This is a genomic window from Postechiella marina, from assembly GCF_039538365.1.
Classification (GTDB): domain Bacteria; phylum Bacteroidota; class Bacteroidia; order Flavobacteriales; family Flavobacteriaceae; genus Postechiella; species Postechiella marina.
Genome location: NZ_BAABCA010000002.1, coordinates 1 through 230,686, shown reverse-complemented (window position 1 = coordinate 230,686; position 230,686 = coordinate 1). Strand labels below are relative to the sequence as shown.

At 31.9% G+C, this 230,686-nt stretch carries 204 protein-coding genes and 4 tRNA genes (1 of these 208 cut by a window edge); 120 read left to right on the top strand and 88 right to left on the bottom strand.

The genetic code is table 11. The features are described 5' to 3' along the window. The 11 genes from ABD715_RS04835 to ABD715_RS04785 form a co-directional block, all read left to right on the top strand. Nucleotides 1–4,207, top strand: partial view of a chemotaxis protein CheB gene (locus ABD715_RS04835; RefSeq protein WP_344786973.1) — the 3' portion only. 230 nt of this gene lie to the left of the window's left edge; the window shows 4,207 of its 4,437 coding nt (coding positions 231–4,437); its start codon lies off the left edge, out of view; its stop codon occupies nt 4,205–4,207. 161 nt (nt 4,208–4,368) lie between these two features. Next, a complete protein-coding gene (locus tag ABD715_RS04830; protein ID WP_344786971.1) occupies nt 4,369–5,235 on the top strand; it encodes a helix-turn-helix domain-containing protein in 867 nt (288 codons plus the stop codon). 495 nt (nt 5,236–5,730) lie between these two features. Then, nucleotides 5,731–6,363, top strand: a complete 633-nt coding sequence (locus ABD715_RS04825) for an O-methyltransferase (RefSeq protein WP_344786970.1) — start codon at nt 5,731–5,733, stop codon at nt 6,361–6,363. A 4-nt stretch (nt 6,364–6,367) separates the two neighbouring features. Further along, nucleotides 6,368–6,562, top strand: coding sequence for a hypothetical protein (locus ABD715_RS04820; protein WP_344786968.1), 195 nt, complete (start codon nt 6,368–6,370; stop codon nt 6,560–6,562). Between the two features lie 3 nt (nt 6,563–6,565). Beyond that, on the top strand, nt 6,566–6,943 hold the full coding sequence (locus ABD715_RS04815) for a nuclear transport factor 2 family protein (protein WP_344786967.1): 378 nt from the start codon (nt 6,566–6,568) through the stop codon (nt 6,941–6,943). A gap of 7 nt (nt 6,944–6,950) precedes the next feature. Next, the gene (locus tag ABD715_RS04810) at nt 6,951–7,580 is read left to right on the top strand and encodes a ferric reductase (RefSeq protein ID WP_344786966.1); all 630 of its coding nucleotides are present in this window, start codon (nt 6,951–6,953) and stop codon (nt 7,578–7,580) included. Between the two features lie 5 nt (nt 7,581–7,585). Beyond that, complete coding sequence (locus tag ABD715_RS04805) at nt 7,586–8,314, top strand: SIP domain-containing protein (protein ID WP_344786965.1); 729 nt, start codon at nt 7,586–7,588, stop codon at nt 8,312–8,314. A 65-nt stretch (nt 8,315–8,379) separates the two neighbouring features. Then, the gene (egtB, locus tag ABD715_RS04800; protein WP_344786964.1) at nt 8,380–9,528 is read left to right on the top strand and encodes an ergothioneine biosynthesis protein EgtB; all 1,149 of its coding nucleotides are present in this window, start codon (nt 8,380–8,382) and stop codon (nt 9,526–9,528) included. After that, complete coding sequence (locus ABD715_RS04795; RefSeq protein WP_344786963.1) at nt 9,529–10,530, top strand: L-histidine N(alpha)-methyltransferase; 1,002 nt, start codon at nt 9,529–9,531, stop codon at nt 10,528–10,530. Nucleotides 10,531–10,532: 2 nt separating this feature from the next. Then, complete coding sequence (locus ABD715_RS04790; protein WP_344786962.1) at nt 10,533–11,213, top strand: aspartate/glutamate racemase family protein; 681 nt, start codon at nt 10,533–10,535, stop codon at nt 11,211–11,213. A 162-nt stretch (nt 11,214–11,375) separates the two neighbouring features. After that, complete coding sequence (locus ABD715_RS04785; RefSeq protein ID WP_344786961.1) at nt 11,376–12,221, top strand: SDR family oxidoreductase; 846 nt, start codon at nt 11,376–11,378, stop codon at nt 12,219–12,221. Nucleotides 12,222–12,287: 66 nt separating this feature from the next. Here ABD715_RS04785 and lysM read toward each other — a convergent pair whose 3' ends face one another. Then, nucleotides 12,288–12,773 (bottom strand): peptidoglycan-binding protein LysM, encoded by a 486-nt coding sequence (lysM, locus tag ABD715_RS04780; RefSeq protein ID WP_344786960.1) that lies wholly within the window; start codon nt 12,771–12,773, stop codon nt 12,288–12,290. Between the two features lie 167 nt (nt 12,774–12,940). Further along, a complete protein-coding gene (locus tag ABD715_RS04775; protein ID WP_344786959.1) occupies nt 12,941–13,885 on the bottom strand; it encodes a nicotinic acid mononucleotide adenyltransferase in 945 nt (314 codons plus the stop codon). Nucleotides 13,886–14,017: 132 nt separating this feature from the next. Between ABD715_RS04775 and ABD715_RS04770 the strand changes: the two genes are divergently transcribed. After that, nucleotides 14,018–15,019, top strand: coding sequence for an NAD(P)H-dependent glycerol-3-phosphate dehydrogenase (locus ABD715_RS04770; protein ID WP_344786958.1), 1,002 nt, complete (start codon nt 14,018–14,020; stop codon nt 15,017–15,019). Between the two features lie 357 nt (nt 15,020–15,376). Next, on the top strand, nt 15,377–15,571 hold the full coding sequence (gene rpsU, locus ABD715_RS04765) for a 30S ribosomal protein S21 (protein ID WP_344786957.1): 195 nt from the start codon (nt 15,377–15,379) through the stop codon (nt 15,569–15,571). Nucleotides 15,572–15,908: 337 nt separating this feature from the next. Here rpsU and ABD715_RS04760 read toward each other — a convergent pair whose 3' ends face one another. After that, nucleotides 15,909–16,703 (bottom strand): DUF2797 domain-containing protein, encoded by a 795-nt coding sequence (locus ABD715_RS04760; protein ID WP_344786955.1) that lies wholly within the window; start codon nt 16,701–16,703, stop codon nt 15,909–15,911. Nucleotides 16,704–16,745: 42 nt separating this feature from the next. Between ABD715_RS04760 and ABD715_RS04755 the strand changes: the two genes are divergently transcribed. Beyond that, nucleotides 16,746–18,260 (top strand): GH3 auxin-responsive promoter family protein, encoded by a 1,515-nt coding sequence (locus ABD715_RS04755; protein ID WP_344786954.1) that lies wholly within the window; start codon nt 16,746–16,748, stop codon nt 18,258–18,260. A gap of 295 nt (nt 18,261–18,555) precedes the next feature. Here the strand turns inward: ABD715_RS04755 and clpX are convergent, their stop codons facing one another. The 6 genes from clpX to ABD715_RS04725 all read right to left on the bottom strand — a co-directional run bounded on the left by clpX (nt 18,556) and on the right by ABD715_RS04725 (nt 24,163). Further along, a complete protein-coding gene (gene clpX, locus ABD715_RS04750) occupies nt 18,556–19,788 on the bottom strand; it encodes an ATP-dependent Clp protease ATP-binding subunit ClpX (RefSeq protein WP_344786953.1) in 1,233 nt (410 codons plus the stop codon). Between the two features lie 73 nt (nt 19,789–19,861). Further along, a complete protein-coding gene (gene clpP, locus ABD715_RS04745; RefSeq protein ID WP_344786952.1) occupies nt 19,862–20,536 on the bottom strand; it encodes an ATP-dependent Clp endopeptidase proteolytic subunit ClpP in 675 nt (224 codons plus the stop codon). 153 nt (nt 20,537–20,689) lie between these two features. Continuing rightward, nucleotides 20,690–22,018, bottom strand: a complete 1,329-nt coding sequence (tig, locus tag ABD715_RS04740) for a trigger factor (protein WP_344786951.1) — start codon at nt 22,016–22,018, stop codon at nt 20,690–20,692. 287 nt (nt 22,019–22,305) lie between these two features. Further along, nucleotides 22,306–22,653 carry a phage holin family protein gene (locus ABD715_RS04735; protein WP_344786950.1) on the bottom strand — a complete coding sequence of 116 codons (348 nt, stop codon included), beginning with the start codon at nt 22,651–22,653 and terminating at the stop codon, nt 22,306–22,308. A 32-nt stretch (nt 22,654–22,685) separates the two neighbouring features. Next, the gene (locus ABD715_RS04730) at nt 22,686–23,450 is read right to left on the bottom strand and encodes an alpha/beta fold hydrolase (RefSeq protein ID WP_344786949.1); all 765 of its coding nucleotides are present in this window, start codon (nt 23,448–23,450) and stop codon (nt 22,686–22,688) included. Further along, nucleotides 23,450–24,163, bottom strand: a complete 714-nt coding sequence (locus ABD715_RS04725; RefSeq protein ID WP_344786948.1) for a pyridoxine 5'-phosphate synthase — start codon at nt 24,161–24,163, stop codon at nt 23,450–23,452. Before ABD715_RS04725 ends, ABD715_RS04730 begins: the two co-directional genes overlap by 1 nt. 92 nt (nt 24,164–24,255) lie before the next feature. On the opposite strand from ABD715_RS04725, the gene ABD715_RS04720 reads away from it, so the two are divergent. The 8 genes from ABD715_RS04720 to murI all read left to right on the top strand — a co-directional run bounded on the left by ABD715_RS04720 (nt 24,256) and on the right by murI (nt 32,565). Beyond that, the gene (locus ABD715_RS04720) at nt 24,256–24,915 is read left to right on the top strand and encodes a CBS domain-containing protein (protein ID WP_344786947.1); all 660 of its coding nucleotides are present in this window, start codon (nt 24,256–24,258) and stop codon (nt 24,913–24,915) included. A gap of 4 nt (nt 24,916–24,919) precedes the next feature. Further along, complete coding sequence (locus ABD715_RS04715; protein ID WP_344786946.1) at nt 24,920–25,804, top strand: NAD kinase; 885 nt, start codon at nt 24,920–24,922, stop codon at nt 25,802–25,804. Between the two features lie 99 nt (nt 25,805–25,903). Further along, nucleotides 25,904–26,590, top strand: coding sequence for a type IX secretion system protein PorG (gene porG / locus ABD715_RS04710; protein ID WP_344786945.1), 687 nt, complete (start codon nt 25,904–25,906; stop codon nt 26,588–26,590). A 1-nt stretch (nt 26,591) separates the two neighbouring features. After that, entirely contained in the window at nt 26,592–27,329 is a 738-nt protein-coding gene (uppS, locus tag ABD715_RS04705; protein WP_344786943.1) for an undecaprenyl pyrophosphate synthase, read from the top strand. Further along, nucleotides 27,265–29,916 (top strand): BamA/OMP85 family outer membrane protein, encoded by a 2,652-nt coding sequence (locus ABD715_RS04700; RefSeq protein ID WP_344786942.1) that lies wholly within the window; start codon nt 27,265–27,267, stop codon nt 29,914–29,916. Before uppS ends, ABD715_RS04700 begins: the two co-directional genes overlap by 65 nt. Nucleotides 29,917–30,183: 267 nt before the next feature. Beyond that, nucleotides 30,184–31,179, top strand: coding sequence for an OmpH/Skp family outer membrane protein (locus ABD715_RS04695; protein WP_344786941.1), 996 nt, complete (start codon nt 30,184–30,186; stop codon nt 31,177–31,179). A gap of 31 nt (nt 31,180–31,210) precedes the next feature. Further along, nucleotides 31,211–31,717: an OmpH/Skp family outer membrane protein gene (locus ABD715_RS04690; protein WP_344786940.1), complete on the top strand. Its 507-nt coding sequence runs from the start codon at nt 31,211–31,213 to the stop codon at nt 31,715–31,717. Between the two features lie 68 nt (nt 31,718–31,785). Next, nucleotides 31,786–32,565 (top strand): glutamate racemase, encoded by a 780-nt coding sequence (murI, locus tag ABD715_RS04685; RefSeq protein WP_344786939.1) that lies wholly within the window; start codon nt 31,786–31,788, stop codon nt 32,563–32,565. A 113-nt stretch (nt 32,566–32,678) separates the two neighbouring features. Here murI and ABD715_RS04680 read toward each other — a convergent pair whose 3' ends face one another. Beyond that, nucleotides 32,679–33,191 carry a gamma carbonic anhydrase family protein gene (locus ABD715_RS04680; protein WP_344786938.1) on the bottom strand — a complete coding sequence of 171 codons (513 nt, stop codon included), beginning with the start codon at nt 33,189–33,191 and terminating at the stop codon, nt 32,679–32,681. 197 nt (nt 33,192–33,388) lie between these two features. On the opposite strand from ABD715_RS04680, the gene mutS reads away from it, so the two are divergent. The 3 genes from mutS to ABD715_RS04665 all read left to right on the top strand — a co-directional run bounded on the left by mutS (nt 33,389) and on the right by ABD715_RS04665 (nt 36,281). Continuing rightward, nucleotides 33,389–36,001, top strand: coding sequence for a DNA mismatch repair protein MutS (mutS, locus tag ABD715_RS04675; RefSeq protein WP_344786937.1), 2,613 nt, complete (start codon nt 33,389–33,391; stop codon nt 35,999–36,001). A gap of 98 nt (nt 36,002–36,099) precedes the next feature. Then, nucleotides 36,100–36,171: transfer RNA gene (locus ABD715_RS04670), tRNA-Gly, on the top strand. 26 nt (nt 36,172–36,197) lie between these two features. Continuing rightward, nucleotides 36,198–36,281 (top strand) — tRNA-Leu (locus ABD715_RS04665). Nucleotides 36,282–36,341: 60 nt separating this feature from the next. Here ABD715_RS04665 and ABD715_RS04660 read toward each other — a convergent pair. The 3 genes from ABD715_RS04660 to ABD715_RS04650 all read right to left on the bottom strand — a co-directional run bounded on the left by ABD715_RS04660 (nt 36,342) and on the right by ABD715_RS04650 (nt 39,889). Next, nucleotides 36,342–37,976: a sulfatase family protein gene (locus ABD715_RS04660; protein WP_344786936.1), complete on the bottom strand. Its 1,635-nt coding sequence runs from the start codon at nt 37,974–37,976 to the stop codon at nt 36,342–36,344. 157 nt (nt 37,977–38,133) lie between these two features. Then, a complete protein-coding gene (locus ABD715_RS04655) occupies nt 38,134–38,526 on the bottom strand; it encodes a hypothetical protein (RefSeq protein ID WP_344786935.1) in 393 nt (130 codons plus the stop codon). Nucleotides 38,527–38,635: 109 nt separating this feature from the next. Then, nucleotides 38,636–39,889, bottom strand: coding sequence for a 3-deoxy-D-manno-octulosonic acid transferase (locus ABD715_RS04650; RefSeq protein WP_344786934.1), 1,254 nt, complete (start codon nt 39,887–39,889; stop codon nt 38,636–38,638). A gap of 172 nt (nt 39,890–40,061) precedes the next feature. On the opposite strand from ABD715_RS04650, the gene ABD715_RS04645 reads away from it, so the two are divergent. Further along, the gene (locus tag ABD715_RS04645) at nt 40,062–41,216 is read left to right on the top strand and encodes a DegT/DnrJ/EryC1/StrS family aminotransferase (RefSeq protein WP_344786933.1); all 1,155 of its coding nucleotides are present in this window, start codon (nt 40,062–40,064) and stop codon (nt 41,214–41,216) included. Then, on the top strand, nt 41,209–42,240 hold the full coding sequence (gene galE, locus ABD715_RS04640) for a UDP-glucose 4-epimerase GalE (RefSeq protein WP_344786932.1): 1,032 nt from the start codon (nt 41,209–41,211) through the stop codon (nt 42,238–42,240). Before ABD715_RS04645 ends, galE begins: the two co-directional genes overlap by 8 nt. A gap of 79 nt (nt 42,241–42,319) precedes the next feature. Here the strand turns inward: galE and lspA are convergent, their stop codons facing one another. The 5 genes from lspA to ABD715_RS04615 all read right to left on the bottom strand — a co-directional run bounded on the left by lspA (nt 42,320) and on the right by ABD715_RS04615 (nt 46,958). Beyond that, nucleotides 42,320–42,817, bottom strand: coding sequence for a signal peptidase II (gene lspA / locus ABD715_RS04635; RefSeq protein WP_344786931.1), 498 nt, complete (start codon nt 42,815–42,817; stop codon nt 42,320–42,322). After that, nucleotides 42,818–43,711 carry an ACP S-malonyltransferase gene (gene fabD, locus ABD715_RS04630; RefSeq protein WP_344786930.1) on the bottom strand — a complete coding sequence of 298 codons (894 nt, stop codon included), beginning with the start codon at nt 43,709–43,711 and terminating at the stop codon, nt 42,818–42,820. A gap of 37 nt (nt 43,712–43,748) precedes the next feature. Further along, nucleotides 43,749–44,309, bottom strand: coding sequence for a sugar O-acetyltransferase (locus tag ABD715_RS04625; protein ID WP_344786929.1), 561 nt, complete (start codon nt 44,307–44,309; stop codon nt 43,749–43,751). 24 nt (nt 44,310–44,333) lie between these two features. Continuing rightward, nucleotides 44,334–45,890, bottom strand: coding sequence for an NAD(P)/FAD-dependent oxidoreductase (locus ABD715_RS04620; protein WP_344786928.1), 1,557 nt, complete (start codon nt 45,888–45,890; stop codon nt 44,334–44,336). 132 nt (nt 45,891–46,022) lie between these two features. Continuing rightward, on the bottom strand, nt 46,023–46,958 hold the full coding sequence (locus ABD715_RS04615) for a dihydrofolate reductase (protein ID WP_344786927.1): 936 nt from the start codon (nt 46,956–46,958) through the stop codon (nt 46,023–46,025). A gap of 289 nt (nt 46,959–47,247) precedes the next feature. On the opposite strand from ABD715_RS04615, the gene ABD715_RS04610 reads away from it, so the two are divergent. After that, nucleotides 47,248–47,544: an isoamylase early set domain-containing protein gene (locus tag ABD715_RS04610; RefSeq protein ID WP_344786926.1), complete on the top strand. Its 297-nt coding sequence runs from the start codon at nt 47,248–47,250 to the stop codon at nt 47,542–47,544. 53 nt (nt 47,545–47,597) lie between these two features. Here ABD715_RS04610 and ABD715_RS04605 read toward each other — a convergent pair whose 3' ends face one another. The 5 genes from ABD715_RS04605 to ABD715_RS04585 all read right to left on the bottom strand — a co-directional run bounded on the left by ABD715_RS04605 (nt 47,598) and on the right by ABD715_RS04585 (nt 52,764). Then, nucleotides 47,598–48,422: a thymidylate synthase gene (locus ABD715_RS04605; RefSeq protein ID WP_344786925.1), complete on the bottom strand. Its 825-nt coding sequence runs from the start codon at nt 48,420–48,422 to the stop codon at nt 47,598–47,600. Nucleotides 48,423–48,610: 188 nt separating this feature from the next. After that, a complete protein-coding gene (locus tag ABD715_RS04600; RefSeq protein WP_344786924.1) occupies nt 48,611–50,182 on the bottom strand; it encodes a NupC/NupG family nucleoside CNT transporter in 1,572 nt (523 codons plus the stop codon). A gap of 21 nt (nt 50,183–50,203) precedes the next feature. After that, nucleotides 50,204–50,833 (bottom strand): bifunctional nuclease family protein, encoded by a 630-nt coding sequence (locus tag ABD715_RS04595; RefSeq protein ID WP_344786923.1) that lies wholly within the window; start codon nt 50,831–50,833, stop codon nt 50,204–50,206. Nucleotides 50,834–50,953: 120 nt separating this feature from the next. Further along, nucleotides 50,954–51,913 (bottom strand): electron transfer flavoprotein subunit alpha/FixB family protein, encoded by a 960-nt coding sequence (locus ABD715_RS04590; RefSeq protein WP_344786922.1) that lies wholly within the window; start codon nt 51,911–51,913, stop codon nt 50,954–50,956. Nucleotides 51,914–52,017: 104 nt separating this feature from the next. Beyond that, nucleotides 52,018–52,764 (bottom strand): electron transfer flavoprotein subunit beta/FixA family protein, encoded by a 747-nt coding sequence (locus ABD715_RS04585; RefSeq protein WP_344786921.1) that lies wholly within the window; start codon nt 52,762–52,764, stop codon nt 52,018–52,020. 377 nt (nt 52,765–53,141) lie between these two features. On the opposite strand from ABD715_RS04585, the gene ABD715_RS04580 reads away from it, so the two are divergent. Next, nucleotides 53,142–54,119 (top strand): pyruvate dehydrogenase complex E1 component subunit beta, encoded by a 978-nt coding sequence (locus ABD715_RS04580; RefSeq protein WP_344786920.1) that lies wholly within the window; start codon nt 53,142–53,144, stop codon nt 54,117–54,119. Between the two features lie 145 nt (nt 54,120–54,264). Continuing rightward, a complete protein-coding gene (locus tag ABD715_RS04575) occupies nt 54,265–56,772 on the top strand; it encodes a DUF5686 and carboxypeptidase-like regulatory domain-containing protein (protein ID WP_344786919.1) in 2,508 nt (835 codons plus the stop codon). An 85-nt stretch (nt 56,773–56,857) separates the two neighbouring features. On the opposite strand, the gene ABD715_RS04570 is transcribed toward ABD715_RS04575, so the two are convergent. From ABD715_RS04570 to ABD715_RS04560, 3 genes are all read right to left on the bottom strand, one after another. Beyond that, nucleotides 56,858–57,112, bottom strand: coding sequence for a DUF3098 domain-containing protein (locus ABD715_RS04570; protein ID WP_344786918.1), 255 nt, complete (start codon nt 57,110–57,112; stop codon nt 56,858–56,860). 75 nt (nt 57,113–57,187) lie between these two features. Continuing rightward, entirely contained in the window at nt 57,188–58,063 is an 876-nt protein-coding gene (locus ABD715_RS04565) for a cell division protein FtsX (RefSeq protein ID WP_344786917.1), read from the bottom strand. Between the two features lie 107 nt (nt 58,064–58,170). Then, entirely contained in the window at nt 58,171–59,085 is a 915-nt protein-coding gene (locus tag ABD715_RS04560; RefSeq protein WP_344786916.1) for a DMT family transporter, read from the bottom strand. A gap of 171 nt (nt 59,086–59,256) precedes the next feature. Here ABD715_RS04560 and leuS point away from each other — a divergent pair, with 171 nt between their 5' ends. From leuS to ABD715_RS04525, 7 genes are all read left to right on the top strand, one after another. Next, the gene (gene leuS, locus ABD715_RS04555; RefSeq protein WP_344786915.1) at nt 59,257–62,079 is read left to right on the top strand and encodes a leucine--tRNA ligase; all 2,823 of its coding nucleotides are present in this window, start codon (nt 59,257–59,259) and stop codon (nt 62,077–62,079) included. A gap of 207 nt (nt 62,080–62,286) precedes the next feature. Continuing rightward, the gene (locus ABD715_RS04550; protein ID WP_344786914.1) at nt 62,287–62,547 is read left to right on the top strand and encodes a SemiSWEET family sugar transporter; all 261 of its coding nucleotides are present in this window, start codon (nt 62,287–62,289) and stop codon (nt 62,545–62,547) included. Nucleotides 62,548–62,729: 182 nt separating this feature from the next. After that, complete coding sequence (gene ald, locus ABD715_RS04545; protein WP_344786913.1) at nt 62,730–63,827, top strand: alanine dehydrogenase; 1,098 nt, start codon at nt 62,730–62,732, stop codon at nt 63,825–63,827. 169 nt (nt 63,828–63,996) lie between these two features. After that, nucleotides 63,997–64,692 carry a zinc metallopeptidase gene (locus tag ABD715_RS04540; RefSeq protein WP_344786912.1) on the top strand — a complete coding sequence of 232 codons (696 nt, stop codon included), beginning with the start codon at nt 63,997–63,999 and terminating at the stop codon, nt 64,690–64,692. A 133-nt stretch (nt 64,693–64,825) separates the two neighbouring features. Next, nucleotides 64,826–66,595 carry a MutS-related protein gene (locus ABD715_RS04535; RefSeq protein WP_344786911.1) on the top strand — a complete coding sequence of 590 codons (1,770 nt, stop codon included), beginning with the start codon at nt 64,826–64,828 and terminating at the stop codon, nt 66,593–66,595. Nucleotides 66,596–66,767: 172 nt separating this feature from the next. After that, nucleotides 66,768–67,235 carry a hypothetical protein gene (locus tag ABD715_RS04530; protein WP_344786910.1) on the top strand — a complete coding sequence of 156 codons (468 nt, stop codon included), beginning with the start codon at nt 66,768–66,770 and terminating at the stop codon, nt 67,233–67,235. Nucleotides 67,236–67,242: 7 nt separating this feature from the next. Next, entirely contained in the window at nt 67,243–68,019 is a 777-nt protein-coding gene (locus ABD715_RS04525; protein WP_344786909.1) for an amidohydrolase, read from the top strand. Here ABD715_RS04525 and ABD715_RS04520 read toward each other — a convergent pair. Further along, nucleotides 68,009–69,625, bottom strand: a complete 1,617-nt coding sequence (locus tag ABD715_RS04520) for an Ig-like domain-containing domain (RefSeq protein ID WP_344786908.1) — start codon at nt 69,623–69,625, stop codon at nt 68,009–68,011. The two genes, ABD715_RS04525 and ABD715_RS04520, sit on opposite strands and share 11 nt — an antisense overlap. A gap of 68 nt (nt 69,626–69,693) precedes the next feature. Next, nucleotides 69,694–70,368: a ComF family protein gene (locus tag ABD715_RS04515; RefSeq protein ID WP_344786907.1), complete on the bottom strand. Its 675-nt coding sequence runs from the start codon at nt 70,366–70,368 to the stop codon at nt 69,694–69,696. A gap of 115 nt (nt 70,369–70,483) precedes the next feature. On the opposite strand from ABD715_RS04515, the gene ABD715_RS04510 reads away from it, so the two are divergent. Then, entirely contained in the window at nt 70,484–72,025 is a 1,542-nt protein-coding gene (locus tag ABD715_RS04510; protein ID WP_344786906.1) for a glycine--tRNA ligase, read from the top strand. Between the two features lie 68 nt (nt 72,026–72,093). Here the strand turns inward: ABD715_RS04510 and ABD715_RS04505 are convergent, their stop codons facing one another. Both ABD715_RS04505 and ABD715_RS04500 read right to left on the bottom strand, forming a co-directional pair. Beyond that, on the bottom strand, nt 72,094–72,564 hold the full coding sequence (locus ABD715_RS04505) for an Lrp/AsnC family transcriptional regulator (protein WP_344786905.1): 471 nt from the start codon (nt 72,562–72,564) through the stop codon (nt 72,094–72,096). A gap of 155 nt (nt 72,565–72,719) precedes the next feature. Next, entirely contained in the window at nt 72,720–74,084 is a 1,365-nt protein-coding gene (locus tag ABD715_RS04500; protein ID WP_344786904.1) for a saccharopine dehydrogenase family protein, read from the bottom strand. Between the two features lie 77 nt (nt 74,085–74,161). On the opposite strand from ABD715_RS04500, the gene ABD715_RS04495 reads away from it, so the two are divergent. Continuing rightward, the gene (locus ABD715_RS04495) at nt 74,162–74,545 is read left to right on the top strand and encodes a DUF423 domain-containing protein (RefSeq protein WP_344786903.1); all 384 of its coding nucleotides are present in this window, start codon (nt 74,162–74,164) and stop codon (nt 74,543–74,545) included. A 75-nt stretch (nt 74,546–74,620) separates the two neighbouring features. After that, nucleotides 74,621–76,237, top strand: coding sequence for a phosphoenolpyruvate carboxykinase (ATP) (gene pckA / locus ABD715_RS04490; protein WP_344786902.1), 1,617 nt, complete (start codon nt 74,621–74,623; stop codon nt 76,235–76,237). A 90-nt stretch (nt 76,238–76,327) separates the two neighbouring features. On the opposite strand, the gene ABD715_RS04485 is transcribed toward pckA, so the two are convergent. Both ABD715_RS04485 and ABD715_RS04480 read right to left on the bottom strand, forming a co-directional pair. Beyond that, nucleotides 76,328–77,077 (bottom strand): uroporphyrinogen-III synthase, encoded by a 750-nt coding sequence (locus ABD715_RS04485; RefSeq protein WP_344786901.1) that lies wholly within the window; start codon nt 77,075–77,077, stop codon nt 76,328–76,330. Between the two features lie 16 nt (nt 77,078–77,093). After that, a complete protein-coding gene (locus ABD715_RS04480) occupies nt 77,094–77,738 on the bottom strand; it encodes a DUF4271 domain-containing protein (protein ID WP_344786900.1) in 645 nt (214 codons plus the stop codon). Between the two features lie 153 nt (nt 77,739–77,891). On the opposite strand from ABD715_RS04480, the gene ABD715_RS04475 reads away from it, so the two are divergent. Genes ABD715_RS04475 through ABD715_RS04465 form a run of 3 tightly spaced genes read left to right on the top strand, consistent with a single transcriptional unit; the run spans nt 77,892 to nt 80,454 of the window. After that, entirely contained in the window at nt 77,892–78,617 is a 726-nt protein-coding gene (locus ABD715_RS04475; protein WP_344786898.1) for a polyprenol monophosphomannose synthase, read from the top strand. A gap of 4 nt (nt 78,618–78,621) precedes the next feature. After that, nucleotides 78,622–79,968 carry a dihydroorotase gene (locus ABD715_RS04470; protein WP_344786897.1) on the top strand — a complete coding sequence of 449 codons (1,347 nt, stop codon included), beginning with the start codon at nt 78,622–78,624 and terminating at the stop codon, nt 79,966–79,968. After that, complete coding sequence (locus ABD715_RS04465) at nt 79,969–80,454, top strand: DUF4296 domain-containing protein (protein WP_344786896.1); 486 nt, start codon at nt 79,969–79,971, stop codon at nt 80,452–80,454. Here the strand turns inward: ABD715_RS04465 and ABD715_RS04460 are convergent. Next, complete coding sequence (locus ABD715_RS04460; RefSeq protein ID WP_344786895.1) at nt 80,432–81,439, bottom strand: NAD-dependent epimerase/dehydratase family protein; 1,008 nt, start codon at nt 81,437–81,439, stop codon at nt 80,432–80,434. The two genes, ABD715_RS04465 and ABD715_RS04460, sit on opposite strands and share 23 nt — an antisense overlap. Nucleotides 81,440–81,644: 205 nt before the next feature. Between ABD715_RS04460 and tyrS the strand changes: the two genes are divergently transcribed. Then, a complete protein-coding gene (tyrS, locus tag ABD715_RS04455) occupies nt 81,645–82,940 on the top strand; it encodes a tyrosine--tRNA ligase (protein ID WP_344786894.1) in 1,296 nt (431 codons plus the stop codon). A gap of 190 nt (nt 82,941–83,130) precedes the next feature. On the opposite strand, the gene ABD715_RS04450 is transcribed toward tyrS, so the two are convergent. Further along, on the bottom strand, nt 83,131–84,111 hold the full coding sequence (locus ABD715_RS04450) for a LuxE/PaaK family acyltransferase (RefSeq protein ID WP_344786893.1): 981 nt from the start codon (nt 84,109–84,111) through the stop codon (nt 83,131–83,133). A 113-nt stretch (nt 84,112–84,224) separates the two neighbouring features. Next, the gene (locus ABD715_RS04445) at nt 84,225–84,566 is read right to left on the bottom strand and encodes a T9SS type A sorting domain-containing protein (RefSeq protein ID WP_344786892.1); all 342 of its coding nucleotides are present in this window, start codon (nt 84,564–84,566) and stop codon (nt 84,225–84,227) included. Nucleotides 84,567–84,771: 205 nt separating this feature from the next. On the opposite strand from ABD715_RS04445, the gene ABD715_RS04440 reads away from it, so the two are divergent. Together ABD715_RS04440 and ABD715_RS04435 are read left to right on the top strand one after the other, a co-directional pair. After that, nucleotides 84,772–85,449: a response regulator transcription factor gene (locus ABD715_RS04440; RefSeq protein ID WP_344786891.1), complete on the top strand. Its 678-nt coding sequence runs from the start codon at nt 84,772–84,774 to the stop codon at nt 85,447–85,449. Continuing rightward, entirely contained in the window at nt 85,449–86,492 is a 1,044-nt protein-coding gene (locus tag ABD715_RS04435) for a sensor histidine kinase (protein WP_344786890.1), read from the top strand. The genes ABD715_RS04440 and ABD715_RS04435 overlap by 1 nt, the downstream gene beginning before the upstream one ends. On the opposite strand, the gene ABD715_RS04430 is transcribed toward ABD715_RS04435, so the two are convergent. After that, nucleotides 86,466–87,521, bottom strand: a complete 1,056-nt coding sequence (locus ABD715_RS04430; RefSeq protein ID WP_344786889.1) for a glycosyltransferase — start codon at nt 87,519–87,521, stop codon at nt 86,466–86,468. The two genes, ABD715_RS04435 and ABD715_RS04430, sit on opposite strands and share 27 nt — an antisense overlap. A gap of 267 nt (nt 87,522–87,788) precedes the next feature. Between ABD715_RS04430 and trmB the strand changes: the two genes are divergently transcribed. The 5 genes from trmB to rimM all read left to right on the top strand — a co-directional run bounded on the left by trmB (nt 87,789) and on the right by rimM (nt 90,693). Then, nucleotides 87,789–88,466 (top strand): tRNA (guanosine(46)-N7)-methyltransferase TrmB, encoded by a 678-nt coding sequence (gene trmB / locus ABD715_RS04425; protein WP_344786888.1) that lies wholly within the window; start codon nt 87,789–87,791, stop codon nt 88,464–88,466. After that, nucleotides 88,467–89,096: a lysine transporter LysE gene (locus tag ABD715_RS04420; RefSeq protein WP_344786887.1), complete on the top strand. Its 630-nt coding sequence runs from the start codon at nt 88,467–88,469 to the stop codon at nt 89,094–89,096. 4 nt (nt 89,097–89,100) lie between these two features. Further along, on the top strand, nt 89,101–89,433 hold the full coding sequence (locus tag ABD715_RS04415; RefSeq protein ID WP_344786886.1) for an MGMT family protein: 333 nt from the start codon (nt 89,101–89,103) through the stop codon (nt 89,431–89,433). 122 nt (nt 89,434–89,555) lie between these two features. Beyond that, on the top strand, nt 89,556–90,059 hold the full coding sequence (locus ABD715_RS04410; protein ID WP_344786885.1) for a 30S ribosomal protein S16: 504 nt from the start codon (nt 89,556–89,558) through the stop codon (nt 90,057–90,059). Nucleotides 90,060–90,165: 106 nt separating this feature from the next. Next, nucleotides 90,166–90,693, top strand: coding sequence for a ribosome maturation factor RimM (gene rimM / locus ABD715_RS04405; RefSeq protein ID WP_344786883.1), 528 nt, complete (start codon nt 90,166–90,168; stop codon nt 90,691–90,693). A 4-nt stretch (nt 90,694–90,697) separates the two neighbouring features. On the opposite strand, the gene ABD715_RS04400 is transcribed toward rimM, so the two are convergent. Next, nucleotides 90,698–91,156 (bottom strand): hypothetical protein, encoded by a 459-nt coding sequence (locus ABD715_RS04400; protein WP_344786882.1) that lies wholly within the window; start codon nt 91,154–91,156, stop codon nt 90,698–90,700. A 142-nt stretch (nt 91,157–91,298) separates the two neighbouring features. Between ABD715_RS04400 and ABD715_RS04395 the strand changes: the two genes are divergently transcribed. Beyond that, the gene (locus ABD715_RS04395) at nt 91,299–92,015 is read left to right on the top strand and encodes a tRNA1(Val) (adenine(37)-N6)-methyltransferase (RefSeq protein ID WP_344786881.1); all 717 of its coding nucleotides are present in this window, start codon (nt 91,299–91,301) and stop codon (nt 92,013–92,015) included. 103 nt (nt 92,016–92,118) lie between these two features. Next, nucleotides 92,119–93,297: an acyl-CoA dehydrogenase family protein gene (locus ABD715_RS04390; protein WP_344786879.1), complete on the top strand. Its 1,179-nt coding sequence runs from the start codon at nt 92,119–92,121 to the stop codon at nt 93,295–93,297. 54 nt (nt 93,298–93,351) lie between these two features. Here the strand turns inward: ABD715_RS04390 and ABD715_RS04385 are convergent, their stop codons facing one another. Next, a complete protein-coding gene (locus tag ABD715_RS04385) occupies nt 93,352–94,128 on the bottom strand; it encodes a LuxR C-terminal-related transcriptional regulator (protein WP_344786878.1) in 777 nt (258 codons plus the stop codon). A 162-nt stretch (nt 94,129–94,290) separates the two neighbouring features. Here ABD715_RS04385 and ABD715_RS04380 point away from each other — a divergent pair, with 162 nt between their 5' ends. From ABD715_RS04380 to ABD715_RS04350, 7 genes are all read left to right on the top strand, one after another. Beyond that, entirely contained in the window at nt 94,291–94,803 is a 513-nt protein-coding gene (locus tag ABD715_RS04380) for a Crp/Fnr family transcriptional regulator (protein WP_344786877.1), read from the top strand. An 80-nt stretch (nt 94,804–94,883) separates the two neighbouring features. Further along, nucleotides 94,884–95,372 carry a GlcG/HbpS family heme-binding protein gene (locus tag ABD715_RS04375; protein WP_344786875.1) on the top strand — a complete coding sequence of 163 codons (489 nt, stop codon included), beginning with the start codon at nt 94,884–94,886 and terminating at the stop codon, nt 95,370–95,372. Between the two features lie 32 nt (nt 95,373–95,404). Continuing rightward, nucleotides 95,405–96,928, top strand: a complete 1,524-nt coding sequence (locus tag ABD715_RS04370) for a Dabb family protein (protein WP_344786874.1) — start codon at nt 95,405–95,407, stop codon at nt 96,926–96,928. 15 nt (nt 96,929–96,943) lie between these two features. Beyond that, nucleotides 96,944–97,663 carry a 3-ketoacyl-ACP reductase gene (locus tag ABD715_RS04365; RefSeq protein ID WP_344786873.1) on the top strand — a complete coding sequence of 240 codons (720 nt, stop codon included), beginning with the start codon at nt 96,944–96,946 and terminating at the stop codon, nt 97,661–97,663. Between the two features lie 88 nt (nt 97,664–97,751). Continuing rightward, nucleotides 97,752–98,492 (top strand): SGNH/GDSL hydrolase family protein, encoded by a 741-nt coding sequence (locus ABD715_RS04360; RefSeq protein ID WP_344786872.1) that lies wholly within the window; start codon nt 97,752–97,754, stop codon nt 98,490–98,492. Between the two features lie 120 nt (nt 98,493–98,612). Continuing rightward, the gene (locus ABD715_RS04355) at nt 98,613–99,515 is read left to right on the top strand and encodes a metallophosphoesterase family protein (protein WP_344786871.1); all 903 of its coding nucleotides are present in this window, start codon (nt 98,613–98,615) and stop codon (nt 99,513–99,515) included. Nucleotides 99,516–99,544: 29 nt separating this feature from the next. Further along, nucleotides 99,545–100,333 carry a DUF1853 family protein gene (locus tag ABD715_RS04350; protein ID WP_344786870.1) on the top strand — a complete coding sequence of 263 codons (789 nt, stop codon included), beginning with the start codon at nt 99,545–99,547 and terminating at the stop codon, nt 100,331–100,333. 466 nt (nt 100,334–100,799) lie between these two features. Here the strand turns inward: ABD715_RS04350 and ABD715_RS04345 are convergent, their stop codons facing one another. The 9 genes from ABD715_RS04345 to ABD715_RS04305 all read right to left on the bottom strand — a co-directional run bounded on the left by ABD715_RS04345 (nt 100,800) and on the right by ABD715_RS04305 (nt 106,400). After that, nucleotides 100,800–101,306 carry a ferritin gene (locus ABD715_RS04345; protein WP_344786869.1) on the bottom strand — a complete coding sequence of 169 codons (507 nt, stop codon included), beginning with the start codon at nt 101,304–101,306 and terminating at the stop codon, nt 100,800–100,802. A 90-nt stretch (nt 101,307–101,396) separates the two neighbouring features. After that, entirely contained in the window at nt 101,397–101,678 is a 282-nt protein-coding gene (locus ABD715_RS04340; RefSeq protein WP_344786868.1) for a hypothetical protein, read from the bottom strand. Nucleotides 101,679–101,906: 228 nt separating this feature from the next. Beyond that, nucleotides 101,907–102,239, bottom strand: coding sequence for a 2Fe-2S iron-sulfur cluster-binding family protein (locus ABD715_RS04335; RefSeq protein ID WP_344786867.1), 333 nt, complete (start codon nt 102,237–102,239; stop codon nt 101,907–101,909). Between the two features lie 121 nt (nt 102,240–102,360). After that, nucleotides 102,361–102,603, bottom strand: a complete 243-nt coding sequence (locus ABD715_RS04330) for a NifU family protein (RefSeq protein ID WP_344786866.1) — start codon at nt 102,601–102,603, stop codon at nt 102,361–102,363. 3 nt (nt 102,604–102,606) lie between these two features. Then, the gene (locus ABD715_RS04325) at nt 102,607–103,743 is read right to left on the bottom strand and encodes an Mrp/NBP35 family ATP-binding protein (RefSeq protein ID WP_344786865.1); all 1,137 of its coding nucleotides are present in this window, start codon (nt 103,741–103,743) and stop codon (nt 102,607–102,609) included. 192 nt (nt 103,744–103,935) lie between these two features. Beyond that, the gene (locus tag ABD715_RS04320) at nt 103,936–104,538 is read right to left on the bottom strand and encodes a short chain dehydrogenase (RefSeq protein ID WP_344786864.1); all 603 of its coding nucleotides are present in this window, start codon (nt 104,536–104,538) and stop codon (nt 103,936–103,938) included. 10 nt (nt 104,539–104,548) lie between these two features. Beyond that, nucleotides 104,549–104,818 (bottom strand): CBU_0592 family membrane protein, encoded by a 270-nt coding sequence (locus tag ABD715_RS04315; protein WP_344786863.1) that lies wholly within the window; start codon nt 104,816–104,818, stop codon nt 104,549–104,551. 44 nt (nt 104,819–104,862) lie between these two features. Beyond that, nucleotides 104,863–105,165, bottom strand: a complete 303-nt coding sequence (locus ABD715_RS04310; RefSeq protein ID WP_344786862.1) for an ArsR/SmtB family transcription factor — start codon at nt 105,163–105,165, stop codon at nt 104,863–104,865. Nucleotides 105,166–105,338: 173 nt separating this feature from the next. Further along, nucleotides 105,339–106,400, bottom strand: a complete 1,062-nt coding sequence (locus ABD715_RS04305; RefSeq protein WP_344786861.1) for a lactonase family protein — start codon at nt 106,398–106,400, stop codon at nt 105,339–105,341. A 299-nt stretch (nt 106,401–106,699) separates the two neighbouring features. Between ABD715_RS04305 and ABD715_RS04300 the strand changes: the two genes are divergently transcribed. The 7 genes from ABD715_RS04300 to ABD715_RS04270 all read left to right on the top strand — a co-directional run bounded on the left by ABD715_RS04300 (nt 106,700) and on the right by ABD715_RS04270 (nt 116,096). After that, complete coding sequence (locus ABD715_RS04300) at nt 106,700–107,149, top strand: ferritin-like domain-containing protein (protein WP_344786860.1); 450 nt, start codon at nt 106,700–106,702, stop codon at nt 107,147–107,149. 161 nt (nt 107,150–107,310) lie between these two features. After that, the gene (dnaE, locus tag ABD715_RS04295; protein WP_344786859.1) at nt 107,311–111,702 is read left to right on the top strand and encodes a DNA polymerase III subunit alpha; all 4,392 of its coding nucleotides are present in this window, start codon (nt 107,311–107,313) and stop codon (nt 111,700–111,702) included. 432 nt (nt 111,703–112,134) lie between these two features. Beyond that, nucleotides 112,135–113,682 carry an alpha-L-fucosidase gene (locus tag ABD715_RS04290; protein ID WP_344786858.1) on the top strand — a complete coding sequence of 516 codons (1,548 nt, stop codon included), beginning with the start codon at nt 112,135–112,137 and terminating at the stop codon, nt 113,680–113,682. A gap of 301 nt (nt 113,683–113,983) precedes the next feature. Then, nucleotides 113,984–114,304, top strand: a complete 321-nt coding sequence (gene trxA / locus ABD715_RS04285) for a thioredoxin (protein ID WP_344786856.1) — start codon at nt 113,984–113,986, stop codon at nt 114,302–114,304. 84 nt (nt 114,305–114,388) lie between these two features. After that, a complete protein-coding gene (locus ABD715_RS04280; protein ID WP_344786855.1) occupies nt 114,389–114,928 on the top strand; it encodes a ClpP family protease in 540 nt (179 codons plus the stop codon). Nucleotides 114,929–115,012: 84 nt separating this feature from the next. Continuing rightward, the gene (locus ABD715_RS04275; protein ID WP_344786854.1) at nt 115,013–115,942 is read left to right on the top strand and encodes a DUF58 domain-containing protein; all 930 of its coding nucleotides are present in this window, start codon (nt 115,013–115,015) and stop codon (nt 115,940–115,942) included. Between the two features lie 80 nt (nt 115,943–116,022). Further along, nucleotides 116,023–116,096, top strand: a tRNA-Asp gene (locus ABD715_RS04270). Nucleotides 116,097–116,419: 323 nt separating this feature from the next. On the opposite strand, the gene ABD715_RS04265 is transcribed toward ABD715_RS04270, so the two are convergent. Further along, nucleotides 116,420–118,036, bottom strand: coding sequence for a tetratricopeptide repeat protein (locus tag ABD715_RS04265; protein ID WP_344786853.1), 1,617 nt, complete (start codon nt 118,034–118,036; stop codon nt 116,420–116,422). Between the two features lie 516 nt (nt 118,037–118,552). Here ABD715_RS04265 and ABD715_RS04260 point away from each other — a divergent pair. Further along, a complete protein-coding gene (locus ABD715_RS04260; protein WP_344786852.1) occupies nt 118,553–123,415 on the top strand; it encodes a DUF8202 domain-containing protein in 4,863 nt (1,620 codons plus the stop codon). A 100-nt stretch (nt 123,416–123,515) separates the two neighbouring features. On the opposite strand, the gene ABD715_RS04255 is transcribed toward ABD715_RS04260, so the two are convergent. The 9 genes from ABD715_RS04255 to kduI all read right to left on the bottom strand — a co-directional run bounded on the left by ABD715_RS04255 (nt 123,516) and on the right by kduI (nt 132,635). After that, nucleotides 123,516–124,823, bottom strand: a complete 1,308-nt coding sequence (locus ABD715_RS04255) for a TRAP transporter large permease (protein WP_344786851.1) — start codon at nt 124,821–124,823, stop codon at nt 123,516–123,518. Between the two features lie 2 nt (nt 124,824–124,825). Continuing rightward, nucleotides 124,826–125,311: a TRAP transporter small permease gene (locus ABD715_RS04250; RefSeq protein WP_344786850.1), complete on the bottom strand. Its 486-nt coding sequence runs from the start codon at nt 125,309–125,311 to the stop codon at nt 124,826–124,828. Nucleotides 125,312–125,316: 5 nt separating this feature from the next. Then, nucleotides 125,317–126,288, bottom strand: a complete 972-nt coding sequence (locus ABD715_RS04245; RefSeq protein WP_344786849.1) for a TRAP transporter substrate-binding protein — start codon at nt 126,286–126,288, stop codon at nt 125,317–125,319. Next, nucleotides 126,285–127,712, bottom strand: a complete 1,428-nt coding sequence (uxaC, locus tag ABD715_RS04240) for a glucuronate isomerase (protein WP_344786848.1) — start codon at nt 127,710–127,712, stop codon at nt 126,285–126,287. Before uxaC ends, ABD715_RS04245 begins: the two co-directional genes overlap by 4 nt. 1 nt (nt 127,713) lies before the next feature. Next, on the bottom strand, nt 127,714–128,880 hold the full coding sequence (gene uxuA / locus ABD715_RS04235) for a mannonate dehydratase (RefSeq protein WP_344786847.1): 1,167 nt from the start codon (nt 128,878–128,880) through the stop codon (nt 127,714–127,716). Between the two features lie 13 nt (nt 128,881–128,893). Then, a complete protein-coding gene (locus ABD715_RS04230) occupies nt 128,894–129,703 on the bottom strand; it encodes an SDR family oxidoreductase (RefSeq protein WP_344786846.1) in 810 nt (269 codons plus the stop codon). 13 nt (nt 129,704–129,716) lie between these two features. Beyond that, a complete protein-coding gene (locus tag ABD715_RS04225) occupies nt 129,717–130,898 on the bottom strand; it encodes a DUF4861 family protein (protein WP_344786845.1) in 1,182 nt (393 codons plus the stop codon). An 82-nt stretch (nt 130,899–130,980) separates the two neighbouring features. Beyond that, nucleotides 130,981–131,775 carry a gluconate 5-dehydrogenase gene (locus ABD715_RS04220; RefSeq protein WP_344786844.1) on the bottom strand — a complete coding sequence of 265 codons (795 nt, stop codon included), beginning with the start codon at nt 131,773–131,775 and terminating at the stop codon, nt 130,981–130,983. Between the two features lie 17 nt (nt 131,776–131,792). After that, on the bottom strand, nt 131,793–132,635 hold the full coding sequence (gene kduI, locus ABD715_RS04215) for a 5-dehydro-4-deoxy-D-glucuronate isomerase (protein WP_344786843.1): 843 nt from the start codon (nt 132,633–132,635) through the stop codon (nt 131,793–131,795). 184 nt (nt 132,636–132,819) lie between these two features. Between kduI and ABD715_RS04210 the strand changes: the two genes are divergently transcribed. From ABD715_RS04210 to ABD715_RS04075, 28 genes are all read left to right on the top strand, one after another. After that, complete coding sequence (locus ABD715_RS04210; protein ID WP_344786842.1) at nt 132,820–133,842, top strand: LacI family DNA-binding transcriptional regulator; 1,023 nt, start codon at nt 132,820–132,822, stop codon at nt 133,840–133,842. Nucleotides 133,843–134,068: 226 nt separating this feature from the next. Continuing rightward, nucleotides 134,069–137,137, top strand: a complete 3,069-nt coding sequence (locus ABD715_RS04205; protein WP_344786841.1) for a SusC/RagA family TonB-linked outer membrane protein — start codon at nt 134,069–134,071, stop codon at nt 137,135–137,137. Between the two features lie 14 nt (nt 137,138–137,151). Continuing rightward, nucleotides 137,152–138,948, top strand: coding sequence for a RagB/SusD family nutrient uptake outer membrane protein (locus ABD715_RS04200; protein ID WP_344786840.1), 1,797 nt, complete (start codon nt 137,152–137,154; stop codon nt 138,946–138,948). Between the two features lie 141 nt (nt 138,949–139,089). Then, nucleotides 139,090–143,238 (top strand): two-component regulator propeller domain-containing protein, encoded by a 4,149-nt coding sequence (locus tag ABD715_RS04195; RefSeq protein WP_344786839.1) that lies wholly within the window; start codon nt 139,090–139,092, stop codon nt 143,236–143,238. Between the two features lie 68 nt (nt 143,239–143,306). After that, a complete protein-coding gene (locus ABD715_RS04190) occupies nt 143,307–144,512 on the top strand; it encodes a glycoside hydrolase family 88 protein (protein ID WP_344786837.1) in 1,206 nt (401 codons plus the stop codon). A gap of 4 nt (nt 144,513–144,516) precedes the next feature. Continuing rightward, nucleotides 144,517–146,064, top strand: a complete 1,548-nt coding sequence (locus ABD715_RS04185) for a DUF4955 domain-containing protein (RefSeq protein ID WP_344786836.1) — start codon at nt 144,517–144,519, stop codon at nt 146,062–146,064. A 3-nt stretch (nt 146,065–146,067) separates the two neighbouring features. Continuing rightward, a complete protein-coding gene (locus tag ABD715_RS04180; protein ID WP_344786835.1) occupies nt 146,068–147,648 on the top strand; it encodes a sulfatase family protein in 1,581 nt (526 codons plus the stop codon). Nucleotides 147,649–147,793: 145 nt separating this feature from the next. Continuing rightward, complete coding sequence (locus ABD715_RS04175; RefSeq protein WP_344786834.1) at nt 147,794–148,438, top strand: GntR family transcriptional regulator; 645 nt, start codon at nt 147,794–147,796, stop codon at nt 148,436–148,438. Next, nucleotides 148,431–149,477, top strand: coding sequence for a tartrate dehydrogenase (locus tag ABD715_RS04170; RefSeq protein WP_344786832.1), 1,047 nt, complete (start codon nt 148,431–148,433; stop codon nt 149,475–149,477). Before ABD715_RS04175 ends, ABD715_RS04170 begins: the two co-directional genes overlap by 8 nt. Before the next feature lie 9 nt (nt 149,478–149,486). Beyond that, nucleotides 149,487–150,122, top strand: coding sequence for a cyclase family protein (locus ABD715_RS04165; RefSeq protein WP_344786831.1), 636 nt, complete (start codon nt 149,487–149,489; stop codon nt 150,120–150,122). Continuing rightward, complete coding sequence (locus tag ABD715_RS04160) at nt 150,122–151,528, top strand: four-carbon acid sugar kinase family protein (protein WP_344786830.1); 1,407 nt, start codon at nt 150,122–150,124, stop codon at nt 151,526–151,528. The genes ABD715_RS04165 and ABD715_RS04160 overlap by 1 nt, the downstream gene beginning before the upstream one ends. Before the next feature lie 35 nt (nt 151,529–151,563). After that, nucleotides 151,564–152,814, top strand: coding sequence for an MFS transporter (locus ABD715_RS04155; protein WP_344786829.1), 1,251 nt, complete (start codon nt 151,564–151,566; stop codon nt 152,812–152,814). Then, nucleotides 152,814–153,839: a Gfo/Idh/MocA family protein gene (locus ABD715_RS04150; protein ID WP_344786828.1), complete on the top strand. Its 1,026-nt coding sequence runs from the start codon at nt 152,814–152,816 to the stop codon at nt 153,837–153,839. Before ABD715_RS04155 ends, ABD715_RS04150 begins: the two co-directional genes overlap by 1 nt. A gap of 446 nt (nt 153,840–154,285) precedes the next feature. Next, nucleotides 154,286–156,601 (top strand): chondroitinase-B domain-containing protein, encoded by a 2,316-nt coding sequence (locus ABD715_RS04145; protein WP_344786827.1) that lies wholly within the window; start codon nt 154,286–154,288, stop codon nt 156,599–156,601. 430 nt (nt 156,602–157,031) lie between these two features. Beyond that, nucleotides 157,032–159,308, top strand: a complete 2,277-nt coding sequence (locus ABD715_RS04140; RefSeq protein WP_344786826.1) for an alginate lyase family protein — start codon at nt 157,032–157,034, stop codon at nt 159,306–159,308. Between the two features lie 51 nt (nt 159,309–159,359). Continuing rightward, the gene (locus ABD715_RS04135) at nt 159,360–159,707 is read left to right on the top strand and encodes a cupin domain-containing protein (RefSeq protein WP_344786825.1); all 348 of its coding nucleotides are present in this window, start codon (nt 159,360–159,362) and stop codon (nt 159,705–159,707) included. 393 nt (nt 159,708–160,100) lie between these two features. Continuing rightward, nucleotides 160,101–163,313 carry a SusC/RagA family TonB-linked outer membrane protein gene (locus ABD715_RS04130; protein WP_344786824.1) on the top strand — a complete coding sequence of 1,071 codons (3,213 nt, stop codon included), beginning with the start codon at nt 160,101–160,103 and terminating at the stop codon, nt 163,311–163,313. Nucleotides 163,314–163,319: 6 nt separating this feature from the next. Then, the gene (locus ABD715_RS04125) at nt 163,320–164,915 is read left to right on the top strand and encodes a RagB/SusD family nutrient uptake outer membrane protein (protein ID WP_344786823.1); all 1,596 of its coding nucleotides are present in this window, start codon (nt 163,320–163,322) and stop codon (nt 164,913–164,915) included. A gap of 13 nt (nt 164,916–164,928) precedes the next feature. Beyond that, the gene (locus ABD715_RS04120; RefSeq protein ID WP_344786822.1) at nt 164,929–166,104 is read left to right on the top strand and encodes a hypothetical protein; all 1,176 of its coding nucleotides are present in this window, start codon (nt 164,929–164,931) and stop codon (nt 166,102–166,104) included. Between the two features lie 23 nt (nt 166,105–166,127). Beyond that, nucleotides 166,128–167,660 (top strand): PKD domain-containing protein, encoded by a 1,533-nt coding sequence (locus ABD715_RS04115; protein WP_344786821.1) that lies wholly within the window; start codon nt 166,128–166,130, stop codon nt 167,658–167,660. 28 nt (nt 167,661–167,688) lie between these two features. Continuing rightward, nucleotides 167,689–168,606 (top strand): polysaccharide lyase family 7 protein, encoded by a 918-nt coding sequence (locus ABD715_RS04110; protein WP_344786820.1) that lies wholly within the window; start codon nt 167,689–167,691, stop codon nt 168,604–168,606. A gap of 226 nt (nt 168,607–168,832) precedes the next feature. Then, nucleotides 168,833–169,534, top strand: coding sequence for a FadR/GntR family transcriptional regulator (locus ABD715_RS04105; protein ID WP_344786819.1), 702 nt, complete (start codon nt 168,833–168,835; stop codon nt 169,532–169,534). Nucleotides 169,535–169,762: 228 nt separating this feature from the next. After that, complete coding sequence (locus ABD715_RS04100; protein ID WP_344786818.1) at nt 169,763–171,046, top strand: MFS transporter; 1,284 nt, start codon at nt 169,763–169,765, stop codon at nt 171,044–171,046. Between the two features lie 45 nt (nt 171,047–171,091). Further along, nucleotides 171,092–171,856, top strand: coding sequence for an SDR family NAD(P)-dependent oxidoreductase (locus ABD715_RS04095; RefSeq protein WP_344786817.1), 765 nt, complete (start codon nt 171,092–171,094; stop codon nt 171,854–171,856). A 247-nt stretch (nt 171,857–172,103) separates the two neighbouring features. Next, nucleotides 172,104–173,120, top strand: a complete 1,017-nt coding sequence (locus ABD715_RS04090) for a LacI family DNA-binding transcriptional regulator (protein ID WP_344786816.1) — start codon at nt 172,104–172,106, stop codon at nt 173,118–173,120. A 349-nt stretch (nt 173,121–173,469) separates the two neighbouring features. Continuing rightward, complete coding sequence (locus tag ABD715_RS04085) at nt 173,470–173,613, top strand: hypothetical protein (RefSeq protein ID WP_344786815.1); 144 nt, start codon at nt 173,470–173,472, stop codon at nt 173,611–173,613. A 150-nt stretch (nt 173,614–173,763) separates the two neighbouring features. Further along, nucleotides 173,764–175,557, top strand: a complete 1,794-nt coding sequence (locus ABD715_RS04080) for a tetratricopeptide repeat-containing sensor histidine kinase (RefSeq protein WP_344786814.1) — start codon at nt 173,764–173,766, stop codon at nt 175,555–175,557. Nucleotides 175,558–175,573: 16 nt separating this feature from the next. Next, nucleotides 175,574–176,248 carry a response regulator gene (locus ABD715_RS04075; protein ID WP_344786813.1) on the top strand — a complete coding sequence of 225 codons (675 nt, stop codon included), beginning with the start codon at nt 175,574–175,576 and terminating at the stop codon, nt 176,246–176,248. Nucleotides 176,249–176,516: 268 nt separating this feature from the next. Here the strand turns inward: ABD715_RS04075 and ABD715_RS04070 are convergent, their stop codons facing one another. Next, the gene (locus ABD715_RS04070; RefSeq protein ID WP_344786812.1) at nt 176,517–177,020 is read right to left on the bottom strand and encodes a DUF456 domain-containing protein; all 504 of its coding nucleotides are present in this window, start codon (nt 177,018–177,020) and stop codon (nt 176,517–176,519) included. 138 nt (nt 177,021–177,158) lie between these two features. Here ABD715_RS04070 and ABD715_RS04065 point away from each other — a divergent pair, with 138 nt between their 5' ends. The 3 genes from ABD715_RS04065 (at nt 177,159) to ABD715_RS04055 (ending at nt 179,757) form a co-directional block, all read left to right on the top strand. Beyond that, nucleotides 177,159–177,524, top strand: coding sequence for a BlaI/MecI/CopY family transcriptional regulator (locus tag ABD715_RS04065; RefSeq protein WP_344786811.1), 366 nt, complete (start codon nt 177,159–177,161; stop codon nt 177,522–177,524). Then, nucleotides 177,521–179,125: a M56 family metallopeptidase gene (locus ABD715_RS04060; protein ID WP_344786810.1), complete on the top strand. Its 1,605-nt coding sequence runs from the start codon at nt 177,521–177,523 to the stop codon at nt 179,123–179,125. The genes ABD715_RS04065 and ABD715_RS04060 overlap by 4 nt, the downstream gene beginning before the upstream one ends. 155 nt (nt 179,126–179,280) lie before the next feature. Further along, nucleotides 179,281–179,757, top strand: a complete 477-nt coding sequence (locus ABD715_RS04055; protein ID WP_344786809.1) for a hypothetical protein — start codon at nt 179,281–179,283, stop codon at nt 179,755–179,757. A gap of 134 nt (nt 179,758–179,891) precedes the next feature. Here the strand turns inward: ABD715_RS04055 and ABD715_RS04050 are convergent, their stop codons facing one another. Further along, nucleotides 179,892–181,019, bottom strand: coding sequence for a glycosyltransferase (locus ABD715_RS04050; RefSeq protein ID WP_344786807.1), 1,128 nt, complete (start codon nt 181,017–181,019; stop codon nt 179,892–179,894). Continuing rightward, the gene (locus ABD715_RS04045; RefSeq protein WP_344786806.1) at nt 181,016–181,990 is read right to left on the bottom strand and encodes a lysylphosphatidylglycerol synthase domain-containing protein; all 975 of its coding nucleotides are present in this window, start codon (nt 181,988–181,990) and stop codon (nt 181,016–181,018) included. Before ABD715_RS04045 ends, ABD715_RS04050 begins: the two co-directional genes overlap by 4 nt. A gap of 26 nt (nt 181,991–182,016) precedes the next feature. On the opposite strand from ABD715_RS04045, the gene ABD715_RS04040 reads away from it, so the two are divergent. From ABD715_RS04040 to ABD715_RS04010, 7 genes are all read left to right on the top strand, one after another. Continuing rightward, nucleotides 182,017–182,664, top strand: coding sequence for an outer membrane beta-barrel protein (locus tag ABD715_RS04040; RefSeq protein WP_344786805.1), 648 nt, complete (start codon nt 182,017–182,019; stop codon nt 182,662–182,664). Continuing rightward, the gene (gene ruvC, locus ABD715_RS04035) at nt 182,657–183,211 is read left to right on the top strand and encodes a crossover junction endodeoxyribonuclease RuvC (protein ID WP_344786804.1); all 555 of its coding nucleotides are present in this window, start codon (nt 182,657–182,659) and stop codon (nt 183,209–183,211) included. Before ABD715_RS04040 ends, ruvC begins: the two co-directional genes overlap by 8 nt. A gap of 26 nt (nt 183,212–183,237) precedes the next feature. Continuing rightward, on the top strand, nt 183,238–184,386 hold the full coding sequence (gene hemW / locus ABD715_RS04030) for a radical SAM family heme chaperone HemW (protein ID WP_344786803.1): 1,149 nt from the start codon (nt 183,238–183,240) through the stop codon (nt 184,384–184,386). A gap of 64 nt (nt 184,387–184,450) precedes the next feature. After that, nucleotides 184,451–185,200: a cyclase family protein gene (locus tag ABD715_RS04025; protein ID WP_344786802.1), complete on the top strand. Its 750-nt coding sequence runs from the start codon at nt 184,451–184,453 to the stop codon at nt 185,198–185,200. Nucleotides 185,201–185,212: 12 nt separating this feature from the next. Continuing rightward, complete coding sequence (locus tag ABD715_RS04020) at nt 185,213–185,821, top strand: DUF4230 domain-containing protein (RefSeq protein ID WP_344786801.1); 609 nt, start codon at nt 185,213–185,215, stop codon at nt 185,819–185,821. 80 nt (nt 185,822–185,901) lie between these two features. Beyond that, complete coding sequence (locus ABD715_RS04015) at nt 185,902–186,264, top strand: MmcQ/YjbR family DNA-binding protein (protein WP_344786800.1); 363 nt, start codon at nt 185,902–185,904, stop codon at nt 186,262–186,264. A gap of 424 nt (nt 186,265–186,688) precedes the next feature. After that, nucleotides 186,689–187,267: a PhnA domain-containing protein gene (locus ABD715_RS04010; RefSeq protein ID WP_344786799.1), complete on the top strand. Its 579-nt coding sequence runs from the start codon at nt 186,689–186,691 to the stop codon at nt 187,265–187,267. Between the two features lie 191 nt (nt 187,268–187,458). Here the strand turns inward: ABD715_RS04010 and ABD715_RS04005 are convergent, their stop codons facing one another. Together ABD715_RS04005 and ABD715_RS04000 are read right to left on the bottom strand one after the other, a co-directional pair. Beyond that, the gene (locus ABD715_RS04005; protein ID WP_344786798.1) at nt 187,459–187,932 is read right to left on the bottom strand and encodes a GNAT family N-acetyltransferase; all 474 of its coding nucleotides are present in this window, start codon (nt 187,930–187,932) and stop codon (nt 187,459–187,461) included. Between the two features lie 4 nt (nt 187,933–187,936). Further along, entirely contained in the window at nt 187,937–188,368 is a 432-nt protein-coding gene (locus tag ABD715_RS04000) for a YybH family protein (RefSeq protein WP_344786797.1), read from the bottom strand. Between the two features lie 213 nt (nt 188,369–188,581). Here ABD715_RS04000 and ABD715_RS03995 point away from each other — a divergent pair, with 213 nt between their 5' ends. Beyond that, nucleotides 188,582–188,884 (top strand): hypothetical protein, encoded by a 303-nt coding sequence (locus tag ABD715_RS03995; protein ID WP_344786796.1) that lies wholly within the window; start codon nt 188,582–188,584, stop codon nt 188,882–188,884. On the opposite strand, the gene ABD715_RS03990 is transcribed toward ABD715_RS03995, so the two are convergent. From ABD715_RS03990 to ABD715_RS03945, 10 genes are all read right to left on the bottom strand, one after another. Next, entirely contained in the window at nt 188,885–189,985 is a 1,101-nt protein-coding gene (locus ABD715_RS03990) for a DUF4407 domain-containing protein (RefSeq protein WP_344786795.1), read from the bottom strand. It lies immediately after the preceding gene. A gap of 125 nt (nt 189,986–190,110) precedes the next feature. Beyond that, the gene (locus ABD715_RS03985; protein WP_344786794.1) at nt 190,111–191,562 is read right to left on the bottom strand and encodes a T9SS type A sorting domain-containing protein; all 1,452 of its coding nucleotides are present in this window, start codon (nt 191,560–191,562) and stop codon (nt 190,111–190,113) included. 22 nt (nt 191,563–191,584) lie between these two features. Next, nucleotides 191,585–192,730: a cytochrome-c peroxidase gene (locus ABD715_RS03980; RefSeq protein ID WP_344786793.1), complete on the bottom strand. Its 1,146-nt coding sequence runs from the start codon at nt 192,728–192,730 to the stop codon at nt 191,585–191,587. A 5-nt stretch (nt 192,731–192,735) separates the two neighbouring features. After that, nucleotides 192,736–194,208 (bottom strand): hypothetical protein, encoded by a 1,473-nt coding sequence (locus ABD715_RS03975; protein ID WP_344786792.1) that lies wholly within the window; start codon nt 194,206–194,208, stop codon nt 192,736–192,738. After that, the gene (locus tag ABD715_RS03970; RefSeq protein WP_344786791.1) at nt 194,195–195,664 is read right to left on the bottom strand and encodes a RagB/SusD family nutrient uptake outer membrane protein; all 1,470 of its coding nucleotides are present in this window, start codon (nt 195,662–195,664) and stop codon (nt 194,195–194,197) included. Before ABD715_RS03970 ends, ABD715_RS03975 begins: the two co-directional genes overlap by 14 nt. Before the next feature lie 4 nt (nt 195,665–195,668). Then, nucleotides 195,669–199,034 (bottom strand): SusC/RagA family TonB-linked outer membrane protein, encoded by a 3,366-nt coding sequence (locus ABD715_RS03965; RefSeq protein ID WP_344786790.1) that lies wholly within the window; start codon nt 199,032–199,034, stop codon nt 195,669–195,671. Between the two features lie 3 nt (nt 199,035–199,037). Then, the gene (locus tag ABD715_RS03960; RefSeq protein ID WP_344786789.1) at nt 199,038–200,147 is read right to left on the bottom strand and encodes a FecR family protein; all 1,110 of its coding nucleotides are present in this window, start codon (nt 200,145–200,147) and stop codon (nt 199,038–199,040) included. Between the two features lie 209 nt (nt 200,148–200,356). Next, a complete protein-coding gene (locus tag ABD715_RS03955) occupies nt 200,357–200,962 on the bottom strand; it encodes an RNA polymerase sigma-70 factor (RefSeq protein ID WP_344786788.1) in 606 nt (201 codons plus the stop codon). Nucleotides 200,963–201,059: 97 nt separating this feature from the next. Further along, entirely contained in the window at nt 201,060–201,917 is an 858-nt protein-coding gene (locus tag ABD715_RS03950; protein WP_344786787.1) for a DMT family transporter, read from the bottom strand. Between the two features lie 108 nt (nt 201,918–202,025). Further along, entirely contained in the window at nt 202,026–203,414 is a 1,389-nt protein-coding gene (locus tag ABD715_RS03945) for a dipeptidase (protein WP_344786786.1), read from the bottom strand. A gap of 99 nt (nt 203,415–203,513) precedes the next feature. Here ABD715_RS03945 and ABD715_RS03940 point away from each other — a divergent pair. Beyond that, nucleotides 203,514–203,595, top strand: a tRNA-Leu gene (locus ABD715_RS03940). Between the two features lie 115 nt (nt 203,596–203,710). On the opposite strand, the gene ABD715_RS03935 is transcribed toward ABD715_RS03940, so the two are convergent. Further along, complete coding sequence (locus ABD715_RS03935) at nt 203,711–203,854, bottom strand: hypothetical protein (protein ID WP_344786785.1); 144 nt, start codon at nt 203,852–203,854, stop codon at nt 203,711–203,713. 241 nt (nt 203,855–204,095) lie between these two features. Here ABD715_RS03935 and ABD715_RS03930 point away from each other — a divergent pair, with 241 nt between their 5' ends. The 3 genes from ABD715_RS03930 to ABD715_RS03920 all read left to right on the top strand — a co-directional run bounded on the left by ABD715_RS03930 (nt 204,096) and on the right by ABD715_RS03920 (nt 207,554). Next, a complete protein-coding gene (locus ABD715_RS03930; protein WP_344786784.1) occupies nt 204,096–204,659 on the top strand; it encodes a type 1 glutamine amidotransferase domain-containing protein in 564 nt (187 codons plus the stop codon). Between the two features lie 332 nt (nt 204,660–204,991). Continuing rightward, the gene (locus ABD715_RS03925; protein WP_344786783.1) at nt 204,992–206,449 is read left to right on the top strand and encodes a hypothetical protein; all 1,458 of its coding nucleotides are present in this window, start codon (nt 204,992–204,994) and stop codon (nt 206,447–206,449) included. Between the two features lie 13 nt (nt 206,450–206,462). Further along, nucleotides 206,463–207,554 (top strand): AsmA family protein, encoded by a 1,092-nt coding sequence (locus ABD715_RS03920; protein WP_344786782.1) that lies wholly within the window; start codon nt 206,463–206,465, stop codon nt 207,552–207,554. A gap of 135 nt (nt 207,555–207,689) precedes the next feature. Here the strand turns inward: ABD715_RS03920 and ABD715_RS03915 are convergent, their stop codons facing one another. The 4 genes from ABD715_RS03915 to ABD715_RS03900 form a co-directional block, all read right to left on the bottom strand. Continuing rightward, on the bottom strand, nt 207,690–208,034 hold the full coding sequence (locus tag ABD715_RS03915) for a hypothetical protein (RefSeq protein ID WP_344786781.1): 345 nt from the start codon (nt 208,032–208,034) through the stop codon (nt 207,690–207,692). A 91-nt stretch (nt 208,035–208,125) separates the two neighbouring features. Next, a complete protein-coding gene (locus tag ABD715_RS03910; protein ID WP_344786780.1) occupies nt 208,126–208,311 on the bottom strand; it encodes a hypothetical protein in 186 nt (61 codons plus the stop codon). 46 nt (nt 208,312–208,357) lie between these two features. Further along, nucleotides 208,358–208,519: a DUF1328 domain-containing protein gene (locus tag ABD715_RS03905; protein ID WP_344786779.1), complete on the bottom strand. Its 162-nt coding sequence runs from the start codon at nt 208,517–208,519 to the stop codon at nt 208,358–208,360. A 202-nt stretch (nt 208,520–208,721) separates the two neighbouring features. Next, nucleotides 208,722–209,171, bottom strand: coding sequence for a ferritin-like domain-containing protein (locus ABD715_RS03900; protein WP_344786778.1), 450 nt, complete (start codon nt 209,169–209,171; stop codon nt 208,722–208,724). A gap of 361 nt (nt 209,172–209,532) precedes the next feature. Here ABD715_RS03900 and ABD715_RS03895 point away from each other — a divergent pair, with 361 nt between their 5' ends. The 3 genes from ABD715_RS03895 to ABD715_RS03885 all read left to right on the top strand — a co-directional run bounded on the left by ABD715_RS03895 (nt 209,533) and on the right by ABD715_RS03885 (nt 214,780). Next, complete coding sequence (locus tag ABD715_RS03895) at nt 209,533–210,042, top strand: peroxiredoxin-like family protein (RefSeq protein ID WP_344786777.1); 510 nt, start codon at nt 209,533–209,535, stop codon at nt 210,040–210,042. Between the two features lie 244 nt (nt 210,043–210,286). Beyond that, nucleotides 210,287–210,970, top strand: coding sequence for a head GIN domain-containing protein (locus tag ABD715_RS03890; RefSeq protein ID WP_344786776.1), 684 nt, complete (start codon nt 210,287–210,289; stop codon nt 210,968–210,970). 93 nt (nt 210,971–211,063) lie between these two features. Further along, nucleotides 211,064–214,780 carry a ShlB/FhaC/HecB family hemolysin secretion/activation protein gene (locus tag ABD715_RS03885; protein ID WP_344786775.1) on the top strand — a complete coding sequence of 1,239 codons (3,717 nt, stop codon included), beginning with the start codon at nt 211,064–211,066 and terminating at the stop codon, nt 214,778–214,780. A gap of 135 nt (nt 214,781–214,915) precedes the next feature. On the opposite strand, the gene ABD715_RS03880 is transcribed toward ABD715_RS03885, so the two are convergent. Genes ABD715_RS03880 through ABD715_RS03870 form a run of 3 tightly spaced genes read right to left on the bottom strand, consistent with a single transcriptional unit; the run spans nt 214,916 to nt 216,246 of the window. Continuing rightward, the gene (locus ABD715_RS03880) at nt 214,916–215,212 is read right to left on the bottom strand and encodes a hypothetical protein (RefSeq protein WP_344786774.1); all 297 of its coding nucleotides are present in this window, start codon (nt 215,210–215,212) and stop codon (nt 214,916–214,918) included. Between the two features lie 56 nt (nt 215,213–215,268). Then, nucleotides 215,269–215,568 carry a ribosome hibernation-promoting factor, HPF/YfiA family gene (hpf, locus tag ABD715_RS03875; protein WP_344786773.1) on the bottom strand — a complete coding sequence of 100 codons (300 nt, stop codon included), beginning with the start codon at nt 215,566–215,568 and terminating at the stop codon, nt 215,269–215,271. A gap of 36 nt (nt 215,569–215,604) precedes the next feature. Continuing rightward, nucleotides 215,605–216,246, bottom strand: coding sequence for an NADPH-dependent F420 reductase (locus tag ABD715_RS03870; RefSeq protein ID WP_344786772.1), 642 nt, complete (start codon nt 216,244–216,246; stop codon nt 215,605–215,607). Between the two features lie 108 nt (nt 216,247–216,354). On the opposite strand from ABD715_RS03870, the gene ABD715_RS03865 reads away from it, so the two are divergent. After that, entirely contained in the window at nt 216,355–216,690 is a 336-nt protein-coding gene (locus ABD715_RS03865; protein WP_344786771.1) for a hypothetical protein, read from the top strand. A gap of 115 nt (nt 216,691–216,805) precedes the next feature. On the opposite strand, the gene ABD715_RS03860 is transcribed toward ABD715_RS03865, so the two are convergent. The 4 genes from ABD715_RS03860 to ABD715_RS03845 form a co-directional block, all read right to left on the bottom strand. Continuing rightward, on the bottom strand, nt 216,806–217,825 hold the full coding sequence (locus ABD715_RS03860; RefSeq protein WP_344786770.1) for an AI-2E family transporter: 1,020 nt from the start codon (nt 217,823–217,825) through the stop codon (nt 216,806–216,808). Nucleotides 217,826–218,055: 230 nt separating this feature from the next. Beyond that, nucleotides 218,056–218,961 carry a YihY/virulence factor BrkB family protein gene (locus tag ABD715_RS03855; RefSeq protein WP_344786769.1) on the bottom strand — a complete coding sequence of 302 codons (906 nt, stop codon included), beginning with the start codon at nt 218,959–218,961 and terminating at the stop codon, nt 218,056–218,058. Next, entirely contained in the window at nt 218,962–220,311 is a 1,350-nt protein-coding gene (locus ABD715_RS03850; protein WP_344786768.1) for a dihydrolipoyl dehydrogenase family protein, read from the bottom strand. It lies immediately after the preceding gene. A 65-nt stretch (nt 220,312–220,376) separates the two neighbouring features. Continuing rightward, nucleotides 220,377–221,006: an SDR family oxidoreductase gene (locus tag ABD715_RS03845; protein ID WP_344786767.1), complete on the bottom strand. Its 630-nt coding sequence runs from the start codon at nt 221,004–221,006 to the stop codon at nt 220,377–220,379. Between the two features lie 205 nt (nt 221,007–221,211). Between ABD715_RS03845 and ABD715_RS03840 the strand changes: the two genes are divergently transcribed. The 4 genes from ABD715_RS03840 to ABD715_RS03825 all read left to right on the top strand — a co-directional run bounded on the left by ABD715_RS03840 (nt 221,212) and on the right by ABD715_RS03825 (nt 223,773). Further along, entirely contained in the window at nt 221,212–221,364 is a 153-nt protein-coding gene (locus ABD715_RS03840) for a hypothetical protein (protein ID WP_344786766.1), read from the top strand. Nucleotides 221,365–221,672: 308 nt separating this feature from the next. Next, nucleotides 221,673–222,866, top strand: a complete 1,194-nt coding sequence (locus ABD715_RS03835) for a Pycsar system effector family protein (RefSeq protein WP_344786765.1) — start codon at nt 221,673–221,675, stop codon at nt 222,864–222,866. A gap of 86 nt (nt 222,867–222,952) precedes the next feature. Then, the gene (locus tag ABD715_RS03830; protein WP_344786764.1) at nt 222,953–223,105 is read left to right on the top strand and encodes a YqaE/Pmp3 family membrane protein; all 153 of its coding nucleotides are present in this window, start codon (nt 222,953–222,955) and stop codon (nt 223,103–223,105) included. Between the two features lie 140 nt (nt 223,106–223,245). After that, complete coding sequence (locus ABD715_RS03825; RefSeq protein WP_344786763.1) at nt 223,246–223,773, top strand: DUF892 family protein; 528 nt, start codon at nt 223,246–223,248, stop codon at nt 223,771–223,773. A 150-nt stretch (nt 223,774–223,923) separates the two neighbouring features. Here the strand turns inward: ABD715_RS03825 and ABD715_RS03820 are convergent, their stop codons facing one another. From ABD715_RS03820 to ABD715_RS03805, 4 genes are all read right to left on the bottom strand, one after another. Next, a complete protein-coding gene (locus tag ABD715_RS03820) occupies nt 223,924–224,940 on the bottom strand; it encodes a helix-turn-helix domain-containing protein (protein ID WP_344786762.1) in 1,017 nt (338 codons plus the stop codon). A gap of 223 nt (nt 224,941–225,163) precedes the next feature. Beyond that, nucleotides 225,164–227,299: a sensor histidine kinase gene (locus tag ABD715_RS03815; RefSeq protein WP_344786761.1), complete on the bottom strand. Its 2,136-nt coding sequence runs from the start codon at nt 227,297–227,299 to the stop codon at nt 225,164–225,166. Further along, nucleotides 227,299–227,733, bottom strand: a complete 435-nt coding sequence (locus tag ABD715_RS03810) for a response regulator (protein WP_344786760.1) — start codon at nt 227,731–227,733, stop codon at nt 227,299–227,301. The genes ABD715_RS03815 and ABD715_RS03810 overlap by 1 nt, the downstream gene beginning before the upstream one ends. Nucleotides 227,734–227,738: 5 nt before the next feature. Next, a complete protein-coding gene (locus ABD715_RS03805; protein ID WP_344786759.1) occupies nt 227,739–228,299 on the bottom strand; it encodes a helix-turn-helix domain-containing protein in 561 nt (186 codons plus the stop codon). 183 nt (nt 228,300–228,482) lie between these two features. Here ABD715_RS03805 and ABD715_RS03800 point away from each other — a divergent pair, with 183 nt between their 5' ends. Beyond that, on the top strand, nt 228,483–230,213 hold the full coding sequence (locus ABD715_RS03800) for an FAD/NAD(P)-binding protein (protein WP_344786758.1): 1,731 nt from the start codon (nt 228,483–228,485) through the stop codon (nt 230,211–230,213). Nucleotides 230,214–230,686: the final 473 nt, after the last annotated feature.

Here is a 230,686-nt window from a genome sequence, read left to right as displayed (position 1 = left end):
TATTTATTTAAATCATCGAAATAAAAATTTACATATAAAAGGCAATAAATTATACCTTTTAGATAAAGGGCCTAAGCACAACCTAAATCTACCCATAGATATATTTTTTCACACATTAGGAGAGGAGCATGGGGAAAGAGCTATTGGAATTGTTTTATCTGGAACAGGATCTGATGGATCTAGAGGTTTATACTCTATAAAAGAAGGAGGAGGCACTATTGTAGTGCAAGAACCAGTTTCGGCACAGTTTGATGGCATGCCAAACTCTGCTATAATGACGAATTTGGCAGACTATATATTAAGACCCGAAAAAATCGCAGAAATATTTTGTAAAACCCCAAACGAGAGGCTATTGTTAACAGACAAAAATTTAGATTCAACCATATCTGAAGAAACCTTATTAAATAATGTATTTACAATTATTTTTAAGTTTTCAGATATAGATTTTAGAGAATATAAAAAAAACACTCTTATACGTAGGTTAGAAAAACGTATGAGCATAAATAACATAGATCATTTGTTTGATTATGTTACCTTTTTATCTAGTAACGTAGAAGAAAAGCAAGCTTTAAAAGAAGACTTTTTAATTGGAGTTACACGTTTTTTTAGAGACACAGAAGCATTTTCTATCTTAAAAACAGATGTTGTACCTGCATTATGCGAGTCTAAAAGAAACTCAGAAACTATTAGGGTTTGGGTGCCAGGCTGCTCTACTGGAGAAGAGGTGTATTCTATTGCGGTTTTAATAGACGATTATATTAAGGTACATAAATTAAACTTAGATTTTAAAATATTTGCAACAGATATAGATCCTAAAGCGTTATCTATTGCTGGTTCTGGGTTGTATAGCGTAAATATTATTAACGAAATAGAAAAGAAGTATTTAGATAAGTATTTTTTAAAAATTGGAGATAAAATACAAATTATAAAGCGTATTAGAGATAAAATAGTTTTCTCGCATCATAACTTAATTAAAGACCCACCTTTTATTAGAATGGATCTTATTTCGTGTAGAAATCTACTTATTTATTTTGAGAACAATATTCAAAAAAAAATAATACTAAACTTTCAATTTGCCTTAAACAAGTTTGCTTATTTGTTTCTGGGCAATAGCGAGTCTTTAGGGGTAGCAGCTAAATATTTTAAACCAATAGATGTAAAGTGGAAGGTATTTCAGAATATTACAAAAACAACAAGAATACCATCTCAAACTAATTCTTTAGAGCGTGTTTCTACAATAATTTATAAAGCGCCAATAGCTAATATAAAATCGCCTCATTTAAGGACAAAAGAAAGTCCAGAACTAATATTTCATAAGTATTTAAGTAAAAAGTTTAGTCCTGCATCAATATTTATCGATAAAAATTTTAATATCCTTTTTATTAAAGGAGACGCAGGTAAACGTTTGTCGCATAGCGAAGGTGTTTTTCAGAATAATTTATTAAAAATTGTAAATCCAGATATTGCTAGGCTTATACGAAGCGGTGTTAGAAGACTTGAAACCGAAAGTCAGGATGTTATTATTAAAGATATTGAAAATAAAACGGAAACCGAAAGTTTTTCGTTCGATTTAAAGTTTCATAAACCAAATATAGACGATAATTTAAATGGTTGTTATTTAATTGAATTTACAAACGATAGAGTTATAGAAGATAGTAACTCAATTGTTGTAAAAAATATAGATATTAATGAGGTTTCAAACCAGAGATTAGAAGATTTAGAGAACGAACTTAAATTTGTTAAAACAGAATTACAAAATGTAATTGAAGAATTAGAAACGAGCAACGAAGAGTTACAATCGTCTAACGAAGAGTTAATGGCATCAAATGAAGAACTTCAGAGTACCAACGAAGAGCTTCAGTCTGTAAACGAAGAATTGTATACGGTAAACTCAGAAATGCAAGAAAAAAATAAAGAGCTTACCAACCTAAGTAATGATGTAACTAATTTACTAGATAACACAGAAATTGCTACGCTGTTTTTAGATACAGACTTACAAATTAGAAAATTTACTCCTGCTCTTAAAGATATTTTTAATTTGCACGAATCAGATTATGGTAGACCAATTTCCAGTTTTACATCAAATTTTAACGAAGAAACTAGAATAACCATTCTTGAAGACTCTAAGTTGGTTTTAGAAAAACTTGTTACTATAGAAAAGCAATTACGCGATAAAAATGGTAATTATTATCTATTTAGAGTTAGCCCATTTATTACTGCAGACAAAATAATAAATGGTTTGGTAATAACTTTAAATAACATAAATAAACTAAAAGATACAGAGCGCGAGCTTAAAACCTCTGAGATAAGATATAAAAATTTATTTCTACACCTAAATGAAGGTTTTATGCATGGCGAAATAATTACGGATAATGAAGGCGCTCCTATAGATTGGGTTTATATTGATGCTAACCCGGCTTACGAAAAGCTTATAGGTTTAAAAAGTAAAGAATTTGTAAATTATAGATTGTTAGATGTTTTACCGTATATAAATGACGATCCAACAGATTGGATTTCTACTTTTGGCGAAACTGCAATTTCTGGAAAAGAACAGTCTATAAAAGAATACGTGACTAAAGATGGCAAGCACTATCAAGTTAACTTGTTTTCGCCAGCTAAGGGCGAGTTTGCAGCTACATTTGCAGATGTTACAGAGCTAAAAAATAAAGAGCAAGCTCTGGTTGCAAGTCAGGCAGAACTTACTCGGGCTCAAGAAATAACTCATGTGGGCAGTTGGTATTTTGATATACATTCTAGTAAAGTAAGATGGACAAAAGAGTTGTATAAAATTTATGGTTTTGACCACACTAAGCCTGTACCAGATTATCCAGAACATGAAAAATTGTTTACAAAAGATAGTTGGGGCCTACTATCTAAGGCTGTAGAAACTGCTGGAAAAACAGGAGAGCCTTACGATTTGGTATTAGAAATGGTTAGGAAAAATGGAGAGAAAGGTTGGCTTAATACTATGGGAGAAGCTGTAAAAGATGCAAATGGAAATATTATAGCTTTAAAAGGTGCAGTACAAGATGTAACACAAAAAAAACGATACGAAGAAGAGCTTATTAAAGCTAAAAAGGAAGCAGAAATAGCAAATATTCATAAAAATTACTTTTTGGCTAATATGAGCCATGAAATAAGAACACCTATGAATGGTGTTATAGGTTTTTCTGAGCTTTTAAGAAACGACGATTTATCTAAAGAAGAACGAATTAAGTATTTAGAAATTATTGACGGAAGCTCTAAACAATTGTTAAATTTAATTGATGATATAATAGACGTTGCCAAAATAGAGTCTAACGAAATAAAAATGATTTATAAGGATTGTCATATTTCTAACCTTATAAATAATTTAGAAATTACATACAACCAATTAAAGAAAGCTAAAAATAAAGAACAAGTTACTATAAAAGCAGAAATACCAGAAGCACATAAAGATTTGGTAATTATTACAGATAGTCAGCGATTACAGCAAGTAATTTCTAATTTACTAAACAATGCGTTAAAGTTTTCTGAGAAAGGAGTAATTTCTTTTGGTTATACAATAGAACACGATAACCTTAAATTTTTTGTGAAAGATCAGGGTATGGGGATTCCTAAAAATAAACAAAAAGAAATATTTGAGCGTTTTAAACAGGTTAATTACGAAAACAATGCTAAGTATGGTGGTACAGGCTTGGGACTTTCTATTTGTAAGGGTATTGTAACATTACTTGGAGGCTATATTACGGTGTCATCTCAATTAAAAAAAGGCACATGTTTTGAGTTTACAATTCCTTTAAAATTAACAAAACTTAAAAATGTAAAACGAAATAATAAGGTATTTGCAGGTAAAAATTTTTTAAAAGATAAAACTATTTTAATTGCAGAAGACGATACTTTAATACAGTTGTTATTTAAAATAGTACTAAAAAAGACTGGAGCCAATGTTCTTTTTGCAAATACAGGAAAATCTGCTATAAATCTATATCAAAACCATTCTAATATAGATGTTGTATTACTTGATATAAGGATGCCAGAAATGAATGGCCTCGAAGCTATGGATAGATTGTTAGAGATAAATCCAGATGTAAAAATTATTATGCAAACAGCTTATGCTATGCCAGAAGAGCGAGAAAATTGTTTTAAAAGAGGTTGTGTAGGTTTTCTTTCTAAACCTGTAATAAAAGAAGAGTTGTACGAAATTCTTGATAAATGGATTGATTAAAAGTTTATAAGTAAAGAATAAAAAACCAACCGCTTTAGGTTGGTTTTTTATTTAATGGCATAGTAGCAACTTGTCGTTATAAACAATTTAAATTAACTTCGTTTAAAGTCGTATGTAGTATTTAAAAACTAATCAAAATCAATTAAATAGAAATTAATAATTTGAAAAATATACCCAATATATCATTTCAAAGCGAAAATCAGACAAAAGATTTTGAGTTATTAAATCTATCTAAATTATTTATACGGTTAAATGCAATTAAAGATCATGATCCAACTGCGCCTCACAGAATTTCTTTTTTTGCTTTGCTTATTGTTACTAAAGGGGAAGGGACACATCAAATTGATTTAAAAGAATATAACTTAGAGGAGGGAACGGTTCTTAAAATAGCAAAAGGACAAATACATGCGTTTCAAAAAAAAGCTAAATACGAAGGTTTTTTAATTGTTTTTACAGAAGATTTTGTACTAAATTATTTTTCTAAATCATCAATAAATATAATTTCTCATTTATATAATTATCATATAACATCGCCAATTTCTAATAATAAAGCGGGTAACGAAGCTATGTTAAGTCAACTTTTAGAAGAGGTTAAAACAGAAAATGTCTATGCCCAAAAAAATATTGTAGCTGCACTATTAGATTTGTATTTGCTAAGATTAGAAAGAAAAACTAACACGAGTAATTTTCAAAACAATAATTCTAAAAATTATAATTTGTTTATTCAATTTAAAAACTTGGTAGAGTCTAATTATACTAAAACAAGAAATGTAAAAGATTATGCTAGTATGTTATTTATATCTACTAAACTTTTAAATAGTGTAGTTAAAGAGTTTACTTTAAATACAGCCAAACATTTTATAGATAATTTTGTAATTCTAGAAACAAAAAGAGCAATGGCAAGCTCTAACCACAGCCTAAAAGAAATAGGCTTTGCCATTGGTTTTGATGAGGTAACAAACTTTACTAAATTTTTTAAAAAGCATACGGGTACCACGCCTAAACAATTTAAAATAGAGTTGCAATAGCTTTATTCTCAAATTTACCATTTTCTGTATCAAAGTGGTAGCGCAATCCATATGGAATTTAACGATGGTAAGGCAAAATACCAATGGCTTACAGGTTCTAGAAAAGGAAAAAGAAATAGCAATATACCTTTATAAGTTTCGTAAAATTGGAGACCATCTTTAATTTAGTTAATTGGCATGAAACGGTTATAAAAAATTATTTAACTATAGTGTTCGATTTCGAAAAAATGATGGTGCATACTTCTATAATACTAGGTTACTAAAACAAGCAAGAAAGACCTTTAATAACAGTTTTTAAAAGCGGAATTATAGATCATCTAAAAAAGCAAAGTTAGAATTAAATTTTATTTTGATGTGGTTAGTAAAGTGGTTGTCAAATCAAATTTATTACACATAATAAATGAAGGTACACATTTACCATTTTAAACCTCATTTTGATAATTTTTTAAAAGATGAATAGTTCCACCTTTGCAAGGTATAATAGGTTTAAGTAGTATGGTAGTACAACAAATTGAAATTAACCAAATAAATTTGGTTTTAAATCAGTTATTTAACGATTCTAAAAACGATAGAGATATTGTAAACGAGCTTTTTGTAAACAGAGCCGAAACATCTATTACACCTAAAGATTTTAAAGATGTTTATTTATCAATATCAAAAAAACAAGGGGAGTATTTAGTAGAGCTTATTAGAGATAATAATTTAAAAAATATTGTAGAGTTTGGTACTTCGTTTGGTATATCTACATTGTTTTTAGCTCAAGGTGTTTTAAATACAGGTGGTCATATTGTTACCACAGAGCTAATAGAGTCTAAAGTAAAAAGAGCAATAGTTAATTTTAAAAAAGCAGGTGTTAATAACCTTATCCAGGTTAAAACGGGTCATGCCATAGAGACTTTAAAAAATTATAACGCACCAATAGATTTGTTGGTGTTAGATGGTTGGAAAAATTTGTATTTGCCATTATTTAAAATGCTAGAGCATAATTTTAGCAGTAAAACTATAGTTTATGTAGATAATGCAGATATGTTGGAATCTCAAACATTTTTAAAAATAATTAAAGCAACAGGAAAATATAAGCTACTACCCAAGTTTGGAGGTAAAGTAGCTTTAATAGTAACAAAGTAGTATTATGAGTCAAGTAGCAAGATGCCCAACATGTGGCGGAAAATCTAAAATAAAAGAGATAAGTGGAGTAACAACTTACCAAGCACTTCAAGATGAGGAATTGTTAAAAAAAGTGGGGCAACTTAAAAATGCAATGCAAAAGTTTAAAGAAAAGGCTGAAGCTTTAGAAAAGGAATTAGAAGAACTAAAATTAAACTAAATTATGGACTTAGATCAAAATAAAAAAAATGCAATTGCTTTCTATAAAATGGCTTACGAGGGCAACCCAACTAAAGCGGTAAAGTTGTATGTTGGCGAAACTTATATACAACACAACCCTTTAGTAGCAGATGGCCCGGAAGCTTTTATAAATTATTTTGATCGTATGCACAAAGCGTACCCTGTTAAGTCTATTAAGTTTGTGCGCTCTATTGCACAAAACGACTTAGTAGCTTTACACACGCATCAAATATGGCCAGATAATGATGAGTATGTAACTATGGACTTTTTTCGTTTTAACAAAGAAGGGAAAATTGTAGAACATTGGGATAGTATACAGCAAATACCAGCAAAGTCTTTAAATAATAACAACATGTATTAAAAATTTTATGGGTTTTATAAAAAGAAATTACGGTTGGATAATTGTTTCCATATTGGCCACATTGCCAATGTTGGTTATTTTTAATATGATTAATATCGATGTTTCTAATGGGTTTTTAATAACCTTAAACCAGCGAGCAGATGGCCAGGGCAAATCTGCAATAGAAATGCTTTATCATGTTTCTGGAGAGTTTGCCATAAGATGGATGACCGCTGTTTTAACATTAACACCTGTTTTTATAATTTTTGGAAAAACAAATCTTTTTGTAAGGCAGGCTATGGGTATTGCGACTGCCCTATGGAGTTTACTACATTTTTTAATTTTTATTTGGGCCGAAGGCTTTTTAGAAACCTTTACTCAAGTTAATTATATAGCAGGTTTTATTGCTGTTTTAATTTTAGTCCCGTTACTTTTTACATCAAATAGAAAGTCTATGAAACTTTTAAAAGTTAATTGGAAAAAACTACAAAGCTTTGCTTATGTAGTTATTTTTCTAAGTTTATTACACGTTGTACTTTTAGAAAAAACATGGTTAATTTATGCTATCGTTGTAAGTCTTGGTTTTGTTGTTAGAGTCCCGTTTATAAAAAATAAGATTATAAATTTTCGAAAAAACAGAAAAATAGCTAAACCTTAATTACAATGGGATTAATTGAAAATGTTTTGAAAAAAGTAGTTTTAGATGAGGCTACTATTCTTAAAAAAATAAAACTATCAGAGTCTGTTTTTAAAATTCAACTTAAAAGCGAAAGTATAAAAAAAGCAGAGTTTACACCAGGATGCTTTTTGCGTTTAGGTATAGGAATAGGTGATGGGAGTATAAGTTTTAAAGACAAAGTAAGAAGTTATAGCGTTTGGAATATTAATAAAAAAGAAGGTCGCTTAGATATTGCTATAGCGACAGAAAGTAATGGTGTTGGTGCTCAATGGGTTGCGAATTGTAAGGTAGGCGATGTTGTATATTTTAAATGGAAAAAAGGAAATTTTTTAATTGATAAAACTGCAGATAGTTATTTAATGATTGGAGATTTATCTGCATTATCTCATTTATATATTTTGAATAGAAATTTACCAGAGGCAAAACAGGTAGAGAGTATTATTTATACCAAAAACAAAAATGATTTATTTGAAGATGTAGATGGTGCCAAACCTTTTAATTTTTATAGCTTAGAACAAAACCCTATAATAGCGATTATAAAGTTGATTAAAGAAATTATACCAAAAATGAAAGGGCGTAAAATGGTTTACCTTGCAGGAGATAGTAGGGTTTGTGTTGCATTAAATCAGTATTTTAGAAAAGAGTTAAACTGGAATACAAAGCAAATTAAAACAAAACCATTCTGGAACCCAGATAAAAAAGGATTAGAATAGGCTTATAAGCTAAAATATTTTATTTTAGATAAAAATAAGCCCAACATATAGAAATCTAAACTAAAATGAATCTTAACGAAAAGTATAAGCAAGTTAGGTTAGAAACAGTAAGCTTTTGTAATCATCTAGAAATAGAAGACTACGCTATTCAAGTCGTACAATTTGCAAGTCCTCCCAAATGGCATTTAGCACACACGACATGGTTTTTCGAAACTTTTATTTTAAAAAAGTACTCAGAAAATTATACCGAGTTTAACTCTAATTTCAATTTTCTTTTTAACAGTTATTACAATAATGTAGGCGAAAGAATATTACAAAATAATAGAGGTAATATGTCTAGACCAAGTATTAATAAGATTTTCGAATACAGAAAATATGTCGATGCTAAAATGGAAGCCTTGTTAACTCATACTTCTAGTAAAGAGATTATAGATTTGGTTGTTTTAGGTTTAAACCACGAGCAGCAACACCAAGAACTGTTAATTACAGATGTAAAATACATGCTTGGCCATAACCCTATTTTACCCCAATTAAATGCTAACTTCAATTTAGTAAAAGATAAGAATACTACAAATCAAAGTGTAAAAATAAATGCTGGTGTTTATAGTATTGGTTACCAGGAAAATGGTTTTTGTTACGATAACGAATTGGGTGTGCATAAGGTTTATGTAAACGATTTTGAAATAAATAACCACTTGGTAACCAATGGCGATTTTATTGCTTTTATAGAAGACGGTGGCTATACTAATTTTAATTTATGGCTAGATCAAGGTTGGGCTTGGGTAAATACCAATAATATTAATTCGCCAATGTATTGGCATAAAATTAACCACGAATGGCATAGTTATACACTTGCAGGTTTGCAAAAAGTAGATGTAAACGCCATTTTATGCCATATAAATTATTACGAAGCTAATGCTTTTGCAGAGTGGAAAGGTATGAGGTTGCCAACAGAGTTTGAGTGGGAAATAGCAGCAAAACAGTTAGATTGGGGAAAACGATGGGAGTGGACAAATAGTGCTTACCTACCTTATCCAGAATTTATAAAAGAAAACGGGGCTGTTGGCGAATACAACGGGAAGTTTATGAGTAATAAAATGGTTTTAAGAGGTGCCTCTGTAGCAACTTCTAATAATCATAGCAGATTAACATATCGTAATTTTTTTGATCCTAACAAAAGATGGCAATTTACGGGAATAAGATTAGCTAAATAGATGATAGAATTATATAAAAGTAAGATTGAAAAAGATATAAATGAAGCGGAAATATTAATAAATACTTTTCGGGATGATGTAGAAAAAGGACTCGATAAAATTGAAAAAACATTACCATCCAAATATTTTTATAATAAAAAAGGAGATGCACTTTTTGTTGAAATAATGAATTTGCCAGAGTATTATTTAACTCGAAGTGAGTTCGATATTTTTAAAAATAAAACAGAGCAACTTATTGAAGCTTTTAATATCGATTCTAATAGTTATTTCGAACTTATTGAGCTTGGTGCAGGAGACGGATTAAAAACAAAAGAATTATTAAAAACACTAGATAGTAAAAATTATAAATTCAATTATTTTCCTATAGATATTTCTTTAAATGCCTTATCGCTTTTAGAAAAAGATTTAAACAACGACATGCCTAATGTATCGGTTAAAACACAACAAGGCGATTATTTTGAGGTGTTAAACTCGCTAAAACAGAGTAAGAAACCCAAAGTTGTTTTGTTTTTAGGCTCTAATATTGGTAATATGACCGACGAGCAAGCCTCTAGTTTTATTAGTAAGTTAGGTAATAATTTACAAAAAGGCGATAAACTATTGCTAGGTGTCGATTTAATAAAACCAGAAGCCATTGTATTGCCTGCCTATAACGACAGTAAAGGTGTAACTGCAAGTTTTAATCTTAATTTATTAGATAGAATGAATAACGAGTTAGGAGCAAATTTTAACTTAAATTATTTTAAACACCACCCAGAATACAACGAAAAAACAGGGGTTGCCAAAAGCTTTATAAAAAGCACAATAAACCAAACGGTAGAAATAAAGGCTATTGGTAAATCTTATAGTTTTGCTAAAGACGAAAAAATACACACCGAAATTTCTAGAAAATATAACGATACACTCATTAATCAAATAATATTAAATGCCAATTTTGTAATCAATAATAAAATAATGGACAGCAAGGCTTACTTTGCAGATTATATTCTTACTAGATATTAAAAATGGAAAAAGTAGCTTTGTCAATATTGGGTTTGGGTAGTCGTACAACTTCATTTTATTTAAGCGAGTTAAATGAGTTGTATAATAAAAAGCATGGTAATTATAGTACATGCCCGCTGTTGTTGTTAAATGCGAATTTTAATACTATTAATTCGCTTTTACCAAAACCATCAAAAGCGTTAAATAAAGTAACTCAAAATTATTTAACCACAATAGGCAAATTAGGAGCAAAACATATTTTGGTGCCAAATATTACCTTACACGAAACTATTGATGGGCTAGAGGGTAACATAGGTATACTTCATCCAGTTCTCTTAACAATAGATAGGCTTAAAGAGAATAACTGGAGCAAAATTGTTTTATTTGGATCTATATATTCCATGAAGTCAAATTATATAAATACTTATTTGTCTTCTACAGGTATAGAAGTAGTGCTACCAACAGAAACAGATATGGTTTTTATAGATCATGTTAGAAAAGAAGCGTATGCTGGTACAGAATCTAAAACATTAATTAAAAATTACCACTTACTTATTAAAAAATATAGTGGCAATTACCCGGTAGTTTTAGCTTGTACAGAGTTATCAATTTTAAAACCTTTAAGTGTTGAAAATTTGGTAGATATGGCTCAATTGCAAATGGAGCAGGCAATAAAAGTTATTAGTGTTAAAAAAACAGTATAATTAATAAAAGACTTTTAGTTTTAAAATAAGCTAAAACCACAAATACATCTTCAATCAAGTACTGCTATCTCATATTTACCATTATAAGTCTAATATTTATCTATAAATAAAAAAGAATGGTTCTCATCTTTGTAGATGTAATAGAAATTTAAAAATACCATTATGAAAATAGCAGTAACATCGGCAAGCGGAAAATTAGGTGTTTCTATTATAAAGCACCTAGTAGCAGAAATTGGAAAAGAAAATGTAATTGGAATTGCTCGTACACCAGAAAAAGCAAAACATTTAGGTATACAGGTTAAAAAGGGAGATTATAACAGCCAAGAAGATTTTGATAAAGCTTTACAAGGTGTAGATGCTGTACTTTTGGTATCGGGAATGGACGAACCGCAAAAAAGAATTATACAGCACAGAAATGTAATTAATGGTGCAAAGCACAACGCAGTAAAAAAAATAGTATACACCAGTATTGTTGGAGCAGAAGAAAATAATGCTTTTAGCCCTATTGTAAAAACTAATAGACAAACAGAAGAAGACGTTAAAAATTCGGGCTTACAGTGGGTAATAGGCAGAAACGGTATATATATAGAGCCCGATTTAGAGTATATAGATACTTATGTAAAAGAAGGAGAAATAAGTAATTGTGCAGCTAGTGGTAAATGTACTTATACAAGTAGGGAAGAGCTGGGTTATGCTTATGCAAAAATGCTTATTGAAGATAAACATAACGGACAAATATATAATTTGGTAGGGCCCGCTATTACACAGAGCGAATTGGCAACATATATAAATAAAGTTTATAATACTACATTGGTTTATAAAGCAGTATCGGTTCAAGAGTATTTAGCAGAAAGAAAAGAAGAGTTAGGTGTATTTATGGGTACTATAATTGCGGGTATTTATCAAGGTATTAAAGAGGGAGCAAATAATGTTTCCTCAGATTTTGAAAAAGCAGCAGGAAGAGCGCATAAAACTACATTAGATATTATAAAAGATTTTAAAAAATAAAACAAAAAAAAGACCAACCTTTTAAGGTTGATCTTTTTACTTATAACATAAATTATGTAGGTAACTTTAGTCTAAGGCAGGTATACGCAATACTTGACCTGGATAAATTTTATCTGGATCTGTAAGCATTGGCTTATTTGCTTCAAAAATAACAGGGTATTTCATAGCATTACCATAGTAGGTTTTTGCTATTTTACCTAAAGTATCTCCGCTAGCAACAGTATGGAACTGAGCTTCTGGTTCAACGTTTTCAACTGTCATTTGGTCGTCTACTGTTGCAATTCCGTTAGAATTTCCAACAACTAAAACAACTTTTTCTTTTGTTGCTTGATCGTAAGCTGCTCCATTTATGGTAGCAGTATCACCATCAATAGTAATATTTAAATTTTCTACTTCTAATTGTAAATCTGTAATAGTCTGCTTCATGTTAGCAGCTGCTGCAGCCTCAGCATTTTTTTTAGCTTCTAGTGCTTCTGCAGCTTCTTCGGCGTCGGTTTTACCTATTCCAAATACTTTAGCTCCGGCATTTTTAATAAATGAAAATAATCCCATTGTTTGTTTTTAATTTAAGGGTTAATATTGATTGTTATTTTTACTTCTTAACTCTTTGACACAGCAAAAAATAATAAGTCACATAAAGATACATAAAAAAAGAAACCGCCTAGAGAATAATTTCTCCAAACGGTTTCTTAACTAAATAACCAACCAAAAAATTTTTATTAAACCCTTGTGTTTTTTCTAGGGTTTTCTACTTTATCTTTTTTAAACTTTCGTTTTTTATCTTTTTTATTACTTAATGTTTTTGCCTTTTCATTATTTGTTTTTAAATACTCTATGTAGCCTTTGCCTTCAAATTCGTATATGGTTTTAGAGGCAGTATGGTATAGTTCTATCTTTTTATCATTTATAACGCTCAATTCAAAATAATCATTGCCTAGCGAATCATAATCTAATGTTAAAGTTTTTAAATAATCCTCTCCTGTAATATTACCAATACCATAAAGGCCTGTGTAATCCCAATAAATGGTATTTGGGTTCGATTTTCCAAAATCTTGAGAGCTTCTAAATTCAGAATCATTTCCACCAGCTAAAAATTGTAAATAGTTCTCGTTATCAAAATCATTAATAGCTCCTGTTTGGCTCGTATATGTTTTTTCCCAAGCATCATACTCTTGTAAGAAATAATGAATGTTATCGTAAAACACAAAGTCGTAATCAAAATTACTACGTTGGTAACCATTTAAAAAGTACGACGTGTCGTTATTAGGGTTGTAAAGTTCTATAGTATTACTATCTATTTGAAAAACATCAAAAGTAGCAAAGCCATCTATATCATGGTCTACATCCAAAATCATGTTATAAGCATCGTAGCTGGCAACATCAATACCAAACCCATTTCCATTACTACCAAGCCCTACTAAATTATTATTGGCATATACTACACCATTAATAAACGAAATAGTAAACGCTTTTTGTAAAAACGGATTTTCACCAAAACCTTTGGTTGCATTAATATCTACATACCATAACTCGTAAGAGCTAATTAATTCATTTAAAGAAATAGAAGGTTGCTCAATATAATCGTCTACAACAACCTCGGTATAACAAGAAGTAAAAAGAGTAGAAATTAAAGCAAAGCTTAAAAGTAGTTTTATCTGTTTCATAATCAAATATTTTAGGGTTTATACCAAGTATAATTTCAAAACGCGTGCCAAAAAAATATTTCATAATAATTTCTAGACTAAGCAGTCTTTAATATTTTATGTATTTTTGGTGTGTAAATATGTTTTATTTTTATGGATAAACCTTTAAAATATGCGGTGTTTGGAGCAGGAAGCTGGGCAACAGCCATTGTAAAAATGCTTAGCGAAAATCTAGACGAAATTGGTTGGTACATGCGAAGTGTATATACCAAAGAACATTTACTTAAAGAACAGCATAACCCAAATTATTTAAGCTCTGTAGAGTTTCATTTAGAGCAACTAAAAATAAGCAACGACATAAACGAAATTGCAAATTATGCCGATGTTTTAATATTTGTAATACCTAGTGCGTTTATGCATAGTGAATTACAAAAGCTAACTATCGATATTTCTAATAAAACCATAGTGTCTGCAGTAAAAGGTATTATGCCAGAATCGGGGCTTTTAGTAGGCGAGCATTTTCACGATTTTTATAAAATACCATATCCAAATATAGCAGTAATAGCAGGACCATGCCATGCAGAAGAGGTCGCTTTAGAGCGCTTATCGTATCTAACCATTTCATGTTCAGACGCAGAAAAAGCGCAAAATATAGCCAATGCACTATCTAGCGACTATATAAAAACTAAAATTAGCGACGATATTATTGGAGTAGAGTATGCAGTTATGCTAAAAAATATATACGCTATAGCAGCAGGAATAGCTCATGGCTTAGGTTATGGCGATAATTTTCAGAGTGTGTTAATGAGTAATGCCATTAGGGAGATGAAACGTTTTATTAAAAAAAGACATAAAATGAAACGTAATATTAATAACTCGGTCTATTTAGGCGATTTGTTGGTAACAGGATACTCCGTTTTTTCTAGAAATCGCATGTTTGGTAACATGATTGGTAAAGGGTATACCGTTAAATCTGCACAAATGGAAATGAGCATGGTAGCCGAGGGTTATTACGCCACAAAAAGTGCGCATTTGTTAAACGAAGAGAACGATAAAAAAACACAAATGCCAATAATATCGGCAGTATATTCTATTTTATACGAAGGTAAAAACCCAAAAAAAGTATTTAATAAATTAACAGATAGGTTAGATTAAAAATTTTTGGGCGTTACCCAGAAAAGGGTCGGGCTATCACTACTCGCTCCCTCCTTAGGTCGGGGAGCTTAAACATACCGTTCTATCCCTAACGCTAATAAAACAAGGGTTTTACCTTAATTTGTCAACAAATATAAGCCCAATTTAACAAAGCATAAATAGTTGTGTTTTATAACCCACTGAAAATCAATTTTAAGCAAGCAATAAAAAAAAGTAAAAAAACTTTATAAATATGTTAATAAATTCATACTTTTGCACTTACAAAAAATAAAGCTAGGTGTATTTTGTAGTTAGCTAAGTTTTGTAAAACCAGTTTAGGAAAACCCTAGAGCGCTAAAATTTATTTAAAAATTATATATGTTAAAAATTATCATTAAAGACGGCGAAAATATCGAACGTGCTTTAAAACGTTACAAACGTAAACACAGAAATATTAAGGTAATGCAAAACTTAAGAGAAGGTCAGTTTTTTACAAAACCTTCAGTAAGAAGACGTCGCGAAGTTCAAAAAGCTGCGTACATCCAAAATTTAAGAGATCAAGCAGATGTTTAAAATTTGCTTATAACTATATAAAAAAGCCATTTACTCTTGTAAATGGTTTTTTTGTTTTATAGCCTTTATTATTGTGTTGTAAAACATTTGCAGAACCAAATGAAAAAATACCAATCATAATTTTATCAATGTGATTTTCTCTATTTAATAAAACACCGAAAGAAGATAAATTTTGGAATTGGTTTTCTTAACATCAAGAAACCTATTACAAAAAAGTTGAAAGTTTTGAAATTCGAGATAAAATATTCAACGATTAATTTTTCCTTCGAAAAATCTTCGCAAACAAACACGCAACAAATCATATATAAAACTGTTTTAAAGCAGGTAAATTTTACAGTTAATCTACAGTAATGTTTACAACTAAGCCTTCGTTGGCTCTAACATTAAAAACAGTTTCATCTTCAAAAATTAAGTACTGGCCTTTTATACCAACCAATTTGCCAGTGTAAGTTTGTGCTTTTTTTATATTTAAGCTTTTTGGTTTTTCAGGGTATTTATTTACAGGAAAATCTAGATGAGTTTCAGTATTACTTTCTATAAAATATTCTTTGGCTTCATCGGGTATGTATTGTTTCAATCTAGCTCTCCATTCTAACAAATTTTCATCTTCAATATCATTTTTAAGCATTTTGCGCCAATTCGTTTTATCGGCAACATAGTCTTTTAAAGCAACCTCGGTTATACCTGCAAGATATCTGTTTGGCACTTCTACAATTTCAATAGCTTCATGCGCACCTTGGTCTATCCAACGGGTTGGCACTTGTTGTTTTCTGGTTACTCCAACTTTTACATTGCTAGAATTTGCTAAATATACAATGTGTGGTTGTAGTTGTGCACGTTTTTCGTACTCTAAATCTCTGTCTTCTTTGCCTAAATGCGCTGTGCTTAGCTCTGGGCGCATAATCCAGTCTGCAGCTTGTGGTACTTTAAAAAAGCACTGCTTGTCAAAGCCTTGTCTATAAATAGGTTTGTTTAAACCACAGTTTAAACATTGATATTTTACAAATTGTATGGTAATGGTTTTGTTTAGTAACTGGTTTATGTTAATAAAATCACTTTCAAAAACTAAATAGTACTGTATAGGTAGTGAAAACTCAGTTTCCATTTTTGTTAAAACACCTTGGTAGTTCATAAAAAAAAGTCTTATTTTTAAGTTTTAAAGATAAAACAAAATATGCCAATACCTATAGTAAATTCAATTGCTTCTTGGTTCTTAAAAAAGCGATTTCATCAAATAGAATTGTTTTTAAAATATCCAAACGAAGTGCAAACAGAATTGCTATTAAGCCTTGTAGACATTGCAAAAAATACTGAGTTTGGTAAAACCCACGATTTTGCATCTATTAAAAATTATAAAACGTTTGCAGAGCGTATACCAATTAAAAATTATGATGGTTGGCAGGATGTTATAGAACGATCTAGACGCGGAGAAAATAATTTATTTTGGCCTACTCCTATAAAATGGTTTGCTAAATCTAGCGGAACTACTAGAGCAAAAAGTAAATTTATTCCAGTAAGTATAGAGTCTTTAGAAGATTGCCATTATGCAGCGAGTAAAGATTTGCTTTGCATGTACCTTAACAACAACGAACACTCTCAATTGTTTACAGGTAAGAGTTTGCGTTTGGGTGGAAGTAAAGAATTGTATAAAGAAAACGGTACAATATTTGGCGATTTATCGGCTATTTTAATAGATAATATGCCTTTTTGGGCAGAGTATAGTAGTACACCTAGCAGTAAGGTGTCTTTAATGAGCGATTGGGAACATAAAATGCAGGCTATTGTAGACGAGACTGTTAACGAAAATGTAACTAGTTTAGCAGGTGTACCATCATGGATGTTGGTTTTATTAAATAATGTTTTAGAAACTACAGGTAAAACGAGTTTGTTCGATATTTGGCCTAACTTAGAAGTGTATTTTCATGGCGGAGTGAGTTTTAACCCTTACGTAGATCAATACAAAAATATACTGCCAAAAAAAGATTTTAAATATTACGAAATCTATAATGCTTCTGAAGGTTTTTTTGCAATTCAAGATCAAAATAATTCTAGCGAGTTACTTTTAATGCTTGATTATGGTATTTTTTACGAGTTCATTCCTATGGATATTTATGCTACCCAAGCAGAATATGCTATTCCGCTAAGCGAAGTTGTGTTGCATAAAAATTACGCGGTTGTAATTACTACCAACGCAGGATTATGGCGTTACAAAATAGGGGATACAGTTAGGTTTACATCTTTAAGTCCTTACCGTGTAAAAGTTTCTGGAAGAACCAAACACCATATAAATGTTTTTGGCGAAGAACTTATTATAGAAAATGCAGAAAACGCATTAAAGAAAGTGTGTAAAAGAACTAAAGCAGAAATAGTAGATTATACTGCAGCTCCTATTTTTATGGAAGGAAAGGAGAAAGGTGCGCATGAATGGTTAATAGAATTTAAAACACTTCCGGGAGATATTAATTATTTTAACGAACTATTTGATAATTCTTTAAAAGCGCTTAATTCTGACTATGAAGCGAAGCGTTATAACAATATAACCTTGAATAAGCCAACAATACGTGTGGCTAGAAAAAACTTATTTCACGATTGGTTAAAGAAAAACAATAAACTTGGCGGGCAACATAAAGTGCCAAGACTATCTAACACTAGAGATTATATAGATGAGTTGTTAGCGCTTAATGTTTAAAGTTAATAATATACGTTTAACAACAGTGCTTCAAGTTTTTTAACGAGTATTTATTCGGCTTAACTAAAAGCTTAAAATTCATTTTGTAACCTTGAGCAATAAGTATACTTTTGATTGTATTATTAATATTCATAAAATAAATAGGTAAATATTTCAATCCCTTATAGAAATATATATGCTGTGCGAGGTTTAAGGTACAAGCTCTATTTATCCGTAATGTATTTTATTAATTAAAAATCCATAAAACAAAAAACCACGCAATTAGCGTGGTTTTTTATAATATTTACTTTAAAACTTAAGATACAGCTTTAAGTTTTTTAAGTTTTGTTTTTGTTAATTTATCTTCTGCGTAAATTTTAGTAACATTTAGCTTTTTATCGCTACTACTAGGTAATTCAAACATGGCGTCTGTTAAAATTTCTTCGCATAAAGATCTTAATCCTCTAGCTCCTAGTTTATATTCTATTGCTTTATTTACAATAAAGTTTAACGCGCCATCTGTAATATTAAAGTCAATTTCGTCCATTTCAAACAATTTTTTATATTGTTTGATAATAGCATTTTTAGGCTCTGTAAGAATGGCTCTTAGTGTATCTGCATCTAGAGGATCCATGTGTGTAAGCACAGGTAATCTACCTATAATTTCAGGAATTAATCCAAAATCTTTTAAGTCTTTCGGAATAATATATTGTAGTAAATTATCTTGATCTACAACTTCATCAGAAATTGAAGCGCTGTAACCAACAGCTTGCATGTTTAAACGTTTAGAAATAACACGATCTATACCATCAAAAGCACCACCAGCAATAAATAAGATGTTTTCTGTGTTTACCTCTATAAATTTCTGGTCGGGATGTTTACGTCCTCCTTTTGGCGGAACATTAACAACAGTACCTTCTAATAATTTTAATAGAGCCTGCTGTACTCCTTCTCCAGAAACATCTCTAGTTATAGATGGGTTATCACTTTTACGTGCAATTTTATCGATTTCGTCTATAAAAACAATACCCTTTTCTGCTTTTTCTAAGTTATAATCAGCAGCTTGTAATAAACGTGTTAATATGCTTTCTACATCCTCTCCTACATAACCAGCTTCTGTTAAAACAGTAGCATCTACAATGGCAAGTGGTACGTTTAACATTTTAGCAATGGTTTTAGCCATTAATGTTTTTCCTGTACCGGTTTGTCCAACCATTACAATATTACTTTTTTGAATTTCTATATCGTCACTAGATGCAGGTTGTAACAAGCGTTTGTAGTGGTTGTAAACCGCAACAGACATTACCTTTTTTGTTGTGCCTTGACCAATTATATACTCGTCTAAAAATTCTTTTATTTGAAGTGGTTTACGTAATTTCAGTTCTGCCGAGAGATCACTGGTATCTGTTTGTTTAGATTCTTCTATAACAATACCATGAGCTTGCTCGATGCATCTATCGCATATATGCGCATCTAACCCTGCTATTAAAAGGTTGGTTTCTGATTTTTTACGACCACAAAATGAACATTCTAATTCTTCCTTTGCCATTAATCATTTGTTTTATGGGATAAATTTAATGTAAATCCCTCTGTAAGAATTGTATAAAATTACAATTTTTAATTTAATTACGAGCTAAAATCTCGTCAATCATACCGTATTCCTTCGCTTTATCAGCTTTCATCCAGTAATCTCTATCACTATCTGCGTATACTTTGTCGTAATCTTGACCAGAATGCTTACTAATAATGTTGTAAAGTTCTTCTTTTAGGGTTAAAATTTCTCTAGCAGTAATTTCTATATCACTTGCTTGCCCTTGTGCACCGCCTAGTGGTTGGTGAATCATAACACGAGAATGTGTTAAGCCACTTCGTTTACCTTTAGCGCCAGCACATAATAAAACGGCACCCATTGATGCTGCCATACCGGTGCATATTGTTGCTACATCTGGTTTTATAAATTGCATGGTATCGTAAATACCTAAACCTGCGTATACACTGCCTCCTGGAGAGTTTATGTATATTTGTATGTCTTTATTAGCATCTACACTTTCTAAAAATAATAATTGTGCTTGAATAATATTTGCTACCTGGTCGTTAATACCTGTACCCATAAAAATGATACGATCCATCATTAAACGCGAGAATACATCGAAAATAGCGATGTTCATTTGGCGCTCTTCAATAATATTAGGTGTTAAATTAGACGGGTACATGCTACTAACTATTTTATTGTAGTACGTACTGCTAATACCTTGGTCTTTTATAGCGAATTTTTCAAATTCCTTTGCGTAATCCATAGTCTTTTTTGTGTTGTTTTACTTTAGGGTTAAGTTCCTCAATATTTATTATTAAGTTTATTGTTCTGTTAATTTTACAGTACTATGCTCAATAAATAAGGCGCTTTAATCCTTAAATTAAAGCGCCTATAAATATAAGAAATTATTCCTTATTTATTTATCTCCGTAAACTTCTTTAACAAACTTTTCGTATGTTAACTCTTTTACTTTAAGATTTGCTTTTTCTTTGTATAAGCTAATTAGTTTTTGACTAATTAATTGCTCTGAGATACGACGTGCTTCTTCTTGGTTAGATAATACACGAGCAGCAATATCGTCTAATTCTTTATCAGAAGGATTCATTTGACCAAATTGAGCCATTTGCGCTTTAATCATTTCTCTAGCATGACCTTTAATGTCATCCATAGTTACTTGAATGTTGTTCTCAGAAATTAATTTACCTTCTATTAATTGGTAACGTAAGCTTTTTTCAGATTTTTCATATTCTTCTTTTGCTTGCTCAGCATCAATTTGCTTTTCTCCAGAGGTTTGCATCCATTTTGTTAAAAATTCTGCAGGTAAATCGAATTTAGTATTTTCTACTAAATATTCTGTTACGTCGTTTAAAAGCTTTTGGTCTGCCTGTTGTACAAATTGCTTTTCTGCATCTTCTTTAATTTTAGCTTTTAATTCTGTTACAGAGTTTACACCTCCATCTTTACCAAATAATTTATCGAATAACTCTTGGTCTAAATCGGCTAATTCTCTTTTATTAATTTCAGAGATTGTAAAAGATACTTCGATATCTAAATCATGAACTTCGTCGTGTCCTAATTTTAAAGCATCCATTAAATCGTGCTCATCATCAAAAAGACCTTTTGTTTTTAAAACAATAACATCTCCAACTTTAGCGCCAACAAATTGTTTTGCAGTTGCTTTGCCTTTAAATTTGTCTAAAGTAATAGTTGTAGTATTGTTAACTTCTTTTTCTTCGTTAGTGTAAGTTCCTGTAATTTCGCTATCTGCTTCAACAGCATCTTGAGATACTAATTTGCCGTATTGTTTTTGAATACGCTCTATTTGCTCGTCAATCATTTTATCGTCTGCAACGATGTTGTATTGATCGATAGCTTTTTTTCCTTTTAAGTTAACTTCAAATTCTGGTGCTAAACCTAATTCGAATTCAAAAGAAAAATTATCAGAATCCCAATCTAAATCTTGATCTTTAGGTAATGGTTGCCCAAGAACATCTAGTTTTTCTTCTGTTAAATATTTGTTTAACGCGTCTTGTAATAATTTATTTACTTCGTCAACTAATACTGCTTTTCCATATTGCTTTTTTACCATTCCCATTGGTACGTGACCTTTTCTAAAACCAGGAATATTTGCAGTTTTACGGTAATCTGTTAAGATTTTTTCAACTTTATCGCTGTAATCTTCTTTTGCGATATCTACTTTTACTACAGCATTTAATGCATCAACGTTTTCTCTTGTAATATTCATTTTAAATGATATAAAGCCTTTTTTGGCATTTAACAAACGGTTTTTTTACAACCTGAAATTTTTAAATTTCCAATTTTTATGGAAAAAAACAGTTTTAATAGGACTTTTTAAGGGTTGAAGGTTTAAAAATTTCGCTATTAAAATTGGGATGCAAAAATAATATATTTTTACATCCTAACAAAGTTTTTAATTGCTTGATTTTATGTGATTTCCTTAAAATTATGTAAAGAAATCTGAATGAATTCTTCTGTAGAATAGTTTTATATTCTAAAAACAATAAAATTTATTTATTTTTTATCTTCTTTTAGTAGGGTATGAAGCAAAGATTGAAGTATAGATAGTAGGATGCTAAACAGTATGGCAATCCAAATGCTACTTACCGAAAAGCCATCTATTAAATAGTCGGCCAGAAATATAATAATGGCATTAACTACTAGTAAAAACAAACCAAGTGTAAAAACAGTTATAGGAAATGTTAAAATAACCAAAATTGGTTTTACTAAAAGATTAAGTAGCGATAAAACAATAGCAACAATAATGGCTGTTGTGTAAGACTCTACGCTAACGCCAGATAGAATTTTTGAAAGAATGACTACTGCTAGCGCATTTAATAATAGTTTTATTATAGATTTCATTTTTGAATTTTTATTAAATATACAAACAAAAATTAACTAATAAAACCAACCACAGCAGCAAAAAAGTCTTTAGGGTTTTCTGCATGTAACCAGTGTCCAGCGTTAGAGATTGTAATAATTTCTGCTTTGGTAAAATGGTTATTAATTATAGTTTCATCGCCAACTCCAATATATTCAGATCGGTCTCCTCTTAAAAACAGTGTGTCTTTATTAAAGGTTGCGTAACTTGGTAAAGATTCGCCCACTTCTTCAACTTCATTTTTTAAAACCTCTAAATTTATGCGTAAGCCTAATTGTCCTTTTTCTACCCAATATAAATTTTTAAGTAAAAACATGCGTGTACCAGCATCGTCTACATAGCTGCTTAAAAAATTGTCTGCTTCGCCTCTAGTTTTTATAATGTCAAAATTTAAAGCAGATAATCCGTTTAAAATAGCATCGTGGTGTACAGGGTAAAAACGCGGAGAAATATCGGCTATTATTAGCTTAGAAACAAGTTCTGGATAAAGTGTAGAAAACAACATGGCTGTTTTACCACCCATAGAGTGGCCTAGCAAAACAATATCTGTTAGGTTGTTTGTATCGCAGTAGTTTTTTAAATCTTCGGCAAGAATTTCGTAATTAAAATTATTATCATGAAAACTTCTGCCATGGTTACGTTGGTCTACTAAGTGCACTTGGTAGCCTTGTTCGCTAAATTGACGTCCAAGTGTTTTCCAATTATCGCTCATGCCTAAAAAACCATGTAGAATAACAAAAGGTTTACCTTCGCCTAAAATATTAGAGTGTAAAAGCATTATTTTAATTTATGTAAATACATTTGAATAACATTTTCTACGCCAAGATATAAACTCTCGGCTATTAGGGCATGGCCAATAGATACTTCAAGTAATCCAGGGATGTTTTCTTTAAAAAACTTTATGTTGTCTAAAGATAAATCGTGGCCAGCATTAATGCCTAAACCTAATTTATTAGCTAGCTCGGCACAAGCTGTGTAAGGTTTTATAGCTTCTTTGTTGCTTAAACTGTATTGGTGTGCAAAGGCTTCGGTGTAAAGCTCAATTCTGTCGGTTCCTGTAGCTTTAGCGCCTTCAATTTGCTCTAAAACAGGGTCTACAAAAATAGATGTCCTAATGCCATTTTGCTTAAATTCTTTTATTACATCAATTAAAAAATCTTTGTGTTTTATAGTGTCCCAACCCGCATTACTTGTAATGGCATCTTCTGCATCTGGAACAAGGGTTACTTGTGTTGGTTTGGTTTCTAATACTAAATCTAAAAAAGATTTTATAGGGTTGCCTTCAATATTATACTCGGTATAAACTTCTGGTTTTAGGTCGCGTGCATCTTGATAGCGTATATGGCGTTCGTCTGGTCTTGGATGAATAGTGACGCCTTCTGCTCCAAAACGTTGTACATCTTTTGCAAACTTAACCACATTAGGTACATCGCCTCCTCTAGAGTTGCGTAATGTGGCAATCTTATTAATATTTACACTTAACTTTGTCATAATATTACTATTTATGTTGCAAAAATACAAAGTAGAACAGGCTTAAGTGCTATTTTTTTAATTAATTTGCATAAGGAAATATCCATTTAAAGATGAAACTTTCAGAATACATAATTAACGACATAAAACCACTGGCTAGCAATGCTAAAGTAAGTGAGTTGCAGCAATTATTTAATCAATTGTCGTATTCTCATATTCCTATTAAAAATGAGGATGAAACTTTTATGGGATTGTTTTTTGAAACTGATGCGCATTGTTTTGAAGGCGAAAAAAACTTAGTTGAATATATGTATGCCATAGAAAGTTTTTTTGTTAGAGAAAACACAATGTGGTTGGATGTGTTAGAGGCTTTTGCACAGAACTCGTCTAATATTATGCCGGTTTTAAGTGAAAAAAACAGGTATTTAGGTTATTACGAGCTTAAAGATATAATTAGTTTATTTAACGAATCGCCATTTTTGTTTGAAGCAGGAGGCGTTTTAGTTGTAGAAAAAGGTATTAACGATTATTCGTTTAGCGAAATAAGTCAAATTGTAGAGTCTAATAACGGGAAACTACTAGGTGCTTTTATTTCTAAAATGAAAAACGACTTAGTACAAGTAACGCTTAAAATAGGTAATACGGGTTTAAATGATATTATTCAAACCTTTAGGCGATATAGCTATAATATTGTATCTGGGCACGAAGAAGATAGTTATACGCAAAGTTTAAAAGAGCGTTCTGATTATTTAAATAAATATTTAAACATGTAATTTTATGAAGGTTGCCATTTTTGGACGATATTACAACGATACCACATCGGCATCGGTAGAAACGCTATTTAATTATTTAAATAAAAAAGGAATTGATGCTTTTATAGAAACTCATTTTCATGAGCTTATTGGTATAGAGGATCACGGTATACAAAACTTTAATACATACAATACTTTTAAAGAACTCGACAAATCTTTTGATTTTTTAGTTAGTATTGGTGGCGATGGTACTATTTTAAGGTCTACCATGTTTGTTAAAGATTTAGGTATTCCTATTATAGGCATTAATACGGGTAGATTAGGTTTTTTAGCTACCATTCAAGTAGATGCCATAGAGCAAGCTATTCAAAATATTTTAGACGGGCATTATAAAATATCCGAACGTAGTTTGCTTTCTGTAGAAACATCGCCAGAAAATGAAGACATAAAAGCGATGAGCTTTGCTTTAAACGAGATTACAGTAAGCAGAAAAAACTCGACAGCTATGATTACTGTTGATACTTATTTAGACGATGAGTTTTTAAATTCGTATTGGAGCGATGGTTTAATTGTATCTACACCAACAGGTTCTACAGGCTACTCTTTAAGTTGTGGTGGGCCAGTAATTACGCCTGGTGCAAATAATTTTGTACTAACACCTATTGCACCGCATAATTTAAGTGCAAGACCATTAATTATTCCAGATTCTACAGAAATACAACTTAAGGTTAATGGTAGAGAAGAGAGCCATTTAATTTCTTTAGATTCTAGAATCGCTACTTTAGAAAACGGAACACTCATAAAAATAAAAAAAGCAAATTTTACCATTAAAATGATTGATTTGTTAGACGAGTCTTTTTTCTCTACGCTTCGTAAAAAACTACTTTGGGGCGAAGACAAGAGAAATTAGGCAATAATTTATAAGAAAAGCTGTTTTAGACAAATACTGTTTACTCCAAATTGTAACAGTCAAATCTTATTTATTATATTTGCAAACTTTTGAACATTTATGAGGTATTTAATCTTATTGATATTAAGCATTTTAAGCGCTGAAGCTAGTCATTCTCAAATTAACGAAATTGGACTTTTTATTGGTGGAAGCAACTTTATTGGAGATGTAGGGGCAACAGACTATGTTTCTCCAAATCAGTTGGCTATAGGTGGTATTTATAAATGGAATAGAAGTTCAAGGCATTCTTATAGGTTTTCGTTGTTGTTTAGCGAGTTAGAGGGCATAGATGTAAACTCAGACGACCCAAGACGTGTGCAACGTGGCTACGAGTTTTCTAGCAAAATAACAGAGTTATCTGTAGGTATGGAATTTACATTTTTAGATTTTAACCTGCATTCTGGTAGAAAAGTAGCTACACCATACTTATACTCTGGTATAAGTGTTGCTAAACACGACGACCATTATTTTAATAATGGACAACAAATTCAAGAAAACACTTCGAGTTGGGCATACGGAATACCTATGGTGCTTGGTTTTAAAACAACATTTATAGATAAATTAATACTAGGCATAGAGGTTGGTGCGCGTTATACTTTTTCTGACGCATTAGATGGGAGTAACCCTAATAACGATGCTAACCAATCTTTTAGATTTGGTAATATTAATAATAACGATTGGTATATGTTTTCTGGTATTACCTTAACCTATACTTTCGGACTTAATCCTTGTTATTGCGTAAATTAAAATGGATTTAAAAGAACAAGTACTTAGTAAAATACTACCTAAACACATTGCCATTATTATGGATGGTAATGGGCGTTGGGCAAAGCAACAAGGAATGCTTCGTGCTTTTGGTCACGAAAATGGAACAAAATCTGTAAGAACAACAGTTGAGGCCTGTGCCGAGTTAGGTGTAGAGAATTTAACTCTTTATGCGTTTTCTACAGAAAATTGGAATAGACCAAAATTAGAAGTAAAAACATTAATGAAACTTCTTGTTTCTTCTTTAAAAAAAGAAATAAAAACGCTTCAAAAAAACAATATAAAACTGTTTGCTATAGGCTCTTTAAACACTTTGCCAGACAAGGTTCGTAATGAGTTAGAAGAAGTTATGGAGCAAACAAAAGGTAATAGTAGAATGACTTTAACCCTAGCACTTAGTTATGGTTCAAGGGAAGAAATCATAAACACTGTTAAAGAAATTAGTATTAAAGTTAAAAATAATATAATTTCGCCCGGAATAATTGATGAATCGATTATTAATGAGCATCTTTACACGCAAAATTTACCAGATGTAGACTTGCTTATTCGCACTAGTGGCGAGCAAAGAATAAGTAATTTTTTATTGTGGCAAATTGCTTATGCTGAATTATATTTTACAAATGTACTTTGGCCAGACTTTACTAAGACACATTTGTATGATGCTATTATTGAATATCAAAAAAGAGAACGACGATTTGGGAAAACAAGTGAACAACTTTAATAAGCATTTATTAAAAAGATATATAAAACAAGCCATTACTCTATTTATAATTGTACTTGGTTTTAGTGTTTATGGTCAAGATTTAAATTACGATAACGGTAAAAAATATACCTTAGGTAGTGTTTCTGTTTTAGGCAACACCTCTTTTAACGAACAAACCATTGTTGCTTATTCTGGGCTAAGAAAAGGTAAAGAAATAACCGTGCCAGGAGAAGATATTAGCAACGCCATTAAAAAACTTTGGAACTCTAAATTATTTGCAGATATAGAAATTTATATTGCTAAAGTCGAAAACGATGTAGCTCATTTACAAATTCGTCTTTCAGATTTACCAATACTCACAGAAGTTAAAATAACTGGTGTTAAAAAAGGTAAAGTTGAAGGTATTATAAACGAAAATAAACTAAAAAAAGGTACTAAAGTTACCGAAAACCTTATAACAACAACCAAAAACTTTTTAGTAAAAAAGTATAAAAAAACCGGGTTTTATAACACCAAGGTTAATATTAATACCATCGAGGTTAAAGATTCTCTAGAAAAGGCTCGTGTAAAAATGGTTGTTGCTATAGATAAAGGAGAAAAGGTTAAAATTAAAGATATTAATTTTGAAGGTAATACAGCTTTAAGCGACAAAATGCTTAGAAAAGCCATGAAAGGTACCAAGAAAATTAAACGTATCCGTTTATTAAAACGCTCTAAATTTATAGATTCTGCATACCAAGCAGATTTAACTAATATTGTAACTAAGTTTGCAGAAAATGGGTATAGAGATGCACGTATTATTTCTGATAGTATTGTAGTAAACGACGATAAAACAATCTCTCTTAACATTAAAGTAGAAGAGGGTAAACCATACACATTTGGAGATATTAATTTTATAGGTAATTCTGTTTATACAGATCAACAATTAAACCGTATGCTTCGTATTAAAAAAGGCGATACATATAATGGGGTTTTGTTAGAAAAACGAATTGCAGATAACTCTAAGCCAGATGCAGACGATATTACAAACCTATACCAAAACAGTGGTTATTTATTTTCATCTATAAACCCAGTAGAGGTTAGTGCAGATGGAAATGTTATTGACATGGAAATTAGAATTACCGAAGGTAAAGCAGCACACTTTAATAGTGTTTCTGTAGTAGGTAACGATAAAACAAACGATCATGTTGTTTATAGAGAAATACGTACCAGGCCAGGACAATTATATAGTAAGGCAAATGTTGTACGTACAGTAAGAGAACTTGGGCAATTAGGTTTTTTCGATGCTCAAGAAATTACACCAAACTTTAATAACCCGAACCCCAACGAAGGTACTATAGATATGGAGTATTCTGTAAAAGAAACAGGATCTAGCCAAATAGAACTACAAGGTGGTTACGGTGGTGGTGGTTTTATAGGTACACTTGGTTTATCTTTTAATAACTTCTCTATTAAAGATATCTTTAAAAAAGATGCTTATAAGCCAATCCCAATGGGAGACGGTCAAAAGTTGGCATTGCGTTTACAAGCTAGTCGTTTTTACCAAACATATAGTTTCTCTTTTTCAGAGCCTTGGTTAGGTGGTAAACGTCCCGTACAGTTTTCTACATCTATATCGCATACAAAACAATTTTTGTATGATTACACAACAGGAAACGCAGATAAAAGTAAAAGCTTTAACATAACAGGTATTACTTTAGGTTTAGCAAAACGTTTAACTGTGCCAGACGATTATTTTACATTATCGCAAGCAGTAAGTTACCAGATTTACGACCTTAACAATTACAATACAGGTTTATTTACCTTTGGAGACGGTAGTGCAAAAAACCTGTCGTACACAGTTGGTTTAAGTAGAAATAATACACGTATAGACCCTATATTTCCAACAGGAGGATCTAACTTCTCAATTACTGCAAAAGCAAGTATTCCATATTCTTTATTTGATGGTGTAGATTATTCAGATTTAAAAGATGAAAGAGATGCTGCCGAGGTAGTAAGAGACGATACAACAAGATCTACAGAAGATAGAACAGCAGCACAAGATAGAATTGGAGAAATTGATCAAAAGCGTTACAAGTGGTTAGAGTTTTATAAAATTAACTTTAAAGGCGATTGGTATACAGAGCTTACAAAAAACTTAGTTTTAAAACCAAGTATGGAGTTTGGTTACTTAGGAGCATATAATAACGATAGAGGTGTTATCCCTTTTGAAAGATTCTTTGTTGGTGGAGATGGATTAGGAAGCTATAGTTTAGACGGTAGAGAAGCTATTGCCTTACGTGGTTACCCAAACCAATCTTTGTCAGATCAAGATGGAGGTAGTATCTATAATAAATTCTCGTTAGAGCTACGTTACCCAATCACTTTAAAAGCATCAGCAAAAATATATGCCTTAGGTTTTCTTGAAGGAGGAGCATCTTTTAATAGTTTTAGAGATTATAATCCGTTCGAAATTAAACGATCTGCAGGTTTAGGTGTTCGTATTTTTATGCCAGCATTTGGTTTATTAGGAATCGATTTTGGTCATGGTTTCGATACCATTCAAGGAGACACTGGAACCAAGCATGGATGGGAAACACACTTCATTATTGGACAACAGTTTTAGACGTGAAATTTATTTTGGCATGATATTTTCTATAAGCATTATGATGTTTTGCATGAGAATTAAAATTTTTAAGATTAAAATTCGTTAATTTTGAAGATGTAATTCAAAAAGGCAGAAAACAAACATCTGTCATATTTAGAATTTATAGAGCTAATAAATATTAAAATATTAAAACAGATGAAACGAGCATTGTTAAAAATATTGAAGTTAAAAAATAATAATAAATGCGAGTTACATGTGATAAATAAAAAAAATAATTATTATCACATGAAGAGTAACGTTCTTTTTTTATTGACATTTGTATTTACGCTTTCTTTATCTCTACATGCGCAAAGAGGTGTAAGAATAGGGTATATAGATACAGAGTATATTTTAGAAAATGTTCCAGAGTATCAGGAAGCTATGAGTCAAGTTGAAACGAAAGCTCAAAAATGGAAAATTGATATTCAAGGAAAATTAGCCGAAATAGCACAAAAACGAAAAGATTTAAGCAACGAGAAAGTATTATTAACTCAAGAGCTTATTGACGAGCGTGAAGAAGATATTGCTTTTGAAGAAGCCGAAATATTAGATTACCAACAAAAACGATTTGGTCCTAATGGCGATTTAATGATTCAGAAAAAACAATTGATGCAACCTGTGCAAGATCAAATTTTTGCTGCAGTACAAGATATGGCTGCGAGTAAAAAATACGATTTTATATTTGATAAAGCAGCAGATGTTGTTATGTTGTACTCTGCTAAGCAATACGATTTGAGCGAAATAGTTTTAAGAAGTATTAGCAGAACATCTAAAAGGAAGCAAGCGCAATCTAAGTTTGAGCGTAAGGCAGCAGAAAAGGAAGAATTAGTTCCAGAAATTAATGAAGAATTAGAAGCGCGCCAAAAAGCACTAGAAGAAAAGAAAGCAGAACGAGAAAGCGCGTTAGAGAAAGCTAGGCAAGAAAAATTAGATGCTCGTGCTGCAAAAGTAAAAGCAGCAGCAGATAGACGTCAAAAAATATTAGACGATCGTGCAAAAGCTAAACAAGCTGCTTTAGACAGGAAAAATGGTGTAACAAGCAAAAGCGAAGAGGCTAAAGAAGGCGCAGAAGAGTCTGCAAACGATAATAAAGAGCCGGTTAAAACAAGAGCAGAACTTATAGAAGAAAATAGGTTAAAAAAATTGGCCGAAAGAGAAGCTCGTAAAAAGGCTTTAGAAGAAAAGAAAAAGAAAATTATAGAAGACCGTCAAAAAGCAAAAGACAGTTTGAATAACAATTAATAATTTATAACACAATTAATACTATTTAAAAATGAAACAATTTAGAACTTTTTTATTAGCAACTGCATTATGTTTTGGAGCAGTAAGTTTTACACAAGCTCAAAGCAAAGTTGCGCATATAAACACGCAAGAATTAATTCAAGCGATGCCAGAAATGAAAGCAGCTAGAGCAGATCTAGAAGCATTAACCAAAACGTACCAAACAGATTTACAAACAATGGGCACAGAGTTTCAAAATAAAGTGAAACAATACGACTCTGAAGCTGGAACCAAAACAGCAGAAGAAAATACAAAAAGAGCTCAAGAGGTACAAACTATGGAGCAAAATATTCGTCAATTTCAAGGACAAGCACAACAAGACATGCAAAAGAAAGAAATGGACTTATTAAAACCTATAACAGAAAAAGCTAAAGCAGCTATTTTAAAAGTGTCTAGAGCACAAGGTTTTGATTATGTTTTAGATTCTGCTCAAGGTGTTACAATCTTAGCTGATGGTAAAAACTTACTTGATGACGTTAAAAAAGAATTGGGTATCTAAATCTCTACTTTAAAATAAAATTTTTAAAAGCTGCCTATAATAAGGCAGCTTTTTTACTTTTGTTATATATGAAACAGCAACCTATTGGTATTTTTGATTCTGGCGTTGGTGGTACTTCCATATGGAAAGCTATTAATAAGCTTTTACCAAACGAGAATACCATTTATTTGGCCGATAGTATTAATGCGCCTTATGGCCCAAAAGGGGAAGAAGTAATAACCAAATTAAGCATTAAAAATACCGAATATTTATTAAGCCAAGGTTGTAAACTTATTGTTGTAGCATGCAATACAGCTACAACAAATGCTATTAAATACCTTAGAGCAAATTATAAAATACCGTTTATAGGCATAGAACCTGCTATTAAACCTGCTGCGCTTAGAACAAAAACAAATGCGGTTGGTATTTTGGCAACTAAAGGTACGCTAAGTAGTGCGTTGTTTTCTAAAACATCTGATGAGTTTGCGAGTCATGTTAAAGTTATAGAGCAAGTAGGAGAAGGCCTTGTAGAGCTTATTGAAGAAGGGGCTTTAAATTCTAACCAAATGAAAGTATTATTAGAGTCTTATTTAAAACCTATGATAAAGGCCGATATAGATTATTTAGTGTTAGGTTGTACACATTACCCTTATTTAATGCCAATACTGTCTAAAATGCTTCCAAAAACGGTTAATATAATCGATTCTGGTGAGGCTGTTGCAAGACAAACTAAAGCTGTTTTACTACAAAATAATTTAATTAATACAGCCACAGTAGGTGTTACTTCTCAATTCTATACTAACGGTAATCCAGAGGTGTTAAGAGGGCTTTTAAATGGTGAGCCTTATGTTAAGTTTCTAGATTTTTAATAGAAACGATGCTTTGCGTTAGTGATTGAACGGTTTGTTTGAAATCCTTTTTGCCTTTTTGCAAAAAGATTGAGTAGTGAAAGCGCGACCTTTGTGGTAACGCCATAAAAGTATTATTTAAACCAACTTGAATATTTAATATAGTTATCGGCAATTCTATTAATTTCTCCCGAGATTAATTCTTGGCTAATATCTTTAACTTTTTTCGCAGGGACCCCAGCGTAAATACTACCAGATTCTACAATGGTATTTTTGGTAACTACTGCTCCTGCAGCAATAATACAGTTGCTTTCTATTACACAGCCATCCATAATTATACTGCCCATACCTATTAAAACATTGTCTTTAATGGTGCAACCGTGTACCAACGCGTTGTGGCCAATAGATACGTTGTTGCCAATAGTTGTAGGCGCGGTTTTGTAGGTGCCATGAATTACTGCACCATCTTGAATGTTAACCTTGTTGCCCATTTTAATAAAGTTTACATCGCCACGAACTACTGCGCTAAACCAAATACTACATTGGGTTCCCATGGTTACATCGCCAACAATGGTAGCATTTTCTGCTACAAAACAATCGTTAGCTATTTGGGGTGTTTTTCCTCTTACGGGTAGTATAACTGGCATAATTTTATGTTTTAGTATTGTGTTGTTGTATAATTGTTAAAATCTGGGTGTATTTGTAAATAACTTATAAGGGTAGAGGTTCTAAAAAAAATAAAATAATACTACATTGCAAGCCTTACTAGTGGTTACAAAATAACAAAATCTAAATTACTTTTTAGATGTAAATTTCTGCTTTTGCAGAGGTGAAAAACAAATACATGGCGAAAAAAGCAAAAAAAGAAACTCCGTTAATGAAACAATACAATGCTATTAAAGCAAAGTATCCTGATGCACTTTTATTGTTTCGAGTTGGCGATTTTTACGAAACCTTTGGAAGCGATGCAGTTAAAACAGCAGGTATTTTAGGTATTATTTTAACAAAACGAGGCGCAGGAAGTCCTAGCGAAATAGAGTTGGCTGGTTTTCCGCACCACTCGTTAAACACGTATTTGCCTAAACTTGTAAAAGCAGGCGAGCGTGTAGCTATTTGCGACCAATTAGAAGACCCAAAGCAAACAAAAACCATAGTAAAGCGTGGGGTTACCGAATTGGTTACACCGGGTGTAGCACTTAACGACGAGGTTTTAGTGTCTAAATCTAATAACTTTTTATGTTCGGTTTATTTTGATAAAAAATACATAGGCATTTCGTTTTTAGATATTTCTACAGGCGAGTTCTTGACCTCGCAAGGTAATGCTGAGTATATTGATAAATTGTTGCAGAATTTTAGTCCGAGTGAAGTTTTGGTATCTAAACAAAAGCGAACGTTATTCGCAGATACTTTTGGCGACGATTTTCATACCTTTTATTTAGAAGATTGGGTGTATCAAACCGATTATGCATACGAAACTCTTATAAAGCATTTTAACACTAAAACTTTAAAAGGTTTTGGTATAGAAGATTTGTATGAAGGTATAATTGCTTCAGGATCTATATTGCATTACTTAGGGGAAACACAACATAATAAATTGCAACATATTACCGCAATTTCTAGAATTGCTGAAGATGACTATGTGTGGATGGATAAATTTACTATTAGAAATTTAGAGCTTTATAATTCTACCAACAATAACGCAGTAACTCTTTTAAATGTTATAGATAAAACTATTTCGCCTATGGGTGGAAGGATGTTAAAGCGTTGGTTGGCTTTACCTTTAAAAAATGTAGATAAAATTAAACAGCGCCACGAAGTTGTTAATTTTTTTGCCAAAGATAATAGTATACATCAAGTCATTCAAAACCATATAAAAGGTATTGGAGATTTAGAGCGATTAATATCTAAGGTGGCTACAACTAAGGTAAATCCGCGCGAGGTTATTCAACTTAAAAACTCTTTGGAAGCTATTGTACCTATAAAGACATTAGCATCAAATTGCGATAACGATTCGCTTAAAATTATAGGAGATACATTACAAAGCTGCGATGTACTTCGTGCTAAAATTAAGCAAACTATAAATGAAGATGCACCTGTAAATGTATTAAAGGGTAATAGTATTGCTGATGGGTTTTCGGAGGAGCTAGATGAGTTGCGAAGTCTATCTAAATCTGGAAAAGATTATCTAGATAACATGTTAGCGCGCGAAAGTGAGCGTACAGGAATTACATCTTTAAAGATAGCATCGAACAATGTATTTGGGTACTATATTGAAGTACGAAACACCCATAAAGATAAAGTGCCCGAAGAGTGGATACGTAAACAAACCTTGGTAAATGCAGAACGTTATATTACTGAAGAACTTAAGGAGTACGAAGCTAAGATTTTAGGAGCCGAAGATAAAATTCAGTCTATAGAACAGCAATTGTTTGCAGATTTAGTGGTTTGGATGAATCAATACATTAAAGCAGTACAACAAAATGCGTATTTAATTGGACAATTAGATTGTTTGTGTGGTTTTGCGCAATTGGCACAAGATAATGGTTATGTATATCCAGTTTTAGACGACTCTTACGACTTAGATATTAAAGATGGGCGTCATCCTGTTATAGAAAAGCAACTCGCCATTGGCGAAGCTTACATAGCTAATAATGTGTTTTTAGATAGAACAACACAGCAAATAATTATGATTACTGGGCCAAATATGTCTGGTAAGTCTGCTATTTTACGCCAAACAGCCTTAATTGTATTGTTGGCTCAAATAGGAAGTTTTGTACCTGCAAAAGAAGCCAGAATTGGTCTGGTAGATAAAATTTTTACTAGAGTTGGGGCGAGCGATAATATATCGATGGGCGAATCGACCTTTATGGTAGAAATGAACGAAACAGCATCTATTCTTAATAATATATCAGATAGAAGCTTGGTGTTGCTAGACGAAATTGGTCGAGGTACAAGTACTTACGATGGTATTTCTATAGCTTGGGCTATTAGCGAATATTTACATGAGCATCCTGCCAAGCCAAAAACATTATTTGCTACCCACTACCACGAACTTAACGAAATGACAGAAACTTTTGGTCGTGTAAAAAACTTTAATGTATCTGTAAAAGAATTGAAAAATAATGTGCTTTTTCTAAGAAAGCTAGTTGAAGGAGGAAGCGAGCATAGTTTTGGTATTCACGTTGCAAAAATGGCTGGAATGCCACAACAAGTTTTGCATAGAGCAAACACCATTTTAAAGAAATTAGAGAAATCTCATTCTAGTGAAGAGCTTACAGATAAGGTGAAATCGATAAAAGACGAAATGCAGCTAAGTTTTTTTAATTTAGACGATCCTTTATTAGAAAATATTAAGGAGGAAATATTACGTACTGATATTGATACACTTACACCGGTTGAGGCGCTTATGAAATTGAATGAAATTAAGAGGATGTTGGTTAAGAAAAAGCGCGATTAAAAATAAAATTTATAATTTTTTAAAAAAGGCTTTTTTTATTCAATAAAAGTCTTAAATTTGCATCCGCAATAGCGATATTGCAAGTTCATTAAAAAACTGCGAAAGTAGCTCAGGGGTAGAGCATCACCTTGCCAAGGTGGGGGTCGCGGGTTCAAATCCCGTCTTTCGCTCTGAGACTTTCTTAAAATATACCAATGCTGAAGTGGTGGAATTGGTAGACACGTTGGACTTAAAATCCAATGTCCATTAGGACGTACGGGTTCAAGTCCCGTCTTCAGTACAAAGCCTTTACAAGATTTCTTGTAAAGGCTTTTTTTATGTTTTAAAATTACTAGAATTGCTACTGCTTACTTAAATATGTTTGGGTAGATTTTTCGAAAAGCTGTTGGTCTAGATCGTCTGTGTTTTTATACGCTTTTCTTAAATCTTTAAGTTTAATTTTCAGGTCTTTTATTATCTGAGCGTATTCTGGATTATCGTATACGTTATTCATTTCCTGTTTATCTTTTAAACGATCAAACAATTCCCAATACTCTTCTGGACCGTAATAACGAATTAATTTGTATTGCTTAGTTATTATAGCATAATGTGGTGGTACATTATGAGCACCTGGTTCGTAGTATTGATAATAAACAGCATCCCGGGTCCATTTATCTTTTTGGCCTTTAAGTAACGGTATTAAGCTCTCACCTTGCATGTCTTCTGGTTGAGCAATACCTGCAGCTTCTAGCATAGTTTGAGCAAAATCAAGATTCTGAACCATTTCTTCCTCTGTTGTTCCTGGCTTTATTTGATTTGGCCATCTTATTAGTAAAGGTGTTTTAAACGATTCGTTATAGGCAAAGCGTTTATCAAACCAACCGTGTTCTCCTAAATAAAATCCTTGATCTGAAGTGTAAATAACTACGGTATTGTCGGTTAGCTTGGATTCGTCTAAATAGTCTAAAACTCTCCCAATGTTATCGTCTACAGAAGAAATAGTACCTAAATAGTCTTGCATGTAGCGTTGATATTTCCATTTCATTTTTTCAGTATCATTCAACTTTGGCCAATTTGTTTTAAACCATGTGTTAATAGAGTCAAGAATAGGATCGTATTTTTTCATTTGCTCAGCATTAGCTCTATCGTAATAACATTTTGTAAACGTTTTTAGCGTTTTACCTGTTACAACTGGTAGAACTTCTCCCATTTCTTTTAATGTTTCTGGACGAATTTTGCTATCGTATGCGTAATGCATGTGGTTAAGTAAATTCATTTCAGAATTTCTTACTCCAGAACCTCTAGTGGCATAGTCATCAAATAAGTTAGAAGGCTCCGGGAAGGTTTTTTTACTAAACTCAGCAAACTTATCGGCTCTGGGCCACCAAGGTCTATGTGGTGCTTTGTGTAGATAAAAAAGCATAAAAGGTTTTTCTTTTTTTCGTTTAGTTTTTAGCCAGTTTAGGGTAAGGTCTGTTATTATATCGGTTACATAGCCTGTTATGGTTGTGTCGATGTCTTTACCCACAAATTGTGGGTTTAAATAACTGCCTTGTCCTGGCAGTATCATAAAGTCGTCTACACCTTTGGGGTTGTTGCCAAAGTGTAGTTTACCAAACATGGCTGTTTGATAACCGGCTTCTTGAAAAAGTTGTGGTAAAATGGTTTGTTTTTGATCAAAATTACCAAGGTTGTCTATCTTACCATTAATATGCGAATGCTTGCCAGTAAGAATTGTTGCTCTTGAAGGGGCGCAAATTGAGTTTGTTACACTAGCATTGTTAAATTGTATGCCTTCTTTAGCTAACCTGTCAATGTTTGGGGTTTCTATCAAATTTTTATCGTACGAGCTAATGGCTTGGTAGGCATGGTCGTCTGACATGATAAAAAGAATGTTAGGTCGTTTTTTTTCGGTTTTCTTTTCTTGTTTTGTTTCGCACGAAACCATGGAAGCGCTAATTAATAAAAGCGCTAAAATTTTTTGAAATACTCTCATTTTTAATTTAGTGTTGGTTGATTAATTCAAGTATTGAAGATAGGATAAATATTTAATATCTCTTTTAAAGAAAAATAGTGGCGTGGTGTATTTAAGTTTTAAGCATAAAAAAACCACCTACAAGAGGTGGTATAAATTATAAAATAAATAATAAAGCTTAGTGAGCAGCTTTAAGTTTATCAGCTTCTTTTTTTACTGCGTCAGCAGCATTATTTGCTGCATCTTTTGCTCCGTTAACGGTTTTATCGGCAGCATCTTTTACATCGTTTGCAGCCTTTTCAGCAGCTTCACCGGCAGCATCTACAGCTTCCCCAGCAGCGTCTACAGCGTTGTTTGCAGCATCTTTTACATTGTTTGCAGCGTTAGATGCAGCTTCAGATGTAGCTTCGGCAGCTTCACCAGCAGCATCTACAGCATCATTTGCAGCGTCTTTTACATTGTTTGCTGCATTTTCAATACCAGAACTTGCTTTTTTTACTTCATCTCTACAAGAAGTTAAAGAAATACTCAAAGCTAATAAAAGCGCTGTACTTAATACTAATTTTTTCATTTTGTGTGTTTTTAGTGTTAATTATTTAAGTTAGAACAATATAGTATATTAAAGACTAAACTGTATCTTTTTTTGAATTCTAATTTTTTTAAGACAATTAAAATTCAGTCTATATACGTAAGTAATTAATAATTTGGATGACAGCACCTTTGCTTTTTTTTATAAATTCTAAATTTTTAATACCCGTCGATTCTCTACGAGTCTTATTTTCAATCATTTCATTTAAAATTAAATTAAATTCTTTTTGATTAGAAATGGAGAACATACCCCCATTTTTAATTAAATCTATAGCTTCTGGAAATTTATTGTAGTTATTACCTATTATTATAGGAACACCAAACACAGCAGGCTCTAAGGTATTATGCAATCCGGTATTACCAAGAGCGCCACCAACATAGGCTAAATCTGCATAATTATATATTTTTGTAAGTAATCCAATAGTATCAATTATAAAGACCTTAGCGTTTTTTATGTTAGCAGTGTCTTTTTCTGAAAATAGCACAGTTTTAACTTCTAAACTGTTTTTTAATTGTTGTATTTGAGTATGCTTTATATTATGCGGGGCAATAATATATTTAGTATTTTTTGAGGCTTGAGTGTTTATATAATTTACAAAAAGAGCTTCGCCTTCAGGCCATGTACTACCAGCTACTATACAAATATTATCTTGTTTAAATTCTTGAATAAAATCTAGGGTGTTGTCTTGTTCTAGCTGGCTAAAAACTCGGTCGAAGCGTGTATCGCCCGTAACCGTTACATGTTTATAGTTTATAGATTCTAGTAAGTTTTTTGAATTTTCATTTTGAGTAAAAATATGCTCGAACGAAAATAAAGCAGCTCGTAATTCACTACCATAAAATTTAAAGAACGATTGGTTTTTTCTAAAAGCAGCAGATATTAAAATGGCTCTATAGCCACGCAATTTTAGTTCGTTTAAAATATTTGGCCAGATGTCGTATTTAACAAAAACAGTAAGTTCTGGTTTTATTAAGTTTAAAAATTGATTTGCGTTTTTTTTAGTATCTAAAGGCAGGTAAACTACAACATCTGCAATCTCTGTATTTTTTCTAATTTCATATCCCGAAGGAGAAAAAAAGGATAATACTATTTTATGGTTTTTGTATTTGTTTCTTAGAGCTTTAAAAACAGGCAAGCCTTGTTCGTATTCACCTAGAGAAGCACAGTGAAACCAAAGCGTTCTATCGGTTTTCGAAATATTATGTTTTAAAGTTTTAAAGGTTTTTTTTCTTCCAATAACTCCTAATTTAATTTTTGAATTAAAAGGGGCAGTGCATTTTAAAATAAAATGAGCAAGAAGAATTCCTAAGTTGTAAATTAAGCGCACTATATTTTTTTGTTGCAAAAATACATTTCTTTAAACTAATACATCTTCAAACTTTAATTATTCATAAAAGTTTCATTGTTTGGCAACATGTAATTTTGTAATTTTGTTAATTAATAACCCGCTGTGGGTATTCATTAAAATCGACTATAAAGTTTAACTTATTAGCTTACTTAGTCTGTAATTATTTTAGATGAAAAAAATTCAAATGGTAGACCTTAAAGGTCAGTATAACCAAATTAAGGATGTTGTAAATCCTTCAATACAAGAGGTTATTGAAACAACTGCGTTTATTAACGGTCCTAAAGTTCACGAGTTTCAGAAAAATTTAGAAACCTATTTAGATGTTAAACATGTAATACCTTGTGCAAACGGTACCGATGCTTTGCAAATAGCAATGATGGGATTAGGATTAAAACCTGGAGACGAGGTTATTACAGCCGATTTTACTTTTGCTGCAACGGTAGAGGTTATTGCGTTGTTAAATTTAACACCTGTATTAGTCGATGTAAATCCAGACGATTTTAATATAAATATCGAAGCTCTAAAAAAAGCAATTACTCCAAAAACAAAAGCTATTGTTCCTGTGCACTTATTTGGGCAGTGTGCTAATATGGAGGCCATTATGGATATTGCAAAAACTCATAATTTATTTGTAATAGAAGATAACGCCCAGGCTATAGGCGCTAATTATACTTATAAAGATGGCACTAAAGCAAAGGCAGGAACTATAGGAGATGTAGGATCAACATCTTTTTTTCCTTCTAAAAACTTAGGTTGTTATGGAGATGGTGGAGCTATTTTTACTAATAATGATGCTCTTGCTCATACTATAAGAGGCATAGTAAACCACGGTATGTACGAGCGTTATCATCATGATGTTGTTGGTGTAAATTCTAGATTAGATAGTATTCAGGCTGCTGTTTTGGATGCTAAACTACCGTATTTAAATGCTTACAATAAGGCTAGGCAAACAGCTGCTAGAAAATATAATGAAGCTTTTAAAAATATAGATAGTATAATAACACCAAAAATACCTAATACATGTGATACTCTCTGCGATACTTGCGATTGCCATGTGTTTCACCAATATACATTAAAGGTTAATGGTGTAGATAGAGATGCGTTAGTTAAGTTTTTAAATGAAAACGATATACCATGTGGTGTATATTATCCAATACCGCTTCACAGACAAAAAGCTTATATGGATGAGCGTTATAATGAAGCCGATTTTACAGTTACAAACCAACTTATACAAGAAGTTATTTCGTTACCAATGCATACCGAACTAGATGACGAACAAATAGAATATATAACATCAAAAGTAAAAACATTTATAAATGGATAAAATATTAGTTACAGGTGGATTAGGGTTTATAGGATCGCACACCGTTGTAGAATTACAAAATGAAGGCTACGAAGTTGTTATTATTGATGATTTATCAAATTCTTCAGAAAAAGTATTAGATGGTATTACTGCAATTACTGGTAAAACACCAATTTTTGAAAAGTTAGATTTAAAAGAAAAAGATAAAGTTGAAGCTTTTTTTGCTAAGCATAACGATATTAAAGGTGTTATTCATTTTGCAGCAAGTAAAGCAGTAGGAGAAAGTGTAAAAGAGCCTTTATTGTATTATGAAAACAATATTAGTACGTTAGTTTATATTCTTAAAGAGTTAAAGAAATTACCTGCTGTAGGCTTTATTTTTAGCTCGTCTTGTACGGTTTATGGTCAAGCCGATGAATTGCCTATTACAGAAAACGCACCAGTTAAACAAGCAGAGTCTCCATACGGAAATACTAAGCAAATAGGAGAAGAAATTATAAGCGATACTTGTAAAGTATCTCCAAACTTAAAGGCAATCGCTTTACGTTACTTTAATCCAGTAGGAGCACACGAGTCTGTAGAAATTGGAGAATTACCTATTGGAGTTCCTCAAAACTTAGTGCCATTTATAACGCAAACAGGAATAGGTTTACGTAACGAATTATCTGTTTTTGGAGAAGATTACCCAACGCCAGACGGAACTTGTATACGCGATTATATTCATGTTGTAGATTTAGCCAAAGCACATGTTATTGCTTTAGGTCGTTTACTTCAAAATAAAAACAAAGCCAATTACGAGACTTTTAATTTAGGAACAGGTAAAGGTAGTTCTGTGCTAGAAGTAGTTAAGTCTTTCGAAAAAGTTTCTGGTAAAAAGCTAAATTATAAAATTGTAGGGCGTCGCGAAGGTGATATTATTTCTGCTTACGCAGATACTAATAAAGCGAATAACGAATTAGGTTGGAAAACAGAACTGTCTCTTGATGATGCCATGAGTTCTGCATGGAAATGGGAGCAAAAAGTAAGAGCTGCAGAAAATAATTAATTTAAAAGCTTTTATCTAATATAAAAAAGGTTGCTAAAAAATTAGCAACCTTTTTTTATAAAATATATTTTAATAACCTCTAAGCTTCTTTTTCCTTTTTCTTTTTAAAACTAGCAAATACTAGAATAATCATTCCGGTGGTAACCGATAAATCGGCCATATTAAAAATACCTGTTCTTAATGAACCTCCAAAATCTAAATGTAAAAAATCTGTAACAGAGCCATAAGCAAAACGATCGTAAACATTAGCTATTCCTCCACCAATAATACTAGCGAAAGCAAAAAGAGACCAGTTGTCTAAGCTTTTATCTTTAAAAACATAACGCAAAACAAAACCTAAAACTACTACAGGTAAAATAAGAAGCAATATAAGTTTTAGAGTAGGGTTTAAGTCGCTACCCATACCTAAAAAGGCACCTGTGTTTTCTACATTATGAAGCGTTAAAATGCTTCCTATAATATCTGAAACGCTTTTAGGGTCTACATACTTTCTTACCATAATTTTCGATACTTGATCTAAAAGTACAGTTATTAATATGGTAATACTAATAAAAATAGTTCGACGAGATAATTTCATTTAACTATTTGTTTCAAAAGTTGCAGATGCTGTTTCAGATGCTCTGTTAATTTTTTTTACTAAGCCTTGTAATACTTTGCCTGGTCCAACTTCCGTAAATAATGTTGCGCCATCTTCAATCATTTGTTGCACAGATTGTGTCCATCTTACTGGAGCAGTTAGTTGCGAAATTAAATTAGCTTTTATTTCTGCTTCATCTGTAATAGGGCTAGCTGTTACATTCTGGTAAATAGGGCAGTTTGGTTTGCTAAATGTTGTGTTCTCTATTGCTGCAGCTAGTTTTTCTCTAGCAGGCTCCATTAGAGGTGAGTGAAAAGCACCACCAACAGGTAAAACTAAGGCACGTCGAGCGCCAGCTTCTTTTAAAGCTTCGCAAGCTTTGTTAATGGCTTCAACCTCTCCAGAAATAACTAATTGCCCTGGGCAATTATAGTTTGCAGCAACAACAACACCTTCTATTGTTTCGCATACTTTTTCTACAATAGCATCTTCCAGTCCTAAAACCGCAGCCATAGTACTAGGTTGTAACTCGCAAGCTTTTTGCATGGCAAGAGCACGTTGAGAAACTAGTTTTAAGCCATCTTCGAAACTTAAAGCGCCATTGGCTACTAATGCAGAAAATTCTCCAAGAGAATGCCCTGCTACCATATCTGGTTTAAAGCTGTCTCCTAAAGTTTTTGCCAAAATTACAGAATGTAAAAATATAGCAGGTTGTGTTACTTTAGTTTCTTTAAGGTCTTCTGCAGAGCCATTAAACATAATGTCTGTAATTTTAAAACCTAGAATATCGTTAGCTTTATCAAACAAATCTTTAGCTAAAGATGAGTTCTCATATAAATCTAAACCCATTCCTGAAAATTGGGCGCCTTGACCCGGAAATATATATGCTTTCATGTGTGTTCTTTTTTTAGTGCTGCAAAAATAAGAATTATTACCTATTATCAATGTTTTTAATAATTTTAGCAGGATTTCCTGCTATAAAAACATCGTTAGGAAAACTTTTTGTAACCACTGCACCAGCGCCAACAACCACATTATCGCCAAGGGTTACGCCAGGGCAAAGGGTTGCGTTCCCTCCAATCCAAACATTTTTTCCTATGGTTATGGCTTTGGCAAATTCTTTTCCGCTATTTCTAGCTTTAAACTCTAAAGGGTGAGTTGCAGTGTAAATTTGAACGTTAGGTCCAAACATACAGTTGTCTCCAATGGTTACGGTAGATACATCTAGAATACAACAATTAAAGTTCATGTATACGTTGTTTCCTATTTTAATATTGTAACCGTAATCGCAATAAAAAGGAGGTTCTATATATAGTTTATCTCCTGTATTTGGAATTAATTGACCTATTATGCTATTGCGTTCTAATTTTTCGTCAATGCTAAGTGTGTTTATTTTGTTTAGGTATAGCCTTGTTTTGTGCCTATCTTCAACTAGAACTTGGTCTTCAGGGGTGTATAATTGACCAGTAATCATTTTTTCTTTTTCAGTCATAAAAACACATATTTAGGTTTATGTTTACAATCCTATTATTGCTGCCTCTGCACATCGTTCACCATCCATAGCAGCCGAAATAATACCTCCAGCATAACCGCCACCTTCACCGCAAGGAAATAAACCTTCAATTTGAGGGTGTTCTAGTTGCTCATTTCTTGGAATACTAACAGGAGAAGATGTTCTAGATTCTACACCAACAATATTTGCTTCGTTAGTGTAATATCCTTTCATTTTTTGTCCAAAGGCTTGAAAACCTTTTCGCAATCTGCTACCTATTAATTTAGGTAATAAAGAATGTAGTGGAGAAGAGTTTAAACCAGGTTGATAAGATGTAGGGTTTAATGTATTGGATAAGTTTCCTTCAACAAAATCGATTAGTCGTTGAGCTGGAGCTACTTGGCTACGTCCGCCAGCTGTAAAAGCTAATTTTTCTAAATTCTTTTGATACTCTAACCCTTTTAAAACGCCAAATTTTTCGTATTTACGTAAATCTTGTTCTGCATTAATTTCTACAACTATTCCAGAATTAGCAAACAAATTATTTCTTTTGGATGGAGACATACCGTTTACAACCACCTCGCCATTGGCTGTGGCTGCAGGTACAATAAATCCGCCAGGACACATACAAAAAGAATACACGCCACGATTATTAACTTGGTGTACCAAACCATAGGATGCTGCAGGTAATAAAGAGTTGCGCTCGCCACTACAGTGGTATTGAATAGAGTCTATAATATGTTGTGGATGCTCTACACGAACACCCATGGCAAAAGATTTGGCCTCTAAAGCTATTTCTTTATTGTGGAGCAAGTAATAGATGTCTCTAGCAGAATGCCCTGTTGCTAAAATAACACGATTGGCAGTCATTTCGTCGCCATTTTTTAATTGAATGGCTTGTATTTTGTTATTACTAATGCTAAAATTTACTACACGGGTTTCAAAATGAATTTCTCCACCATAATTTAAAATAGTTTCACGAATGTTTTGTACTACTTTTGGTAATTTGTTGGTGCCAATGTGTGGATGTGCATCTATTAAAATTTGATTGGTAGCACCATGAAATACTAGATTTTCGAATATTCTACGCACATCGCCACGCTTTAAACTTCGGGTATAAAGTTTGCCATCGCTATAAGTTCCTGCGCCACCTTCTCCAAAACAATAGTTGGAGTCTTCGTTTACAAAATGATCTTGGTTTATGGCTTTTAAATCGCGACGTCGGTCTTGTACATTCTTACCGCGTTCTAGTACAATAGGTTTGTAGCCTAGTTCTATGCAACGTAATGCAGCATACATACCGGCTGGCCCGAAGCCAATTATATGCACGGGTTTTGATTTAGAAACATCTTTATATTTAAACGTATATTCTGACGATTTTGGTAATGCTTCGCGAATATAAACCGCAACCTTATAATTTAAAATTATTTTAGGTTTTCTAGCATCAATAGATTTGCGAAGTACTTTTACGCCTGTAATATCTTCTTTATCTATGTCTAACTTTATTGCCGATTTTATAACTAAAATATCGCTACGCTCTTCTTCTTTAAGTGTAATACGAAGTTGTATCTCTTTTACCATGCTGCAAAATTAATGAAAATAGCGATAGATGTTGTAAATATATTGGCAACAAGCCAAAACATAAGTGTCTTGGTTTGTAGAAAATAGAGTAAGCTCTAGCTCTAGCTTTTAACTTTATAAAAATAATTATAATTAGTGGGCTCGCTCATAAGTTAAAAACGAAAATTCATGTTTGTGTTTTTCGTCTTTAGGATGAAAAGTATTCGCTGTTTCTTTCCAAATATTTGTATCTATTTCTGGAAAAAACGTATCTGCTTCAAAAGTAGCATGAACTCGAGTTAACTCTATTTTAGTTGCTATAAGTAAGGCTTGTTTGTATATTTCGCCTCCGCCAATTATAAAAGGTTGCGAGTCTTTTTTAGCAGCGTCTATAGCATCTTCTAAATTATTAACAACAATTACACCGTCTGGAACATGGTAGTCGCTTTGCCTTGTAATAACAATATGTGTTCTATTAGGTAAAGGTTTTGGGAAACTCTCAAATGTTTTTCGCCCCATAATAATATGGTGCCCGTTAGTTAAACTTTTAAAACGCTTTAAATCATCGCCTAAATGCCAAATTAGCTTATTATCTTTTCCAATAGCATCATTTTCTGCTGCAGCAACAATAATAGTTAATTCTGGCGAATGTTTTTTAGATGTTGTGTTTTGACTAAGGCTAGTTGTAGCATTAAAAACGTCACTTTTTGCTATTTTTGTTTCTTCTTTGACAAGGTTAGATTTTAGCTTTTCTATGCGCTTTTGTTGCTTTGCAACTAGCTTTTCTAGTTGTTGTTTTTCCCACGCTTTACCCATAAATTTATGGGTAATAAAAACATTAAAAATGTGGTATATAAAAAAGAAAGACCACAAGAGTATGGCGTACAAAAACCATTCTTTACCTAAAATGGTGAAATTTTCGCCTATACCTAATACGGTGTTTGCTAGTATTAAAAATACTGCGCCAATTAAAAATATTACAAAATGAATATATAAACTCTTTTTTTGTTTAATGCGTTTTTGTGCATTTTCTATAAGTTCCAATTGATCTTTGTCAATTGGAGTTGTTGTTTTCTTCTTCCCGAACATATGCGTAATTAATGAATGTAAAGTTAAAGCTTTTTGCTGAATCTTTAGAATGGAATTTTAAGATAGGAAATAAAGGTGCTTTATGATAAAAGTGCTTGAAAATCAGTGAAAAACACATTTTTTGTATTGTTAATTCAATAATAATTTTCATAAATTTTTTAAGAGAGCAAATAAAAACAAGTCTATATTAACAAATTGATAATTTTTTGTTGTTAACTGATTATTATCACTTTGTATAGCAAATTGTTTTATAAATTTGTTGCGACATAACAACACAAACATAATTATTATGGCTATTTCAAAACAATATTTAAAAAGTAAACCAATTTGTAAAGTAACTTTCTCTATTCTTGCTGAAGAAGCTAAAGAAGTATCAGTAGTAGGAAGTTTTAACGAATGGGACACTAAAGCTGCTCCGTTAAAAAAGTTGAAAAATGGTACGTTTAAAGGTACTATTAATTTAGATAAAGACAGCTCTTACGAGTTTAAATATGTAGTAGACGGTGCTTACGTAAATGATGACGCTGCTGATGCTTATGCATGGAGCGAATTTGCTTCTGCTGATAACGGTGTGCTTAACTTGTAATTAACATTTTAAGATATAAAAAAAGCTTTCTAATATAATTAGAAAGCTTTTTTTTATATAGCTACTTTTCCTTTTATATGTGGATGCGGATTGTAATTTACTAAAGTAAAATCGTCAAAATCGAAATCGAATATATCTTTTATATCCGGATTTAAAATCATTTTTGGTAATGGCCTTATTTCTCTAGATAGTTGTAGTTCTAATTGTTCGTAATGGTTGCTGTAAATGTGGGCATCGCCAAAAGTGTGAATAAATTCTCCTGCTTGGTAACCACAAACTTGAGCTATCATCATAGTAAATAGAGCATAAGATGCAATGTTGAATGGCACACCTAAAAAGATGTCTGCGCTACGTTGGTAAAGCTGACAAGATAATTTGCCATTTGCTACATAAAATTGAAAAAAGGCATGGCAAGGAGGAAGTGCAGCTTTGCCATTGGCAACATTTTCGCTAAACGATTTTGATGTATCGGGTAAAACTGAAGGGTTCCATGCAGAAACCAACATTCTACGACTGTTAGGGTTGTTTTTAAGTGTATGAATAACATCTTTAATTTGATCTATTTCGTCGCTATTCCAGTTGCGCCATTGGTGGCCATAAACAGGGCCTAAATCTCCATTTTCGTCAGCCCATTCATTCCAAATACGAACACCATTATCGGTTAAATATTTGGTATTAGTATCGCCTTTTAAAAACCAAAGCAATTCGTAAATTATAGATTTTAAATGTAGTTTTTTTGTTGTAACCATAGGGAAACCTTTGCTTAAATCAAATCGCATTTGATGCCCAAATACACTTTTTGTACCTGTACCTGTGCGGTCTCCTTTTTCGTTTCCGTTTTCTAAAACGTGTTTTACTAAGTCGTGATATTGTTTCATAAGCTTTTTCCTGACCGAGCAGGAACTTTATGTTTAATAGTTTAAAATAAGCTTCAGCCCATTCTAAGAGCTAATTTAAAGAAAAACAAATATTTTAATTTGTTGGGGTAATGTATAGATATCAAAAGTTATTAACTTACAGATATTTTAGTTTTTTGAATTGTTTTATGTGTGTTTTTAACTATAAATTAGCCAATAATCATACCTGCAATAGTTGCAGAAATTAAAGATGCAATGGTTCCTCCAATTAAAGCTTTAATTCCAAATTTAGATAAGGTCTTTCTTTGCCCAGGCGCTAACGAACCAATACCTCCAATTTGAATGCCTATTGATGCAAAGTTTGCAAAGCCACAAAGCATGTAAGTTGCCATAATTATAGATTTCTCGTAGTTAAGATGTATAGCGTTAGTGGCATCTTTTAAATCTCTTAATTGTATGTAGCCTATAAACTCGCTCGCAGCTAATTTTATACCTAATAGTTGGCCCATTAAAGCCATATCTTCTTTAGCAACTCCAATAAGCCACATAAGTGGTGCAAAGGCGTAACCCAGAATAAACTCTAGTGAAAATGAATTATAAGATGTGTTTTCTGCGATTATAGAATTTAATGATGTGAAACGTAAACTTAAGTTTAAGCTTTTAATAGTAAACCCGTCAAATTCTGCAATACCTCCTAAAATGCCATTTATCATGGCAATAAATGCTACAAATACTAAAAGCATAGCACCTACATTTACAGCAAGTTTTAAGCCTTCGGTTGTTCCGTTAGCAATAGCGTCTAGAATGTTTGCTCCTATTTTTTCTTGAGAAACAGAAACATCATTATTTACTTCTTCTGTTTGTGGAAATAATATTTTAGAAATTACAATAGCTCCAGGTGCAGCCATAACCGATGCAGCTAAGAGGTGTTTAGCGTAGAATAATTGTAAGGCTTTGTCATCGCCTCCTAAAAAACCAATATATGCTGCTAGTACTGCTCCTGCAACGGTGGCCATACCTCCAATCATTACTAATAGCATTTCAGATTTATTCATTTTTTCTAAATATGCTTTAATTAAGAGCGGAGCTTCTGTTTGACCTAAAAAGATGTTTCCGGCAACACTTAAACTTTCTGCTCCAGATATTTTTAAAGCTTTAGAAAGTAGCCATGCCATAGCTTTTACTACTTTTTGAATGATACCTAAATAAAATAAAACAGAGGTTAAAGCTGAAAAGAATATAATTGTAGGTAATACTTGAAAAGCAAAAATAAACCCGAAAGTATCCATGTCTACAACTAAACCTTCAAAAAGGAATTTACTACCTGCTCTTGTATAATTTAAAACTTCAATAAATAAGCCCCCAATAAATTCGAATATAGATTTTACAAATTCAATCTTTAAAACACCAATAGCAATTAGAAGTTGAAAAACTAAACCAATACCAACAATTTTCCAGTCAATAGCTTTGCGGTTACTACTAAACAAGTACGAAATAAATATTAAGGTAAACATGCCTAAGGCGCCTCGCCACAAACTGTTTATGGTGAATCCTTGGCTAGGTATTATTGTTGCAGTGTTTGCTTTTGCCGAAGTGTTACTTTTAACAGCACCACTATCTGTTTTTGATGAGGGCGTAGTAAAAGTTTTACTAGAATCTATTAGTGTTGTTGTTATGTTTGAGGTAGACTCAATAATTTCTTTGTTATCTAAGTCTTGTGCTAAAATACTTGTTGAAAAAAATAGAAATATAGCAGAGATAAACAAAAAAAAGGTTTTCATAGTATAGAATTAGAGCGAATATTATTCACGTTTAGAAATTTCATCTCTTATATGAGCAGCAGTTTCATAATCTTCATTATTAACAGCTTCTTCTAATAATTTATGAAGTTCTTTTGTGCTTTTTGAGGCATAATTTTCTGAAGTAGATGTAGGTTCAAGTTCTGATGCTAATAAGTCGTCAACAAGAATACTGTCATCGTTTTCATCATCATTTTCATTATCTTCAGTTTCAGGATCTACTTTTAGGTATATGCCTGCTTTGTCTAGTATGTTTTTATATGTAAATATTGGGGCATTAAAACGAAGAGCTAACGCTATGGCATCGCTTGTTCTAGCATCAATAATTTCTTCTATTTTATCGCGCTCGCAAATTAAACTTGAGTAAAATACACCATCTACCAATTTATGAATGATAACTTGTTTTACAACAATATCAAACCTATCGGCAAAATTTTTAAATAAGTCGTGGGTTAAAGGTCTTGGAGGTCTTATTTCTTTCTCTAAAGCAATGGCAATAGATTGTGCTTCGAAAGCACCAATAACTATAGGTAGTTTACGGTCTCCATCTTGCTCGTTTAAAATAAGTGCATAGGCACCATTTTGAGTTTGGCTATAGGAAATTCCTTTTATATTTAATCTAACTAAGCTCATAATTTATAAAAACGCAAAGAACTGTTTAAATTAGGACTTTACCAAACTGCATAATACAGTTTTATAAATAAAAAACTAATTTTAACAGCCTTTTTGTTTCTACAATTTATAAAAAAATATTTATTGTTGTGCTTTAAAAGCTTTTAATTTAGATATAAGTTCTGGAACAACTGTAAAAGCATCTCCAACAACACCATAATCTGCAGCTTTAAAAAAAGGTGCTTCAGGGTCTGTGTTAATTACCACTTTTACCTTAGACGCGCTAATTCCTGCTAAATGCTGAATAGCTCCAGAAATACCAATGGCAATGTATAAATTTGATGCAACAGGTTTTCCGGTTTGGCCAACGTGTTCGCTATGTGGTCTCCAACCTAAATCAGATACAGGTTTAGAGCAGGCAGTAGCAGCACCTAAAACTTCGGCAAGTTCTTCAACCATACCCCAGTTTTCGGGACCTTTTAAGCCTCTTCCAGCAGATACTACAATTTCTGCATCTGCTATAGATACTTTATCTGATGCTTTATCTACAGATTGTACAGTAATACCTATATTTGAAATAGAAGGCGAAAAATCTTCTGCAGCAGCGCTACCAGTATTTTCTACCAATCCAAAAGAATTGTTGGAAACGCCAATTATTTTAACATCTGTGTTAATTTGTGTAAGTTCGAACGCTTTATTTGTAAACGCTGTGCGTTTAACAGTAAAAGGAGTTGTACTTGCAGGAGTTTCTACTACATTTGATGCGTAACCAGCGTTTAATCCTACTGCTACTAGTGGCGCTAAATATTTACTATCTGCGCTAGAGCTAAGTACAACAACTTTAGCACCTTCATTATCTGCTGCTTGTTTTATAGCTTCGGCGTAAGCCTTGGCATTAAAGTTGTTTAAGTCTGAATTGTTTACCTTTAACACCTTATCTACGCCATAACTTGCTAATGCGCTTGTATCATCAGCATTTATAGAAATAGCTGTTACGGTAGTTTGTAATTGGTTAGCAACAGCTTTTGCATATGAGGCAACCTCGAAAGCTGTTTTTTTATATTTTCCTTGTTCTGATTCTGTATATACTAAAACTGACATAATATATTCTTATTTTTTATTTCTGCGAAAGCTGAAACTTTGTTAATTTTTCCGTTAATTTAAAAGACGTTTAAACGCTAGTTTGGTGCCTATTTAATTTGTTGTTAAATTACTTTAGCTTCGTTATGAAGTAAGTTAACTAACTCGTCTAAATTATCGGCATTTACTAATGTAACTGCACCTTTTTCTGCAGGTTTTTCAAACTTAACAGATGTTGTTTCTGCAGCACTTTCAATAGGTTCTATAACCGTTAATGGTTTTTTTCTAGCCATCATTATACCTCTCATATTTGGTATTTTTAAATCGCTTTCTTCAACCAATCCTTTTTGCCCACCAATAACTAAAGGTAAAATGGTAGATACGGTTTCTTTACCACCATCAATTTCTCTAGCTGCAGTGGCATTATTACCATCAATTTCTAAGCTAATACAGTTGTTTACAAAATTAGCGTTAATTAAACCTGCAATCATTCCTGGTACCATACCACCATTGTAGTCTATAGATTCTCTTCCTGCAATTACTAAATCGTATCCGCCTTTATTAATTACATCGGCCAATTGCTTTGCTACAGTAAAACCGTCTGTAGCAACGGTGTTAACACGTATTGCTGTATCGGCACCAATAGCTAATGCTTTACGTAAGGTCGGTTCTGTTTCTGCACCGCCAACATTAATTACGGTTACTTTTGCGCCTTGTTTTTCTTTAAACCACATGGCACGGGTTAAACCAAACTCATCATTTGGGTTTATTACAAATTGTACGCCGTTTGTGTCGAACGTGGTGTCGTTATCGGCAAAATTGATTTTTGAAGTGGTATCAGGCACGTGGCTGATGCATACTAATATATTCATTTTAAATAAATTAAGTAGTTTTTATTCTCTTAACTCAAAAAAAGGGATTACTTTTGAGATGTCTTATTTTCGAGCAACGAAGTTAAATATTTATTTTGAATATTTACTATGCATGCATAATAAATTTTTATTTTTTTTTTGAAAACCTCAATTTTCGCTTTACTTTTTTAGGATGTTAATAGGGTGATATAAAGGGGTCTGCAAAAATTAAAGCATAAGTGTTAAAATGCACAAAAAGTAAATGTATGCTAGAAATGGCTGTAAAAAATAGAGATAAAACAACAAAACGCGTAAATTTTTATCTTTTTCGTTATAAAGTTTTTACATTAATTGTGGTGAATAATTACTATTTTTGCATCACTAATAAAAATATTTAAATGAAGACAATTCAATTTAGAGAAGCTATTTGCGAAGCGATGAGCGAAGAAATGCGCAGAGATGAGAGCGTTTACCTTATGGGAGAGGAAGTAGCAGAATACAATGGTGCTTATAAAGCATCAAAAGGAATGTTAGATGAGTTTGGAGCAAAACGTGTTATAGATACACCTATTGCAGAGCTTGGTTTTGCAGGTATTGCTGTTGGTTCTACAATGACAGGAAATAGACCAATTGTAGAATATATGACTTTTAACTTCTCTTTAGTTGGTATTGATCAAATTATAAATAACGCAGCCAAAATAAGACAAATGTCTGGCGGACAATTTAAATGTCCAATTGTATTTCGTGGGCCAACAGCTTCTGCAGGTCAATTAGGAGCAACGCACTCGCAAGCTTTCGAGAGTTGGTTTGCTAATACACCTGGTTTAAAGGTTATTGTGCCTTCAAACCCTTACGATGCTAAAGGCTTATTAAAGGCAGCTATTCGCGACGACGATCCAGTTATTTTTATGGAAAGTGAGCAAATGTATGGCGATAAAGGCGAAGTGCCAGAAGGAGAGTATGTTTTACCAATTGGTGTTGCCGAAGTTAAACGCGAAGGTACAGATGTTACTATTGTGTCTTTTGGAAAAATAATTAAAGAAGCTTACAAAGCTGCAGATGAGTTAGCAAAAGAAAACATTTCTTGCGAAATTATAGACTTACGTACTGTAAAGCCTATGGATAGAAATGCTATTTTAGAGTCTGTTAAAAAAACAAACAGATTAGTAGTTTTAGAGGAAGCATGGCCTTTTGGAAATGTATCTACAGAAATTACATATTTAGTACAGTCTGAAGCATTCGATTATTTAGATGCTCCAGTTGTAAAAATAAACACAGCAGATACACCAGCACCATATTCACCAGTTTTATTAGCAGAGTGGTTGCCAAATAGCGACGATGTTATAAAAGCGGTAAAAAAGGTGATGTACAAATAAACTAACGTTTTTTACGTTATATAAACTTCATTAGCATAATTGTTGATGAAGTTTTTTTGTATTTAAAGAATACCTTAACGTTTTTTAAATATATATAAATAAATAGGCAATTACATTTGCCAATTAAATTTAGAGAGTCTTTTAAATGAAGATAAAAATATTTTTTGCCCTATTACTACTTAATACTCTTGCTGTTATGGCTCAAACTAAAGTGAGCGGTTATGTGTATGATGAGTATAACGAACCTGTGTCTTTTGCAAATGTTTTGTTTAAAGGCTCTACAGAAGGTACAATAACTAACGAAAACGGAAGATTTTATTTAGAGTCTAGCGAAACTTGGAGCGGGCTAACAGTTTCTTTTTTAGGCTATCAAACTTTAAATATTCCTTTAGAAAAAAAGGTTAATTACGATTTAAAATTTACCCTAGTAGAAGAAGCAGCGCAATTAAACTCGGTGTTAATAGTTTCTGGAAAGCAATCTAAAAAGAATAATCCAGCTATAGATATTCTTCGTAAAATATGGGAGCATAAAAGAAAGAACGGTCTTAAGCAAGTTAGCCAATATGAATACGATAAATACGAGAAAGTAGAGTTCGATATCAATACCATAGATAGTGCACTTATAAAAAGTAAGCTTTTTAGAGGAATGGAGTTTGTTTTTAGCGAAGTAGATACGTCGCGAGTTACAGGTAAAACCTATTTGCCAATGTTTATTAACGAAGCAGCCTCAACAGTTTATGGCGATAATAAATTAAACAAGAAAAAAGAGGTTTTAAAAGGAAATAAAAATTCTGGTTTTAGCGACAATCAAACCATTATCGATTTTGTTGACGATTTATATTCAGACTACAATGTTTACGATAACTATTTAAAATTTTTCGATAAGAGTTTTGTTAGCCCTATATCAAAAACAGGAATAAGTACGTATAACTATGTACTTTCAGATAGTGCATATATAGATAATAAATGGTGTTACAACATTATTTATTACCCAAGACGTAAAAACGAATTAACGTTTAAAGGCGATTTTTGGGTAGCCGATACAACATACGCTTTAAAAGAGATTAACCTACAAGCATCAAAAAGTGCCAACATTAACTGGGTTAAAGAAATTTATATAGAACAAGAATTTGAGGTTTTAAACGATTCACTATTTTTAGTAAAACGAGACTATATGATGTCTGACTTTGCTTTTAGTAAAAAGGAAGGTTCGCGTGGTATTTATGGTAAGCGTACTACTTTATTCGATAATTATGAGTTTGATAAAGTTAAAGATAAAAAATTCTATGATGAAGAAGTCTATAACTACGATAAAGACGTTTACGATAGAGATGAAGCCTTTTGGACAAACAACCGATTAGAAGCTTTAAATAAAGACGAAAAAGGGGTTTATAAAATGCTAGACACCTTAAAAACGGTTAAAAAATTTAAACGCCTTTATAACTTAGGAAGTATTTTATCGTCTGGTTACATTGAGTTTAATTCGCTGCCTTTAGATTACGGACCTATTTTTTCTACCTTTGGATTTAACGAAGTTGAAGGGTTACGTTTGCGTACCGGTGGACGTACTTATTTTGGAAGAAACGATTTATGGCGATTAGAAGGCTTTTTAGCCTACGGATTTAAAGACGATAAATTTAAATACGGTATTTCTGGTAAATGGTTATTAGATAAAAAGAGCCGATTTATAATATCTGGAGGAAACCGGCGCGATGTAGAACAAATAGGGGCGAGTTTAACTTCTAGTAGCGATGTTTTGGGGCGTAGTTTGGCATCATCGTCTGTGGTAGGTACTAGCTCTAACGATAAGCTAACATCTATTAATTTAACTAGTTTGGCAGTAGAGGCAGAGCCTTTTAGAAACTTTGTTATAAGGTTAGATGCTAATTACAGAACATTAGAGTCGGCATCGCCAACATTTAGCCTAGATTATAATACGCCAACAGGCATTGAGTCTGAAATTAAACAGTTTGAATCTTCTTTGTCTATGTCGTATTTCCCTGGTAGAAAAATGACAGGCTTTGGTGTAGAGCGTCGCGAGGCAAACGATGATTTTGCTCGAATTTTTGCTCAAGTAAGTCGAGGCGACAAAAATATTTTAAATGGAGATTTCGATTATACTAAGTTGCAGTTCTCTTATATACAGCCATGGCAACTAGGAGGTTTTGGGAGATTAACAACAACTATCGAGGCAGGAAAAACTATAGGAGAAGTGCCATTAGGTTTGCTAAGCGTTATACCAGGAAATCAATCTTATTTTTCTATTTATAATACCTTTTCTCAGTTAGATTTTTACGAGTTTGTGTCTGATACTTATACGTCTTTACATTTCGAACACAATTTTAACGGACGTTTATTTTCACGAGTTCCATTTTTAAGAAAACTTAATCTTAGAGAAATTTTAAGCGTAAGAGGGGTTTGGGGCGAAATATCAGACAAAAATATAGCATTAAACGATGTGCCTAGTAACCCGAATAATATTCAGTTATTAGCACCAGATAAAAAACCGTATTACGAGTATGGTTTCGGAATTGGTAATATTTTTAAAGTGTTTAGAATAGACTTTAACTTTAGAGGTAATTATAAAGACAAAGATTTGTATCCAGAGGCTAGAAAATTTGGAGTTACTGGTACTTTTGGTTTTTACTTTTAAAGTGTTATATAGTTTAGAAATATAAAGAGGAGCATGATTTTTTAATCATGCTCCTTTTTTAAACATTTATTTATAAGGCTATACCTTATTCTTTATCTGGATTTAAAAGAATAGCGTAAACTTGAATGCCAAACCCAATAAGTACTAAAGTAGGTGCTAAACGAATACGTCTCCAGCTAAAAATTTCTGGATTAAAAACATTAGGATCGTCACTGCCACCACCAGACATTAAAATAAAACCTAATGCAATTATAGCTAAGCCTATAAACATAAATTTATAGTTTTTCTTTCCAAATACAAAGGTTGCTTTTGTGTTTTCTTTTCGTTTTTGTTCTCCCATGATTTATTTAACTAAGCATGCAAATTAAAGCATTTATTTAAAATAATAGCGTTAATAGAATTCTAATTCTTGTAATCAATATAAGTCGTCTGTTTTTAAATTTAAAAAACGCTGTGTTGCAAAGTGCGTGCTTATCCATGTAATTATAATACCTAAAGCAAAAACAAAAACAAAAAGAAGAATAACTAAAATAGGATTACTTAATAACTCCAATTCTTCAAAGGTTTTGTTTAAATAATATAATACAATGGCCATGCCTATTAGTGCAATTATAGCACCTATAATACCTAAACGAACGCTTTTCCAAACAAAAGGACGTCTTATAAAACGTTTTGTAGCCCCAACCATTTGCATGGTTTTTATGGTAAATCGTTTAGAGTAAACTGCTAATCTAATCGAGCTGTTAATCAATAAAACAGCAATTAATGTAAAAATAGCACTAATTACCAATACCCAGTAACTAATACGTTTTACATTATCATTCATTAAATTAACAAGATCGTTATCGTAATTAACCTCTTCAACAAAGTTTTTGTTTGTAGCTTCTGCCGATATCTTTTCAAGATGTTCAGAAGTTACATAATCTGCTTTTAAATACACATCAATCGAATTCTGTAAAGGGTTGTAGCCCACAAAATCCATAAAATCCTCACCGTTTTCAGCCTTCATAAATTCTGCAGCTTGTTCTTTCGAAACATATTCGGTAGACTTTACATACTCAGCCATAGCCAAGCTTTTTTCTAGTTGTTTGGTTTCAATATCTTTTGCAGAATCTTTTAAGTAAATGGTAACAACCACCTGCTCTTTAAAATGGTCTGATACTTTTTTAGCATTTAAAACTAATAAACCTAATAAGCCTAGTAAAAACAAAACCAAAGCAATACTTAAAACTACCGAGAAATACGATGAAATAAGACGACGTTTTTGGTGTTTTTCAAAAGATGAACTCATAAAGTAAATAGGATTAATAGTGTAAAAATAATAAAGAATAGTTAATCTGCATTTAAATAAACCGAAACATATTCAAATTGTTGTTGTTATCTCTTAATTTTAAAAAGCTAACTAGCTTTTTTTACAGGTTTACTAATAATGTAAACCCCGAGTGCAACCATAATACAACTAAGCACTTTAATTAGGTTTATGTCTTGCGCATATTCCTCTTTCATTAAAACAAAAGCATAAATACTTACCAATAAAAAACTAATGGCAGGTTGTAAATAAATATAACTGCTATTAACAGATGGTGTTACATATTTAAGGGCGTAAACATTAAATAAGTAAGTTAAAAAGGTTGTAAAAAGCACCACATAGCCCATAACTAGGTAGGTGTTTGTTGTAAAAGCATCAAAATTAGTTTGCATAATAGGTTTTATGGTAATAGGTAAAATCATTATAAAACCAAATAAAAACATCCAACATATTACGGTTATTGGGTTGTATTTGCTCATTAAGTTTTTAACCAAAACAAGATATAATCCGTAAGAAGCAGCATTACAGAACACCAAAAAATTACCAAGCACAGAACTTGTTCCTGCAGTTTTATTGCCATAAAGAATTAAAAATATAGCAGCAATACCTGCAATTAAAGTCCCTATTAATTTATTTTTTGTAAGTTTTTCCTTTAAAATAAAGTAGCTAAAAACAAAAACCAAAACAGGAGTAGATGTCATAATTATAGAGGCATCTACAGGCGAAGTCATATTAATACCATGAAAAAAGAATAATAAATTGGCTGCAGCACCTAGTAAACCACAAAGTGCAATTCTAAAAAAGTCTTTGCGGTTTACTTTTTCTTTAACAAATAAAAATTTAAGCGTCCAGAATAAAACAACACAACAAGCAGAACGAATAAAAACGAAAGCAGACGGACTAATTTTATCTGGCATAACGCCTTTTGCTATAATGTAGTTAGCGCCATAAATAAGGTTAGCGCCCAAAAGCGCTAAATGCGCCTTGTAAATATTGTTTTTCAAAAGTTGGGGTTTTAAGGCACAAAAGTAAATCTATTTAGCCTAAAAGAAAGACAGATACGAATTAAAAATAAAAGGTTTTTAAGTTGATTTATAAAACGTAAATTTGCGCCTTGAATATGTAGGCAATAATTACTTTTTGTAAAAAAGTAATACCAAAATATAAATTAAAGAATGAAGTACGATTTTAACCAAATTGAAGCCAGATGGCAAAAGTATTGGGCAGAAAACCAAACGTTTAAAGCTGTAAATTATAGCGAAAAACCAAAATATTATGTTTTGGATATGTTTCCTTATCCTTCTGGCGCAGGTTTACACGTTGGGCATCCGCTGGGTTATATCGCTTCAGATATTTATGCGCGTTACAAACGTCACCAAGGGTTTAATGTGTTGCATCCTCAAGGTTACGATTCTTTTGGTTTGCCAGCAGAGCAATACGCAATACAAACAGGGCAGCATCCAGCCATTACAACTAAAGACAATATTGCTACATACCGTCGCCAGTTAGATCAAATTGGTTTTTCTTTCGATTGGTCTCGAGAGGTACGTACATCTAACGCTAGTTATTACAAGTGGACACAATGGATTTTTATTCAATTATTTAATTCTTGGTTTAATAATGATGAAAATAAAGCTGAAGATATTTCTACATTAGAAGTTATTTTTGCTACAGAAGGAAATGCCAAAGTAAATGCAGTTTGCGATGATGCAGTTGAATTGTTTTCTGCTAAAGAATGGCACGATTATACATCTGAAGAAAAACAACAAATATTATTACAATACAGATTAACCTATTTGGCCGAGACCGAAGTAAACTGGTGCCCAGTATTAGGTACTGTTTTGGCTAACGACGAAATAGTAAATGGCGTTTCAGAGCGAGGTGGTCACCCTGTTATTCGTAAAAAAATGACTCAATGGAGTATGCGTATTTCTGCTTATGCAGAGCGATTACTGCAAGGTTTAGAAACTATAGATTGGACAGACTCTTTAAAAGAAAGTCAGCGTAACTGGATAGGGAAATCTGTTGGGGCTTCAGTTTCATTTAACGTTAAAGAAAACGATGCGGTTATAGAAGTGTTTACAACGCGCCCAGATACCATTTTTGGTGTTAGTTTTATGACTTTGGCTCCAGAGCACGAATTAGTATCGCAATTAACAACACCAGAACAAAAAGCAGAGGTTGATGCTTATGTTTTAGCAACAGCAAAACGTAGTGAGCGCGATAGAATGGCAGATGTAAAAACCATTAGCGGGGCGTTTACAGGCGCTTATGCAGAGCACCCATTTACAAAAGAGCCTATTCCAATCTGGATTGGCGATTACGTGTTAGCAGGATACGGTACAGGAGCAGTAATGTCTGTGCCTTGTGGAGACGAGAGAGACTATGCTTTTGCTAAGCATTTTAACATCCCAATTATAAATATTTTTGAAGGCGTAGATATTTCAGAATCTGCATTTTCAGACAAAGATAAAACCGTTATAGGTAATAGCGATTTCCTTAATGGGATGAATTACAAAAAAGCGACTAAACGTGCCATTTACGAGTTGGAGCAAATTGGGCAAGGTAAAGGCAAAACCAATTACCGTTTGCGTGATGCTGTATTTTCTCGCCAGCGTTATTGGGGCGAGCCTTTTCCTGTGTATTATGTAAAGGGTATGCCTCAAATGATTGATGCTGCGCACTTACCAATTAAATTACCAGAAGTAGAAAAATATTTGCCAACCGAAACGGGCGAACCGCCATTAGGTAACGCAAATGTTTGGGCTTGGGATACCGAGAAGAACGAAGTGGTTTCTAACGATAAAATAAACGATTCTACAATATTTCCTTTAGAGTTAAACACGATGCCAGGATGGGCAGGAAGTTCGTTTTACTTTAACCGTTATATGGATCCTACAAATGAGAATGAGATAGCTTCAAAAGAAGCGATGGATTATTGGAAAGATGTCGATTTATATATTGGTGGTAGCGAGCATGCTACGGGGCACTTATTGTATTCTCGCTTTTGGCAAAAATTCTTATTTGATAAAGGCGTAGTTCCTGTTGATGAGTATGCCAAAAAACTGATTAACCAAGGGATGATATTGGGGACTAGTGCTTTTGTTTATAGAAAAGAAGGTACAAACACTTATTTGTCGTTAGGGTTAATAGAGGGTAAAAAAGTACAACCTATTCATGTAAAAGTAAAATATATTAATGCGTCTGATGAATTAGATATTGAAGGTTTAAAATCTGATAGTGAATTTGGAGAAGATTATGCTGATGCAGAATTTATTTTAGAAAATGGTGTTTATAAAGTAGGAAGAGATGTAGAAAAAATGTCCAAATCTAAATACAACGTTGTTAATCCAGATGATATTGTAAAAGATTACGGTGCAGATAGTCTTCGCTTATACGAAATGTTTTTGGGGCCATTAGAGCAATATAAACCATGGAATACTGCAGGTATTACAGGTGTACACTCGTTCCTTAAAAAACTTTGGAAATTATATGCAGACGATAACGGACTTAAAGTTACTAATGCAGCACCAACAAAAGACAATTTAAAAACGTTACATAAAACCATTAAAAAGGTACAGGAAGATATAGAGAATTTCTCGTTTAATACATCGGTATCTACTTTTATGATTGCTGTTAATGAGTTGGGAGCACAAAAATGTACAAGTAAAGAAGTTTTAGAACCTTTATTGATTTTAATTTCTCCGTATGCACCTCATATTTCGGAAGAATTATGGAACCAGTTAGGGCATGAGGGTTCAATTTCTACAGCTGAATTTCCTAAGTTTGAAGCGAGCCATTTAGTAGAAAGTAGCAAGAATTACCCTATTTCGTTTAATGGAAAAATGCGTTTTACCATGGAATTACCTATGGATATGAGTAAAGACGATATTGAAGCTGCTGTTTTAGCAAACGAAAAAACACAAGAACAATTAGCAGGGCGTACACCTAAAAAGGTTATTGTTGTGCCTGGTAAAATTGTAAATATTGTGGGGTAAATAAGGGTTGTTTTAGCGTTAAAAAATGTGATGTAATTTAAAGTAGTCGTGTTTTTTAACGTTAAAGCAATTTGTTAAATGTTACTGTTTTCGCGTTAGGGATAGAACGGTATGTTTGAAATCCTTTTTGCTTTTTTGCAAAAAGATTGAGTAGTGAAAGCCCGACCCTTGGGTAACGCACATAAGGTTATTATTCTCGTAAAAACAATGAATTATATAGAAATTATAGGTTTTGTTGCTGCATTTTTAACTACTGCAGCCTTTTTACCTCAAGTTTATCAAACATGGAAAACCAAAGATGTTTCTAGTTTATCATTGCCTATGCTGTTGCTTTTTTTTATTGGTATTTTTGCATGGTTAATTTATGGTGTTTTAAAAAATAGTCCGTCTATGATTTTTGCCAACAGTATTACCATTGTTTCTTCGTTTTTGTTGGTTTATTTTAAGATTAAGTACGGTAAAAAATAGTGTTGTTTCTTTACCTTTTTTAGCTTTTAGCTATTTCCTATTAAATCGATGTGAATTATGTTTTAGTTACTTAATTGTGTTTTTCGATGAAAAAAAGTTAACAAAAACAATGTTTTTGTAATAATATTTAAAAAATTATTTTAATTTTGCTTCATAATTTTACTTTTTAAACTATTTTATATATGAAAATTGGAGTTCCTATTGAAATAAAAAATAACGAAAACAGAGTGGGTATGACACCTTCTGGAGTTTTTGAATTAACAAAAAGAAACCATACGGTTTATGTGCAAAAAAATGCTGGTTTTAACAGTGGTTTTTTAGATGAAGATTATCAAGATGCAGGAGCTGAAATTCTTAATTCTATTGAAGAGGTTTATGCTGCTTCGGATATGATTGTTAAGGTAAAAGAACCTATAGAGCAAGAGTACGATTTAATTAAGGAAGACCAAGTCGTTTTTACTTATTTTCATTTCGCATCGAGCGAGCCATTAACTATGGCTATGATTAAAAGTAAAGCAATTTGTATTGCTTACGAAACGGTTGAAGATACAGATGGTTCTTTACCATTATTAATTCCAATGTCTGAGGTTGCAGGTAGAATGTCGGTACAACAAGGTGCAAAATATCTAGAGAAACCAATTATGGGACGTGGTATTTTATTAGGAGGAATTCCTGGAGTGCCTCCAGCTAAGGTTTTAATTTTAGGTGCTGGTGTAGTAGGTCTTCAAGCTGCACGTATGGCGTCTGGTTTAGGTGCTAGCGTTCATATTTTAGATATTAACATGAAAGCGTTACGCCACGTAAGTGATGTAATGCCAAATAACGTTGTTAGTGAGTTTTCTAGCGAATATAATATTAGAAAACATATAACAGACTCAGATTTAATTATTGGTGGTGTACTTTTAAAAGGTGCTAAGGCTCCAAAATTAATTACTAGAGACATGCTTAAAGATATGCGTCCAGGTACTGTTATGGTAGATGTGGCAGTAGATCAAGGTGGTTGTTTTGAAACCACTAAGCCAACTACGCACCAAGACCCTACTTATATTATAGACGAGGTTGTGCATTATAGTGTTGCAAATATGCCTGGCGCTGTACCTTATACATCTACAATGGGCTTAACTAATGTAACATTACCGTATGTTATTAAATTAGCTAACGAAGGATGGGAAAAGGCTTGTGCAAATAACAAGGCGCTTGAAAAAGGTCTTAATATTGTAAAAGGAGAAATAGTTTATAAAGAAATTGCTGAAGCTTTTGATTTAGAGCTACAAGCGTAAAATTATAATAGAAAACTTGTTTTTTAAACAGGTTAAAATTCAAAATGTCATATCTATGTCTAATATAAGAGACATAGATATGACATTTTGTGTATAATGCAGTATTTGTAAAAATATTGGTGTAATTATTGTTATATTTATTTTGTATTTAAATTGAAAATAAAAAAACATGATAGGATATTATATATTATTAGGAGGAATTGCGCTAGTAAGTTGGTTGGTTAGTAGTACGTTAAAACGTAAATTTGCTAAGTATTCTAAAATACATTTGCGCAACGGAATGAGTGGTGCAGAGATTGCCGAAAAAATGTTGGCAGATCATGGTATTACAGATGTTGAGGTTATTTCTACACCAGGACAATTAACAGATCATTATAACCCAAAAAATAAGACCGTTAATTTAAGCGAGTCTGTTTATAACCAAAGAAATGCAGCAGCAGCAGCAGTTGCAGCACACGAGTGTGGGCATGCTGTACAACATGCTCAAGCTTATAGTTGGTTACAAATGCGTTCTAGCTTAGTGCCTGTTGTTAGTGTAACATCGGGCATGTCGCAATGGGTTGTAATTGGCGGACTTATGTTAGGTGCTGCTGCTGGTTTAGGTTTTGGCTATTGGATAGCTGTTGCAGGATTGGTAATGATGGGGTTTGCAACCTTGTTTAGTTTTGTAACTTTACCTGTAGAGTACGATGCTAGTAACCGTGCATTGGCTTGGTTAAAAAATAAAAATATGGTAACGCAAGAAGAATACGCAGGTTCTCAAGATGCACTTAAATGGGCTGCAAGAACTTATTTGGTTGCTGCTATTGGTGCCTTGGCATCTTTACTGTATTGGGCAATGCAAGTATTTGGAGGTCGAGATTAATACAAAATATATAAAATAAAAAAGCTCTGAAGTATTTCAGGGCTTTTTTATTTCTTTACATATAATACTTTTGCTCTAAATGTTATTCTAGCCTTTTATGTCTAGAAAGTAAAAAGATAATTAAAATTTAAAAATGAATACGCCTTTTTTATATTACCAAAAACACTTAGAAACCTATCAATTAGAAGTTGAGAAGCTGTATAAAAAATTAACCGCTTTAAGTTTATACCGCTTGTTGGTTTTTGTTGTTACTGTTTTTGCTGTATATTGGTTTTTTTATATGTGGCAAGTAGCTGCTGTTATAGCTGTAGTTGGTGTTATTGTTTTTGTTAAGCTTTTATCTAAACACACAGATGTTAAGCGCCAAAGAGATTTTAATAAAGCACTTGTAGCTATTAATAAAGATGAAATTGAAATATCTAAAGGTATATATTACGATAGAAATGATGGTTCTCAATTTCAAGATAATAATCATTTTTATAGTGTAGATATCGATTTGTTTGGTCGTGGTTCTTTTTTTCAATTTATAAATAGAACAACCATATTAGAAGGAGCAGAGCTTTTAGCAAATATTTTAAAATCTAATAATGTAAACGGGATTGAAGTGCGCCAAAAAGCCATAAAAGAATTAAGCTCTAAACCTAAATGGAGACAAGAGTATACTGCTACTTCTAGCATGGTACATGTAGAAACTCCTGCAAAACATATTATAAAATGGCTTGGTGGTTATAATGCTTTTTTATCTAAAAAAATAGCTTGGTTGCCTTTGGCTTTTACGGGTATGTCTGCAATTTTAGTAGGCTTAATACTTTTTAAAATTATTGATGCTGCATTTATTGGGTATTGGCTGTTGCTTGGTTTGGGCATAACGGGCGGGTATTTAAAGAAAATTAATCACTTATCTCAAAACTCAGATAAAGTAAAAGATACTTTTCGCCAATATGCACTACTTTTAAATAGAATAGAGAACGAAAATTTTACTTCGGAGTTTTTGTTAGAAAAGCAAAAGAAAATTCAATCTGAAGACAAGAAGGCGTCTGCAGTTTTTACAGAGCTATCTAAAGCTTTGGATGCTTTAGATAATAGAAATAATTTAATCTCTGCTATTTTTGGTAACGGACTTCTTTTGTCTGATATTAAAAGTGCTTATGCTGTAGAAAAATGGATTAATACCTACGGAAATAAAGTGGCCGATTGGTTTGATGTTGTGTCCTTTTTTGATGCTTACAACACCTTGGGTAATTTTACTTATAATCATCCAGATTTTGTGTTTTCAGAAATTGTAGCCAAAGGCACTGTTATTAATGCAGAAAGTTTGGGGCATCCTATGTTAGATAAAAACAAACGTATAGATAGCGATTTAATAATAGAAAACGAACAGTTTTTTATTGTTACTGGTGCAAACATGGCAGGAAAAAGCACCTTTTTAAGAACCGTTTCTTTACATATTGTAATGGCTAATGTTGGCTTGCCTATTTGTGCCAAAGCAACAAAATACTCGCCAGTAAAACTAATTACGAGTATGCGTACCACAGATTCTTTAACAGACGATAGTTCGTATTTCTTTTCAGAGCTAACACGTTTAAAATATATTGTAGATGCTATCCAGAAAGAACCTTACTTTATAATACTAGATGAGATATTAAAAGGTACAAATAGTACCGATAAGGCAATTGGCTCTAAAAAGTTTGTCGAGAAACTTGTAGCATCAAATGCTACTGGCATTATAGCTACGCACGATTTAAGTTTATGCGAAATAGAAAACGAGTTAAAACAAGTAAAAAACTATTACTTTGATGCCGAAATTATAAACGACGAGCTGCATTTCGATTATACGTTAAAAACAGGTATTTGTAAAAATATGAATGCTTCGTTTTTACTAAAGAAAATGAAAATTGTATAGTTAAAAATAGTTTAGACAATATGCTATAAAAAAATTAATATTCCTTTTTAGCAGTATTTAAAGACACGAATTGTTAAGACACTTAGTAATTTAAAATAAAAGTATTTTGCTAGTTACTTTTTTTGTTTTTTTGTGTCTAAATAAGCACTTAACATTTATAAAATATAAGAATATGAAATTTTGGATTATAGTATTATTTGTAGTAGTTGGTTTTGTTGGCACAGCACAAGAAGTTAATGTAAGCGGAAGTATTTATACCGTAAAAGGCAAAGCTATTTTAATGAATGGCGAAGATGTTACAAGTACATTACCTGCAGAAAAGCAAGAGCAAATTATGGCTGCTTTTGATGAGAAAAAAGCTGAATTAAAGAAAATTAAAGAGGAAGAAGATAAGGCTAAAAAAACAGAAAGCGATATTAAGAAGGCAGAAAAGAAACAAAAAAAGGCAGAAAGAGAACTTAAAAAACGCGAAAAATTACAATCTAATTTTAATAAAGCTGGTAAAAAGCATGATGATGCTATAAAAAAATACGAAAAACTAAAGAAAAAAGGTAAGTTGTCTCCCCAAGACGAAACAAAGTGGTTAAGTAAAATAGATAAACTTAAATCTAATCTTGCTAAGGCAAAAAGAAAGCTGTAAAACAAAGATGCAAGAACAACTTAAAGTAGCATTAATTCAAGCCGATTTGGTTTGGGAGAACCCAAAATCAAACCGTGAAAACTTTACACATAAAATAAAAGGAATTAATACTGATGTAGATCTTGTTATTTTACCAGAAATGTTTTCTTCAGGTTTTACAATGAATGCACCTAAAGTTTCTGAAAGTATGACAGGAGAAACTGTTATGTGGATGAAGCAAATGGCTGCATATAAAAATGTAGCTATTGTTGGAAGTCTTGTTATTGCAGAAGAAAACAAGTTTTATAATCGCTTACTTTTTGTAGAGCCTTCTGGACAAGTAACACATTATAATAAGCGCCACACTTTTACTTTGGTTGGCGAGCAAAAAGTATATACCGCAGGAACAAATAAAATTGTAGTGAATTTTAAAGGGTGGAAAATTTGCCCTTTAATTTGCTACGATTTACGTTTTCCGGTTTGGTCAAGAAACACCGAAGATTACGATGTTTTAATTTATGTGGCTAATTGGCCAAAGCCTAGAGTTGCTGCATGGAATGCTTTGCTAAAAGCACGAGCTATAGAAAACATGGCGTATTGTATTGGCGTAAACCGAGTAGGTGTAGATGGTGTTAATAGTTTATATACAGGACATTCTTCAGTTTACGATGTTTTAGGCGAAGAAATATCGAATATAAAGCCCAACACAGAACAGATAGAAATTGTTACTTTAGAAAAAAGGCACATTTCTGCTTACCGCAATAAGTTTAAGTTTTTAAACGATAGAGATTCTTTTACCTTTTAATAAGCGTAAAAGTTTCTTGATAACTCCAATCTGCTCTATAACTTTCTGAAGTTTCAAAATGACTAGCATGTTCGGGTTGTATCTTTTTTAAATAATTTCCTGTATCATACTTTTGGTTGCCATTAGTGTCGTATATTATTCTATAAAAATATTTATTAGGCTTTATATTTAAAAAATCTATAGGGCCTTTTTTTGTTTGGTATTGTTCGTAAAAAACGTCTTCTCCTTTTTCGTTTGTGAGCTGAACAATTATAGGGTAAACCGCATTATTAAGGTTAACTCTCACATTAGAAAAACTATTTTTAGAGGGTGTTTTTACAGCATAGTTAAGCGTATCGTTCTTATTGCCAAAAAAATCGGTTATGGCTTCTGGTAATACCTGAATGTTGTAGGAGCCACTTTCTATTTTATCAAAATTTAATGCTAGAGTATTGGTAATGGTATCAAAATCAGTATTAAAATTAACTTTTAAAGAGTCTTGATCTAGTATCGTAATTTTAGATTTATTAAAAGATTTAAAAGGTACGCTACCATAAATATAAAAAGGATCTTTGTAGCCAATATTGCCAGAAGGAGCAGAGTTTATTAGCAAAGAATCACGTTCTTTATCTTTAATTTTTACTGTAAAATCCTTTTCAAATGTTTTACTAGAAACATTAAAAATTAAAGAGTCTAATGCTAGTTTTTTAGGTAAGTACCAATAGTACAGCGTATCTGTTTTTTCGTCTTTTGTAATGCGAGATTCAAATTCGTTTGGCACTTCAGATTTTAAAGTTATGCGCATGTCTTTATAATCCCCTTCGTAAGGGAAGTCAATTTTATTACCAACAAATTGTCTTGGTCTAATGGCTTTAAAATCTAGGTCTTCGCTAAATAATTTTAGTTTGTATGTAGAGTCGGTTGGTATATTTATAAAATCTTCATAAAAACCAATCTTGTCTGTTTTTTGCTGAAACTTATTATCGTTATTAGCATCTTTTAAAGCAATAAGTTTATATTTTCCCTCTTTAACATTCTCTATAGAAAAGGTGGTAAGGCTATCTAAAGTATTGGTAATGTATTTAGGGGTTTCTTTATAAACTATAGAATCGTGATAGGTAGAGTCTACTTCGTATAGCATAACAGATACAAAAGTGTCTGGTTGTCTTTTTGTAGCATCTACAACTTGCCCTTGTACATTAAGAGAATCTATATAATCTCCTGTAGAAAGTACGTATCTATAATACGAAAACGGATTGCCTTCGTTATTATCCTGTATGCTGTTACCAAAATTAAAGGCGTATGTTGTGTTTGGTTGTAGTGTATCGTATATTTTTATAGTAATGTATTTGCTAGCAGTGCTCAACGGAGTAATTTCTGGTTGAGTTTTCATTGGTGGCGAAATAATTAATTGTTTATTCAGGTCTTTAATTTTAACATATTCGTCAAAATAAATTTTAATCTCGTTACCTTTAAAATTAGTCGAGTAATTTTCTGGTGTAGAGCTAAGAATAACAGGAGGATCTATATCTTTTTCTCCACCTTGTGGTGTGCCTTTGTTGGCGCAGTTAATAAAAACAAGCGCTATAACCGTTGCTAAAATAAAATTTGAAAGGGTTTTATTCATTACCTATAAAACTTTTGCACAAACCTACATAATTTTAAAGAGATAACGATAAACTATAAATAGTATTGTTAAGCAATAGCCATAGTTGCAATACTTATTTTTATGTTTTTTGCTTGATTTAAAATATTAATACAGGCTTCTAGAGTAGCACCAGTGGTAATAATATCGTCCACAATTAATATATGTTTGTGTTCTATTTGTTCTTGATTTTGTAGTTCGAATAACTCATTATTATTCCAGCGAGCAAATCTTTTTTTTGAGGTTTGCGATTTGTTATTTGTAACCTTAATTAGCACATTGTCTATGTAATTTGCATTAATAGCTTTTGCTATTTGTTGCCCAAACTTGGTAACTTGATTGTAACCTCTTTTTTTTAGTTTATTTTGATGAAGCGGTACCGGAATAACACAATCTATACTATTGTATGCGCTAATCTCTTTTAATTCTGCTCCCAACCAATTGCCTAAAACAAAGCCTACATTTTCGTAGCCTTTATATTTTAAACCATGAATAAGTTGTTGTACAATTCCTTTTTTCTCGAAACGAAATAGAGCAGTGCCATTTTCTATTTGTGCTCTTCCATAAAGTGTTTTTTCTATGGCTTTGTTATTATCAAAATGGAAATTGGTTACTGGTAAGTCGTGTCTGCAATTTGTGCATATAGTATCTTCGTTGTCGTTTAAAAAGTTAAGACAAGCGTAACATACTTTAGGAAAGAGTAAATTGGTTAAGGATTTAATCATGAATTTTAACCTAATAAAAAGCGCTTTTGTAAACTTAATTAAAAAAAAGCTAAATCTTGATACGATTTTTAACAAACAACTCCTTTAGTTTCAATCCCTTTTTTATTTTTGCAGCATGGCAAATCAAGATGATAAATTTAAGAAGGTAATTTCGCATGCTAAGGAATACGGATACGTGTTTCAAAGTAGTGAGATTTATGACGGTTTAAGTGCTGTATACGACTACGCACAAAACGGAGCAGAGTTAAAGAAAAACATACGCGACTACTGGTGGAAAGCCATGGTGCAAATGAATGAAAACATTGTAGGTATTGATGCTGCAATATTTATGCATCCAACAACATGGAAAGCTTCTGGACACGTTGATGCTTTTAACGATCCGTTAATTGATAATAAAGATTCTAAAAAACGTTATAGAGCCGATGTTTTAATTGAAGACTACTGTGCTAAAATTGAAACTAAAATAGAAAAGGAAGTTAAAAAAGCAGCAAAACGCTTTGGAGACGCTTTTAATAAAGAAGAATTTGTATCTACAAATGGGCGTGTAGTTGGTTATCAAGACAAGATAAATACTATTCTTACTAGAATGGGGAAATCTCTTGAAAACGAAGATTTAGCCGATGTTAAAGCGCTTATTGAAGAGCTTGAAATAGCAGACCCATTAACAGGAAGTAAAAACTGGACAGATGTTAAGCAGTTTAACTTAATGTTTGGTACAAAGCTAGGAGCATCTGCAGATACAGCAATGGATTTGTATTTACGCCCAGAAACTGCCCAAGGTATTTTTGTAAACTTTTTAAATGTTCAGAAAACGGGAAGAATGAAAATTCCTTTCGGAATTGCCCAAACAGGTAAGGCTTTTAGAAACGAGATTGTTGCAAGACAATTTATTTTTAGAATGCGTGAGTTTGAACAAATGGAAATGCAGTTTTTTATAAAACCAGGTACACAGCAAGAGTGGTACAAGCATTGGAAAGAAACGAGAATGAAATGGCACTTATCTTTAGGGATGGGTGAAGATAATTATCGTTTTCACGATCACGAAAAATTGGCACATTATGCTGATGCTGCTGCCGATATTGAATTTAAATTTCCTTTCGGATTTAAAGAATTAGAAGGTATACACTCAAGAACCGATTTCGATTTAAAAGCTCACGAAGAGTTTTCTGGAAAGAAATTGCAATATTTTGATCACGAAGAAAATAAAAACTATGTGCCTTACGTACTAGAAACTTCTATTGGTTTAGATAGAATGTTTTTAGCAGTTTTCTCTAATTCGTTACAAGAGGAAGATTTAGAAAATGGTACTACAAGAACGGTATTAAAATTACCATCTGTTTTAGCGCCAATAAAAGCAGCTGTTTTACCTTTAGTTAAAAAAGATGGTTTGCCCGAGGTTGCTCGTAAAATTGTGGACGAGTTAAAATGGGATTTTAATGTAACTTACGACGAAAAAGATGCTGTTGGTAGACGTTACAGAAGGCAAGATGCTAATGGTACACCGTTTTGTATTACAGTAGATCATGATACTTTAAACGATAACACAGTTACTATAAGACATAGAGACTCTATGGAGCAGGAACGTGTAAATATAGACGATTTAAAAAATATTATTAAACAAGATGTAGATGTACGTTCTTGGTTAATGAAGATGTAATAAACACTTGTATAAGCAGGCGTTATAAAATTAAAAACCCCAAGCATTTGTTTGGGTTTTTTTGTGCTCTATATTTTTATTTGCCTGTCTATTTGTTGGTCTAAGGATATAAAGGTTTCTGTACTAGTAACACCAGATATAGATAGAATACTGTCGTTTAATAGGTGCATTAAATGCTCGTTGTTTTTGCAGAGTACTTTTGTAAAAATGCTAAAATTACCAGTAGTGTAATGGCACTCTATAATTTCGGGTATACGTTTTAAAAGCTTAACAGCTTCTGGGCTTCGCATAGATTTGTCTAAATGAATGCCAACAAATGCTAAGGTTGTATAACCTAAAATTCGAGGGTTTATAATACACCTTGATGCCGATATTAACCCCGATTTTTCTAGTTTTTTTAAACGCTGATGTATTGCTGCGCCAGAAATGCCTACATGTCTGCCAATTTCTAGAATTGGTGTACGAGCATCGGCCATAAGTTTTCTAAGAATTTTTTTGTCAATACCGTCTATGGTTATAGGTTTGTTTTTTTGTCTCATGGTTTTTGTAGCAAATTGAAACATAAATGTAGTAAAATGCTTTTAAATTGAAACGGTTTTGCGTTAGGGATAGAGCGACCTGTTTAAAATCCTTTTTGTTTTTTTTACAAAAAGATTGAGTAGCGAAAGCCCGACCCTTGGGTAACGCCCAAAATTTAAATGTTTAAAGGGTTGTAACCTAAATAAGGCACGTGTTTTTCGTTAAATACTATACCAAAGTTTTTAAGCTCTTTTAATATGGGTTGGTAAACCTCTTTGGTAATAGGGATTTGAACGCCTGGTGTGGTTATTTTTTTATTTAAAATGGCTAAAGTTGCCATAGCTACAGGTAAACCTACGGTTTTTGCCATGGCGGTATAGGTTTGGTTTTCGCCTAGTGTTACCATAGTGGCATCTATTTGGTACGATTTTTTATTTAGTGTATAGCCAATTTTATGGTACATAACGAGCATGTCTTTGTCGTTAGGAGAAAGCGTCCAGCTGTCTAAAAGTATTTTTTCGAGTATTTGTGCTGGTGTAGCTTTTTCTAGATTTATTTTTTTGTTGGGGTTAAAAATATCGAGCTCTTCAAGTTTGTTCCAAACCATATCGTCTTGATCTATTTTTAGGGCATGGCGTAGTTTTAACTCTACCGAATCTGTAGGGCTGTAGGGCAAAAAGGCATTTACAAAATCGCGATAGCTCATGTTTTTGCTGTTGTCTATAGTGTAACTATCGTCGGTCATGCCAAGGGTTACAAAAATATTCCAGGCACGACTAAAACCTATGCGTCTAATAGTACCACGGTATAGTGTTTTAGCTTTTTCTAGTCCGTAAATGTTTTGGTATTTTAAAGAATCTCTATTGGCATAGGCCTCGAATTTGCCAAATCCGTCGACTTCTAAAAACTCGGTACGCCTAAATAAACGGTGATATGGTATGTATTTATATGTGCCTTCTTGTAAAAACTTTGCTGTGCCACCTTGCCCCGCAACTACAACATTTCTGGGGTTCCATGTAAATTTATAGTTCCATAAATTATTATCGCTTTCTGGCGCTACTAAACCACCTGTAAAAGATTCGAATAAAATAATTTCTCCACCTTGGTCTCTTATTTGGTCTAGTACCTGCATAGCGCTCATGTGGTCTATACCTGGGTCTACACCAATCTCGTTCATTAAAATAAGTTTTTTAGCTTTTGCTTTTTGGTTTAAAGCTTGCATTTCTGGACTTACATACGATGCTGTTACCATGTGTTTATTGTACAAAATGCAGTCTTTTGCTACTTCTATATGCATGCTTGCAGGTAGCATAGATATAACAATGTCTACATTTTTTATGGCCTTTTGTCTGGAGTTTTTTTCAAAAACATTTAATACAATTGCTTGTGCACTTTTATTGTTATTTATAAGTTTTAGAGCATTTTTAATGTTTATATCTCCAACTATTATAAATAAATTTTCTTCAAGAGCTTTGTCTAGTAAATATTTTAATAGGTAAGCGGTCGATTTTCCTGAACCAATGATTAAAATTTTTCGCATAAAGAGATTAGTTGATTAATTTTGTTGATGAATTCGAAACTAATTTAATAAATACCTTAAGTTTTAAATACGATATTATGAATAAAAAAATATTAATTGCAGCAGCACTATTGGGCATAATTGGTATTGTTTTAGGTGCATTTGCAGCACACGGTTTAAAAACGTTAATAACTGTTGAGGCACAAAAAACATTTGAAACCGGTGTGCGTTATCAAATGTATCATGCTTTTTTATTGCTTTTTGTAGGTTCGTCCAATTTTATATTAGACAAAACCAAGATGTATGTTTTTTATTTGGTATTAATTGGGCTTTTGTTTTTTTCTGGTTCTATTTATGGTTTGGCAACAAACGAATTGTCTAGTTTTAATTTTAAATCTATAGGTTTTATAACTCCAATTGGAGGATTGCTTTTAATTGTCTCTTGGGTGTTATTGTTTATTGATTTCTTAAAAATTAAGTGATAAAAATACGAATATTATATTTTTAGTTTAAAAAATTGTTATAATTTTACACCATAACTATTTTTATTCAAATTTATGGTAAATAATAATCAAGTTACGCAAACGATTTCGTTAGAGCAATACGGAATAAAAAATGCTAAAGTTAAGTATCAACTTTCACCAAAAAAACTCCATGACATAGCAATAGAGAAAGGGCAAGGCGTCGAGACGTCTTCTGGAGCTATTGCAGTTAATACAGGTGAATTTACTGGAAGATCGCCAAAAGATCGATTTATTGTTAAAGATGATATTACTAAAGATCGTATTTGGTGGGGTGATATTAATATTCCTTTCGATTCTAATAAGTTTGATGCTTTATACAATAAGGTTGTTAATTACCTTTCTAGTAAAGAGTTATATGTAAGAGATTGTTATGCTTGCGCAGACGAGAATTACAAACTTAATATTCGTGTTATTAATGAGTTTCCGTGGAGCAACCAATTTGCTAGTAATATGTTTTTAAGACCAACTGAAACAGAATTAGAAAATTTTACACCAGAGTGGACTATTGTAAATGCACCTAATTTTATGGCTGTTGCAGACGAAGACGGAACAAGACAACACAATTTTGCCATTTTAAATTTTACTAAAAAAATAGCATTAATTGGTGGTACTGGCTATACAGGAGAAATTAAAAAAGGTATTTTTTCGGCTTTAAATTTTATTTTACCAGTGTATAAAGATACATTACCAATGCATTGTAGTGCTAATGTTGGTAAAGATGGTGATACTGCTATTTTCTTTGGACTTTCTGGAACTGGTAAAACAACACTTTCTACAGATCCTAATAGAAGTTTAATTGGAGACGATGAGCATGGTTGGACAAACGAAAACACGGTTTTTAATTTTGAAGGTGGTTGTTACGCTAAAGTAATTAACCTTTCTAGAGATAACGAACCAGAAATTTTTGATGCTATTAAACCAGGCGCTATTCTAGAAAATGTAATTTTAAACAACAAAGGCGAGGTGGCTTTTGGCGATACATCTATTACGCAAAACACACGTGTAAGTTACCCAATACATCATATAGAAAACATAAAAAAACCATCTATAGGTAAAAACCCTAAAAATATATTTTTTTTAACAGCCGATGCTTTTGGTGTTTTACCTCCAATATCTAAACTTACACCTAGCCAAGCTGCATATCATTTTATATCGGGTTATACTGCAAAAGTAGCAGGAACAGAAGCTGGTGTTTTAGAACCACAACCATCGTTTTCTGCTTGTTTTGGAGCGCCTTTTATGCCTTTGCATCCATCTAAATATGCCGAGATGTTAAGCAAGAAAATGGTTGATGCAGGTGTAAACGTTTGGCTTGTTAATACAGGTTGGACTGGTGGGCCATATGGTGTAGGTACTAGAATGAAATTAAAATATACACGAGCTATGATTAATGCGGTGCTAAATGGCGATTTAGGCTTGTATAATTATAACGATTATCACATTCATTCTGTTTTTGGAGTGGCGCAACCAAGGTCTTGCCCTGGCGTGCCAACAAGTGTTTTAAGTCCTAGAGCAACATGGAATGATGATGAGGCTTATTATACAACAGCTTTTAAGTTAACTAATGCTTTTAGAGAAAATTTTAAAAAATTCGAAGCGTATTGTAGTGAAGAAATTAGACGTGGCGGACCCCAACGCTACGCCTTTTAATTTTTTATTGTTGAGTGACTAACTCTTGTAAAAAAAAAGCGATTTCATTAATTTGAAATCGCTTTTTGATATTATTTTAAAAAAGGAGTATTACCTTCCTTTATTTGCTTTTTCTATATACTTTAATAAAGCCATAGTCATAGATGGCGTTTCTGGAGTTGGTGCAGCAATATCTACACGTAACCCTTTTTCTTCTACAGCTTTAATAGTTGTGTTTCCAAAAACAGCAATTCGTGTTTCGTTTTGTTTAAAATCTGGAAAGTTTTTAAATAAAGACTCAATACCAGAAGGACTAAAAAATACAAGTACATCGTACGATACATTTGCTAGGTCTGATAAATCGCTAACTACCGTTTTGTAAAATGTAGCTTGTTTCCAATCTACACCTAATGCATTTAAAGTTTCTGGAACAGCATCTTTTACTTTGTCTGTATTTGGTAGTAAAAACTTTTCGTCTTTATACTTTTTAATTAAAGGCGATAGTTCTGCAAAAGTACGTTTACCAACATAAATTTTACGCTTTCTGTACACTACATATTTTTGAAGGTAGTATGCTACTGCTTCAGATTGACAAAAATACTTCATCGTATCTGGAACTTTAAAACGCATTTCTTCTGCAATTCTAAAAAAATGATCTACAGCATTTCTGCTCGTTAAAATAATAGCAGTGTAGTTGTTTAAATCTATTTTCTGGTGTCTTATTTCCTTTGCCGATACACCTTCAACGTGAATAAATGGGCGGAAATCTATTTTTACTTTTTGCTTCTCTTGAAGATCAAAATATGGAGAATTCTCTATTTTAGGTTCTGGTTGAGATACTAAAATTGTTTTCACTTTCATACGTCCAACTGTTTAGTTATTCGATAAACACCTTGTATAAAATGATATAAGGTGCGATTTCGAGAGCGCAAAGATACAAAATAAAATAAAACAAGTTGTTTTTTATTGTATTTTGATGTGTTTTAAAAGAGGTTAAAAGTCCTATTAAGTTAATTAATAACAATAAAGCAATCATTACATAAATTATTGTTAACGCTTTAGGGAAAGCATAAACAAGCAACCCATTTATTGGTATTAAAATAAGACCCAAATAGTTTTTATAAGTTATTTTTTGAAAAAGGTAAGCGTCCATTAATTTATCTATTTCAAAAAGGCTACCAATTAAGCGCTCTAACAGTACTTTAATTAAGATAAAAACACCTACACCAACCGTTAATTTAAACATGGTGTTTATGTCTAGCGCATAATGTTGGTAATTATATTGCAGGCATATAACTCCAAAAATAGCAGACGATAGTATGAGGTTAATAAACAAAAGGGCATCAAAATTGTCGAAGAATTTTTGGTCTCTAGAATAAATTTTTAGATACTTTATACTGCCTAAAACAAAAATAAAATCGTTAAAGCGTTTGGGAGCAACCAGTTTTGCTACCGAGATAACGGTAAGACCTATAACCATTAATATGGTAATTAATTCGTTTGATGTAACCTGGCGAAGCATGGCATAAAATTATTATAATTTTAATAAACCTCTTGCAATTATTAAGGAATATTTAAAAAAAAGAATCTTTTAAATGATGTACATTTGCTGAAATTGAATAAAAAAATAAAAAAGGAAGCTGTTTAAAAATTTTTAAACAGCTAATGTTAAGAGATGAAAGACGCTGTAGTAATAATACCTACATACAATGAAATAGAAAATATTGAAGCTATTATAAAAGCTGTATTTTCGCAATCTGAAGATATTAATATTCTTGTTGTAGACGATAATTCTCCAGATTTAACAGGGCCAAAGGTAAAGGAACTTCAAAAAGAGTTTCCTAATCGGTTGTTTTTAGAAATAAGAAAAGAAAAATCTGGTTTAGGTACAGCTTATATCCATGGTTTTAAATGGTGTATCAATAGAGCTTACAAATACATTTTTGAAATGGATGCCGATTTTTCACATAATCCAACAGATTTAATAAAACTATACAATGCTTGTAGTTTAGATGGTGCAGATTTATCTGTAGGTTCTCGCTATGTAACTGGAGTAAATGTAGTAAATTGGCCCATGAGTCGCGTGTTAATGTCTTACATGGCATCAAAATATGTGCAATTAATTACAGGTATGGCTATTCACGACACAACAGCAGGTTTTGTTTGTTATAAACGCGAAACTTTAGAGGCTTTAGATTTAAATAAAATTAAATTTATTGGCTATGCTTTTCAAATAGAAATGAAATTTAAAACATATCTAAAAAAACTAAAAATAATAGAAGTACCAGTAATTTTTACAGATAGAACAAAAGGAGTATCTAAATTAAGTTCTGGAATTATATCTGAAGCTATATTTGGTGTTATTTCAATGAAAATTAAAAGTATATTCAAAAAAAAATAGGGAGATGAGCAAAAAAACGATGTTAATTAAAAATGCCAATATTGTAAACGAAGGCACTATTTTTAATGGTGATATTTTAATAGAAGGCGAATATATTAAAGAAATTAGTAGCTCTATAAGTGCAAAATCTGCAGATGTGCATGTGTTCGATGCCGAAGGTAAATACGTATTACCCGGTGCTATAGACGATCAAGTACATTTTAGAGAGCCAGGTTTAACGCATAAAGCCAATATAGAAACAGAATCTAAGGCAGCAATTGCAGGAGGTATTACTTCTTTTATAGAAATGCCAAATACAAATCCACAATCTACAACAATAGAAAAACTTGAAGAAAAATTTGATATAGCAGCAAAAACATCATCTGCAAATTATTCTTTTATGTTTGGTGGTACTAACGATAATTTAGACGAAATTTTAAAGGTTGATGAAAAAAATGTAGCGGGATTAAAATTGTTTTTAGGTTCGTCAACAGGAAATATGTTGGTTGATGATTTAGATGTTTTAGAAAAAATATTTAAAAGCACCAATATGGTTATTTCTTTACATTGTGAAGACGAAGCTACTATTAAAAAGAATTTTAAGGAGCATTTAGATAAATATGGAGACGATATTCCTGTAAAATATCACCCAGTAATTAGAAGCGAAGAGGCTTGTTATTTATCATCGTCTAAAGCTATAGAACTGGCTAAAAAAACCGGAGCCCGAATTCATGTTTTTCACTTATCTACAGCAAAAGAAACAAGTTTGTTTAGCAACAAAATACCTTTAAAGGATAAAAAAATAACATCGGAAGTTTGTGTGCATCATTTATGGTTTACAGATCAAGATTACGAAGAAAAAGGAACGTTTATTAAGTGGAACCCAGCAGTAAAATCTCAAAAAGATAAAGATGGTTTATGGGACGCTTTGTTAGACGATAGAATTGATGTTATTGCAACAGATCATGCGCCACATACTTTAGAAGAGAAACAAAACGTTTATACTAAAGCGCCTTCTGGTGGCCCACTAGTACAACATGCTTTGCCTGCTATGTTAGAAATGCATCATAAAGGTAAAATTTCGATAGAAAAAGTTGTAGAAAAAATGTGCCATAACCCAGCAATTTTGTTTCAAGTTGAAAAAAGAGGCTATGTTAAAGAAGGTTATTTTGCCGATTTGGTGTTGGTAGATTTAAATAACCCATGGACGGTTAATAAAGATAATATTTTATATAAATGCGGATGGTCTCCTTTTGAAGGAGCAACCTTTAAATCGAGAATTACGCATACATTTGTAAACGGTAGTTTAGCATATAAAAACTTTAAATTTTACGATGTTAATGCAGCTAAACGATTAACTTTTAATAGATAAATGCTTAAAAAACTAACAGTACTTGTAATTTTATCGTTATTACTAACTGCATGTTACCAATATAACGAGCCAAAGAAGCCAGATAACTTAATTTCTAAAAAGAAAATGGCTAACATATTAATCGATTTAAGATTAATACGATCTGTAACTGGTAATAACAAAAAAGTGCTAGACACTCATAATGTTAAGGCTGCGCAATACGTGTATAAAAAATATGATATTGATAGTTTGCAATTTGCTTTAAGTAACAATTATTATGCTTTTCATGTTCAAGAATACGAAGACATATATGCATTAATGAAAGATAGTCTAGATGGTTTAAAAATTAAATACAAAACATTAATAGACGAAGAAACTAAGGCCAAAAAGAAAGCCGATTCTATAGAGAAAGCTAAGAAACGTAATAAGAATAAAAAAATAGAGCATTTAAAAGATTCTATTAAAACAAAGCCAAAAGGGTTAATTAAACCTGTTTCTGATAAATAGTACCAATTTGGCTTATACTTTCGTCTATGTTTTTAAAATTATAATTTAAAGTATCTTTAATTTTTTGATTGTTATAGTTGCTTTTGGTGCTTAACGATCGTGTTAAATGTTTGGTTAATTGCCTGCGTTTGCCCGTTAGTGTGCTTATTAACCAATCTAATCTCCAGGCGATATTTAATAACCATGGCTTGGCTCTCTTTTTTGGTGGTTTTCCGTTTACAGATATAGCTAAGCTTTGTAAAAAATCTTTGAATGTTTTGTGTTCTGCAACAAGAACAAAGCGTTCGTTTTTTATATCACTTTTTATAAGTGCAATCATAATATTTACAACATCGCTAACATCTATTAAAGCAACAGTGCCTTGGGTATAATAAGATAAACCTTTAGCTGCTTTTTTAAATAAATTTCCTGTGCCATAGCGCCAAATTCCAGCTCCTAAAATAACACCAGGATTTATTATAACAACATCTAAACCTTCTTGTGTGCCACGCCATACTTCCATTTCTGCCCCATATTTAGAAATAGCATAAACATTATTATCGTCTTCAGGATTCCAAATAGTTTTTTCTGTAACAGCTTCATTATTTAGCGAATTGCCTAAAGTAGCTATAGAGCTAACATGGCAAAGTTTTACAACACCAAAAGCAAGACAAAGATTAACAATGTTTGCTGTGCCATCTATATTGGTGCGTCGTAAAAGGTTAAATTTATTTGGTTCGAAAGATACAAATGCTGCACAGTGGTATACATGCAAGACACCTCTAAAAACTTCTGTTAGCGTGGGTATGTCTAACAAATCTGCCTGTACCCATTCAATTTTATTAAATAAAGCTTCGTAATTATCTGTATAACAAGAAAATACTTTTTTTGTGTTTTCTATTTTTTTAGGTTTTCTGTAAATAGCTCTAACTAATTCATTATTGCTAATTAATTTGTAAAGTAAATGAGAACCTACTAAACCTGTACCACCTGTTACTAAAATCATACAACGAAAGTAATAAATATTTCAAATAATTAATTCAATTTTTATAATGATAATAACTATTGTTAAAGTTTTAAATGCAACGCTTTTTTTAGTTAAAAACCTTTTTAAAAGAATAAGGCTTTTTGGAGTTAAAGAATTATGAATAATAAAGGCATAGATTGTAGTTCTATTTTTATATTTGCACCTAGTATAAAAAAGATAAAAAATGAAGAGCAATTTTGTAGCAGAATTAAAGTGGAGAGGGATGTTGCACGATGCCATGCCAGGAACAGAAGAGCATTTAATGACTGAAATGCAATCTGCCTATGTTGGTATAGATCCTACAGCAGACTCGTTACACATAGGGCATTTAGTTGGTGTAATGATGTTACGCCACTTTCAATTAGCAGGACACAAGCCATATGCGCTTATTGGAGGAGCTACGGGTATGATTGGAGATCCCTCAGGAAAATCTGCAGAGCGAAATTTACTAGACGAAAAAACGCTACGTCACAACCAAGATGCTTTAAAAGGGCAATTGGCCCGTTTTTTAGATTTTAATAGTGATGCTGATAATGCAGCTATTTTGGTGAATAATTATGATTGGATGAAAAATTTTTCGTTTCTAGAATTTATTCGCGATGTTGGTAAGCATATTACGGTTAATTATATGATGGCCAAAGATTCTGTAAAAAAGAGGTTATCTTCTGAAGCTAAAGAAGGAATGTCTTTTACAGAGTTTACATATCAGTTAGTACAAGGTTACGATTTTTTACACCTTTACAGGGCTAATAATTGTACTTTGCAAATGGGAGGTAGCGACCAGTGGGGAAATATAACTACAGGTACAGAGTTAATTAGACGTATTGGAGGCGGTAAAGGTTATGCCTTAACCTGTCCTTTAATAACAAAAGCAGATGGTACTAAATTTGGTAAAACAGAAGGCGGTAATGTTTGGTTGGATGCTGATAGAACATCGCCCTATAAATTTTATCAATATTGGTTAAACACCTCTGATGATGATGCCGAAAAATACATTAAAATATTCACTTTTTTAACAGAACAAGAAATAAGTGGATTGATAGAAACACACAAAGAAGCTCCGCATTTAAGAGTTTTACAAAAGCGTTTGGCAGAAGAAATTACTACAATGGTACACTCTAAAGAAGATTTAGAGAACGCTATTAAAGCTAGTGCAATTCTTTTTGGTAAATCTACTAGCAAAGATTTAAAAGGTTTAAACGAGCAAACGTTTTTAGATGTTTTTGATGGCGTGCCCCAAAAAGAAATTTCTGCGTTAGATATTGAAGAAGGTGTAGATATTATTTCTGCTTTAGCAGAAAAAGGAGGCTTTTTAAAATCTAATGGAGAGGCGCGACGTGCACTTAAAGAAAACTCTATATCTGTAAATAAAGAAAAAGTAAAAGACGATTATACTCTAACAAAAGCAGATTTAATTAATAATAAATTTGTTTTGCTGCAACGTGGTAAGAAAAACTACTTTTTATTAAGAGTGGTATAATAGTAAGAAGTATAAAAACAAAAAGAAAGCCTGATTGTAAAATCAGGCTTTTTAAATAACCAACCAACTAAGTTGGGAAAATAAATTTTTCTTAATCTTAGCTATATATTAAGTCGTTACTATTTCTATAACCTTACATTACAATAAAATTATTTAAATTTTATTTCTTTTATTACATATATTAAGTAGCTTAAAATACCATTAAGTTGCAGCCCCGAATATCAGAATTATCAAACCTGCCAATAACTTCAAAACTACCATCGTGGTGTACACGTCCTAAATCTTGTGTAGCAATAAACGAGCAGGAATTTATATTTGCTAAATCTATAACATTAATACCTCCTGTTTTACCAACGGTTTGTATACTAAGCGCATCTTCGGTATCACGTGTTAAAATGCGCATCCATTTTGGCGTATTAAAAATACCTTGTCCTTTGGAGTAGCCTTGGCTTAAAAGCTCGGTCATTCCGTATTCACTATGTATATAATCTACACCAAAACCTTGCTTTAATTTCTGGTGTAACTCAGCTCTTATTAATTCTTTTCTTCGCCCTTTCATACCGCCAGTTTCCATAATAATGGTATGCTTTAAATTAAATTTAAAGGCTTCAACCAAATCTAAAAGTGCAAACGATACGCCAATAAGTAATACTTTTTTTCCTTCAGAATCTAGTTTTATTAAAGTGTCTTTTAAATCAGAAATCGTATCTAAATAAAAGCCACTTTCTTTATGTTTAGATTGCGAAATCATATCATCTACCATGTATATTAAAGAAGAGCCAGTGCGTTCCAAATACGATGGTAATAAAGCCAAAACAACATAGTCTTCTATATTGTTATAAAAATATTTAAAACCTAACCTAAAGCTCTCTTTGTAAATATTTAAATTGGTAACATGGTGCTTACTAGTTAAAGCTCCTGTTGTTCCGGAGCTTGTAAAAGTGGTTTCTACCTTGTTTTGTGAACTTAAAATATTATGAGATTTAAAAAACTGAATGGGTAAAAAAGGGATGTCGTTTATGGTCTTTACATCGCTAGGATGTTTGTAAAGTAAATCGCAGAACGAGCGGTAAACTTTATTGTTGTTAAACTGATGCTTAAATACCTGTAGCGCCAAATTCTCAAACTCAATTTTGTTTTCTATATTAAAAATGGCATTGGTGTCAATCATTTAAAAAGTGAAATTTATTAATAGTTGGTGTTGTTATAACCGAAAGACAAAAGTATATAAAATAAAAAAGCATTGCCAACAGACAATGCTTCAATAATTAGATTTTTTTTATATTATTTTATAATAAGTTTTCTGGTTTCTGCAATATTATCTTCTGTAATTTTTAGCATATAAACTCCAGAGTTTAGCTTCGAAATATTTAACTCTTTACTTGTTAAAATAGTTTGATATACCTTTTTACCTAAAACATTATAAATTTCAATGCTTTTGGTTAGGTTTTTTTTAGATGTAATATAAATGTACGGTTTCCCGCTTGCAACCGGGTTAGGGTAAATAGAAAGTTTTTCTATTTTATCGTTTATAGGCGCATTGCTGTAGCTGCTTTGAGCAAACCCAAGTTGGGTTACAAAGAAGCATAAAGTTAAAAATGTAATTAAAATGTAGTTTTTTTTCATCAGCTAGCGTTCTATTGTTAAAGGTAAGAATTTATATCAAAATTTGTACCAAAAAAGTGTTAAAGATTTATGCTTTATGTCTAAAAGTTAACCTACAGTAAGTTGTGTGTTACGTTATTGTTATTTGTGAGGCAAATTTTATAAATTTGTGTTAGAAGTTCTATCTTTACTTGAAGTAATAACTCTTAAAGAAATTTTTTTCAGAATGAATAAAAAAAATATCAAGATCCTTTTAGTGGATGATGAACCAGACATTTTAGAAATAGTTGGTTACAATTTGTCTAATGAAGGGTATCAGGTAATAACTGCAGAAAACGGTCTTGAAGCTGTTAAAAAAGCAAAAAAAGAAATTCCTCAGTTAATAATTTTAGATGTTATGATGCCTGAAATGGATGGTATTGAAGCATGCGAATTAATTCGAAAAAACCCTGATTTAAAAGACGTTGTTATTACATTTTTAACTGCAAGAGGCGAAGATTACTCTCAAGTTGCTGGTTTTGATGCTGGAGCAGACGATTATATAACAAAACCTATAAAGCCAAAGGTTTTAGTTAGTAAAGTAAAAGCACTTTTAAGACGTTTTAAAGAAGAAGAAAACGATACCGTTAAAATTGGTAATTTAGTTATTAATAGAGACGAGTATAAAATTATTTTAAAAGGAAACGAAATAGTTTTGCCAAGAAAAGAATTTGAATTACTATCTTTATTGGCATCTAAACCAGGTAAAGTTTTTAAACGCGACGAAATCTTAGACAAAGTTTGGGGTAACGAAGTTGTGGTTGGAGGTAGAACCATAGATGTACATATTCGTAAATTACGTGAAAAAATAGGCGACAAAAGTTTTAAAACAGTTAAAGGTGTCGGCTACAAGTTTGTAGATTAATGCAAAATAAAATAAAAAAGTCATATAGGTTCGCGTTTAAAACGTCGCTGTATATAACTATATTTATAACGCTCTTTATGAGTGTTTTTTTATATTTTTTCTTTACTTTAAAAGTATTGCCAGTTATAGGTTTCGGTCTATACTGCTTTGCTTTTTCTTTTATTGTAATACAATTTAGGGTAGAACGTTTTATATATAAACGTGTAAAAAAGATTTACGACGACTTAACGCTGTTAGAGTCTACAAGTTTTTCTCGTGGGCCAATAACAACAAACATGGCAACACTTACAGAAGAGATCGATAAGTTTGCGCGTAATAAAAAGTTAGAAATAGAAACCTTAAAAGTTAGAGAGCAATACCGTAAAGAGTTTTTAGGTAACGTATCTCACGAATTAAAAACACCTTTATTTACCATTCAGGGTTATATTTTAACACTGCTTGATGGTGCTATGGATAATAAAATAATTAGAGAAAAATATTTAAAACGTGCTAGCGAAGGTGTAGAACGCCTTAGTTTTATAGTTAACGATTTAGATATGATTACCAAATTAGAAGTTGGTGATTTAAGGTTAGAAATGGAAGATTTTGACATTGTAGAGCTTGTTAAAAATGTTTTCGATACAGTAGAAATGCGAGCGCACAAGAAAAAAATTACGCTAACTCTAGACATGAATTATAATGCTCCAATTATGGTACGAGCAGATAAAGAGCGTATACAACAAGTGTTAGCAAACCTTGTAATTAACTCTATTAAATATGGAAGCGAAAAAGGAACCACAGAGGTAAGCATAGAAAACCTTATTAAAAACAAAGTTATTGTTCGTGTTACAGATAATGGAGAAGGTTTAGATGCCAAACATTTACCACGACTTTTCGAGCGTTTTTACCGTGTAGACCAAAGTGGATCTCGTAAAGTAGGAGGCTCTGGTTTAGGTTTATCTATTGTAAAACATATTATAGAGGCTCACAACGAAAAAATTTATGTAGAAAGTGAGTACGATGTAGGTAGCGAATTTTCATTTACACTCGAAAAGGCCGAATAAATCTTTAAAATCCAGATGCGAATCAAACATTTTTAAGCCCTTAAAATCATCAATATTTTTTAAACGCTCAGCAGTAAAATCATCTTGATTGCAACTAGGTACAAAGCCTTTTTTTGTTAACCTTAAGGCCAAATACTCTTGTTCAAATTGCCCAGGAGTAGCAATAAAAAACGCATGTTTTTTAAGCTTAGCCAAATCCATAATTGTGGTGTAACCAGATCTCGAAATAATTAATCTGCTTTGGTTAATGGTTTTTTCAAGCAAATCCGTAGTCATAAAATTATAAATAGACATATTAGCCTTAATAGCTATTTTTTGTTCCTTTTCCATAACGCCTCTTACAAAAATAATACTTCCATTATAAGCGTTAAGCTCTTTAAAAAGCTTTTCTTCCAGTAAGGTACGCTGTGGCTCGGGGCCAGAGAGTAGCACCAAAATATCGTTGGTAATACTTATGTTTTTTTTGTTAAACCTACTTAACAGACCCAGATATTTAGTAGGCGTTTTAAAAGCCTTTGTATGTCCTAATTTACCACTTAAATTTGGTTCGTCTGCATTATCGGGTACCCAACATTCATCAAATTTTTTAATAATTTTTTGATGAAGCTTCGTACTCAGCCAGCTCGTAGTGCCACTCAAAACATTTAATTGATGCGTAATAAAAACCGAAGGCACTTTTTTACTGTAAACCCCAAGCCTACTATCCGATATAATACCGCAAATGTCATGCATATCAACAATAGCCTTAATCGCTTTTTTTTCGGCCTTAATTGTTTTAATTAAATAAGGCGAATCTTTAATCATTTTCAATTTAAAATGTTTCCCTTTTTTAGCATAAGTTATATTATAGCTTGGCAACTCTATACTAGAAAGGGTCGCGAATTCCTTTTGCAAAAGCAGTAAAGCCTCTCCATCGCTAGCAATAATAGGCTCAAAACCATAAGCCAATAAAGCCTTAATAATAGGAATACAACGTGTTGCATGTCCTAAACCCCAATTTAACGGAGCTATTAAAATTCGTTTTCTCATTATATTATTTTGGCGTTACCACAAGGGTCGGGCTATTCGCTATATCTTTTTTTGTGCTTAAATAATTTTAAGGTTTTCTTTAAAGCTTTTAAGATAGTATAAAAACAAAGTTATTAATAAAATGGGTTTAAAGCACAAAAAAAGGATGTCGCTGCTATCCCTAACGCACTTTTCTGCCAAATTCAAAGGTAAGCTTATAATCGCTTGATTATATTTCCGTAGTTTTACCAAAAATTTATAAAAGTAACACGAAATCGTTAATAAACCGTGGGTAGTAAAAACAAACTAAAAAGATTTAGAGAAAACGAAACCTTTGCAAATGTATTCCAGCCAAGTAGAGACGAGTTGGTAAAAGAAACATACAGCTTAAAAGGCCAATGGAATAAAACGTTTTTTAAAAACAACAACCCTCTTGTTTTAGAGTTAGGTTGTGGTAAAGGCGAATACTCGGTTGCATTAGCAAAAAAATATCCCAATAAAAACTTTATAGGCGTAGATATAAAAGGCGCACGTTTTTGGAGAGGAGCCAAAACAGCAATAGAAGAAAATATACCCAATGTCGCTTTTTTAAGAACCCAAATAGAATTAATAGATCATGCCTTTGCAGTAGGAGAGGTAGACGAGATTTGGATAACCTTTCCAGACCCTCAAATAAAATACAAGCGTACAAAACATAGAATGACAAATGCCGAGTTTTTAAAACGCTATAAGCAAATTTTAAAACCAGACGGTGTTGTTAATTTAAAAACCGATAGCGAATTTATGCACGGTTATACACTAGGTTTATTACATGGTGCAGGCCACGAGGTATTATATGCAAACCACAATGTATATAAACAAGAAGGCAGCCCAGAAGATGTTACAAGCATACAAACCTTTTACGAGTCTCAGTACTTAGAAGTAAATAAGCCTATAACCTATATTAGATTTAAAATTAAAGATTAAATGGGTATAACATTTATCTTTTTCTTAGGTTTATTTTTTGCCTTGTTGGGTGTTATACCACCAGGCTTACTTAACATGACAGCTGCCAAAATAAGTTTAAAAGAAGGGCATACGCGTGGTATTATGTTTTCTATAGGCGTATGTGTTATTGTTTTTGCACAAACCTATATAGCCTCTATATTTGCGCGCTATTTAAGTAACCATCGCGAAGTTGTAGACATTTTACAACGTGTCGCATTTGTTATTTTTGTACTTATTACAATTTACTTTTTGTTTATTGCTAAAAGCGAACCCAAAAGCCAAAAAGAACCAAAAATAAGAAGCAAGCAAAGTCGTTTTTTTCAAGGCATGTTTTTGTCTAGTATAAATGTGTTTCCTATACCATATCAAGCCTATTTAACCATAACATTTGCCTCTTTTGGCTGGTTAGATTTCGAGAAAATAAGCATTATAGCTTATGTCTCTGGTGCAGCTATGGGGACTTTTGTAACGCTTTACATGTATATTTTCTTTTTTGATAAAATAAAAGGAAAAACATTAACATCTCAAAAAAACATGAATCGTATTATTGGAGGTATTACAGCTTTAATATCTGTAGTAACTTTGTTTAATATTATTAAAGAAATGTAATGTTATGAAACCCGAAACTTTAAATTTTTTCGATAAAGTTTATAAGGTTGCCAAGCTTATACCTTATGGTAAGGTTACAAGTTACGGTGCTATTGCCAAATATTTAGGAGCAGCACGTAGTGCAAGAATGGTGGGCTATGCCATGAATGGATCGCATAATAAAGACGTGCCAGCACATCGTGTAGTAAATAAAAAAGGGCTACTAACGGGTAAGCATCATTTCGAGGGCACAAACCTTATGCAACAACTTTTAGAAAGTGAAGGTGTTGAGGTGGTTAATAATCAAATTCAGAATTTAAAATCTGTGTATTGGGATCCTTCAATAGAGTTAAAATAAATTATTTTTCGACTAAAATTTATTCTCTAAAAATTAAATTAAAATACTGTAGATTAGAAAAATATAGTATATTTGCGCCCTCATTAATAACCGAGGTCGAGAACCTCAAATAATTAATTATTATGCCAGTAAAGATTAGATTACAAAGACACGGTAAAAAAGGAAAACCTTTTTACTGGATCGTTGCAGCAGATGCAAGAGCAAAAAGAGACGGTAAATACTTAGAGAAATTAGGTGTTTACAATCCAAACACTAACCCAGCAACAGTAGAATTAAATGTTGATGGTGCAGTAACTTGGTTACAAAATGGTGCGCAACCAACAGATACAGCTAAAACGTTGTTATCTTACAAAGGTGCATTATTAAAAAATCACCTTGCAGGTGGTGTTAGAAAAGGTGCTTTAACTGAAGAGCAAGCAGAAGCAAAATTTGCAGCTTGGTTGGAAGAAAAAACAGGCAAAATTCAAGCAAAAGCAGATGGTTTATCTGAGGTAGAAGCAAAAGCAAAAGCTGATGCATTAGCAGCAGAAAAAGCAGTTAACGAAGCAAGAATTGCAGCAGCAGCTCCTGTTGTAGAAGAAGAAGCTCCAGCTGAAGAAGCAGAAGCATCTAACGAAGAAGAATAAAAAATATATTTTTTATACTTTTAAACTCCGATATAACTATCGGAGTTTTTTGTATAATATAGTTTTATGTTCTTAATTATAGAACATATAAAAATGTAGTTTATAAATGAAAAAAGAAGACTGCTTTTACCTAGGTAAAATTGTTAGAAAATATAGTTTTAAAGGCGAACTTTTAATTAAATTAGATACCGACCAACCCGATATTTACGAAAATCTAGACGCCATGTTTATCGATGTTCGTAAAACATTAATACCCTTTTTTATAGAAAGCTCTCAACTACATAAATCTGATTTACTACGTGTTCAATTTGAAGACGTAACCACAGAAGCAGATGCCGATTCGTTAATGAAAAGCGATGTGTATTTACCCTTAGAGTTATTGCCAAAACTAGAAGGCAATAAGTTTTATTTTCACGAAGTAATAGGCTTTACCATGGAGGATAAAAATTACGGTAAAGTAGGTACAATAACCGGTATTAACGATTCTACAGCACAAGCTTTGTTTGAGGTAGAAAACAACGGTAATGAAATTTTAATTCCAATGAACGATGAGTTTATTTTAACAGTAGACAGAAAAAATAAAAGCATTCTTGTTGAAACCCCAGAAGGTTTAATCGATTTGTATTTAGAGTAGCACCTTATGTAATTGCAATAGCTGTTTCTCTTTGCATAACCTCTAAAGAATTTTGAATTCTATCTCTTTGCTTAATTAATAGTTTGCAAAGTGATAAAGGTAAATGCATTTCCATGAGTAATTCGTTATATTTTTTAACGCTTAATTGCATCATTTTATAAACCTGTTTAAGTAAATCAATATCATCATTAAAATTTAATAACCTTTTAAAATTGAATTTTTTAAGGCCATTTCTTCTAGCTAATACTAAAGAGTTATTAGTTTTTGTTTCAAGTTTTTTTAACTCATTTTCTAAAGATTCGCCAAATTGGTTTCTTTCAATAATTTTTTGTTTAACAAAAGATTGTAAATTGCGGTCTTCAACGTTGTCTTGTACTTTAGCAAACGTTTCTTCTAACTGATGATTCATTACAAATAAATCATTCAGTTTTATTAAAATTCTATCATAGCGTTTTACTCCCAAAATATTATGTTTTAGTTCAACATTAAAAAAATATATACGTAGGTAATAACCCTAATTGGATGTTGATAGTATATTATTTAACATACTTTAGCTGTTTTTAACATTTTATTTATAGTATTGCCAATATCTTAAAAATTGTAATATGTCTAGAAAGCCCTTTGTTTTTAAACAGTTTAGTGTAAACCAAGATAGGTGTGCCATGAAAATAGGCACAGATGGTGTATTATTAGGTGCTTGGGTATCTGTAGAGAACAATCCGTTTGCAATTTTAGATATTGGGGCTGGTACAGGTATTATTGGCTTAATGCTAGCACAACGTAGTAATGCAGAGGTTATAGATGCTATAGAGATAGACGACGATGCTTACGAGCAATGTGTCGATAATTTTGAAACCTCACCATGGGGAGATCGCTTATTTTGTTATCATGCGGGCTTGGATGAGTTTGTAGACGAGATAGATGATAAATACGAACTAATAGTTTCTAACCCGCCATTTTATTCTGAAAATTATAAAACCGATAACCAAAAGCGCGATATAGCAAGGTTTCAGGATGCTTTACCTTTTAATCATTTAATAGATAGTGCTTCAAAATTATTAACAGAACAGGGTAAATTTGCGGTTATTATTCCGTTTAAAGAAGAGGCTAAATTTATAGAATTGGCATCAAAAAGAAAGCTGTATCCAAATAAAATATTAAGAGTAAAGGGAAGCCCTAATTCCGAAATAAAAAGAAGTCTGCTAGAGTGTTCTTTTTGCGAAAGCGAAATAAAAATTGAAAACCTTATAATAGAAACAGATAGACATCAATATACAGAAGATTATATTAATCTTACCAAAAATTTTTACCTAAAAATGTAAAGAATAAATTAAGATTAATTAAATTTGAGATATTATAATGATAAATCCTTAATAAAAAGCTGGGTTTGTTAATTATTTTGTATCAATATTTAATTTAGTCTTTATGAAACCAGATCTATTTGAAGCACCCGATTATTATAATTTAGACGATTTATTAACCGAAGAGCACAAACTAGTTCGAGATGCAGCTAGATCTTGGGTTAAGAGAGAGGTGTCGCCAATAATAGAAGACTATGCTCAAAAAGCAGAGTTTCCAAAACAAATTATTGGAGGTTTGGCAGGTATTGGTGCTTTTGGACCATACATTCCTATGGAGTATGGTGGTGCAGGCTTAGATCAAATATCGTATGGTTTAATAATGCAAGAAATAGAGCGTGGCGATTCTGGGGTAAGATCTACAGCATCGGTACAATCGTCTTTAGTTATGTATCCTATCTGGAAATATGGAAACGAAGAACAACGCCAAAAATATTTGCCAAAATTAGCTAGTGGAGAATGGATGGGGTGTTTTGGTTTAACCGAGCCAGACCATGGTAGTAACCCATCTGCAATGGTAACTAATTTTAAAGATAAAGGCGATTATTATTTGCTAAATGGAGCCAAAATGTGGATAAGCAATGCGCCATTTGCACAAGTGGCTGTAGTTTGGGCAAAAGATGAAGCTGGGCGTATTCATGGACTTATAGTAGAGCGTGGTATGGAAGGTTTTACAACACCCGAAACACATAATAAATGGTCGCTTAGGGCAAGCGCCACTGGCGAGCTTATTTTCGATAATGTAAAAGTACCCAAAGAAAATTTATTGCCAAACAAATCGGGTTTAGGTGCACCACTTGGTTGTTTAGACTCGGCACGTTATGGCATTGCTTGGGGAGCTATTGGTGCTGCTATGGATTGCTACGACACCGCTTTACGTTACAGTAAAGAGCGTATGCAATTTGGTAAGCCCATAGGTCAGTTTCAATTGCAACAAAAAAAATTGGCCGAAATGATTACCGAAATTACCAAAGCACAACTTTTAACATGGCGCTTAGGCACACTTCGTAACAATAATAAAGCAACATCTGCACAAATATCTATGGCAAAACGCAACAATGTAGATATGGCTATAAATATTGCTCGAGAAGCACGACAAATGTTAGGTGGTATGGGTATTTCTGGAGAGTATTCTATAATGCGTCATTCTATGAATTTAGAAAGCGTAATAACTTATGAGGGTACTCACGATATACATTTATTAATAACCGGTTTAGATATTACAGGGCTTAATGCTTTTAAATAAGTTTTTATTTTTAGGCTGTTAACGCAAGTAGAGGGCTTTTTAGGTAGTTACTTTTTAAAAAAACTGATTGACTAAACAATGCTGTATTAATTCTTGAACAGAGTCAAAGTCTAATTTTTTAAGAATGTTTTTTCGGTGCACATCAACCGTATGCGAACTAATAAATAACTTTTCGCCTATTTGTTTGCTTGTATTATTTAGTGCCAACAATCTAATAATATCTTGTTCTCTATTACTTAAATTATCTTCTAAAAGTTTTTGCGAATGGTTTTTGTAGTATAACGTTTCGTATTCGTTATTGTTATTTAATTTCTTTATAGTAGCAATTATAGGGCGTTGCTCATCTTTGCCAACAATGCTACAATGTGCTATGCCAATAACGGGTTTTCCTGCTGCGTCAAAGTAAGTTGGCGTTTGGTGTTCTAAAATATTAACATAATTACCTTTTGAGTTTCGTACTCTAAAATTCCAAGTATAATTTAATTTGCTACGTTCTTCTCGTGGTACCTCTGTCATTGTAAATACCATAAGTTCTTCTAATACCCCCATCCAAATAGGTAAATCGTCTGGGTGAAAGTGAGAAAACCAATAAGGGGCACCCATAGTGTTCATTAACTCTCTTTCTAAACCTAAGGCATACTCAAAATTTTTACTCACAAATTCGTAAATCTGCTTTGTTGTATTAGTTACAATAAAAAAAGATTCCATTGGTGGTAAATATACATCTAACTCTCTTAATTTTTGGATGTGTTGTTCTATTACAGTACCATTATATTCTTGATGAGAGTCAAAAATTTCTTTGAATAAATCAATTGTGTTTTTTGGTTGCATATTAAAATTCTTTGGGAGAATAGTCTAGTAAGGTAAAGTATTTAATTTCACTATCAAAAATAAAAACATATCTTTAAATTTATTTTATTGTCATAATTTACAATGTTGTACCAAGCGTTAAAGAAAAATATTCAAAAAAATATTCAAATTTCAGATAAAGATTTGAATCATATATCAAGGTTTTTTAAGCCTCAACATATAAAGAAAAAAGAGTTTTTACTTACTCAAGGTAGTATTTTTAAATACGAAGGTTTTGTTTTAGAAGGTTGCTTTAGAGTTTTTACCATTGATAAAAAGGGAAACGAAAACACCTTGTATTTTGCAGCCAAAGATTGGTGGCTTATGGATATTGATAGTTTTATGAACCAAACACCGTCTCATTTAAACATTCAAGCTTTAGAAGATAGCGAGGTGCTCTTAATTAACAGAACAGAGAAATTGGCCCTTTACGAAGCGCTGCCCATAGTAGAAAAACTATTTAGAGTTATGTCACAAAAAGCATTAGTGTCGTGGCAACGTCGTTTAATTAGAAACCAATGCGAAACTGCCAAATCGCGTTATCTTCATTTTTCAAATACCTATCCAACTATAGCTTCAAAACTTACAGATAAACAAATTGCTAGTTATTTAGGCATTACTCACGAATTTTTAAGTAAAATAAAAAAACAGTCATAAATTTTGCCAAATTGAACTTGTTCAACTGTTTTCTCATAAAGGTTTATAATTTTTGTTTTTACAAACTATATAAACTTATTATGAATTTATTCAAACAATTAAAAATTGGTGTTATAACTTTAATTTTAGCGCTATTATCAAATACATTACAAGCACAAATAACTAACGATATTACAGATAACGAGGCTTTTAAAGCGCTTCTTGCAGCAAAGAAAAGTGCAGAAGAGAATAACGTTTTAGTTAATATAGCTGTAGTAGATGCTGGTGCTAACTTAAAAGCATTTATTAGAATGGACGAATCTTATTTAGGCAGTATAGATGTAGCTATAAAAAAAGCAAAAACTGCAAGGTATTTTAATATAGATACTGGAGAGTTGGGCGAGTTAACACAACCAGGAGGTATTATTTATAATATAGAGTTAAGTAATAATGGCTTAGTATCGTTTCCTGGCGGGCTACCAATTAAAAACAAAGAGGGAAAAATTATTGGAGCTATTGGTGTTAGTGGTGGCACTATAGAGCAGGATAGAGCTATTGCTACTATTGGTGCAAAATCTATTTTAAATTAATCTATTACATTTTGAAAAAAAGACTAAAAATCATGAAGAATATAATTCTAATTTTAACATTAATAGTATCGCATATTTGTTTTGCTCAAGTTACAGATAATGCTATGCTTTACAGAAAAGATTTTAAAAACCTAACAGCCAAAAACACGGTAAGTGTTACTAGTTATGAGAAGAATGGAAAACACTACGTGTATACTGGTGGAGCTGGTAATGTAGATGTTTTTAGCTTAAATAAAGACGGTGCTTTAACAACAGTAAGCAGCCATAAATTGTATAAAGAAAAAGGACCAGGAAGAGGTTTGGTAGCAGATAATATTAACGGAACTGATTTTTTATTTGTTGGAAATAAACATGGCGATGCTGTAGAGGTTTTTAAAATTTTAGACAACGGATCTTTAGAACAGGTGTTTATGGTAAAAGATAGTGATGCTGTACACTTAAAAACCGTAATTACGTTGCAAGTTGTTCACATGAAAAAAGCATCCTATCTTTTTGTTGGTGGCTTAGAAAGAGAGGACCCAGGTTTAACCTGTTTTAAAATACATGATGATGGAAAGTTAACACTTGTACAATCTATGAAAGACAATGATAAAATTCATACAGATGGTATTATTGGTATGTTTACCCATAAAATTAAAGGAAAAACGTATTTGTATACTGGCGGATTTCAAGATAATGGAGTAAGTAGTTTTAGAGTTTACGAAAATGGTAAATTTAAAAACGTTAATAACATAAGTGATAATACAACAGATAGGTATTTAACAGGTGCATACCCAGTTACTGGTGTTACATTTGGTAACAATAAATATGTTGTTGTGGGACATAGACATCATAAATATTATGATTATGCTCCGAATTTTATTAAAAACAAAGACTTTAAATACCATGGAGATGGTGTTAGTGTTTTTAAAATAAATAGTAAAGGAGCTTTAGTGCCTCACTTTGTTTTAAAGGATGACGAAAACTCTAAGTTACAAGGACAAACAAGAATAGAAATTGTTTCTGTAAATGATAACGAAGCCATTTTAGCAGTTGGTACAAGAGACGATGCTAGTATTCAACTTTTAAAATTGAATAAAGATGGTGTTTTAAGCCCTACAAATTATTTAGAAACCGGATTCTCTATTTATTACGGATTAAAGTCTCATAAAATAGGAGACGATAACTTTTTGCTAGCAGGATCAAATAGGTTCGATTTTGGTAAATTAGTAAGTTATAAATTGGGGCCAAAAATTAATAGAGAAAACAAAGTTATAAAGCACATCGTGCATTTAAAATACAAGGAAGATGCTACAGAGGCTCAAGTAAACGAAGCTGTTAATGCTTTTGTAGATTTAAAAAATAAAATACCAACCGTTGCTAGTTTCGAATGGGGGTTAAATGATAGTACAGAAGGGCATACTAAAGGACTTACCCATACGTTTGTAATTACGTTTAAAGACGAGCATGCAAGAGAGGTGTATTTGTTTCATGAAGCGCATTTAGCACTTTTAAATAATTATGCTCAATTTTTTGCAGACGCTTTAGTGATGGATTATTGGACTAAAGAAAATTAAAAACAAAAGAAAATAATGAGTGATTTAAAAAATAAAAAAGCAATTATTACAGGCGGAAGCAGAGGTTTAGGTAAAGCAACAGCCATTGCGTTTGCTAAAGAGGGTATAGATGTAGCTATTACTGGAAGAAACGAAACTGCTTTGAAGGAAACAGTTAAAGAGCTTGAAGCTTTTGGTGTTAAGGCTATATATTCTGTTTTTGATGTAGGTAACTACGAAGCTGTAAAAACTAGTATTAAAAGTATTATAGATGATTTAAACGGAGTAGATATATTAGTTAATAATGCAGGAATTGCAGCTATTGGTTCTTTTACAGAAATGCCAGTAGAGCAGTGGAGTCAAATAATACAAACCAACGTTATGGGTATGTATTATGTAACTAAAGAGGTATTACCGCATTTAATTAATAAAAATGAAGGCGATATTATTAATGTGTCTTCTACAGCTGGTTTAAATGGAAATGCTAATATTTCGGCTTATTCTGCTTCTAAATTTGCAGTTATAGGTTTGTCTGAATCTTTAATGAAGGAGGTTAGAAAAAACAATATTCGAGTAAATACATTAACACCTAGTACTATAGAGTCTGATATGACAATTGGTTTAGGCATGTTAAGCAAAGGCGATAATGATAATGTTTTGCAACCAGAAGATTTTGCTGCTTTAATTATGGCAGGTTTAAAATTACCAAGAAGAGCCATGTTAAAAGGTGCAGCATTATGGTCTACAAATCCTTAATTAAGGTGTATATAGATATTAAAAAAAGCTCCTTTAATAGGAGCTTTTTTTATGTGCCATATCTAATTTGTATATTTAAGTAAAAAAAATGAAAAGGTGTTTATTAATTATACTCTTTGGCTTTTTATATATTAGTTGCCAAAGCGAGTCGGTAATAGAAAAACAAGACACTATTACTGTATTTGAAGAGCAAGAGCCAGAACCCGAAATTATTTTAAGCAGTAACCCAACGCTAAAAATACTTTCTTTAGGAGATAGTTACACCATAGGCGAAAGTGTTTGCAAAACATGTAGGTTTCCAGAACAACTTAAAAGTCGTTTACTTAATAAAATAAGTAATATAGATATAGATCTCGAAATTATTGCGCAAACAGGATGGACAACATCTGTACTAAAACAAGCTATAGCAAATTCAAATATTGGTACAGATCAAGATCTAGTTACTCTTTTAATTGGAGTAAACAATCAGTATCAAGGCGTGCCTTTTAAAACTTTTGAAACAGAGTTTTCAGAACTTGTTGCTTCAGCTATTAAATTTGCTAAAGGCAAAAAAGAAAAAGTTATCATTATATCCATTCCAGATTACGCATATACTCCTTTTGGACAAGGAAACCAATCCATATCTAGCGCAATCGATGTTTATAATAATTTTATATATAATTTTTGTCAAACCCACGACATTAGTTACGTTTATATTACAGATATTACTAGAGAAGGCCTAGAGCAACCTAATTTAGTCGCGTCAGACGGGCTACATCCGTCAGGCTTAGCATATGGGCAGTTTGTAGATTTAATAATTCCTTTAGCAGAAGAAAAAATAGAAGAGTAATGGTTGTTAAATAACAAAACAATTAAAAATATCACTAGCTTTAACCACATAAAAAACACAAACTTTAATAAAAAACTATTGGTATTATTAATATCAATGGTTTGAGGCAAGAATAAATATATGTTTTCAGCTAAAAAAAGATTAGATGCCGCTTATAAAAATGCTAAAATTATAGATTTTGATGACCAAAGTAAATTTGTACTTTTTAGCGATTGCCATAGGGGAGATAATAGTTTTGCAGACGATTTTGCTAATAACCGTAACATTTATTTTCACGCTTTAAAGCATTATTATAAAGAAGGTTTTCAATATTGCGAATTGGGTGATGGAGATGAACTTTGGGAAAATATTTCTTTTGGTTCTATATTAAATGCACACAAAAATGTGTACATGTTAATGAAACTTTTTCATAAAGATAATAGGTTGCACATGATATGGGGAAATCATGATATGGTTTATAGAGATTCCAATTATGTAAAAAAACACCTGTCTACTTATTTCGATCCTAAAACAGGGAAAGATGTCGAGCTTTTTAAAGACATAAAGTACCATGAAGGTATTATTTTAAAACATAGTTCTAGTGGGCAAGAGGTGTTTTTGGCACATGGGCATCAGGCAGATTGGTGGAATTATATTTTCTGGAAATGGAGTCGTTTTATGGTGCGTGTGCTTTGGAAACCCTTAAATGTTATGGGTATTGCAGATCCTACGAGTCCTGCCAAAAACTACACAGAGTTAATTAAGGTAGAACGCAGAACAAAAAAGTGGATTACAGAAAATAATAATCTTTTAACCATTGTTGGACATACACACAGACCGCGTTTTCCAGAACCTGGAGATATAGCGTTTTTTAATGATGGAAGTTGTGTACACCCAAGAAGTATAACAGGTATCGAGATAGAAAATGGCGAAATATCTTTAATTAAATGGCAAATTGCTACACGAGAAGATGGGACATTACAAATAGTGAGAATATTGCTAGAAGGCCCACGAAAATTAAAAGATTATAAACAGTTTGGTTAATACGTTATGGTTTTGCACAAATTAAAAATATGCTAACAAAAAGATACGAAGGCTATTTAAATACACCTTGTTTGTGGCAAAACGATGAGGTGTTTAATTTAAGGCAATTAAGTATAGCGTCTATATATACTAAAATTGATATTCAAATAGATAACAGCCTCCGCTTAGGTAAATATATAGAGCGTTTAGTTTCTTTTGAGTTAAAGCAGCATGCAGGCATCTCAATTTTAGCAGAAAATATTCAAATTCAAAAAGACAAACGTACTTTAGGCGAGTTAGATTGTTTGTTGTTAAAGGACGATAAGCCTATACATTTAGAAATTATTTATAAGTTTTATTTATATGATGAGAGCGTTGGTAATAATGAAATAGCACATTTTATAGGTCCAAATCGAAAGGATGCTTTAATAGAGAAACTAACCAAGCTAAAAGAAAAGCAATTACCATTGCTTTATTCTAGTTCGTGTAAACCCTATTTAGATACATTTAAAGCCGAAGATTTTTCTCAACAAGTCTATTTTAAAGCGCAATTATTTTTGCCTTATACCAAGCAAAATATTCGGCTTAAAACGCTTAATAACGCTTGTGTTATTGGGTGTTATATAACAGAAAAAGATCTTAATGATTTTAAACATTGTAAATTTTATATACCAACAAAAAAAGATTGGTTAATAACCCCACACGCCAATATAGCATGGAAAAATTTTGACGATTTTAAAATTATAGCAAATGGCTATTTTAAAGAGAAATTTTCGACGTTATGTTGGGTTAAGTGTAAAAACGGAAGCTTAAAAAAAATATTTTTGGTTTGGTGGTAATCTTATATAATATGTTTGATAACCTTCAAATAGAAACCAATTAGAATATCAGCAATTATGGATTAAAAAGTGGATTTAGCTATCGCTTTCGTTGTTAATTATAAAGAGTTAAATAGTATTTTGGGAAATTCTACCGATGCCTATTTAAATTATAAAAAGGCAAGTGCTTTCTTTTTATAAAACAAGGCGTAATCACCTTGTAAACATGTTAAATAAAAAAGAATAGATTAATTTTAAGTCTTTTAAAACTTTACCCGTTTTTAAGTACAAACCATTACAATTAGCAAATCATGTAAAAAGTATAGTAGTTTTACTTGTTTACGTTTTTGGTCTTTGTTTTTTAGGGGTGTATCTATTTAAAATTAAGGTAAAGAAAGGCCATGCTATTTTAAAAAATAAATTTCCACAAAAAAAATAAGCCCAGATTTAATAAAGTATTAAATCTGGGCTTATTAATTAAAGGCGTTTATTCCATTGGAAGTCTTTCGTCAACCATTTTAAGAGGCATACCTTCCATTAAATCAAAAATATCAAGAATGCTTCTAAATGTATCTTCTTCTTCAGACTGTTCTGTTATAAACCATTGTAAAAAGATTTCTGATACAAAATCGTCTTCCTTTCTAGCTGCTTTAAAAATTTTATAAATAGATTCTGTTACGCTTATTTCTTGTTCTAACGAAGCTTCGTAAACCCCTCTTAAACTTTCAAAATCGTTATTTACGTTTGTTACGTTTGGAGACACAGCTGCACCACCATTGTCGTTAATAAATGTAAATATTTTCATGGCGTGTTCACGCTCTTCTTCTGCTTGTTTGTAAAAAAAACTTTTTGCGTTTAAAAGTTCTCTTTGGTCACACCAAGACGCCATAGCTAAATAAGAGGCAGAAGCCTTCATTTCCATAGCAATTTGGTTGTTTAATAAATCCATCACATCTGGATGAATAGACATTTGTTTTCTAACTACTGTATTCATACCTTTTTTTGTTTTAAACAAAGTTACAATAAAAAGCAAGCGCTTTTAAGGTGTAGTAGAATTTAAAGAAAGTCTAAATAAAGATAAAAGTTAGGCAATAACAGGGGTGAAATCAAGGAAAAATAGTTGAATTTCTTCCTTAAGTTTTAATAATTGAGGAATGTCTAGGTATACTAAATGTTGTTTATCTGCTACAAAAAGTAAAACAAAATTATCTGTATCTATAATTTTATTAAGTGTTTCGAAGGTTGTTAAATCGTATATTTTTCTTCTTAATTCTAACATTTGAGGAAAACTCAAGTTAATCTCTTTGTTAGGCGTTGTTAATACGTATTTACAAAATGTAGTTTGTTCGATTTGATAACTATCCATTATATATGCTTCGTAATTCTGGCTGCAAATATATTCTTTATTTAGAATAAATAAAAATAAAATAAAAACTTATTGTGTTTTTTAGTTTGAATGTTTTTGTAAGGTGATTAAAACCAGAGGGTTTACTAAAAAAATCCCTTTATAAAATACGTTACATACGCTGTTTATAAAGGGATTTTTATCTATTTATGTGATGTGAAAATAAGACACAAAATGTTGTTGAGGTTTTTAACTCTCTGGTGCCAATTCTACTTCAAGACCTTCCATTTCTGGAGTTATTTGAATTTGGCAACCTAATCTAGAGTTGTCTTTTACATCAAAAGCTTCAGATAACATAGCTTCTTCGTCGTCTCCCATTTCTGGTAATTTGGTATCGCTATTTACATAGCATTGGCATGAAGCACACATAGCCATACCACCACAAACTCCAATAGTTCCTTCTGGTGCTAACTCGTAAGAGCGAACAACCTCCATAAGATTCATGGCCATATCTGTAGGCGCAACTACATCGTGTGTTACACCATCTCTATCTGTAATTTTAATGTTTATATCTTGTTCCATTATATAATTTTTGTACTATTATTTTTAGCACTTCATAAGTCATGCCGCAAATTTAATGGTTTAAAATTATTTAAAACACATGTTTGTCTATTATTTTAGTAGGAAATAAAAACAAGCAGTTTTAGGCTTCTATATTTATCACTTTTTCTATCTGCGGAGCGTGTTTTTTTATAGTCATTTCCACACCCGATTTTAATGTCATTTGGTTAACACTGCAACCAACGCAAGCGCCTTGTAATTGCACGTTTACAATTCTATCGTCTTCTATAGATAATAACGAAATGTCTCCACCGTCGCTTTGTAAAAATGGGCGAATTTCGTCTAGAGCTTTTTCTACATTTAATTTAACTTCTTCTGATGTCATATCTTATTTTTTAACTGCTGAGCAACCAGCCATAGTAGTAATTTTTATAGCTTCAGTAGCTGGTAAATCGTCATTACGTCTTACTACTTCTTGCACAACTTCTTTAGTAATATCTTCAAAAGCTTGTTCTAACGGAGTTGCTGTTTGTAACGCTGCTGGACGTCCAACATCTCCTGCTTCTCTAATGCTTTGTACTAATGGTAAAGCGCCTAAAAAAGGAACTTTTAAATCTTCAGCTAGGTTTTTAGCCCCATCTTTACCAAAGATATAGTATTTATTATCTGGCAACTCTTCTGGAGTAAAATACGCCATATTCTCTATAATTCCTAAAACAGGTACATTTATACTGTCTTGTTGAAACATAGCAACTCCTTTTTTAGCATCTGCTAACGCTACATTTTGAGGTGTACTTACAACTACAGCTCCTGTAATAGGTAACGATTGCATAATGCTTAAATGTATATCTCCTGTTCCTGGAGGTAAATCTAGAAGTAAGAAATCTAAAGTGTCCCAGTGTGCATCAAAAATCATTTGGTTTAATGCTTTTGCAGCCATAGGGCCACGCCAAACAACTGCTTGATCTGGTTTTGTAAAAAAACCAATAGATAATACTTTTACACCGTAGTTTTCTACAGGTTTCATTTTCGATTTTCCGCCAACATTAACAGCTAAAGGTCTTGCGCTCTCTACATCGAACATGATTGGAATAGATGGTCCGTAAATATCGGCATCTAAAATACCAACTTTAAAGCCCATTTTTGCAAGTGTAACTGCTAGGTTTGCAGTAACGGTAGATTTACCTACACCACCTTTGCCAGAAGCCACTGCTACAATGTTTTTAACACCAGGTAATGGTTTACCTTTAATTACATTTGGTTTTGCTGTTGTTGGTGCATCAACCTTTATGTTTACTTTTATTTTTGCTTTCTCGTAAACCTTTTCGTGAATGGTTTTTAGAATGTCTACTTCTGTTCTTTTCTTTGCCTGTAAGCTAGGATTTGCAATGGTTATATCTACAATAACTTCGTCTCCAAAAGTTATTACATTTTTTACTGCACCGCTATCAACCATATTTTGTCCTTCTCCGGGTACTGTAATAGATTCTAACGCCTTTAATATATCTTGTTTATTAAGCTTCATTCGTTATTTTAGATTTAATCTAACTGCAAAGATAATTAATAAAGGTGGAAGTTTGAAGTACCATGTTAGAAGTTTTATTTATGCGAATATTGGCTTTTATTATAAGTTGATGATTGCCCATAAAATCGCAATGTTTAATTTTTTAATAGGTCAATATAATAATAGTAGGATTGGGTACATAAGTTGATTGTTTTAGTTGTAAATTCTAATTATTTCGCCATTTCCTTTTCCGTTTACACTTCTTACATATCCGTTAATTACTTTTTTCATTGGTATTGGGTTGTGTCCTGGAAAATAGTCTTTGTACTTTTTGTAAGCATCTTCGACCATTCCCGAAGAAACAACATTTATTCTGATTCCGTTCTCTATTTCAAGTGCAACCGCTTTTACAAAACTATGAATTCCGCCATTTACCATTGAAGCACTAGTTGTTTTTACTACAGGGTCGTCTGCTAAAATTCCTGTAGATAAAGTAATTGATCCATTTGTGTTTAAATAATTCTGCCCGATTCGCACAAGGTTTACCTGTCCCATTAATTTACTTTTCAATCCGATATAATAATCTTTTTCGGTAAGGTTATTAAAATTGTCCCATTTAGCCTCGCCTGCAATACAAATAATAGCATCTAATTTTCCAGTTTTCTCAAACATAGTTTTTATTGAATTGCTATCAGCAATATCTACAGTCACATCGCCATTGGTTCGTCCAGCAATTATTATTTCGTTCTTTTCTTTGAAATGTGAAACCACAGTTTTTCCGATTGTTCCATTTCCTCCAATTATTAAAATTTTCATTGTTTGTTTTTTATGTTAAACATTGAGTTTTGTTGCGGTTTTCTTTTTTATTTCTTGACTTGTAAATGGTTAAAGTTGCTATCACACTCCAAAGTAAATTAGTTACAAATGGTGGAATAGCATTATAGTAATAACAGTTTATGGCTATTAAAAGTCCTCCAAACAAGTTTAAATACTTGCCATAGTCCAAATATTTTTTGTTTTCGATTAGTGTTAGGGCATAGGCAAGGATTATCAATCCTGAACCTGACCAACCTAAAATGTCAATTAATAATTTCATAGTTTGTTATATTGCGAAATGTCGATATGTGTTATCAAATTTTTTTAAGTTAGAAAATCCGTAAACTGTTTAATCGTTTCTTCGTTCCTTTTTAAATACGACCATTTTCCGTGTCGTGTTGATATTAAAAGTCCACATTTTTCCATATTGGTTAAATATGTTGAAATAGTCGATTGAGATAGTTTCGTTTTTTCTTGAATATAAGTAACGCAAACACCATCGTTAAAATGCTTTAATGTTTCGTGTGGTGGAAAGTGTTTCTCTGGTTCTTTCAACCATTCCAATATTTGAAATCTAATTTGGTTTGATAAGCATTTACCAATTTCTGTTGCTATTTTCAAATTCATATCATAAATATATCTATAATTCTCGATATATAAAAATGAATTTTTGTTTTTTTGATATTTTTTGTTTGTTGCCAAACATCAAAACAACCTCGACTACCAAGCATTATTTAAACTAGTCAATCGTAATTCAATAAAATTCTTATAATTGTATTTTAATTCAGAATAAGTTGCTTTTAAAATAAAAGGCAAACTGGCGAAGGCACTTTTATATCGTGTAAAAACATTAGCTTTCCTGTGTTTTTGTTTATGCTATAAACTGATATGTTTTCACTTTTTTGATTAGCAACCAATACAAATTTACCAGTAGGATCTAGCGTAAAGTTTCTAGGCCAATCGCCATTAACCGATATGTTCTGGATTTTTTCAATGGTTCCTGTCTCGGTATCTCGTTTAAAAACAGCTATCGAGTTTTCGCCTCGGTTGGAGCCATATAAAAAACGCTCGTCTGGCGATAAATGTATATCGGCACAAGAATTTTTACCAGTATAATCGGCTCTTAACGTAGAGTCGTGGTCAATTTGTTTAAAACCATCATTTGTTTTTTTTACCGATGTAATAGAAGCACCATACTCATTAATAATATAAATAAACTCTCCGTCTTTGCTTATTGCAAAATGTCTAGGGCCAGGATTTCCATCCATTTTAATAATAGACTCAGATTTTAATGTGTAGTTATCATCATTTAATTTGTATTGGTATAAGGCATTTCGACCTAAATCAGATACAAACAAATCGTCTTTATAAAATTGCGCCGAATGTGCACGAGCCTTTTTATTATCGGTATTATGGTTAAATGTTTGCGAAGCTTTTTTTAAACTACCATCGGTGTTAATACTGTAAACAGAAGCAGTACCGCCACCGTATGTAGACACTACAGCTTTATTGCCAGCATTATTAACAGCTACATGGCAAGGGCCTTTGCCATTGCTGCTTTCTTTATTTATGTAGGTTAGTGTTTTGTTGTTATTTACTTTAAATGCAGTAATAGCACTGGTTTCGCCCTCTCCAACAGCATAAATGTATTTTTTGTTGGGAGAAAAAGCTATAAAAGAAGGGTTTTCTGTTTTTATAGCCAATATTTTATTGCTTAATACGCCTGTTTTAGTATTAAAATCTAGTTTATATATACCCTCGCTTTCACCTTTTGTATAGGTGCCTACATATAAAGAGTTTTTTTGAGCGGTACAGTTAAAAAGAGTTAAGGCAAGTAGTGATAAACAGAATCGTATTTTCATTGTGTTTTTCGTTGTTTATTTAGAGTTTAATAGCAGTAATAGTTTCAACTTAAAAATTAAGTGTGTTCTATACTTTCAAAAATATGCTTTTAATATTAAAAAAAGAGTTTAAAATATAAATTACTTAAATAGGCAGAGTTTGTTAAATTATACAGCTTTAATGTTAAAGCTTAACTTACACTGCTAAAGTTTGTTAAAAGATTTAGATATAAGATGTTTATCTGTTATATTACAATTGCAGATGTGAAACGATAAGCATCTTAAAAAAAGTTATTGAGATTAAAAATGAAAAAGATAAAATGAAGTACACAGAAAAAATTTCAAACGAATTAAACGAGTTATTGGTTAAAAATTATGATGCTCGAAAGGGGTATTTAAATGCAATTGATAATGTAGATAGTCATACTCTAAAACAGTTTTTTGAGCGTATGGCAACAGAGCGAGGGGAGTTTGCGAGAGAGTTAAAAAACGAAATTCTAACTTACCAAGAAACACCAAAAGAAGCAGGGAGTATTGCTGGCGCAGTGCATAGAAACTGGATAACATTAAAAAACTTATTCTCTTCAAATGATGAAGAAGCTATTTTAGACGAGGTTGTAAGAGGAGAAAAGGCAAGTTTAGAGTCTTATGCCAATGTTATGGTAGATAACGAATTATCAAAAAGTATAAAGACCTTATTAAATAAACATACTGTGGCTATTAAAAAAACAATAAAAAGTATACACAAATTTGAAGAACTGGTATCTTAATTAACCCTCTTTTAATATAGATAGGCGTAATCTAATAGGTTACGCTTTTTTTTGTTAAAAAAAACCAACTTCCCTTTATAAAAGTATAAATTCTATGTATTTTTATACTCTGCGTTTACTTTTTCTTAAACGACTAAATAACAAATATCTAAGCTCTAAGAATGTACTTAATTTTTGATACAGAAACTACCGGTTTGCCTAAACGTTGGGACGCACCAATTACAGATACAGATAATTGGCCAAGGTGTATACAAATAGCATGGCAATTACACGATGGTATGGGAAATTGTATAGAAAGTCAAGATTATTTGGTAAAGCCAGAAGGATTTAACATTCCGTATGATGCAGAGAAAATTCACGGTATTTCTACAGAATTGGCAGCAGAACAAGGTATAGAATTAGACGAGGTTTTAGAAAAATTTAATATTGCATTAAGTAAAACAAAGTTTATTGTTGGGCAAAACGTAAAGTTCGATTTAAATATTATGGGAGCCGAGTTTGTGCGTGGCGACATGGCAAACATCCTTCAAGAACTTCCTGTTTTAGATACCTGTACAGAGCACACAGCTAACTTATGTAAAATACCAGGAGGTCGTGGTGGTAGGTTTAAACTACCAACATTGTCAGAGTTACACGAGCATTTGTTTGGTACTGGTTTTGCAGAGGCGCATAATGCAACTGCCGATGTAGAGGCAACAACACGTTGTTTTTTCGAATTAATGCGTTTGGGCGAGTACACTAAAGAGCAACTAGATGTAGAGCCAGAATATTTCGAGAGTTTCTCTCAGGCTAATCCGCAACCTATTCAACTTATAGGTTTAAAGCACATTAACTTAAAAAAGGAAAGTGCTAAAATTAATGCGAGATTACAAAAGGCTCAGGGTACTAGTATCTCTTCTGCAGATATAAAGAAAAACGAATCTGACTTAGCCGATGTCGATTTTGTACATTTACATAATCACTCACAATTTTCTGTATTGCAGTCTACCATGAGTGTATCCGATCTGGTTGCTGTAGCTGCAGAGTATAATATGCCTGCTGTAGCCTTAACAGATCATGCTAACATGATGGGAGCTTTTCATTTTGTTAATGCTGTAAACAAACACAATAGTAGCGCAAAAGCTAAAATTGCAGAAGCAGAAGCTAGTGGCCAGCCAACTAAGGTTCGAGAAATGAAACCCATTATTGGATGCGAGTTTTTTGTTTGCGAAGACCATTTAGACAAATCTAGAAAAGACAACGGTTATCAAATTGTATTAATAGCTAAAAATAAAAATGGATATCACAATTTAGCAAAACTATCGTCTCATGCCTTTGTAAATGGGTTTTACTATGTGCCAAGAATTGATAAGAAACTAATTCAAGAATATAAAGAAGATTTAATTGTATTAACAGGAAACCTTTATGGCGAAGTACCAAGTAAGGTTTTAAATATAGGCGAAAAACAGGCAGAAGAAGCTTTAATTTGGTGGAAAAACGAATTTAAAGACGACTTGTATGTAGAGCTAATGCGACATAATCAAGAAGACGAAAATCGTGTAAACCCTACCTTAATAAGCCTAGCTCAAAAACACGATGTTAAGTTAATAGCATCAAACAATACATATTACGCCAAACAAGGCGATGCTAATGCACACGATATCTTACTGTGTGTAAAAGAAGGCGAAAAACAAGGTACTCCAATTGGTCGTGGGCGTGGTTACAGGTACGGTTTGCCAAATCAAAACTATTTCTTTAAGTCGCCAGAGGCCATGAAAAAAGCCTTTAGCGATATACCCGAAGCCATTTCTAATATAGAAGAGGTTGTAGGTAAAATTGAAGCTTATCAATTAGCGAGAGACGTTTTATTACCTGCTTTTGATATTCCTGAGCGTTTTGTGCATGCAGAAGATGCTATTGATGGTGGAAAACGTGGAGAAAATGCTTTTTTACGCCATTTAGTATACGAAGGAGCTAAGAAAAGATATGGAGAAGAACTCTCTGATGAGGTTGTAGAACGATTAGATTTCGAGCTTGATGTTATCGAGAAAACAGGATACCCTGGATATTTCTTAATTGTAGAAGATTTTATTCGTGAAGCCAGAAACATGGATGTATCTGTAGGCCCTGGACGTGGTTCTGCAGCAGGGTCTGTGGCTGCTTATTGTCTTTGGATTACGAATATCGATCCCATGAAGTACAATTTACTTTTTGAGCGTTTCTTAAATCCAGATCGTGTAAGTATGCCCGATATCGATATCGATTTTGATGACGAAGGCAGAAGTCGGGTTATGGATTATGTAATAGAAAAATATGGAGCCAACCAAGTAGCACAAATTATTACCTATGGTACTATGGCTGCAAAATCTTCTATTAGGGATACTGCTCGTGTTTTAGATTTACCCTTATTTGATGCAGATAGAATTGCCAAGTTAATACCTAACATGTCTAAACTAAAAAAGATTTTTGGTTTAAATGAAAAGGAATTAGCTGCTAAATTTAGATCGGAAGAATTAGAAAAAATAAACGAACTTTTAAATATTGCTGATGGATCTGATTTGCAAGCAGAAACATTAAATTTAGCGCGTTCATTAGAAGGGTCGGTGCGAAATACAGGAATTCATGCCTGTGGTGTAATTATTACCCCAGACGATATTACTAAATTCGTTCCTGTATCTGTTGCAAAAGATTCAGATTTATATGTCACACAATTTGATAACTCTGTAGTAGAAGATGCAGGTTTACTAAAAATGGACTTCTTAGGGTTAAAAACACTAACCTTAATAAAAGATACTGTTAAAATAGTAAAAGCCAAGCATGATATTTTGCTGGACCCAGAAAGTTTTCCTTTAGATGATGAAGAAACCTATGCCTTATTCCAGCGCGGAGAAACGGTTGGTGTTTTTCAATACGAATCGCCAGGAATGCAAAAACACCTTCGTGATTTAAAACCTACAGTTTTCGATGATTTAATTGCCATGAATGCCTTGTATCGTCCTGGACCAATGGAATATATACCTAGTTTTGTTAGAAGAAAACACGGAGACGAAGAAATTGAATATGACCTTCCTGCAATGGAAGAGTATTTAAAAGAAACATACGGTATTACAGTTTATCAGGAGCAAGTAATGTTGCTCTCTCAAAAATTAGCAGATTTTACTAAAGGTGAAGCCGATGTATTGCGTAAGGCGATGGGTAAAAAGCAAATTGCAGTACTAGACAAAATGAAACCTAAGTTTGTTGAGCAAGCAAGTGCCAACGGACATGATGCTAAAAAATTAGAGAAAATCTGGAAAGACTGGGAGGCATTTGCAAGTTATGCCTTCAATAAATCGCACTCTACATGTTACGCCTGGATAGCATATCAAACAGCCTATTTAAAGGCGCATTATCCTGCTGAGTATATGGCTGCGGTTTTGTCTAATAACATGAACGATATTAAACAAGTTACATTCTTTATGGAAGAGTGTAAACGCATGAAACTACCCGTTTTAGGTCCAGATATTAACGAGTCGTATTACAAGTTTTCTGTAAATAAAGATAACGCAGTGCGGTTTGGTATGGGGGCTATTAAAGGTGTTGGCCATGGTGCGGTAATTACTATTGTAGATAATAGGGAAAAAGATGGGCATTATAAATCTGTTTTCGATTTTGCTAAACGTATAGACCTAAGAGCAGCCAATAAAAGAGCTCTAGAAAACTTGGCTTTAGCTGGAGGTTTCGATTGTTTTAGCGAGACACACAGAGCACAGTATTTTTTTAAAGAAGGCGGAGAAATAACCTTTTTAGAAAAAGTAATTAAATATGCCCAAAGGCATAAAGAGAACGAAAACTCGGCACAAGTAAGCTTGTTTGGTGCTTCTAGCGAAGTGCAAATAGCAGAACCCGAAGTGCCTCCTTGCGAAGAATGGGGCACTATGGAAAAACTAGCGCAAGAGCGTGAGGTTGTTGGTGTATATATATCTGGGCATCCTTTAGACGATTTTAGAACCGAAATGAAAACCTTTTGTAGCGGTACTATTGCCTTTTTTAATGATATGACGCCTTATGTAAATAGAGAAATTACTTTTGGTGGTGTAGTTACAGATGTGCAACATCGTGTTAGTAAGCAAGGTAAGGGTTGGGCTATGTTTACTGTTGAAGATTATACAGACTCTTACGAGTTTAGAATTTTTGGAGAAGAGTATTTAAAATATAGGCACTTTTTAATGCAAAATAACTTTGTTTATGTTAGAAGTTTTATTCGAGATGGTTGGGTAAATAAAGATACAGGTAAAAAGAGTGAGCCAAGACTTCAATTTAATGGCTTTCAGTTGTTGCACGATGTTATGGAGCAATATGCTAAAAAGTTAACCATTCAGTTAAATTTAAGAGATTTACATGAAGAAACGGTGTTAAAACTTAAAGAGTTGTTAATGATGCACCCAGGAAATCAAATGCTAAATTTTGTGGTTTACGATTCTAAAGAAAAAATTAAACTACAAATGCCAAGTAGAAGACAAAAAGTAAAAGTATCTCAAGAATTATTAGGAGAATTAGAAAACGAAAATATTCTTTTTAAATTAAATGGTTAATGCTATGCGTTATACTCTGGGTAATTAATTCTAATTTCTTGATTTAATAAAGACTTGTTTAGTAACTTATAGTAATTATTGGTGTTATTTTTTATAGAATTTACAAGAAAAGCAGTTACACTATGCAGATAAAATACAAGTTTGTTAAGTTTATGGATAAGCTTACTAATAGTACTAATAGTTTGTTTTAAATTGTTTTTGTTAATCGAATAAATTTGTTTTTTTTTAAGGTAAGCAAAGTTTCCTGTGTTAACATCTGTGGTTTATCTAGTAATAGATAATTTTAAAGCACAACTTTTACTATTAGATTTAGGGTAAAATTTTTCAATCGACTCTTTTTTATTTTTTATACAATAGAAATAGTTTTTAAAACATGAGTCATGTTTTTATAGGTTAAGAAGACTTATTTTTGAGTTTTAAAACTTAAATTTTATGAGGTTATTAATTATACCATTCTTAATATGCTTGTTTTCGTGTAATACAAAAACAGTAGCAAAAAAAGAAACCAACATCACTTATGAAGCTAATTGGGAATCGTTAAAACAACATAAAACGCCTGATTGGTTTTTAGATGCAAAATTCGGAATTTATTGCCATTGGGGGCCATATAGTGTTCCAGAATTCGAAAACGAATGGTACTCGCATTGGATGTATGTAGATAAAAATAATCCAGAAGCTAATAATAAAACAGGTCAAAAAATAAACAAGCACCATATAGAAACATACGGAGCGTTAGATACGTTTGGTTATAAAGATTTTATACCCATGTTTACTGCCGAGAAATTTAACGCTGCAGAGTGGGCGCAGTTATTTAAAGATGCTGGAGCAAAATTTGCAGGTCCAGTATCAGAGCATGCCGATGGTTTTGCTATGTGGGATAGCGATCTTACAAGATGGAATGCAAAAAATATGGGGCCAAAGCGTGATATAATGGGAGAACTATCTACAGAAATTAGAAAGCGCGACATGAAATTTATAGCAACGTTTCATAGGCAATGGTTGTTTGGTTGGTTCCCTACTTGGGATGAGAATACTGATGCAGCCAACCCTGAATATGCAGATTTATATGGTCCTAAGTTAAAAAAAGGAGATTTTGTGTATCCTAAAAATCCGCATAAAGCTAATTTTAATAACGATAAATACTATCCGTTAGCCAATAAAGCGTTTAACGACGAGTGGCTAAGTAGGCTTAAAGAAATTGTAGATAAATACAACCCAGATATGGTTTGGTTTGATAATAAAATGGATATAATAAGCGAGGCGCATAGAAAAGAGTTTTTAGAGTATTATTACAATCATGCCGAGAACAGAAAACAAGATGTAGTTTCTACCTATAAGTTTTTCGATTTTGAAGAAGGTACAGCGGTTTTAGATTTAGAGCGTTCTAGAATGAAAGAGAAAAAAACTTTTCCGTGGTTAACAGACGATTCTATAGATTGGAAATCGTGGTCGCATATAAGTAATCCGCAATATAAAACAACTAACCGATTAATAGATTTTTTAGTAGATGTGGTAAGTAAAAACGGATCTGTGTTACTAAATATAACACCAAAAGCAAACGGAGAAATACCAGAAGGTGTAAAAACACGTTTACTTGAAATGGGGGCTTGGTTAAAGTTAAATGGAGAGGCTATTTATGGTAGTAGAACGTTTAAAGTGTATGGTGAAGGCGATACTACCATTACAGAAGGGCATTTAAGCGAAAATAAAAATGCCGATAATACAGCTAAAGATATTAGGTTTACCACAAAAGGAGATATACTTTATGCCACAGTGTTAGATTGGCCAGAAGATGAGGTTTTAAATATTTATACATTAAAAAAAGATAATGCTTATTTTAATAAAACAATTACATCTATTAGTTTATTAGGATACCATAAAAAATTAAACTTTAATGTTGATAATGAGGCACTAAAAATAGAATTGCCAAATAAAAAAACAGGAAATTATGCCTTTGTTTTTAAAATTTTAGCTGAATAATATTGTATTTTGCGCAAAGGATAGTAGTGGCATCCTTTTTAATGTGTTGTGTTATATAGTATTAAAACCTACTTATAGTTTATAAAACAGATTTTAATTTAAACTAAAAACAAGATACATTAAAAAGATATAACGAATAGCCTGACCACCTTTTTGGGTGGTTGCGCCCAGATTATGCTAAAATAACTACAAACAATCTTAGTATAAACAAAACAAATTGTTAGCTTGTAAGCTTTAGAGAAATTTTTGACTAATTTTGTGTTATTAAAATTAATTAAGAACATATTAAAATATAAATATTATGGCATTAGAAATAACAGATGCGACTTTTGAAGAAAAAGTACTAAATAGTGACAAACCAGTATTGGTTGATTTTTGGGCTGCTTGGTGTGGACCATGTAGAATGGTTGGACCAATTATAGAACAAATTAGCGAAGAATACGATGGTAAAGCTCTTGTTGGTAAAGTAGACGTAGATGCTAACCAAGAATTTGCAGCTAAATATGGTGTTCGTAACATACCTACTGTTTTAGTATTTCAAAACGGTGAGGTAGTTGGTAGACAAGTTGGTGTAGCGCCTAAAAACGCTTATACAGATGCTATTGATGGTCTTTTAAAGTAACATTTTATTAAAAGAAAATACAAAAGGTTTGCCATAATGGTGAACCTTTTTTTATTTTAGATGGAAATTAGAAAAAATAATATTATGAGTAAAAATAAAGTTCAAGACGCGATAGATAGCAAATTAATAGAGGAACGTAAAATATTTTTATGGGGACAGGTAGACGACGATTCGGCTAAGCATGTTATAGATAGACTTATGTATTTAGACGCCTTAAGTAACGATACCATTCATTTATACGTTAATAGTCCTGGAGGTTATGTAACTTCTGGTTTTGCTATTTATGATTGTATGAAATCTATTAAAAGTCCAGTGTCTACTATCTGTACTGGTTTTGCAGCTTCTATGGGATCTATTATTTTATCTGCAGGCGAAAAAGGCAAACGTTTTATACAACCACATGCTCGTGTAATGATACACCAGCCAAGCGGTGGTGCTCGTGGACAAGCTAGTGATATAGAAATTACAGCAAAAGAAATTATAAAAACTAAAGAGTTAAGTGCAGAGCTACTTGCTAATAACTGCGGACAAGATGTAGATAAAATAATAAAAGACTTTAATCGAGACCATTGGATGGGAGCAGAAGAGTCTGTTGCTTATGGTATTGTAGACGCGATTATCTAGAAAAATATTGTAAATAGTAAAAAAGACAAGGTTTTAAAATCTTGTCTTTTTAATTTAAAAGTGAAGCGGCTTAATAAAAAATAGATGAATTTACAACGCGAATTAAACAAAACCGAAGGTTTTAAAAATTTAGAACTACTGGCAAAGCAGGTAGTAGAAGGGTTTATTTCGGGTATGCATAAAAGTCCGTTTCATGGGTTTTCGGCAGAGTTTGCCGAGCATAAAATTTATAATCAAGGAGAAAGTACCAGACATATAGATTGGAAACTTTTTGCTAAAACAGATAAGCTTTATACCAAGCGCTACGATGACGAAACTAATTTACGCTGCCATATTATTGTAGATAATAGTAGCTCTATGCATTATCCAGAAAAACATACTTTATCCATTAATCAATTAAACAAAGTAGCTTTTTCTGCATTAGCATCTGCGGCTTTAATGCATTTGTTAAAAAAACAGCGCGATGCTGTAGGTTTAAGTATTTATAGTGATGCTTACGATTTTTATGCACCAGAGAAGGGGAGTGAGAGGCATCATCAAATGTTATTAGACAAGTTAAGCAATACGGTAATTATAAAGCCCGAAAACAAACAAACAGAAACTTATACGTATTTACATCAAATAGCAGAAAAAATACACAGGAGGTCTTTAATTTTTTTATTTACCGATATGTTTCAAACCACAACAGATGAAACTAAGTTATTTGAGGCTCTAAGGCATTTAAAATATAATAAACACGAAGTTGTATTGTTTCATGTTTTTGATAAAGAAAGCGAATTAACCTTTAATTTTGATAATACTCCAAAGCGTTTTATAGATGTTGAAACCGGAGAACATATAAATTTGTATTCCGAAACAGTAAAATCGTCATATAATGATGCTGTAGCTTCATATTTTGAAGCTTTAAAATTAAAATGCGCTCAATACAAGATAAATTATGTAGAAGCCGATATAAACAAAGGTTTTGGTAACATACTCACAACGTATATGTTAGAGCGACAAAAATTTGGTTAGAAAAAATATTTAAAAAAAAATATAAAAAAGGCTTTGAGATATCAAAAAGACGTGTATCTTTGCAATCGCAATAACGCAACGGTCTGGTAGTTCAGTTGGTTAGAATGTCGCCCTGTCACGGCGAAGGTCGCGGGTTCGAGTCCCGTCCAGACCGCAAAATTGCAACAAAGAAGCTCTGAGAAATTAGAGCTTTTTTTGGCAATAAACGGTAGTTGTGTTGTTTTGATAGGTGTAGTAGTCTATCGAAATATGGTAGTGATGCTAAAGTAATTTAGCGCGAAACCGATGGAAAGCTTTCCTTTTTTCTTTTATAGAAAATTGGGATGCTTTTTTGTTTTAAATCCATTTTAAAAAGAAATCCTTCTCGAAAAAATGGTGTTTAACCAAATATTTAGTTAACTTAAATAATACCATTATTCTATAGCTATTACAGCCATAGGCTTTAGTACAAAAGCTTTTACGTGTATGGTTTTTGTCTTATATTTTACTAATAAATTCTTCTAGGTTTTCTTCCCTGCTTAATCCTATTTTTTTGCGTAATCTATGTCTTGATGTGTGAACGCTCTCTACCGAGATGCCAAGTAATTTGGCCATATCTTTACTAGAAAAATTAAGCTTAACCAAGGCACAAATTTTTTGATCTGTTTGACTCAGTTTTGGAAATTGAGTTTTTAGTTTTGTGTAAAAGCTCTCGTTTATAGATGTAAATGTTGCTTCAAACTCTTTCCAGTTATTGTTAGGATTGCCTTGAATAGATTTTAAAACACGATTTATAACTTGTACATCAATATTGCCCTCTTTTTGATTTGCTAATTTTTTTTTGATATTAGAAATAAACTCATCTTTTTCAATTAACCTTAAAGCTGATGCTGTTAATTCTTTGTTTTTTAATTCTAGCACTTCTTCTTTCTGCTTAATTTTTAAGCGCTGTTTTTCTTTTAAAATCTCCTTTTCAGCATTATGTTTATTCCTTATATATCTAATGTATAAAAAAGTGAATAAAGCTAGTGATACAATAGAAACTAGCAGAATTATAGATTGTAAGTACCAAATATGTTCTTCGTTTTCTAATTTTGTAATATGTTGCTGTTTTAAAAGATTGGCTTCTCTATCTTTTTCAATACGATATTTATCTTTAATTTCTAATAAGTGTTGATTGTTTTTACTTTTGCTTCCAAAAATGTCATCATTTAATTTTTTAAACTTTAATAAAAAATAATTAGCCTTCTCATAGTCTTTTTTATTTTGATAAATGTTGAATAGAGCTTCAAAAGATTTTAGTTTATAATCTACGTGGCTATTATAAGTTCTAGAAATGTTAAGCGATTTTTTATAATTTATAATGCCCTTTGTTGTATCTCCTTTTTTTAAATAAACATCGCCCAGTAAAGCATATATTATTACAAGGTATTCTTGTTTATTTTCTTTAAAATAAGTTTTGGCTTGGTCTAATTTTTTTAATCCATTGGTATAATTACCATTTATAGCATCTAAATATCCAGACTCAGATATGTAATAGAAATTATCCTGAGGTTCTTTTCTATGTTGTTGTAAAAAGGCGAGACTATCTACATATTTACTTGCTTTATCGTAGTTTTTATTAACCCTATAAAAAGATAAAAGAGAAAAATAGTTTTCTGTTAAGTAATCTATATTTATGGTTTTGTTTTTAACAAATTCCTTTTTAGTGTTTAACGCCAGGGTAAGATACTCTAGTGCTTTGTCATTTCTTTTGTAAAAAGAGTATAGCCAACCGAGTCCTTGGTAAATTTTGGCTTTAGCGTATAAGTTTTTAGAGTGGTCTGCAAGTAATAAGGCTTCCCAGTAACCATCATAGGCTTTTTCGTAGTTCACATTATGTGCGTATAATTGTGATGTCTCTATTAATATATTAATAACAGCCAATGTGTCTTTTTCTTTTGTTCTTAGCTCATATCCTTTTTTAAAATAATAAAAAGCGCTGTCTTGGTTTTTAAATTTATAGGAAATAGCCTTGGCTAAAATACTGTCTTTTATTTCTATGCGTTGAGCCAGTAAATTGCTTGAAAAAAATAAAATTGTAAAAGAAATTATTAAATATCTTAAAAATTGCATTTGTATAGTTTAGTTGGTGCTGATGTGTACGTAAATGTATTAAAAATTTAGTTTTTTACACTTAAAATTCACGTCTATGTTTATGCTTTAACTAGACAATATAGATGTTAATTTAGTTTTTGTTATTTTTAAATATTGAAAATCAGTTATTTGTAAAAATTTCGATATATGTCAACTAACAAAAATTGAAAATGATTTTTAATTCAAATAAGAAACCATTATCAAATTTGAAACAGTTATGTGTTGTGTTTACTTAACCATCATTTACTTCTCAATTTTTACAAATATTTTAATTATTTGGTTTTTTATTTTAAGAAAGTTTTATCAAACTATCCTTTGGTGGTATACAGTATGCTATTATTTGTTAGTTTTTACTCGCTCTTTAAAGTGGGAAAAAACATACTAAAAAATGCATTTTTTTAAACTTTATTTTGCTGAATTAAATATAAGTTGTATTTTTGTCGTGTAAATATGCTGTTAATCGATGAAATAATTTGGGTTTTTTAAATCTTAATTATGAAAAAGAAACAGAACTTAACCTCTTCTATAATATGCGCATGTGCTATGTTCGTGCTAAGTATATTATTTGGTAATGCGCAAAACATGCGAGTTGACGTTTATGGTGGGTCAACAGTATCAGATGGAGATTCTGTTACAATGTCGTCAGGTAGTTATCAATGGTTTACCATACAGAGTGCGCGAGGCGATTGCTCTAATGTAAGAATAGACGATATTATTTTAAGTAATAATACCGATTTTTCTGTTGGCACATATTATTATGGATGGTATAGGCCAATTCCAGTAAATTTAAAAGCGCCATACTGCTATAACGGAGTGCAGACCTTATGGTTTTACATTATTAACAATACAGGTAACTGTAGCGCCAGCACTAATGTTACTATTCAAAACAATAGAGATCCCGATTTTGATTTTACTTTTTCGATGGGAACATCTCCAGAAATTTTTGCTTCTGGAGGAGATCCGCAAGCAGATGTGTTAAATAATACAGCAACAACAGATTTAAACGGAACTTATTTTGGTGTGGTAGAAGAAGGAGCATCTGTAACAAGACGTTTTACTTTATCAAATATTGGTACTTGTGCATTAGATATCTCTTCGGTTCTAAGTAATAATCCTAATTTTACTATATCGTCTCCAGTTTCATTTCCTTACACAGGTATGGCATCTTTATCAGGAATCTATATAGATGTTACATTTACTGGTCCTTCTGCAGTTTCGGGCACACAGTCTGCTGCTATAAGTGTTAATTCTAACGACCCAGATACAAGTTCTTTTATTATAAATGTAAGTGCAGAAATGTTTGATTATAGTATACCAGGCCCTGGTGGTGTTACAGCAGATTTTAGACTTTGGTTAAAGTCTACTAGAGGTGTTACTAAAACCGGATCTGCAGTAACAGATTGGTTAGATGTTGGTACTAATTTAAAATCTGCTACTGCAGATCCTGGAAACGAACCGACTTATGTCGATTCTGCAACAGAGAATATAAATTTTAATCCAGTTATTAAATTCGAAAACGATGGTGGAGCCAATAATCAATTTATGTACAACACATCAAACGGATTTTATACAGAAGATATTTTTATAGTTATGGTTCCAGACGCTACAATGACAAGTGCATCGTCTAAGAGCACTATTTTTGCAGGAGCAGAAACGGTAAATATAAACGATGTAACAGGAATTGGTTTTGGAGACTATTCTCTAGGTTTAACAAACGAAACTTTGTCTTACAACCAAGGTATTCCTTTAGGTACGTATTATGGTACAGGAGATACTAGTGCAAGTTATAGTAACCCAGGTATAATTAATGTAACTAATAACGCCTTGAGTTCTCCTACAGGACAAGAAATCTTATATAATTCTTCTGTAATTAGTAGTGCAAGTTCTGGGCTTTTTACCAATCTTACAGCGGGTAGCCAATATGCAATTGGGGGTAATTTAGGTAGTGCAGGTTCTTTAAACGGAAGAATAGCCGAGATTTTTACATTTGCAAGTAAATTAGACAATGCAGAAAGACAAAAAATAGAATCGTATTTAGCTATTAAATATGGTATTACCTTAGGGGGTTCTACAGAGGCTTTAAAAGACTATGTCAGTTCTTTTGGCACTTCAGTTTGGGACATAACAGCTAATTTGGGTTATAATTACGATGTGGCAGGGATAGGAAGAGATGATAGTTCAGATTTAAACCAAAAACAGTCTAAGTCTGTAAATAGAATAGACGAAGTTACTATTGGTTTACAAGGTGTTTTCGATACAAATACCGAAAATCCAAATGAGTTTCATGAAGATGGAGAGTTTTTAATTTGGGGTAATAATAATGGACCATATACAGGCTCTAACACTAATACAGTAAATATAACGTCGAGTATAACAACATCGTTAACTCGCATAGATAGAAAATGGAAAATTGTAGAATCTATAGAAACTGTGGGCGATGTAGAAAATGTTTATATTTCTATCCCTACTTCTGCATTTAGTTCTTTTACAAAATTAGCAACAGAAGAATACGCTTTAATTGTGGCTGATAATGATAATTTTACTGATGCCGATATTATAGATGTTATTCCTTTAAAATCTGATGGGGGCACTAATCTAGAAACATGGTATCACTTTAATGGTACCAAGTTTTTTACCTTCGGAAAAGTTTCTAAGTTAACTAGTAATCATTCAATATCATTAGGTGTTGGAGATTATTTAGCGGGAGAGTCTTTACTTAATTTAAACTCTGAAGCATTTACGCTTTCTTCATGGATTAAATGTGCTTCTGTAGCTAGTAATCGTACAATAATATCAAAAGGAGAAAAGTTGCAAATTCGTTTAAACACAACTGGTCATGTTGAAGTTTTTATAGACGATGCTGTAACACCTAAGTACACCTCAAATATGGATGTAGATGATGGTAAGTGGCATCAGACTACTTTTGTTTACGATAGCGGAACCATTTTATTGTATATAGATGGTGTTTTAGATAAGTCGATATCTAACATAGTACATCCTTCGCCTAACTTTAATCGTTTTATTATTGGTGCTGTATATGATGATATAACCGATATTGTATCAAGTTCTTTACAAGGAGAAATAGACGAGGTTTATGTTTGGGATTTTGGTCTTTCTGCTGCACAGGTAAAATATTTAATGAATCAAGAAGTAGAGAAAAACGGTTCTGGTTTTGTTCAAGGCACCATATTACCTTATGATGCAGCTAGTAATGCTTTAATAGCCTTACCTTGGACAAATTTAAGAGCATATTATAACTTTAATTCCTTCTATGGTTCTACTACAGAGGGTTTAACAGATGATCGTTTCTTTTTAAGACTTAATTATTTAAATAAAGATAAAGAGTTAGTAGACGACCAAACGGCACCTTTACCTTACATTACTGCTAATGCAGGTGCATGGGATACCCCTGCAACATGGAGTAATAATGCAGATCAGGTTATACCAAATTCATTGTCTTTAGATGGTACAACAGTTATAGACTGGAATATTGTACAAACAGAACACGACATTACTTCTGGAGATAGAGATATTTCTCTTTTAGGATTAGTTGTAGCAGACGGTACCTTCGAAATAGCAGATCCTGTAATTACAACTCCTGTAGAAGATAATGCAGGGCAAGCTCTTTTTATATCTAATTATTTAGAGTTAGATGGTGTTATAGATTTGGTGGGCGAGTCACAGTTAATTCAACTGGAAGGTAGTATTATAGACGCCGATAGTGGCGGTTACATAGAGCGAGATCAGCAAGGAACAGAAAATGCCTATAATTATAACTACTGGAGCTCTTCGGTGGGGCCAATTACAGGAAATGCGTCGGCAAGAGGTACAGGTGTTACCGCACCAAATGCTAATTATACCATATTAGAGGCTGTTAAAAATGGCTCTGATTCTGATGGTTATGCAGATCTTGGTTTCGACCCCTCTGCTAATGCAGGAGCATTACCTCCTCCAGGATTACATAAAATTATTAGTACCTATTGGTTATATAAGTTTTATGGAGCCGAAGACGATTATAATGCTTGGGAACCATTAACAGAATTAACATCTATTGCTCCAGGAGAAGGTTTTACCATGAAGGGATCAAAAGGAGCTGCACCTATAACAAACGAGCAAAATTATGTGTTTAAAGGATTGCCTTATAATGGCGATATTAGTTTAACATTAGATAAAACATCTGGAGATGTAGAGCGATTGGTGGGTAATCCTTACCCGTCTGCTATAGATGCTACCGAGTTTATTTTAGATAATTTAAGTATTGCAGATGGTGGTAATAATACAACAGGCACAGTTATTAACGGAGCGCTATATTTCTGGGATCATTTTGGTCAAGTAGATTCTCATAATTTAGGAGAATATGTTGGCGGTTATGCTACTAGAAATTTAACAGGTGGTGCTGCAGCGATATCCAACGATGCTCGAATTAATAATACAGGGGCAGTAGGGTCAAAAGTACCAGGACAATACATACCTGTTAACCAGGGTTTCTTTGTGTCAACCAAAGTAGAGGCTGGTTTGCTAGACGAACATGGAGTTCAAATCGACCCTATTGATGGTGGAGATATTGTATTTAAAAACAGCCAACGTATTTATGCAAAAGAAGATGGAACAACATCATTATTCTTAAAGTCTTCATCTAAAAAAGGAAATACAGCAAGCGTTAATACAGAGGAAGCAATTCCAACTTTAAAGTTAATGTTCGATTCTCCAAAAGGCTACCATAGGCAAATAGTATTAGGTGTTAATAATTCTGCTTCTAATGGTTTTGATATGGGTTACGATGCTATTATGGTCGACGTTAACCAAGAAGATATGTATTGGAGATTAAATGACAATAAATTTGTTATACAAGGTGTAAATAATTTAAATGCAACTCAAAAGTTTCCTTTAGGGGTTGTGGTTAGCGAGTCTGGGCTGTCTACTATTAAAATTGATGAGCAAGAACATATAGATTCAAACCTGCCAATATATATTAAAGATAATGCAACTGGTTTAACGCACGATATTAGTTTGGCTCCTTATCAGGTATATCTTGAAAAAGGTACTTATAATGAGCGTTTTGAAGTGGTTTTTGAAGCATCGTCTGCAGCTACTTTAAATATTGAAGACACTCATGTTTTAAATGATGTTACTTTATTTTATAATGATGAAGCATCTGTAGTAGAAATTAAAAAAACGTCTGATACTTATATCTCAGATATAAACATTTATAATTTACTTGGGCAAGAGTTACAAGTGTTGCCTGTAAATAGTAATTTAAAACAAATTACTATTCCTGCTAAAATAAATACAGGAGTTTATATTTTTAAAATGAATACAGAAAAAGGATTGATTAATAGAAAAGTGATTGTTAAATAGTTTGCTTGTTTAGTTGAAAAGTAAAAGGTGTCTTTAATTCGACACCTTTTATGTTTTATATACAACCTATAATTAAGTTGAGAAATAAGAATTAATCAATTTACTTTAAGCCAAATAGTCTTGGTAAATACATAGATATTTCTGGAATATAGCTTATTAACATTAATACTGCCACCATTATAGCTAAAAATGGGAGTAAAGGTTTTATTACTTGTGTAACCGAAACTTTGGCAACGCCACTACCAACAAAGAGTAGTGTGCCCACAGGAGGCGTACAAATGCCAATACAAAGGTTTAAAACAATTACAATTCCAAAGTGTACCGGATCCATGCCCAAAGTAGTTACAACTGGAAGAAAAATTGGTGTAAATATTAACACAGCAGGTGTCATATCCATAAAAGTACCAATAATCAATAGAATAAGGTTAATAGCTAAAAATATAACAAATTTATTGTGTAAAGAATCTAATAAAAATGTACTAATCATTTCAGGAATGCCTTCAAAAGAAAATAACCAAGACATAGCCATAGATGTACATATTAAAAACATAACTACAGCAGTAGTTTTGGCACTTGATAGTAATACTTTTGGGAAATCTGTAAATTTCATATCGCCATAAATTAGCGATAATACAGCAGCATATAATACTGCAATTACAGAAGCTTCTGTAGCTGTAAACACTCCTGCTACAATACCGCCAACAACAATAACTAGTAGTAGTAAGCTAAAAAAAGCTTTTCTAAAAAAGGTCCAAATTTCTAACAATGTTGCGCGTTTTTCTTTGGGGTATCCTTTGCTAATAGCAATAAAAGCAACATAGCCCATAATTGCCAACCCTAATAAAATACCAGGTAAATAGCCTGCAATAAATAGAGCAGCTACAGACGCTGTACCACCACTTGCTAAGGCATAAACAATTAATATATTACTAGGCGGAATTAATAATCCAGTTGTAGATGCTGTAATATTTACAGAAGCACTTAAAGTTCTTGGGTAGCCTTCATCTTCCATTCTATCTGTCATAATAGAACCAATAGCAGACGCTGCAGCTACTGCAGACCCAGAAATAGCTCCAAATAACATAGATGCTAATATGTTAACGTAAGCCAATCCGCCAGGTAAACTAGCTACTAATGATTTAGCAAAATTAATAAGCCGGTTGGCAATGCCTCCTTGTTTCATAATTTCGCCTGCCAAAACAAAAAACGGAATAGCTAAAAGAGCAAAACTATCTATACCAGTAGTCATGCGTTGTGCAATGGTTGTTATTCCAGGCAGCTTGTCTATGTTTAATAAAAGACTTAATGTAGTAGCAATACCAATACTATAAGCAACAGGCACTTTTAAAAGTAAAAGTCCAAAGAAACTAACAAACAAAACGATAATACTTATAACTTCTATACTCATAATTAATTATTGATTTTGTTAATATTTGAAATATGATATATCGAAAAAGCCATGATTAATAGCCCGCTAAAAGGCATAATAGCATAAACGTAACCTAGCGGAATACGTAATGTTCCAGAAAGTTGACCTAAGTGTAGTGTTGTATAAACAAGGTTAGAACCTCCAATAACCATAACAATTAAAGCGAAAAGAAATACAAATATTTCTATAAGAATTGATGCTTTTTTTTGATTTGTAACCGATAATTTATCATATAAAAAATCCATAGACAAATGCTCTTTCTTGGCATTAAGATAAGCAGCTCCTAAAACGGTCATCCATATTAAAGAAAACCTTGCAAACTCTTCGGTCCAAGTAAAAGAGGTGCCTAAAATATATCTTGAAAACACTTGAAAAAGGACATCTAAAACTAAGAGAGCAAAAATTGAAATTAGAATGATTTCAAGAATTTTATTACATTTATTAAATATAAGTTCTGATTTATTCATCCTTTTTATTTTTTAATTTGTTTTACAATATCTGCCATTTCAGGATATTCTTTTACAAAATCTTCTACTACAGATTTAGATTTTTCTGCAAACAGAGACTTTTCTGGAATAATAACCTCTACACCTGCTTTTTTAGCAATAGCCATACATTCTTCTACAGATTCGTTCCAGAAAACTTTTTGAGCTTGAGCAGATTCGTCTGCAGCCTCTTGTACCCAAATTTGTTCTTGTTTAGATAAACTTTCCCAGTATTTTGTACCAATTAAAAGTACATCTGGCACAGATGAATGTTGATCTAAAGTATAATACTTACTAATTTCGTAGTGGTTTGATGATACAAAAGATGGCGGGTTGTTTTCTGCCCCATCAACTACACCTTGTTGTATTGCTGTATATAGTTCTCCGTAGGCCAATGGCGTTGCAGATCCTCCCATAGAATTTACCATGTTAATGGCCATTTGATTGTTCATCACTCTAATTTTAAGACCTTCTAAGTCTTTAGGTGTTCTTATGGCTTTTTTACTCGTGTAAAAACTCCTGCTTCCTGCATCGTAATAGCACAAACCGCGTAACCAAAATTTAGATCCTTTGGCCAAAATAGATTTGCCTATATCGCCTTCTAAAATGTTAAATTGATGTTCTTTATCTCTAAACAAATAAGGTATACCTAGAATATGATATTCGGGAACAAAATTAGATAGGGTTGCTGCGCTTACTTTTGTTGCTGCGACACTGCCAATTTGTAATAACTCTAAAACCTCTCGTTCTGAACCTAATTGGGCATCTGGAAATATTTGAACCTTTAAAGTGCCATTAGATTTTAATTCTAAAGCCTTTTGAAATTCTAAAATACCTTTATGCACAGGGTGCGTTTGCGGTAAGGTATGCCCTAAATATAGCACTTTAGAATTATCACTTTTTTTGCAGGATAAAAAGCCCGTAAATAGTAGTGCTATTAATATTATTTTATAATTCATTGCTCTGTTGTTTGGTTAAACTTAAAATAGTTTATGGCATTATTGTAGCATATGTCTTGAATCATTTTGCCAAGAAAGGCGATATCATTAGGCACTAATCCTTTATTAATATCTTCTGCTATAATATTACATAAAATGCGCCTAAAATATTCGTGTCTAGGGAAAGATAAAAAACTTCGACTATCTGTAAGCATACCCACAAATCGGCTTAGTAAGCCAAGGTTAGATAAAGTGTTTATTTGTTTTTCCATACCATCTTTTTGATCTAAAAACCACCAAGCAGAACCCCATTGCATTTTTCCAGGAGCATCGGCATTGTTAAAATTACCCATCATGGTAGCAAATACTTCGTTTTGCGAAGGATTTAAATTATAAGAAATAGTTTTTGCAAGTTGATTGGTTTCGTCTAGCTGACTAAGTAATTTAGACATAGATTCTGCCATAGAATAATCGCCTATAGAATCGCAACCAGCATCTGCTCCAAATAGTTTTTGTAAACGTTTATTATTATTTCTTAAAGGCCCTAAATGGTATTGTTGAACCCAATTTTTTTCGTGATATTTTTTTCCTAAATGAATATAAATAGACGATTTGTATTTATTGATTTCAGAGCTAGATAATGTACCTCCTTTTAAATAATTGCTAAAAATTTTAGAAACTTCTTCAACCGTATAATCAACAATGGTAAAAGCTCCGCTAACACCGTAATCTGATAGTCTACAACCATTTTCATGAAAGAATTCAATTCTAGAATCGATAGCTTTTATTAATTCTTGATAAGATGTGATGGGGAAATTAACTGCATTTTCAAGACGTTTTAGATAACTTTTGAAATTATCTTGCTGGATGAAAAATAGGTTGTCAGAGCGAAACGTAGGATACACTTTTGTGTAAAAATCTTGTTTCGCAATTTGTTGATGGTATTTTAAACTATCAGCAGGATCATCTGTAGTACAAACCACTTCAACCTTCATTTGTTCTAATAATTGAGCAGGTGTTTTAGTTGATAATATAGCGTTTGCCTTTTTGTATATCTCTGAAGCAGTATTGGGTTGTAGGATACTATCGATATCAAAATACCTTTTTAATTCTAATTGCGTCCAATGAAATAAAGGGTTTCTTAAAGTATATGGTACAGTTTCGGCCCATTTAGAAAACTTATCTTCTAACGGTGCATTTCCTGTTATAAATTTTTCTTCAATACCGTTAGCGCGCATGCCACGCCATTTGTAATGATCTTCTTTTAACCACGCTTCGGTAATATTATTTACAGGTTTATTTTCTGCAATAAGTTGAGGCGATAAATGATTGTGGTAATCTATAATAGGTAAATCTTTTGCATAATTATGATACAGCGTTTTTGCTGCTTCAGATTCTAGTAAAAAATCATCTGTTATAAATCCGCTAGCTTTTATTTTACTCATACTACTGTGCATTGCTTTTAGATATACCTAAAGCTAAACCACGTAATTCTGCTAATCCGCGTAAGCGACCAATAGCAGAGTAGCCAGCATAGCTATCGTTATTTTTTAAATCTTGAAGCATTTGGTGTCCATGATCTGGGCGCATAGGTAAAGATACACCACGTTCTTTTTCTATTTTAAGCACTGTTTTTACCACTTCGAACATGTTCGAAGATCCGTCTAAATGGTTGTCTTCGTAAAAGCTCCCATTATCTTCTCGTTTTACATTTCTTAAATGAAGAAAGTGTATTTTGTCTTTAAATTTTTCAATCATTTTAGGTAAATCGTTATTAGGGTTTGCGCCTAAAGATCCGGTGCAAAACGTAATACCGTTAGAAGGACTATCTATAAAATTAACTAAATCGTCCAAATCGCTTTCCGATTTAATAATTCTTGGTAAACCCATAATATCCATTGGTGGATCGTCTGGATGAATAGCCATTTTAATGCCTAGTTCTTCACAAACAGGAATAACTTCGTTTAAAAAATAGCATAAATTTGCTTTTAAAATATTGTGACTTACATTATCGTATTGGGCAATCATCTCTTTAAAAACAGGAATGCTTAAATCGTCAACAGTTCCTGGTAAACCTTTTAAAATGCTATCTCTTAAACGTTGTTTTTCTTTTGGAGTCATATTTTCAAAGCGCATTTTTGCCTGCTCTAAAACCTCTGTAGAGTACGATTTTTCTACACCATCGCGTTGCATTATAAAACACTCGAAAGCAGCCATTTCTACTTTATCAAATCGTAAAGCTGTACTGCCATCTTCTAACTCCCAAAATAAATGTGTACGGGTCCAATCTAGCACAGGCATAAAATTGTAGCATACATTTTTAATACCACAAGCAGCAACATTTCTTAAGCTTTGCTTGTATACTTCTATGCGTTCTTTATAATCGCCAATGCGCAGTTTTATATTTTCGTGTATGGGTATACTTTCTATAAAAGACCAATGCAAACCTGCGTTTTCTATGCTGTTTTTTACTTTTTGTATTTCGCTTATTTCCCAAAGTTTGCCATTAGCAATATGGTGTAATGCGGTTACTACTCCTGTTGCGCCAGCTTGCTTTATATCTGATAGTTTAACAGCATCGGCCTCACCAAACCATCTAAATGTTTCTTGCATATTTTCTTATTTATTAAACGCCACTAAAGGCTCCAAAACCTCCGTCAATACTAATTACAGTTCCTGTAATAAATTTACCAGCATCAGATGCTAATAGCTGTACAGCACCATTAAGTTCTTCGGCATTTCCAAAACGCTTCATAGGTGTGTTTTCAATTATTGTATTTCCTCTGTCTGTTAAAGATCCATCTTCGTTGGTTAGTAATTTTCTGTTTTGATCTGCAATAAAAAAACCAGGAGCTATAGCATTTACACGAATTTTGTCGCCAAATTTTAATGCCATATCTACCGCCATCCATCTTGTAAAGTTTTCCATGGCTGCCTTAGATGCAGAGTAGCCAACTACACGGGTAAGCGCTTGTGGTACAGCCATAGAGCTTATGTTAATAATAGAGCCATTGCCTTGTTTAGACATGTGTTTGCCAAATACCAAAGATGGTACAACGGTACCCATTAAATTTAGGTCTGTTACCTTTTGAAAATCTGGAATAGACATATCAAATAAAGAATCGCCTGGAGAAATTGTGGCTCCTGGCATATTACCACCAGCAGCATTAATTAAAATATCTATGTGTCCCCAAGTACTTAAAATATTTTCTTTTACAGCAATTAAATTGTCTTTGTTTAAAACATCAGCTTTAAAACCTTTTGCGTTTGTAGTTGATATTGAATTTGCAAACGTTTCTGCTTTTTCTTGATTTCTTCCTAATATGGCAACTTTTGCTCCTGCTTCAATAAAATGTTTTGCTATGTTTGAACCTAAAACACCATAACCACCAGTAATGATTACGACTTTGTCTTTTATATTGAATATTGTACTCACGTAAAATGTGTTTTTATTGTTTTATTATGTTAATATTTAAAGGTGTGTTAATTTTTTTTGAGAAAGCGCTTAAATAACGTTCCCATTGGTATTTATCTTTAAACTGATTGCTTTTAGACCAAGTAAACCCAGAGTAATAGATAACCTTATTATTTTTTACATTTAGGTGAACATAGGCATTACTTAAGTCTTTAGTTTTTACGTCGTATTTTTCGTTGCCAGCGTAATGTAAAGACGGTGCTATAATAGCAGTTCCTATTTGGGTTTTACCAAGGTGAGGTTGCCAATAATTAATCCAATTTTCGTCTTTATGAGTCGATAATAATCCGTCTTTTTCATGAAGTGTTAAACCAGCAGATATTGTTTTTACGCCTTCTATATTTACCTCGAATTTAGATAGATTACTTCCTTTATCTAAGCTTATAATTCTAGATTCTTTAATTTGTTTGCCTTCTGGTCCCCAAAGATCATATTCCAAATAAAAGCTAGTTCTAATAGGTCCTGTTGTAATGGTTTTCCACTTTGTGAAATTTTTTGAAATGTAATAGGTGCTATCTTGTTTGTATGCCAAACCACCAACACCACGACTACTACCTACATGAAAATTATCTAAACCTTCGCCTGTATCTTCGTGGTAACTTCCTGTTTTATTGGTGTATTTATCGTACCAACCATTAATTATAGAGTAATCTACACGTTTTAGCCAAGCATCGACACCACTAGAAAGTGTGCCCTCTTTAAGCTTGTTTTCAAAGCGGTATTGGGCATTTGGTCCAAAAACTCTAAAAGCAACTTTGTCGTTTTCCCAAGCATAATCGTCTGTGCGTTCTGGTACAAACCTAGAGTAGCAAATGGTTTGATGCTTAATTTGTTCTTCTTTAGAAAGCTTTATAACTTGATAAGTATTTGTAGAATTTGCAGCGATGTTTACTTGAAATAGTAAAACATCTATTATACCGTCATCATTATTATCAATAAGTTGAGAGATTAAAACCTTATTGGTTTTAACATTTTTTACACCATAAGATGCTAGGTTTTCAACTTTTAAAAATGATTTTGAAAGCTCAACAGTTTCAGAAGTTCTTTCAATGTCGAGTGTATTTTGTACTTTAATTAAAAGTGCCGATTTTTTTTGAGAGCAGGCTGTTAGAAAACTAATAATAATTATAGTAAAAAGTACTTTTAAAGCTTTCATTGTGGTGGTTATTTTTGGTTTAGTTTAAATGATATAACATTCGTTTAATTACTGTTTTATAAATTAAACGAATGTTTTTTACCTAAGATTCGTTTGCAGGTTTACCTATAGTTGCCAATATACCGCCATCTACATAGATAATTTGACCATTAACAAACTTACTAGCTTCTGATGCTAAAAAAATTGTAGCGCCTTGTAAATCGTCTGGATCTCCCCAACGTCCTGCAGGTGTTCTGCCAACAATAAAATCGTTAAAAGGGTGTCCGTCTACACGAATAGGAGCTGTTTGGCTTGTAGCAAAGTAACCAGGACCAATACCATTAATTTGAATATTGTGCTTTGCCCATTCTGTAGCCATATTTCGTGTTAACATTTTAAGTCCGCCTTTTGCTGCAGCGTAGGCTGCAACAGTGTTACGCCCTAATTCGCTCATCATAGAACAAATGTTAATTATTTTTCCTTCTTTTCTTGCAATCATGCCTTTTACAATGTGCTTAGACATGATAAACGGACTTACTAAATCTACCTTTAAAACTTGCTCGAAATCGGCAACTTCCATGTCTTCAAGAGGTGTTCTTTTAATAATTCCTGCATTATTTACAAGAATATCAATGTTTCCTACTTCTTGCTCAATTTTTGCAAGGTTACTAATTACTTGGTCTTCTTGGGTAACATCAAAAAGGTATCCATGAGCTTTTAAACCTAAAGATTGGTAATACGCTACAGCATTGTCAAGTTTTTCTTGAGAAGATGCACCATTAATTACTAAGGTTGCTCCCGCGTTTCCTAAACCTGTTGCCATGGCTTGTCCTAAGCCATGGGTTCCGCCAGTAATAAGGGCTATTTTTCCGGTTAAATCGAATAAATTAATAGACATGTTATTTTTTATTTAATTTATCTTAAATCTGTTATTTTAGCCATATCCATATCAGAGTAGTCTAAGTTTTCGCCAGCCATTCCCCAAATAAAGGTGTAGTTACTCGTGCCAGATCCAGAGTGAATAGACCATGGCGGAGAAATTACTGCTTGCTCGTTTTGCATCCAGATATGTCTAGTTTCTTGTGGCTGACCCATAAAATGTGATACTGCTTGCTCTTCTGGAACTTCAATGTAAAAATACACTTCCATACGACGATCGTGTACGTGTGCAGGCATGGTGTTCCAACAACTGCCAGGGTTTAAAGATGTCATTCCCATTTGTAGTTGGCAAACATCTACCACACTGTTTACTATATATTTTCTTAAGGTACGTGCATTTGCTGTTTCTGGAGCACCTAATTGCACCACCTCAACATCGTTAATACCAATTTTTTTAATAGGGAATGCTTTGTTGGCAGGAGTAGAGTTTAAATAGAATTTTGCAGGCTCGCTAGGCGAAGCACTAGAAAAAACAACGTTTTTATTTCCTTGACCTACGTAAAGAGCTTCTTTGTGGTTTAGGTTATAAGCAACACCATCAACAGTAACGGTTCCAGAACCTCCAATATTTATAATGCCTAATTCTCTGCGGTCTAAAAAGTTTTCAGATTTTAAAGGGTCTATACTGTCTAAAGTAATGGTTTTAGATGCAGGTATAACTCCACCTACAATAAAACGGTCGTAATGCGAATATACAAGATTTATTTTGTCAGACTCAAGTACTTTTTCAATTAAAAACTCGTTTCTAAGTTGTTGAGTATCCATGGTTTTAACTTCTCTAGGAGAAGCTGCATAGCGTACTTCATATTGATCTTCCATAATTGTAATAGTGTTAATTTTTTGTAAATATAGTAATTAATTTTAAAAATACAATCGATTGTATTTTTAAAATTAATTACTATATTTGATAAAAGGGAATATTGGTTTTAACTGTTTTTATAACTTATATTTGAATTTTTTATAGCTAAAATGGTATGAAGCAATAGTTAATTTATAAGTAAAAGTGAAGAAAACAGAACAAATAACTATACACGATTTAGCCAGGGCTTTAGAAATTGATAGTTCTACAGTTTCTAGAGCTTTAAACGATAGCCCACGAGTATCTGCAAAAACAAAAAAGCGCATTCTAGATAAGGCTAACGAGCTGGGTTACCAACGTAATAGTTTGGCTTCTAATTTAAGAACCAATAAAACCAATACAATAGGAGTTATTGTGCCTAGAATTTCTCGTAATTTTTTCTCTAATGTTATTTCAGGTATCGAAGAAACCGCATATCAAGCAGGGTATAATGTTGTTATTTGTCAGTCTTTAGAAAGTTTAGATAGAGAGAAAAAAATTATGAATTCACTCTTATCCAATAGGGTAGATGGTATACTTATATCTACATCTATGGAGACAGAAAATATGGATCATTTAAAACCTTATTTAAATAATGTTGGGCCAATTGTGTTTTATGATAGGCCTTGCGATTTTGAAAATTGTTCAAGTATAAGTATTAACGATTACAAGGCTAGTTTTGAAGCAACAGAGCATTTAATTGCAAATGGGTGTAAGCATATTGTTTATTTTTCTGGGCCTCAAACCGTATCGCTCTATAGAAATAGAAAGCAAGGGTATATCGATGCTTTAAAAAAACATGATATAGAGTTTAACGAAGCTTATTGTTTTGAGTCTATGCTTTCTGAAGATAACGGTATCGAATCGGCTAAAAAAGTATTAAAATTGCCTGTTGTAGATGGTGTTTATTCTGCCAACGATACAGCTGCAATTGGAGCTATGCAGTATTTTAAAAGTAAAGGTGTTAAAGTGCCAGATGATATTGCTGTGGTAGGTTTTAATAACGATCCTATTTCGGGAGTTATAGAGCCATCACTTACTACTATTAATCAGCCCGATTTCGAAATGGGAAAAATAGCTTCTTCAGTACTTCTTCAGCAAATAAAAAATAAAGATATTAATAGAAAAAAACAGTCTGCTGTTTTGGATATCGAACTTATTAAACGCAATTCGTCTAAGAAAATGTAAAGCGTTTCTTTTTTATTTATTTGTGTTTTTTTTGTTTAGTTAATGCTTTATAAGTTCTAGTTTCTTTCAGGGGTTTTAACGTTTTTGTAGTTGCCTTTTTTGTTTAGTTTTTAGGCGTTGTATTCTTGCTGCAAATCAATTTACCCCCTTTATTAAGTATTATTTTACCCTTCTTGTTTTTAGTTGTTTATGTTCTTTGTTGTAACTAAATTAAATCAAGAATTTTATGAAAAAAAACAAACTCAAACTATTAGAGTATGGTAAAGTCTTACTATACTTTTTAGTGTTTTTCACAAGTATGACCTCGATAGGTCAAAATGGGATTAAAGGAACTGTTTCTGACCAAAATGGACCTTTACCAGGAGCCAACATTATAGTAAAAGGAACAAGTAATGGAACGCAATCTGATTTTGATGGAAATTATAGTCTAAAAAATGTAGCTAATACCGATGTTTTAGTGGTTAGTTTTTTAGGATATAAAAGCAAAGAGGTTGATGTAAGTAGCCAAACTACCATCAATATTATTTTAGAAGAAGATAATGAGTCTTTAGATGAAGTTGTTGTTGTTGGTTACGGTACGCAAAGAAAAGCAGATTTAACCGGGTCTGTATCTACAATTAAAGGAACCTCGTTTGTTAAAGCAGCTACTCCAAATTTAGCATCGAGTTTAGCAGGCAAGGTTACGGGAGTTACTGCAATGTCTAGAAGTGGAAGCCCTGGTGGCGAGGATGTCGATTTTTTTATTCGTGGAAAAAGTACATTTAGCGACAGTAACAATTCTCCTCTTGTTTTAGTAGATGGTATAGAAAGAGGTATGAATAGAATTAACCCTAACGATATAGCGAGTGTAACAATATTAAAAGATGCTGCATCTGCTGCTATTTATGGTGTTAAAGGTGCAAATGGTGTTATTCTTATTACTACAAAACGAGCTAGAGAAGGTGTTGCAGAGGTTAATTATTCGACTAGTTTTGGGACTCAAACACCTTTATTTTTGCCAGATAGAATGAACGCTTACCAATATGCAACGCATTTAAATGAGGCAATTAAGAACACAGCAGATATTTCTGGAAGCGATTATGTGCCTGAATTTACTGATGAGCAACTAGCAGCTTTTCTAGATGGATCAGAACCAAGTACAGATTGGTGGGAAGAAAGCTTAAAAAAAAGTGCACCAATTCAAACACATGCTATAACAATTTCTAATGGTACAAAAAATGTAAGATATCTAACGTCTTTAGAGTATCTTAATCAAGATGGTTTGTATGATTTGTCTTCTTATAAGAGATATAATTTACGTGTAAATATTGATGGAGACATTTCTAAAAATTTAAGCATGTCTTTAAATATAGCAGGGCGATCGGATAAAAGAAGCGAATCTGCAAATGAAAATTTCCAATTAATAAGTACGAGTTACCCAACTTTTGCGCCATATGTTTATATAGACGGGAAACAAGAGTTGCACTGGAATGGGTTGAATGCATCTCCAATTGGATACATGAATAATTCAGGATATGAAAGAAACCAAAACTCCAGTTTTCAAAGTACACTTAGCTTTAAGTATAAGGTGCCTTTTGTAGAAGGTTTAATTGCAAAATATGCATACTCCTTTGATAGAGATTTTCTTAAAAAGAAAACTTTTGAAACACCGTACACTTTTTACACCGGAACAGATCCTGTGTTAGATAAAAAACAATCTATTGCTTCTGCAGAGCTTACTCAACGTATGACCGAAAGAACTAGAAAAACAGGGCAATTTATTTTAGATTATCAAAAAACTTTTGGTAAACATTCGTTAGGAGGTTTATTCGTATTCGAACATTCAGATTATTATAATGAGTGGATTGAAGGCTTTAGAGATGGGTTTATTTCAGAATCCATAGATCAACTTTTTGCTGGTTCTACTGCACGAGTTAGTAACGATGGTTCTGCAAACGAAAATGCACGTTTAGGATACGCTATGCGTATTAATTATAATTACGATAATAAGTATTTACTTCAATTAAATACACGCTACGATAAGTCGTTTAACTTTCCTAAAGATAATGCTGGTGGATGGTTTCCTGCATTATCTGCTGGATGGAGAATTTCGAACGAAGATTTTATGAGCGATATCGAATGGTTGTCTAACTTAAAACTTAGAGCAGGATGGGGTGTTTACGGTAACGATCGTATTAACCCGTATCAATATTTGTCTCTTTTTGAGTTTAGTGAAACACGTAATAATCCTTCAGGAACAATTACAGGAACAGGATATCTGCAAGCCATTTCGCCAGATGTAATACCTAACCCAGTAGTAACATGGGAAAAGGCTAAGATTTATAATTTTGGTTTAGATTATGGAATTCTTAATGGCAAAATAACAGGTGATTTAGAGCTATTTAAAAAACGAACAGAGGGTTTATTAATTTCTAGAGCAGATATTCCCTTAGAAGTTGGAGCAACTCTAGCGCCATTTAACTCTGGTATTGTAGAAAATAAGGGGTTAGAAGCTTCTTTAAGGTATAAAAATAACTTTGGAGATTTAAATATGAGTCTTCAAGGAACTTTTACCTATGCTACCAGTAAAATTATAGAAATGTCTGAGAGTGCTAATATTCCAGATGGACTAAAACAAACCGGACGCTCATTTGATTCTCGTTATGGATATGTCTCATTAGGACTTTTTAAAAATGCTGACGATGTAGCAAACTCTCCAGATCAATCCTTTTTTGGAGATTACCAATCTGGAGATATTAAGTATAAAGATATTTCTGGACCAGATGGAATTCCAGATGGTTTAATTGATGGTAACGATCGTACTTTTATTGGTCGTGGAGGTATGCCAGAAGTCGTATTTGGACTAAATACTTTTTTTGCTTACAAAGGCTTTGAGTTAAGTGCAGATTTTCAAGGAGGTTCGCGTTACATTCATAGCTATAAACCATCTCCTTTTGTAAATGATGGTAACGGAATTGTTGCTTTTACAAATGCTTGGACAGAAGACAATACAATTTCTTGGTTACCAAGAAATTACCAAGGAAACTCTGGTAATAATGATCCAAATTCAGACTATTGGTTAACAGATGGTTGGTTTGTAAAATTAAGAAATGCAGAGTTTGCATATAATGTTCCCGACCTTCCAGCCTTACAGCATTTAGGAATTGATGCTTTACGTTTATCTGTAACAGGTAGTAATCTTTTCTCTATAACTAATATAGATTATTGGGATCCAGAGGCTTCAGATTTAGGCACACATCCATATTATTACATGCCTATGCGAACTATAAGTTTTGCTGTAAACGTAACCTTTTAAATTTTAAAATTAAAATGATGAAAAAATTATATATATTATTTTTTATAGCCTTATCAAGTATTCTGTATGTTGGTTGCGCAGATGATTATCTTGAAAGTGAACCGCTTAATAAAATATCAAGTGCTGCTGTATTTGAAAATGAAGGATATGCCAAAGCATTACTGTCAGATATTTACAGTTATATGCCAAATGGGTTTGGTTGGGAGTCTATAGGCCACAAAGGACGTGGTTTAGGAAGACGTAGTTTTTTAGATTGCACAACCGATCTTATAGCTAATAAAAGTGGATATGTAGAAGCATGGCATTATGTTAATTACGGACAAACACCAACCAATGGCCAACAGTTTAGTAACTGGGAAGAAAATTATACTGCTATTTTTGAGTGTAATACCTTTATTGATGGTATAGAAGGCTCTTCTCTTTCTTCAAATTCCAACATGCAGTTAATGAAAACAGAAGCTCGGTTTTTAAGAGCATTTTTCTATTTCGATTTAGTACGAAGATATGGAGCTGTTCCACTTATAACAGAAGTGCCAGATATTACAGACGTTGACGCTTTATATAAGTCTAGAACACCAGAAACAGATGTTTATGATTTTATTGATACAGAGTTTGAAGAAGTAGCAGAGGCTTTGCCTTTTGCCAAAGATATGAATGTGGCAGGTTCAGAATGGGGACGTATTTGCAAAGAAGCTGCATGGGGATTTCATGGACGCATGTTGTTGCATGCAAAAAGATATGCTAAATCGGCAGTTATGTCAAAAAAAGTAATAGATGCAGTAAACGAAGGTACAAGTGATCGTACTATGGAGCCAGATTATCAAAAACTGTTTGTTTCAGAAGGAAACAACAAAGAGGTTCTTTTCGAAATATTGTTTGATGGTGTAAATAAAGGAGGGACAGTCGATAATTTCTCTCGACCTCCTAGTAATCGTGGTACTTGGGGAGGACAACATAACCCTACCGAAGATTTGGTAGCCTCTTACGAGCTTGCAAATGGTTTGCCTGCTACTGTTGCAAATGGTCACGATCCGCACGACCCTTATAAAAATAGAGACCCAAGATTAGAGCAGACAGTAATACATCACGGTTCAACATTTTATGGAGGTGTTACTTACGATCTTGCTTGGGTTTATGATGCTAGTAATAGTACTTGGGGGCCTATAAAAAACACAGATGCACCCCATGCTCAAGGGCTGGCTACAATTACAGGGTATTACTTAAAAAAGTTTATGTCTGAAGAGGTAACAGCTTTCGATTTTGGTCAATCAAAGCAAAGTTGGATTGTATTACGTTTGGGAGAAGTATACCTAAATTATGCAGAAGCTCAAAATGAAGCGGTAGGGCCAGATCAAACTGTTTATGATGCGATTAATGTGGTAAGAAACCGTTCGAACATGCCAAATCTAGAGGTTAATTATCCTGGTTTAGATCCAGATGGTATGTTTAAAAGAATTCAGCACGAACGTAAAGTTGAGTTGGCTTTTGAAGGTCACCGCTTTTGGGATATCCGTCGTTGGAGAATAGGAGCAGATGTTTGTAATGGAAGTGTTCCTGTTAATCCTGCTGCGCCAGAAGAAGGAGGATACATGTCTTGTTGCTACGCTTTAAAGCAAGATGATGGTACTATACTTTACTTAACTCCAAGTACTATGGACGATGTACTTGCTCCTGGAGATAAACTAGCAAAAGATCCTTATACAAATACGAGAAGAACATACATTTGGGACGATAAAAACTATTTGATGCCAATTCCGCAATCGGCATTAGACAAGAACCCTGAGTTAAAAGAGCAAAACCCTGGGTATTAAATATTATATTAAAGGTAAATTGAGCTAAAAATTTTTACGTTGAGTTATTTTTATATCCCCAGTTTTGAAGAAAACAGGGGGTATTTAAAATAGTTTGTTAATTTAGAGAGGTTACTTAAATTTTGCTATTAAAAGACACCAATGGATAATAAAATAGAAAATATAAATAATTACATAATTAATCTTTTTTTTATAAAAAGGTCAATGCTTTATTTCTTCTTTTTTTTAGCAAGTTTATGTGTCTATACTCAAAATAAAAATACATTTAATAAAAACCTTAATTTTAAAAACATAAGCACTAAAGATGGGCTTTCTCAAAGATCTGTAATATCTATTCTTCAAGATAACGAAGGCTTTTTGTGGTTTGGCACTAGATATGGTTTAAATAAATACGATGGTGTAAATTTTAAGGTTTACAATTACAACTCAGAAGACGAGAATAGTTTAAGCCATAACAGAATTACAGAGATTACTCTAGATAATCAAGGCCAAATATGGGTAGGAACCATGAAGGGGCTTAATTTGTATAACAGAAAGGAAGATAATTTTATTAGAATTAAAAAATATAGTAACACTCTAGAATATTATACAAATACTATTAAAGATATAGCTCCTATAGATTCTACATTTATGTGGGTTGCCACAGATGTTGGTGTAGATAAATTAAATACGAAAACATTAGAGACACTAAGCATTACTTCTAATAATGTGCTATCTATTGTAGATGATAAAGAAAGCGCTCTATGGATTTGTACAGAAAAAAACATAGAAGTTTACAATTATAAATTAAATGTATTTAAAACATTTAAATATCCAGAAAACAGTTCGCCTCATGCAGTAACTAATAGTGTTGTAGAGTTGTATAAAGATAAAGATCATAATATTTGGTTGGGCTACCATGGCGGTCTTGCTTTTTTTAATCCTATTACCAAAAGGTTTGAAGATTATTTAGTTAATTCTAAAAAAATTATAGATAACCCTGTTAGAACCATTTGTCAAGATAAAGAAGGTGTATTTTGGATAGGAAGTTATTCTGGTTTATATAGGTTTAATCATGAAATTAAAACAATATTTAAATACGAGAATGATGTTAATAATTCTAATAGCCTTAGCCAAAATTCAATATACAGTATATTAGAAGATGCACGTGGCGATTTATGGATTGGTACTTGGGCAGGCGGTATAGATTATTTAGACAGAAATTCAAGTCATTTTTTTACACTAACCGCTGGTATTGGTAATAGACATTTAAATTATAAAGTGGTGAGTTCTATTGTTGAAGATGCGCATCAAAATTTATGGATTGGTACAGAAGGTGGCGGACTTAATTTTTATAATACAAAAGATCAGAAATTTACGTATTACAAGGGCGAATCGAACGATATTGGGGGACTAACATCAAATAATGTAAAAGATATTATAAAAGATTACCAAGGAAATTTATGGGTAGGTACTCATGGTGGCGGACTTAATTATATTAATATAAAAGAAGATCACTCTAAAAATATACAATACCAAAGCTTTTATAGAGATTCTAGAGCATTAAGTGATAATAAGATTACTGCTTTAATAGAAGATTCTAAACATAATTTATGGATTGGGACTAACGAAGGTGGTTTAAATTTTTTTAATACCAAGACTAAAAAATTTACAAAAATACCCGACCCCAATAATATTATAGGAACCTTTGTGTATACCATAGAAAAATCAATGGATAACAATACTATTTATGTTGGTAGCTCTAATGGGCTTGCTAAAATAGATATTGATAAAAAAATAATTGAAAGTGTAAATTATCGAGATAAACCTCAAGGGCCTTTTTCTGTAAATCAGGTTATAAGTATTTACGAAACTTCAAACAATAATCTTTGGGTTGGTACAGAAGGAGATGGGCTCTATAAATATAATTTAATTACAAAAAAGAGTACGTCTTACGGTTTAAAAGACGGATTGCCTAACGAGGTAGTTTACGCCATTTTACCCGACGATAACAATAATATTTGGGTAAGTACCAATAAAGGTATAAGTCGAATAAACAGAGATACAAAACAGATAAAAACTTTCGATAAAATTGATGGGCTTCAAGGTAACGAGTTTAATTATGGGGCGAGTTTAAAAACTAAAAATGGCGAGTTAATTTTTGGAGGAAGTAATGGTGTTACCATTTTTAACCCTGATAATATTATTGATAACGATAGTTATATGCCACCAATTCATATAAGTGGTTTTAAAGTAAGAAATAAGCCTTATTTAAAAAGTGTAGAAAGCTTTGATAAGATTGAGTTAGCGCATAATCAAAACGATTTTAGTTTCGATTTTGTGGCGTTAGGCTATTCAAATTCAAAAAAGAACTTGTATGCTTATAAACTAGATGGGTTCGATTCCGATTGGAATTACATTGGCAATAAACAAACCGCAACATATACTAATATTAACCCTGGAAATTATAAGTTTTATGTAAAGGCATCAAACTCCAATGGTGTTTGGGGTAATGTTACCAAAGGGGTAACTCTTCATATAAAAAAACCGTTTTGGGCAACATGGTTGGCATATTTTATTTATGTGTCTCTTTTATTGGCAATAGCTCTAACCATTAGAAAATATAATTTACTTAGGGTTAAAGATCGAAATCAATTAAAACAAGAGCGATTAGATAGGGAGCATATAGAAGAAGTTAACAGACTAAAATTACAATTATTTACCAATATTTCTCACGATTTTAGAACACCATTAACATTAATTATAGGCCCTTTAAAACGACTTATAGATAAAAATAAAGCAGACGAAGGTTTACAAAAACAATTGTCTGGTATGTATAGAAATGCTACCATTTTATTGCAACTTATAAATCAGTTATTAGATTTTAGAAAGAGTGAATCTGGCAAGCTTAAATTAATGGCAACTAAAAGAAATATAGTGCCTTTTTTAGAAAACATTAAACTGTCTTTTGAAGAGTTGGCTAATAATAGGAGTATAGATTACACCTTTGTGTCAGACAATAAGTTTTACGAGGTGTGGTTTGATGAGATTGAAATGAAAAAGGTTGTTTTAAATGTTTTGTCTAACGCATTTAAATTTACACCTAGTAAAGGTGAAATATCGCTACATATTTCTACAGATGATAATCTTGTTTTAGAATCAAAACAATTAAAAATAATAATTAAAGATAATGGTAAAGGAATAAGAGAAGAAGATCTGCCTCATATATTTGATAGATTTTTTCAGTTAGGTCAACATCATGAGTTGCGGTCTGGTACAGGTGTAGGTTTAGCATTGGCAAAAGATATTGTACTGCTTCATAAAGGTCAAATATTAGTAGAGAGTGAGCAAGGTAAGGGCACACAGTTTACAATTTTATTACCCTTAGGTAAAACGCATCTATCTAAAAAAGAAATGATTGTAAACGAAGAACTTTTAGATGGTTTTACAAATAATTTAGATTATTACGATCCTGCAGTAATGAATTTAGGTTGGGTAGGCGAAGAGAGTAAAACGCAAGAAGTATTTATTAAAGATGGTTTGTCAAGTATATTATTAGTTGAAGATAATGATGAAGTGCGATCTTTTGTTAAAGGTATTTTTGAAGGTTTATACAATGTGTTTGAAGCAAAAAATGGAGAAGAAGGCATTCATATAGCGCAATCATTATCTGTAGACTTAATTATTAGTGATGTAATGATGCCTAAAATGGATGGTTTAGAGCTGTGTCACCAAATAAAGACTAATATAAAAACAAGTCATATTCCTGTTTTGTTATTAACAGCAAGGACATCGTCTAAAGTGCAATCTCAAGGTTATAAAATTGGCGCAGATGTTTATTTAACAAAACCGTTCGATGCCCAAACTTTAAAGTTGCAGGTGCAAAATATTTTAAAATCTAGAAGGCTGTTAATAGAAAAATTTAAAAAAGATATTCTTTTAGAACCTAAAGAGATTACTGTTGTGTCTACAGATGAGGTTTTTTTAAAAAAAGCAATGGAAATTATAGAAGAAAATGTGTCGAACTCAGAATTTAATGTCAATAAATTTTGTGAAGATTTAGCCATGAGTAGAACTGTGGTTTACAAAAAGGTTAAAGTCCTTACAGGGCAATCTATATCTGAATTTATTAGAACAATCAGATTAAAAAAAGCAAGTCAATTATTAAGAAATACCGATATGAGTATTTCTGAAATTGTTTACGATGTAGGGTTTAACGACATAAAATATTTTAGAAAATGTTTTAAAACAGCCTTTAACCAAACACCTTCTCTGCATAGAAAGTTTAGCAAACAAAACGAGGTAGTATAATATAAAAAAAATAGCGAAGTGCTTAGTTAAAAGGTGCTTATTACATAATAAATTATAAACAAAAATCAATGTATTTAAAATTCACAAAAACATTTTTCTTATTAGTTGCTTTTACTTGTGTATTCTCTTGTAAAGAGAAAAAAGTAGAAGTGGTTAAACCTAAAACGGTTATTGAAAAAGCCGAAGAACAATATGCACTATTGCTTCAAGATGCCGAAGCATCGAATAAAATTCCTAGAACGCTAAACAAAGATGGCGAAATGCATTGGACGCATCAAAGGTTCGATTGGACCGAAGGTTTTTATCCAGGAAGTATGTGGTATTTATTTGAAGAAACTAAAGATGAAAAATGGAGAAAAGCTGCCGAAAAGTTTCAGACTCTATTTGAAGATCATAAAAACTTAACTACAAATCACGATTTAGGTTTTGTATTTAACTGCTCTTATGGTAATGGTTATAGATTAACAAAAAATGAAGCTTTTAAGGCGGTAATGATAAATGCTGCAGAGTCTTTAATTACTAGGTTTAACCCTAAAGTGGGGTGTATAAAAAGCTGGGACGTAGCTAGTGGGTGGCAAAAAGAACGTGGTTGGAAATATCCTGTGATAATAGATAATATGATGAATTTAGAATTGTTATTTGAGGTTAGTAAGTTAACGGAGAATTCAAAATACAAAGATGTAGCTATTACCCATGCCAACACTACGTTAAAAAATCATTTTAGAGAAAACAACAGCTCTGTTCATGTTGTAGATTACGACCCCGAAACGGGCGAAGTTAGAGGTAAACATACAGCACAAGGTTTTGCAGATGGTAGTTCTTGGGCAAGAGGGCAAGCTTGGGGTTTATATGGCTATACGGTATGTTATCGCTATACAAAAGATGAGAAGTATTTACAAAAAGCAAAAAAAATAGCTAAGTACATTTTAGAGTATAAAGGTACGCCTGCAGATGGTATTCCGTATTGGGATTACAACGCACCAAATATTCCAAACGAGCCAAGAGATGTCTCTGCTGCTGCTATAACAGCTTCTGCTTTAATTGAGTTAAATAGGTATACAGAAACATCGTATTTATTGGCAATTAATAAAATTTTAGAGTCTTTAAAAACGCCCGAATACACAGCAAAATTAGGAGAGAATAAACATTTTATTTTAAAGCATAGTGTAGGCAGTATACCACATGGAAACGAAATAGACGTGCCACTAAATTATGCCGATTATTATTATTTGGAAGCTTTAGGAAGGTATAAATCTTATAATTTAAACCAGTAATACAATGAAAAATAATGTACTCTATTTAAGTTTTATGTGTTTAGTTTTTCTTAATTGTAAAGCACAAACAAAAACAGTTTGGGAAGATTTTGTTGAAGCTAAAAAAACAGGTGCAACACCTATTTTGCCAGACTTCTCGTATGCGGGGTATAAATATAGCGAAGAGCCCATTCCTGTTGTTGGTTATAAAATATTCGATGTTACTAATTTTGGAGCAATTCCTAACGACCAAAAATCAGATAAAACAGCTATTAATCTAGCCATAAAATCTGCTTCAGAACATGGTGAAGGTGTTATTTATTTTCCGAAAGGCAAATATTTTATAAACACAGAAAACGACGATAATAGTCTTATTACAATAGAATCGTCTAAAATTGTTTTTAGGGGAGAAGATCAAGCAAATACCGTTTTGTTTTTCGATAGAGATTTGCCTCCGCTTAACCCAGATCAATTATGGACTTGTCCGTTTGCTATTAAAGTAACAACTAAGGCTAAAGATAAATTTATTAGCAATATTACTTCTAACTCTAAGCGAGAAACTAATACTATAGAGGTTGAAGATGCTTCAAAAATAAAAAAGGGAGATTGGCTAATTGTTAAGGTTAAAAATAACAGTAAGGCTATACTAGATTACGATATTTCTCCATTAATTCCAGACAAAGAATGGACCTCCATTTTAAAAGATGGAGTAGAGGTAAACGAGCGTCATCAAGTAGAATCTGTAAAAGGTAATACAGTCACATTTGTTTCTCCTATCCATTACGACATTAATGCTAAACACAATTGGAAAGTGTATAGTTTTGCGCATTTAAACCATGTAGGATTCGAAAATTTAACTTTTGAAGGTAATTGGAAAAAAGAATTTGTGCATCATCGTTCTGCTCAAGATGATGGTGGTTGGAGTATTTTATCAATCTCTAAAGCAGTGAATTCTTGGATTAAAGATTGCACATTTAAAAATGTAAATAGAGTCGCTGGGTTTTCTTCATCTGCAGCGTGTACAGCATTGCACATTAAAATAGAAGGGGCTATTGGTCATGCATCACTACACTCAGCAGGTTCAACGGGTATATTGTTGGCAAAAATTAACGATAAAGCAGGTATGCATCATGCAGTTGGCGTTGGTGGAGGTAGCACATCTGGAACCGTTATTTGGCGCTCTAATTATCCTGCGCATACATGTTTTGAGTCTCATGCTTCGCAACCAAGAAATACCTTGTTCGATAATGTTGAAGGAGGTTTTTTTCAAGGGAGAGCAGGTGGTGCTAGAAAAAATTTGCCAAATCATGGTAGGTATTTAGTGTTATGGAATTATAACGAAATTGATGAAGCAGAATCTGATTTTAGGTTTGTAGCTACAGATACTTGGTTTTGGCGAATTGTGCCTCCAATTATTGTAGGTTTTCATGGCTCTGGTACCACGTTTAATAAAGATGAGGTTCAAGTTTTAGAAAGTTTGGGTACGCCAGTTAAACCAGAATCGTTATTTGAAGAACAGTTAAAATTAAGGCTAGGTAAATTGCCAGAATGGTTAAATCATATTAAAAATTAAAACATGAAATTAAGATTTGCTTTACTGCTACTTTTAGCGGTTACTTTTAGTTGTAAAAATAAAACTAAAGCCGAAAATAAAGTTGAGGTAACTAAAAAAAAGCCTAATATTTTAATTATTTTTCCAGATCAGTTAAGGCGTTACAGTGCTGGGTTTTGGAGCGAATCTCCATATAAAGAACTTGCGCAAGGTAAAGGAGACCCTGTTATTACACCAAATATAGATAAACTAGCAAAAAATGGAGTTGTGTTTACCAATGCCATTAGTAATTTTCCTTTATGTAGCCCATATAGAGGCATGATGCTATCAGGAAGATACCCAGAGCAAAATGGTATTTGGAATAACTGTAAAAAGGGTAGAGATTATAGTTTAAAAGATGATATAGATATTATTCCAGATTTGTTTTACAAAGCGGGTTACAATACGTCTTATTTTGGTAAGTGCCATTGGTTAAAAACCGAACCATTATTTGATGACAGCGGGAATTATGTAGGTACCGAAGAGGCTCCTGGAGGTCATTATACTAATATTTACGACACCTATATTCCGCCAGGAAAAAAGCGACACAGTATAGAGTATTTTTATCAAGCTTTAAAAGATGAGCATTTTAACCCAAGAGTATATTCTAATATTCCAGAAACTATAGAAGGTAAACAAGATGGCGAATTGCATTTACCAAAAATGTTTTCGGCAAAAAATGAAGCGAATCAAATTATAACCTATTTAAAAAATCAAAACAAGCGTCGCGATCCTAATAAACCATTTTGCATGATTTGGTCTATGAATCCGCCACATAATCCTTGGGATGACGAGAATACAGATATGCAAGTGTTACATGAGTATTACGACCAAGATAAATATGCTAAGATTGATAAAAAACTAGTGGTAAGAGAAAATGCAGATTTAGAAGTTGCCAATTATGCTCGCCATTATTATGCTAACGTAACCAGCGCAGACAAATATATTGGTTTGGTTTTAAATGAATTAGAAAAAATGGGTGAGCTAGATAATACAATTGTTATGTTTAGTTCAGACCACGGAGAAATGTTAGGAAGCCATAGTAACACTGGAAAAAATGTTTTTGAATTAGAATCTTTAGCTATCCCGTTTATCGTGCATTGGCCTAAAGGTGTAAAGTCTGGAATTAACGATGTGTTGTTTGGAGCTCCAGATGTATTACCAACAGCCATGGGGTTAGCTGGTTTAAAAGAAGAAATACCATCGGATATTGAAGGTGTAAATTACGCATCACTTTTGTTAGATAATAAAGCCGAAAAAGTTACAAAACCAGAAGCTGTGCTAATTATGTTGGGTAATTCTAGAGGTGTAATGACAAAAAGATATACCCTGTGTGTACAAGAAAATAAAAAACCTTGGAATAGTGATGAAGGTAGCAAAGTAGAAGAAGCTTACTATTACGATAATTTAAATGATCCTTATCAGCTCAATAAAATAAAATTACAAACCAATCCAGAGGTTTCTAAGTTTTTATTATCCTCATTAGGTGCATTGTTAGAGAAAACCAACGACCCCTGGTTTAAAAAGAAACGTTTTAACGATTTAATAATTTATCCAACCCTATAATTTAACGAGCAAGTTTATTAAAACATTCTAAAAACCTTGAAGATATACTTGAAGGTTTTTTTTGTGCTATTTTTATAGCAATTCCATATTATTTGTGCTAAAAATATTGTATTATTGTGTTTTGTATACAAAATGCAGTGAAATTATGATACAACACACAGATCTTAGTCAGCCTATATATATCAGATTAAAAGAAATGATTAGTAATGGCGAGTTAAAACAAGGCGAAAAAATTATTCAAGAAAAAATAGCAGAAAAATTAGGAGTAAGCAGAACACCTTTGATGAAAGCATTATTAGCTCTCGAAAATGAATATTTGGTAGAAAGTATTCCTAGGCGAGGTATGTTTATAAGAGCCTTAGACGAAAAAGAAATTATAGACATTTATACTTGTCGTGAAGCTTTAGAAGGTATGGCAGCTAGAATTTTAGCCAACAAAAAATCGCCTTTAGTAATAAAAAAACTTAAGGCTTGTTTCGAACCTTTTACATCTCAAAAAGATATTGATGTAGATGCTTATGCCAAGGCCGATGAAAAATTTCATTCATTGCTTATTAAGTTAACAGGAAATGCACCATTAGATAAGGTGTATTTTTTTACTAACATTCATGATAAAATTGTAGGGCATGGTTTGGTAAGAACACCAGACGATACCTTAGACGAGCATTTCGATATTATAAATGCTATTGAAGCGGGTAAAGCTGATGATGCAGAGCAATTAATACGCGCGCATATTAACAAATCAAAAGAGTTATTAATAAATCAATATAATACCAAAAAAAGTGAGTAATTACAAAATTGCAGTCGTACCAGGAGACGGCATCGGACAGGAAATTGTACCAGAAGGATTAAAGGTTATTGAGGCAGTTGCAAAAAAACACAACTTTACAATAGAAACAGAATCTTTTGATTGGGGGGCAGGTTACTATTTAAGAAACGAAAAGTTTTTGCCAGACAATGGTTTAGAAACGCTTAAAAATTTTGATGCGGTATATTTTGGAGCTGTAGGTTTGCCAGGAGTAGACGATACTTTACCTGCAAAAGACTATACTTTTAAGGTGCGCACTAGTTTTAATCAATATGTAAATTACAGACCTGTTCGTTCTTACCCAGGAGTGCCAGGACCTTTACGAAGCGAAAAAGAAATTGATTTTGTTATTGTAAGAGAAAATACCGAAGGCGAGTTTGTACAAGTTGGCGGACAGTATTTGCCAGATTCTGAAAATGGGATGGGTGTAGATACAAGTATTTTTACTAGAAAAGGTATTGAGCGTGTTGCGCATTATGCTTTTAAATTAGCTAGAACAAGAAGAAAAAAATTAACACATATTACTAAATCTAATACGTTAATAAACAGTTTAGCGTATTGGGATCGCGTTATTAAAGAGGTTGCAGAAGAGTATCCAGATGTAGAGCACGACCAAATGTATATAGATAACTCTACAGCTATGTTTGTATTAAAACCAGAGATTTTCGATGTGGTTTTAACAACTAATTTATTTGGAGATATTTTAAGTGATTTGGGCGGTGCTGTTATGGGAAGTCTAGGTTTAGGAGGTAGTGGAAACATAAATCCAGAAAAAGAATTTCCATCTATGTTCGAGCCTATTCACGGATCTGCACCAGATATAGCAGGACAAAATATAGCAAACCCTTACGGTCAAATATGGTCTGCAGCGATTATGCTAGATCATATTGGAGAAACCGAAGCAGCAAATAACATTATGCAAGCTATAGATAAAACAACCAAACAAGGAGTTTTAACGGTAGATTTAGGAGGAAACGCAAATACATCTGAAGTAGCAGATGCAGTAATTACAAACTTGTAAAATTAAATAATGAGCCATATTGTAGATCTTACCATGCCTTATACCAGCGAAATGGCAGGTTTTAATAAAACGGTAAGTAAAACTATTACAGATGATGGATGGAATGCAAGTACACTTGCATTCTATTCGCATTGTGGTACACATATGGATGCGCCTATTCATTTTAATGTTAGTAATCAAACCATAGATAAAATGCCTGTAGCAGATTTTGTTGGCAAAGCATGGGTAATAAATGCTAAGCATATTGAAGCTAAAGGATTAATTACAGTAAGTGATATCCCTAATGCTATTAAAAAAAAGTTTGAAGCAGGAGATAGCTTAATTATTTGGACCAATTGGTCTCGATTTATAAATACTTCAAAGTATAGAGATGAGTTGCCTCGAATAAGTGAAGACTTAGCGCTTTGGTGTGTAGACAAAAAAGTAAAAATGATTGGGGTTGAGCCTCCTTCAGTAGCCGATGTAAATAACATAGCGGAGGTTACTAAAATTCATCAAATTTTATTAAAAAGTGTTGTTATTATTGAAGGCTTAGCCAATATAGATAAGCTTAAAAGTAATTGTGTAGAGCTAATAGCTTTACCATTAAAAATAGAAGGAGGAGATGGTTCTCCTGCACGTGTAATTGCAATAGAAAAATATTAATGGGTACTGTTTTGTCTAACATATTAAAAGAATTGCCTGAAGAAGATAAAACAAACTACAGAGCTATAAATAGCTCTCTTTTTAAACAAAATAATAAGGTTTGTATTATAGTAGATGACGATCCTACAGGAAACCAAACCGTTTATAACGTACCGCTATTAACCTCTTGGAATTTAGATGTTTTTATTACAGAGTTTAAAAATAAAACACCGGTGTTTTTTGTGTTAACAAACTCTAGAAGTTTAAGCGCAGCAAAAACTTTAAAAATTTATAAAGACATAGCTCAAAAAATAGAAAAGGCCTCCAAATTAACAAAGCAAGATTTTACCTTAGTTAGTAGAAGCGACTCTACGTTAAGAGGGCATTTTCCGTTAGAGCCCAACACACTTAAAGAGTATGCTAATTTAAATGAAAGTATTACCGTTTTTATTCCGGTTATGTTTGAAGGCGGAAGGGTTACTGTTAATAATACTCACTATGTTTTAGATAACCAAACTTTAACTCCAGTTAGCGAAACACCTTTTGCAAAAGATCATTCGTTTGCATATTCAAATTCGAATTTAAAATCTTATATAGAAGAAAAAACAGAAGGAAATGTTGAGGCATCTGGTGTGCATTCTTTTTCGTTAAATACTATTAGAACAGAGAAGTCTGCAGAAATAGCAAACCAAATAATAGCCTTACCTGCTAATACTTATTGTGTTTTTAATAGTATCAATTATCAAGATTTAGATAAGGTAACACATGCTTTGTTATTGGCAGAAAAGTTAGGAAAAAAAATAGTGTATAGAACTTCAAGTTCTTTTGTGCCTTCTTATATAGGTTTACCTCCTAAAAGTTTGTTAAGTGCTTCAGATCTAGTTAAAGGACACTCTAAAAACGGAGGATTAACAATTGTTGGTTCGTATGTAAAAAAATCTTCAGAGCAGCTTCAAAGTGCATTAACTTGTTTTAATAAAGAATCTATAGTTGAGGTAGATGTTAATCAAATTATAACAGATCAAAATAATTCATATAAAAACACATTAGTTCATCAAATAAATACAAATATATCTGCAGGTAAAGATGTAATAGTTTTTACAAGCAGAACATTAATTACTGGTGCAAATACCGCATCAACAATACAAATAGCAAGTAAAATTTCGCAAGCATTAGTGTATTTAGTAAACACATTAAGTATAACACCACGATACTTAATAGCTAAAGGGGGCATTACGTCTCACGACATAGCAACAAAAGGACTGGGAATGAAACGATCTAAAGTTTTAGGACAATTATTACCAGGAATTCCGGTTTGGGAAATGGGAGACGAAACAAAGTTCTCGCACTTACCATATGTTGTTTTTCCTGGTAATGTAGGAAACACTGATTCTTTACAAACTATTATTAAAAAATTAGCCAACTAAAGCCAACCAATTTTAACCACTAAACTAAGTAAGACATGATCAATAACTCAAAACGGTATAGGTTCTTTTTAGGATCCTTTTTAATAACGTTATTGCTCTACATAGATAGAGTTTGTATATCGTCTGCTAAAGATTCAATTTCATCAGATCTAAATTTAACCGATACCCAAATGGGATGGGTTTTAGGTGCTTTTGCATTGGGTTATGCCTTGTTTCAAGTACCTGCAGGATCTCTAGGCGATAAATATGGCGTGCGTAAAGTAATGACATCTATAATGGTATTATGGTCTATATTTACATCGTTTACAGGCTTAGCCTGGAATTATGTTTCTATGCTATGTTTCAGGTTTATTTTTGGGGCAAGCGAAGCGGGAGCATTTCCAAACATATCGAGAGCAGCCTTTTCTTGGGTACCAACAAAAGAGCGAGGTATATTTCAAGGTATTAATTTTTCGGGTTCTCGATTAGGAGCAGCCTTTGCTTTGCCTCTAGTAGCGTATTTAATTGATGCTTGGGGTTGGAGAAATATCTTTTACTTTTTTGGTGCTATTGGTATTTTAGGTGCTTTTTTATTTTATACTTTTTTTAGAAATAGACCAGAAAGACATAATGGAGTTTCTGATGCTGAAAAAGAATATATTGTTAAGAATAGGCAACAAGAAGTAGAAAAAAAAGGAGGAAATTTACCAATTAAAACCATTTTAGGATCTAAAAATGTAATTCTAGCTATGATACAATATGTGTCTAGTAATTTTATATTTTTCTTTATGTTAACATGGTTGTTTCCATACATAAAAGACAAATACGAGCTAACTTTAGTAGCAGCAGGTTGGTACGCTATGTTACCCTTGTTGGCTGGTGCATTAGGTAATTGGGTATCTGGTTATACAGTAGATGCTATTTATAAAAAAGGAAAATGGAAACTATCAAGGCAGTTGCCTGCAACTATTGGTTTTATTTTAGTAGTTATAGGTATATTGTCTAGTTTGTTTATGGATACGCCTTTAGGTGCTGTTTTGTGCTTATCTGTGGCTATATTTGGTGCAGATATGTCTTTAAGTCCGTCGTGGTCGTTTTGTATGGATATAGGCGAAGAAAATTCAGGAAAAGTTTCTGGTGTTATGAATATGGCAGGAAACCTTGGAGCGTTTTCAACATCTTTAGCCTTTCCTTATTTAGTAAAATGGACAGGTTCTACAGAACCGTTTTTTTATATTGCAGCAGGTTTAGGCTTTGTAGCTATAATTTGTTGGAGTTTTATGAATCCTGATAAGAAAGTTAATTAATGCAGAATAAATTAAGAGGAGTTGCTATAGGCGCAGGATATTTTAGTCAGTTTCAGTATGAAGCGTGGACTCGTATTCCTGAAGTTGAAATAACAGCACTATGCAATAAAGATGAAGGAAGAGCAATAAGCACCATGAATACTTATGGAGTAAAGAAACATTATATTGATTATAAGGAAATGATTCTTGCCGAAAAACCCGATTTTGTAGATATTATAACGCCTCCTGAAACGCATTTTGAGATGTGTAAATTTGCTGCCGATAATGGCGTGCATATTATTTGTCAAAAACCTTTAGCGCCAACTTTAGAAGAGTCTAAAAAAATTGTAGATTATGTTGAGAGTAAAGGCGTACGTTTTGTTGTGCACGAAAATTTTAGATTTCAGCCTTGGCATCGCGAGATAAAAAAAATAATAGATAACGATGATTTGGGGGAGTTATTTAACCTAAATTTTAGATCTAGAATGGGCGATGGCTGGGGAGAAGATGCGTATTTAGCTCGTCAACCCTATTTTAGAGATTATAAAAAATTACTGATATACGAAACTGGTGTTCATTTTATAGATACCTTTCGTTACCATGGAGGAGAAGTAAAAAGCGTTTATGCAATTCTTAAAAAATTAAATCCCGTTATTAAGGGTGAAGATGCTGGTATAATGATTTTAAATTTCGAAAATCAAACTACAGCAGTTTGGGATGCCAATAGGTTTAATGAAAATAACTTTAATAAATCGCGCTATACTTTTGGAGAGTATTTAATTGAAGGCTCTAAAGGTACATTACGATTATATTCTGACGGGAAAATAAGTGTCCAAAACTTGGGTAAACCAGAAACAGAACATAAATATACACATAACGATGTTGGTTTTGCAGGCGATTGTTGTTATATTTTTCAAAGAAATTTTGTAGACAATTTAATTTCTGGAAATACTTTTGAAACCAATGGTTTTAATTACTTAAAAACATTAAAGGTTCAAGATGCAGTATATAAATCTGCAGAAACCAATCTTCCTATACATATTTAGTTAATATTTCCACTGTTAACAAATATGAGTTAGCTCTCCTTATTTTATTAATGGAGAGCTTTTTTTGTTTGTTTTTTATAAAAAAGTAATTTTTTAACAATGATTATTATTAAAAATTCTTGTTTAATTGAAAAATATGTGTATATTTGGAAAACCAATTTGGTTAACCAATTTTTTAATATGAAATTTAATCTTGCTAGAAAGTATAAAGTTAATGTTTCTAGACTAGGTAGATATTTTTACATTCTAGGTATTAATCCAGAAGGCAAGTTTTTAAAAAAGAGAAAAGTAGTTGAATAGTTGTTTGTTTAGTAAAGAAAGGCCTTTTAGTAAAATAAAAGGCCTTTTTTTTAATCAATGTTTTCGTAATTTACAGACAAGAAGTTAGCATTAAATTGGTGATTTTTAGTTAAAAATATTATTTAAAATTATAACGAAATAAAATTATGATTAAAAGTTTAATTTTTTCATTTTCACTGTTTTTTTTAGTGTCTTGCCAAAATAAACCAGTTTTAAAAAGTATTACTGTAAATAATGCAGAAGAGTTGCATCAGTCTATAAAAAAGGCGAAAGCAGGCGATATTATTATTCTTAAAAATGGTATTTGGAAAGATGTTGAAATAAAATTTAGAGGTCAAGGTACACTAGAAAACCCAATAACATTAAAAGCAGAAACTGCAGGTAAGGTTAGTATTGAAGGTGTGTCGTATTTAAAGTTTGGCGGACAATATTTAGTGGTAGATGGTTTGCATTTTAAAAACGGGTATTCTCCATCTAGCGCAGTCGTAGATTTTAAAATTAGCGATGAGGAGATAGCTAGCAATTGTAAACTTACCAATTGTGTTATTGAAGATTTTAATAAACTAAAACGCGATAATAGCGATCTTTGGGTTAATTTTTGGGGCAGACATAACGAGTTAAGTAATTGCTATATTGCTGGTAAAACAAATCGTGGGCCAACGGTGCGTGTTAACCTAGAAGGTATAGCGAGTATTAATAACTATCATCAAGTTATAAATAATCACTTTGGACCAAGACCGGTAAAAGGTGGCCCTAGTGGAGAAACAATTCAACTAGGAAACAGTTACACATCTATGGCGCCTAGTTATACTATGGTAGCTAATAATTTATTTGAAGCGTGTAATGGCGAAGTCGAAATTATATCTAGTAAAACAAATTTTAATGAGTTTAGAAATAATGTGTTTTATAAAAGCGAAGGCTCTTTAGTAACTAGACATGGTAACTATTGTACAATTGATGGTAACTACTTTATTGGCGATGGTGTAAATAAAAATTATGGAGGAATTCGTATAATAAATACTGGACATTGGGTTACAAATAATTACTTTTTTAATCTAAAAGGAACAAGTTTTAGAAGCCCCTTAGCAGTAATGAATGGCATTCCAAAATCACCACAAAACAGATATAATCAAGTAACCGATGTGGTTGTGGCTTATAATACTTATGTAAATTGTGCATCGCCATGGCAATTTGGAGTAGGTACAAATATTGCCCAAGCCAATGTGTTGCCAAAATCAGAAATTCGTTCGGCAAGAGCTGTAAGAACTACTGTAGCCAACAATATTATTTATAATGAAAAAGGTTTAAATAAAATAGTTGTAGAAAATGATAAAGCCGATGGCGTGTTGTTTAAAAATAATATAGCAGACAACCAAGGTGTTGCATTTAACGATTTTAACGGAGGAATTAAAGCAGCTGCATTAGGTTTAAAAAAAGTATCAGAAAACATATTTTTACCAACCGGGCTTCCAGACGATGTAGAAGTTTTTTCCGCTTTCGGTTTTAATAAAATAGATAAAGATTTGTTTGGCAAGTCTAGAAAAAACAGTAAAACTATTGGAGCTACTTTAAGTAGTGATATTACAAACCCTAATATTTTAGATAAATCTAAATATGGTACAAGTTGGTATTCTAATGTTGTTGATGCTAAAGCACCTACAAAGCATCAAGTAAATAAAGCAGAAGAATTACAAAATAAGATACATGCAGCAAGTCAAGGCGATATTATTACTTTAAACGAAGGGATTTATAGTGTAAATCAATCGTTAATAATTAATAAAACGATTACAATTCAAGCTCAAGAAGGTAAAAAAGTAGAGATTAATTTTTCTGGAACATCTGATAAGCCTTTATTTGCTTTGCATCCAAAAGGAAGGTTAACGGTAAATAATTTAACCTTAAAAGGCAATAAGAAGAATTATGCTTTTGCAAGTTTAAAAGAAAATATGTCTAATCATTTTGGTTTAACTGTGTCCAATATAAATATTAGCGATTTTAATTATGTGTTAAAAGTTTATAAAGAATCGTTTGCAGAGCGTATTTCTTTTCTAAACACGAATATATCTAATTGCGAAAATGGCATTGAATTATCAGAAGAAATTAACGATAAAGGAGATTATAATACAGAGTATTTAACTGTAGATAGTTGTTTGTTTAATAATGTAAAAGCAAATGTTATAGATTACTATAGAGGAGGCTACGACGAGTCTACTATTGGAGGAAATCTATTAGTAAAACAAAATACTTTTATTAATTGCGGAGCAAAGGAAAAAAATAAAATGCTACTTAATCACCGAGGTATTGTTAATGTAAATATTACCAAAAATACTTTTAAAAACAATGCAATAGAATTTGTAGCTATACTTTGGGGAGCAAAAAACAATATAGAATCTGCCAATAAATTTACTAATTCTGGAAGTATAAAAACAGAAGAAAATTTAAAAATGAAGTTAATGTATTAATTACTTCAAGCTAATTTTTATAAACAAAGCAGCGTTAAAATTAAGTCTTTAATGTTGCTTTTGTGTTTTAAATTGAAGGGTTATTGTCTAAAATCTGTTATGATAAAGTAACAGGCTAGCATTTTTAAATCTAATGTTAGCAATAAATTTGTTCATTTTTTTTGCTAAAGTTCTAAATATGTTTATATTTGGAAAACCAATCTGGTTAACCAGTTGTTTAGTTTGAAGACTATTTATATGTGTTTTTAATATAAAGTGTTGAAAATGTTTAAAATAATAAGGATCGTTAGTGGTGTTAAACAGTGGAAAAGTTATTCAAGTAAATGCGGGATTGAATAGTTTGTTTAATGCTGCTAGTTGTTCTTTATTAATTTAATAATACAATGCTGGGCAACAATTCAAGAGTTGTTTCTAAAAAATAATTTATAATATGCAGTTGTTAAATAAATCCGTCTTAAAATCGATATATTTCTTAGTGTTTCTAGCTATTGTATCTTGTAAAGACAAGGTAAATACTAGTCGTGCTAACGAGGTGGTTAGTGGCCAAGGACATCCAAAATTAATATTAACCAAACAAGGTGTTTTAGATATTAAAAAAGCATTAGGCACTGTGCCTATTTTTGATGCTTCTTTAAGCGCTACAAAAGCAGAAGTAGATGCGGAGATAGAAGAGGGTATTGATGTGCCTGTGCCTAAAGATTTATCTGGGGGTTATACACACGAGCGCCACAAGCGTAATTTTTTAATGCTTCAAAAAGCAGGTGTTTTATTTCAAATTTTAGACAATGACAAATACGCTATCTATGTTCGAGATATGTTAATGGCTTATGCTAAACTTTACCCTACGTTACCAGTGCATCCGCAAACAAGATCTTATGCTCGCGGAAAATTATTTTGGCAATGTTTAAACGATTCTAATTGGTTGGTATACACAGCTCAAGCCTACGATTGTGTTTACGAATGGCTTTCAGAAAAAGATCGTAATATTTTAGAAAACGATTTATTTATTCCGTTTGCAAAATTTATATCAGAAGGCAATCCTCAGTTTTTTAATCGCGTGCATAACCACAGTACTTGGGGTAATGTAGCAGTAGGAATGCTTGCTTTGGTTATAGATAATGATGAGCTGTTAGAAAATGCTTTAATTGGGTTAAAAGTCGACAATTTAAAGGCTGGCATGAAGGATAACGATGGTGGTTTAATACAAGTAGAAGGGCAAAAACTAGGCTTTTATGGTAATTTAGACGAGCCATTTTCTCCAGATGGCTATTATAACGAAGGGCCATACTACCAACGTTACGCTATGTATCCTTTTTTAATTTTTGCACAAGCTTTGCAAAATGTAAAGCCAGAATTAAAAGTGTTAGAATATAAAGATGGTGTTTTACTTAAAGCGGTAAATGCGTTAATAAATTTAACCGATGCTAATGGTAATTTCTTTCCGTTAAACGATGGTCAAAAAGGAATGTCGTATTATACAGATGCATTAGTCTCTGCTGTAGATATAGCCTATTATTATGGCGGAAAAAACCCAGAACTATTAAGTATTGCTAAAAAGCAAAATAAGGTGGTTTTAGATGATACAGGATTATCTGTAGCTATGGGGGTTAAAGCGGGTTTGGAACTGCCATTTCAAAAAAAATCTATCAATTTATCTGATGGTAAAAATGGAGACGAAGGAGGTGTTGGTGTTTTAAGAAGTCATGGCTTAGAGTTGGTTTATAAGTATGCTTCTCAAGGGTCTAGTCATGGGCATTACGATAAATTATCCTTTTCCTTATACGAGAATGGAAACGAAGTTATCCAAGATTATGGGTTGTCTCGTTTTGTAAATATAGAGCAAAAGGGCGGAGGTAATTACTTAAAAGAAAATAAAACTTGGGCTAAACAAACTATAGCTCATAATACACTATCTGTAAACGGTCAGAATCATTTTAAGGGTAAATTCGAAATTGGTAGCAAGCACCATTCAGAGTTGTATTTTTATAATGATGAGCAGCCTAATGTTCAAATTATAAGTGCTACCGAAGATAATGCTTATCCTGGAACAAAAATGCTTAGAACCTTTGCTTTAGTTAAAGATGGAGACTTTGAAAAACCTTTTGTTATAGATCTTCTAAAAGTTAAGTCGTTAACCAAAAATCAATACGATTTGCCATACTATTACTTAGGGCATATTATGAAAACTAATTTTGAATACAATTCGTTTTCTCAATTAAAACCTTTAGGAAAAAATAATGGATATCAACATTTATGGAATGAAGCATTAGGTAAGCCAACTGAAGATTATACTGTTTTTTCATGGAAAAATAATAATTTATTCTACACTCTAACAACTACTTCTAGCAAAGCAGATCAGTTAATTTTAGCAAGAATTGGAGCCAACGATCCAGAATATAATTTACGTAAAGATCCTTCTTTTATTTTAAGGCGTAAAGATGTTAAAAATACAACCTTTGCTTCTGTAATAGAGTCTCATGGTAGTTATAGTCCTGTTTCAGAGTTGGCTTTAAATGCCTATAGTCACCTTTCTAGTCTTAAAATTATTTTAGATAATGAAGATTATACAGCAATAGAATTAATAACAAAAAGCAATAAGAGTAAAGTTTTTATTCTTTCTAATAAAGATAATTCAAAAGATAAAAATCACAATATAAAAATTGGAGATAAAAATTATAATTGGATAGGGGCTTATTACTATAGGTAAGCATCTATTCCTTATATATAAATATTTAATTATAAGCAAACACAGAGTATTATGAAAACATTTGGAGCAAGTAAAGAGTTTTTACTAGATAGTAATCAAGAATGGGAAACCGTTGGAGAAGGTGTAAAACGAAAAATAATGGGTTACGATGATAAAATCATGTTGGTTAAAGTACATTTTAGCGAAGGTGGTATAGGTTATAAGCACGAGCATCATCATTCTCAAGTAACTTATGTTGAGGGAGGAGAATTCGAATTTTCTATAGGAGACGAAACTAAAATTGTAAAAGGAGGCGACTCTGTATACATTCCTCCTCACGTATTACATGGCGCGGTTTGTAAAAAAGAAGGCATTTTAATAGATGTTTTTAGCCCAATTCGCGAAGATTTCATGAAATAAGCATGTTAAAATTTGATATTATTTTTTTATAACAAAAATTTAACATATATTTGGGTAACCAATTTGGTAAACCAAATTGGTTACCCAGAACTAAATCAGGCTAATTCAAAATTTTAAACTGATAAAAATTAAATTATGCCTAATTAAACTTAATAAAAAAAGGACAGGTGCACGCCTATCCTTTTTAATATTGTTTACTTCTTTTAGGAGGGAAGTAAGAATTTAAAACATGATGTCACTTGCGTAAAACATGTATAAAACAAAATTACAAAAAAAAATAACAAAATAGTTGTGTTTTATTGAGGTGAAAATAAAAACTACAAAGCATCAAATAAAAATGCGGAATAGTTTAATGTTAACCTAGATTTAAATTTTAAACATAAAAAATCAATTATGAATTTAAAAATCAAGCTAACTTTATTGGTAATGTTGTTTTTCAATATTGCTTTATTTGCACAAAATAAGACCATAAAAGGATCTGTTGTGTCAGCAACAGATAATATACCTATTCCGGGAGTTAATGTTGTTGTTTTAAAAACTACTAATGGAGCATCAACAGATTTTGATGGAGCTTATAAAATAGAAGCAAAAAGTGGCGATGTTTTACAGTTCTCATATATTGGCTTTGTTACTAAAACAATAATTGTTGGCGACCAAAATACTATTAACGTTGCTTTAGATGAAGATATTTCTGCTTTAGACGAGGTTGTTGTTGTTGCTTATGGCGATCAAAAACAAAAAAATGTTACAAGTGCTTTAACTAAGGTTTCTGGTAAAGACTTAGAAAACATATCGGTGTCTCGTGTAGAAGATGCACTTCAAGGAAAAGTAGCGGGTTTAAGAATACAAGCAGTGGCATCTGAAGCTGGTGGAGATCCTAAAATTACATTAAGAGGGCCAGGTTCTATTACAGGGTCGTCTTCGCCTTTAATTGTTGTAGATGGCATTGTATTGGGTACAGATGCAGATATTTTAGGCTCTATAGATAATAACGATATAGACTCTATAAGTGTTTTAAAGGATGCATCATCTGTAGCTATATATGGTTCTCGTGGAGCAAATGGTGTTATTTTAGTAACGCTTAAAAAGGGAGTTGTTGGTAAAACATCGTTCTCTTATAATACATTTACAGGGTATAAATATGCTAATAACAACGATAACTTTAACACATCAATTGCAGACGAAAGAGCAAGGTTAGATGGGTTACAAAGTGTGGTAAATGGTATTTCTCCAGATAGTCAAAATTACGATAGAATTATAGGCGATTATAACTCGGCTTACGCAGAACTTGAAGCTATGGATTTTATAGCTGGTTTAGGTGGCGGAGAAAATAATTGGCAAGATGAAGTATTTAATGGCGGAATTATAAGAAGTCACTCTTTAGCAGTAAGAGGCGGAACAGAGTTAACAAGTTATGCTGCGTCTTTAGGTTATTTGGAAGATGAAGGTATAGCATTAACAGATAATTTCGAGAAGTATAATGCTAGAATAAAAGTAGATAGCAAATCAAAAAACAAAAAAATAAAATTTGGTGCTAATTTAAATGTTAATTATAACGATCAAGATAAGTTACCAGCAAGATTTACAGATCCTTTAAGGCAATATGGTCATTTGCCATTATACTTAAACGAAGATCATTTAGATTATATAACACAGTCCGACCCAGGAGATGCAGGTGCCCAGTTCGAAAACATTGGTGTTGGTAGTTATGGTTTTTCAAGAGCTTTCGATCATGTTTTTACAGTAGATCCAAACAACCCAAGAGCTATAGCTAGAGACCCTAATACAGGTTTACCTTTAGTTAGCGATTTAACATCTGGTGGTTTAACGCTTTCTACAACTAAAAATGTGCATCCTTTAGTGCATTTTTTAGAAAGATCTAGAACAAAGAAAAAGTTAAGTTTAAACGCATCATCTTATGTAGACTTTGAACTAGCAAAAGGACTTAATTTTAGACAAACCATTTCTGGTGTTTTTAGACATAACAAATCAAACGAGGCCGATTATTTATTTGGTCAAGAAAATAGAGAGCAAGAATCTTACAGATTAGAAAGGCGAGACGAACTTAATCAATATGCGTTCGAGTCTATTATTAAGTATAAAAAAAGTTTTGGAAAACATAATTTAAACTCGGTATTTGGATTCGAGTATACACAAAGAGATTTTTACAGACAAGAGTCTGAAGCAGTAGGTTATACTAACGATTTTAATAATAACATCGCACTTGCAGATGGCGGAACAACGTATACAGATAATGGAACCGATAAGTTGGTATCTTACTTTGGAAGATTAGATTATAACTACAACGAAAAATATTTACTACAACTTTCTGCTCGTACAGATGGTAGCACAAGATTTGGAGCTAATACACGATTTGGCTTTTTTCCAGCAGCTTCTGTAGGTTGGATAATGTCTAACGAAGACTTTTTATCTTCTAGCGATTTTGTAACCTTCTTAAAATTAAGAGCAAGCTACGGTGTTTCTGGATCTAACGAGATATCTAACAATATTTTTGATTCTCTTTATAGGTTCGAAGAGACTTTTAGTACCATTGGTTATAATGGGCAAACAGGTGTTAAGGGAGTAACTTTAGCAAATCAAAATTTAGGTTGGGAAAAACTTATAGAGTTTAATCCTGGTATAGACGTTACTTTTGGTAGAGGGCTTATAAAACTAACTGCAGATTATTATACTAGAACAAGTGAAGATTTAATTCTTTTTGCTCCAGTAGCAGGAACTTACGGTACAGATAACTGGTTGCAAAATATAGGCGAAGTTAAAAACGAAGGTGTAGAGCTAGAATTAAGTTCTAGAGTTATGTCTAACGAAAACTTTAGTTGGGTAGCATCTGGGCAATTTTCTTTAAACAGAAATAAAGTGGTAAGCATAGGTAGTAACGAGCAAATTGTATCTAGAATAGACCAAGATACAAGAGCTACAGAGTTTATAGCAAGAGTAGGCCAGCCAATAACGTCTTTTTATGGTTGGGTTTACGACAAAGAAATTCCGTTAGAATGGGTAGATAATCCATTTAATAGATTCAATAACGATTTTGCAGATGTTTATGTAAAAGATTTAAATAATGATGGTGTTATTGATGATGAAGATAGAACAGAATTAGGTAGTCCATATCCAGACTTTTCTTGGGGCTTTAGTTCAGATTTTACATTTCACGATTTAGATTTTTCTTTTCAATGGCAAGGTTCTCACGGTGCCGAGGTTAGGGTTGCAGATTTAGATCAGTTGTACTACGCAAGTGAGTCTGCTGTTAACGAACTGGCTAGTTTTCCAGATAGAGATTTAACCGTACATAGAAGATTTACAGACGACCACATACAAGACGCATCTTTTGTAACCCTAAGAAATATAACCTTAGGATATACCATACCAGAATCGTGGACGTCTAGAAACAATATAGGAAGGTTAAGACTTTATTTAACAGGAGAAAATTTACTCTACTTTACAGCTAAAGGTTACGAAGGTTTTAACCCAGAGGCTGCGGGACAAACATCAAATAACGCTAATACACCATTAACAGCAGGTTATCAAAGAGGAGACGGGCCTGTAGTTAGAACAATATCAGCGGGGATTAACTTTCAATTTTAATTAATTATGAAAAAGATATTTAAAAATATAATCGTTTGTTTTTCTTTAGTAGCTTTATTTACTAGTTGTGAGGAAGAACTAGACCTAAGTAACCCAACAGCACTTTCTATTGAAGAGTTGCTGCAAACCGAAAACGGATTCGAATTATTAGCAAATGGTGTTTTAGATGCTTACCAAAAAGTACCAGCAAACGAGTTTTTGCTAATAGAGTTAAGATCAGATAATGTAAGAGCAAATTCAGAAAACGGTAATTTTCCTGCTATAAATGCTTATAATGTAGATCCTAATAATGGAGATGTAGCTACGTATTACTCTAATAATATGTCTACAATTAAACATGCAAATACTATTATAGGTAGTCGTTTTTTAGCTCCAGAATCGCAACAATATACGGTGGGCGAAGCTTACTTTATGCGAGCTTTATGTCATTTTAATTTAGTAAGAGCCTACCAAAATGTACCTTTTATAGATAAGGTTTTAGATATTACAAAAGGCGACGCGTTAGATTACCCACAATTACCAGAAGCCGAAGTTTACGAGAAAATTATAAGCGACTTTAAAACCTCTATAGCGTATTTAGATGGTGTAGAGCAAAATAGATATCGCCCTTCAAAAGGAGCAGCAATTTGTTTAGCTGCAAAGGCATATTTAAGTCAGCCAAATCCTAATTATAGCGAAGCAGAACTATTATTGGCATCTGTAGTAGAAAATAATACATCTTACAATTACGATTTAATATTTACAGAAAGAAGCAATGCAGAGCAGTTTGAGTTTAATGCAGATCCTTTAAATTCAAGCGTCGATATTTTAACAGATGCAGAGTACCATGCAAATTTAGTTATAGACTATGGTCACATGTTAGGTAACAGTATTTCTGATGGTTATACAGATGGTATACTAGATGGTTCTTGGTCCAATAATTCGGCTTTAGAAATTAATGATGAAGTTATCTTTTCTATAGCTTACGATTTAGTAAGTAGCGATAATTACACAACAAGCGATAGTGGATTAAACGACCAGGTAGAAACCGATTCAGAATCGCATAGTTTCGCCATGACACTTCAAGGTCCTTCTAATGGTGTAAATATTGCTTCTCTAGATTTTTTAGAAGTTATGAATCCTGAATTACAGCCTGTAAGGTTTTATGCAAGTATTGATGCCTTATCATACAATCCAACCATAGAAACAACCGATACGTTTAATGCTAAATTTCCAACAGATGGTGAAATTGGTGATAACGATTGGATAGTTTTAAGATACGCAGATGTTCTGTTACTATATGCAGAAGCTATTTTGGCAGGAGGAGATAGTACTATAGATTCTAGAGCTATTGATGCTTTTAATCAAGTAAGAGCAAGAGCAGGTCTAGAAGAAGTTGCTAACCTAACAAAAGATTTATTGCTAGACGAAAGAAGGGTTGAGTTTGTTTACGAAAACCAACGTTTGTATGATTTAATAAGATTTGGTAAGGCAGATGCTGTTTTAACAGCGTTTTCTAATAAAAACAGTCTGTTTTATACAAACGAAAAGAAATACCTGCCTTTCCCTCAAAGAGAAAGAGATAATTTACCAAACTTTTATAAACAAAACGATGGATACTAAAAACTTTGTAATTATGAATACATATTTATCTAATTTAAAATATATAGTTTTGGGTGTGTTTGTGTCTCTAACGTCTTGTGTAAGCGATGATTTAGCAGATGTGGGCGATTTACAAGACATTACTGGGCCTACACCTTTTTATAACTTTACAGATGTTTCTTCGTCAGAGTTTGATTGTAACGATGTAGAATTATGGGCTAAGTACGAATACAATTTCCAAGCTGGTTCAAACTTAGCAGTAAATGGTACAAATTACGAATGGACCGTTACACCATCAGAAGGTGTAAGTTTTATTAATAAGGATTTACCAATTCTTCAACAAAAAATAGATGCAGAATTGGCAGAAATTATAGCGTTAGAAAAAGAGATTGCTAAGCGCGAGTTTAAATTACCATGCGAAACTAATCAAGATAAAAAAGATGTTCTTGAAGCAGAAATAGCAGATTTTGAAGCTAAATTAGAAACTGCAAATAATGCTCTTCCAGACGATATTATGCAAAACGTATCTAACCTAGAAGCAGAAATGGCTGCTTTAACTGCAGCGACCTTACAAGATCAAGAGTTAATATTTTCTTTTCCAAATCCGGGTAATTATACGGTTGGTTTAACGGTAACAGATAACCTTGGTAAATCAGAATTTATAGAAAAAGCAATAACAGTAAATCAAGCTGTGCCAACTATTCCTGTACCAGAAATAGGTGAGCCTAGTTTTGATGATGGTACTTTGTTTGATGGTACTGGAGACGGTAGAGATTCATGGAGGTCGCCTAGCAGTAGTGCTTGGGGTAACGTGTTTCAAATTAATACAAAATCAGAATTAGGTATTCTTCCAGATGGTTATCAGGCAGCTAAATTTCCTGCAGATGGAACTCGAGTTGGGTATCAATTGCTAGAAGTTACTCCTGGAGCAACCTACGTGTTAACTTATTTTAGTGCCTTAAATGCTGATGCCTTTGGAGACGTTACCGTGTCTATAGTAAGTCCTAATGCTTCAACTTTAGACGAGGCTAAATTATCGGCAAATATTATAGCTTCTAGAACAGATAATAATGTAGGTAGGGTGGTTGATGTTTTTAAAAAACATGCTATAACTTTTGAAGCAGGAGAGAACGAATCTGTAATTTTATTACTTACTAACTCTGGTGTAGAGAGCAGATTAGATGCATTCGATATTACAGTTAAACAATAAGAACTATCTAAAAATTAAATATTATGATTAATAAATTATTTAAAAAATCGGGTAAAAGTACTTTTGCTTTATGTTTTATATTTTTAGCTTGTATTTCTTGTTACGATAATGGTTACGAAGAGTTTGTACCACCAACAGGAAATGTAAATAATATACAGCCTAACACGCTTTTTACTACAAGTACAGATGCAAACGATAATTTAGCAGTTGTATTTAGAAGTTATTCTACAGATGCTGCATCTTATTTATGGGATTTTGGAAACGGAAGCACATCTACAGAGGCTAACCCAGATTACAAATATTCAGAAGGAGGTTTGTATACTGTAAAATTAAAAACAACAAGTACAGATGGTTTGGTAGCAGAGGCCTCTTCAAGTGTATCTCCAATTTTTGTAGACTTTAATTTTACAATGATAGATTCTGAAGTGACTTTCGAAAATATAAGCTCTGGCGCTAGTAGTTTAGTTTGGGATTTTGGCGATGGCGAAATTGTTGAGTGGAACGTTGAAGATACTGAGGATGACGACGATTTTAGCCCAGTACATGCCTATAAAACAGACGAAACTTTTGTAGCAACACTTACTGCAACAAATTATTTAGGCGCTAAAGTTTCAGTTTCAAAAAACATAGAAGGCTTAGTACTGTCTACAGTTCCAGATTTTACTTTTAATGTGTCTACTTTAAGTGTAGATTTTACAGATGCTTCAATTTTAGCGGTATCACATAGTTGGGATTTTGGAGATGGCAACACATCTACAGAGGTTAATCCATCTCATGTTTATGCTGTTAAAGGCACTTACGATGTTGTTTTAACAACAACAAACAATGCAGGAGTATCCAGGAGTATAACAAAAGTTGTTCCTGTTGGAGGTGTAGAAGCCACTTTTGCAGCTGTTTTACAAAATGCAGATATGCAATCTTATCCAACATCTGAAAACAATACAAACGACCTTGTTGATGCTTGGACAGTAGATCCAGATAATACATTTAATAATAAGACCGATACGCCTTATAACTTTTGGCGAAACGATGCTCTAGAAGCATACGTAAGTGCGCTGCCAGATGCAGGTACAGATAAAGTAAGCTCTTCTGGTACAGATGCAAAATCTGCAGGAGGTATATCAGATAGATCTCTTAAAACAGATAGTAATGGAGAAAGAGCTTATCAGCCTTTTGAGGTTGAGGTAGGTGTAGAGTACACGATTTCTGCATTTGTTAGAAAAAGCGGAAATACTCCAAACAATTTAATTGGTACATTTTACATCCTGTCAGACCAACCAGCTCAAGACGATGCAGCTACATTGCAACCTATAACTTTGGTTAAAAACGAAGTAAATGGCACTGCTTCAGGTGGAGACGAGTGGATTAAAACAACTTTTAGTTTCGAGGTCGATGCTACTTTTGGTTTCTCACAAAGTAGAGTAGACGAGAATACAGATGATATTTTAACATCAACAGATCAAAAATTTGTGCTTTTTTACTTTGTTCCAAACGATCCTAAAAAGTCGGGTAATGTGTTTTTAACAGATGTCGTTTTAAGCACACCAGGATTTTAATAAAAAAGGCATTATATAAATTATAAAAATGAATCACTTCCGTAAAGAAATATTAAACATTTTATTGATAGCAATACTATCTGTAAACGCTTTTTGTTATGCACAAAAAAGCAATGTTTCTGCATCGGAGATTAAAACTGAAAAAAAGAAGAAAAACAAGAGAAAGAAAAAGGTGCGATTACCTCATATAGATTTAAGTCATTGGAAGGTAACATTACCAGTAGCTAATGCAGCTGGAAAGCCAATAGAAATTAGTCCACCAGAAATATTAAATTTCGCAAATAACGAGGTGGCAAGGCCATATATGTATATAGATTCTACACAAGGTGCCATTGTGTTTCATGCCATGCCAACTAACTCTAAAACCAGAAATACAAAGTATACAAGATCTGAGTTAAGAGAGCAAATGGTACCTGGCGATAATAATAAAAACTGGACATTTGGAGATGGGGCTTACATGAAAGGGAAGTTGGCTATGGAAGAGACAACAAGAGGTGCAAATGGCAAATACCATAGAACCATTATTATGCAAATTCATGGGCGATTAACTAATGAGCAGCGCGATTTAATAGGCGAAGACGATAATAATGCACCACCTATTTTAAAAATATATTGGGATAACGGTAAGGTAAGAGTAAAAACCAAGGTGCTTAAAAATTTAAGTGCAACTAATGAAGAGTTACTACATGAAGATGCTTGGGGAGACGATGATGGTTTTAATTTTGAACAAAGAGTCGATTTTAATAAGTTTATTTTAGAGGTAAAAGTATCTGATGGTAAAATGGTCATTGTTTTAAATAAAAATGAATATAAAGTTTACGATAACATACATATAAAAAGATGGGGTGTTTTCGAAAACTATTTTAAAGCAGGTAATTATTTTCAATCTAGAGATAAAGGTGCTTATTCTAAAGTAAGATATTATGAATTAGAAGTTAGCCACTGATTGTTAAATAAATATACATGTACGTAATTACGTATTTAAATTGAAGTATTTGTAGTATTTATTGTGTAATCTGAATAATTACATAATTTAAAATGATTTTTTTTGATAATATTTAAGAAAGTTTATACGTAAACTTAATTAGTTTAACTGTTTTTTTTAAATTTGATCACATTATTGGTTTACCAGTTAGAGGAAAGCCAGTTATAATGATAAAATATTAGAGGGTATGAAATTAGAAACAATAACATTAAGCGATAATCCATCAGTTCAAAACGAAATAATTAGTAAAATTAGAGAGTTAATTAATTATAAAAATTTAGAACCTGGAGACAAATTACCTTCAGAGCGTATGTTGTCTGATAAGTTTGGAGTAAGCCGAGGTAATGTTCGAGATGCCATACAAAGATTAGAGTTTTATGGCTTATTAAAGTCTATACCTCAAAGCGGAACCTTTGTAGCTAAAATAGGTGTAATTGCTTTAAACGGAATGATAGATGATATTTTACGTTTAAACACACCAGATTTTAAAGATCTTGTAGAAACACGAATTTTATTAGAGTTAAAAACAGTAAGATTAGCAGCTTTAAGACGAACTGAAGACGATTTAAAACACATGAAGTTAACATTGGATGCTTATGCAGAAAAGGTTAATAATAACGAAGATGCAGTACAAGAAGATTTATTGTTTCATTTAGCCATAGCAAAAGCAAGTGGTAATAGTACCATGAATAATTTTATGTTAACTATTACTCCAGAGATAATAACAAATTTCGAGAAATATCATGTTTGCGATGATGGTCAAGCTTTACTAGGAATAAAGGAACATCAAGATATTTATCAAGCCATTAAATTAAAGAACCCAGAAATGGCAAAAGAAAAAATGAAAGTTCATTTTAAAGCATTATACCAATATTGCTATAATGTTTAAAAAAAAATAATTGAGGTTATGTTGCACGCTAAGCCTTAATTGTAATAACAGGAGGGAAGATTATTCTTTTAGTTAAAAGAAATTTTCTTCGTATAAGACAAATTAATTAATTCGCTTTCAGTGTTTTACACTGTATAGCAAGGATGCTTACATAGTTGTTTTAAATAAAAGAAATAACGGTGTTATTTTTTAATTGTAAAAAAAGAATTTAACCAAAAATATAAATACATGAAAATAAAAGGTTTACGTTGGTGGATTATAGTGCTCATTTTTATAGCTACTGTAATTAATTATATAGACAGAACAGCATTTGCGCTATTATGGCCAGAAATGGGAGAAGACTTAGGTATGGACAAGGCAGACTATGCTTTTATGTTCAATATTTTTCTAGCAGCTTATGCTATAGGTAAATTTGCGTCTGGTAAATTATACGATCAAATAGGTACACGTTTAGGTTTTACAGTGTCTATAATAGTATGGTCTGTAGCATCTGTATTACATGCTTTTGCTGTTGGTTTGGTGTCTTTATCTATATTTAGAGGGCTTTTAGGTTTAGGTGAAGCAGGTAACTGGCCAGGAGCTGTTAAAAGTAATGGTGAATGGTTTCCTGTAAAAGAGCGTGCTATAGCACAAGGTATTTTTAATGCAGGAGCATCTATAGGAAACGTTATTGCTCCTTTTGTAATTATTTTACTTTATACAGAGTTTGGATGGAAAACAACTTATATTATTCTGGGAGCAGTAGGTTTAATATGGGTAATTCCTTGGTTATTTTTAAATAAATCTACACCAGAAAAGCATCCTTGGGTTACAGATAAGGAGCGTAAATTAATTATGTCTAGCCAAATTGATGACCAAGAGGTAGCAGTAAAAGAAACAGCTAAAGGCTTAAGTGTTGGTAAAATATTAAGCTATAAACAGTCTTGGGGTGTTTTATTATGTCGCTTTTTTATTGAGCCAATCTGGTGGTTTTTTGCAGCATGGATGCCAATTTACTTAAACGATAAATTTAATTTAAGTATAGAAGAAATAGCAGGAACGATGTGGATTTCTTATTTAATGGCAGCAGCAGGAAGTATTATTGGTGGTTTGTTTACAGGAGAGTTAATGAAAAAACACTCTGTAAACTATTCTAGAAAAGCTACAATAGTAGTAGGAGGCGCTTTAATTTTAATAGGCTTTATATGTATAATAACATTTGTACAGCAAGGCGATTTTATGAAGTTTATATATTTTGCTGGTCTTGCTCTATTTGGGTTTCAATTTGCAATTGGTAATATTCAAACCATTTCTAGCGATTTATTTAGAGGCCCATCTGTAGGTACATTAGCAGGTTTAGCTGGTACAGTTGCAGCAGTCTCTCCAATGATAATGAACTGGTTTGTTGGTCAAATAACAACAAGCTCTTACACACCAGCCTTTATTGCTATATGCGTTGCAGTGGTGTTAGGTGTACTTTCTATATTCTTTTTAATTAAGAATATAGGTCCAGTTAGAAAAACAATACAATAAATAAGTAAATATAAATAATCGAAAAATTAATAAAAACAAGATAAAATGAGTAATTTAAAAGGAAGAGTAGCGGTAATTACAGGTGCCACAGGAGGTATAGGTTTTCAAGTAGCTAAAAGATTAGGAGAAGATGGATATACTGTTATATTAAACGGTATTGACGATGAAGCTGGTGCAGGAAGAATTAAAGAACTTACTGATGCAGGAATTACAGCAGAGTACTACGGATTTGATGTTACTAAAGAAGAAGAAGTAACAGCAAACATTAACAAAATTGGAGAAAAATACGGTAAAATTGATGTTCTTGTAAACAACGCAGGAGGTTTAGGTGGACGATCTAGGTTTGAAGAAATGACTACAGAATTTTACAGATTTGTAATGGCATTAAATTTAGATTCTACTTTCTTCGCATCTAGAGCAGCTATACCTTACTTAAAAAAAGGTGAAAACGCCTCTATTATAAACTATACATCTATTGCGGGTTGGAATGCAGGAGGACCAGGAGCTGGTGTTTACGGAACATCTAAGGCTGGTGTACATGCCATTACTAGAGCATTAGCAAAAGACCTTGCAGAATATGGTATTAGAGTTAATGCTGTGTCTCCAGGAACTATTGATACAGATTTTCACAAGCAAATTAAATCTACTAAGCCAGAAGTTTTTGCTTCATGGAAAAACAATATTATGTTAGGTAGACTAGGTCAACCAGAAAACGTTGCTTCTGTAGTTTCTTTTTTAGTTAGCGATGATGCATCATTCTTAACTGCAGAGACTATTCAAGTTGGTGGCGGACAAGGATTAGGTATTTAATTTTAAATAAACCACGACGTTATTTAAAATAGATTAAGTGTTATTAAAAAGCTCATTATATGGTTATAATGAGCTTTTTAAATTTGTATTATTAATGTTTTGGCTTGTATTTGTTATCAAAATAAAAAGTAAAACTTTATATAAACACTAATCTTTCGTTATTTAGTTGACTTATTTTTTTGTCTATGTATTATAACAAGGCTATTTTTGTAAATTGCATAGTTATAAACAAAGAGGTTAAAAGAGTATGGTTACTTTAAAGCAATTAGCAAAAGAATTAAATGTTTCAATATCTACAGTTTCTAAGGCGCTTAATAATAGTGAAGAAATTGGGCAAGAAACAGTAAAGCGCGTTAAAGAACTTGCAGAACTTTATAACTACAAACCAAACAAAGTTGCGTTAAGTTTAAAGCAAAATAAAACCAATACTATAGGTGTAATTATACCGGATATTTTAAATCATTTTTTAGCCAAAGCTCTATTTGGTATAGAAAGAGAAGCTAATTTGCATGGATACAATATTATAACATGTATCTCTAACGAGTCTCTAGTAAAAGAAAAAGAAAGTTTACAATTACTTGCAAGTGGTAGTGTAGATGGTTTTATTTTATGCGTGTCTGAAGAAACTCAGATTAAAAATGAGGTAGAACATTTTAAAAAAACAATGAGTCAAGGACATCCTATTGTAATGTTTGATAGGGTAGCACACGATGTGTTATGCGATAAGGTTATTGTAGACGATTACGATTCTACCTATAGGGCTACTAAAAGCTTACTTGACGAAGGGCGCAATAAAATAGCTTTTATATCTAATATAGATGAGTTAAGCGTAGGTAAGCTAAGAGAGCGAGGTTATAGACAAGCTATTTTAGAATCTCTTGGTCAAGAATTATTAAGTCTCAAAATAAGAAAAGGTGAAGATTCTCATCAAAAAATAAAATCCTTTTTTAAAGACAACCAAGATATAGATGGTGTTATTGCTGCAGATAGTACCTCGGGAGTTATAGCTATTAATATGGCTGTGCACTTTAAACGCAAAGTGCCTAAACATATATCTGTTATCGGATTTTCTAGTAAATCTGTTTCAATTCACTCTGTACCTCCATTAACCGCAATTCGTCAACATGCTAAAAAAATTGGTGCTAAAGCTGCACAATTACTAATTAAACGATTGCAAACACCTGCTACAGAAGAGTTACAGTTTACAACTAAAATTATTAAAACAACAGTTGTAAAAACCAAATCTACACTAAAAGCTTTATAATAACATAACTTATTAACAATGCACTCTTAATAACTTTTGCATTTCATCGATTATTTGTACCTTTTATCGAAAACATTATTTTAAAAGAGCTGTTTATCCTAATTTAGCAGCGCTTAATAGATATCCCTTAAGTCCCTCAAAAGTTTATTAAGTTTTTAATTTTCCATTTTGGCGTTTTAGCCATAGACTCTCAAAAAATAAGTATGTAATCAATTATACACTCGTGTGTGTTGATTTTGAATTAATTATCCATTCTCCCTCTGTTTAGGCTTTTTTTAGCCTTAGCGAGAGCGTTTTAAAAATTTTAATATTAATAGAGAATAAATAATTTAACCTTAAATCGAGTATTATGAAAACCCTAAAAATTACATTATTAGTAACACTTTTTATTGCATGTTTAACTTCTTGTACTAAACAAGATTTAAATGAAGACGATGTTTTAATTGACACAGACGTACCTGTATACTATACTGGCGGAGACGTTCAGGATTAGTTTAATTAATATGCTACAAACTTATTAAGCTCTTTATTAAAATAATAAAGAGCTTTTTTATTTTATAAAAATTATAGATACATTTGAGGGAATTCGTTAATTGTTATTTTGTTGAAATCTCTTGTTTCTATATTTATCTTTTCTTTTTGTTTGAATTTTATTCAAGCTCAAAATAGTAATTTTAAAAAAATAGACTCCTTACATAAATATGTTGTTAAATCTAAAATTAATGATTCTTTAGGTCTTGCAAAAGTACATTATCAGTTAGGCGAGTTATATAGGTATTCTAATTTAAGCGACAGTTCTTATTTTTATTATCATAAAGCAGAAAGGTTTTATAGACATTCTAAGCAACAATTAGAATATGCTAAAACACTTTACGGTATTGCTGTAATACAAACTTATGAAAAAGATCACACAGGAAGTGAGGTAACTTCATTTCAAGCTATTACCATTTTAGAAAGCTTAAAGCAGGTTAATGAGGTAAGAAAGTATAAGGCGTATATATATAATAATTTAGGTATTGTTTTTAATCAATTAAACCAACTGGAAGAGTCTGTAAATTATTATACAAAAGCTATAGATTTAAAACGTGGTTTAAAAGGCGATTTTAAGAACAGCATAGATAACTCTATAAATAATTTAGCTAGAGTTTATATACTAAAAAACGAAAATGATAAAGCCATTAAGTATTATAATGTTATTTTAAGCGATAAAAATTTAAGAAAAGAGCGTCCTAGTTTTTATGCTTTAGTTCTTGGTAATTATGGTAAAGCTCTTTTTAACTCTGGAAACTACGATAAGCTCCCTAATTTATATTTTGAAGCTTTAAAAATAGCCGATAGTGTAAGTTTTAATGGCTATAATTCAATTATTATTAACCAGCAAATAGCAGAATATTATAGTTTAAATGGAGATAATGAGTTAGCAAAGTTTTATGCCTACAAGGCAAAATCTATATCAGAGAAGTTTAATAACGAAGATTTGCTATCTGCGCTTTTATTACTGTCTAAAATAGAAAGCAAAGATAAAGCGTTAAAGCATTTAAGGGCTTATGTAAAGCTTAATGACAGTTTGCTAAAAACAGAAAGAACAATTAGAAATAAATTTGAGCGCATTAAGTTCGAAACCAAAGAAATTGAAAAAGAGAATATACAAATTGCTAGAGAGCGTTTATGGTTACTAATTATTTCTTGTGCTTTAATATTGGCTTCAGTATTGTTGTATTTGGTTATTAATCAAAGATCAAAAAACAAAGAACTTAAGTTTGTACAACAACAACAAGAAACAAACGAAGAGATTTACAACCTGATGCTTTCGCAACAAGATAATATTGAAGAGGCTCGTGTTTTAGAGAAAAAACGAATTTCTGAAGAGTTACACGACGGTGTATTAGGACGTTTATTTGGAGCCAGGTTAAGCCTAGATAGTTTAAATATGGCTACTACTACAGATGCCATTAATACAAGAAGCAAGTACATAGCACAGTTAAAAACTATAGAGGAAGATATAAGAAAAGTGTCTCACGAACTTAATACCGATTTTGTTTCTGGCTCTGGTTTTATAGATATAATTAAAAGTTTAATAGATACACAAACGCTAGCCTATCAATTAAAATATAAAATGAATAATGATGGTGCCATTAATTGGGATGGTATCTCAAATAAAAATAAAATACACATTTATAGAATAATTCAGGAAGCATTACACAATATATACAAACATGCTAAAGCAACAGAAGTTGTGTTTACTTTTAAATTAAAAAAGTCTATTATCTGTTTAAAAATTAAAGATAATGGTGCTGGTTTCGATATTAACAAGGCAAAATTTGGCATAGGATTAAAAAATATGAACTCTAGAATTGCCGAAATAAATGGTATTATTTATTTTAATTCTGAAAAGAATCTTGGTACAACAGTAGTTATAGAAATACCAATAACATAAACTAAACAAACCCTAAATGACCCAAAAAATTAGAATTTTAATGATTGATGATCACCCCATTATTATAGAAGGGTATCAAAACACATTACTTTTAACCAAAAAAGACAGCCAAGAGTTAGACATTAAAATAGCTAACAACTGTGATGAAGCAGTAAGCTTTATGGATAGGTCTGTTAAAAACGATTTGCCTTTCGATATATTATTTGTAGATATTAGTTTACCTCCATCATCAGACGGAACCATGACTTCTGGAGAAGATCTAGCTGTATATGCTAGAAAAGTGCTTCCTAATGCCAAAATTATTATTTTAACTATGTTTAACGAGTCATATCGAATTCATAATATTATTAGAAACATAGATCCTGAAGGTTTTTTAATAAAAAGTGATTTAACTTCAAGCGAATTGGCTAGTGCATTTCAAGCGGTATTAAACAATCCGCCTTTTTATAGTGGTACTGTTAATAGCCATATAAGAAAAGCTATAACTAGTGATATTTTTATAGACGAAAAAAACAGAAAAATACTTCACCTTTTATCTCAAGGCATTAGAACCAAAAATTTAGCATCTCATTTAGACATTTCGTTAAGTGCGGTAGAAAAAAGAAAAAAACAATTAAAAGTTTTATTCGCTATCGAGGACGGGCAAGACGAATCTTTGCTTAAAGAGGCTCGTAAAAAAGGTTTTGTTTAATAAATTGTAGTTGGTCGATTAAATAAAAGTAAAAAATGATAATTAATTTATTTTTAAAATCTCTCAAATCCCTTGTTGTTACTAGGTTCTATATTTTAACCACATGCTAATTACGGTTTTTCCGCAGCTTGAAAAGCGGTATAATTACTATATTTGTCCTATCAACACTTCAAATTAATTAATCCCTCAATTTATTTTGTTGATAATAGCAATTTACAATAACCCTGTGGAGGTGAGAGACCCACAGGGTTCTTCTATTTATAACGTTTTATAAATTAAAAAGTTGCATTTTATAACTCCAAACTATATTTAAAAATAGGCCTAAGTAAATTACTGCTACAATAAACTTTACAAATGTTGAAGTTAAAAAGCCTATAAAACTTCCAAATGCTGCTTTTAAGGCGGTTTGAGAATCTGCTTTGTTTAAAAGTTCTCCAATAAAAGCCCCTATAAAAGGACCTACAATAATACCAGCAGGAATTGGGGCAATTAAGCCAACAACCAAGCCAATAGATGTTCCTATCATGCCTGCTTTTGTGCCACCAAAGCGTTTAGTGCCAACAGCAGGAATAATATAATCGAGAATCCAGACCAAGAATGCTATAATAAATGTTGTAATTAAAAACGGTTTATTTATAGGTATAGTGTTAGTAAGATAAATTGTTAGTAAACCAAACCAACTTGTAATTGGTCCAGGTAAAACGGGTAAAAAGCTACCTATAATACCTAAAATAATAAGTAACGATGCTATAATTAGTAAAATAATGTCCATAATTGTGTTTAATTCTTTTATTAGTTCGACGATTAAAAGTATTAATTGTTACATTTTAAACTAAAAAATTAGTTTAAACTAACTTTTTAGTTATATTTGTTTAACTAAAAGTTTAGTTCAATAAATAAATGGCTGATAATGAAACAACTTACTAAAGCAGAAGAAGATATTATGCAAATACTTTGGCGCCTTAAAAAGGCAAACGTAAAATCTATAATAGAGCATTTTGCAGAGCCAAAGCCTGCTTATAACACTGTGTCTACCATTGTTAGAATTTTAGAAAGTAAAGGGTTTGTAGATTACGAAAAGCAGGGCAAGGGGCATGTTTATTTTCCTTTAATAGCTCTGCAAGATTATAGTAATCAATCTATAAATAAATTAGTAGATAATTATTTTCAAGGATCTTTTAAGAGCATGGTATCTTTTTTTATGAAGAAAAATGATATTAGTTTAAACGATATGGAATCTATATTAAAGGATATAAATAAAAACGAAAAGTTATGATGCATTATATCATTCAAACCATAGCTTTTCAGCTTTTGTTCTTACTTATTTACGATTTGTTTTTAAACAAAGAAACCTTTTTTAATTGGAACCGTGTTTACCTTTTACTAACAACAATTTTGTCCATTGTTTTACCTTTTGTTAAAATAGAATCTTTTAAAAAAGTTGTACCTCAAAATTATATAATAGAACTGCCCGAAATTATTTTAGGCAAATTAGATACTACTATTAATAATTCAGAAATACTTAATAACCAAGAATTAAAGGTGGACACATCTTTTTGGAGTATTATTTTTTATACAGGTGTAGCTGCTACATTGTTTATCTTTTTATTTAAAATTATAAAAATTATAAAACTCATTTTAATAAGCCCTAAATCTTATAAAGGCAAATTAACCTTTGTTATGTTACAAAATACAAACGTGGCCTTTTCTTTTTTTAATTACATTTTTTTAGGCGATTTAATAAGTGCAGATAAAAAAGAGTCTATATTAAGACATGAACTAATACATGTTAAGCAAAAACATACTGTAGATTTAATGTTTTTTGAAGCACTGCGTATTGTATTTTGGTTTAACCCTTTAGTGTATATCTATCAAAATAAATTAACAACGTTACACGAGTTTATTGCAGATGATCAAGCGGTTAAAGATCATGATAAGCATACTTATTATCAAGATTTATTATCTCAAATATTCGAGACTAAAAATATTTCATTCATCAATCCATTTTTTAAACAATCATTAATCAAAAAACGAATCATTATGTTGACAAAAACAAAATCAAAACAAATTCATTTATTTAAGTATGCTTTAATAATCCCGGTAGTTTTAGCAATATTACTGTATACCTCTAGTGTAGAAAAAGGTTATGCTGTAAACAAAGTTTTTAAAACAGGCTTAGTTTTTAAGCAAGGCAGTTCTATAATATCTAAGGTTAAAGAAATAAAGGCGTTAATAGAAAAAAAAGGTAAAGTTTCTAATAGAGAAGAAAAAGGGCTAAACCTATTGTTGCAAATAATTAAAGGCAATAAGTTAAACTCTAATTTAATTAAAGAAATGGATAACTATGTTGCTATAGCTTCTAATTCTGAATTATCAAATAAAATTTCTTCAATTTTTAACGATATTAAAAGCCAAGGAACTTTAAATGAAGAAGAAGAATTAGCCTTAAAAAGAGTACTAGTTTTTACAAGCGAAAAAGGTTTTGAAGATCCATTTTTTGATGATATAATAAAAGATATAGACATGCCTTTTTCTGTAATAGAAAAGGTGCCTGTTTTTCCTGGTTGCGAAGATTTATCAAACCTAGAATCTAAAAAATGCTTTTCTAATAATATTACACAACATGTAAGTATAGCGTTTAACACTAAAATTGCTGATAGTATAAATTTAGCAGGACCGCAACGTGTTAATGTTATTTTTAAAATAAGTGTAGATGGAAATATTACAGAAATAAGAGCAAGAGCGCCACACCCTGCTTTAAAAACAGAAGCTATTAGAGTTATTGGAGCATTACCAAAAATGATTCCAGGAAAGCACAAAGGGAAAAATGTAAATGTGCTATACTCGTTGCCTATTATATTTGAGGTAAAAAAATAAATTTATTTTATACATTTTATTTAAAACCGGAGTTTAAACTTCGGTTTTTTTATTTTTAGGTATAATATATTTAGATCTGTATGAAAATGAATCTTAAATTTTTGAAAAGAGATTAAAATCTAAAAAAAGTGTATTTTTGAGCCAAGCTTTTATATATGAGGTCTTTTTACATTTTATTATTGGTTTTAATGGTCGTTTCTTGCGAGTATTTTGATGTAAAAAAAACATCTACCGAAGCTATTTTAAAAGAAGAGTTGCAAACTTTTAATTGGAGCGAAGTAGATGAGTATCCTAGTTTTTCTCAATGCGACTCTGTGGAGTTTAAACAAGAGCGAAAAGATTGTTTTCAGCAGGTGTTGGTGCAGCATATTTCTGGTTTTTTACAAAATGAAGATGTCTTTGTTTATCAAGACATTAACGATACTGTTGTGTTGAGTTTTCAGGTTTCAGAAACGGGTAAGTTACAATTGCTACAAACTAAAATAGATTCGAGTACTTTGGTTAGTATTCCAGAAATTAAAAAATTATTACATAAAAGTTTAGATTCTTTACCTAAAATATTTCCTGCTATTAAACGTGGCCAACAGGTTAAAACCGAGTTTACACTGCCTATTATAATTAATGTAAACTAATTAAAAATGAGATTTAACTTGACTCTGCGTTAAGGATTGAGGCTTTGTTGAAGCTCTTTTTGTGTTGTTGCACTTATGCAACACAAAAAAGCGACTGCCGAAAGCCAGACCCCTTTTTTGGGGTAACGCCCATATTATTTTTTAAAGGCTCTGTCTTTCCATTTATAACTTTTAAAGGTTGAAATAAATGCAATATAAGTGCTAAAAAAAGGATAGATTATTAATGCCAAAACATAGCTTTTTAATACTTTTTTTTGATTGAAAAACACTGCTGTTTTATAGATTAAAAGAACATCTATACTCGCTTTTATAAATAACATATAAAGTAGGGTTTTTATATGGATAGAATTTAAAAACACCACTATTGTTGTTATAACAATAAAAGCATTTATTAGCAGTACAATAAGTCCAGCTAGTTTTCCAAAAACATTGTTGTAATGGCTTGTTTTTGATGCCCAGCGTAGGCGTTGCGACACTAGTTTTTTTATGGTTTCTTGCGAATTGGTAGTTACTATGGCGTGTTTGCTTTTTAAATAATGAAGTTGTTTTGGGTGGTGTTTTAAAACTTTTTCTAGCAGAAAAATATCGTCTCCGCTAGCAATATTGTTGTTACCACTAAAACCGTTTAATTCAAGAAATAAGTCTTTTTTATATCCAAAATTGGCACCATTACATAAAAAAGGCTTTTTTATGCCAAAACCACCAATGGTTGCGCCTTGCAAACTAAAAAAATCGAGTAATTGAAACCGATTTAAAAAGGTGTTTGTAGGGTTATAAGTTACTGGTGCTGCAATGCACAAGGCGTTAGTTTTTTTTATGTATTGGTTAAAGCTATTTAACCAGTGTGGTGGTAAATGGCAATCGGCATCGGTGGTTAAAATCCAGTCTTTATTAGCATGGTTTATAGCAAGGGTTATTGCGTCTTTTTTAGGTGAATTACTATGCCTTATATTCTTTATAATTGAAATATTTATAAATGTGTTTTTTTGAGCCCATTTGTTAATTATGCTTACAGAAGCATCTGAAGAATCATCGTCTACAAAAATAATTTCGAAAAAGGTTGTAGCGTATTTTAGCTTTGTTATAGACTGTAATAAAAATGGTAAATTTTGGGCTTCATTTCTAAAAGGTATAATAATAGAGAAGGTAGTTTCTTCGGGTATGTTTTTAATAGAAAACAGTTTGATTTTATTAAATCCAATAATAAAACTTCCTATTAAAACAAGGTAGATTAGGGTTGTAAAAATAGAAAGTAAAATCATGTATTTACAGTTTGTTTTGGCAATTTATAGCTTATTACATAATAGCTACCAACTATACTTGGCAGTACAAAGTTTAACAACCACATTAATGTTACTACACTTAAAACAATAATATGGTTTACCTGTAAAAAAGCAAATATATACACAGCTATACTACCTTTAACTACCACATCGAAAATAAATATAGACGGTATAATAGATGCTACTAAATACATTGTGGTAATGGCAGGCATAGCTGTAAAATAAGAGATGTTTACACCAAAAAAATGCAATAATATGTATAGCTGAAACGAAAAAATAGCATAGCGTATTAAAGATAATAAAAGTCCTGAGCTAAGGTTGCTTTTAGGATAATTACTAAGTGCTTGTTTTAATTTATTAAACGAAAACCATTTGTTTTTAAGTTTTTTGTGCTTTAAAATGTAAATAACAATTAAAATGGAGCAGCAGAGAAAAGTAAATGCTACAGCTAATTTATGGTAGTTGGTATTAATTTGGTGTTGCACAGTAAAAAAGACAAAACCTATAGAGCCTAAAATACATGTTACAGCCATTTGCAGCGTATTGCTAAGTAAATTAACACCCATAATTTGTTTTCTTAAATTGGCGTGGTAATACATGGCTTTTGCTCCATATTCGCCAATTCTATTGGGTGTAAATAACGATGCTGTTAAAGACGCTAAACTTTGTTGAGTTGCTGTTATAAAATTTATTTTTTTTAATGGCAATACTAAAATTTTCCATTTAAATATTTCGAAAAACCAATTAAAAAGGCTTAAAACAATTAAAAAAGAACTGTTTTTAATGGAAAACACTTGGTTTTTTGATAAAAAATCGATAAAATCAGGGAAGCTTAGTTGTGTGTTTTTTGTAAGTTTATGATAAATAAAATAAAAAGCAGCCAATACTACGCTTAATTTAATAAGCACAAAAAAGAATTGTTTAGTTTTGTGTGTTAGTGAGCTAATCATAATTGCAAATAAACCAATATTGTTGCATGTCCTCAAATTTAAAACCTTTTAAAACACTATTTTTATTTATAACACTTGTATGGTGTGCTTTTTTAGGGCAGGCTCAAGGAGACACAAGTACTTTTAAAGCACAATTGGCTTTGGGTTTAAATAGCCCTTCGGCCGATGGTTTTGTTGATGGTTTTAAGTCTAAATCTATTAATTTTCCATCTGTTAATTTAGGTGTGCAGTATATGTTTAAACCTAAACTTGGTGCTAAGTTAGATTTTGGATTTAATAGTTTTTCTAATTTAAATAATACACCCGATTTTAAAGTAAATTACACCCGAATTAATACCCAGTTGGTTTATAATGCAAGTAGATTGTTTGGTTATTTACCATCGCGTATAGGTCTTTTTCCACATGCAGGACCAGGTTTTACTTTTGTAAAACCGCTTCGCGATTATGCAGAGAATAAAACCTCTTTTTTAAATGTTATGGGTGGTTTAGAGGTGCATTACGGACTTACAGATGCTGTTTCGTTATATTTAGATACATCGTATGTTTTAGGTTTTGGAGACGATTTTAGTCCGGTTGCTAATGGTTTTGGATCGTTTAATGGAGATGTTTTTGCAATAACCATAGGCATTTCTTTGTCGTTAAGTGGTTGTTATTATTGTGTGAGAAATGAATAAGGAAAGAATTATATTGGGCATAGATCCAGGAACAACCATTATGGGATTTGGCGTTATAAAGGTGGTTGGAAAGAAGATGGAATTTATTCAGATGAATGAATTAGATTTGAAAAAATACAGCGACCCTTATATAAAGTTGAAACTTATTTTTGAGCGTACCATAGAGCTTATTGACACCCATAACCCTGACGAAATAGCTATTGAAGCACCCTTTTTTGGTAAAAATGTGCAGAGTATGTTAAAATTAGGCAGAGCACAAGGTGTTGCTATGGCTGCGGGTTTAAGTAGAGAAGTTGCTATTACAGAATACTTGCCAAAAAAAATAAAAATGGCCATAACTGGAAATGGAAATGCAAGCAAAGAGCAAGTAGCAAAGATGCTGCAAAGTTTGTTGGGCTTAAAAACATTACCTAAAAATTTAGATGCTACGGATGGATTGGCAGCAGCTGTTTGCCATTTCTATAACTCTAATCGTGTTAGTGTTGGTAAGAGTTATTCGGGATGGGGTGCTTTTGTAAAGCAAAATGAAGATCGAGTTAAAAAGTAATTTATATTTATTGTAATTCAATTTTAATGGCTGGTATTTACATACACATTCCCTTTTGCAAACAAGCATGTTTTTATTGCGATTTTCATTTTTCTACCTCGTTAAAAAAGAAAGACGATTTAGTTCTTGCTTTGGTAAAAGAGCTTGTTTTACGCAAAGAAGAACTTAAAAATCAAACCATAAATACTATTTATTTTGGTGGTGGTACGCCAAGCTTGTTAACTAATAAAGAATTGGATGTAATTCTAGATGCGGTTTATAAAAATTATACGGTTACTACTAATCCAGAAATAACATTAGAAGCGAATCCAGACGATTTATCTGGAGGTAGGGTAGCAGACTTGTCAAAAAGCCCAATAAATAGGTTAAGTATAGGCATTCAATCTTTTTTTGAAGACGATTTAAAAAGTATGAACCGCGCACACAGCTCTAAAGAAGCAAAAAAATGTTTGTTGGAAGCAACACGTTATTTCGATAATATTACTATCGATTTAATTTATGGTATTCCTAATATGAGTATAGAAAAATGGAACGAGAACTTACAAATAGCTTTTGGTTTTGGTATTAATCATATTTCTAGTTATGCACTAACGGTAGAGCCTAAAACAGCATTAGATGCTTTTATAGAAACCGGAAAATATCCACCTCTAGACGAGGCTTTGGCATTGCAACATTTTAATCATTTAGTAAAAGCAACCAAAGCACAAGGTTTTATACATTACGAAATTTCAAATTTTGGAAAGTCAAATTATTTCTCTAAACATAACACATCGTATTGGCAAGGTAAACATTACATTGGTATTGGCCCATCTGCACATTCGTTTAATAAAACACAGCGTAGTTGGAATGTGGCAAACAATGCCCAGTATATAAAAGCTATAAAAAATAATAGTTTGCCAAATACTATAGAAAACTTATCAATACAAGATCAATATAACGAGTATGTTATGACAGGTCTTCGTACTATTTGGGGTGTGTCGTTAAATAAAATTAAAACAGATTTTGGAGATTCTTACCTTCAATATTTAAAAAAAGCATCAGAAAAATTTATAAAAGAAGGTGTCTTGTTGTATGATAAAAGCAATGATGAAGCCAGTCTTTTTATTTTGAAAACTACAGAAAAAGGAAAGTTTTTAGTAGACGGAATAGCTTCAGAATTATTCTTCCTAGATTAAAAAACTTATATTTGAAATTATCGGTATATCTAATTTAAAATACCGAAAACAAATCTCGTATTCAATGATTACAACCATACAACTCAAATCAAAAAAAGTACAAATAGACTTATCAAAACCTATTGATATTTCAATGTCTATAAAGGCATCAAATCAAAATGTAAATGCCTGGTATGTAGACCAACCCAAAATAGAGCCAGCTAGAGATGGCGATTGGGTAGCTAGCGTAAAACAAGGTGCTTGTATTAATTTTAATAATATATTTTTTAATCCGCACGCACACGGTACACATACCGAGTGTGTTGGGCATATTACTAAAGAAAACCAATCTATTAATAAAAATTTGAAACAATTTTTTTTTCATAGTGAGGTTATTACCGTAGCTCCAGAAAAATTTGGGGAAGATCTAGTTATTTCTAAAAAGCAATTACAATTTACTATTGGTAACAAAAAGAGAGAGGCTATTGTTATAAGAACAATACCTAATACTAAAGAGAAATTAAGTAGGCAATATTCGCATTCTAATCCGCCATATTTATTAGAGGATGCAGCTATTTATTTACGAGAAAAAGGTGTAAAGCATTTGCTAATAGATTTACCAAGTATAGATAAAGAAAAAGACGACTGCCAACTTTTGGCACACAATGCATTTTGGAACACTAAAGGTAAGTTAAGGCTAGATGCTACCATTACAGAGTTTATTTATGTGCCAAATAGAGTGGAAGATGGTTGTTATTTTTTAAATTTACAAATAGCCCCTTTCGAAAACGATGCCACACCAAGTAAACCCATTTTATATAAAGTAGAAAATTAAAACAAAGCAATTATGGAAGCTTTTTTAGGAATTATAATTGGTGCATTGGTAAGTCTTGGCATTGTTACTTATTTTAAATCTATCAACAAAAAAAAGTTAGTAAACTCACAATCTGTTTTATTACTAGATAAAATAAAAAAGGTATGTAAGTTTATAACTGTAGAAGGCGATTTTGCAGAAATATACCATTACGAAGATGTTAAAGAGCGTTTTTTAAAATTAATTTCTAGCAGAAAAAAAGCTTTAGTAGTCATAAATGCAAAGGCTTATGTGGGTTACGATTTATCTAAAATAACCTTAATACCAGATAACGTAAACAAGAAAATTACAATAGAACATTTTCCGCAACCAGAAATCTTATCAATAGAAACTAATTTAAATTATTATGACAAATCTGATGGATTGTTTAATAAATTTGAAGCCAAAGATTTAACAGGTTTACACCAAGAAGCTAAATTGCATATTCAAGATAAAGTTCCAGAAAGTGGTTTAATAGAAGCAGCCCAAAAAGAAGCTTTAGAAACCATTTTGTTAATGGAAAATATTGTTGAAACTATAGGTTGGACTTTAGATTATTCTGCCTTAAAAATTGAAGAGAAAGAAACTAAAAAGCTTCAGTAGTAGTTATAGTTTATATAAGTAAAACTAAACTTTTAATAGAAGCTACATTATAAAGTAAAAAGTAGCTAATAAGTAAATTAATGGATGTAGATCAAATTAGAAACTATTGTTTAAGCAAAAAGGGCGTTACCGAAGATTTTCCTTTTGACGAGCATGCTTTAGTTTTTAAAGTGTTAGGCAAAATGTTTGCACTAACCTCTTTAAAAGGTTGGGAGGCAGGCACCCAATCTATTAATTTAAAATGCGACCCAGAATACGCACAAGAGCTTCGTGCAGAATACGACAGTATCGAGCCTGGTTTTCACATGAATAAAAAACATTGGAACACCATAAAGCTTTTTAAAGACGAATTGCCTCCCAGTTTTGTTAAACAATTAATAGATCACTCTTACAAAATGGTTGTTAAAAGTATACCTAAAAAGCTTAAAAACAACATCTTGTAGTTTAATAAATAGCATTTTTAATTTTTTTTTGCTATATTTAAATCTATTCTAATAACAAATAGTAACAAAATATCGTTTTTTGAGTTTAATCTTTAATAGCAAAGAGTTCTCTTAATTACTTTACATAATAGAAAAAAAAACGATTAAGTCACTTTACCAAAGTTTATGGCGTTAACCTAATAGGTTTTACCACGAACTATCTAAATAAGTACAATAAAAAAGAAAAGAGGTTATTTAAAAGTAAGGGGTTTTAATTTTAACCTATTACATACCGTAAAAGTGTATTAACAAACAAACGTTAATCTTATACGATGTTTAATAGTAAATAAATTATTATTTTTTAAATAACCTCTTTATTAATGCCTTATACTAAACTTGTACAAACCTCTATTTATCTGTAATATTGCAGTATTAAAATTAGAAAATGAGCTTAGAGAGAGAACTAAATAAAAGAGCAAACGGTTGTTGCGAACTATGTAAAAACCAAGAAAATTTAAGCATTTATACACTAGCACCAATAAAAGATGTAAGTTTAAATAAATCTATTGTAGCCTGTAACATTTGCATAGACCAAATAGAAAACCCAGAAACAACCAACGCTAACCATTGGCGTTGTTTAAACGACAGTATGTGGAGCGAACACCAACCTGTACAAATTGTAGCTTGGCGTATGTTATCTAGGCTAAGAAAAGAAGGTTGGCCACAAGACTTGTTAGACATGATGTACCTAGAAGACGATGCACTAGAGTTTGCAAAATCTACAGGCGAGGGCGAAAACCCAGCAGATAAAGTAATACATAGAGACGTAAACGGTGTTATTTTACAGGCAGGAGATTCTGTTGTGCTTATTAAAGATTTAAAGGTAAAAGGCTCAAGCATGATAGCCAAACAAGGCACACCAGTAAGAAATATAAGATTAGATCGCGATAACGAAAAATATATAGAAGGTAAAGTAGGCCCAACACAAATAGTTATAATTACAGATTACGTAAAAAAAACATAATATTTGGGCGTTACCACAAGGGTCGGGCTTTCTGCTATATCTTTTTTAAACAGCACAACAATTTGTTAGTGCTTATAACACAGGCAATTTCTAAGCTCAAAGTAATTTTTTTATTAAGGTTTTAAAAAAGGATGCCGCATCAATCCCTAACGCAAGCAAACCTATAAAGTTCATGGTTTAGAGCTATGTTATTACACATCCATGTCTTTTATATTTAACCGCATATTAATCATGTGTTTTTTAAAACCAACCTTTTCGTAAGCCTTAATAGCAGGAATGTTGTTGTTATAAACATCTAACCTAATTTCAAAAACATTTCGAGACTTGCACCATTTAAATAATGCATTATTAATAAGTTTATTTAAACCTTGGCCTCTATAATTATCATCAACAAACATAAAGCCTAAATACCCCTGTTTGCTGTGCTTTAAATAAGGTCGGTCTGTTTTAATTTTAGCATATCCAGAAGCCACTATTTTACCGCCAACTTCTGCAACAAAAACCTCAGATTCATCATTTTTTATTAACTCGTTAATGTTATAATAATTAATCTTACCCTCTTTAAGTGTAGGGTTAAAAGGGCGTTCTGCTTCAATAACACCTTGCTCAAAATTTAGTAAAGTTGGTAGGTCGTCAAGTGTAGCAATTCTTAATATTGTTTTCATAGGCTTAACAAGAAGTGTCAGCAATAATTTTCCACTCTCCATTTATTTTCTTGAAAATAAGCATAAAAATACCATTAGCATTTCCAATTTTTCGTTTTAAATGAAACTCACCCATAACATAATAAGCATTATCGCTAATTTTAGTAATATCATTTAAAATAAAATTTAAAGTTCCCATATCATCAAGAGACGGGTACCCTTTTTCATATTTCTCAAATGTGTCGTGCCAACCCGATGTTAATCCGCTAGTACTATAAAACTTAAGCGAATCACTTTTCCAGTAACCTTTCATAAAACCTTCAAGATCTCCCTTAGACCAAGCAATGCGTTGTTTTTTTAAAACAGTTTCTATAGCTTTTATATCAGCCTTTTTGCTAGACTGTGCATTGCATATACATAAGGTTAAAAAGCAGGCAATAACTAAAATCTTTTTCATTTTAATAACATTTAATTGAGATAGTAAATATAAAGAAAAGCATTTGTATATGTAATACATCGATGCTTTTGACATGTAATTTTTATTTAGCTACACTTATGGTTGATTCGTCGAATAAATTGTGGTGGTTTAACTTTGTAATATATATTTATATCGTAATCAATAGATTACTTCTCCCTCAAATTTATTATATATTAATTTAAACTCATTATTATGGAATTGAAAATTACCAGTTACAACAGTTTTTTTAAAATGAAAGGCATACTTAACAAAGCCAATTTGAGTGTGTTTGAAAATGAATTTACTAACATTTTTGATAAGCTAGACAAGCTAACCATTAGTATTGAAAATATTGAGTGGATGGATAAACAAGGTGTTGAGGCTTTGGCAGCTTTGCACAACGAATCTATAATAAAAAATAAAGAATTATCTATTATAGGTATGGGTTGTAAAGAGCTTTACGAGCATTTTAGAACAGATATGTCTACAAAAATAACTGCAGAAACAGCAGCGTAATTATAAAACATTTTTTTGATTTTTAAAAAAGGCATCGGCTTGTAACTCTATAAGTTCTCGTGCCTTTTTTCTTTTATAGTTATACAACTCTTTTTCGTCTTTTATATCGCTGTAAACACGATTATTAATAGCATAATCTGTTTTTAGTAAAGCTTCGCTTTGGTTTTTATTTTGCAGTATGTTTGTTTTTAAAGCTAATTCCTGTTCTTCTAACTTAAAATCGTAAGCGCTTTTTGTAGTCAATAATTTAGCTAATATTGGCGATGTTTCTATGGCTAAAAACAATAGAAAAATAAAGAAAGATGGTAACCAAGGTAATTTGTCTAGAGCTGTAATACGTGCCATTAATCCATCAAAATTATTAATTATGGGTTGGGTTTTTGTAACCTGTGTATCGTAACTTTTGTTAAGCTTAACTATGCGTTGTTCTAAATCTTTTATTTTGGTTTTGTTTTCTAGTTTTAATGTCTCAAGCTCGTGTAGTAAAGCATCGTGTTTGTTGCGTTTTTCTTTATAAACAGGACCTTTACCTAGTTTTTTAGTGCCTGCTGTGCCTTCGGCCTCTGCAATATAAGTGTTGTATAGCTGGTTTACTTCGGTTTGTTTAACTTCAATCTCTTTTTTTAAGTTTAAAATTTCTGTTTCAAGCGCCTTTATGTTTGGGCTAAACTGTTTTAATATTTGGTTTTGATTTGCTAAGGTTAAAACGTTTTTTTCTTCTAATAAAACTTGATTAATTTCTTTCTCGAATATTTTTAACTCTAAAGGTTTAGAGATAACTATAGCTATAATAATGGCTAGTAATAGCCTTGGTGTAACTTGCAAAACCTCGTTAAAGAAGCGCCCGTTTTTTCTTATAGTTGACACAATAAACCGGTCTAAATTAAAAATAAGTAAACCCCAAATAAGTCCGAAACCAATGGCTGCAAAATAATTGTCGAAAACAGTATAAAGCGCATAGCTGGCAGCTATAAAAGCCATTAAAGCAGTAAAGAAAACGGTTGCGCCAATACCTGCATATTTGTTTTGTTCACCTTTAGAACATTGTTCTAAAATATCAGTGTCGGCGCCAGAGCAAATGATGAAGAATTGCTTTAGCATAATAAGATTGATTTTTGATTGATTGTCTATTAAACGCTAAAACCTTGATTTTGTTACATAAAATTATAAAAAAAGCCTCGAATTAACGAGGCTTTTCTAAAAATGGAGTTTTAATTTGCTATTAATTATTTAACCAAGATTTTTTTAGTGATATTAATTACGTCTGTTTTTACATTAAATAAATACATACCGTTGTTTAGGTTAATATCTATTTTTTCTGAAGTAATAATACCTTCTGATACTTTTTTACCCGTTATGTCATGAATGGCATAATTAGCTTTTATTAAGCTTTTAGGTACCATAATATATTCTGTAGCAGGATTAGGGAATACATTTATTACACCAGCATTAATATTAGAGATAGATAGAGTAGAAGGGTCAAAACTGTATAGTTCGTTTCCTGTGGTACCGTTATCTCCTTCAAAGTATAAAATGTCGTTTAATACGGTAATCTCGTCTATGTCAATAATGGTATCGTCTAGTTGTTCTATTGTAGTGCCATTGGTTCTAAAAAGATGGCCTTTATTATCGTTAGCATCTTCACCTCGGTAATATAAATAGCCACCGTATTCAGCATAATCCGAAGGGTTGTGGTTATTATTCGTTCCAGAAATATTACTTAGGTTAGTAATGCTATTTGATATAGGGTCTAAAACATAAAGTTGATCGCCATTAGTACCATCATCACCCTCAAAAAATAGTTTTCCATTCCATGCGTATAAATTATTAATGCCACCAAGACTCGTAGCATTTGTAACAGCAACGGTTCCTGCTGTTGTACCATCTGTTTTCCATAAGGCATTATCGGCTTCAAAAAACAACTCAGATCCAATTAAGGTAAAGTTACTTATGCTAGAATCTCCATCTCCAGTATCAATATCTTTAACCAAAGTAAAAGTGTCAGAGTCTGGGTTGTACGTATACAGCTCTCTTCCATAGGTTGCATCGTCTGTAGAATAATTCATGTATATAAATAAAAGGTTATTAAAAGCAATCATATTTGCAGCTACCGATTCGTAACCTGTTCCAGAATCTGCTACTTGTACAGCATCGTTAGTACCATCCCACTCTACAAGTTTATTTGTTGTTTCTGCACCTGTTCCTGGTTGGCTGCCAACTGTAAAGTAGGCCTTTCCGTTAAGTTCTACAAAACGCTGTGGTGCTTCACCAAAAATAGAAGGCATAATATCTACTTTTGTTGTTCCTGCCTCTGTTCCATCAGAAGTCCATAGTTCTGAACTATTGCCATCGTAAGCAGTGAAGTAAAATTGGTTTTTAAAGGTAAAAAGATTAAAAGGAGAACTATTATTAGAACCAGGACGAATATCTTTAATAAATGTAGTTCCAGCTTCAGTTCCATCTGTTATCCAAAGTTCTTTTCCTAAATCGGCACCGCCAGGAGTGTTAGAACCATTAGAATCATCTGCAGCAAAAAAGATTTTTCCATCAAAAACGGTTAAGCTTGAAGGGTTAGAATTAGATGTGCCATTATCGTTAATTTCTTTAACTAAGGTAACTTGAGCGTTTAATGCTAAGGCCCCAAGAATAGAGGCAAATAAAAGTAATTGTTTTTTCATAATTTTAAATTTTAGCTGTTATTTATTGTGGGAGTTTTGGTATTAGTGTGCGTCCTTTGCTAGACGACAAGGTTTCCATAAAAGCAATTAAGGCTTCTATTTCTGGTTTATTAAGATTTAATTTTTTTAAAATAGGCGATGTGTTTGGTATTAAAGAGTCTCTACCTTTACCTAGATATTTTTTCTGGATTGGAGCTGGGTTACCAAGGTTGTAAAACTGAACAACATCTAATAGACTAGGAAAATTACCGTGATGCATCCATGGGCCTGTTCTGGCAACTTCTCTTAAAGTTGGGGTTCTAATTTTACCAATATCTGCCATTTTTTTAGTCACGTTGTATAGCCCAAAATCTTCGTCTTTGGTGCCAAAAAGTGTTTGCCCGTCGTTATGAAATTGGTTATCTGAAAAATACGGTGTGTTGTGGCAATTAATACATCTTGCTTTAGTACGAAATAGGTGTAGCCCTAAAACTTCTTGATTGTTAAGTTTTGTAGAATCGCCCTCAACAAACTTGTCGAATTTAGTTTTATAGCTGTTTACAGTACGTTCGAAGGTTGCAATAGCAAACTGAATTCGTTTAAGAGATACGGAGTCGTTACCAAACGCAGCTTTAAATAACGGTTTGTAGCCTTTTATATTTGCTATTTTATCTACAGCAATATTTAATTTTTCATTCATTTCTAGCGGGTCTCCTATAGGAAATCTCGCTTGGTCTTCTAGGCTAGAAGCACGACCATCCCAAAATAGTGAATGTGCAAAAGCAGAGTTTAGAATGGTCATAGAGTTTCTTGCTCCTGTTTGTCTGTTATGACCAAAGGAACGTGTAGAATTATCGGTCCAAGCTAATTCTGGATTGTGGCAAGATGCACAAGCTATTTGCCCGCTAACAGATAATCTTGGGTCGAAAAACAAGGTTTTACCCAATTTAGATTTTTCCTTGCTATACGGGTTGTATTCTGGGTGTTCTACTTTGGGTAAAGCTCCAATATCTTTAAAAGTCGATTTGTTTATTGTACTATCTAAATTTGGTGCAGGCCATTTAGTAGGGTCTCCGTTAGAGTAAACCGCTCTTAATTTATCTATATTCGTGTATGTTGCTTTATTATCGGTTTTACAAGAAACTATAAGAGTAGCGGTAATAAAGACTAATATAAGATTTGTTTTCATAGTATTTACAGCGTATATACGGTTACACAATTATTAGTTGTTAGATCTTCTGGGTCTGTATAGCTATTTGTATTGTATAGCATATAATTTGATGTAATGGTGCCTCCAAAAACTTCATCATTTGTAAGATTTAATTGAAACTTAATTTCAAAAACACCAGGACTAACTTCGTAGTATGTGCCTTCGCCAGAAATAGCGATTGCATGGCTGTTTCCGTTGGTGCTAGATATGGTTAAAAACTGAGGTATAATTAAAACGGTGCCATTTGTTGTACTTGTTCCGTTTTCTGGATAGAATTCTATGGCTGGATTTACATTAAATCCTGGAGAATTTGCTCGCGAGCCACTATCGTTAGAAAAATATCTTTTTAGGTTAAAAGAGTTTACTGTAGTTGTTGCGAAAGGACTATCGAAGCCAATTTGAAAGGCATGATGATAAATATCGTCTAGCGGATCTTCTGTGCCATTATCATCATAAAGTACAGCATTTTCGTTTGTAGATTCTACAATAACAGGGTAGGTAAAGGCAAAAGTACTTTGCCATGCACAAACACCATCGTTATTAAAATCGTTCCAATGTTCAAGATACGTTCTATAAAAACCATTAGATAAATCGTAAAAATGACTAGCTGTATTTACATCTGGGTCTCTTGGCGTTTTAATAGGTTTAACAATTTGTAGTTTGGTGTTTCCTGTAGCGTTATAATTTTCTGTGTCTACAAGAGTAATAATGGTTTGGTATAATACATCATCATTATTAATGTCTTCGTTTAAAGTAATTTTATAACTAATTGTTGTATCATCATTTTTAGAGTTATCTGTAGAAATGCTATAATCAAATCCATTTAAAAATTCGAGTATTTCAATATTTTCAATTTCAGAAGCAATATATCCGTTAGGAAAATTAACTTCAAACTCTATTTCTTCACCTGCAATTCCTTCTATTTCAATTCTGTTTTCTGATAAAGTATAGGACGTTAAAATGTCTCCTAAGTTAATAGTGAAACTTGTATTGGGATATGTGTCGTTTATATTTCCAAGGTGTATTGAAGTATCTGATACAGATTCTAGATTTAAAACAATGTTTTCTTCATCTGTCCAACGCTCATTAAAACTAACATAAATAGTATCTGTTAGTTTATTGTTTTTAAAGCTTAGTTGGTTTATTGGGTTTATTTTAAATACGCTAGCATCTGCACTAGTGGTTACACTATAATTTACGGTAACTTCGTTTTTTAATGTATAAGAGGTAAGTGTTACCGGGATTTTTAAAGTTTTTATGCTTGTATTGGTGTAGTTTCTAGATGGAATTATAGCACTGCTAACCTGAGGGTATTCTAGAGGTTCGTTATTGCTATTGGTTAAAAAATTAAACCTAACATAGCTAGGTACGTTGTTAGTAGCATCATCATCTTTTGAGCATGACACCATTAAGACAAAGAGTGTAATTACTGCAAGTAGTGTTTTAGTATGTGTCATTTTGTGTTAGGTTTTCGTTAAGGTCTAGGTTACTTTCTGGAATTGGTAATATATATTTGCCAGATGGATAATTTAAAGTGCATGTTGTAGATATACAGCCTTGATTTTTAATAAGGTCTTTTTTATTTCTAGCTAAATCGAACAGGTATTGCCCTTCAAAGCATAGTTCTTTTCTGCGTTCTAGTAAAAGGGCTGTTTCTAAATTATCTGTGCTATCTAGAAGTGTAGCGTTCGCTCTATTTCTTATAATATTAATATCGTTTTTACAATCTTCAAATAATTCAAGACCTAAAGAAGCTTCGGCACGTATTAAATACATTTCGCTAAGTCTAATGCCAACATATCCAGGGTTGTCTTGAAATTTCTTAGTAAAATTATAAGGCACATTTTCTAGTTCACTATCTACTAAGGTTGATAAGTTTTCTTCAAGAAATAGTTGACTTCTTAAGTCATTAGTTTCGTATAGATTTATTAAATCTACTGATGCTACATAATCTGCATAATTAGAGGTTGATGTAAAACCAAAAAAGCTAGACATAGAACCACCAACATTGCCACCTGTATCTCTAGGTATTGAGAACTCTAACAAAATTTCTGAGATTGGTAAGTCGGGTTTTTCCCATTCCGAAATATAGTTTTCAGATGGTGTTAAGGTAATTCCTGAGTTTAAAATAACGTTGTTTGCAGCATCGTAAGCATTTTGCCAATCGCCTTTGTAAATATATACTCGAGCCAAAAGTGCTTGCGTATTGGTTTTATTAAAATAGGAGTAGGTTGGCCCATTTAATAGAACAAAGTCTGAATAATAATCGAGGGCGTTTATTAAATCGTCTATTATAAAAGCATATGTGTTTTTTACGGTTTCTCTTGCTGGGTAAGTTATGCCATTGGTTAATGTTGTTTTATTATAAACAATACCTGTATGGCTAGCATTTGTAGTAAAACTATAATGTTGTGCATATACATTGACTAGTAAAAAGTGAGCATAGGCTCTAATTGTTAAAGCTTCAGCTTTTATTTGATTTCTTTCGGTTTCAGAGATATTTGTAAGCGTTTCAACATACTCTAGAATTAGGTTTGATTGGTTTATAATATCGTAACTAGAATTGTAAAAGGAGCTAAAATCACTTTCCGTAGCCAAATCAGTAAAATGATAAATGTTTTCTAAGTTTCTTGCAGGTGTAATTTGTCCAATATTACTTCCGGTTTCGGTTGGCGTAAAAGTTATGTTTCCAGATTGTAAATCGGCATATACAGCAAAACGTTCGCCTCTAACATTTTCTTCTAAACTAGAGTATGCGCCATTTAGAGCTGTTACAATGCCTTCAAAACTTGATAGTTGCTCGGTGATAGAGGTTTGCGATCCAGGTTCTTGTTCTAAAAAACTACTGCAGTTATAGCAGGTTATTAAAAGTGTTAATATAGAGAGTTTACAGAGTTGTTTAATGTTTGTCATCGCCTTAAAATTTTGCATTTAATCCCATTGAAATTGTTCGTGCTTGTGGGTAGGTAAACCTAAATTGCCTAATGCCATTTATACCTTCTGGACTTTTGTCTTTATACCAATACAACACATTTGATACATCGATATAAACAGAAAGAGCATCAAGAAAAGCCACACTTTTTCTTGGGAAACTGTAATTTAAATTCACGTTACTTATTTTTAAAGAAGTGGCATCGAATAAATACTTATCGTAATTAGAAATTGGAGGGTTGTTACTTGTTACAATAGGTTGTAAAACTTGGTCGCCTTGGTTTCTCCAAAAATCGTATGCATTAACCGATAGGTTTCTGTTAGAGGTAATATTATATTTAGAGATAAGCTCGTCTTGCGCAAGAAAATCGCCTCCTATTTGAAAACTTCCACGAATAGATAAACTTAGGTTGTTATTTACGGTAAATGTGTTATTAAAACCTCCGTAGGCATCTGGTTGGGCGTCTCCAATTGGTACCCAGTCAGAACTATCAAACAAACTGTTGTATGTTACAGCATCGTATATTTGGCCATCTTTTTCTAGTAAATCTCGACCAGTTGCAGGGTCAATTCCTGCCCATTTAACGCCCCAAAGCGTAGATGTGCTATAGCCAACTTGTTGCGCAAGTGCTTTTTCTGCAGAGGAAAACTTACTCCCTAAACCTTTAAGCTCTGTAACTTCACTTTCTAAAGTCGAAATATTAAAAGATGTACTCCATTTAAAGTTCTTTTTTTGAAACCATTTAACTTGTGTTGATAGCTCTAAACCTCTATTATACATACTCGCTGCATTAATTTGAACAGCACTATACCCTGTTTCGGTAGGTATGTTTCTACTTGTAATTAAGTCGCTAATATTGTCGTGGAAATACTCTAGCGTTAAGCTAATAGAATTTAAAAAGTTGAAATTTAATCCTGCATTAAATTTGGTATTTTTCTCCCAACTTAATTTGCCATTAGGAGCAGAGGTAGGGTAGGCTTCATTAAAATTATTGTAACCACCATTGTTATTGTTAACTGTATATAGTCCTTTAGATCGGTAAGAGCCTATTCTAGAATTTCCTGTTGTACCATAACTTACTTTAAGTTTTAGTAAATCTATCCAGTTACTAGATGTTAAAAAGTTTTCGTTCGATAAAATCCAACTTAAACCAGCAGCACCATTATAGGCAACATTGGTATCGTCTCCAAAAACAGAACTTTGATCGCGCCTAAAATTTCCTAAGAAAAAGTAACGTTTTTTATAATTATAACTTAATTGAGAAAGGAATGATACTTGCGAGTTATAACTAATATCGTTAGAGTAGGTTTGGTTTCCTGTAGTTTCGTTAATTGTTGTGGTTGGGTTGTCGTCTTGCAAGGCATCTTCTACATTATTTAGAATATTAGGATTTACAAAACCTTTACCAGCCTTGTAATTAAAATTGGTTTCTTCTTTAGCTAATTGAAAACCAATAGTACCATCTATAGCATGGTTTTCGTCTAGTTGTTTGTTAAAATTAGCTTGCGTTTGCCAGTTCCATTTTGTACTATTTCTTTCGTTTATAAGCCTACGCCCATAAGCAGGATACGATATGTTATTATACTCAAACGTTCCGTTAAATTGACCACTTTCGTTTTCGCCAGAAAAGTAACGGTCTTGTTCTTTATCTCTATAAGTTAATCCGAATAGCGAAGATATTTTTACAGCATCAGAAATTTGATAAGCCACATTTAAGCTTCCTAATATGCCATAAGTATTTGTTAGGTTTTTATTCTGATTTATAGCAGCTAAAGGATTTCCTAGACCTGTTACCCCTACATCGGCATATGTGCCATCGTTATTGTAAATAGGGAGTGTTGGTGCAAATGCATAACTATAGTAAATGTTTGGAGCATCTTTTTTTATGTAACTAGGGTTTAGAGATAAATTAACATCAATTTTTTTGTGTTTATAACCTAAGTTAATACTCGCATTTAATTGTTTTGTGGTGTTGCCAATTTGCGGTTCGTCTATTTTTAAATATGTTAAACTTGTACGGTAGCTAATTTTGTTTGATGCACCCGAAACATTAAGGTTGTATTTGTTGTAAATTCCTGTTTGGTTTAATAAGTTAAACCAATCTGTGTTTACACCATTATAACCAGCAGATGTATAATCGTTTGTTGTATTTCTTAAATATGCGTCTCTAAGCTCGTAATATTGTTTGCCACTTAAATATTCTATTTGGTTTATGGCAGAAGAAATACCTAATTGTGTTGAAAACCCAAATTTGGTTTTTCCTTTTTTTCCTTGTTTTGTTGTTATTAATATAACGCCATTTGCTCCATCAGCTCCATAAATACTTACAGCTGCTGCATCTTTTAAAACGGTAAAACTTTCAATGTTTTCTGGTGCTATTTGAGAAAGAGGATTCGATAAATCTTCTGTTAATGTGCCACTAGCATCAAAAAACTGACTGTCAATACCAGATTCTTCGGTCATTATTACGCCATCAATAATAATTAAAGGCTGGGTTGAGGTTCCTAAAACAGCACTGTTTAAGGGAGTTAAGCTACCTTGTCCACGAATATTTATACTTACTGGGCCACCAACTCCAGAAGTGTTTTCTATTAAAACTCCAGCAATTTGACCGTCGACCATTTTATCTATACTTTCTGATGCTTGCTCTACAGCAATATCTTTAGAGTTAAGTGTTTCAATACTACCAACAACCTCTTCGCGAAGTGTTTTTGTTCCGTAAGACGATGTAACAATGACTTGGTCTAACTCGCTTGCCGACTCTTTTAAATAAAATATAAATTCTGATTTATTACCAACCACATGAGTTTGAGATTCCATGCCTAAATAAGAGATAACAAGTTCTATACTGTTTATATTACTGCCATTTAGTTTATATGTAAACTCGCCATTAATATTGGTTACAGCTCCAGCTCTTGTGCCTTTTAGTACAATTGTAGCACCTGGTAAAGGTAAGTTTGTATTCGCGTCTAGCACTTTACCTTTTATTAATCTTTGGTCTTGTTGAGATATAGATTTTTGTAACTGCTTTGCTTTTTGTTCAATCAATAAAATTTGATTGTTTTTTAGCACATAAGTAAGCCCTGTGCTTTTTAGTAGAGTACTTAAAGCATTTTCTAAACTTACATCGCTTACATTTAAATTAACTTTTTTGTTTAAGTCAATTTTGTTTGCATTGTAAATAGCACGGTATGCAGACTGTTGTTCAATTAATTTTAAAACAGCACCAAAAGATTGGTTTGTAGTGTTAATCGAAATGGTTTTGCTCTGTGCTATGGCATTTTCGCAAATAAAAGTAATTCCTAAAAAAAGAATTAACACTTTTGCATGTCGTTTAAAAAAATACTTCATTTATTAATTGTTGCTAATTATTATTTGGTTGTCTTTTATGTGGTATTCAAAAAAGGTGTCGAATTTTAATAAATCTAGAATATCTTCTAGAGTCGATGTTTTAAAGTTTATAGTGCCACTAAATTCTTGCGCTTCTAATAGTTTATTGTTATTAACTATTTTTACGTTAAAGGCACGTTCAAGTTTTTTAGAAAAAGAACTAAAGTGTGCCGATTCTAGAATTATTTCACCATAAATCCATGATGTGTATAATGCAGTGTCTACTTTATTAAGTTTAAATGTGTTTGATGCAGCATGCCAAGATGCCTTGTGTTTGGGTGTTAATAAAATATTATTACTTGTTTGGTTTAAGCTAAAAGCTTTTACAGAACCTTCTACTAGAACACACTCGGTTGCTTGTCGCTCTGGATAGGAATTTAAATTAAATTTAGTGCCTAAAACCTCTATGCCAATATTGTTTATGTTAACAATAAATGGTCGGTTTTTATCGGTTTCAACTTCAAAAAAGGCTTCACCTTCTAGAAAAACAAGGCGATTAGAATTTTGGCTAAATTGCTTAGGGTATTTAAATGTTGTACCAGAATTTAAATGTACTTTAGTCCCGTCTGATAGTGTAACTTTAAACGTTTTTCCTAAAGGAATTTTTAATGTATGATACTCTAAAGCCTTTGTTGTTTGCTCTAGTTTATAGATTATTTCGTTATTATTTTGTTTTGCAATAATTTGACCTTGGGGAGTAGTAACATGTGCTTTGTTAAGTTCTATTTTTACAGATGCATCTTTGGTTTCTAAAACAACAGCGTTTGGTTGTTGCTTTTCTTTATTTAATAATGTAAAAGTAATTTTACCAATAGCAATAAATAAAATTAATAGTGCAGCATATTTAAACCACGCTTTATATTTTTTAGGTTTTGTTTTGTTAATCTTATTTTTAAGGTTTTTCCATGCTAATTTTTGGTTGTTATTGTTAACAGCAGACAGCATCCATGCTTTTTTTAAAGTTATAAACTCTTTTTTGTTGGCTTCGGAGGCGTCTATCCATTCAAAAATTAATTCGACTTCTTCTTCGGAGGCGTTTCCATTTAAGTATTTTACAATTAAATCAGAAATCATGGTGTTTTGTTTTTTAGTTTATGGTGTATAAGTAAGTACACGCTATTTTTAAAAAACCCTATTTTATTTATCTATTCTTATTTAGACTCATTAAAAATAAAGACAAAAGTATGAGAAATGATAGATTTAAGAACTATGAATTCTTAAAATATTTTAAAAAAAAATTTAAATGCTAACTGTTACTTTGTTTAAATACGAAGTGTTTTGTTTTAGTAGTCTGAAAATATAATTGTTACGAGAATAACGGGTAGATATTCTGATAGACTGAGCCTTAATATTTTTAAAGCTTTTGTCATGTGGGCTTCAACGGTTTTAACTGTAACGTTTAGCTCGTTAGCAATATCTTGGTTTTTTTTATTGTCGAAACGCTTTTTTAAAAAGATAACTCTTGTTTTTTCTGGTAAGTTTTTAATAGTTTTTGAAATTAAATCTTCTAACTCTGATATGGCTAGAGTATCAAAATTCATGGAATTTAAAATATCAAAATCTAATTCTCGTTCTTTTTTATTTAATATCTTGCTTTTATACCGTTCTTTAACTTGATTGTGCCTAATAGCATTAAGGCATTTAGATTTTGCAAAAGTGTATAGAAAAGATTCTATACCGTTAACTTTCTCAATTTTTTCTTTGTTAAGCCATAGGTTTAAAAAGGCATCTTGAGTTATACCTGCAGATTTTGGTTTGTCGTAAATAAACTGAATGCAAAACCCTAAAATATGGCTGTAATACTTATTGAAAAAATACTCGAAAGCTTTTTCGTTACCAACCTTTAGGTTTTTAAAGTTTAATAATTCTGTTTTGCTATAATCTTGCATTATAATTTGTCACTTGGTGTGCATGGGGAAAATCAAAAATACAACTTTTAAAGCAACAACTATTGTATTAGTTTTATAGCATGCCCCAAAGAGCCTTTTACTTTCCAGACCTAATACTTTCTATTATAACGGTAGATATAATTAATATTCCGCCAATAAATGTATTAATGGTTGGTATTTCGTTTAAAAAAATAAAGGCGAAAATAATACCGTAAATGGGTTGCGTGCTCATAATTATACTTGCAGTACTGGCCGAAAAGTTTTTTAATCCTTTTACAAATAGACTGTGTCCAATAGCAGTAGATAATAATGCTAAAAATATAACATAAGGGTATTGCGTTGTAATGCCAGAAGTGTCTAAAAAGAATAAAACGGGAGATATGGTTAGAGTAACAACAAAAAGCTGATAAATCATTACTGTTTTTCCGTCGTAAGATTTTGATGTGTTTTTTAGCATAATATTTCTTAAAGAGAATATTATGGCAGAAAATACACCCCAAAATACACCTTGTACGTTTGTGTTTTCTATATTTAATTCTGGAACTAAAATATAAAGGCCTATTAAAACTAAAATAGCTAATAGTAAATGGGTTTTGTTAAATGGGGTTTTTCTAATTAATGGTTCTAGAATAGAAGTTATAGCAGGAAATGTGTATAACGATAGCATACCAATAGATACGTTAGATACTTTTATAGCATAAAAATAGGTTACCCAATGTGCGCCTAAAAATAAGGCGCTGGTAAATATTATTGTTTTATCTTTTTTAGAGGTGATTTTTAAATTTTTCTTTTTGTACAAGCAAAAAAGAAAAAGAATAATTAAAGCTAAAAAAGCCCGCCACCATATAATTACAGCAGCAGGCATACTTATATATTTGCCTAATACACCAGCAACACTTATTAGTAATGTAGATAAGCAAAGTTCTAGTACGTTTTTTAAATGTTGATTTTTCATGGTGTGTTGCTAGCTTGTGTTAGCGATTGTAATGGCATCCTTTTTTTGCTGCCATAAATGGCAAAAAAAGATATAATGGAAAGCGCGACCCTTGTGGTAACACCCAAATTATTTTGATAATTCTGTAAAATATTTATAAAAATATGGTATAGTTTCTATACCTTTTAAATAGTTGAAAATTCCAAAGTGTTCGTTGGGCGAGTGTATGGCATCGCTATCTAAGCCAAAGCCCATTAAAATGGTTTTACTTTTTAGTTCTTGCTCAAATAAAGCTACTATAGGTATGCTGCCACCGCTGCGCTGTGGTATGGGGGTTTTTCCAAAGGTTTCCTCGTAGGCTTTGGATGCTGCTTTGTAGCCTATATTATCTATTGGTGTAACATAACCTTGCCCACCGTGATGTGGTGTTACTTTTACGGTAACGCCTTTGGGTGCAATGCTTTCGAAATGTGTTTTAAATAATTGGGTAATGTTTTTCCAATCTTGGTTTGGTACTAAACGCATTGATATTTTAGCGTAAGCTTTACTTGCTATTACGGTTTTGGCGCCTTCGCCTGTATAACCTCCCCAAATGCCATTTACATCGAGTGTTGGGCGAATGGAGTTGCGCTCGTTGGTGGTGTAGCCTTCTTCTCCGTAAACTGCATCTATGTTTAGTGCTTTTTTGTAATTGTTTAAATTAAATGGTGCTTTGGCCATTTCTGCACGTTCTTCTTTACTTAATTCTTCTACATGGTCGTAAAAACCGGGAATGGTAATATGGTTGTTATTGTCGTGTAGTGATGCTATCATTTTAGTAAGCACGTTAATAGGGTTTGCTACCGCACCACCATAAAGTCCAGAGTGTAAGTCTCTATTTGGGCCTGTTACTTCTACCTCGACATAGCTTAAGCCACGCAACCCTGTGGTTATTGAAGGAATGTTGTTGGCTATCATGCCAGTGTCTGAAATTAAAATAACATCGTTTTTTAATTTGTCTTGATTATTTTTTACAAAGGTTGATAGGTTTACGCTGCCAACTTCTTCTTCGCCTTCAATCATAAACTTTACGTTGCATGGCAGTTGGTTTGTAGAGGTCATAAACTCTAACGCTTTTACATGCATGTACATTTGCCCTTTGTCGTCGCAAGCTCCTCTGGCAAAGATAGCTCCTTCTGGATGTTTTTCTGTTTTTTTAATTACGGGTTCGTATGGTGGAGAATCCCATAACTCTATTGGATCTGCGGGTTGTACGTCGTAATGCCCATACACCAAAACAGTTGGTAGGTTTTTATCAATTATTTTTTCGCCATATACTATTGGATAACCGTCGGTTTTACAAATTTCGACCAAATCGCATCCAGCATTTTCTAAGCTTGTTTTTATGGCATCTGCTGTTTTTAAGACATCGTTTTTATAGGCTGTGTCTGCACTTACAGATGGTATTTTAAGTAAATTTATAAGTTCGTTTAAGAATCTGTCTTTGTGTTCTGCTATGTATGATTGGATTTCTTTCATGTTTTAGGAATAAAATTATAGTCAAAAGTAGAAAAAAAGAATGTTTTTTGCCTTAAGAGTTTGGAATTTAAAAATCTTGTTTATATTTGCAGTCCTTTAGCGGGCGTGGTGGAATTGGTAGACACGCTAGACTTAGGATCTAGTGCAGCAATGTGTGGGAGTTCGAGTCTCCCCGCCCGCACAAAAAGCCAACTTATTGTAAGTTGGCTTTTTTTGTTTTCTTTTTTTAGAAAGACCTACTTGTGTAAGCGCTTAAAAAAAAGGGTTTTATTTTTTTAACTCGAGTTTAAAAAAAACTACTTTTTACTTTGCTGTTCTTTAATTGTATCTGCATTTATATCAAATTTCTTGTTGTCAAGATTTGTATTTTCTGAAGGGTTGGTAGGAGCGTTTTGTTCTACTTTTCTTTTAAATTTTCTTTTGTCGTCAATTATTCCCATGAATTTTAATTTTTTAATTATTAATGTTTATTGTTAGTATATCTAACAACTATTATAAATATAATGGGGATGATTCTTTAAAATTAACTCAAACGCTATAAATCTTTGCTCTATTAACGGGTTTAAATAGGTGATTTGTTTTAAAATCATATGAGTTCAAAATATAAGTGATATAGCAAACTGTTACGCCTATTGCAATGTAGATTTGAATCAAGTTAAACTATTAAAAACAAAAAATAATATGAAATTGAAAGATAAAAAAGTAGCCATTTTAGCGACAGACGGATTTGAAAAATCAGAACTTTTTGAACCCTTAAATGCGCTTAAAAATGAAGGAGCACAAGTAGATATTATTTCTGTAAAAGAAGGAGAGATTAAAAGTTGGGATGGTGATAATTGGGGAGAAACTATTAGTGTAGATAAATTGGTAGATGACGCTAATGTTTACGATTATAACTCTTTATTGCTTCCTGGCGGGGTTGCAAATCCAGATTTATTAAGAACACATGATAAAGCTATAGATTTTATTAGAGCATTTTTTAAAGCGAGTAAACCTGTAGCTGCAATATGCCATGCACCATGGTTATTAATTAGTGCTAAGGTTATAGAAAATAGAAAAGTAACATCGTACCATAGTATAAAAGACGATGTTGTTAATGCAGGAGCAAACTGGGTAAATGAAGAAGTAGTTGTAGACGAAGGCTTAGTAACAAGTAGAAATCCTAAAGATTTACCTGCTTTTATAGCAAAGGTAATAGAGGAAATTCGAGAAGGTAAGCATGAAGGTCAGGTTGTAAATGCATAAAGAAAAGTTATCATGAATTGTTCATGATTATTGGTTGGTGACAAGAGTCGGTAGATTAATATCTATCGGCTTTTTTATTTTTAAATTATAAATCTTGGTGTATTTGAGGTAGTAAAGAAATGTATAAAGCTAATAGAGCATTTAAGCAACTAGTATCTTTCAACTTAAATAAAATGTCAATATTGCTTAAATATCCTATTATAATTTGTGGCCAAGATTATTTACAAATAAAAACTGCTAGCGCGTTTAAACAATATTTTGAACCAAATAGCAAAGGGATAAAAAAACTCCGTTTAGACAAGCAATTTACAGATGAGAATTTATCTTAAAATATGAAAAACACGATATTTTACAAAAAATGGCTTCGTTTTATAATAGGGGCTTTTTTTATTTTAATGCTATTAATTTTTGCGTTACAAGAATATGCAGTATATAAAATTGATTCTATTATTTCTGAAAAATTACCAGCTCAAATAGAACTTAATTATAACAGTATGGCATTAAATTTATTTGTTAATACAATTAATATCAAGGATGTTAAATTTAAGGTTTTACCAGATAATAAATTAGGTAAGGAAATAAACATTGGTGCTAGTAAAATAAATATTAAAGGTCTAGATTATTGGGCGCTATGGAAAAAGGAATGTGTTATAGTGCGAAAAATTAGTGTTTACAATACAGATATAGAGCAAAAAGATAATGCAACAAATCTTATAGATTTAGCTATTAAAAATGCATTTTTTGAGCTAAAAAAATTTAAAACTAGTGCAGACATAGCGAAACAAAAAATTCCTTTTAACTATAGCAACGCGAGTTTAAATTTAGATAGTTTAACTTATAATCTTACAGATTTTGAAATATTAACCATTAAAGCACTTTCTTACAGAAATCAAAACTTAAAAACGGGAGCTATTTCTGTAAAAACGAAATATGATGTTTCAGAATTATCAAATAAGATTGATAAGGAGCGCGACCATGTACAGTTACAGATAAAAAACTCTATTGCTAAAAATTTAACTTTGTCGGTACTTAATGATAGCTTAAAAATTGAAGCAGAACAGTTTAAATTTAATCAAAGCAATCTTAAGTTGTACAGAGATAAAACTTTACCAGACGACGTACATACTAAATTACTTTATAGTGCAATGTTAAGAAAGCTACCTATAAAATTGCAAATAGATACTTTGTTGTTAAATGGACAAAATATTTCTTATACAGAAAAAGTGTTAAATGAAATACAACCCACACCTATATTATTTAAAAGATGGAGTGCACGTATAGATAACTTGTCTAATATTAATCAAGAAAAGACACATGTAAAATGTACTGCTTTATTTATAGATGATGCGCCAATAGAACTTAATTTTAACTTTAACACAGCTAACCGTAATGATAGTTTTGAAGCATCTATAATTATAAAAAATCTTAAAATTAAGGCTATTAATCCATTTTTAGAGTCGAATGCACAAGTACGAGCAAACGGAGTTTTTCAAGAATTATATTTGACAGTAAGTGGCAATTATATAAAGTCTTCTGGAGATATGAAAATGAAATATGAAGATTTTCAATTTCAAATTTTAGACGAAAATAGGTTAGGAGTTAAAAAATTAGTTACTACCATAGCAAATCTTTTTACAAACGATGGCTCTAAAACAGATGCCAATGGTTATCGTTATGGAGAGATTAATGTAGAGCGAGATAAAACAAAATCTTTTTTTAATTATTTATGGCTTAATACTAAAGATGGTTTAAAGAATACCGTTACTGGTAATGGTAAAAAAAGAAAATAAAAACACACGATATATGAGAACTAAAAAAAGAAGCATGTTAAGAAAAAAACGGTTTTTAATTCCAATTGCAATATTAACCATTTTAATAACAGCTAGAATAGTGTTGCCTTATTTTGTAAAAAACTATGTAAACACAGTACTTGCAGATATACCAGGTTATTACGGTGAGGTTGCAGATATAGATATATCTCTTATTACGGGTAAATATGTTATTAATAATTTATTTTTAAATAAACTCGATGCCAATACCCAAATACCAGTTTTAGATTTAGAAAAAACCGATATTTCAATTGCTTGGAGTGCATTAGTTAAAGGGAAAATTGTTAGCGAAGTTATTTTAACTAGACCTCAGTTTATTTACGTGTTCGAAGATCAACAGATAAACGAAGCAAAAGATCCCGATTTTGACGATTGGTCTAAAGCTCTTACAGATTTGGTGCCTATAAATATAAATCACCTAGAAATTATTAATGGTAAAGCATCGTTTGTGCAATTGGCTGCAGATCCTAATATCGATTTACAATTAAACCATATAGAGCTAAATGCTACTAATTTAAGAAACGTTATTCGAACGGGTAGCGAATTACCTTCTAAAGTCGAAGCTACAGCAGTTTCTATTGGTAACGGTAATTTTGTTCTAGATGGAAAAATGGATTTGGTAAAGAAAATTCCAGATGTAGATATGTCTTTCTCGCTAGAAAATGCATCTGCATTAGCTTTAAACGATTTTACCACGCATTATGCTGGTATTGATTTTGCTGAAGGAGAATTTAATGTGTTTAGCGAAATAGCTATTGCTAATGGTTATTTAACAGGGTATTTAAAACCTTTATTAAAAGATTCTAAGCTAATAAGTGCCGAGCAAGATGGCTTTTTAAACACCCTTTGGGAAGGGTTTGTTGGTTTCTTTAAATTTCTTCTAAAAAACAAAGGGAATAATACTTTGGCTACTAAAGTACCTATTTCTGGAGACTTAAATCAAGTAGAATCTAAAGTATGGCCAACCGTATGGAATATTTTTAAAAATGGTTGGATAGAAGCTTTTCAAGGTAGTGTAGATAATGAGATTGATTTTAAAGATGCAGAAAAAGCTTCAAAATCTTAGCAACTGAAATACAACGCTTTTGCAATTAATTATTTTAATAGATGCATATAGTATGGGCAATGTATAGAGTTATTAATTGTATAAATATAAAAAGTTCACCCTTTTATTACGGTGAACTTTTTATGTGGTACTATTCTAAATCTTAAAATCAAGAATGTTGTTTTTTTGAGATATGTTTTCTTTGGGTATATTATTAAAAAACTCTGCCATTTCGGTATCGCTCGACGGGCTATAATTAGCCAATACTGTACCTTTACTTTTTAAACCTATTTCTATAATATATAGTATAGACATATCGCCAGGGTTGCTTAAACCCTCAAACCTATGCTTAGCTACAACTTTTATGTCAGCAGGTTTATATTCTGTTTTAGTAATTAAATCTATCAAGTTATTATTGGCTATTCTGTAATTAGAAGTATAGCCCATATCTTGATATTTATCTATGTAATCTTTTTCGCTTTTTAAATTGTTCTTTTCCATTTTGCTGTTTTTTATTTTAAAAAAAAGCAGGCGGTTTTCTATAAAGAAATCGCCTGCAAGTTATTGCTATATAATTAGTAGTATATTAACTTTAGTCTGTAGCGTCATCTATTTCGTCTTCTACTTCTTCTGCGCCTTCTTCAATAGCATCGCCTGCTTCGTCAATACTTTCTTCTACTTTTTCTGAAGTGCTTTTTTGATCTCTACAACTTGTAAAAGTTGAAAGTGATGCAGTAAATAATAATGCAAATGTTAGGTATAAAATTGATTTTTTCATGTTTTTAATTTTAAAGGTTATATTTATTTTATGTATTAAAATTATATTATAGTCTTTTTCGGCCTCCTATAAGTGACACTACAAAAAGGATAAGAAAAATAAAGAATAGTACTTTAGCGATGCTTGCTGCACCAGCAGCTATGCCTCCAAATCCAAGAACTGCAGCAATTATTGCTAATATTATAAATGTGATTGTCCAACGTAACATAATGTTTTGTTTTAAGGGTTAAATTTTAAATTGATGCTTTATCAATTGCTATAGTGTAAAGATGGTTAATTGATTGGAAACAGGTAATCTCAATACGTTTGATTATTAACTCATTACGTTTTTTGTGGTTTGCTAGAGTATCATGCAAACAAAAAGGAGATGCATTTAAGCATCTCCTTTTTATAATTTGTATTTTTTATTCTTAACTTAAATCTTCTAAACGTTTTACAGTTTTTAAATCAGATTTAATAGTATTAATTTGATACGATAAAATACTATTTGTACTAGCAGGCAATGTCGCCTCTTTTAATACATGTTCGTATTCGTCTATGGCAGCTTTTTCTCCTCTAATAGATTCTTCTAGCATGGCTTCTGCATTATCTTTAGTAAAGAAGGCTTTAGTGTCCATCCAAGCACGGTGCATATTTCCTTGTATGCTACCACCTTTTTCTGGTTCTTCTCCAAATAGTTTAATTTCTGCTTTTAGAGCATGTCCAAAATCTTTACGTTCTTCACTTTTTCTTTGAAAGAAAGCTTTAAGATTTGTGTTTTCGGTATTTTCGGCAGCAGTTTTATATCCTTTTTCCGCATCGTATGTCTTTTCTAAAAGGTTATTTAAGTGAGTTCCTACAGTTTCTGTGTATGCGTTCATAATAATTTATTAAAATTTAAATGATCGGAATTTTCTTTTGCTGATGTATTCCGTTTAACATCTGCAACAAAAATAATATCAAATAAAAGTTATGATTGATGCAAAAAAATGAATTATTAGTGCATTTGATTATTGTTTGTTTATGATACGTGTTAAATAAAAGTAGAATAAAAAGAGTAGTAGTCTAGCTATATAATATCTAGTAAGTTAATCTTGAGATTTTGTCATTAGGTTTTTAGCAAACATTATAAACAGATTAAAAAAAGGATTAATTGCATAGCTTCTTTTCTAAGTTAATAATTAAAGGTATAGGGTTAAAAGACAATCGAAATCTAATTTAAATTGCACAAAAAAATATAAAATGATAAAGCCAAATACAGATTTACCAAGTCTAAAACTACCTTTAATAACAGATAAAACATGGGAGCTAAGCGGGCAGCAAAGCGAAACATTCACCGTTTTAGTTTTTTATAGAGGGCTTCACTGTCCGGTATGTAAAGCATATTTAGAAGACTTAGCTACTAAATTAAAAGATTTTAATAAGCGCGGTGTAAAAGTAATAGCTATAAGTAGTGATAGTGAAGAGCGAGCAAAAAAATCAGGAGATACATGGAATGTGCCCGAACTTTCTATAGCTTATAATTTAACCGAAGATAAAGCTAGAGCATTTGGTCTTTTTATATCTAATGGTATTTCAGATAAAGAACCCAATGTTTTTTCAGAGCCTGGTGTGTTTTTAGTAAGGCCAGATAACACACTCTATGCCTCGGCAATACAAACTATGCCTTTTGCAAGGCCAAATTGGAACGATATTTTAAATGCCATTGATTACATTAATAAAAATGATTATCCCGCAAGAGGAGGAAAGTAGTAACTGCTTTTAATACACAACGTAAAATGCCTTAAGCTAAAATTATTTGAGGTGTTTTTTAAAGACATTATACTATTAAGAAGCGTACAATGCTTTTGGATTAAGATAAAAAGTAATAGCGTTAAAAAGACAATTGGTCTTGGCTTAATTTTATCCTGTAATTTAAAAATAATATTAACAACTTCTATTTTAAAATACAATTTACTTGTTTAAAATAGAACTATAATACTAATACATAACATTTATGAAAAAGATAGAAATTGCACTTATAGTCACTTTATTTTTTAGTGGTTTTATCAATGCACAAAACACTACAACCACCGAACAATTAGAACCTTTTAACGAGCTAAAAGTTTTCGATCAAATTAATGTGAAGCTAGTACAAAGTAATAAAAATTATGCAACAATATCTGGAGATGATACAGACGAAGTTAGTATTGTTAATAATGATGGTAGGCTTAAAATACGAATGGAAATCGATAATTTTTTAGATGGTAATAAAACATACCTTACTCTATATTATACAGAAGATTTACAATTGGTTGATGCCAACGAGGGTGCTAAAATTAAAACAGACAATAAGCTTAAATCTAATTATTTAACGCTTCGTGCCCAAGAAGGAGCAGAAATTGACGCTGTTATAACTTCTCAAAATTTAAACTCTAAGGCAGTGTCTGGAGGTGAAATTAAAGTGTCTGGTACAACAGACGACCAAGATATTACTATACGCAGCGGAGGCGAATATCATTCAAAAGGATTAGAGTCAGAAAAAATAGACGTAGCTGTTTTTGCAGGAGGTATGGCAAAAGTAACAGCTAAAGAATATATAGACGCAAATGTAGTAGCTGGTGGTAAAATTGAAATATTTGGTAACCCAGAAACTGTTAAACAAGACAAAAAACTTGGAGGATCTATTGTTATGAGATAATAACCCTAGATTTTATTTATAGAATATAAAGAGAAGAGGTTGGGGTTATTCTTAATCTCTTTCTTTATTAAAACAAATTATATATACTAAATTTTGAAAATAAAAAAAACACATATACATCCATTTAAAATTGTTGTTTTATTAGCGGTCACAGCTTTGTTTAGTGCTTGTGCTACGCATAAACTTCAAGTTAAAAAGGATTTAGAATTCGAAGTAAAAACTCAAAATAAATCGCATTCTTTTTTTATTGTTGGAGGTTTTGGTAATAATAAGGTAGATAAAAACAATAAAACCTTAACAAACCTTTTAAAATCAAGTTTAAAAAAGGCCGATAAAAATAGCACACTACTATTTGTTGGAGATAATATTTCAGAAAAAAAAGGAGCTTGGCATAAAGATAAAACTCTAATTAAAGAACAATTGACATTGGCAAAAAGCTTTAAAGGTCAGGTTGTTTTTTTGCCAGGAACCAACGAATGGAAAAGCAAGCATATAGATTCAATTCAAAAGGTAGAAGAATATCTAGACGAGGTTAAAAACCAAGAAGATTATGTGCTACCTAAAAATGGATGTCCGTTAGAGTTTATTAACATAAACGAATCGCTTGATTTGCTGTTAGTAGATTCGCAATGGTTTATTTCTAATTGGGAAAACGTAGTTAATATTAATAAAAAGTGCACAGATATTGTAACTCGTAAGCGATTTGCAGAAGAGCTGGAAGGTTATATTAACGATGCTCAAGGTAAAAACTTAGTAATTGCTATGCATCATCCTATATTTAGTAATGGTGTTTACGCAGGGCATAATAGTTTTAAAAATGTCATGGCGCCTATTCCTGTTGTTAGCACTTTGCATAAAGGCGTAGATTATTTAGGCGATTTTTCTAACGGAAATCTTTTAGCAAGACCTTACAATGGTTTTAGAGCTCTAGTAGCTTCTTTAGCAAAAGCATCCAATAGAATTACAATTGTCTCTGGTCACGAAGAGAGTTTACAGTATCTTAAAGGAGGCGATATTCATCAAATTATAAGTGGGTCAATAGGTCGAAGTGCACCAACAAAACGCAGTAAGAGTACAATTAATAGCGTAGGTGGTAATTTGCCTTACGAAGGTGTTTTTACATACGGAAAAAAAGGTTTTGTTCAGTTAGATTATTTTAAAGATGGATCTTCGCAAGTACATTTTATAACTACAAATAGTAAGCCCGCTCGTTTTTCTGTCTTAGACAAATTTATAGAGAATACGAAGCAACAAAATGTTACTAATACAGCATCAAAAGAAAGTGTAAACACTGTATATAATCTTAGCAAAAGAGAAAAACACGGAAATTTTTTTAAATTTTTATGGGGAAATCGCTATCGCGATTATTACTATAAACCTGTTACAGCTCCAATAGCTTATTTAGATACTTTAAATGGCGGACTACATTTTACAAAAAAAGGAGGTGGACATCAATCTTACTCCATTCGTTTAGAGGACAATAAGCAAAGAGAATTTGCCATGCGTTCGTTACGTAAAGATCCTCTCAAATTTTTAAAATTTAGAGTTCCAGGTGTTGCATTTACTCAAAACGATTACAAAGGGTCTTTACCAGAAGATTTAATTTCAGATTTCTTTACAACAGCACATCCTTACATGCAAATGGTTATTAATCCTATGGCCAAATCTGTAGATGTTAACCATGCGAATACCAAATTATTTTATGTGCCTAGTCAGTCTGAATTAGGAAGGTTAAATAGCACGTTTGGTAATCAGCTTTATTTTATAGAGCAACGTCCATCAGACGAGCAATTAAATTACAAGGGGTATCGCAGAACTATAGATGAAAAAGGAAAAATTACCGATTTTGAAAGCACAACTGATATGCTTGAAAAAATTAAAAGCGATGAATCTTACAGCGTCGATCAGCAAAGTTTTGTTAGAGCGCGAGTGTTTGATATGCTTTTAGGCGATTGGGATAGGCATGCAGACCAATGGCGATGGGCCGAGTACGAAACACCAGATGGTAATAAAGAATTTATGCCTGTTCCTAGAGATAGAGATAATGCTTTTCCAAAGTTTGATGGCACAGCAATAAATATTATTCAATGGTTTATTCCTATTACTAGGCAGTGGCAATCTTACGGACCAACTATTAAAAATACTAAATGGTTAAATTATGCTGGTAGTAAGCTAGATAAAACCATTTTAACCAATTGCGATGCAAGTAATTGGGAGAAGGAAGCTATATATATTAAAAAACAACTTACTAATGCTAAAATAGATGAAGCATTTAAAAGATTACCAAAAGAAGTACAGGATAGTACGTCTAATTATATAAAAGAAAGTCTTAAAGAACGTTTGAAGCTATTGCCTAAATACGCAAAAGATTATGGAGAATATTTAGAAAGAAGAATTGTTTTATATGCATCAGAAAAAGATGATGAAATTAAAATTAGTCGTCTTGCTGAAGGAAAAACTAGAGTTGAAATGAGAAGATTAATATCGAAAGGAAAAAATAAAAAATTCTTTGACCGACTGTTCAATGAAGATAAAACTGATGAAATTTGGGTTTATGGTTTAGGTGATAACGATAATTTTGAAGTTATTGGCGATGCTAATTCTAAATTAGTTATAAGAATTATTGGTGGTTATGGTAAAGATGATTACAACATAGAAAACCGTAAAAAAATAAAAATATATGATTGGAACCACGAAAAAAGTGAGTTTACAGGTAAAAAAACAGCAACACAACTTACAGATTTGTATAAAACCAATACGTTCCATTGGCGTTATTTAGAAAAAGACCACACCATAGTTGTGCCTACTTTAGATTTTAGAACAGACGATGGCTTTTCTATTGGCACAAAAGGTACTTATACTAATAATGGTTTTAATGGAAATCCGTTTAGGCAAAAACACACACTAGCAGCTAAATATTTTTTCGGCTTTAAGGCGTCAGAATTAAAATATAAAGGTGTTTTTGCAAATGTATTTCCTCGTTGGAATTTAGAAATAAATGGTTATGCATCTTCTCAACGCTATACACGAAACTTTTTTGGCTTTGGTAACAATAGTATTAATGCTGAAGACGATGTTTTTCAAGAGTTTTATCGTGCTAGAACTCAGCAAGTAAAATTACAAACAGGATTTGTGCATAAAACTTTAAAAATTAAAGCGCTTTACGAGTCTTTTAAAGTTGAAAATATGGATAGTCGTTTTTTTAATACTATTAATTTTGATACGCCTATTTTTGAGCGTCAACACTATGTAGGTGGAGAAACTTCAATTTATTACTACAACGACGATGCCGACGATTTTCCTACAAAAGGTTTGTATTTAGGCCTAAATGCTGGTTATAAAACTAATACATCTGGCATTAATAATAGTTTTGGTTATTTTAAGTTTAAGGCAGAAATAATTCAAAAAATAATAGCTTCTGGTAATTTGGTGTTTGACACTAAAGCTGAGTATAAAACCAATATTGGAGGTGATTATTTCTTTTATCACGCACCATCTATTGGGGGCGATAATGGTTTAAGAGGTTTTAGAGACGAACGTTTTACTGGAAAATCTTATTTCTATCAATCTTCAGATTTACGTGTGCGTTTAAAGCGCTATGTTACAGCTGTAGCACCAATAACAGTAGGTCTTTTTGGAGGATTTGATTATGGTCGTGTTTGGCAACCTAACGAAGATTCTAATACATGGCATACCTCGCAAGGTCTTGGTTTATGGGCTAGTGCAGGAAATTATTTGGCAATAAATGTGGGCTACTTTAACTCTGTTGAGGGGAACTTAATTCAGTTTGGTTTTGGCTTTGGATTTTAGAAGATAAAACTAGGAAGTAGAAAATGGTATTTATTTTAATTTGAATTATACTAAATGCATATTTGTAATAAGTCGATGTAAAAATAGCCCTTCAATTGAAGGGCTATTTTTTACTGTTGGTATTCTGTTTGTAAATTAACTTTTATTTAAGTTAGCGCGTTCTGGTGCTTCTAAGTTTTCTTTACTTTCTCCTCCTTGTCCGTATAAAGTATTTTCTTCATCAGCAATTATTTTACTTATATTTTTAGTCTTGTGGGTTATTCCAGGAAGGTCTAAATCTTTACCTGTAAAGTCAACTTTTTCTTTTCTGTTTAATAACAATCGGTCTGCTTCAGAGTCTGCTCTCAGCCCTTTTTTTCCTATGGCTTGTAAATCATCTTTAGTGATATCCGATTTATAATCTTGTTTTTTATTGTTCTCTTTAGTTTTCATATGTATATTTTTATTTATTAATGTGAGTAGGCGTTAAAATATTCTGAACATTAAAACTATCTAGCTCTCATTTTTCCTTTCTTTTTCGTTAGTTGATCTTCTAAATCTCTTATGGTTTCAGATATGGCAGCTTCAAATGTTTCGGCGTTAGTAGAAGCAAAAAGTCTTGGTCCTATCATGCTTAGGCGTATGTCGCATATTTGCTCTTCGTTATCGGTACGATTTTCTAATTTAAAAAACACATCGGCGCGATGTACAAAATCAAATTTTTTCTTTAGGTTTTCTAATTTTTCTTTTGCCATTAATTCTAGTCCCTTACTGGCAGAAACGTTGTGATATTCATATATAATTTGCATAATGTTATTTTAAGGTTATTGTTTTAAAATGTGTATTTAATTAGCTTTTAGTGTATATATCTTGTCTAAAAGTTCTGATTTAGAAACAGATATTCCGTAAATATCTTGCTCTGGATCCATTATTTTGGTATCGCTTAAATTGCCAACATAAACGCTGTCAAAGCCAATATCTTCAATTAATTCTTTAATTATTTTTTTACTGTGTTCGTCTTGCGCTGCAAATGGTATGGCTAATTTATCTTGCGTTCTAGAAGCATAATTTTTTAAATAACTGGCTTTAATGGTGTTAAAAGCTTTTCCTGTTCTTGCTGTGTTGTATTTCATGGCAGTATATTCAGACGCATTGTAATTAGCATCTCTAACATTTTGTGCCATATCGCCATCGCGTTCTGGATAAGGGTTTGTGGCATCTAAAATAACACTGTTTGCGTATTCGCCTGCGTAAAGTTCTGCAATTTTATCTACTGCCTTAAAAGGCATGGCTAGTAAATAAACATCGGCGTTAGCTTCAAATGTTTCTGTAATAGACTTTGCTGTAGCATTTTTACCAGCTTCTGTTACTAAGCTTTTTAATTCTTCGGGGTGTCTTGAGCTAAAAATGACTTCATGGCCTGCTTGGGTCCAATGTTTTCCTAAACTTCCTCCAATGTTTCCACTTCCTATAATTCCTATTTTCATATTTAATTTTTTTAATCTGTGTAACCAGAATTTGTGAGTTAATGTTTCTATTCTATCAATAATACAACGTAATAGCAGTTTAGGTTAGCTTATTTAGCTTCAATATTAATGCTATTAAAAAAACGTATTTATGATACTGCTTTGCTAGATGTTTATGTTAATACTGAAGCATCCATAGGGCATGTATTTGCTTTTTTATGGCCTCAAATAAACTGTAGAATAGGTCAGTTAAATAAGGTAGCAGAGTCTGTTGCAACGCAAAACAGCGCAAAAACAAAAACAAAATTAAACGAGATTTTTATAGAGTATTATTTAGGGATGAAGTTGTTTGCTTATAAAGTAATAATACAAGATAACCTTTTTAACAGAGCTACTAATTTAAGAGGCAACAGTATAAGTAATTTGGCTTTTTACAATGTATTTAGGATTCAATTTTTCTTTTAATGTTCTAACAAAATATCAATACGGAACAGGTGAGTTTTAGCAAACAAGAGTACATAGATATGGTATGCTAAATTTTTTATGTCGATTTTAACCTCTATATAATGGAGAAGCTACATTATAATTTTTGTTCGGTTTGTCCATATTCATTTTTATAAATACGAAGTACAATAAGGAATAAACTTACCAGTAAAGGACCAAAAATTAAACCTATAAAACCAAATAAGGGAACACCTACCAATACTCCAATTAGCGTAATTAATGGGTGTACATTGTCAAGCCTTTTAAGTATATAAAGTCTAAAAACATTATCTGTTGCGCCTATGGCAACAATACCATAAATAAGAATTCCCCAGGCTTGTAAAGTAGCACCATTAGATAATGCTAAGAGAAATACAGGAATTGTGCCTAATGCACTACCAACAAAGGGAATCATAGATCCAATAGTTACAATTGCAGCCCAGAAAAAAGGGTCTGGTACATTAAAAATAAGAAAGCCTACAAGACCAACAATACCTTGACCAAGAGCTACAAGAGGTATGCCCAATGCATTGGCTTTTACTTTGCCAACAGTGTCTTTGCCTATGGTTTTTAAATTGTCGTCTTTTATTGGAATATATTCGAATAGTGCATCTTTTAATGCTTTTCTGTTTGTAAGCATAAAAAATAAAACAAAATACATAATAGTAATGGAAATTACCATGTTAAAAGTGCCTCCTGCAAAATTTTGAAGGTTATCAGACAGCCAACTTGTAATAGCGCTAGTATCAATTTCTGAAGCCATATCTATATTAAAATAAGATTCTGCATGTGCTAATTGTTGCTTTGTAGCGTCAATTACCTTTTGAGAATTATCTACTGCATTTTGTATTTTACTACCCATCATTAGTCCAAGACCAGTAAGTGGTATAAGTATGCATATAAAAGAAATAAGCATTAAAAATATAGCAGCTAGGTTAGGATACCAACCTTTTTGCACCAATTTTTTCATTGGTTTTTGAAGTATGACATAAATTGTAATTGCTCCAAGAACACCACTTAAATACGGTAACATTTCTTGAAAAATAAGTGTACCCATTAAAATAATTAGTAACAGTACAAATAGTTGTCTTATAATATGTGGACTAATATATTTCATGGAGATATTAATTGTTTATTTATTTTGTAGCGTATATATGTTTCGAAGCTTTTTTATAGGTCTTTGCAACGTGTGTTTAATATAATTATTATGCTTTTTTATGTTGATGCTTAGTTTGTTATTCTTTTCTGAGGACTATGAAACTATCATTACCTCTTCAAATGTCCGTATTTAAGGCATGATTTATTAATTGTATTAATTTAAAGGTTAACGCTAATAGGGTAATGTAATTACACTTTTTTCTGAGCGATAGATTTAGGTTCTATACTTTGTTCGTAGCATTCTGCATAAACATAAGTGAATTCTGCTCCAAAAAAGAGGATGAGTGATGAGTATGATACCCAAAGTAAAATAAGTACAATGGTACCTGCAGCTCCATAGGTAGACCCAGGATTAGCTTGCCCAAAATAAATACCTAATAATAGTTTGCCTATAACAAATAGAAATGCAGTTAGTATGGCTCCAATCCAAACGGTTTTCCATTTTATTTTGGCATCGGGTAAATATTTAAACATTAATGCAAAAAGTATAGAAATAATGCCTACAGACACAGCAAAATCTAAAGTATAGGCAATATAAATTAGTATGTCTGGCAATACTTTACGAATGTAACTGTTTAAAGCGCTAATACCCGTAGTTATTATAAAACTTATAAGTAGTAAAAATCCAATAACTAAAATAAAAGCAAAACTTAAAGCACGATCTACTACGATTTTTGAAATTTTGGCGTCTGAGTTTGGACTAATTTTCCATATTTCGTTAAGTGAGACTTTAAGTTGGTAAAAAACACCTGTAGCACCAAATAATAATGTACCAATACCTATAATAGTAGAGAGTAAGTTTTTGTCAGAGTTACGAGTTTCTGCAATAATATGTTCTATAGATTCTGCAGCATCGCTACCCAACGCCGAAGAAAACTCATCTGTTAATTGACCTTGTACTATTTCTACACCCCATATAGAACCCACTATGTTAATAATTATTATTAATAAAGCAGGTAGAGACAATACAGCATAATAGGCGACAATGGCGCTTAAACGAAAAGGGTCGTCTGCAATCCAAGATTTATATGTTTTATATATTAAAAACGGTAAATCTTTAATCTTAAATTTATCAGATGTATTGTTTGAAATCATTTATAGCATGCTTTTTATATCGTAACTAAAAGAAGGGTAGGTGAATATCGTTCTTTTTAACGCTTCTGCAGATATTTCATTATTTATAGCTAGAGCAAAAAGATTAATGGTTTCTCCTGCATTTTCTGATAACAAATGTGCGCCAACAATATGGTTGGTAAGTTTGTTAATTATTAATTTATAAGCATAAGCTTTGCTTTGCAAACGTTTAGCATTAAACCATTGCGGTACAGACTCGTAATTAATAATGATGTTTTTATATCGTTTTTTTGCTTCAGATTCTGTGAGCCCAACAGAGGCTAAATGTGGAAGTGTAAATACTGTTGAGGGAATTTTGGTAGCTTCAATTTCTTTTCTGTTTCCATGAATTATGTTTTCGGCAACTACTATACCTTCAAGTCCAGATAAAGGTGTTAATGCTAAACTATGGTCTGAAACATCTCCGCAGGCATAAACATTAGAATTTGTTGGGTTTTGTAGGTGTTTGTTAACTAGAATACCCTTTTTAGAATAAGCCACATTTCCTTTGTCTAGATCTAGTTGGTTAATAGCTGGAATACGACCAGAAGTATTTAAAACAAATCGGGATTTTAACTCTTTTTTCTTGCCTTTTTTTGTGTAGGTAATTTTTAGGTTTTTTCTGAGTTTTTTAATTTGAGTGACATCAGAATTAAATATAAATTCAATTCCTATAGATTTAGATACGCTTACTAATAATTCTACTAGATCTGGATCAAAAGCATTTAAAGGTCTTTTTCCATTATCTATAATTGTAATTTTTGCTCCAGATCTAGCAGCGATGTGGGCAAATTCCATACCTATATAACCAGCACCAATGCATGTAATATGTTTGGGTAGTTTCTTGAGGTTTAAAAAATCGTCACTAGTTTTTAAAAATTGACTACCTTTAAAATGTAACGGTCTAGGCACTTGTCCTGTTGCAATAACAATTTTAGCAGCTTTAACCGTTTTTCCTTCTATTTTTAAGGTGTTTTTATCAATAAATTTTGGACTTTGGTGGTATAAATGTATACCTAAATCGTTTAATTTAGACTCTGTTCCTGCAGGAACAGCCTTAGTAAACTTTTTTTTAAATTTTTGTAAATTGCCCCAATTTAATTGTGGTAATGTGTCTATACCTTTGCCTTGTAAATTGTTAGAGATATGTATGGCTTCTGTAGCTGCTAAAAGTACTTTTTTAGGGTCGCAACCTCTATTAGCACAAGTGCCTCCAAATACACGGTTATCTGCAATAGCAACATTTAGTCCGTTTTTTGCACAAGTTGTAGCTACAGTTTGTCCAGCTGTTCCGCTTCCTATAACTACAACATCGAATTTCCGAATTTCCATATATTTAATTTTTCTAACTTATTTGTATGATATGCACTATTAATTACCGCATCATTTTATAATGATTATAACAATGTATTTAAAGCTTTACCTATTAATACATCACCTTTTATAATTTCAAAAGTTACATTACTTGATGCATCGTCGTGCAGTGTTCTTACTAAGGTTTGTGCAACATCATCTCTACTAATAGAACCCTTTTTGTTAAGACTTGGTTTAAGCTCGATTTTTCCAGAACCCTTATTATCGGTAAGGCTTCCTGGCCTTATAATGGCGTAGTTTAAATCGCTCGATTTTAAATACTCGTCTGCATTGTGTTTTGCTTTTAAGTAATCTTTAAGTTGGCTTGCCTGTTCTGGGTTGTCTGCACCCATAGAACTTAGCATTACAAATTTTTTAATAGATTTATCTTTAGAAGCGTCAATTAACTTTTTTGCGCCTTCTTGGTCTACTTCGGTTACTTTTTTTCCACCAGATCCAGCAGCAAATATTACCTTGTCAATACCTTCTGTAGTATGAGAAATATCTTTTTCTAAATCTCCTAAAACGGTTTTAATGTTTTCTTTTTCAAATTGTTCTAACTGCTCTTTTTTTCTAACCATGGCTACTGGTGTAAAATATTGAGATGCAGTTAAAATGTTTATTATTTTTTTTCCTGTGGTGCCATTTGCACCGGCTACTAATATATTTTCCATTCTCCAAAATTAGAGTTAATCGTGTTTCTCTATTAATGCTATCGCGTTTTTAATTAATCGTATTGCGGTTTTCTTGCGTTTTAGTATGCTATTCTGTATAGAGTTAAAGTTTTTAATAATGCAGTTAATCGAAACAGAAAGACATGTATACTTTTGAAGAACTTTGAGTTTACTCTGAGATATTAATAATATTAAACTTTTTAAAATGAAACAAGGCGAAGAAAATTTTGAATTTGTAAAGGATAAAGAAGATGAGAAAGGTAATTATATTTTCCAGAAAGATAAGATTACCAAATACGGATTCTATTTTGTGGGAATCGTGTTAATTCTTATTATTTTAGTAACAATTTTAATGTAACTATATCTCGTGATTATAAGCCAAAATAGTTAAAAACATCTTGTATAAGATAGAAAAACTTATGGTTTTGATGCTTGTTACAGTTAACAATTTATTTTGAGAGTTTAAAGTGTTTAAGTCTCTCTATATATAATAACCGAAGCGAAATCTTCGGTGTTTTTATTTAGAGGGCTATTGGTTTCTTTTTTTACTTACTATAACCTAGATAATACAGCAATATCGATACTTAAAACAGTTAGTTAAAAATGCTTATGAATTAAGTTTACTTATAGATTGATATAACTTTGTGGTTGATAAAAACCACTATTATGTTAGAACTTTTTGATGATATTGACGAATTTGTTTATAATTTATATAAAGCTAAAGGCAGTAGTAAATTAACCTATCACAACTATTACCATACCATTAAACGACTTAAAAAGGCGAACAAATTAATAGAAGGGGAGCAACTTAACTCGGTTGATGCTTCTATTATACAGCTAGCTCTAGCTTTTAGCAATACGGGTTTCTTAACAAATTATAATGCGCCTTACAAAGAAAGTGTAGATGTTGCTATTAATTATTTTAATACTAAGGGAGTATCTAACAGTAATAAGCAAAAAATAATAAAGAGCATTGAGGTTTTAAAAACTAAAGAGCCAAAAACGAAATTAGAAGAAGCTGTTTTAGATATCTATTTTTGCGAGTATGGAGAAAAGAAGTTTATTAAATATAGAAGTTTATTAAAACAAGAAATAGAAAAAAAATTAGGTTCTACCATACAAAATGACAAATGGTTTGAGCAACAAACTGCAGCTCTTTCTTCTCATAAATACTATACAACTTACGCTTTAAAAAATTGGCAAGGCAGAAAAGTTAAGAACTTAGCTAATTTATTAAATGAGCAAAAAAAGCTTGACGAAAGAGAAGAAAAGGAAAGACTTAAAGCTTACTACAAAGAAAAATATAAAAGTACTAGCCCAGAGCGAGGTATCCAAACTTTTTATAGGGTTGCGCTACGAAATCATACAAAATTAAGTGATATAGCAGATACTAAGGCCAACATTCTTTTGTCTGTAAATGCTATTATAATATCTTTAGTACTAGCTAACTTATTATCAAAATTAGATAACCCTTCAAACAGGTACTTAATATTTCCCACAATTATTTTTGTCCTGTTTTCTATTATTTCAATGATATTATCTATTAAAGCTACACAACCAAATGTTACACGAGGAGAGTTTACAGAAAAAGATTTAAAAAACAAATCTGTTAATCTTGCTTTTTTTGGTAATTTTCATAAAATGGAACTAAGTCGTTATCAAAAAGCAATAACTAATTTAATAAAAAATAAGGGTGATGTTTATAATACTTTAACAACCGATTTATATTTTTTAGGATCTGTTCTCGACTCCAAGTATAGACTTTTACGTTTTACATATTACATATTTATGATAGGAATTATAATTTCTGTTATAGCTTTTACTTTCGCTTTTATTTATCGTAATACCATAACACTTTAAATTAAATACGTTAATTGTAAATGTATTTCCATCAATCAATTCAAGTGTTTAGCATTAATTTTCTCATAAATTAAAAAATAATAATTATGTCTATTTTAACAATTATATTAAACATTCTTTTTCCACCATTATCTGTTGCTTTAAAGCACGGTGTTAGCATGACGCTTTTAATAAGTATTCTGCTAACATTATTAGCTTGGTTGCCAGGTGTTATTCATGCTTTTATAGTTAATAAATAAATTAAAAACTCACACATAGATAAATGTAGAAGCGAATTGATTTATTAGTTTTTTAATATTTAAAACGCGTAAAACAACTAAGTAAAGGTATCGATAAATTAATAGAGTTAATGAAATTATTAATAGAGTTAATCTAAAATTTGAAACGCTTTATTTTTGGTGTTATGAAAGAGATAAGAATGAAATCTATTGAAACACAAACATTACTTAACCAGCAAATACAAGATTTATATTTTTTAGAGTTAGAAAGCAAAAATGTACTGCCAAAGTTTAAAAAGGCAAGTAAAGATTATGTTTTAAAAGCTGCGCTAGAAGATCAATATATAACTTTAAACTCTAACTTACACGATTTGGAGCAATTAGCAAAAAAAGAGAATATTGATTTATTACAAAACGAGTGTCAGGGTTTAAAAGGTATTATTTCTAAATCTGAACTTTATTTAGAAGAAGGTCCAGTAAGCGATTCTGGAATTTTAAGTCATATAGATCGTATAAATCAATACAAAACTGCAGTTTATAATGCTGCGGTTAGGTTTGCAAAAGAGTTAAATTATAAAGCCTTGTATAAAGATTTAGAAAACATAACAAACTTTACTTATAACATTAACGATAGGTTAGCTCGAATAGCAGATAATCAATCTGATGGGCATATTTTAGAAAACTTATAAGCACTTCTCCAGTATAACAATTAATAATTTACTTTTAGAAAAACGTTAAGCTCAATTTTAAATAATTACTGTTTACACACAAAAAAACCTCGATATCGAGGTTTTTTTACAATTAACACTTATGTTATACATTTATTTGTTTTATATATATTATGCTGACACAGCTAACTTATTTTGAAGTTTATATTGGCTAGGAGAACAGTTGTATTTTTCTTTAAAAATTTTAGAAAAATAACTTCTACTAGAAAAACCTAATGTGTATAATATTTGTGAAATATTCATATCGGTTGTTTTTATTAAAACCTCAGATTTTGTAACTCTTACATCTCTAATAAAATCGTTTACTGTTCTGTTATGCATTAATTTAAAACCTTCTTGAAGTTTAGTTGGTGTTAAACCAATTTTATGAGATAGCTCGGTAACCGTTAAATTGGTTTCTGGGAAATTATATATAAATTCTGATAAATCTTTTACCTTAACCATTTCCTTACAAGTTAAAGAACCTGTGGCGTTTTCTTTTTTTAGTGTATCTTTTTTATGTTGTTCTATTTCTAAAGCTAAAATTACATGTACTAAACCTTCAATAAGAAGAGCTCTAACAACACCTTCTTGCTTTATGGCTTGTAATTGCTTAATACGTTCTGCAATTTTTAAATTATAAGAACTTACAATAGCAACATCCTCTGTTCTGTCTTCAATATAACGCTGTCTTAATTCTTTGTTTATAGCAAAATCACCTACATTACCAAAACGTGTATTAACACTAATTAAAGACATAACTACTTGCATGCCTCTGTAAAAGTAAAGCATGTTGTTTTCTTGCTCTACATTAGCTAAAATGGCTGTTTGAAACGTTTCTAGTTCAATTCTTTTAGAAGTGTTTTTAAACGTATGTGCCATTTTACCTTCTGAGCAATAAGCAAAGTTAATTGCGGTTTTTACAGGAGAAGCAATAGTTAATTTAATATCTTCATTAAATGTAACATCAAATTCTAAATACGATATCCCTCCTTTACTTTTTGTTCCTCTTATAGTACCATAACCCAAAGAAGTATCAAATTTTAAAATATGTTCTTTAAGATTTTGTTTAATACTACCTTTTAAAACCGTTTGAAGTTGTTTAAGTATAGTGTCGAAATTTGTTGCAGTTATATGTAGATGTTTCATAATTGGTGATTGTTTAAATATTATGATACAAAGATGCAACCAGATGCCTTATTTTAATTTACACAATTTTAGGAATCTGTTATATAATTATTCGCTTCGTTATATAATTGTATAACAATAGCTATAAAGGTTTGATTTTGTGGTTGTTTTAGTTAAAAAAAAACGGTGTGTCTCTTAAAATTTGTTAAAAGGGTTGTGCTATTTTAATGTAAAAAAGGAATGTCTATCCTTTTTTAGGAAGCATTTTTAATTTTCCGCTAGGTAAGTAAATGGTAAATATAGAACCTTTGTTTACAATGCTATTTGCAGAAATAAAGCCATGATGCTTTAAAACGATCTTTTTGCATATAGCTAACCCAATTCCTGTTCCAGAATATTCGTTTCTTTCATGAAGCCTTTGGAAGAGTTCAAAAACTTTTTCGTTTTCTGTTTGATTAAAGCCTATACCATTATCTATAACTTTAATAACATGGTAGTAAGCGTGTGTTTTAATAAATTCTTGCGGAATTTGTTTGTAATGAATTTTAGAGCTCTGAATAATAATTTTTGTATCTCGATCTCTAGCCATGTATTTTAAAGAATTACTTATTAGGTTAGTAAGCAATTGCTCTAATAAAAACGGAATACCATAAACATTAGGTAGTTTATCTACTTCAATATTAACCTTAAGGTGTTTAATAGTCTCAGAGAAGGTTTCTAAAACCTCTTCAAAAACAGTATTTAAATTAGTAAACTCGAACTGGTAATCTTTACTGTCTACTCTAGAAAAGGCCAGAAGGTTGTTAATAAGCGATCGCATACGTGTGGCACCATCTTCAATCTTAGAAAAATATAATTGATACTTTTCGTTTTTATTGTCAAAATCCAGTTCTTTAATACGAGATATAAACATCTGAATTTTTCTTAGCGGTTCTTGTAAATCATGACTCGCTACACGATTAAATGAGTCTAGCTCCATATTACGTCGTTCTAGCTCAATGTTTTTTTCTCTAACTCTATTTTCGTTACTCGCTCTTTGCGTAATATCTTGTATTACTCCAATAATAATAGGTTCTCCATCTCTATCATCATAATCTGCACTTGTGTAAATGTATTTTGTATCACCATCTGGAGTTACTATTCTAAAATTAAACTCAATAGATTCTTGGTTGTTTAGTATTTTATTTATTTGATCTACGTATATCTCTAAATCTTCGTTGTGAACAAAATCTCTTAGTCCTTTATACGTTAAATCTATTTCGCTTTTACTCTGGTTTAAAATTTTATAAACGTTATCAGAAAAAGCAAAATGATTTTCATTAATAGTCCAAATGTAACTTCCTAGTTTGGCAATTTTTTCAGATTCTTTAAACACTTCATTAATAAGCGACAGCTCATAATTGGCCTCTTCCAGTTCATTTTGTTTACTATATAAATTGGTAAGCTCGGTAATCATAACTTGTAAACCCGATTTTACAGGTATGTAACGTGCTTTAAAATATCTTATTTGTTCTTTAATAGGAATTTCTAGTACCTTTTCGAAATATTCTTGTTTTACATATGCAGATACCAATTGATTAAATAAGCCTGAGGGTTTTAAAAATGGGTAAACTTCTGATACTTTATTGTTTAAAATATTTTTAAAAGGAACATCTGTTAAGGTTAAATTTGCTTTACTGGCGTAGGTAATAGTAAAGTCTTCAACTTCATTAGTGACAGAATATACCGGTTTGTAAAAATTGGCAATATCGTTGGTGTTATTTAAAATGGCATCAAGAATCTTAGATTTTTCGTTGCTAGATTTTCTAGATCTTAATAAATGATAAACAGAAATAGATAATACAATAAATGTAATAACAGTTGCAAATAGAAAGAATTTTGGAATGGTTTTATTTTGACTTTTAAAGTTTTGAGATATGGATAGTAGTTTTGTTTTGTGTTCGTTTAAAAGGTTGTTTTTAAACGTTCTGCCTTTAGAAAAAAGCATTTTTAGTTCTGCCTTAGATACATCGTGTGGAGATGTTAAGTAATACCTTAAAAGGTTGTAAAGCCTGTTATGTGTAGAAAGAAATTTATTGTAACTCCTATAGTTTACATCTAAATCCTTAATAAGTTTGTTATTATCTATAATTATCGAGTCTAGATAGGTATTTGTTAGTTTAGACTCTATAAATTGTTCTTCAGATTTGTTTAGATTTATTACCAACTGGTTAATATTTCTAGTTTCGTCAAGATGATTTGCAACTAAATTACCAGATTGCTGTAAATTTAAAATTTGATAAATTACAATACCAAAAAGTATTACAAGTATTAACCCAGACAAAGCTAGCGATACTTTATAGCCTTTAATAGTGGTAGTAAAATCGGTTTTATTCTCCATTAAATTCTCAATAAAAAAGTATCTCTGTTAAAATTAGAAGTGTGGTATTGCCAATTTACCTTAAGTACTTTTTCTACCGCTTTTTTTAGCGCTTTAAAAGAACTTGGCTTTTTTATATAAATATTAGCACCATTTACAAAGGTGTCTTCTATATCTTGCTCTGACGACGATGTAGAGTAAATTGCAATAATTATATGCTGTAAATCTTTATTTGCTTTAATTTCTTTTAAGCATTCCATACCGTTTTTAATAGGCATATTTAAATCTAAAAAAAGTAAATCTGGTAATGCAACATTAGGAGTTGTAAGATATGTAATTAGATCTTGACCATGGTTAAAGAGTTTTAATTCAGTTTCAACAGAAATATCATCTATGGCCTCCTTAAAAAATAAGCGATCATCCTCGTCATCGTCGGTTAGAATTATTTTTAGCATTTTAGTTATAAATTGTTTTGTTGAGTAAGTTTACGTTTGGCAATAATTCTTTGAAAGGTGGATGGTGTTAACCCTGTTGTTTTTTTAAACTGCCCAGATAAATGCGCTACGCTACTGTAATTTAGTTTAAACGCTATTTCTGTTAATGTTAAATCTGTTTTTAAAAGCAAAGATTTTACTTTATCTACTTTTCTTAAAATAATATAATTTTCTATGGATGTGTATGTTGCTTCAGAGAATAGCGTAGATAAATAGGTGTAAGAGTAATTTAACTTATCTGCTAAAAAGTCAGAACTATTAATCAATTGAGCGTCTTCATTGTTTAACATCTCATCAATAGAGTTTTTAATACGTTCTATTATGGCAATTTTTTTGTCTTCTATAACCTCTATATGGTAATGGTTTAAGGCATTAAATAATTCATTCTGTTTTTCTGAGCTTAAATTGTCATCCAATTCAATTTCATTAATGCCATTTAATTTGCAATTAAAATCTAGTGCCTTTAATTTGTCAGAAAGAAAGGCTTTGAGAGTGCGGTTACCGTCAAAAGAGACATAAATTTTCAAAGTGCTAAAAAATTATAGTATATAAGTCAAAGTTAATTAATATCTTTTATATTAATAACATTCTAGGCTCATTTCTTAGCTGAAAAAGAGTTGAGTGCTAACGTTTATTTTAAGAGTTAATATTTAGTCTGTTTGAGTGTCTTTAAATTATAACTTTAATTCACATTTGTAAAAATTATAAATATGAAAAAAACGGTAGCTATTATTGGTTGTGGACCTAGAGGTTTATCTGCTTTAGAAGATTTGCTTATTGCTTATTCAAAAGCAGAAAATATTTTTAATCTTCGTGTTATTATTTTTGAGCGTACAGGTTGTTTTGGCAGCGGACAAGTATACAACTCTGAACAAACATCTTGCAATTGGTTAAACATTAGCGAACGTGCATTAACTCTTTCTGGTAGAAAAGATATAAATTTACAAGGTGAAATAATAGGTGGATTTCCATCTTATAAGGCCTGGAAGGGTAATACATCTGTAAATAAATTAAATATAGATGTTTTTCCCCAACGTGCGTTATTGGGCGAGTATCTAGAAGCACGATATAGTTCTATCTCAAAAAGAATAAAAGAATTAGGTGTTTTAACAGCTTACCAAAATTTGGTTGTGTCTGTAAACCATGTAAATAATCAATTTGTAATTACAGATGAAACCCAGCAAAATTTCAAGGTAGATGAGGTTGTTTTAACACTTGGGCATCAGCCTACAAAAGCTAAAAAACAAATTGAGAATTGGAAAGAGTTTGAAGCTACAAACGATGCGGTAAAATTATTTGAACAGCCATATCCAATTAGCGGAGTATTTAATTCTAATTTTATTAATAGTAGCAGTCGCGTTGCTATTCGTGGTTTTGGACTTGCCATGATAGATGTAGTAAGAGGTTTGGTAAGTTATACCAATAGCCATTTTAAGGTGGTAAACGCGCATACACAAGAAATGGTCTTTTATCCTGGAGCGTCTTGTCCAAAAAAAATTATCCCTTTCTCTTTAGATGGATTGCCTATGGCACCCAAACCTTTAAATAAAACCATAGATAATTGGTTTAAGCCTACAAAAGAGCAGCTTAAATTTTTAATTTCTAAAATAACTAAACATACAGCACAGCCCGAAAACATTAGGTCTGTAGATTTTTTAGTAAGAGCAATGGCTACTATAATTGCAGAGGTGTTTTTAAGTTTAGAAAATAAAAGTGTTGTGCATAACTACACCATTTCTAAACTAGAAAATATAATAGAACGATATGTAAAAAACGATAAAACACAAGACAGTGTATTGGTTTCTAGTTGCTTGAGTGTTAAGGTAATCATGGAGAAGTATGTGGGTATGGCAACAGGAGAAAACTTAATTAGTCTCGATTATTGTATAGGGCAAGTTTGGCGTCATTGCCAACCAACACATTATAAATATTTGTCTTATAACAAATTTAAAAAAAGTGTAACACTAGAAATAGTAACGTTAGATGAGAAGTTAAAACGACTTACTTTTGGTCCGCCAGTAGCTAGTCTTCAGCAATTATTAGCTTTAATTAATGCTGGTGTTATGAGTGTAAAAGCTATTGATGATCCAGATATTGAGTGCACTCCAAAAGGTTGGCTTTTAGATGCAGAAAATGTAGAGCATACAGCCAACGTTATGATTAATTCTGTACTAGATGCTCCTAAGGTTTTAGATGTAAAAACTCCTTTAATTAGGCAACTTTTAGAGTCGGGATATATTAAACCAATACACAATAATTTAGGTGTAGAAACTTGTAAGAATGGAATAGCTAAATCTAATATTAAATTGCCTTTGGCGGTGTTAGGAAGATTGGCTCAAGGTACTTTACTAGGTGTAGATGCTATTTTAGAGTGTTTTGGATATCGGTCTAAAAACTGGGCAAAAGCTGCAGTGAGAAGGCTACAAAACCAAGAAGATTAACAAAAGTTATTTTGTTAATCTTCTTGGTTTTGTATTGTTTTTGCAACAGGTTAAACTTTAACGCCTTTTATAATTTCTAATTCTATATTTTTCTATTCTGGCATGTTTTAAATTTTTTTCTAATATTTGGTTGTCTTTCATTAATAACAAAGGTGTGTTAGAAATAGCAGAACTTAGCCAAGAAAATTGACGTTGTAATATAGAAGTAACATAAGCTAAAAGTAATAAACTTGCAATGGCTACTGTACCATGAATAACCGATGTTTTTGATGTTAATGTGGAAGATATAATGCTACCAATAGCAATGGTAAATGCAAAATCGTAGGCTGTAAATTTGGAAAATGATTGTCTCGTCCTGAAATATGGCTACAGGTTAAAATTGAATTTACGCTGATAATTTATATACCATATTTGGTGTTTTATAATCTAAAGATAAGTGTAATCTTATTTCATTGTATAAATTAATTGCATTT

Excerpts from the sequence above, each read along its gene's own strand:
- ABD715_RS03955 (WP_344786788.1), bottom strand. The coding sequence starts at position 200,962 with ATGCAAGATTATAGCAAAACAGAATTATTAAACTTTAAAAACCTAAAG.
- lspA (WP_344786931.1), bottom strand. The coding sequence starts at position 42,817 with ATGAAATTATCTCGTCGAACTATTTTTATTAGTATTACCATATTAATA.
- ABD715_RS04595 (WP_344786923.1), bottom strand. The coding sequence starts at position 50,833 with ATGAGCTTAGTTAGATTAAATATAAAAGGAATTTCCTATAGCCAAACT.
- ABD715_RS04770 (WP_344786958.1), top strand. The coding sequence starts at position 14,018 with ATGGATAAACCTTTAAAATATGCGGTGTTTGGAGCAGGAAGCTGGGCA.
- ABD715_RS04225 (WP_344786845.1), bottom strand. The coding sequence starts at position 130,898 with ATGAAAGCTTTAAAAGTACTTTTTACTATAATTATTATTAGTTTTCTA.
- ABD715_RS03975 (WP_344786792.1), bottom strand. The coding sequence starts at position 194,208 with ATGACACATACTAAAACACTACTTGCAGTAATTACACTCTTTGTCTTA.
- ABD715_RS04625 (WP_344786929.1), bottom strand. The coding sequence starts at position 44,309 with ATGACTGAAAAAGAAAAAATGATTACTGGTCAATTATACACCCCTGAA.
- ABD715_RS04205 (WP_344786841.1), top strand. The coding sequence starts at position 134,069 with ATGAAAAAAAACAAACTCAAACTATTAGAGTATGGTAAAGTCTTACTA.
- ABD715_RS04775 (WP_344786959.1), bottom strand. The coding sequence starts at position 13,885 with ATGAAACAGATAAAACTACTTTTAAGCTTTGCTTTAATTTCTACTCTT.
- ABD715_RS04615 (WP_344786927.1), bottom strand. The coding sequence starts at position 46,958 with ATGTTCGGGAAGAAGAAAACAACAACTCCAATTGACAAAGATCAATTG.
- ABD715_RS04195 (WP_344786839.1), top strand. The coding sequence starts at position 139,090 with ATGGATAATAAAATAGAAAATATAAATAATTACATAATTAATCTTTTT.
- ABD715_RS04695 (WP_344786941.1), top strand. The coding sequence starts at position 30,184 with ATGAAGAGTAACGTTCTTTTTTTATTGACATTTGTATTTACGCTTTCT.
- ABD715_RS04335 (WP_344786867.1), bottom strand. The coding sequence starts at position 102,239 with ATGGAACAAGATATAAACATTAAAATTACAGATAGAGATGGTGTAACA.
- ABD715_RS03965 (WP_344786790.1), bottom strand. The coding sequence starts at position 199,034 with ATGAAGTATTTTTTTAAACGACATGCAAAAGTGTTAATTCTTTTTTTA.
- ABD715_RS04480 (WP_344786900.1), bottom strand. The coding sequence starts at position 77,738 with ATGCTTCGCCAGGTTACATCAAACGAATTAATTACCATATTAATGGTT.
- ABD715_RS04460 (WP_344786895.1), bottom strand. The coding sequence starts at position 81,439 with ATGATTTTAGTAACAGGTGGTACAGGTTTAGTAGGTTCTCATTTACTT.
- rpsU (WP_344786957.1), top strand. The coding sequence starts at position 15,377 with ATGTTAAAAATTATCATTAAAGACGGCGAAAATATCGAACGTGCTTTA.
- ABD715_RS04435 (WP_344786890.1), top strand. The coding sequence starts at position 85,449 with ATGCAAAATAAAATAAAAAAGTCATATAGGTTCGCGTTTAAAACGTCG.
- uxaC (WP_344786848.1), bottom strand. The coding sequence starts at position 127,712 with ATGAGTAAAATAAAAGCTAGCGGATTTATAACAGATGATTTTTTACTA.
- ABD715_RS04530 (WP_344786910.1), top strand. The coding sequence starts at position 66,768 with ATGAAATTTTGGATTATAGTATTATTTGTAGTAGTTGGTTTTGTTGGC.
- ABD715_RS04475 (WP_344786898.1), top strand. The coding sequence starts at position 77,892 with ATGAAAGACGCTGTAGTAATAATACCTACATACAATGAAATAGAAAAT.
- ABD715_RS03865 (WP_344786771.1), top strand. The coding sequence starts at position 216,355 with ATGCTATTAAAAAAACGTATTTATGATACTGCTTTGCTAGATGTTTAT.
- ABD715_RS04185 (WP_344786836.1), top strand. The coding sequence starts at position 144,517 with ATGAAAAATAATGTACTCTATTTAAGTTTTATGTGTTTAGTTTTTCTT.
- ABD715_RS04160 (WP_344786830.1), top strand. The coding sequence starts at position 150,122 with ATGGGTACTGTTTTGTCTAACATATTAAAAGAATTGCCTGAAGAAGAT.
- ABD715_RS04525 (WP_344786909.1), top strand. The coding sequence starts at position 67,243 with ATGCAAGAACAACTTAAAGTAGCATTAATTCAAGCCGATTTGGTTTGG.
- ABD715_RS04245 (WP_344786849.1), bottom strand. The coding sequence starts at position 126,288 with ATGAATTATAAAATAATATTAATAGCACTACTATTTACGGGCTTTTTA.
- ABD715_RS04825 (WP_344786970.1), top strand. The coding sequence starts at position 5,731 with ATGGTAGTACAACAAATTGAAATTAACCAAATAAATTTGGTTTTAAAT.
- ABD715_RS04050 (WP_344786807.1), bottom strand. The coding sequence starts at position 181,019 with ATGATTTTACTTTCTATTTTTACAACCCTAATCTACCTTGTTTTAATA.
- dnaE (WP_344786859.1), top strand. The coding sequence starts at position 107,311 with ATGTACTTAATTTTTGATACAGAAACTACCGGTTTGCCTAAACGTTGG.
- ABD715_RS04055 (WP_344786809.1), top strand. The coding sequence starts at position 179,281 with ATGAGGTCTTTTTACATTTTATTATTGGTTTTAATGGTCGTTTCTTGC.
- ABD715_RS04535 (WP_344786911.1), top strand. The coding sequence starts at position 64,826 with ATGAATACGCCTTTTTTATATTACCAAAAACACTTAGAAACCTATCAA.
- ABD715_RS04580 (WP_344786920.1), top strand. The coding sequence starts at position 53,142 with ATGAAGACAATTCAATTTAGAGAAGCTATTTGCGAAGCGATGAGCGAA.
- ABD715_RS04175 (WP_344786834.1), top strand. The coding sequence starts at position 147,794 with ATGATACAACACACAGATCTTAGTCAGCCTATATATATCAGATTAAAA.
- hpf (WP_344786773.1), bottom strand. The coding sequence starts at position 215,568 with ATGCAAATTATATATGAATATCACAACGTTTCTGCCAGTAAGGGACTA.
- ABD715_RS04365 (WP_344786873.1), top strand. The coding sequence starts at position 96,944 with ATGAGTGATTTAAAAAATAAAAAAGCAATTATTACAGGCGGAAGCAGA.
- ABD715_RS04690 (WP_344786940.1), top strand. The coding sequence starts at position 31,211 with ATGAAACAATTTAGAACTTTTTTATTAGCAACTGCATTATGTTTTGGA.
- ABD715_RS04510 (WP_344786906.1), top strand. The coding sequence starts at position 70,484 with ATGGCAAATCAAGATGATAAATTTAAGAAGGTAATTTCGCATGCTAAG.
- ABD715_RS04505 (WP_344786905.1), bottom strand. The coding sequence starts at position 72,564 with ATGAGACAAAAAAACAAACCTATAACCATAGACGGTATTGACAAAAAA.
- ABD715_RS04290 (WP_344786858.1), top strand. The coding sequence starts at position 112,135 with ATGAGGTTATTAATTATACCATTCTTAATATGCTTGTTTTCGTGTAAT.
- ABD715_RS03860 (WP_344786770.1), bottom strand. The coding sequence starts at position 217,825 with ATGAAATATATTAGTCCACATATTATAAGACAACTATTTGTACTGTTA.
- ABD715_RS04815 (WP_344786967.1), top strand. The coding sequence starts at position 6,566 with ATGGACTTAGATCAAAATAAAAAAAATGCAATTGCTTTCTATAAAATG.
- ABD715_RS04430 (WP_344786889.1), bottom strand. The coding sequence starts at position 87,521 with ATGAGAAAACGAATTTTAATAGCTCCGTTAAATTGGGGTTTAGGACAT.
- ABD715_RS04325 (WP_344786865.1), bottom strand. The coding sequence starts at position 103,743 with ATGAAGCTTAATAAACAAGATATATTAAAGGCGTTAGAATCTATTACA.
- ABD715_RS04345 (WP_344786869.1), bottom strand. The coding sequence starts at position 101,306 with ATGAATACAGTAGTTAGAAAACAAATGTCTATTCATCCAGATGTGATG.
- ABD715_RS04465 (WP_344786896.1), top strand. The coding sequence starts at position 79,969 with ATGCTTAAAAAACTAACAGTACTTGTAATTTTATCGTTATTACTAACT.
- ABD715_RS03890 (WP_344786776.1), top strand. The coding sequence starts at position 210,287 with ATGAAAAAGATAGAAATTGCACTTATAGTCACTTTATTTTTTAGTGGT.
- ABD715_RS04150 (WP_344786828.1), top strand. The coding sequence starts at position 152,814 with ATGCAGAATAAATTAAGAGGAGTTGCTATAGGCGCAGGATATTTTAGT.
- ABD715_RS04415 (WP_344786886.1), top strand. The coding sequence starts at position 89,101 with ATGAAACCCGAAACTTTAAATTTTTTCGATAAAGTTTATAAGGTTGCC.
- ABD715_RS04620 (WP_344786928.1), bottom strand. The coding sequence starts at position 45,890 with ATGGTAAAAGAGATACAACTTCGTATTACACTTAAAGAAGAAGAGCGT.
- ABD715_RS04310 (WP_344786862.1), bottom strand. The coding sequence starts at position 105,165 with ATGAATTTGAAAATAGCAACAGAAATTGGTAAATGCTTATCAAACCAA.
- rimM (WP_344786883.1), top strand. The coding sequence starts at position 90,166 with ATGAAAAAAGAAGACTGCTTTTACCTAGGTAAAATTGTTAGAAAATAT.
- ABD715_RS03840 (WP_344786766.1), top strand. The coding sequence starts at position 221,212 with ATGAAACAAGGCGAAGAAAATTTTGAATTTGTAAAGGATAAAGAAGAT.
- ABD715_RS04280 (WP_344786855.1), top strand. The coding sequence starts at position 114,389 with ATGAGTAAAAATAAAGTTCAAGACGCGATAGATAGCAAATTAATAGAG.
- ABD715_RS04115 (WP_344786821.1), top strand. The coding sequence starts at position 166,128 with ATGATTAATAAATTATTTAAAAAATCGGGTAAAAGTACTTTTGCTTTA.
- ABD715_RS04715 (WP_344786946.1), top strand. The coding sequence starts at position 24,920 with ATGAAGGTTGCCATTTTTGGACGATATTACAACGATACCACATCGGCA.
- ABD715_RS04575 (WP_344786919.1), top strand. The coding sequence starts at position 54,265 with ATGAAGATAAAAATATTTTTTGCCCTATTACTACTTAATACTCTTGCT.
- ABD715_RS04445 (WP_344786892.1), bottom strand. The coding sequence starts at position 84,566 with ATGAAAAAAAACTACATTTTAATTACATTTTTAACTTTATGCTTCTTT.
- ABD715_RS04585 (WP_344786921.1), bottom strand. The coding sequence starts at position 52,764 with ATGAATATATTAGTATGCATCAGCCACGTGCCTGATACCACTTCAAAA.
- galE (WP_344786932.1), top strand. The coding sequence starts at position 41,209 with ATGGATAAAATATTAGTTACAGGTGGATTAGGGTTTATAGGATCGCAC.
- ald (WP_344786913.1), top strand. The coding sequence starts at position 62,730 with ATGAAAATTGGAGTTCCTATTGAAATAAAAAATAACGAAAACAGAGTG.
- ABD715_RS03900 (WP_344786778.1), bottom strand. The coding sequence starts at position 209,171 with ATGAACGCATACACAGAAACTGTAGGAACTCACTTAAATAACCTTTTA.
- ABD715_RS04260 (WP_344786852.1), top strand. The coding sequence starts at position 118,553 with ATGAAAAAGAAACAGAACTTAACCTCTTCTATAATATGCGCATGTGCT.
- ABD715_RS04700 (WP_344786942.1), top strand. The coding sequence starts at position 27,265 with ATGATGCTATTATTGAATATCAAAAAAGAGAACGACGATTTGGGAAAA.
- ABD715_RS04015 (WP_344786800.1), top strand. The coding sequence starts at position 185,902 with ATGGATGTAGATCAAATTAGAAACTATTGTTTAAGCAAAAAGGGCGTT.
- ABD715_RS04110 (WP_344786820.1), top strand. The coding sequence starts at position 167,689 with ATGAATCACTTCCGTAAAGAAATATTAAACATTTTATTGATAGCAATA.
- ABD715_RS04385 (WP_344786878.1), bottom strand. The coding sequence starts at position 94,128 with ATGCAACCAAAAAACACAATTGATTTATTCAAAGAAATTTTTGACTCT.
- ABD715_RS04565 (WP_344786917.1), bottom strand. The coding sequence starts at position 58,063 with ATGAGTTCATCTTTTGAAAAACACCAAAAACGTCGTCTTATTTCATCG.
- ABD715_RS04125 (WP_344786823.1), top strand. The coding sequence starts at position 163,320 with ATGAAAAAGATATTTAAAAATATAATCGTTTGTTTTTCTTTAGTAGCT.
- ABD715_RS03960 (WP_344786789.1), bottom strand. The coding sequence starts at position 200,147 with ATGATTTCTGATTTAATTGTAAAATACTTAAATGGAAACGCCTCCGAA.
- ABD715_RS04145 (WP_344786827.1), top strand. The coding sequence starts at position 154,286 with ATGATTAAAAGTTTAATTTTTTCATTTTCACTGTTTTTTTTAGTGTCT.
- ABD715_RS04725 (WP_344786948.1), bottom strand. The coding sequence starts at position 24,163 with ATGACAAAGTTAAGTGTAAATATTAATAAGATTGCCACATTACGCAAC.
- ABD715_RS04005 (WP_344786798.1), bottom strand. The coding sequence starts at position 187,932 with ATGAAAACAATATTAAGAATTGCTACACTTGACGACCTACCAACTTTA.
- ABD715_RS04440 (WP_344786891.1), top strand. The coding sequence starts at position 84,772 with ATGAATAAAAAAAATATCAAGATCCTTTTAGTGGATGATGAACCAGAC.
- ABD715_RS04805 (WP_344786965.1), top strand. The coding sequence starts at position 7,586 with ATGGGATTAATTGAAAATGTTTTGAAAAAAGTAGTTTTAGATGAGGCT.
- ABD715_RS04340 (WP_344786868.1), bottom strand. The coding sequence starts at position 101,678 with ATGGATAGTTATCAAATCGAACAAACTACATTTTGTAAATACGTATTA.
- ABD715_RS04810 (WP_344786966.1), top strand. The coding sequence starts at position 6,951 with ATGGGTTTTATAAAAAGAAATTACGGTTGGATAATTGTTTCCATATTG.
- ABD715_RS04315 (WP_344786863.1), bottom strand. The coding sequence starts at position 104,818 with ATGAAATTATTAATTGACATTTTAGGTTGGTCAGGTTCAGGATTGATA.
- ABD715_RS03810 (WP_344786760.1), bottom strand. The coding sequence starts at position 227,733 with ATGCTAAAAATAATTCTAACCGACGATGACGAGGATGATCGCTTATTT.
- ABD715_RS04105 (WP_344786819.1), top strand. The coding sequence starts at position 168,833 with ATGAAATTAGAAACAATAACATTAAGCGATAATCCATCAGTTCAAAAC.
- ABD715_RS04020 (WP_344786801.1), top strand. The coding sequence starts at position 185,213 with ATGGAAGCTTTTTTAGGAATTATAATTGGTGCATTGGTAAGTCTTGGC.
- ABD715_RS04100 (WP_344786818.1), top strand. The coding sequence starts at position 169,763 with ATGAAAATAAAAGGTTTACGTTGGTGGATTATAGTGCTCATTTTTATA.
- porG (WP_344786945.1), top strand. The coding sequence starts at position 25,904 with ATGAGGTATTTAATCTTATTGATATTAAGCATTTTAAGCGCTGAAGCT.
- ABD715_RS03920 (WP_344786782.1), top strand. The coding sequence starts at position 206,463 with ATGAGAACTAAAAAAAGAAGCATGTTAAGAAAAAAACGGTTTTTAATT.
- ABD715_RS03995 (WP_344786796.1), top strand. The coding sequence starts at position 188,582 with ATGGAATTGAAAATTACCAGTTACAACAGTTTTTTTAAAATGAAAGGC.
- leuS (WP_344786915.1), top strand. The coding sequence starts at position 59,257 with ATGAAGTACGATTTTAACCAAATTGAAGCCAGATGGCAAAAGTATTGG.
- trxA (WP_344786856.1), top strand. The coding sequence starts at position 113,984 with ATGGCATTAGAAATAACAGATGCGACTTTTGAAGAAAAAGTACTAAAT.
- ABD715_RS04040 (WP_344786805.1), top strand. The coding sequence starts at position 182,017 with ATGTCCTCAAATTTAAAACCTTTTAAAACACTATTTTTATTTATAACA.
- ABD715_RS03905 (WP_344786779.1), bottom strand. The coding sequence starts at position 208,519 with ATGTTACGTTGGACAATCACATTTATAATATTAGCAATAATTGCTGCA.
- ABD715_RS03820 (WP_344786762.1), bottom strand. The coding sequence starts at position 224,940 with ATGAAACATCTACATATAACTGCAACAAATTTCGACACTATACTTAAA.
- ABD715_RS04720 (WP_344786947.1), top strand. The coding sequence starts at position 24,256 with ATGAAACTTTCAGAATACATAATTAACGACATAAAACCACTGGCTAGC.
- kduI (WP_344786843.1), bottom strand. The coding sequence starts at position 132,635 with ATGGAAGATCAATATGAAGTACGCTATGCAGCTTCTCCTAGAGAAGTT.
- ABD715_RS04075 (WP_344786813.1), top strand. The coding sequence starts at position 175,574 with ATGACCCAAAAAATTAGAATTTTAATGATTGATGATCACCCCATTATT.
- mutS (WP_344786937.1), top strand. The coding sequence starts at position 33,389 with ATGGCGAAAAAAGCAAAAAAAGAAACTCCGTTAATGAAACAATACAAT.
- ABD715_RS03830 (WP_344786764.1), top strand. The coding sequence starts at position 222,953 with ATGTCTATTTTAACAATTATATTAAACATTCTTTTTCCACCATTATCT.
- ABD715_RS03815 (WP_344786761.1), bottom strand. The coding sequence starts at position 227,299 with ATGGAGAATAAAACCGATTTTACTACCACTATTAAAGGCTATAAAGTA.
- ABD715_RS04250 (WP_344786850.1), bottom strand. The coding sequence starts at position 125,311 with ATGAATAAATCAGAACTTATATTTAATAAATGTAATAAAATTCTTGAA.
- murI (WP_344786939.1), top strand. The coding sequence starts at position 31,786 with ATGAAACAGCAACCTATTGGTATTTTTGATTCTGGCGTTGGTGGTACT.
- egtB (WP_344786964.1), top strand. The coding sequence starts at position 8,380 with ATGAATCTTAACGAAAAGTATAAGCAAGTTAGGTTAGAAACAGTAAGC.
- ABD715_RS04090 (WP_344786816.1), top strand. The coding sequence starts at position 172,104 with ATGGTTACTTTAAAGCAATTAGCAAAAGAATTAAATGTTTCAATATCT.
- hemW (WP_344786803.1), top strand. The coding sequence starts at position 183,238 with ATGGCTGGTATTTACATACACATTCCCTTTTGCAAACAAGCATGTTTT.
- tyrS (WP_344786894.1), top strand. The coding sequence starts at position 81,645 with ATGAAGAGCAATTTTGTAGCAGAATTAAAGTGGAGAGGGATGTTGCAC.
- ABD715_RS04330 (WP_344786866.1), bottom strand. The coding sequence starts at position 102,603 with ATGACATCAGAAGAAGTTAAATTAAATGTAGAAAAAGCTCTAGACGAA.
- ABD715_RS03895 (WP_344786777.1), top strand. The coding sequence starts at position 209,533 with ATGATAAAGCCAAATACAGATTTACCAAGTCTAAAACTACCTTTAATA.
- ABD715_RS04275 (WP_344786854.1), top strand. The coding sequence starts at position 115,013 with ATGAATTTACAACGCGAATTAAACAAAACCGAAGGTTTTAAAAATTTA.
- ABD715_RS03855 (WP_344786769.1), bottom strand. The coding sequence starts at position 218,961 with ATGATTTCAAACAATACATCTGATAAATTTAAGATTAAAGATTTACCG.
- ABD715_RS03930 (WP_344786784.1), top strand. The coding sequence starts at position 204,096 with ATGAAATTGAAAGATAAAAAAGTAGCCATTTTAGCGACAGACGGATTT.
- ABD715_RS04655 (WP_344786935.1), bottom strand. The coding sequence starts at position 38,526 with ATGAAAAAATTAGTATTAAGTACAGCGCTTTTATTAGCTTTGAGTATT.
- ABD715_RS04420 (WP_344786887.1), top strand. The coding sequence starts at position 88,467 with ATGGGTATAACATTTATCTTTTTCTTAGGTTTATTTTTTGCCTTGTTG.
- ABD715_RS04570 (WP_344786918.1), bottom strand. The coding sequence starts at position 57,112 with ATGGGAGAACAAAAACGAAAAGAAAACACAAAAGCAACCTTTGTATTT.
- ABD715_RS03945 (WP_344786786.1), bottom strand. The coding sequence starts at position 203,414 with ATGAAAGAAATCCAATCATACATAGCAGAACACAAAGACAGATTCTTA.
- ABD715_RS04485 (WP_344786901.1), bottom strand. The coding sequence starts at position 77,077 with ATGAAAGTGAAAACAATTTTAGTATCTCAACCAGAACCTAAAATAGAG.
- ABD715_RS04060 (WP_344786810.1), top strand. The coding sequence starts at position 177,521 with ATGATGCATTATATCATTCAAACCATAGCTTTTCAGCTTTTGTTCTTA.
- ABD715_RS03935 (WP_344786785.1), bottom strand. The coding sequence starts at position 203,854 with ATGGGAATAATTGACGACAAAAGAAAATTTAAAAGAAAAGTAGAACAA.
- ABD715_RS04610 (WP_344786926.1), top strand. The coding sequence starts at position 47,248 with ATGGCTATTTCAAAACAATATTTAAAAAGTAAACCAATTTGTAAAGTA.
- ABD715_RS04375 (WP_344786875.1), top strand. The coding sequence starts at position 94,884 with ATGAATTTATTCAAACAATTAAAAATTGGTGTTATAACTTTAATTTTA.
- ABD715_RS04645 (WP_344786933.1), top strand. The coding sequence starts at position 40,062 with ATGAAAAAAATTCAAATGGTAGACCTTAAAGGTCAGTATAACCAAATT.
- ABD715_RS04790 (WP_344786962.1), top strand. The coding sequence starts at position 10,533 with ATGGAAAAAGTAGCTTTGTCAATATTGGGTTTGGGTAGTCGTACAACT.
- fabD (WP_344786930.1), bottom strand. The coding sequence starts at position 43,711 with ATGAAAGCATATATATTTCCGGGTCAAGGCGCCCAATTTTCAGGAATG.
- ABD715_RS04070 (WP_344786812.1), bottom strand. The coding sequence starts at position 177,020 with ATGGACATTATTTTACTAATTATAGCATCGTTACTTATTATTTTAGGT.
- ABD715_RS03800 (WP_344786758.1), top strand. The coding sequence starts at position 228,483 with ATGAAAAAAACGGTAGCTATTATTGGTTGTGGACCTAGAGGTTTATCT.
- ABD715_RS04390 (WP_344786879.1), top strand. The coding sequence starts at position 92,119 with ATGAAACCAGATCTATTTGAAGCACCCGATTATTATAATTTAGACGAT.
- ABD715_RS03850 (WP_344786768.1), bottom strand. The coding sequence starts at position 220,311 with ATGGAAATTCGGAAATTCGATGTTGTAGTTATAGGAAGCGGAACAGCT.
- ABD715_RS04605 (WP_344786925.1), bottom strand. The coding sequence starts at position 48,422 with ATGAAACAATATCACGACTTAGTAAAACACGTTTTAGAAAACGGAAAC.
- ABD715_RS03970 (WP_344786791.1), bottom strand. The coding sequence starts at position 195,664 with ATGACAAACATTAAACAACTCTGTAAACTCTCTATATTAACACTTTTA.
- ABD715_RS04010 (WP_344786799.1), top strand. The coding sequence starts at position 186,689 with ATGAGCTTAGAGAGAGAACTAAATAAAAGAGCAAACGGTTGTTGCGAA.
- ABD715_RS04255 (WP_344786851.1), bottom strand. The coding sequence starts at position 124,823 with ATGAGTATAGAAGTTATAAGTATTATCGTTTTGTTTGTTAGTTTCTTT.
- pckA (WP_344786902.1), top strand. The coding sequence starts at position 74,621 with ATGGTAAATAATAATCAAGTTACGCAAACGATTTCGTTAGAGCAATAC.
- ABD715_RS04735 (WP_344786950.1), bottom strand. The coding sequence starts at position 22,653 with ATGAAATCTATAATAAAACTATTATTAAATGCGCTAGCAGTAGTCATT.
- ABD715_RS04220 (WP_344786844.1), bottom strand. The coding sequence starts at position 131,775 with ATGTCTATTAATTTATTCGATTTAACCGGAAAAATAGCCCTTATTACT.
- uppS (WP_344786943.1), top strand. The coding sequence starts at position 26,592 with ATGGATTTAAAAGAACAAGTACTTAGTAAAATACTACCTAAACACATT.
- ABD715_RS03950 (WP_344786787.1), bottom strand. The coding sequence starts at position 201,917 with ATGAAAAATCAACATTTAAAAAACGTACTAGAACTTTGCTTATCTACA.
- ABD715_RS04120 (WP_344786822.1), top strand. The coding sequence starts at position 164,929 with ATGAATACATATTTATCTAATTTAAAATATATAGTTTTGGGTGTGTTT.
- ABD715_RS04470 (WP_344786897.1), top strand. The coding sequence starts at position 78,622 with ATGAGCAAAAAAACGATGTTAATTAAAAATGCCAATATTGTAAACGAA.
- ABD715_RS04065 (WP_344786811.1), top strand. The coding sequence starts at position 177,159 with ATGAAACAACTTACTAAAGCAGAAGAAGATATTATGCAAATACTTTGG.
- clpP (WP_344786952.1), bottom strand. The coding sequence starts at position 20,536 with ATGGATTACGCAAAGGAATTTGAAAAATTCGCTATAAAAGACCAAGGT.
- ABD715_RS04350 (WP_344786870.1), top strand. The coding sequence starts at position 99,545 with ATGCTAACAAAAAGATACGAAGGCTATTTAAATACACCTTGTTTGTGG.
- ABD715_RS04155 (WP_344786829.1), top strand. The coding sequence starts at position 151,564 with ATGATCAATAACTCAAAACGGTATAGGTTCTTTTTAGGATCCTTTTTA.
- ABD715_RS04760 (WP_344786955.1), bottom strand. The coding sequence starts at position 16,703 with ATGAACTACCAAGGTGTTTTAACAAAAATGGAAACTGAGTTTTCACTA.
- ABD715_RS03910 (WP_344786780.1), bottom strand. The coding sequence starts at position 208,311 with ATGAAAAAATCAATTTTATACCTAACATTTGCATTATTATTTACTGCA.
- lysM (WP_344786960.1), bottom strand. The coding sequence starts at position 12,773 with ATGGGATTATTTTCATTTATTAAAAATGCCGGAGCTAAAGTATTTGGA.
- ruvC (WP_344786804.1), top strand. The coding sequence starts at position 182,657 with ATGAATAAGGAAAGAATTATATTGGGCATAGATCCAGGAACAACCATT.
- ABD715_RS04520 (WP_344786908.1), bottom strand. The coding sequence starts at position 69,625 with ATGAATAAAACCCTTTCAAATTTTATTTTAGCAACGGTTATAGCGCTT.
- uxuA (WP_344786847.1), bottom strand. The coding sequence starts at position 128,880 with ATGCAAGAAACATTTAGATGGTTTGGTGAGGCCGATGCTGTTAAACTA.
- ABD715_RS04820 (WP_344786968.1), top strand. The coding sequence starts at position 6,368 with ATGAGTCAAGTAGCAAGATGCCCAACATGTGGCGGAAAATCTAAAATA.
- ABD715_RS04000 (WP_344786797.1), bottom strand. The coding sequence starts at position 188,368 with ATGAAAAAGATTTTAGTTATTGCCTGCTTTTTAACCTTATGTATATGC.
- ABD715_RS03990 (WP_344786795.1), bottom strand. The coding sequence starts at position 189,985 with ATGCTAAAGCAATTCTTCATCATTTGCTCTGGCGCCGACACTGATATT.
- ABD715_RS03870 (WP_344786772.1), bottom strand. The coding sequence starts at position 216,246 with ATGAAAATAGGAATTATAGGAAGTGGAAACATTGGAGGAAGTTTAGGA.
- ABD715_RS04450 (WP_344786893.1), bottom strand. The coding sequence starts at position 84,111 with ATGATTGACACCAATGCCATTTTTAATATAGAAAACAAAATTGAGTTT.
- ABD715_RS04785 (WP_344786961.1), top strand. The coding sequence starts at position 11,376 with ATGAAAATAGCAGTAACATCGGCAAGCGGAAAATTAGGTGTTTCTATT.
- ABD715_RS03925 (WP_344786783.1), top strand. The coding sequence starts at position 204,992 with ATGAAAAACACGATATTTTACAAAAAATGGCTTCGTTTTATAATAGGG.
- ABD715_RS04395 (WP_344786881.1), top strand. The coding sequence starts at position 91,299 with ATGTCTAGAAAGCCCTTTGTTTTTAAACAGTTTAGTGTAAACCAAGAT.
- ABD715_RS04140 (WP_344786826.1), top strand. The coding sequence starts at position 157,032 with ATGCAGTTGTTAAATAAATCCGTCTTAAAATCGATATATTTCTTAGTG.
- clpX (WP_344786953.1), bottom strand. The coding sequence starts at position 19,788 with ATGGCAAAGGAAGAATTAGAATGTTCATTTTGTGGTCGTAAAAAATCA.
- tig (WP_344786951.1), bottom strand. The coding sequence starts at position 22,018 with ATGAATATTACAAGAGAAAACGTTGATGCATTAAATGCTGTAGTAAAA.
- ABD715_RS04135 (WP_344786825.1), top strand. The coding sequence starts at position 159,360 with ATGAAAACATTTGGAGCAAGTAAAGAGTTTTTACTAGATAGTAATCAA.
- ABD715_RS03985 (WP_344786794.1), bottom strand. The coding sequence starts at position 191,562 with ATGAAAAAACAATTACTTTTATTTGCCTCTATTCTTGGGGCCTTAGCA.
- ABD715_RS04660 (WP_344786936.1), bottom strand. The coding sequence starts at position 37,976 with ATGAGAGTATTTCAAAAAATTTTAGCGCTTTTATTAATTAGCGCTTCC.
- ABD715_RS04320 (WP_344786864.1), bottom strand. The coding sequence starts at position 104,538 with ATGAAAATTTTAATAATTGGAGGAAATGGAACAATCGGAAAAACTGTG.
- ABD715_RS04305 (WP_344786861.1), bottom strand. The coding sequence starts at position 106,400 with ATGAAAATACGATTCTGTTTATCACTACTTGCCTTAACTCTTTTTAAC.
- ABD715_RS04540 (WP_344786912.1), top strand. The coding sequence starts at position 63,997 with ATGATAGGATATTATATATTATTAGGAGGAATTGCGCTAGTAAGTTGG.
- ABD715_RS03915 (WP_344786781.1), bottom strand. The coding sequence starts at position 208,034 with ATGGAAAAGAACAATTTAAAAAGCGAAAAAGATTACATAGATAAATAT.
- ABD715_RS04370 (WP_344786874.1), top strand. The coding sequence starts at position 95,405 with ATGAAGAATATAATTCTAATTTTAACATTAATAGTATCGCATATTTGT.
- ABD715_RS04355 (WP_344786871.1), top strand. The coding sequence starts at position 98,613 with ATGTTTTCAGCTAAAAAAAGATTAGATGCCGCTTATAAAAATGCTAAA.
- ABD715_RS04515 (WP_344786907.1), bottom strand. The coding sequence starts at position 70,368 with ATGATTAAATCCTTAACCAATTTACTCTTTCCTAAAGTATGTTACGCT.
- ABD715_RS04130 (WP_344786824.1), top strand. The coding sequence starts at position 160,101 with ATGAATTTAAAAATCAAGCTAACTTTATTGGTAATGTTGTTTTTCAAT.
- ABD715_RS04590 (WP_344786922.1), bottom strand. The coding sequence starts at position 51,913 with ATGTCAGTTTTAGTATATACAGAATCAGAACAAGGAAAATATAAAAAA.
- ABD715_RS04500 (WP_344786904.1), bottom strand. The coding sequence starts at position 74,084 with ATGCGAAAAATTTTAATCATTGGTTCAGGAAAATCGACCGCTTACCTA.
- ABD715_RS04165 (WP_344786831.1), top strand. The coding sequence starts at position 149,487 with ATGAGCCATATTGTAGATCTTACCATGCCTTATACCAGCGAAATGGCA.
- ABD715_RS04190 (WP_344786837.1), top strand. The coding sequence starts at position 143,307 with ATGTATTTAAAATTCACAAAAACATTTTTCTTATTAGTTGCTTTTACT.
- ABD715_RS04680 (WP_344786938.1), bottom strand. The coding sequence starts at position 33,191 with ATGCCAGTTATACTACCCGTAAGAGGAAAAACACCCCAAATAGCTAAC.
- ABD715_RS04200 (WP_344786840.1), top strand. The coding sequence starts at position 137,152 with ATGATGAAAAAATTATATATATTATTTTTTATAGCCTTATCAAGTATT.
- ABD715_RS04180 (WP_344786835.1), top strand. The coding sequence starts at position 146,068 with ATGAAATTAAGATTTGCTTTACTGCTACTTTTAGCGGTTACTTTTAGT.
- ABD715_RS04795 (WP_344786963.1), top strand. The coding sequence starts at position 9,529 with ATGATAGAATTATATAAAAGTAAGATTGAAAAAGATATAAATGAAGCG.
- ABD715_RS03880 (WP_344786774.1), bottom strand. The coding sequence starts at position 215,212 with ATGAAAACTAAAGAGAACAATAAAAAACAAGATTATAAATCGGATATC.
- ABD715_RS04550 (WP_344786914.1), top strand. The coding sequence starts at position 62,287 with ATGAATTATATAGAAATTATAGGTTTTGTTGCTGCATTTTTAACTACT.
- ABD715_RS04045 (WP_344786806.1), bottom strand. The coding sequence starts at position 181,990 with ATGATTAGCTCACTAACACACAAAACTAAACAATTCTTTTTTGTGCTT.
- ABD715_RS04300 (WP_344786860.1), top strand. The coding sequence starts at position 106,700 with ATGAAGTACACAGAAAAAATTTCAAACGAATTAAACGAGTTATTGGTT.
- ABD715_RS04085 (WP_344786815.1), top strand. The coding sequence starts at position 173,470 with ATGAAAACCCTAAAAATTACATTATTAGTAACACTTTTTATTGCATGT.
- ABD715_RS04360 (WP_344786872.1), top strand. The coding sequence starts at position 97,752 with ATGAAAAGGTGTTTATTAATTATACTCTTTGGCTTTTTATATATTAGT.
- ABD715_RS04265 (WP_344786853.1), bottom strand. The coding sequence starts at position 118,036 with ATGCAATTTTTAAGATATTTAATAATTTCTTTTACAATTTTATTTTTT.
- ABD715_RS04410 (WP_344786885.1), top strand. The coding sequence starts at position 89,556 with ATGCCAGTAAAGATTAGATTACAAAGACACGGTAAAAAAGGAAAACCT.
- ABD715_RS03980 (WP_344786793.1), bottom strand. The coding sequence starts at position 192,730 with ATGAAAACAAATCTTATATTAGTCTTTATTACCGCTACTCTTATAGTT.
- ABD715_RS04495 (WP_344786903.1), top strand. The coding sequence starts at position 74,162 with ATGAATAAAAAAATATTAATTGCAGCAGCACTATTGGGCATAATTGGT.
- ABD715_RS04755 (WP_344786954.1), top strand. The coding sequence starts at position 16,746 with ATGCCAATACCTATAGTAAATTCAATTGCTTCTTGGTTCTTAAAAAAG.
- ABD715_RS04095 (WP_344786817.1), top strand. The coding sequence starts at position 171,092 with ATGAGTAATTTAAAAGGAAGAGTAGCGGTAATTACAGGTGCCACAGGA.
- ABD715_RS04600 (WP_344786924.1), bottom strand. The coding sequence starts at position 50,182 with ATGAAAACCTTTTTTTTGTTTATCTCTGCTATATTTCTATTTTTTTCA.
- ABD715_RS03845 (WP_344786767.1), bottom strand. The coding sequence starts at position 221,006 with ATGGAAAATATATTAGTAGCCGGTGCAAATGGCACCACAGGAAAAAAA.
- ABD715_RS04730 (WP_344786949.1), bottom strand. The coding sequence starts at position 23,450 with ATGCTTTTACACTCTAATATTTTAGGCGAAGGTAAACCTTTTGTTATT.
- ABD715_RS03835 (WP_344786765.1), top strand. The coding sequence starts at position 221,673 with ATGTTAGAACTTTTTGATGATATTGACGAATTTGTTTATAATTTATAT.
- ABD715_RS04025 (WP_344786802.1), top strand. The coding sequence starts at position 184,451 with ATGATTACAACCATACAACTCAAATCAAAAAAAGTACAAATAGACTTA.